Here is a 163,139-nt window from a genome sequence, read left to right as displayed (position 1 = left end):
ATCTGGCGTCATGCCATCATCTGGTGTTCCACCTTTGTCCGGTTCGTTGCCTGGATCTGGTGTCATGCCGTTATCTGGTGTTTCATCTTTATCTGGCTCTTTGCCTGGGTCTGGCGTCATGCCATTGTCTGGTGTCTCACCTTTATCCGGTTCCTTGCCTGGGGCTGGTGTTATTCCATTATCCGGTGTTTCACCTTTATCCGGAACTTTGTTTGGATCTGGCGTCATACCATTATCTGGTGTTTCACCTTTGTCTGGTTCTTTGCCTGGATCTGGCGTCATTCCGTTATCCGGTGTTTCACCTTTATCTGGTGCGTTGCCTGGGTCTGGAGTATCTATCGTTACTTTAACTGGCACTTCCTCTGTAGATCCATCTGGATACGTTACCTTAACTGGTATATCTACTGATGTTCCTGGTGGCGCATCTACTGGTGGCGTCACCGTCACATTACCATTCGGCTCTACCGTTACTGTATAGCCTGGTGGAATATTACCTTCTGGCACTTCGAATGTTGTACCTGGTGGTAAGTCAGTATCTCCAACTTGGGGCACTGTAACTGGTTGGCCTGGTTTCGTTGAAACATCTCCGTAACCCGGATCATTGCTTTGCGCGTCATTCGGGATTACCGTCACTTTGACTTTCGTATTATCTACTGAGCCATCCGGATATGTTACCTTAACTGGAATGTCCACAGATGTACCAGGCGTCGCATCCGCTGGTGGCGTCACCGTCACATTGCCATTTGGGTCTACCGTTACTGTATATCCAGTTGGTACGCTTCCATTCGGTACTTCAAATGTTGTTCCAGGCGGTAATGTTTCGTCTCCAGTTTGTGGTACCGTTACTGGTTGGCCTGGTTTCGTCGAAACGTCTCCGTAACCCGGATCGTTACTTTGGGCATCGTTCGGAGTGATTGTCACTTTCACTTTTGTATCGTCTACCGAACCATCTGGATATTTCACTTTTACTGGTATATCTACTGATGTGCCTGGTATTGCGTCCGTTGGTGGCATTACTGACACATTACCATTCGGATCCACCGTTACTGTATAACCTGATGGGATACTGCCTTCTGGCACTTCAAATGTTGTGCCTGGCGATAATGTTTCATCTCCGGTTTGCGGTACCGTCACCGGTTGGCCTGGTTTTGTCGAGCCTTCATTATATCCAGGTTCATTACTTTGCGCGTCATTCGGAATAACCGTCACTTTGACTTTCGTATTATCTACTGATCCATCTGGATACGTTACCTTAACTGGTATATCCACAGATGTTCCTGGTGGCGCATCCATTGGTGGTGTTACTGTCACATTACCATTTGGATCTACGGTTACTATATAGCCTGGTGGTACACTGCCATTTGGAACTTCGAATGTTATTCCTGGCGGTAATGTCTCGTCTCCAATTTGTGGTACCGTTACTGGTTGGCCTGGTTTCGTCGAAACGTCTCCGTAACCCGGATCATTGCTTTGCGCGTCATTCGGCACAATACCTACTTTGACTGGTACTTCTTCTGTGGATCCATCTGGATACGTTACCTTAACTGGGATATCTACTGATGTTCCTGGTGTTGCGTCCGCTGGTGGCGTCACTGTCACATTACCGTTTGGAGCTATGGTTACTGTATAACCTGGTGGTACACTGCCATTTGGAACTTCGAATGTTGTACCTGGTGGTAATGTTTCGTCTCCAGTTTGTGGTACCGTCACCGGTTAACCTGGTTTCGTCGAAACGTCTCCGTAGCCTGGGTCATTGCTTTGCGCATCATTCGGTACAATACCTACTTTGACTGGTACTTCTTCTGTGGATCCATCTGGATACGTTACCTTAACTGGGATATCTACTGATGTTCCTGGTGTCGCATCAGTTGGTGGTGTCACCGTCACACTGCCATTCGGATCTACCGTTACTGTATAACCTGCTGGAATATTACCTTCTGGCACTTCAAATGTAGTACCTGGCGGTAATTCAGTATCTCCAACTTGTGGTACAGTCACTGGTTGACCTGGTTTTGTCGATCCTTCGGTATATCCTGGATTATTACTTTGCGCGTCGTTCGGAATAACCGTCACTTTCACCTTCGTATTATCTACTGACCCATCTGGATACGTTACTTTAACTGGTATATCCACTGATGTGCCTGGTGTCGCGTCAGTTGGTGGCGTCACCGTCACATTGCCATTCGGATCTACCGTTACTGTATAACCTGCTGGAATACTGCCTTCTGGCACTTCAAATGTTGTTCCTGGCGGTAATGTTTCATCTCCAGTTTGCGGTACTGTCACCGGTTGGCCCGGTTTCGTCGAAACATCTCCGTAACCCGGATCATTGCTTTGCGCGTCATTCGGTATAATACCTACTTTGACTGGTACTTCCTCTGTTGATCCATCTGGATATGTCACTTTAACTGGAATATCCACTGACGTTCCTGGTGTCGCATCCGCTGGTGGTGTCACCGTCACATTGCCATTTGGGTCTACCGTTACTGTATATCCAGTTGGTACGCTTCCATTCGGTACTTCAAATGTTGTTCCTGGCGGTAATGTCTCATCTCCAGTTTGTGGCACTGTCACTGGCTGGCCTGGTTTCGTCGAAACATCTCCGTAACCTGGTTCATTGCTTTGCGCGTCATTCGGTATAATACCTACTTTGACTGGTACTTCCTCTGTCGAACCATCTGGATAAGTAACCTTAACTGGTATATCCACAGATGTACCCGGCGTCGCATCCACTGGTGGTGTTACTGTCACATTGCCATTCGGATCTACCGTTACTGTATAGCCTGGTGGAACGCTGCCTTCTGGCACTTCGAATGCTGTGCCTGGCGGTAATGTTTCATCTCCAGTTTGTGGCACCGTTACTGGTTGGCCTGGTTTCGTCGAAACATCTCCGTAACCCGGATCATTGCTTTGCGCGTCATTCGGTATAATACCTACTTTGACTGGTACTTCCTCTGTTGATCCATCTGGATATGTCACTTTAACTGGAATATCCACTGACGTACCCGGCGTCGCATCCGCTGGTGGTGTCACCGTCACATTGCCATTTGGATCTACGGTTACTGTGTAACCTGATGGAATATTGCCTTCAGTTACTTCGAATGTTGTTCCTGGTGGTAATGTCTCATCTCCAGTTTGTGGCACTGTCACCGGTTGGCCAGGTTTCGTCGATCCTTCGCTATATCCAGGGATATTGCTTTGCGCGTCATTCGGTATAATAACTACTTTGACTGGTACTTCCTCTGTTGATCCATCTGGATATGTTACCTTAACTGGTATATCTACAGACGTTCCTGGTGTCGCGTCAGTTGGTGGCGTTACTGTCACATTACCCTTCGGATCTACCGTTACTGTATAACCTGATGGAATACTGCCTTCTGGCACTTCGAATGTTGTTCCTGGCGGTAAAGTTTCATCTCCAGTTTGTGGTACAGTCACTGGTTGTCCTGGTTTTGTCGATCCTTCGTTATATCCAGGTTCATTACTTTGTGCGTCGTTCGGAATAACCGTCACTTTCACCTTCGTATTATCTACTGAGCCATCTGGATAAGTCACCTTAACTGGAATATCTACTGACGTTCCTGGTGTTGCGTCCGATGGTGGCGTTACTGTCACATTGCCATTCGGATCTACCGTTACTGTATAACCTGAAGGTACACTTCCATTTGGCACTTCAAATGTAGTCCCAGGTGGTAATTCAGTATCCCCAGTTTGTGGTACTGTCACTGATTGTCCTGGTTTTGTCGAACCTTCTTCATATCCTGGATTATTATTATGCGCATCATTCGGAATAACCGTTACTTTTGCAGCAGTATAATCTACTGATTTATCCGGATAAGTGACATTAACAGGAATATTGATTGTTGTGCCTGGTTCAGCGTCTGCAGGTGGAGTAACAACTAATGTCCCGTCTGGTTTAACCGTTACCATCCAACCTTCAGGAATACTTAAACTTGGTACTTCATATACTGTCCCATCTGGCATAGGTGATTCACTTGTCTGTGGTACATCAACCGGTACACCTGGTTTCGTTTCTTTACCTCCATAAGTTGGATGATTTAAATGCGCATCCGTTGGTAAAACGACAACTTTACCTGATGTGTAAGTGACGGTACCATCTGGAAATGTCACTTTCACTGGTATAACGGCTGTAGTACCTGGGATTGCATCTGCTGGCGGAATAACTTGTAATGTCCCGTTCGGTTTAACAGAGGCATTCCAACCTGGTGGTACTTTATCTCGTACAATCTCGAAAACCGTACCTTCAGGCAGGGTAGCAGCACGAGATGCTCTTTCCTCTTCAACGAATACAACTGGTAAATCAACAGGCTGTCCAGGTTTTGTTGCTGCTTCGTTATATGTCGGATTGTACTCATCATGAATTTCAACAAAATGTTCTGTGTTGTCTGGATTAACCGCTTCTGGATGTTCAGACTGATTACTGATTAATACAAGTCGTTGGGCATAGTTTAAGTTCAGTTGAGATAATGCTTTACCTTGGTTACTTAAGTTTGTAGATTGTTCTCGGTTGTATGTTGGTATACCTGTATTAAAGCCTTCTTGTTCTGCTCTTAAATCTACGACATTCCCCCACACATTATCAGCGTCAGCATGTTGATCTGGATCACTCAGATGCGTTGGGTTCCACATTTTCACAATGTATGAACCGTTCCATTGGAAATGTCCTGGTGATTTCGGCGACATGAAGATTAAGTTTGGTTTTTTACCTACTGGTTTAACACTTTCACCGCTTACGACGATGTTCATTTTCTGTAGGTTCACGTAATACGCATGGTCAAAGATAAATTTACGATCTGGATGATTACCAGACAACGGAATAGAAATGACTTCAGCATAATAGTTTCTATTATCCGTGCGTAAATCGAGTGTAGCGTTATCTTTTACATGTAATAACGCTGTTTCTTGACCTTTCGCATTAATATTCACTAAATCATTATAATACCCATATTGCGATTTTGTTTTCGTGTTCCACTGGTGGTTTTTGGCATCCAATACAAGTTTCGCGGATTCTTCGATGATGATTTCAGAATTGCCATCTAAACCGATGAGATTGTTTTCTTCGTAATTGCTGCCAGGTGTACGATGTTCATCAGAAGTAGCCAAAAATTGTGATCGTTGTCCTACAACAAACGCACTATTTCTACCCATATCAACAATGTTACCGTTACCTTTTTGCGTCACACGAATGAGTGAACCTTGACCAGTTTGCAATCTTCCATGATCACTGAAACTGAAGATATTTTGACCAGTAATTTGAACATTTGAATGATTACCAAATATCACTCTAGCACCTTGATTTAATTTAAATGCCGTATGTCCATTTGTATGTTTAAATGCATCAACTGGTGAAACATCGACACTAATGTTTGCGTTAGAACCAGTGAGGAATTCACCGTATTTATCTACCTCAAACACATTTCCTAAACCTGTACGTTGGCCTTTAATCACTGCATCATCACTGACAATAATCGACTTTGCAGTAATATTTGAACGAGATGCATGATTATCGTTACTTATCGTAGTGAAGTGTCCAACTAAATTCACATCCACATTGCTTTTACCATTTACCAAGCTATGGCCTGTATGTGTGACATTTTCAAAAGTAAGTTCTTGATTATCATGTTTTGAACGGTTGAAATAAATGAGACCTTTATCATGATTTGTTTGAATATTCGCATTTTTAAATGTAATATCAAAACGCCAGAGTTAGGTAAAGCCTCAACGAAATATCGACCTGTGTTAATTGTATGATTGTTACCTTCTACTACGATATAACGTCCCACACCGTCTTTCAAACGTGTGTTGCTACGTGCAGTAATATCTTGGTTTAATACAATCGTTTGTACACGCTTATCATTTAACGCGTTTACAAAGCTTTGGAAATCGTTGACTTCAGCACGTTTCATCGTGTCCACTCGATGATTACCATTAGTAGCGTTAGGTTCTCTAACAGCTCTTGAAAGTATTTGAGGTGCTACAGCTTTCACTTTACTTTGTTCTTGTTCATTCGCTAAATCTTTCAATACCGCCGACACTTCTGAAGGCGATAAATCATTTAGATCTGCAGTTTGAACATTCGTCACATCATCATTTTCTGCAGGTGTAACTGCATGTTTAGGTTTAAAAACATCGTCTGCTTGTTCCACTGTTGAAGTCTCAACTTGTGCTTTTACTTCAAGTGCTTCAACGGGTTGCGTAACCGGTACTACAACATGAGTGTCAGCTTTAGGGATTGGGTTTACATCTTCTTGAGATAAATCAACTGAAGCTTTTGGTTGGTCTTCTTGTTGTTCATATTTAGAAGGTACGGGTTCACTTTGATCATTTGAATCCGCTTGTACATCTTCAACAGCTTGCTCATGATGTTGCACGACATCTTCAACGTGCATATCTGATGCTTCAGATGCTGCTTGTTTCTCCTCTTGATCGTTAGGTGTTGCTTCTGTAGGTTGTTCTGTCTCTTCGTTTACGTTCCCTTCACTTTCTGGTTGCTCCGTTGCTTGATCTGATGTTGTCACTTCATCAGATGGTGCTTGGAATGATGGTGTTGTGTCTTTCGAAACGTCTGGTTCATTCTCATCTGTATCTGTAGCAGCTTCAAGAGATGGTTCAGTTGGGGCTGATGCATCAACTTCAGGGGAATCGGTTGCTGCGTCTGTGTCTACTGATTCTGCTTCATCTTCATTCGATGCATCGACGGCTTGCGTTTGTTCTTCAGTTTCTGCCGCTTCAACTTCTTGATGCGAACCAAAGATTAGCAATGTACCGATTAAGATAGAAGCTGTACCGACCGTAAATTTACGTATCGAATACTTATTCTGACGGTTAGGTAAGAAATCGAGACGTCTCTTTGATGACTTTTGATTTCGCTTGCTCATCCAAGTCTTCCCTCCATTATTAAATTATAAATATACAACATTTCTGCTGTATCACTCAAAATCGTACTATAACTCCTTCCCTTGCACAATAAAGATGTATGTTCATTTTTTTACTGTTTTTATTCTTTAAAATGAATCCAAACTAACATTATTAACGTATATTTTTAACTAATAATAAATATTAATGCATAAATCTATGTATTTAAATGATACTGAAACTTAAAATGGAAAAGATTGAACATCCCAGATATAAAAATATTTTTCTACAAAGTAGTCACACATATCGATTAATTTTTTAAAATATTAACGGTCTCCTGCATCTTTTGGAAAAATAGATAGCAAAAAAATTAAGCCGAAATCCCTATATCATAGAAATTCCGACTCTTGAAAACTGCATTTTTAAATTGGTCCGAATTATTGAAGTTGATCTAGCGCATGTTGTAAATCAGCAACTAAGTCATCTGTATCTTCAATACCTACTGACAGACGAATTAATCCATCTGCAATGCCTTGTTCTTCTCTAACTTGTTGTGGAATAGAGGCATGTGTCATCAGTGCAGGTACTGAAATTAAACTTTCTACTGCACCTAAACTTTCGGCTAATGTGAAATACTGTGTATTTGAAATGACTTTTTTCGCAGCTTCTGTATCTGCAACGACAAATGAAACAACACCTGTATGACCATCTGCTTGTTGTGCGTGAACGTCACTATTTTTATGGCTTTCTATACTAGGATGATAAACGTGTTCCACCGCGCCATGTTGTTGTAATAACTCAACGAGCGCTTGTGCATTACGTTGAATTTGTTCCATACGTAAACCGAGTGTTTTAATTCCTCTAATCAATAAATAACTATCTTGTGGTCCAAGTACCCCACCAGTAGAATTTTGAATGAATCCTAATTGTTCTGCGATGTCATCATCGTTTGTGGCAACAAGTCCAGCAACAACGTCACTATGTCCTCCGATATATTTCGTTGCAGAATGTAACACGATATCTGCACCGAGTTTAAGTGGATTTTGGAAATAAGGTGTCATAAATGTATTATCAACCACTGAGATCAAATCATGTTGTGCAGCAATATCAGCCACTTTTTTAATATCTGTCACTTGTAATAATGGATTAGATGGAGTCTCAATGTATAACATTTTTGTTTTATCTTTAATATAAGATTCAATTTGATCTACATCTGTCGTATCAACGAAATCCGCTTCGATACCAAAGCGATTAAAGACTTGGGTTAACGCACGATATGTTCCACCGTAGACGTCAGAGTTGATGATTAAATGATCGCCTTCATCAAGTAACATGATCACAGCACTAATCGCTGCCATGCCTGAACCAAAAGCGAAACCATGTTGTCCATATTCTAAATCAGCGATTAAATCTTCTAGCGCGTGACGGGTTGGATTCCCAGAACGGGAGTATTCATAACCTTTTCTTAAATCACCAATATCATCTTGTAAAAAGGTGCTTGTTTGGTAAATCGGTGTAGTCACTGCACCTGTATCTTCATCTGTTGTATGACCTCCATGGATAATGCGTGTTTTTTTATTCATATTATTCCTCCTCATAGTTAAAAATACGTTGAGACATATATCGATCACTACCATCTGGAAAAATAGTGACGATAACACCTTTTGTAATTTCATTCTTCAACTCGAGCGCACCTTGTAATGCAGCTCCTGAAGAACTACCTACGAGTAATCCTTCTCGCTTTGCCAACCGCTTTACATTGTCAAAAGCTGCTTTGTCGCTCACTGTCTTAATACCGTCAACGAGCGCTTTAGGTAAAAATGTCGGCCATTTTTCTGAACCAATGCCTTCAATATCATGATCATGTTGCGGTCCACCATTCAATATCGAGCCTTCTGGTTCAACAATAATATTCTTGACATCAAAGTTTTGGAGATGTTGCGCAACCCCTGTAAACGTACCACCTGAACCGACACCAGCCACAAAGTAATCAATGTGGTCTAATGCATCGGTTAACTCTGGTCCGAGTGTATGCACATATGCTTGCGGATTGTAGGCTGTCTCAAATTGTTGTGTATAAAAGGCATCATGTTCTGTAGCATAAGCTTTTGCAGCTTGTTGTGCACCAGTCATCCCCTCTGATTGCGCCGTACGATAAACCGTCGCACCGAGTGCTTTCATGATGTCAATCTTCTCTTCAGAAAAGCCTTCAGGTGCAAAAATAACCGTTTTGATGTTTTGTCTATTTGCCGCGAGCGTTAAACCAATACCAGTGTTTCCTGCCGTTGCTTCAACAATGGTGCCACCGGGTTTTAACGCGTCATCTTCCATCGCTTGTTCTATTAAAAATTTACCCAAACGATCTTTGACACTTCCACCTGGATTAAATTGTTCTAACTTGGCATAGATTTGTACATTTTCATCGCTAAATGACGTTAATAATACCAGTGGCGTATGCCCGATTAAGTCATATGTATTCATAGCAAATCTCCAGTTTCCTTAATTTCTGACATGTTTCATGTCTTTTGCCATCTGTTTAATTCTTACTTATATGATAAGAATTATAAACTAATAGCCAGATAAATACAACTATTTGTAAGTTGCTAATAATAATGTCCATTATTATATTTTGGCTAAAACAAAAAGGACTCATGACCCTGTTTTGCAAGATTCACAAGCCCGTAGTATGCCGTATTCAATGAAGCTCTAGTTGAAAATAAAATTCTTTATGGTCATCCCGAATTATTTTCCTTCATACGGAATGACATCTTTATCAAATTCATCTCTAATAAATTGTTTGGTATCTTCTGATTGCAATAATTTAATCAGTGTTTGGAATTTTTCATCATCTTTATGTCCTTCTTTAACGGCTAAAATATTCGCAAACGGTGAGGATTCATCTTCTACAGCAATCGCATCTTTATGCGGTGTCAATCCGTTATCTATCGCATAATTTGAGTTCATAATCACTGCGTCACCTTCATTGTTGTTGTACGTTTTCGGTAAAAATTCAGCGCCTTGTTGGTGATTGAACTCTAAATGTTTTTTGTTCTCTGCAATGTCCTCAAATTTCGCATTTTCTGGTTTAACCCCATCTTTTAATTTAATGAGCCCTTCATTTACGAAAAATGATAAGAAACGACCTTCTTCAGCAGGATTGTTTGATACATAAATTTTCGCACCATCTGGGAGCTCTTTAAGATTTTTATGTTTCTTACTGTAAACGCCCATAGGTGTCGTAAACACTTTACCAACTTCTTCAATTTGATAGTGATGGGATTTTTTCTCTTCTTTTAAGTAAGGTGTGTGCTGGAAGAAATTCGCATCCACATCATCTTTATCGAGTAATTTATTAGGTACTTTGTAGTCATTGACTTCCTTAATTTCTAATGTGTACCCTTTATCTTTCATTTCATCTTGGACATGTTTCAGTATCTCACCATGTGGCGTTGGTGAAGCTGCGACCGTAATATTTTTGTCTTCAGAATCCGCTTTACCACAAGCAGTTAATACAATACTGAAAATCACGACACCTATGAATAATAGACTCTTTTTCATACACAATAACCTCATTTCTAAAGCTTGATGTATTCAAAAAAAGAACTTCCTCTATCGATGTAGAGAAAGTTCTGAGCCTTTCTCTCATCTTCAGGGTTAAATAATGATTGGACAAGTACATCAATCTAAAATAGATTGAACCTTATTTTCTCTCTTAACCACATGTGATTTAGCACCTTTTCATATAATGACGGTTGCTGGGCTTCATCGGGCACATCCCTCCACCTCTCTTGATAAGAGTTGTTACTTTTTATTGAATTGTTATAAGCCTAGCATTTAGCGATTGCAAACGTCAACCGTATTTTAAAAATTTTCTAAAATTTTATTTTTGGCAGTGAATACGTAGCACTATCGACCGATTAACATATAAAAATGGGGCATGAGTACTCCCAGCCACATTATTCAAATAGATCTTTAAAAAATGAGGTAAAGGCGTTTTCTTTGTCAGCCTTTACCTTGGGCGCATGTGTCCCTTTTATAAATTGTCTAGGATAGTCTACATAGATTTCATCATTATCATTTACTTTAAATTTCACTTGATCCATATCTTTAGGCACGACGTCATATAAATCTGCTTTCACATTATAACGGTGATCATTGATTTTATGTTCACCTTTGCTTAACACTTTTTTATACTCATAATCTTGAAACTGTTGTTCCATCAACGCATTTGCGATCAAGTGGCGTGCATTTTCAGCAGCTTGATCTGGATACGGTTGAACATTTAAGATCGTCTCATTTAATCTAAGTCCATCGCGTTTTGCCGTTAATGCTAAGTTATATCCATCGTCGCTCGTACCTGTTTTTAAACCATCTGCCCCTCTTAGTTCGTTTTCTTGGCCTTTCAATGAAGTATTTTTAGGTGTTAACACTTCACCATGTTGTTTCGCAGACGTTTTCTTACTATATTGAAGTACGTTGGGATGGGTTTTAATAATGTGATACATAAGTTTATTCATATCACGTGCAGTGGAGGTCGTTTTACCTTCATCTTTATAAGCTTTGGGTGCAAATTCCTCTAATAATTTCGTGTCTGCTCCTGTTGGATTTGTAAAATGTGTGTGCGTCATGCCTAATTTTTTCGCTTTTTCATTCATTTGGTCTGTAAACTTAGAACTATCACCAGAAATTTTATCTGCGAGGATCAATGTAGCAGCGTTACTTGATTTTAGTGTAATTTGGTCTAAAAATTGGTCTACAGTATAAGATTCGCCCACTTTTAACGGACTGGCCGATAGATTAGGTAATTCTGTCATCTTCTGATATTCCTGTGTAATTTTAATTTCATCTGACCCTTTGATATCACCACGTTTCATCGCGTCTAACGTAAGGTACATCGTCATGACCTTAGTTAATGAAGCAGGATCAGTCTCTTCATTTGGGTGATAATCATACAAAACCTGTCCCGTCTGACTTGCAATCATCACTGATTTTGGTTGAAATTGTTCTGATATCGGTTGTTCAGCGACCTTGTTAGCATCATCGACTGGATTTGATGCTGCATATGTATCTGTACTCACCATCGTAACCATAAGTATGCATATTGCGACCAAGCGCATCCATTTTTTTAGCAAATTGTCATCCCCCTTTCTCAATAACATCCCTGCTATTCTCATTTGCTAACTGTTAATTATCATTCTTTCACTTTTATTGTATCAAGTTTATTTTCCGATTCATAGATTTGCTATCACGGGTTCTGAGTTGTTAAACTAGAACATGCAGCGAAATTGTTTATCCCACTGCAAGTCGTCGAACAGTTATGGCGTATTTGAGAATAAACTTTAATCATTTCAAACATGGTTTTTATGAATATTTTGTGACATTTCTCATAAGAAAACGTTTCCCATGATTAGAATTATTATTTTGTGATAAACAATATAAGTAACGGCAAAGTTAAAGACATTTAATATAAATCTTTCAAGAAACAACGAGGAGGTTATCAATATTATGAAATATGTAGTAGTCGGAAGTTCACATGCTGGTTTCGAAGTAATTCAAACAGTTTTAAAAGATGACAAAGAAGCTGAAATTCATTTATTCGAAAAAGGTGACAAACCTTCATTCCTATCATGTGGTATTCAAAGCTATTTAGAAGATGTATCACCTTCATTAGATTCTCTTCATTATGCAAACGAAGCATCTTACGAAAAACAAGGTGTTAACGTACACACTGAATCAGAAGTTGTTGATTTAGATAGTGACAATAAAACTGTAACTGTTGACCACAATGGTGAACAATATACAGAGTCTTACGATAAACTCTTCTTAAGTCCTGGTGGCGTACCTAACGTACCACCTGTTGAAGGTCTTGATGAATACAACAATATCTTCTTCATGCGTGGCCGTGACTGGGCAGGTAAAATTAAAGACCGTTTATCTGAAGCGAAAAAAGTTGTCGTAGTTGGTGGTGGCTACATTGGTATCGAAGCTGCTGAAGCATTCACTAAAGCAGGTGCTGATACTAAAATCATCGACGTAACGGATCGTATTTTACCAACTTATTTAGATGAAGAATTCACTTCAATCTTAGAAGATAACGCCAAAGAACATGGCTTAGACTTCGTTGGTGGCGAAATGGTTAAAAAAGTAGAAGGCGAAAACGGTGACGTAACTAAAATTGTTACAGATAAAAACGAATACGAAGCAGACACAGTACTCTTCGCAATCGGTGTTAAACCTTCAACTGAATGGTTAGCTGATAAAGTTGAATTAAACGACCTCGGCATGATTAAAATCGACAGAAAACAACAAACTTCTGTTGAAGACATCTACGCTGGTGGTGACGCAACATTAATCCCTTACGCACCAGTTGAAGAAGAACGTTATATCGCACTTGCTACTAACTCTCGTCGTCAAGGTGTTGTAGCTGCGAAAAACATGACTGGTAGCGAAATGGAAATGCCACGCGTATCTGGTACTTCTGGTTTACGCCTATTTGACTACAACTTCGGTCAAACTGGTTTACACGAAACTGAAGCACCCGTATACGACGGTAATTTAGGTGCAACTTATGTTGAAGAACTTGTAAGACCTAAATTCATGCAAGACGAAACAAAAGTTCACATGAAAGTGGTTTACGATAAAGATAGTCACCGTATCTTAGGTGGTCAAATCATGTCTAAAGAAGACTTAGTTGAATCTATCAACACAATCTCAGTTGCAATCTCTGCAGGTTGGACATTAGAACAACTTGCTATGGCTGACTTCTTCTTCCAACCAGATTTCGACCGTCCTTGGAACTATCTTAACGTACTTGCTCAAGAAGCACTTGGCGAAACTCACGGTAGCGACCAAATGTTATTCTAATGCGTCCATCGCATGAGCAATTCAATTTAAATTAAATGTATTCAACTGTCGGCAAGGTCAAGCTTTGTCGGCAGTTTTTTTATTTTGTTTAAAATATCTCGCTATCCCTTCTCAATCATCATAAAAATAATATTGAAAAGCTACACCTTTTATGGTTATATAATATTAATACCTTAATTTTCAGAATATACAAAATTGTAGAATTCACTTGTCAGGAGCGATGCGATGATTCAGAAATTTAACTCGATGAATGTTACTTTAAAAGTCAGTCTGATTTCTTCTTTTTTCCAGAGCATTATCACAACAGCATTTCTTCCTTTTATCGCTTTGTATCTTTCAGACATGGTGAATGCGCGATTCTCGGGTATCTTTTTATCCGTTCTCGTAATTATTACATTGCCTATCTCATTGGTTAGTGGTCATATTGTGGATCACTTTTCAAAGCGGCATCTCGTACTCACTTATCAATTGGGCATGGCGGTAGCGTTATTTTGTATGGCGATGGCACTACTCCAACCGGCTGAGTATCTCGTTTATTTTTGTATCGCATATGTTTTCTTTACTATCCTGAATAGTCTAGAACATCCAGAGATGGATGCCATTGTCATGGATGCGGTTACACCAGACGTTGAAAAGTTCATTTTTAAATTTGGTTATTGGCTAAATAATACAGCAACGGCTATCGGAATGCTGCTTGGAACTGCCTTTTATCAGTCGAATAAAGCTTTAATGTTATTTATTGCTGCACTTACTTTCTTTCTCGTATTTATAGCCTTATTGAAATGGATTCCACAAACGACGCACATAAAAATGGCATCATCCTACAATATTAAAGATATCTTTTCAAACTATGGCAAAGTCATTAAAGATAAAACGTACATACTGTTAATGTTCGCTTTCAGTTTGTTATTATCTGCGGAATTATCCATGTCTTCTTACGTCGCACTAAGATTGGAACGTACATTTGAAAGCTTTTCTCTATTTACTTTTCACATTGATGGCGTCAAAATGTTTTCAATTCTCATGGTCACGAACACCATCAGCGTCGTATTGTTCTCTTATGTGATATTGCAAGGAAATAAATACTTTAAAGAAAAACATTTCCTTATCATAGGATTTGCACTCTATCTCATTGGTTATGTCAGTTTAACCTATTTAAATTCATTCTCATTGTTACTCATCGCTATGCTGCTTGCGACGAGTGGAGAAATCATTTATTCTCCGATCTATCAAGAAAAACAATATAAGCTCATTCCAGAAGATATGCGCGGATCATATTCTGCTTTTGGTTCGTTAGGCTTTCATTTCTCTGAACTGATTTCACGTTTCGGTATCTTGCTAGGTACGTTTTTAAGTGTATTCGACATGAGCATTTATATGACGTGTATCATCTTAATCGGTGCTATTTGTATGTATATCGCCGTATATCGGCCGTTAGATAGAAGAACGGTTTAAACTTTGGTACGCTCATTATAATCATGTGATCATTCAGTTTACCACCCTGATTCAACTACTTAAATATAGCATTTCAGCCCACATTGAAGGAGAAACCGCTTATGTCTAAATTTAATCTATTAAATCCTACATTAAAGGTCAGTCTGATTGCGGGTTTCTTTCAACAAATGATTACAACGGCGTTTCTTCCCTTTATCGCACTCTATTTAACTGAGATGATCAGCGCACAGTTTACGGGTCTCTTTTTATCGCTATTAGTCTTAACTACCATTCCTCTCGATCTCTATGGCGGTTATATCATCGATACCTTTGCGAAACGTAAAATCATCTTAACCTATCAGTTCTTTATGTCATTGATGTTACTCGCAATGGCGTTCACCCTAGTCGACGGACCGAAATATATCGTTTATTTTTGCATCGCTTATACGATATTTGTCATCTTCTTTGGCCTTCAATTTCCAGCGATGGATGCGATTGTCATGGATGCCGTCACGCCAGAGGTCGAAAACTATGTCTTCAAATTTGGTTATTGGTTGGACAACATTGCGATAGCAGTGGGCATGTTTTTATGTGGTTATCTTTATCATTCAAATAAATCCATCATCTTATTAGTCGCAGCCGCCATATTCTTTCTCGTCTTTCTATCACTTAAAATTTGGTTACCTAAAGATACAAAGAAAGCACAAAAATCGCGCCACAATAGTAAAACGCTTTTTACCAACTATGCCAAGGTATTCAAAGATAAGCAATACATGATCTTACTAGTCTCCACCAGTTTGATTATGTCAGCAGAATTATCCATGTCTTCTTATGTCGCTTTAAGGTTACAACAGAACTTCCAAGAAATATCGTTCTTATCCATACCTATTGATGGCGTTAAAATGTTTTCAGTCATCATGATTACGAATACATTAACCATCGTGTTACTCTCTTATATTATCCATAAAGGGTATCATGTTTTCAGTGAAAAATACTTTTTCTTATTCGGCTTAATCTTTTATATCTTAGGTTATGTCAATTTAACATATCTTAATTCATTTTGGTTTCTAATCCTCGCAATGATGATTGCTGCGAGTGGTGAAATTATCTTTTCTCCAGTCATCCAAGAGAAACGATACAAGATGATTCCCGAACGTTTGAGAGGTTCTTATTCTGCGCTCGGTAATTTAGGTTACAGTCTCGCAGAACTCCTCGCCCGCTTCGGCATTTTGTTAGGAACGTTCTTAAATGTTTTCGGTATGAGTATGTATACCCTAGTCATTTTAGTCATCGGTGCAATAGGAATTTATGTATCAGTAAATAAATACTTATCGAACGAACGCCAATCCATTTAGAAAAGCATACAAAAAACCTCTAAAGAACTATTTTCATATCACTTAGATCTTTAGAGGTCATTCAACTAAGATATTAGGCATCTTCACGTATCATATTTAAAAAGCGTTGGAGTTCTGGGCTCTCTGGATGATTGAACAATTTCTCTGGATCTCCTTGTTCTCCAATCACACCTTCATGAATAAACACGGTCTTGTTTGAGACTTCCCTTGCGAAACGCATTTCATGGGTCACGATGACCATGGTCATGCCTTCCTCAGCAAGTTCTTTAATCACTTTAAATACTTCGTTTACTAATTCAGGGTCTAATGCAGATGTAGGCTCATCAAACAACATGACTTTCGGATTCATCGCTAAAGCTCTTGCGATTGCGACACGTTGTTGTTGACCACCAGATAACGCGGCGGGGTGCTGATCTTTGACTGCAGTCAGTCCTACTTTTTCTAGCAGCTCGAGTCCTCGATTTTTCGCATCTTTTTTATTCATTTTCTTAACAGTGACCAAACCTTCAATCACGTTTTCAAGCGCAGTTTTATGTGGAAAGAGATTATAGCTTTGGAATACCATGCCTGACTCTTTACGCACACGAATTTGAGATTTTTTATCATCGTTCGTATATGTCTGGCCATTTACATAAACCGTACCTTCTGTCGGTAATTCAAGGGCATTCATCATGCGTAATAGCGTCGTTTTCCCCGAACCTGAACGACCGATTAACGTCACGACTTCACCTTGATCTACCGTTAAATCAATGCCTTTAATGACGGTTTTGTCGCCGAATTGTTTCTTGATATTGTGTAATTCAATCATGAACGATAACCTCTTTCAAGATAAGATTCATAAAAGCCTTGGATGATTGAAATGATAAAGCATACGACCCAGTATAGGATTGCGACAAGCACATAGATCGTTAAGTACTCATATGTGGTTGAGGCAACCTCTTGAGCCTTTCTAAACATTTCAGCAACAAGGATAAATCCTAATAGTGATGTATCTTTGATCAAACTTAAAAATGTGTTCCCAAGCGCTGGTACCGAAACACGGATAGCTTGAGGTAACACAATACGTTGAACCGTTTGTCGATAGTTCATACCTATAGAGTAAGCCGCTTCGGTTTGTCCATCAGGTATAGACAATATCCCTCCACGGATAATTTCTGACGCATAGGCGCCGACGTTGAATGACAGACCAATAATCGCTGCGACGACCGGTGCTAACGTCCATTGCACACTTGAATCATTCGTAATCAAACGGCCTAATTCTGGAATACCATAGAAGATAATGAACAGTTGAACGATGAGTGGCGTACCTCGAATAATCGAAGTATACACCCGGGCGATTCCGCTAAGTACACGACTGGTTGAAATGCGCATCAATGCTGTAAATAATGCAATAATCAACCCCAACACAAATGTGATGAGCGTGATGGGGATTGAGTATTTAACGAGACCTTCTAACATCGGTAAGAAGGCTTGCTTTGCGGCATCTAGCGCATGTTGTTGTTCACTATTTAGGCTCAGAAACATCATCATCAAACCATTTCTTACTTATTTTAGTTAATTCACCATTATCTTTTAATTTTTTCAATGCTTTATTGATATCTTCTATTTTCTTGTCATCTTCTTTTTTAGTGAAGATAAACGCAGATTGGCTTTGTTCTTCGTCACCTTCGATGGCTTTGATCTTAGCACTTGGTTTTTGTTTTTTATAATCCAAGTAAGACACGTTGTCATTAAACGTACCATCAACACGGTTAGATAAAATTAAGTCCATCGCTTGGTTAAAACCATCAACTTTCGTTACATCTGCACCTTTATCTTTCGCCATTTGACCGTAATTAGATGTAAACGTTTGGGCTAACTTTTTACCTTTCACGTCATCGAATGATTTAATGTCGTTATTATCTTCGCTGACTACAAGTACTGCGTTTGAATATGTGTAAGGATCAGAGAATTTATATTTTTCTTGGCGTTCTTTATTGATCCCTACTTGGTTAGCGATCATGTCAAAACGACCTGCATCTAACCCTGCAAACATAGAGTCCCATTGTGTTTCTTTATATTCAACTTTGTAACCAATCTCTTTGGCTACCGCGTTTGTCACGTCGATATCATACCCCGTTAACTCATCATCTTTGTTATGGAAAGTAAACGGTGCATATGTCCCTTCAGTTCCAACGACGAGTGTTTTGTCATCGCTTGAACTTTCAGATTTATTTGCTGCATCTTTGTCAGAATCATCGTTACCGCATGCAGTTAAAACCACCGCTAACAGTGTAACAAATAAACCATAAATTAATTTCTTCATAGCACTACCTCTATTCTTATTATTTTAATCGGATTTATACATAGTTTAGCCTCTCTGTATGAATTAGTCAATCCTATTTTCTTTAAAATAAACGTCTTTCATCGGCCTCGTGCGCGGCACTCACATTGTTTTAGTTACACTGTAAATAATTTTTATCATTTTGGTAGGATTTTTAAAATATATTTTAACAGTTAAGCATTCAAAACTGCCATTTGCGCATTGATTCACACAAAACTGTGCATTCGTGATAGCGTAAATGTAGAGAACATACCACCGAAGAAAGTGGCTGACAAGGTGAGATATTGTTCAATAAATCATCGCCTTAAAACGTAGAAATCGCTCGCAGATAGCACGAGCGATTTCAAAGTATACCCTTTCCTGATTCCCAATATTTATACCTGAAGAGCGGAGTAGAAATCTTCCACAATCATGGATTTCCACCCCGCTCTCTTTTTATGATATTACATGCTTTCATCATTAAGATATTTAGCATCTATTGTATCTCTGGTGATCTGTTCGAATCGATCTCGACTCATATCGTATCCTGGGAAGCCTTGTAAACCATGTCTTTGTATCATATCATCCGTATAATCATCGAGCGGTATCACTTTAAAGTCTGTGCGTTTCATCGGATAACGCACGTCTTTGCGTTCAAAATGATTTACAAGTGATTTCCATTCGACGTTTTTCACAGTAACTTGATTTCCTTTTTCTTTAAGTGTGAATGATAAGTTACCGCCGAGTTCATTACTTTCGGTACCTGTCATTTGCGCGTTAAGAAAATTACCTAATGAATACGCAACCAATGTACGATGACCGTCTTCTCCTTTCACCCATTTAACAGGTTGAATGACGTGAGGATGTGTCCCAATGACGACATCTACATTTTGTTTCGCCAAGAACTTCGCATAATCTTTTTGAACGCGCGTCGGTTTATGACTGCCTTCTTTGCCCCAATGTACAGATACAATTACCGCATCACTTTTCTTCTTCGCACGTTGAATATCGTGTTTCATGAGCTTTTTATCCAAGTAATTGATGCTGTAGTCATGTTTCGACTTCAAACCGTTTGTCCCATACGTATAGCTCAACATCGATACTTTCATGCCATTCACTTTTTTCACAGGAATGCGGTCACGTTGAGATTGAGATTGATATTTCCCAGTAAATAATACGCGGTTTTTAAATGTTTTCCATACATCAACTTCATGTTCTAACCCTTTTGAACCTTGGTCTAATGCGTGGTTATTTGAACCGTTCACTAGGTTGAAGCCTGTATCAACAAGATCTCCCGCCACATCACTCGGGGTGTTAAAACGTTTAAAGCCAGAGTATGGTCTGTCGTCTCCTCCAAGTGGTGACTCCTGATTGACATAAGCGAGGTCCGCTTGTTTAATATCATCTTTGATTGGTTTGTACATCGGTTTAAAGTTGAAGGAACCATCCGCTTCCTCAGCATCTCTGTAAACGGCTGGATGAATTAAATTATCCCCTACTGCAGTGACATCTACCGTTTCTTCTTTTTGACTTTCATTAATGGTAGATAATCCTGTTACGATAAATAATAGAAAGCTTGTCATTACCATAATATAGTTTTTCTTCATTTCTATCTCTCATTTCGTTCATATTTTCTATTTAATAGACAGTCAACTCTATAATATCATAGACAGTCAACTCTATAATATCATAATCAACTATCAATAAATGCATTTTAATTGATTTATGTAAAAAAATATCATTATATATTATGATACAAAGTTAAATTTTGAACATAAGCACTATCATACCGCTTCAATACGACCTGTTATAACGGCACAACCATTTCGCTCTAAACGTTCAAATGTGCCCCTGTAAGTTAAAAACTATCTTTTTTGAATGTTATACTTTATTATCTTAGAAAAAAGGGAGGAAACGACAATGAGTCATATTATCGGACACCATCACATTTCAATGTACACAAAAGATGCTAAAGCCAATAAAGATTTTTACACAAATGTCCTCGGTTTACGTTTAGTAGAAAAATCTGTAAACCAAGACGATCCATCCATGTACCATCTCTTTTTCGGTGATGAAATCGGTACGCCAGGTACGTTACTCAGCTTTTTCGAACTGCCAAATATCGGACGAAATCACCCTGGTACAAATTCCATTTATCGTCTATCTCTACTCGTTCCTTCCGAAGAGGCTCTTACATTTTTCGAGCAACGCCTTCAAGATGCCGAAGTGAAAACTGAACGCATGCGTTATCTCGGTCAAGCAGCCTTATTATTCAAGGACATCGATGACTTAGAAATTGTGCTCGTCGTCAACGGTGATCATACGTTACCGACTGCATGGCGTCACAATCGTTATACGGATATCCCAGAATCATATCAGATCTTAGGATTAGGACCGGTCGAATTACGGGTAAGAGATAAAGAGGCAACGGTTTCTTTCTTACGTGATGTCTTAGAGTATCATCAACGTGATTTCGATGAAGTTACTGTCTATACCTTAGATGACGATGGACTTTACACAGACTTTGTCGTTGTTGAACAACAAGGTGAACACGTGAGACCTGGTCGTGGTTATGTACATCATATTGCGGTGAACACACCTTCAGATGATGACTTAAATACGATTTATAAACGCATTCAAAATGAACCACGTAAGAATTCTGGCATTATCGATCGATTCTTTTTCAAATCATTATATTATCGCCAAAACAAAATCATGTTTGAATTCGCGACAGCAGAACCTGGTTTCACAGTAGATACACCGATTGAAGATTTAGGTAAAACATTAAACCTACCTGACTTCATGCAAGATCGTAGAGAAGAAATCGAACAAAACTTACATGAATTATAAAAAGGTGGATAGAAAATGGCAAAATTAACGATGAATCAAGATACGCCGCTTGAATTTGGTCTTTACTCTCTCGGAGATCATTTACTCAACCCACATAATGGTGAAAAAGTCAGCTACGAACAGCGCATACAAGAATTGATTGAAGCGAGTAAATTAGCTGATCAAGCTGGCATCAATGTCTTTGCGGTAGGTGAAAGTCACCAAGAACATTTCACGACCCAAGCGCATACAGTTGTGTTAGGTGCGATTGCGCAAGCCACTGAAAACATCAAGGTTTCTAGTGCATCTTCTATCATCAGCGCAGCAGATCCTGTCAGAGTCTTCGAAGACTTTGCGACAATTGATTTAATTTCAAACGGGCGTGCAGAGCTCGTGGCTGGTCGTGCCTCTAGAACGGGCATATTTGAATTGTTCGGTTATGACCTTAACGATTACGATGATTTATATGAAGAGAAATTAGACCTACTATTAAAACTAAATGAAAATGATCGCATTACATGGTCTGGTCGCTTCCGTCCAGATTTAAACAACATGAAAATCTTCCCTCGCCCAGTCGATGACAATCTACCTATCTGGCGCGCAGTGGGTGGTCCTCCAGCTAGTGCAATTAAAGCAGGACGTCTCGGCGTGCCTATGATGATTACGACATTAGGTGGACCAGCGATGAACTTCAAACGTTCTATCGATCTTTACCGTTCTACGGCACAAGATAACGGCTTCGATACATCACCTGAAATGTTGCCAGTATCTACGGCGAGTCTTTTCTATACTGCAGATACGACACAAGAAGCAATGCGTGAGTTCTATCCACACATTAATACAGGTATGGCTTTTATTCGTGGCGTAGGTTATCCTAAACAACAATTTGCGAATGCCCCAGATGAACGTGAAGCTTTAATGGTGGGCAGCCCGCAACAAATCGTTGAAAAAATCTTGTACCAACATGAACTATACGGACACCAACGTTTCATGGCACAAATCGATTTCGGTGGCGTGCCGTTTGATAAAATCACGAAAAATATTGACTTAATTGGTGAAAAAATCATTCCAGAAGTGAAAAAACATTTATCTAAATAGGAGGTATAACCTTGAATATTGTGTTACTTTCCGGTTCTCCAGTAGGAAGTAAAACCCGCATTGCAATGGATGCTTTACAAGAAGCAATCCACAAAGAAGATGATTCACATGAAGTGACATTATTAGATTTACGTGAGTTGGATCTCGTATTCAGTGATGGACGCAGTTATATGGATCAAGAAGGTGACACACTGAAACTCACACAAGCGTTGATGAATGCTGACGTCATCTTTATCGGATTCCCAGTGTTCCAAGCATCTATTCCTGGTGCATTAAAAAATGTCTTTGACTTACTCCCAGTCAATGCGCTCAGAGATAAAATTGTAGGTATCGTCGCAACTGCAGGATCACCTAAACACTATTTAATTCCTGAATTTCAATTAAAACCGATCCTAGGTTATATGAAAGCACAAATCATGCAAACGTATGTATTTATTGAAGAACAAGACTTCGCAGGAAAAGAAATTGCGAACGATGATATCTATTTCCGTCTTGATACACTTGCGAAAGATACATTGCGCATGGCTAAAATCCATCAAAACATTTTAGAAGAAGAAGATAACCAATACGATTTCTAAAGTTGATATGAAAGCGAAGCACTGATATAGGGTTTGATTCCATCCCTTTATCAGTGCCTTTTTCATGTGTATACAAAAAAGAGACTATTGAAAGTCGTTATTAAACGAGCCTTTCAATAGCCTCTCTTAATTTATTTTAAACGATGATGGTTTATCAATTAATCGATAGCGCCATCTTTTTCATCGTTGACACCGTGTTTGTAGTATTCAACGTATTCTGGTTCTAATTGTTTTTTACCTAAGATCATGTCTGCTGCTCTTTCAGCCATCATGATCACAGGGGCATGTATATTACCATTTGTAGTACGTGGCATTGCAGAAGCGTCTACAACACGTAAGTTTTCTGTGCCATAAACTTTAAATGAGTTAGGATCTACAACTGCCATTGGATCTGATGATGGTCCCATTTTAGCACTGCATGAAGGGTGTAATGCAGTTTCACCATCATTTTTAACCCATTCAAGGATTTCTTCGTCAGTTTGAACAGAAGGTCCTGGAGAAATTTCACCAGCGTCATAAGGTTCTAACGCTTTTTGAGATAAGATGTTACGAGCAACTCTGATTGCTTCTGTCCATTCTTTTTCGTCTTCTTTTGTAGAAAGATAGTTGAACACGATTTCTGGTTTTTCAAATGGGTCTTTAGATTTAATTTTCAAGCTACCGCGAGAGTTAGAGTACATTGGTCCAACGTGAACTTGGTAACCGTGTGCTGTATTAGCTTTTTGACCATCGTAACGAACTGCAATTGGTAAGAAGTGGAACATGAGGTTAGGATAATCCACTTCATCGTTTGAACGTACGAATCCGCCACCTTCGAAGTGGTTAGAAGCTGCAGCACCTTTACGAGCAAAGATCCATTCTAAGCCGATGAATGGCATTTTTTTGATGTCTAAGCTTGGTTGTTCAGAAACAGGTTGTTTACAAGCGTGTTGAACGTAAACTTCAAGGTGGTCTTCGAAGTTTTCACCTACACCTGGTAAGTGGATACGTGGTTCGATACCTACTGAACGTAAGTGTTCTGAATCACCGATACCTGATAATTGTAATAGTTGAGGTGTATTGAATGCACCACCTGATAAGATCACTTCTTTAGCGTTCACTGTGTGATATTTACCGTTACGTTTGAATGTCACACCAGTCACTTTATTACCATCGAAGTGTAATTCAGTTACGAATGCACGTGTTTTAACTGTTAAGTTTTTACGGCTCATCACTGGGTGTAAATAAGCTCTTGAAGCAGAAACACGACGACCGTTGCTGACGTTACTGTCGAATGGTCCAAAACCTTCTTGACGGAAACCGTTAACGTCAGGTGTTTTGTGGTAACCTGCTTGAACAGCTGCGTCGAAGAATGCTTGGAATAATGGGTTTGTAGCTGGACCACGTCTTAATTTAAGGGGACCATGTAAACCACGGAATTTGTCGTCTTTGTCGGCTGCGAATGTTGTTTCTAAACGTTTGAAGTATGGTAAGCAGTGAGCGAAGTCCCAGTTTTCCATACCTTCTGGTTCTGCCCAACCTTCATAGTCCATTGGGTTACCACGTTGATAAATCATACCGTTGATAGAACTTGAACCACCAAGCACTTTACCACGTGCGTGGGCAACTTTTCTGCCGTTCATATGTGGTTCATTTTTTGTTTCATAAATCCAGTCATAGAAACGATTACCTGATGGGAACATTAATGCGGCTGGCATTTGGATAAGTAAATCCCATGGATAGTCACTACGGCCTGCTTCTAAGATAAGCACGTCGTTATTTTTATCTGAAGTAAGGCGATTACCTAATACTGAACCTGCAGTACCTCCTCCGATGATGACATAATCGTATGTTTTGTTATTTGTTTCTTCATTACTCATACACTATATCCTCCTGTTTCAATAAATTAAATCTTTGCTTTACTGCTCTACGTCTTATTTACTAAACCAGTCTACCGGTTCTGGATATTGGTTCATGAGAATGTGTTTAGTATTAAGATATTCTTCTAATCCTTCTTTACCTAATTCTCTACCAATACCTGATTGTTTGTAACCGCCCCATGGTGCTTGAGCGAAGTATGGGTGGAAGTCGTTAATCCATACTGTACCCATTTTCATTTTAGAAGCGACGCGTTGCGCTTTACCGATATCAGATGTGAATACCGCACCTGCAAGACCATAAATTGAATCGTTCGCAAGTTGGATTGCTTCTTCTTCTGTATCGAATCCTTCTACAGTTACAACTGGACCGAATACTTCTTCTTGAACGATGCGCATTGAAGTATCGCAATCAGTGATGACAGTTGGTTCAAAGAAGAAACCGTCTTGTAAGTCTTCACGATCAGGACGTTTACCACCTGTAGCGATTGTTGCGCCTTCTTCTTTAGCAATGTCAATATAGTTTTCTACTTTTTCACGGTGTTCTGCTGAAATAAGTGGACCCATTTCAGTGTCGTCATCAAAACCATTACCGACTTTAATTTTTTTAGCACGGTCGATTAATGTTTGTTCAAATTTATCTTTAATACTGTTATGAACGATGATACGTGAACCTGCTGAGCAAACTTGACCAGCGTGGAAGTAAGCACCGTTTAATGCTTGGTCTACTGCGACATCAAAGTCTGCGTCATCGAAAATCACGTTAGGGTTTTTACCACCGAGTTCTAACGCAACGTTAGTGACATGATCTGCCGCTTGTTTCATGATGTGTTTACCAGTTTGAATACCACCAGTGAATGATACTAAGTCAACTTCTTTATGAGATGACATTACTTCACCGATTTCTGAACCTTTACCAAGTACAAGGTTAATAACACCTTTAGGGAAACCAATTTCTTCCATTAATTCAAATACGCGGATTGTAGTTAATGGTGTGATTTCACTTGGCTTCATAACTAATGAGCAACCTGAAGCTAATGCAGGTGCAATTTTCCATGATGCTTGAAGTAAAGGATAGTTCCAAGGTGTGATTTGAGTTACAACACCAAGTGGTTCTTTAACGACTTTACTTTCAGTATTTGGAATAGGTGACTCAATTATTTCTCCGCCATCTTTATCTGCGAGACCAGCGAAATACATGAACACATTATGGATATCATCCATATCACCTAATGATTCTTCATATGTTTTACCAGTATCTAATGTTTCAAGTTGTGCGAGTTCTTCTCTGTGTTCTTTAATTGCATCAGCCACAGCACGCACTTTTTTACCGCGTTCTTCACCAGTCATTTGTTGTGAATATTCGCCTTCTTCAAATGAACGACGTGCTGCTAAGATAGCACGTTCTGCATCTTCAGCTGTACCTTCAGCAACCTCGAAGATATTTTCTTGGTTGTATGGGTTTATAATGGTACGCGTTTCTTTATTTGAACTTTCTACCCATTCACCATCAATAAATTGACGATTAGATAACTTATCTACAAGTTCCATCAAATCACCCTCCGTTAAGTTTGTTAAATTTTTATTTAACGAATTTATCTATACCATAGTAGCATATGCCGAAAAATGATGTCAACTTGTGCTGACTATTCACGCGGGACTGAAGCGTCTTTAAGCTGCGCTACGACCGCTATGGCTATGTACTATGCGTCAAAGATTATGACGTTAAATGGTGTACGCTATTGAATACTCAAACAATGTAAACGTTACTTTATTTCTATACCACTTACATAAAATATCTAACACAATTTACATGAAACTCATCATTCTATCATTCGGATTTGATGACACGTTACCCACTTATGATGTTTGCTTTTCAAAGTGGATTACAATTGTTATCTGTAACAAGCATTCTATGATAAGTCAAACAATGACAAATCTATGTGATAAAAGGTAAACCTGAGCGTGAATGGATTTCATTTTCCAAAAAAAACGACGAAACCTCAAATATTATAAGGTTTCGCCGTCAAATCATATCGCGTTATAAATTATCATCGTGTTCTTCGTCGTCATGACTTTCACGAACTTGGACAATCCGTAACGACCGTCGTTCTATATCTTTATACTTATCGGCTCGCCGTTGTAGTTTAAGCCGGTCGCCCGACAAGGTTTGTAAGAACGATATCATCATGATGACGAATATGACTATCAGAGGCACACTCGCCAGTAATGATGCTGTTTTCAGTACGTCTAGGGCTTGGTCCCCACCTACTAACATAAGTGAGAATGGTAATAAACATAATGCGAAAGCCCAGAATAAACGGTTCGCTCTTAATGGTTCACCGAGCACTTTGTTTTGTGTAGCTGCGGCTAAGATATAAGAACCTGAGTCGAATGTTGTTGCCAAGAATAAGAATGCTGAAATTAAGAATAATATAATGATAAATGTTGGTGCAGGTAATTGGTGCATAACCTCGATGATAGTTGCTTCAGTACTATGACTGTTTAAGAAATTGATCACGTCGAATTGACCAGTCAATTGTAAGTAAACTGCATAGTTACCAAAGATACCGAAGAATAATACGCAACCTAATGTACCGTACACGATCGTACCAAGGATGACTTCTTTTAATGTACGACCTTTAGAAATACGAGCGATAAAGAGTCCGATAAATGGTGCGTAAACAATCCACCATGACCAGTAGAAGATTGTCCAGTCTTGTGGGAAGCCTGTTTTTTCACGACCACCGATACCGCCAAATGGTTCTAACCATGAAGCCATTTGGAAGAAGTTTTTCAACATGTTACCGAAGCCTGTTACCGTCGTTTCCATAATAAATACTGTAGGACCGACAACGAATACAAAAATAAGTAAGAAGAATGATAACCAAACGTTGACGTCACTTAATTTTTGAATCCCTTTTTTCAATCCTGTGTATGAACTAATTGCGAAAATAACTGTAATTGTTAAAAGAATCGCACTGCGCATGACCATGTTATCGGCATCTAAACCAGTTAAGCGTTCGATACCTGAAGAAATTAATGGTACACCAAGTGCTAATGATGTTGCGGCACCGCCGAGTAAACCGAAGATGAATAAAACGTCAACGATTTTACCGAGCAATTTGTCGGTTTGACCTTTGAGGATTGGTCGGCAAGCTTGACTGATTTTATAAACCGGTTGTTTTTTAACGAAAACTAAATATGCGATCGGTAAGGCAGGTAATACGTAGATTGCCCATGCGATAGGTCCCCAGTGGAACATACCATACATGGTTGCAAGGTCTAACGCTTCATCTGTCATACCATCTGCACCGAGTGGCGGCACTTGATAGTAGAATGCCCATTCGATGACACCCCAGTATAAAATATCTGAACCGATACCAGCACAGAAAAGCATTGAAGCCCAACTGAAGTCATTGAATTCAGGGCGATCAGTGGATTTACCAAGTGTAACTTTACCGTATTTACCAAAAGCTATGTATAATACGAAAGCAAGAATAACTAATCCTAAGAGTAAGTACACTGCACCGATCGAGTTAGATATCATATCATTAAGACCAGTAATGACATCTTCACTCGCTTTAGGGAAGACCATCATCGGTATTACAGCCATAAGTAATATAATGACGGATCCTATAAAGGTCGGCCAGTCCATGATTTTACTTTTCTTATTCACTTATCAGCACCCCTTATAGAAAATATGTAACTATAAAACTATTAATAGTTTTATATATGGTCTTTACAAACATAAAGGGTAACTAATAATTAGAATTCTTGCAAATTGGCTTCATAAAATATAGATATTTATAATGAATATTTATATATTAAATTGTTATATAAAAGTGGGTCAGAATGATCAAAAGTATTGTTAATTTTATATTTAATGAATTTTAGTAAATTAAACCTAAGTGATTTTTGCATCTATATACACAATATATGCATTTAAATTTATTTATGTTTTTTGATGAGGCGTCGTAATCATTTCTACTATTTTATGAAATTGCATGTTCTTTGATTGGTTATATAATTTTTAGATTTAGCGGCCTTTTATTTATGTTTTTTAAGCTGCAAAATGCGCATGCTTATGCGGTTCATACAAAAATTCAAAATATTAAGGGAAAGCAGTTGCGTTATGCTCTCATTTTTATCATACTGTAGGTAAATAGGAAACAGAGGAGTGAAAGTAAGAAATGAATAAAGAACAATTCGACAAAATTAAAAACGGCAAAGGATTCATTGCTGCATTAGACCAAAGCGGCGGTAGTACACCTAAAGCGTTAGCTGATTACGGCGTTGCTGAAGATCAATATAGCAACGATGATGAAATGTTTACCCTCGTACACGAAATGCGTACACGCATCGTAACATCACCATCATTTAATGGCGATAAAATCCTTGGTGCGATTCTTTTCGAACAAACAATGGATCGCGAAGTAGAAGGTAAACATACTGGTGACTACTTAGCTGATAAAGGCATCGTTCCTTTCTTAAAAGTAGATAAAGGTTTAGCTGAACAACAAGACGGTGTTCAATTAATGAAACCTATTTCTGACTTAGATACATTATTATCTCGCGCAAACGATCATAAAATCTTCGGTACAAAAATGCGTTCTAATATCTTAGAATTCAATAAAGAAGGTATCGATCAAGTTGTGCATCAACAATTTGTGATCGCTAAAGAAATCATCGCTAAAGATTTAGTTCCAATCATTGAACCTGAAGTTAACATTCACAGCGAACAAAAAGAAGAAATCGAAGCTTATTTAGCTGAAGCAATCAAAAAAGAATTAGATCAATTAGATGAGGATCAATATGTCATGTTGAAATTATCTATTCCAACTAAAGCAAATCAATACAACGAATTAATCAACCACCCTAACGTGGTACGTGTCGTTGCATTATCTGGTGGTTACAGCAGAGAAGATGCGAACAAATTACTTAAATCGAACGACGGCTTAATCGCAAGCTTCTCTCGTGCGTTAATCAATGATTTAAACGTCGATCAATCAGAAGAAGAATTCAATCAAGTCTTAGCAGATACAATTGATTCTATCTACGATGCTTCAGTCAATAAAAATTAATTTTACACATCGCATCCTATAACTTGATACAATATAGAGTGGAACAGACTCCTGGTTTACTCGCTAGTGGTTCTGTTCCACTTTTTTGTTTTAAGATAATTTGTGAAGTTGAAAAAACATCTTCGTACCCATTTTTAAGAAATAGGTACGAATGTCCCCCTATTTATTAATAAGGTTATATCTTTATCGCACTCCATTTTAATCACTTTCATAAGGAGATGCACAACGTTTTTTGAAAGTTGTTTTAAAATTGTGAAAAACTGTTTTGTAACTTTACACGGGTAGTGTTATACTTATATCAATTTATTTATTAAATCTAAACTTTGGGGTGGTTAATTAAAATGGTTAAATATTTAAATAGATGGTTCATAGAGGCACTGAGTTACATGACCTTTGGGCTATTCGGCTCACTGATCATCGGCCTTATTCTTGAAACCATTGGAAATCAAACACTGATACCACAACTGAACCTCAGCTTTTTAGCAGATATCGGTGAAGTTGCGGGTAGTTTAACAGGAGCAGCGATTGGGGTTGCCATAGCACATGGTCTGGGCGCTAAGCCGCTCGTCATTTATTCCTGTGCCATCGTAGGGACATTAGGTTTTGACACATTTGGTGGTGGCGCAGTCGGAGCATACATAGCAACCCTTGTCATCGTAGAATTAAGTCAGTTTTATGCAGGCAAAACAAAAATCGACATCATTGTCGCGCCTATGGCAACAATTATCGGTGGCGGTGCGATCGCATTGCTTTTCGGTCCAATCTTAAACAGTCTCATGACTGCACTTGGTGGCATCATTAATGCCGCGACAGACCAACAACCTTTCATCATGGGTATCATCGTCGCAGTTATCTTTGGTCTTGCACTAACAGCACCAATCTCTAGTGCAGCCCTCGCATTAATGTTAGATTTAAGTGGTTTAGCAGCCGGTGCCGCAGCAATTGGCTGTTGTTCACAAATGGTCGGCTTTGCGGTTAACAGTTATAAAGATAACGGTTGGAGTTCACTCATTTCTGTCGGTATTGGCACAAGCATGTTGCAAGTTCCGAATATCTTAAAACATCCGTTAATCTTAGTGCCGCCAACTTTGGCTAGTGCCATCATCGCACCGATTATGACGACACTCTTCCCTATGACGAATAACGCTGCAGGTGCAGGTATGGGTACGAGTGGTTTTGTTGGTCAAATTATGACAATCAAAGTGATGGGCGGTACGTTAGATACTTGAATCCTCATCGCAATTTTCCATGTGATCTTACCAGCAGTCGTTAGCTTCTTGTTATATAAAATCATGTTCCATCAAAACTGGATTAAAGCAGGCGACCATCAATTAGATATTGTCGATTAATAGATAAAACAAAACCAGCGGCGCTGATTGAGCGTACCGCTGGTTTTTTATGTTTAAAATATGTTTTTTCATTAAAGTAATGGTGAGATGAGTTTCGCAATTGCCTCTTTGAATTTAATCCAGTTAGAACGATTTTCGTAACGTTCTTCTGTAAGTTGTGTACTTTTCTTAATGTCGTTATCGAAGGCTTCACTCAATTGGCGCGCGAGTTTTTCATTATAAACGAAGGCATTGATTTCAAAGTTGAGTTCGAAGCTACGTAAATCCATACTAGCAGAACCAACACTCGCAACTTCATTATCAATGACCATGGTTTTAGAATGAAGAAATCCATTATCATATGTATATACTTTGATACCATCCTTGATGAGTTGTGCCACGCTATCCCATGTTGCCCAGTAAACTAACGGATGGTCCGGTTTACAAGGAATCATAATTGTCACATCAACACCCGCTTTAGCAACAATACGTAATGCATTAATGAAACCGCGGTCTGGAATAAAGTATGGACTATGAATACGGATAGATTCTTTCGCACTCATGATCAGTTTCATGTAACCAAATTCAATTTGATGCCATGTTTCATCAGGTGCACTTAACGCAATTTGCATTGCGACGTCACCATCATCATGTGGATTCGGTGGGAAGTATTTTTTATTGAATTCAAGTTGTTCTCGATCTGCTTGAGAGTTCCAATCTTGAATAAAGCTAAGTTGTAATGCATCCACACCATCACCGCGAACGCGTAAATGCGTATCTCTCCAATAACCCATTTTTTTCGTTGAGACCAAGATAGTCATCACCGATATTAAAGCCACCGACGTAACCAATCTTACCATCGACGACTAAAATCTTACGGTGGTTTCGGTTATTAATACGGAAGTTAATGAGTGGAATCTTAGAATCAAAGAATGCTTCAACTTGTCCGCCTAATTCTTTTAAGCGATCAAAGGTATGTTTCTTCACACTTTTCGTACCGACAGAATCGTAAAGTACTTTAACTTCTAATCCTTCTTGTGCTTTTTGTTCTAAAATTTCTCTTACCTCAGTACCTAAGCCATCCATTTCAAATTTGCAATACTCTAGATGGATGTAGTCTTTGGCGTTACGTAAGTCTTCTTTAAATTGATCATATAAATCATGACCATCTGTATAAAGGTCGACTTTATTTGTTTCAGTTAAGAATGACATTTGATCGTGCAGCAACATCTGAACGATATCGCTATGTTTACTCACGATGTCATTTTTAGTCGTAAATTCATCATTTTTATAATTTTCAAGTTGTTCATCCACCCTATCCAGGGCGTCTTCGATTGCCTCTCCGGAGACTTGTTTTTTACGTCTCATTCTGAGTGCACGGCCGACAAACATATATAAAATAAAACCAAAGATTGGCATGACAAAGAGTAATAGTAACCATGCCCATGTTGCTGTAGCGTCTCGGCGATCACGGTCTAAAAATACGATGACCGCTGCTAAAAAGATATTCAATACTAAGAAACAGATTAAAACAATTCTGTAAACCAGACTAATACCTGGGTCAAACACGATATGCATTGGCTCACCTCTTCATAAATATGGTCCTGACTTAAGCTGCTTGAGATGCGAAAAGTATGTATCTATGTGGTGCATCTTCAGTTGAACTTAAGGTGTGTATACACATTCAGTACCCATTTTGGGCATATGTACAATCATTATTATAGAGAACTCTTTCCCCTTGTACAATGTTATGAACATCATAATGAATAAATTTATCTTTTTATATTAAAAATGAGAATTTTATCCACTTTTTGATCTTAACAATTAATATGTTCATTATGATTCAAGGAGTATGAAGAAAGAAGTATCCAGTAAAATGTCAAAAGCGCGGCAAAATGCCGATTAAAAGAGAGAAAGCAGTCTCCGGCTAGACAACCCGAAGACTGCTTGAAAGTCTATTATTTATTTTGATTAGCGAATGATTTAGCGATTTTATTTAATTTAGCGGGTGCATCATCTTTCGTCATTTTCACTTCGACAAAGTGCATGTGTGATGCATCATCGTTTATTGTATCCATAGCTGTTTTAAGATCTTGGCTTGTTTGAACGTCATGTACTTTCACTGTATCTTTTCCACCGAAGACAGCAGGTAACATTTGATAGTCCCACATACTGATATCGTTGTACGGTTTTTTCTCACCGTGGATTTTACGTTCAACAGTATAACCATCATTGTTAATGACGAAGAGTACAGGTTTGATATCTTGGCGAATCATTGTCGCAATAGATTGTACTGTAAGTTGTAATGATCCTTCGCCGATGAGTAACACGCTACGACGTGATGGATCAGCGATTTGCGTACCGAGTGTTGCAGGTAATGTATAACCGATAGAGCCCCATAGTGCTTGGCCGATAAATTTATTATTCGCAGATAAGGTTAAATCATAACCGCCAAAGAATGAAGTACCTTGGTCAGCGATAATGACATCATTCGGTTGAATAAATTGTTGCATCAACTTGAAGTATGTTTGTTGCGTTAATGGTTCATCGTTGATTTCATAATCATCGTCGTAAGCCGCTTTGTGGTCTGGGAATGATACATCAGCCACATAATCGATATCGAGTAAACCTTGTAATAAATCAGGAAGCGCAATTTCGTCACTGACGCGATCTCCGAGTTTAAAGTTGCGGTGATTTAAATTCACAACGTTTGCATCATCAAACTGATATGAGAATCCTGCTGTTGCAGAGTCTGTTAATTTTGCACCGATGAGTAAAATCAAGTCTGAACCATCGACATATTGTCTTAAATCATCTTCTGCTACTTCACCATCATAGACGCCCATGTAGTACTCGCTTTCTTCGTTAAAAGCACTTTTACCTAATGATAATTGGGCTACAGGAAGATGTGTTTTCTCTACAAATTGTTCTAACTGTTCATGTAAACCAAAGCTATTAATTTCGTGACCTGTTAAAATGACAGGTTGTTTCGCTTGTTCTAATTGTTGTTGAACTGCTGAAACATAGTCGCTGACATCTTCAGTTTGTGCTTCAGGTAATTGATAAGGCGCATCGACTTCGATTTCTGTCGTAGCCGTATCAATCGGTAAATGCATGTGTACCGGACGTTTTTCTGCAAGTGCAGCATTGATTAAACGTGGAATTTCAGTCGTTGCATTTTCCGGCGTAATATAACCTTGTGCAGCTGTGATATATTTAAACATGTTTCTGTAATCGTCGAAAGTACCTTCACCAAGTGAATGGTGCACATATTTTCCAGCGCTTTCTAATGCTGTGGTTGGCGCACCTGTAATTGCTAATACTGGTACACGTTCTGCATAAGAACCTGCGATCCCATTCACAGCACTTAATTCACCTACGCCAAATGTAGTCACTAATGTTGAGAGACCTTTCATGCGTGCATAACCATCTGCAGCATAACTTGCGTTGAGTTCGTTCGTGTTACCTACCCATTCCACATCTGGATGTGCCACGATGTCATCTAAAAAAGCTAAGTTGAAATCACCAGGCACACCAAAAATCTTTTCTACACCTGCTGTACTGATACAGTCCATTAAATAAGTTCCAATACGCTTTTTCATGTGTTCATTCCGCCTTTTTAAATTGATTTATAGTAACATATATCTTTAAGTTTAATCGACGTGGGATAATTCTAATTGATGTACAAGATGTGTTAACAGTTTGTTGTTCGGTGTTTCAATACCGAGTTCGTCACCGTATTTTGCAATTTGCCCGTTTAAATAATCCACTTCCGTATAACGTCCACTATATAAGTCTTGATGCATCGAAGGATAATGTAAGCCTTGTGTCTCCTCAGGGTATGTGGCTTCGATCTTGTCGATTAAAGCATCTTCACTTAACTGAACGTCACGTGCAGCAGCGACCGCGACGATTTCTTTAATAATCGGTTTAATCATGTCAAGCGTTGCTTCATATTCTGCAAATGCACCAATGCGCTTATTAAGAATGGTACATAACGGATTTACCACACTATTCAATGTCGCTTTCGACCAAACAGATTGGAAGACATCTTCACTAATCGTCGAATTGAGTCCTGCATCATTGAAGATATCGTTAATAGCAGAAGTTCGTGCATCCGCTTCTCCATCTGCGCGTTGCAATTCAATACCACCAGTGCCTTCTAACAATAACTGTCCAGGCCCTCTTAAACCTGCAGTCCAAACTGTGACGGCTAGGAAGATTTGTGACATCGGTATCACTTGCGAGAACCGCTCGTGGTGTCCTAAACCGTTCATCATCGTTAGTACTGCTGTATCCGGTTTAATCGCATCATACCGTTTCAAGTCTTGTAACATCTCGACAGATTGCATGGCTTTCGTAAGGATAATGATTAAATCATACTGTGTGTCGATTTCATGAGGATGAATGGCTTTGATATCTAATTGATATGTGTCATCTTCTGTTTGTATTTCAACCCCATGTTGTTGAATTTGGGCTACGTGTTCATCCCAATAATCAATCAATGTAACATCGTAACCAGCTTGTTTAATCATCGTGCCAATGCGACCGCCCATCGCGCCTGCACCTGCAACTGCAATTTTCTCCATAGAATCACCCTTTGTCTGATAGAGAGGTTGAGCTAAATGTCGCGCTCGGCCTCTCTTAAAATGCGAGTTCATTTACACTACGAATATAATGAATATGTTCAAAATAAACTCAGTTCATTATATTTTGCTTACGAAGACAAAAGATACGCTATCGCATTTTGACTTCGCTTCTTTCTTTATCATAAGTGCCACTACTAAAAAGGTCAATGTGTTTGACCGATATGTGTGCAAGCATGTGAAACGCTTACAACTACGTCTATTTTACCACCCTGTGTCTATATAACAAAGTAATCACACTGGTTAGCGCACCAGTACTAAGAGGAGGCCACCCTTTATTCATTCAATCATTATTCTGGTGTGCTTGCATATGTTTTAAATGTTTAACTTCGCGAAATCCAGGGCGACGTTCCGCAAAGGCTTCCATGATCGCATACCAATCATGTCCCACGTCTTGTTGGATCTGTTGAAATAAATCATTCTGTGCTTTATTTAATGTTCTCACTAATTGTTGTCCTTGTTCAGTCACGTACAACTGCTTCACGCGTTTATCATCGACCGCTTGTTTTTCTACGACAAGCCCTTCTTCTTTTAGTTTACGCAAAGTCGCATGACTCCCTTGTTTTGAGATTTCTAAACTTTTGAGTAAGTTTTTAATCGTAATCCCCGGTACTTTATCAATAAAGAAGAGAAAGCGATGGTGTTGACGACTCAAACCATATTGTTCGATGATTTCATCAGCTGTGTTGATAAATGTTTTATAGGCAAAATAAAACAGTAAATGTTCGTAATCACTATTATTTGATGACATAGCTTCCCATCCTTCATCTCATGTATACTACTGATAAACATAGCACACTTCTTAGAGAAAGTGTAAACTCAGTTCACTACACGCTCAACCGTTGAAGGAATTATATACCGTTGTTTTAATTACGAAAAACGCGATAAGATGATTGATTTCTTACCGCGTTGAATGAATTTATGATGCACGTTCAGGACTAATATAACTTAATTGTTGTGCGTCTGCTTTAGAAATGACACGTTGCGAAATCACACCTAAGCCTTTCACATTAGATTCTGAAATGACGATAGACCCATCCGCTTTTACTTCTTCCACAAAAGCGACGTGACCATATTTACTATCCGAATGAAGTTGACCTGGTTCAAATGAAACGGCTGTATGCGCTTTTGGTGTATGAGACACCGTATAACCTTTCACTAAAGCGTTATGAGCCCAGTCCCCGCCATTACCCATCACAGTATCTACATGTAAATCAAATTGTTGTAAACGATTATAGACATACCATGTACATTGACCGTAAGGATAAAACGCTGTAGCACTTGGCGCAACTTCTTCGAACGGGAGATAATCTCCGTTTTCAACTGGAGCCGTATGTGACAATACTTTATTGATCTTAGGCATCTTCTTATGATCGAGCGCATCTAGATGGTAATGTTCAATAATGCTGTTTAACTTTTTATCGTAATCTGGATCCGTCGCATATTTGCCTGTTAATGCACGTGTCGCATGGTGATGGGTTACACCTGGAATCTTCCAAGTGTCTTGATAAATATTAGGATTGCCATCAATCCCTTTCTTCATGAGCTGTGCATAATCCTCAAGAGATGCCTTGTGGTTTGGATATTGTTTAAAGCCAGCATTGATACTATACAATGCGCCATTCTCATCCGCTTCAAGCGTATCAAAATGAGCCGTTTGCCCTTGATATGCCCCCTTAACCCCAAATAAATTATGGTATGGATTTTGGGCAAGTTCACTCTGTCCAGAATTGGACTCCAGAATCGCTTGTGCAATAATCACAGAAGCATAAAGTTCTTGTTGTTGACCGATATAATGCGCATCCTTTGCGACTTTCTTAATGAATTTGCGCGTCGCTTCGCTATCGACGACTTGATATGAATCAGATTCATCTGCTGCGTCGGTTAAATTCGGTTGTTGGAAGACCATCGTACTGCGTTGTGTCGTTTGAGACTCTGTATCGGTTGGATCAACGCTTTGAACAGGATGATGCTGTTCGTCTTCTGTCGATGGTAACTGTTCATTTGCCTGATGTTGATGGGATAATCGTGGTGCTTCAGTAACCTCTGGCATGTCGTCTTCACGTGAACTCTGTAACTTTCTGATCAACACTTCGTCGTTTGGACCTGCTTGATTGTATGTGCTCGAGTGCGCTGGCAAGTCACTTTCATATGCTGCAGCGGTTTTAATTTTATTGATCAACACCTCATCTGAAGGCGTACTTGATGCCTCAGAAACTGCTTCACCGCCCTGGGATGTTGACTCAGATTGAGAGACTTGTGCTGAAGAAGGTTGTGCCTTAGATGACGTTTGTGCCTTTATCATCTTATGTATCAGTTCTGCGTCACTCGGTGGTTGAGATGTTGACTCACTATGACCTGATACTAACGATGCAGTGTCAGATTGCGCGTCATTTTCACGTGTTGTCGGTTCAGAATTTGATGTCACTGATGTATCATTTATTGCTTCAGTGAACGTTCCATGATATGCCACTTCGGCTATCTCAGGAATAGGAACTTCATCCTCTGTAACGACTTCATCTTGTTGTTGAGTCTTTGAAGATTGTGTAGTTCCACCTGAGTGTACAGTTTCGTTTGATGCGTTTTTATCATTTTTAGTGGCAAATGGTTCTAATGCTTCCAAAGTTGAACCAACCGTGACATTAGCTTCATCGGTTGATGATGAATTCGTATCGGCTTGTTCCTCGTTGATTGTCTCACGAAGGAGATTCGCTGCATCATTGGTCACGGCATGTGCAGTAAATGGCGAACTCACAATTTGTGATACTAAGGTTGTGGATAATAAACAGACAGCTACTTTGTTGACTTTCACTTAGCATTCCTCCCCATATTTTAAAATCATTAGACGTGATGCAAATGTCAGTATCTTTGTTGTTGAATAACAATGTGTTTCACATATATGGGCTATTGTGGTCTAGCCATGCTGTGTCCCCTTCGCTATTCAATTTTTAGTGCGCTTCTACGAGTTTCGCTACGACGACGATACGTCCCGAAGTCGAGCGATATGCATCTTCACACGTAGAAAGTGTCACAATCTTATCGTTTTTATCTACAGTTGTATTCGTGTTGATTTGAGATTTTTTCATCGTTTGTTTTAAAAATTCGTCATAGGCTGCTTCGCTTTCAAAATCCGTTTGAATGTAATTATCTTCAGTCGTCGTTTGATAAGCGCTCAGCACTTCGAGTTGATATTTGCCATATTTTGTATCGTATTGAAGGGTAGGATGTTGATCATAAAACGATTGGTCTAAATATTTTTCTACCGTATCAAACATGCTGCCATCCCCTACATGATGTCCATAAATCACAGTATTAAGACTTGGATGCTGAACATCATTGCGATAATCCAAGAATACGCTTCCTTTTCTACTCTCCTCGTGTTCAAAATCTGCATGGAGATATTCTTTGTTATCTTCCCCTTGTAAAATCGGATAGTTCAACTGAGTGCCTGGTAAATTAATCCATCCAATGATGTCTTCGTTATGTTGTTCAAGTTGTTCAAATTGTGGCCGAACCTCTTTCGTACCTGTTTGTACGGTGGTGTATTTGCGTTGTAATTCGGTGTAACGTGCTTCTGCTTTCTTATCTTGTTGATACGTAGCAAACATTTTATAACCAGACCAAACAATGACCGCAATTAATAATATTTGGCATATTCTAATAAACGTTTTCAACATCTTCTATCACCCCTCTTTCTACATATCATCGTGCCACATGCCTCATCATGAAAAATTTTCGCATCAATATGATACATCTCTTTGATCAATACCGTAGTAATGACATCCTTGGGTGCACCTTGTGCTAATACACGTCCGGGTGCTAAACAGATCAGTTCATCACTATATTCGATGGCTTGGTTGATATCATGTAATACCATCACCACCGTCAGTTGATAGGTGTGTTGTAACTCTTTCACGATATCTAACACTTGATACTGATAATGCAAATCTAAATAAGTCGTTGGCTCATCTAACAGTAAGTATTCTGGCTCTTGTGCCAGTGCTACGCCGAGATGTACACGTTGACGTTCTCCACCTGATAATGCTTTGACGGGTTCATTTTCAAAAGCTTGTAAATTTAACTGTTCAATCACTTGAGACACCACTTCATCTTTATTGGTATCTTTAGCGAATAACCCTTGATAACTGTAACGTCCCGTTTCAATCATTTGTCTGACAGTAAAATCATCTGGTGTTTGGCTTTGTTGATGAACGGTCACTAAACGTTGCGCTAACTGTTTTTGACTAAAGTCATTCAATGATTGTTCATTTAAATAAACGACGCCATGTTGTGGTGTTAAGTTATAGGAAAGCAATTGTAGTAATGTTGATTTTCCACAACCGTTCGGACCGATAATTGTTGTAATCGCATTAGACTGCAATGAAAGATTCAAATTTTCAAATATAGGTCGAGTAGCACGGTACTGAAAATTAACTTGCTCTGTGCGCATGCGATAACGCTCCTTTACAAATCATATAGATTAATAATGGTCCTCCAATCATCATCGTAAAGACATTCGCAGGTATTTCGAGTGGCGGATGAATCGTACGTCCAAGGGTATCTGCTGCTAGTACAAGCAACGCTCCACTTAACACAGAATACGGTAAGACGCGTTTATAATTACCACCGACCCACCGTCGTATGACATGGGGGACAATCAATCCGACGAATGCCATTTGCCCGACGATAGCTGTCGCACTACTTGCGAGAAAGACTGCGATCAGCCCCACAATGAACCGATAAAGCGTGATGTTAAAGCCAATGTTATTCGCCTGTTTATCATCTAAGGCGAGTAAATTCACCTTTTGCATAAAAAAGAGTGCGATCCCTATGCCGATGACTGCAGTCGTTACGATAATGTAAACGTCATTCCATGTCTTCATCGTTAAACCTTGTGATATTTTGAGAAATGGGTCTTGCTCAAACAATGCCAATGCACCATTTAAAATAGAATAGAGCGCTACGCCGACGAGAATCATACGTGCAGATGATAAGTGATACTGTTTCATCAATAAATACAAAATCCCGAAAGGCACTAACCCACCAATAAAGCTGAAGATAGGAATATAGAAAAATAACCCGGGTAATAGCATCATGATGATACTGCGCATAAGGAGTGCACCTGCTGACACACCGATAATATTCGCTTCTGCAAGTGGATTTCTGAATACAGCTTGCAACAATGCGCCGGAAACAGCTAACATCGCACCTACACCTAAGGCAATAAATATACGTGGTAGTCTTAAATCGATGATTGCGTCGATACTTGGCTCATGCCCTGTGGTGATCTTAGTCATGACTTGGTGAAATTGCAGCGGAATCTTATCGACGATAAACGCGATGTAAATCGTTACCGTTAGTAAGATGATTAACACAATTAGACTAACTTTTGGATATTGCTTCATCGTGACCTCTTTACTGTTGATATTCTTTATAGAATAAAGTATAAAGTTGCTGCATCGCATCAGGTGCATCTACATTTGCAGTGATGCCAAATGGGATTTCTTCTAAGTCATAGACATGATCATTTTGCACCGCGTTAAAATGTTTCCAAATATCGTTCTCTTTGAATTCTTTTTGGAACATTTTCTTCACTTCTTCCGGCATACCATGTGGTAAGCGTAAGATGATATCCGGGTTTGTGTTAACTAAATTCTCAGTATTAGAAGAAATATACTGTTTCGACGTGTCTTTAATGACGTTTTCTCCACCGGCAATCTTCACTAAGTCCCCAATATAAGAATTGTCTGTTGCGACTAAATAACTTCCTGGGACACCCATCAAGATTAATACTTTAGGATGGTAAGACTGTTCAGATGCTTTCGTTTCAATGTCTTTTTTCACATCATTAATATGCTGATTTAACGCTTTCGCTTGATCTTCTCGATTAAATTGCTCTCCTAAACGGGTAATCGATTTTTCCATACCGTCAATGCTATCGTAATCATAATATTCACCTTTCATGCCTAATTGTTTATAGAAAGGTTTCATCTCTTCTTTAATCGTATCGACACTTAAGACATGCGTCGGGTTCACTTGTTTCACCGCTTCTACACTTGGTGCCATCGGTTGACCGACTTCAGGCACATCATCGTAACGTTTCGGCAATGTTTTATAAGATGTAGGCTTACCAACAATCGGTAGGTCTAACTTATCGAGTGTCATCGTCAACGCGACAGTAGTCGGAACGATACGGAATTTCTTTCCTTCCGCATCGACATTTTCTGTCTCTGCTTTATCCTTAGACGAGTCATTGCTACAAGCTGAGAGCACGAGTAACAGGATAGCTAAAAAGGTAATGAGTTTTAATTTCACTTGCTTTCTCCACGCTTTCTATTAATGAAGTAAGTGGCGATCAAGCCGATGATCGAAACCGCAAGTAATATGCCAAAGATGATATAATCCTTCAGATGTTCATTTTCTTTATCTGTTTTAGCTTGGTTGCTATCCGTGCTATAAGCATGATCTGCATCTCGGTTAAATGCTGGGTTCGCTTTCGATTGATCTGCGCCTTGTTGTTCTGTTGTTGCTTGTTGAGATGATGGTGAATGTGATGCTGTCGAGTCTGACGGTCGTGTTGCTGATGACGATGTCGTCCCCGCTCCTGTTGATATATCTGGGTTCGCTGATGTCGGTTGGCTCACGTTATCGTTACTTTGTGACGCTTTTGACGGAGCGAACTGTGTTGAATGATTGTTCGATGATGATGGTTGGGTTGTTTCATTACGTGTTGCAGATTCAGGTTGTACTGTTTGGGATTTTGAACGTTGCTCTGATGTTGCAGAATCATTGGTGTTTGCTTCAGGTGTCTTAGGTTGTTCTGCTGGCTGATTGGATGTTGTCGAAACTGTTTCGTCCTCACTTCCTGACGTTCCAATGTGCTGTTCTGAGTCGTTCACTGTTGACTGTTCTGTCGATGAACCTGCTGAAGATGGGGCTTCAGTCTTTGAACCAGAAGCCTCTTGTTCAGAACTATCTGTAGCGGTTCCACCGTCAGATGCTAGTGCTGGAATCGGCGTACTAAATTCAATGTGCGTCGTTACTTGTTTTTTAAAATCAAGATCTGGTATCTGTAAATGTCCTTTTAATAGGAGTTCCTTCATTCCTGCTTTCACAGGCACGCCAATCGTCACGGTATCTTTTTGATCGTCACGCTCGATTTCACGCGTATTCAGTTTACGTTTTCCATCATAAAGGTCATATGACTTCCACTGTGATGCGTGTTTCAGCGTCAACTGTAGTTCATATTGTTTGTTGTTTAAGACGATGCGAGCAGGATGGGTCATATAATCATTAAGCGGAGAATGTTGTTTACGATCTTCTGTCTTCACAACGTATTTAATCTGTTTTGACACTGTTTTCGATTTTACAGGTACATTCGAAGTTTGATGTGGCGATAACGCATGTCCCGGTGCAGCAGGCTTGACCGCATCTTCTCCTTTATTCGGCTTAGTCCCAGCTGTCCTGGAATTTCCACTTCATCTTGCTCTTGCTGTTGATCTTGCTCATTCTTTCCGCCCTGTTCATCCTTTTTACTATCTTCGGCTTCAGAAGATTCGGAATGATGATCGTGATTATGTGTCTCATCCGTTGTATCTTCTGTCACGCCTGGGTCTGCTGGTTGGTCTAATTGAACATGAGGTGTGAGTTCAATCACAGTTTGATACGTCTCATTGTACGCGAGTTCTGGTATTTCAATACGTACCTCGGAGTTTATTGATGTTGTCTTTTCAGAAATAGGAATTCTGAGTGTCGTTTCATCCTTATCTTGATCACGACTCACCTCTTGGACATCTAATTTTTGCGCTCCGTTGAAAAATGCGTAAGACTTCCACTTTGATGCATGGGTTAATACCATTTCAAAATAAAGCTGATCATTCACAGTCACGCGCTTGCCTGGGTGTTTCACGTATTGGTCCATGATTGAAGCCTGGTGACTCTCAGCTCGTCTCACATAAAAACGCACACGTTCTGACTTAGCTTCGGTCGAGGACATAGACGGTACTTGTGCTTGACCCGGTATTTCTATTTGGTTGTGTTGAAACTTCTCGTTTTCCTTGTCTAATTGTTGTGATGTTTGTTCATCACTATTATCTTCTTTCGCATCCGCTTCAGTTGTCGTTTCTTGGACCTGTCCTACTTCGTTCTGTTCAACTTCCGTGAATGATTGAGCGTCTGTTGCTGGCTCATTTTCAGATGAAGCAGAAGAAAGCGTATCAGAGGCCTGAGTGCTATTCACCGCTGTCTGTGCTTCATTAAAAGCCGATGAAACACCTTCTTTTTCATCGGCTCTTACAACATTCATAAAGCCATGATTGAATGGTGAATAGCTTGAAACTGTCGACAGGACTAAAGACGTTGCCAATACAGTTTTCAAGCTCTGATTCATCTAGTTGTTCCCTCTTTTCACGCGTCTCGTAATAGAAATGCTTAACACTAATAACACTAAAGCGACAACAGGAATTAAATACATGTAAATCGGTGTCCCTGCATTCGTTTGTGGGTTTTCAACTGAAGTTGTTGAAGTAGATGTTTTATCTGAATTATCTGACATCAAACCATCTTTAGTTGAGTCCGTTGTATCTGAACCTGTACCGCCATTTTCAGATTTCGTAATGCCTGCTGTTTCATCTTTACTATCACTACCATTTGCTGCACCTTTTAAAAGGTATGTAATATTGTAGTGATGATCGTATTTAAACGGTTTACCATTGACTTCTTCATCGATATAAACAGAGATTTTACCGTCTACTTTTCCAGAAGTTTTGCTAATAGGAAATTCGATTGTACGCTCATCTTTCCCTTTGTCTTCATTGATGATTTGTCCTTGATTGCCTTCAATACTCATATCTGTAATCCAGTGACTATGGTTAACTGTGATTTGAATGTGTTGCTTGCCGTCTTTATCAATCAACTTCGCTGGCTTGTTAAAATAATCATTCGCTATTGACACATCTTCTGTATTATATTTCAAAATCTCATAATCAAGATCCTTTGAATCTGCAGCAGATGCTGATTGTGTGTAACCACCTAAAACAATGCCTACTACAATTAATAAAGCGCTTACAATTTTAGTGAAATTCGCCATCTCTACATCGTCCTCCTCGTGTTATGTCTTTGCTGAAAAATGTTACTTTGCAATCTTTATTTTAATTGATAACGATTATCGGTGTCAACACTATATATTATTATTGTTTTAAAGTTATATATTTTTCATTTAAAGTACAATTCCTTAAATAGAATAATGAATAAACCTTTAATTTTACAAACATGCATCCCTCCATTTTCACATAAAAAATGCCTCAAAGTGATAGACAGCACTTAGCTCATGCCTATACTTTGAAGCAAGTTTAAATTAAAGTTGTTTAAGTTTATAACAAATCGCTTCATACACACGTTCACAATTATGATGATCGACTTGATCGAAAATGAGGTCCAATGGTTGATCTTCGCGTGCTTTCTGTTGTTTAAGCACGGACTCAATTTGATTGATCAATCCTTTTTGATTATAAGCAATTTTACCAATGAACGTCTCTTCCACAGGACGTAAAATACCCTTTCTAAAGAAGCGTTCCACATCAAAATGATAGAATAGTACCGGTTTATGCATATATGAAAAATCAAAGCTAACACTGCTGTAATCTGTAATTAAAATATCATGATCGATTAATAACGATTGCACCGTTTGTTCCCCTAACTCGACATAATTCACAAGGCTTTCACTCTCTGCTAAGTATTCTTTGAAAAAGGCTTGCGCTCTGTAATGTGGGTAGAAGTTTATTTCAACATGATATTTTTCGCTTAAAGCTGCTAAGTCAGGATCATTTAGTAAACTTAAGTAGTTGTTCAAATAGTCACTATGACTGAACGCATAATCACTGTTCAACCAATCCCGCCATGTTGGCATGATTAAAATTTTAGTGATATCGTCAGCGGGTTCAAGTGGCAAACGATCGAAGCGTGGTAAACCTGTCACTGCCACATCTTCTGATGCATAGCCTAAACGGTCAATCACGACATCATCCTTTTCAGCCTGACTTGAAACATGAACTAAATGGAAAGGTAGGTCATAATTCGCTTTGTCATATTCAACATATTTACGACCCATCACACCATGTTGAAGGAAAATACGCACACAGTCTTCGTAACCAAAGAAACCACGAGCTGTTTTGTACGGTAAGATATTTTCCAAATCGTGCGTAGATACGAGCACTTTTGCTCGAGCTGCCACTTCAAAGTGTGACGCTGAGCCAAATGGAACGACGCCCTCCAGATGTTTGATATGTGCGTAATCTTTAGCCTCGGCATCGATAACGTAATATGCTTCAATATCGGTATGTTGTTTTAACCAATAAAATAATTGAATCCCATTATCTTGGGCTGTATCGGTACGCTCACCAATCAACCAGACGTTCGGATCTTTCACTCCTGTTGTCAGTGTATGATATTGAGCATCTGTAAGTTCAAACGACTCAAATTTAATGTTCTTAAATGGTGTTAACGTCAACATGTAATAAGCACGTTTACCTTCTCGTTCAAGCGCTTTATAAGTTAAGTAATTATCTTTTTTGTAGTCCCCAAGTTTAAACTTGATCTTATCTTTTCGAATTATGGTCTCTCCATCATAGATTGTAATGAAGATATCAATGATATTTTTAGGTGATGATTTTAACGTTTCGAGTTCATTGTAAGGTATCGTTATATCCTGTTCCCCACGTGTAATGGGTATTTCATAACGTTGTTGTGACGCACGCTCTTCAAACGTAAAATAAGATTGATAGCGGTCATATATCGAATGCGGTTGATAAAAAATGTTGAGCTGCTCAGGACTCACCGCATTTACACCCATTTTCACTTTCGGTTTTTTCGCTACGAAGGTCACACTCGGACTTTTCTTCACCGTTAATTCGTAGATTTCATCTTGTACACGCATGCATGCTTTAAAATTGATACGTTGTCTACTTTTCAACATGACGTAAATATTGGTTTCAGTTGATGGGTTTTCAAATACTGCAACTAATTTTTTATTCGTAAGGTCTTCTAATGTTTCGACATCTAACTGACTATGAATGAATGCGCCCGTTACCGTTGTCGGCAGGGTTTGTATCACGCTCATATCACTATTCACTAATGCTAGATGTACTAATCTTTGGTCCGCTTCTGTCTCCGATACTTCAACTTCTGTATTCAAATGAAGTGACGTTTCGTTCACCATCGTTGTGACATTCACGTAAGACACTTCAATATGTTGAGGTTGCACAGTTAAACGTTGACCCATCCAATAATAGTTCAACATTAAATACTGAGTTGTGCTCGGTGATTGCATAATCAGTGGGTAAAGCATTTGATCGCTCACGCCATAAATCACATAGCTTTGTTTGGTGAGGAATGGCTGAATATCTTCCATTGCAACACGTTGATGCACAATCGGAACCTCTACTTGCCGTGATCGATTCATCACCACTAAAGCATCAAAGATTTGACCACTATTTGATTGAAGGAGCGCTGAATCTCCTCGTTGCTCGACTGTAACTAGTTGTACAGTTTTAGCCAGTGGATAGTCCGTTTTGTACTGATTCACATAAATACTTTGATCGACATGCATGATATAGATCGCATCACTCCACTCATGAATGTCTTTCACCTCGTGATCCATTGTCACCCATAATTTTTTACCATTGTAATAGACATCAATACGATTTGAATTCGTATTCAATGCATCAATTGGAATACGTACATCGTACAATGCGTTTGCGCGTTTTTTCTTGGTAAAAGGCACATTTTTGCCACCAATGATGAACTTTAATTTATATGCTTTAAAATCGATAAAGCGTTGTAATTTAAACTGCATGACGACCTGTTGTTGCTCAGTATAAAAGTCAAATAGTTCAAACTTTCTTCTTAATGATTGTCTTACTCTCGTTAACAACGTGACACCGCCTTTTTAAAATTAAACCTTATTATAATATGTAAATGGCCCATTTTCAATTTGTATTAAAAATATAAGTCAAAAGTTGTACTTCTAAATAAAGCAAGATATAAATTGTTTTGAGCTAGCGTAAAACGGGACACACTAAAAAAACCCAGATTCTCTACATTATAATAAGAGAACCTGAGCAAGCATCATTTATTTTAATAGGCAATTATTCGAATGTCGCGTCGTCTGTCTCCTGCTGTGTCGGAATAGAAACTTGTGCTCCCGCTTTTTGTACGGTTAAGGCAGAAGCACGATTCGCATACGTAATCGCCTCAACCAAATTCATTGATACCTCATCGAAACGACTCACAAAGGCACCGATGAACGTATCACCAGCTGCCGTAGTATCGACAGCTGTCACTTTATTTCCCGGGACATGTTGTTGTAGCGATGCAGTCGCAACATATGCACCCGCTTCACCTAACGTAACAATGACGGTTTTGATTCCTAAATCTTGAAAATAAGCAGCCGTTTTATCACAAAATTGCTTCTCCTCAAGAGACGCACCTGAAAGTAACGCCGCTTCCGTTTCATTAGGGACAATGATATCCGTTAACTTCAACAATGACTCTGGCAGCTCTTTCGCAGGGGCAGGATTCAACAATGTTGTCACGCCATAACGACGCGCGATTTCAAACGCATGTGTCACCGTTTCAATCGGAATTTCTAATTGCGCAACAATCATATCAGCATCTTTGATCGCCTCTGTCGCTTGTTCAACATCTTCAGGTGTCAGTTCCATATTCGCACCGCCATAAACATAAATCATGTTGTGACCTGCTTCATCGACCGTAATAAATGCTTGGCCTGTAGCCACATCTTCAGCTTGTGAAATATATTGAATATCCATACCGGCTTCTTTAAAATCAGTTAATTCAAAGTCGGCCAAGCCATCGTTTCCTATTTTAGAGACGAATGTGGTATTAGCACCAGCACGCGCAGTGGCAAGCGCTTGATTGGCACCTTTTCCGCCGCCATAAATCCCTTGCACGTTATCCACATGAAGCGTTTCACCTTCTTCTGCAAAACGTGTCACATTTAAAACATGGTCGACACCTGTGGATCCGACGACTACAATTTTTTCTTCATAAAAGTCACCTCATTATTACAGTAAAACTATGACAGCTTTACTGAACGTATTATCTAATAAATACCGTTACAGCTGCAGCTCCGATGATCAATACTAAACCGACGATGGTCACAAGGAGTTCTTTTGGTGTCTTCCGTTGATTTAAGAAGAAGATACCTGTCAGCGTTGCGAGCACAACAGATGTTTGTGACAAGATAAAGCCTGTCGCAAGTCCATTCATATTTGGTTGTGCTGAAATTAAGTAAGTTAACGCCGCAAATGCGAAGAAGAATCCTGAAATAATTTGTAACCAAGACACTTTTTCGGCAAATGGATTGATGCCTTGTTTCATCGTCATCAGACCGAAGATGACCGCAACGATGACCATCCCAATCGCTTGAGGGAAGAACGCCGTTGTACCTGATAAATCCGTCGCTTGTGGCGCTGCAGAATATGCCCAATACCCAATTTCACCGATGAGTAATAAGAGTACAGCTTTTCTTAAATTTTTACTGTTTTTCGCTTCACCATGTTCACTCCAAACGGTCATATAGGCACCGATAATAATCACGATAAGCGCAGAAAATCCAATGATTTTATTAGTGAGCGTTGGCCAATCTCCTAACGCAAACACACCCCATAATGACGCACCTAACAGTTGAAAAGCGGTCGTTATCGGCATGGTCCGTGATGAACCAATTAAACTAAATGCTTTAAATGTATAAATTTGACCAAAGCTCCATCCAGCACCTGAAATCAGTGAGAAAAATAAATTCCATCCTGTAGGGAAGGAAGTCAGGGATAATAATAAAAAGACAGCACTAAAAATAAGTGTTCCCACTGTGGCACCGATGATTTGGTTGACTGGTCTACCGCCGATGAGTGAAGCTACGGTTGGAAAGAGCCCCCACCCAAACAACGGACCTAGTCCTATGAGTAATGCCGTGACATCCATACTTACACCTCTCTGTTTTTTCGTAAGAACTGTGTTAAAACATCTTCACAAACGTTTTACCAACATAGAATAACACGTTTATTTTTTAAATGCATACGCTTTCCTATTTCATTTTGAAAAAATTTTTTGAGCGTGCAAATAGATTTGAAAACCATCGAAGCCTGGGCTGGTACAAACAAAAAACAGCGATTCTTAACTTAATAAAAATCGCTGTCTTCAGCTTAGCACTTTGAGACAAACAGAAATTAGGAAAATGTCATACATTGATAGCTATTTTTCTATCCTGTCTGCATCAACTCAATTATTTATCTAATTGTAATGTTTTATTCGTTTGTTTACGGATTTTATGCATTAACTTCGTATCTGTAATGAGTGATTCGCCATATGATGGAATGATTTCTTTAATTTTATCTGACCAACCATATTGAGCGAAGTTACGTTCTAATACTTCTAATGCCACAGATACAGATGTTGAAGCCCCTGGAGATTCACCGAGTAATGCGATGACAGAGTGGTCTTGAGAGTTCACAACTTCTGTACCGAATTGAATGAAGCCGCGACCATGGTCTTTCGTATCTTTAATGACTTGGACACGTTTACCAGCAATGTGTAATTCCCAATCTTCATCTCTCGCATCAGGCACAAAGCGACGTAATTCTTTCATACGATCTTCTTTTTTCATTAATACTTGTTGAATCGAATATTTCACAAGTGGGAAGTTTTTCAAACCTGCTGAAGCCATCGTTAATAAGTTGCTTGAGTTCAACGATTTGAATAAGTCTAGGTTAGAACCATTTTTTAAGAATTTCGGTCCAATCGCCGCAAATGGTCCAAATAATAGACTGATACCGCCGTTAATGTAACGTTTGTCTAAGTGAGGCACAGTCATTGGTGGTGTGCCAGGTGGTTCTTTACCGTAAACCTTCGCATCATGTTGTTCCACGACTTCTGGTTTACGACATACGAGGAACGCCCCACTGATTGGGAAACCACCCAAGTGTTTACTTTCTGGGATACCTGTTTTTTGTAATAACGGAATCGCATGACCGCCCGCACCGATAAATATGTAGTCTGTAATATGTGTTTCGACAGTATTATCTCTTAAATCTTTAACGCGGACTTCCCATTTTCTGTCTTTACGTTGATTGAAGCCAACGACTTCATGACGATAATGAACGGTTGCGTGATCAGATTCGCTTAAGTTTTTCGCCATTTGACGTGTAAGTTCACCGAAGTTCACATCTGTACCGTAGTCGATTTTGCTTGCTGCTACAGGCACATTAGAATCACGGCCTTGCATCATGAGTGGCATCCATTGCGCTAATTTCTCTTTATCTTCTGTGTATTCCATACCCTCGAACATAGGGTGTTGAGATAATGTCTCGAAACGACGTTTTAAGAAGCTCACATCTCTTCGACCCATAACGAAACTAATATGTGGTAATGGACGAATAAACGCTTGTGGGTCTTCGATTTCTTTATTTTGAACTAAATAAGACCAGAATTGTTTAGAAATTTCAAACTCTTGGTTGATTTCTTTGGCTTTTTCGATATCGATAGAGCCGTCTTTTTGTTCGACCGTGTAGTTTAATTCGCAAAGTGCTGCATGACCTGTCCCGGCATTGTTACTTTCGTTTGAACTTTCAATTGCTGGACGATCGAGTCGTTCATACAAAGTGATGTTCCAATCAGGTGCAAGATGTTTTAGCAACGTACCAAATGTCGTACTTAACACGCCTGCACCAATCAAGATCACATCTTTAGATTGTGTGTTACTCATAATGTTCCACCTTCCTAGTTGATAATAAGGAAATCATCGTACTTTACCGTATTCAATTTTTCCTATGTTAACAATCCAATTTATTATAAACGCAGTTCAACCTCACTATAACCACACATGAGACCAAACCGCCTTTACTACATTCTACTTATTTTTTATATCTTTTTTTGGCTATAAAATGAATTTTTGAAGCTTCTAGTGCTTATTTTAAGCTAACGCCCCATGAATGTAAAGGTCCAATGAGTGAAATTTTAAAAAGGGCGCATTGAAAGCGATGAAGAGACTATCAAAAGCATATAACGTGCTTCCAATCTCTATCTATTTAGTATTAAGCGCCACATTTTCTAACTCATCACTACAATTCGTTACATAGTATTAATTTTCCTCAGAATAATAAATATAATAAACCTCATCTATAAAATCTTGGATCATATCTTCCTCATAGTCATTCGCAATTTTTTCACAATCTTCATTTTGATAACTTTTATATTGACTTATATATTCAAAATAATGGCCTACTTCATGGGCAAATATACGTAATATATTTAGTTCTGCATCGAAATCCCCCATCTTTTTGAGAAGCCTTTGATAAGAACTAGTAGAAATATTTACTTTTGGGTAACGAATACAATGTAATATCATATAACGAGTAATAAATCGTTCTTGTTCGCAAATCAACTTGGCAATCATTCCAATCTCCATAACTGATGATAGGTTGATCATGTATCACCAGCGTGAATTCGTTTTTAAAATCTCTATAACGCATGAGCCAAGCTACAAATTCTTGCAAAATATTTTTGTATTTTACTTTCTGAGACTTGAACTCTAAATTAACATTTACCATTTGAATCACTTTCTCTTCTTATTAGATCCTCTCGTTTTTTACCGCCTTTTAGCTGACCCTTCTTCCACTTATTTTTCAACTTAAATATACCACGAATCACTTTTAAAATGTTGCCAATTTTTAAAATAAAATGGTCAGTATGACGCATGGTCATCGTCTTTCGTAGCAACGCGCATCTTACTGGATAACCGTTTTCGGTAAATTTTTTATTTTCAATATGATATACTCAACACATTGTAGAATGTATATCATAAATGAATTAGGAGACTTTAAAATGGAGAAAGCAGATTTAATTGCACCAGAACAATATAATATCGTGACTGCATTTGAACAATATGCATCCGACGAGTCAAGAAAAGCAGTGATTCTGCAAGACGAAAAGAATGAAATAAAGGAAATTACATATGCGAACCTAATCAAACGTGCGAATCAAATCGGTAATATGTTTTTAGCACATGGTTTACAAAAAGGGGACAAAGTGTTGATCATGATGCCTAGAGCCATTGAAACATATGCCCTCTATATTGCAGCATTAAAAATAGGTCTCATCATTATTCCTTGTTCAGAAATGTTAAGAACGAAAGATTTACAGTACCGTATTACACACAGTGAAGCAAAAGCGGTCGTGTCTATCGCTAAAGGGACTGAAGAATTCGCAGGTGTAGATGAATTCGACCAACTAACTAAATTTATCGTAGATGGTTCAGAAACAAATTGGGTTTCACTTGAAGACGCTGCTGAAAAAGAAAGCACTGAACTCGAAACAGCTGCTACATCAAGAGATGATATCGCCTTCCTTCCGTATACTTCAGGTACAACAGGCAATCCAAAGGCTGTCATTCATACACATGGCTGGGGTTACGCACACTTACGCATGGCACCAGAACACTGGTTATGCATCCACAAAGATGACATCGTGTGGGCAACAGCAGCACCCGGCTGGCAAAAATGGGTATGGAGTCCATTCCTTTCTGTCTTAGGTTCCGGTGCTACCGCTTTCGTCTTTCAAGGTCGCTTTGAAGGTAGTAAATACCTCGAACTATTAGAAAAACATCAAATCAATGTCTTATGTTGTACGCCAACGGAATACCGCATCATGGTTAAATCAGGACATTTGAGTGACTACGATTTAAGCCACTTACACAGTGCAGTGTCCGCAGGTGAACCATTGAATAAAGAAGTTGTAAACCAATTCCAAGACAACTTTGATATCACTGTTCGTGATGGTTACGGTCAAACTGAAAGCACATTACTCATCGGTTTCTTAAAAGATACACCGTACCGACCAGGTTCTATGGGTAAAGCCATCCCAGGAAGTTACGTCACAATCGTGGATGATGACGGTCAACCACTCGGCCCTAATGAAGTCGGTAATATCGCTGTACCGTTAGATTTACCTTCATTATTCAAAGGTTATTACAAAGATAAAAAACGTACAGAAAATCCACAACGCGGTGATTATTTCATCACTGGTGACCAAGCGTTACAAGACGAAGATGGTTATTTCTGGTTTGATGGCCGTAAAGATGACATCATCATCAGTTCAGGTTATACCATAGGACCGTTCGAAATCGAAGACTCACTAACCAAACATCCTTCCGTGAAAGAATGTGCCGTAGTCGCAAGTCCGCATGAAATCAGAGGTAATATCGTTAAAGCATTCGTTATCCTAAACGATGATTCAGAAGCAACAGACGATACTGTCAAAGCCTTACAACAATACGTCAAACAAGACGTTGCACCTTACAAATATCCACGTGCCATCGAGTTCGTTGATGATCTACCAAAAACAAACTCTGGTAAAATCCGTCGTGTTGAATTAAGAGAGCTCGAACAACAACGTTTCGAAAATAACAAAAATCACTAATCATTTATTATAAAAAAATCCCGGCGTCAAAGTGAACGCCGGGATTTTTGTGTCTTGTTTTATTGTATGGCTTAATAGAAGCCCATACGTTCGTTGCTTGTATCAATATAGATATTTTTAACTTGTTGATAGTTTGCAAGGGCATCTTTATATGTTTCTCTTCCGATACCAGATTTTTTGTAACCGCCAAATGGAGCGCCTTCATTCACTTGGTTGTAAGTGTTAATCCAAACGCGACCTGTACGAACTGATTTTGCAATGTTAAGTGCACGTGTAATATCTTGAGAGAATACGCCACCAGCGAGGCCATATTCAGAGTCATTTGCGATGCGAACCGCTTCTTCATCATCTTTGATCTTGATAACTGAAAGCACTGGACCAAAGATTTCTTCTTGTGCTAATTTATTTTGGTTATCTGGTAGTTCAATGAGTGTTGGTTCAAAGAAATAACCTTTTTTAAGTTCACCATCAGTTAAACGATGACCGCCGACAAGAATGTTGGCATCAGATTTTTTCGCATGGTCAACATAGCTTTGAATTTTATCAATTTGTTCTTCACCAGTTTGACTACCCATTTGTGTATTTTCATCTAATGGGTCGCCTACTTTGATATTGCTGAATGCTTCTTTCAAGCGAGAAATGACTTCGTCGTAAATATTTTCATGAACGAGTAATCGTGAACCAGCACTACATACCTCACCTTGGTTGAATAAAATACCGAGTTGAATACCTTCGATAGTAATATCAAGGTTTGCATCATCTAAGATAATGTTGGCACTTTTACCACCAAGTTCAAGTGTAGCAGGAACTAAACGTTGTGCTGCGGCATCTGCAACTTTGTAACCCACTGATGTTGACCCAGTGAATGAAAGTTTCGCAATATCTTCGTGATTAAAGATTGCGTTACCAGATTCAGAACCTTTACCAGTTAAGATATTTACGACACCTGCAGGTAACACTTCTTGGAAAATTTTAGCAAGTTCAATCAATGTGAGTGGTGTTGAAGATGAAGGTTGAATCACTACAGTATTACCTGCTGCAATCGCTGGTGCAAGTTTCCATGATGCAAGAAGAAGTGGGAAGTTCCATGCTACGACTGCACCTACCACGCCGATCGGTTCATGGCGGACGATACTCATTGTATTTTCGTCGAGATCGTTTACTGTACCTTCATCTGTTTCAATAACACTACCGAAATATTTAAAGTGACGTGCTGCATTTGGAACATCGATCGCACTTGTTTCACGAATCGGTTTACCATTATTCAATGTTTCGATAGTCGCAAAACGATCTTTATTTTCTAAAATTTTGTCGCCAATTTGTTTTAAATATTCAGCACGTTCTGTATTAGAAGTACGGCTCCAGCTTTCAAATGCGTTTTTCGCAGCGTCTACAGCTTTATCGACATCAGATTCGTCGGCTTTAGCGACTTTAGATAACAATGCACCCGTAGCTGGGTTGTATACTTCGATTTGTTCACCTGTTGAACTAGGGACAAATTCGTTGTTAATGAATAAATTGTAACTATCATCTATATAATCTTTAATGTTAATTGCCATAAATATCTACTCCCTTGTAGTTATTACGTAGCGTATTTGCTTCGTTTAAAGCTAATTCAAAAACGTATATGGACTTGATACAAAGACATTCATTACTTTGATTGAAAAAGAACGATGCCTTTACTGTATGCATTTTCCTTTCACAATCAACTTTAAACTTAAAAACCGATTACAATTTTAGTTTGTTAACGTATTATTGTAGCAAAGTTGTTTTGTAAACGTTTACATAATTATTTTCTCATGTTTTCGCATAAAATAACACTATCTTGCTTGAACACTCAATGTACATATAAAAAGAGTGACACAGCCGCCATTGAAGTTCGCTGTCTCACTCTAAATAATATAGTGATTTATATGATAAAGCTGAAGTAAAAATTGATATGATTTCGTGTATATTAGTGAGCGGTTAATTTAACTTACGCGTCACAAAAGCCGTTTCAGGTTCAAAGAACGTCATTTCATCTCTCGTAATCAATGATTCAGTAAGTTCTAATTCCGTAATTTCCGTACTGTCATACCATTTCACATAGAGCGCCGGTTTCGTTAAATTCAATACAGTCACATAAAGCGTATAGTGATACGGATCCACATTCGGTGATAAGACCCCTTTTGGAATGCTGACCGAATTTAATATTTTAAAAGCATCTAAAATATCATGTGATGGATATCCATCATGTGCAATATATTGTTTAAGAAAAGCAGCACGTACAAAACGTTCAGGTGACGTATAACCTCCTGGTAAACCATATGTGCCATTTTCGTTACCTTTATATGACACGTTATCTTCAAGGTCAATAGAATCATGTTGAGCAGGTGTAATATGTTTATAGCGTTCTAAATTACGATAATGCCAGTCTAATCCAGGATCATTCGTCAATACCCCTACAGGATTCTCTGTTAAATTAAAGCTCCCATCTTCAAAGGTTAATTCTACTGAACGCCCTGTCGCATCTGAAACATGATAATGTACAGGTGGTGCCTCAGAAATATCATCTAACACATCCGCGACGAGATTAACCTCACTTTTATTTCGTTCCAAATCGTCGATATCTTGATTATATCCAAGAATCCAAAAGATGGTTTCTGTATGGGCAATGTTCATTTTCCCAGGTTTAATTTTTGTACCGTAACTTGCATAACCACGTGCATACTGTACAGAGACGGCTAAGCCATGTTCATTGACACCATCACCGTAGAGATAACCACCCATGTCACAACCTGTGCCAATGAAGCCATATTTGGTGCGTCCTTTATAATCTATACGTGATTCCCAGTAGTAGTTACGCGGCGTCACAGAAGGCATCCCAGCTAATGGAAACGTATAATCCATCGTACGCCCCATAATCACTTGATCATTTGATTTAAATGTAAAACCAGTACACATCCATCTTCACTCCTCTGCGAAAACTATCTTCAGTTATTACCTCTCATTATAACGACACTCTATATACGATACCAGTCAATACAATTATAAATAATGATTTTATAGAAAAGAGGCTCCTCATTTGAAAAATCCCCGATTACTCTTTAACGTCATATCTACTACGCTTCTACTTTCAACTTTCACTACTGCGACGACGATTGCGACGACCGATCAAAGTAAGGTTAACCAGACAGACCCTCCTAAAAATGACGCTGAGTCAACGGATGTGCAGAAAAAGAAAGAGGTAAAGATGGAATCCGAGCCTGAATCAGCTCAGGCAAAGCCAACAACTGAAACAATTGATAAAAACAATGTTCCAACCTCAGAGGTGAATTCAAAACCAGCTAAACAAGAGACACCATCCACTGAAAAGCCTAAAACGCCTGAATCCCAAACTCCTGCGCGCAACTCTAATGTAGAACCACATAAACCTTCACCTACACAGAATCAAGCATCTCCTCCAAACCAAACGAACCATGTCCAAAAGCAACCTCACGTTGAGAGAGCTCCAAAAACAAATAAAGAAAATCCTCAAACTCAAAAGACAAGCAAAGAAAAACCCCACAATTCTAAAGAACAAAGTAAGAAGGAAAAGGCCAAAGAAACAAAAACTGATTCAGTTAAAAAACACACAAGCAAAAAACAGGAGCCTAAAAAGAAAGAAGCCTCTGACAAACCGCACAAGAACACGGAAAAATCTGCACGTGTAGAATCGATAACTAACACTAACATATCTCATACTGAAGCCGCACCCGATGAGCCTTTCGTCATTGTAGATAGCAAAGAAACACGACAATTTATTAAATCGATTGCTAAAAAGGCACATTGTATCGGACAGAAGCAAAATCTCTATGCTTCTGTACTCATCGCGCAAGCTGTTCTGGAATCTGGTTCTGGCCTAAGTCAACTGGCCCAACAGCCTAACTATAATTTGTTTGGAATTAAAGGAAATTACAAAGGAAAATCAGTGCAGTTTAAAACGCTAGAAGTAGATAAAGACCAACGAACTTATAAAACGTATGCGACATTTCGTAAATATCCTAATTATAAGGCGTCACTCCTCGACTATGCTCAGTTATTAAAACACGGCATAGACGGAGATGCTTTATTTTATCAATCGACTTGGAAGAATAAAACGCGTTCTTATCGTGATGCGACCCATTATTTAGCTGGCACATACGCTTCAGACCCCAATTACGCACAAAAGCTCAATGCGCTCATAGAACATTATGATTTAACTCGTTTTGATAACAAGAAACGTCCGAATCTCGATGCCTTTGTATCAGAAACATCTGCGCCGTCATCTCATCATTTTGTTCCTTTTAAAGAAATAGCTACAAATGGGGTTTATCCATATGGTCAATGTACATGGTACGTCTACCAACGTATGGCACAGTTTAACAAATCTATTGGAGCAGACTGGGGCAATGCCCACGAATGGAATAATCAAGCTCAAATACAAAACTATCGTATTCTTTCATCACCTGAGCCTCATACCATCGCAGTTTTTGAAGCAGATCAACTAGGCGCCCATCCACAATATGGACACGTCGCATTTGTAGAAAAAGTACATAAAGATGGTTCAATTACGATATCAGAGTCCAACGTGAAAGGCCTAGGTAAAATCTCTCATAGAAAACTAACTGCAAAAGATGTTGGAAAGCTCAAATATATAGAAGGGAGAACAGTAACTCAATCATAGGAGTGAGTAAATTGATACCGTTTCACGTGGAACGACAAGCAGATTGGAGTAGCGTCAAACGCGAATTAAACTTCCTAAATAAAAAGAAAAGAGGCCGAGCATTTAAGATCGACCTCTAATCATGGGATCAATTATTTTTCTTCTTTATCTTTACGTCGTCTACCGAATAAGAATATAGAACCAAGAGCGGCGAATAATCCACCTAAAAGCGTCGCGTTTTGGTTAGAAGTTTCACCTGTATCAGGTAATTTTTGATCTTTCATTGCTGCAGCATCATCATGATGTTTCGCATTGTCATTGCTCATAGATTGAGATTGATTTGCTTCAACATTTGATTGTTCATTAGCCATGTTAGATCCTGATTGATCACCCATGTTTGGAGAAGATGTTGAATGATCTCCACCATTCATGTCAGAACTTTCACCGTTTTGCGTATCAGTATTTGAACCTGATTCATCTTCTGTGTTTGATCCTGTGTCAGAATCTGATTCTGAGTCATTGCCTTGATTCATATTAGAATCTCCACCTGTTTCTGTGTCAGTATTATTACCTGATCCATCACCTGTGTTTGATCCTGTATCAGTACCTGATCCTGAATTATCTCCGTGATTCATGTTAGAATCTCCACCTGTTTCTGTATCAGTGTTATTGCCTGATCCATCACCTGTGTTTGATCCTGTATCAGTACCTGGTCCTGAATTACCTCCATTATTCATGTCTGATCCTTCTTTCACAGTTACTGGTACTTTGATGTGGTCTTTAGAACCATCTGGATATTCAATTGTCACATCGATTTCAGTTGTACCCGGAATACTACCATCTGGTAATTGTCCTGGATTATCAATCGTTACTTTTGGATGATCTCCATCGATTGGATAATTCGGAATTGAGATTGCTCCGATAACATCGTCCGCTGTAATTGGTGTGCCATGTTCTTTTGTCACTTTATCTACATGCGGTTCATATTTAGAAGCATCTGTTTCTTTACCGATTGTAATTGGTACTTTCACTTTATCTTTCGTGCCATCTGGGTACTCAACCGTTACCTCCACTTCCGTTGTGCCTGGTGTGTTACCATCAGGTACTTGATTTGGATCGAATGTAATCTTAGGCGGTTGACCATCACTTGGATAATTAGGAATCGTAATCGCATTCGTGATATCTTCCGGCGTTACCGGTGTTCCATGATCTTTCGTCACTGTGCCTGGTACCGGTTCGTATTTAGAAGCATCTGACTGTTTACCGATCGTTACCGGAACTTTCACTTTGTCTGTTGATCCATCTGGATACTCAACTGTTACGTTGACTTCCGTTGTACCTGAAGTGTTTCCGTTTGGAATTTGGCTATCTTCAAATGTGATCTTAGGCGGTTGACCATCCGTTGGATAATTAGGAATCGTAATGGCGTTTGTGATGTCTTCCGGTGTTACTGGCGTACCGTAATCTTTAGTTACTTCTTTTGCAGTTGGTTCGTATGTTTTAGCATTTGTAACTTTAACAACGAATGAGTCTGCTGCAACTTCTTTATCAGCAACAATTAAGATAGCTGTGTAAACATCGCCATCTTTAACGTTACTTGGAACTGTAAATGTACCTTTAGTTTCCCCATCTTTGATTGATGTAATATCTCCAGTATTTTTAACTACCCTACCTGTTTTATCTCTCCACTCGATACGAGTTGGTAATGGAGATAGCTGCGTACCTGTAATATCAATGTTGACTTTATCACCTGCTACAGCTGGTTTATCTGTATTGTTGTAATTAACAATATTAAGGTCTACGTCTGTAGAAGATTCAACGACAGCAAAGTTAACATTATACCACATTGGGCGCATAGCTGGGTTTTGTGCCGGTGCTGCTTGCGGTGTGAATGATAAGTTACTGTTAGGTGCTCTAAATTCTGGAGTTGTAAATGATGAATAAGCTTTGATGATGTTACCTTTTTTATCTAAAACATAGCCATATACATGTTGATCATCTAATGTACCATTAGGGAATCTTAACGTATACTTACCTTCCCCATCTGTTTCACCATATACAGTAGCTGAAATATACTCAGGATGTTGTGTAAGTAAGCGTTTTGTTGCTGCTGCTTTTTCTGCATCTGGTAATCTTTCAATCTGCGCTTTATACGCTTGTCCGCCTTCTTTTGTTAATGAAGACATAACCACTGTATAGCCGACTGCTACTGGATCTCTAAGGTTTTTATTTGGTCCTGTAGCAGAGTTAAATTCATCACCTGCACCCGTTTCTAACCAAACGTGACCAGAAATTGTATTTTTCGCTTGTACTACTACAGCCGGTGCTGCTAAAGGACCTTGTGTATCATGAATCCATTGTTTATTATTTTTAGTCATATAACCATTCGTTGGTTGAATAGACATAAAGATACCTGTACGTTGCATGTTCGTACCAACTAATTGGAACTGACCGATATTCTTATCTGTTGTAGAATTAATGAATGTGCCAGGGAAGAAGCCACCTGCGACACGAAGCATAGACGCAGTGTTTCCGTTTCCTGTCTTGAAGTCGTTAATCCAGATACGATAACGTTGACCAGGACTCGCGCTAAATTTGTGTAACTTACCGTTGGCATCAACCCAACCTTGACGTAAATCAAACGCATAAGCACCTGGGCCTACTTCAGATCCATCTACTTTACTTAATTTATTTGTTGTACTTGCTGAATACGTTGGTGAAACCGCACCGTCTGTATCCATAAATTGTAAATAGACTTTTGTACCTTCAGGCACTGGTGTTAAACTGTTTGTCATTGTAGCTGGTGTACCTTTATCGACGAGCCAAGCACGTCCAGACAAAGTATTTGCCGCATTCGTTGCGTCAGTTGCTGTTTTGATATAGCCATTCTTAATCGCGTCTGCTTCAATCACTTTCTTACTTGCAGCAGTAATTTTTGGTTCATTCGCAGCTCTTGTGACTGCAGTACTTCTCGCTTCTCTTGTAGTACCTGGTAAAGTAGCAACGACTTCATCACGAGCTTGCTCATCTGCAAAGCGTTGCGCTAAAGCATAAGCAAATGATTCCGGTGTAATTTCAGAATCTTCTAACTCTAATGAATCTACGACTTTTTGGGCTTCTTCAGTAGAAACGTTTGTTACAGAAGCATAGTAAGCTGCAGCTGAAGCTTTATCATTCACATCTTCAATATCAAATGGTTGAGTTGATGATGTTGACGCTTCTTCTTTAGCAGGTTGCGCTGTTTCAGCTTTATGGTTCGTCGATTGCGCTTCTTCACCTTTATTGTCAGATTTAGCTTGTGGAGCTTCATCCGTCACTTCAAGCTTAACCACTTCATGTGAAGTTGGGGATTCAACGTCACTTTGTGGTTCTTCTTCAACAGTTGTCTCTTCTGTTTCTGTGCCAGGTGCTTCCTCCCCAGGGGCTTCAGTAGACTCTGATGCTTCTGAATCTTGTTCAGTCGCTTTGTCTGCCTCTGGCTCAGGTGTTTCTTGTGATGCAGGTGTTTCAACGTCAGATGTTGGTGCTTCAACGTCAGATTCAGGTTCCTCTTCTGTTGATTCGGCTTCAGTTTGACTTTCAGTTGATTCAGTTGCTGCTGAATCTTCAGTCACTGATGCATCATCTTCAGATGAAACTTCTGGTGATGCCTCTTCAGCTTCTGCTTCAGGAGCTTCAACCGCTTCAGTCACGTCTTGAGATGACGCTTTTGTTGCAGGTGCAGTTTCCACTGAACCTTGTGCTTCAGCATCTACCGTGTCTTCGTCAGTGTCAGCATCTTTGTTGCTATCACTCACATTAGACTCTTGATGTTCTACTTCACTCGCTTGTGCATGGTTGCCAATGCCGAAGATTAAGGTAGCTCCAATTAATAATGAAGCTGTTCCAACCGAAAATTTACGAATAGAATACCTGTTTCTTCGTTCTTTTTCTGTGAATTTAGAATTTTCCATCTATTTCATGTATCCTCCTTTAATTAAATAATTACAACCTTATTATACACAAATACAACTCGTTTGAAACCAAATTGTGTACATTTCTAGAATTATTTTAATTAGATTCGTTACATATAATTATTATTTTTAGGAACAAGCAAATAACAGTAAATACATTCAATTATATTAACCATTCTTTTAGTGGTAAGTTTTTTATTATTTATTTATTGTATTCGCTTTAGTATTACGCGTTTCCTGAGGGAATTCACGTTTCTTACAACACTGTAAGTTTTGCCTACGCATTTGTAATCTAAGATAAAGGCACCAGCTTTACTCCGGGCATACACTATATGTAACAACAAACTTAGGAGTGATTCGATGGATATTTTAAATGTAGATCATTTATCTAAAATATATGGTACTAAACGTCCTTTTAACGCATTGGACGATATTAATTTTTCAGTAGAAGAGGGAGAATTCGTCGCAATTATGGGGCACTCTGGTTCAGGGAAAACGACGTTACTGAACGTACTTAGCTCAATAGACACAGTCTCTAAAGGTAGAGTTGAAGTGAACGGAAAAGATATCAGTAAGTTAAATAACAAAAAGTTAGCAGATTTCCGTAAAACGCAACTTGGGTTTATCTTCCAAGATTACAGCTTATTACCCACTTTAACGGTGAAAGAAAATATTATGTTACCGCTCTCCGTTCAAAAGATGTCCAATAAAGATATGGAAGAAAATTATCAAATGGTTACAGAAGCTTTAGACATCAACCAATTAGGAGATAAATACCCTACTGAAATTTCAGGAGGACAACAACAGCGTGCAGCAGCAGCGAGAGCGTTCGTTCATCAACCTTCTATTATCTTTGCTGATGAGCCTACTGGGGCACTCGATTCTAAAAGTGCGCAAGATCTTTTAAATCGTCTCACTGATATGAACACGCAATTTAATTCTACAATCATCATGGTAACCCATGATCCGTATGCAGCTAGTTTCGCTCAACGTGTCATCATGTTGAAAGATGGACGCATTCATTCACAACTCCATCAAAAACAAAATTCGAAATCAGACTTCTATCAAAAAATCATTCATCTGCAAACCGAATTAGGTGGTGTGACTCATGAGTTTTAATCACATAGTACTGAAAAACTTAAGACAGAATTTGAAACATTATGCAATGTTTCTCATTTCATTATTATTAAGCATTATTATTTACTTTAGCTTCGCTACATTGAAATACACAGATGAAATTGCAGCAGAAAATGCACGTGTCATCAAGAATGGAGCTATGGTTGGGCTCTACGCTTTATTTGTCATCATCGTCGTCTTCTTAATGTATGCAAACCATTTATTTATTAAAAGACGGACAAAATCATTCGCTTTATTCCAACTGATTGGTCTAACAAGAGGTAATATTTTAAGAATGCTCTGTATCGAGCAACTCGCTTTCTTTGTCGCAACAGGTATACTCGGTATCTTATTAGGATTAGGCAGTTCTCAACTGTTACTGATTATCTTAGGTAAACTTATGGAATTAAAAGTTAATATCAACATTAGCTTTGAACCTAAGGCCTTACTCGTAACGTTATTGTTACTCGTCATCGCTTATATCCTTATTTTCATACAGAATGCACAATTTCTTAAAAAACGTAGTATCCTCACTATGATGAAAGATAGTTCTCAAACAGAAGCTAAAACGGCTCGTATTACACCTAAAGAAGTTCTAAGTGGTGTGCTCGGCATCATCATGATTGTCTTAGGATATTATTTATCAACTGAAATGATGGATAAATTCGCAAATATACTCACACCATTTATCATTTTAGCTTTAACGATTGTTGGTGCTTATTTATTCTTTAGAAGTACAGTTTCAGTCATTTTCAAATCACTGAAACGCTTGAAAAAAGGTCACGTAGGCATTACCGATGTGGTCTTCACTTCTTCTATTATGCATCGAATGAAGAAAAATGCGATGTCACTTACTGTTATTGCGATTATCTCAGCGATTACGGTCACTGTGCTTTGCTCTGCGACGATTGTCAAAGTCTCAACCGCAAAACAAATCGAAGCAGCTGCGCCGGAAGATTTTGATATTGTGGAAAATAAATTAGCTTCACAATTCGAAAACAAATTGCAACAAGCAAATATTCCATACAATAAAACGTCTTATCAAGTGCTTCAATCGCCAGTCAAACACAATAAAGTGTTCACCGTAGAAAGCGACAATGTGCCGTCGATTAATAGAACAACGCTTAGCTCAAATAATCATCTCAAAGGTAATGAAGCGAAAATCACAAACATATCAAGCCTCCCACAAAATATCAAAGTGAACTTGAATCAAACGGTGACAGTACAGGGTAAAACTAACGCTAAATTAAAAGTAACGTCTAAAGATGAAAATAAAGTTTATCCTGTAGAACTTACTGCTATGGCGCCCGTGCTTGAAGTGAGTCCTCAAGTCTATCAATCGCTCAGAACAGAGGAATTAGAAGTAACTGAACATGGCTACAATCTCAAAAATCAAGACGATATGGCAAAAGCTGAAAAAGTAGCTCAACAAGTCAACTCAGACATAGAATCTAAAAGACAAGTCACTAAATCAAACAATCAAACAGCGGGTATCATGATCTTTGTCTCAGCATTCTTAGGCTTTGCATTCTTAATCGCGGCGGGTTGTATCATTTACATCAAACAGATGGATGAAACTGAAGATGAACTACCAAGCTTTAAACTGTTACATCGTATCGGATTTACTAACAGTGATATGATGCCTGGATTAACACTCAAAGTTCTATTCAACTTTGGTCTACCTCTCATCATCGCATTGCTGCACAGCTTTTTCGCAGCCAGTGCCTTTATGAACATCATGAGTAGCTCATCACACACCCCGGTCTTCATCGTCATGATTGTCTATACTATCGTTTACGCAATCTTTGCGCTGATCGCATTAATTCATTCAAGACGAATGATCAACCAAGCTCAATAATATTGAACAATTAAATGAGGAAGACAAAAAGAATCCCTCTAAACCTAACTTATGTCCTAATAAGTCTGATTTAGAGGGATTGTTCTATCTTAATATCGTGATAACTGAAGCTGGATGACACTATATCTATTTAATGATATCAATGAGTTCTTTTTTCGCAGCTGAGCGTGCGGGTACCCAACCAAAGACGATACCAATGAGTGTAGATACACCTACTGCTGTGAGTATAGAGCCTATCGTGACCGCACTCTTAATGTATTCTGGTGTCACGGCATCAATACCTTTAGATATCAAAATGCCTAGGATTAAGCCGATTAATCCTCCGAGAATACAAAGCACAACACTCTCAACTAAGAACTGAATTTCTATGTCTCGTGCTTTAGCACCAAATGCGCGTCGGATCGCAATTTCTTCTGTACGTTCGGCAACAGAGATGTACATGACATTCATCACACCGATACCTGCGATGAATAAGGAAATACCTGCTACGGCCGCAACAAAGTAAGTGATACCGTCAAAGACTTTGTTAATCCCTTTCATCATTTCTTCAATATCTGTGTAACTGTATTCTCCGTCTCCAACACCTGAACCACTCTTATTGAGTTTGTCTGCAGCTTTGTTCGCAGTTTCTTTCTTATCTGCATCTTCCGTAAGCGTCAATTGCAGTGATGGGAATTCTTGGTTTAAGTCTGCCATATAATGGTCAAACGTCTTCGCCGGCATATGTACGGCTGAGTCATTCATCGCATCGTTTTCTATGCCGACGACTTCAAAGCCTTGGCCTTCGATATAAAGCGTTTTACCCATCGGATCATTATTGAAGACGTCATCAGCGAGTTTATCATCGATCGTGACGACTTTATTTTGTAATTCATTATCATCCGCATCGAAACCTTTACCTTCCTCAGGCGTTTCTAGTGATTTGCGTTTGAGGATGTTGACCTCACCTTTTTTCTGGCTATTTGTCAGCTTCGCGGAATAACCCATGTCATCATCCACTTTCACTTTGGCGTCTTTAACACCCTCGATTTGTTTTACCGTATCGATATCTTGTGGACTAAATGGATTATCTTTCGGAGCTTCCCCGTTACTGGTCATAAAATCAATCACTGCGGAGTCTTTACCTGCACCGGATTCAGTCAATTCGTCATTCGCAGTCTTTTTAAAACCATTCCCTAAAGACATGATCGTAATAACTGCGGCAATTCCTATGATAATCCCGATCATCGTAAAGATGTTACGACGTTTATTTTTCAAAATTGATTTGAACGAGATGGCAATAATGTTAGGTAAATTCTTCATTCTACCACCTCTTCCCGTTGTACACGACCGTCTAGAATGTGAATGATGCGGTCCGCTTGATCTGCGACTTTGCGATCGTGTGTAACCATGATCATTGTTGTGTTATACGTTTGATTTAATTGAATGAAGAGTTCCATAATGTCTTTCGATGTCTTTGAATCGAGTGCACCTGTAGGCTCATCGGCGATAATAAATTTTGGCTGATTGATAATGGCACGAGCAATCGCTACACGCTGTTGTTGACCCCCGGACAGCTGATTAGGTACGAGGTTTTCTTTATCGAACAAACCAACGTCGTGTAACGTTTGTTTCACGCGATCTCTGCGTGCTTGTGAACCTAAGCCACTGTAGACGAGTGGGATGCTGACATTTTCTAAAATCGTGTTGTTTTGAATCAGTTTAAAGTTTTGAAACACAAAGCCTACCGTTTTATTTCGGATATTCGCAAGTTCATTATCAGAGGTTTCTTTATAGCTTTCATCTTTAAAAAGATAATCTCCTTCATAGCCTCGGTCGATAAAGCCTAAGATATTAATTAATGTACTTTTCCCCGAACCTGAAGGGCCCATGATGGCAACGAACTCACCTTCTTCAATCCGGATGTTGATGTCTTTTAAAATGTGATTTTCTTCGTCACCATTTTTAAAATGTCGATTGATATCTTTCAATTCTATCATGACGACACCTCAACTTTTTCTCCATCATTCATATACTTTTTCGGATTTTTAATGAGTTTGTCACCCTGTTTCAAACCATTTTCTACAAAGATTTCACCGTTTACTTTATTAATCTTGATGTTGCGTTTAGAAACTTTGTTTTCATCGTTTACGACAAAGACTTTATTGTCTTTTGTAAGTACTGATTTCGGAATTTTAATAGAGTTAAGTGGAATTTTCACATCAGTAGAATATCCGGCACGAATTGGGATATTGATATCACTGATGACAACGCTGTATTTAGATGATTCAGAATCACTGCCACCACTTGGGTCTGATTCAACGGGGTTAGACGCTTGAACGCTTCCGCCGCCGTCTTCACCTTCATCACCACCAGCAGCTGCTTCTCCGCCACCTGCTGCACTTTCACTCATTTTATCTTCATAACTTGTTGGTAGTTGTGAAATTTTCGTGATTTCACCTTTACCTGTCTTACCGTTGTTTGAAATTTTCACATCGACTTCATCACCGACTTTGATTTTATCTAAGTCATATTCTGAGACAGACGTTTTGATTTGAGGCTCATCTGCGACAAGTTGTAAAATCGGTTGGCCTTCTGATACTTCTTTACTATTTTGGATGTCGACTTTACCATCAAATGATGCGTAAACACTGTCGTTCACTTGTTGATCATATTGATCTAATTGTTTTTGTGCATCTGCAAGTGCACTTTCATCTTGCGCTAATTTCTTTTGAAGTTGATTGTCATATGGTTTTTGATTTATGTTGTTATAATCGTCATTCACGCTACTTTGAGCATCATCTATAGCGAGATCTTGGCGTTTGCCGCCGTTCACATCATAGCTGATTAACGGATCACCTTGATTTACGGAATCTCCGTCACTCACTTGTGTGCTAATATATGTACCAATTTGGCTATTATAGTTGTATGTTTTGACTGAACTTGGAGAAGCTTTACCTTCTAGTTTTAAAGGACTTTCTTTTTCGACTTCATACGTTTCGTATCCGTCTTTATCTTCTGCACTTTCGCTATTATTCACTTGTTTTAACACTGTTGCTACGACAATTAATGCAATGATTGCAACTACTGCTGCAATAATCCATACGAGTTTATTTTTCATATCGCTACCTTCCTTAACATTATTATAAATTGATAGTAACATATTTTTGTGCATTTATACTAGAAGGTAATTAATTGTCATCTTCTATTTTTGGAAAGTTGCTATATTTTTAAAAAATTAAATCTCCATTTTCGATTTAAAATGCCTTGAAAATAAGCTTGAGAGGTATTTTAAAATCACTTATTTTTCTATCAGCTTTATTTTTAAAAATTCGTCTTAACAAAATCTTTAAACTCAAATGTTGATGATTATACATCAAACCGTCATCACTTTATAATAAGAAAGAACAGTATTAACCACATCAAAATAAAGGGGATGAAACGATGGATTTCAACGAGATTCAACCACCTGAAACTATGCAATATCGTCAAGGACACGTCGTACTTAAGCAACAATATAACTTTACTGCTGACAATCGCATTTATTTTACGCAAACACAACACAAAGACCTACATAATCACGAATATTATCTCTATGTTGACGTGCTTTCTCCTATCAATACGTCAGGGATGGGTATGGATTTCAACGAGATTGACGCGATCTACAGCCAACATATTCAACCTCTATTGCACCACCAATTACTTAACGAAACGTTACCCAACTTTAATACTACTGCTGAAAATTTGGCATTGTGGTTATGGGATACCTTCGAGCATCATCTTCCTGAGGGTAACCATGTTTATCGACTTTAACTGTATGAAACACCTGAGCACGGCGTTGAATTAAACACGTCACTCAAACATGAATCTAGCAATCATCACTAATCACTCGTTGTTTCACTTCAAGATGTCGAACGAGTTCCCATATAGGATCAGACGGTTGAATCCCTCGATACGATTGCGGCACAGAAAAAGAGGGATCCTGCCGTTTCAACTCCGCCAACGTGACAAGTTCAAACAAATAGACAGCCTCAACCGGAATCGCATACCCTTGCTTAGCCTCTCCTAGATATGACTTGATCGCATCATAATGACCAGGTTGATCTCGTTCAGCTATAGCCGCAATTTCATCGACACGATCGATTACAGGCTGACCAAATTGAATCATGCCTACCACTTGTTTCTGGGTCTTAGAAATATAAATCAGCGCCTTAGTCGAATGCTTTTTAAACCGCTTCCGATACTCATAATGTTTCTCCCCACTTAGAATTTTATTAAAATAAGGTTCTTGAAGACTAAGTAAGATCACACTATCTGTTGGACCTATCAATTGTTGTAACTCCACTGCATCACCTTCTGTCAAAATCACATGTTATTACTTCAAATGCTACCGTAATCTCGTCATCCTGCCAACCACATACAAAAAGCGACCCCTATCTCATATGGATAGAGGCCACTTTGATATTTATATTTTCATGTGTTTCACATTAGTCATTTTTTACTTTGTAACGTAAATAAATTGTACTATCTGCAATCGTATCGTTAGAAATTAATTCTAACGGCACCGGTTCTGTGCTGTCATTTTCTCGGTTTGGTAATGCGAATGGAATTGCCTCAGGATCTCCTTCTAAGATTGGAGAAACAACAAGACTTAATTCGTCGCATAAACCAGCTTTAATGAATGACCAGTTAAGTTTTGCACCGCCACCGACCATGAATGATTCCATTGGGAAGTTTTGTTGTAAACGGTCTAGTGCGTCATTTAATCCAATTTCTGATTGACCTGCAATCACGTATGGAATGTTTTTATTGCGTAAGAATGCTTTATAATCGTCACTTGTTTCTTCAGTTACAACAACTACGACTTTCGCTTTAAATTCATTGTATTCGATTGTATCTTTCGGCCAGTCTACTCTACCATGTCCGTCTAATACAACGTAATAATGATCGAAATCTGTATCTACAATAAAGTCGCCATCTGGGACCGCTTCGTGATCTGTTGTTAATTCAGGTTCATTACCATCTGTAAAGTGTTTCTGAGCTGTAGAGCGTCCAGAAATCCATGAGTCAACGGGATGCGGTGCTTCATTTGTAAATCCATATTCGTAATAAAGCTCGCCGCCTTTTTTCGTTTCACTAAATTGACTATGGTTACCAGTAATTTTACCATCGAGTGTCATCATCATATGACAAAATAAAGTTCTATTCATAACAACATCTCCTTACAATTGCTATACCCGCCTAGTAAAATTTTAAAAGTCATCTTACACTTTAGCGACTCATTTTACACCACTTAACAGCGCTCAACAGGCATCAGCATGCACTCTTCACATTTTTAAAAATTAGCCCAAACTATCTCACATTACTTCGCTAAATCATCTTCAATGACGTTGTTTTTCGCAGAAGGATACCCGAAAATGAATACACCAACTGACATGACTAAGAGCGTAATAATACCGACTGTCCAACTTTGTGTCGCATCATGTAAATAACCCATGAACAATGGGCCAACCGCAGCAATTAAATAACCGATAGATTGTCCAAATCCTGAGAGTGCAATACTGCCTTCACTTGTTCGTGCACGAATTGAAAAGAATGTCATGCACAAGCTGAAGCATGCACCTAAAGCGAGTCCTTCAATCATCATTCCAATGACGAGTAACACAATAGAATGTGTAAAGAATAAACCAAAGCCGAGTAGGTTTAATACAGTAATAATGATAATTAAAATGCGTTGATCTTTTAATTTACCCGCAATGACAGGGAAGAAGAACGTCATCGGTACTTGGCAAAATTGATTGATCATCAATAAATAACCCGCAGTTGAGGCAGAGACACCTCGGTCCATGAGAATGGAAGGGACCCACGCTGTGACCGTATAAAAAATCATAGACTGGAAGCCCATGGTCAATGCGATTAACCAAGCCAGTTTAGATTTCGTAACGGGTACATGCGCATTCTGTGAAGTGCCCTCTGTATGATCTGAAGTCGTTACTCGTTCTTGCTTTGCACCTTTACTTGCCAAAGGAATCCACAATATAAGCGCAGCAATTGCGAAAATACCCCAACAAGCTAACGATAATCTAAAACCTAATCCAGTCTCAGATAACGGGTAACTTAAACCGCCACCTAAACCTGCTGTAAAGTTCATTGTTGCAGTATAAAGACCGGTAGCGAGCCCGACTTGCATTGGAAAGCGCCATTTCACATTACTAGGTAAGACGACATTACCAATCGCTATCGCTATACCCAGTATGACAGTTCCTGAAATAAAGAGCGCAAAGCCACCTGCTACACGCACATATAATGCGACGATGAGTAGTAGAATCGCAATGAGTACGGTACGTGACATCGTCAAACGTCCAGCAATCCGTGAGACAAACGGAGACACTGCCGCAAATATTAACAACGGAATCGTCGTGAGCGTACCTGCTACACTATTATTAATATCCATCACTTCTTTGATTTCATCGATCACAGGTCCGACAGAAGTTAGCGGGGCTCTTAACGTCGACGCGACGAGTACAATCGCGAGGATGATACCCCAATTTCGTGTGAGTTTCTGTGATTGATCATACGCCTTCATCTCGATACCACCTTTAAATTGATGTTTTACTTTTATCTTATAATAATTTTACCCAGAAACCTAGCACCCTAGCGCTATCGTGCTGTTATTCTTAAAAAAAAGAGTGAGGCAGAAACGTTAACTCACTTAACCTTTTCTCTGACTCACTCTTATGAAAATAACTTTTTAGCACTTAGGTTCCGTTAACCCTAAAGCATGTGCACTCTTTTCAAAGCTTTATATTTTTATTATGAAATACCATCAATCACATAAATAATACCAATAATCGCAAATGTCACAGCAATCATGAGGGATACAAAAATCATTCCCATAAATGGATTGAATAGAAGAAGTACCCCAAGAATGATACCTAAAATATTCGTCACAATGGTTAACGCACGTAACGCCCCACCATTGGTCATCGTCATCAATCCTAATATCGAACTCAAGATAAACCAAAAGGCGAAGAGATAGATGAATAACGTTGAGCTTACACCCACATTAAATAATACGATCAAGCCGAAGATAATATCGATGATTCCTGTCACTAAAATCATATTAGAATTAGCACCAGCTGCAGCTTTCGCTCGTTTTCGGAATGTAATACCAATCACACCATTGATTAAGATAAGCAAACCGATGAGCCACGTTAACACATAAAAGTTTCTTACGGGATAACTAAAGATCACGACTGCAATAATTAACAACAGTGTACCCATGATCAAACTCGACCATTTTAATTTATCGTTGTTTTCGTTTGCCATAAAATGCCTCTTTTCTCTATTTTGAACTTTCTCTCCATTATATAAGATTGACATCTATTTTTGTTGAATGAACTTCTAAAGTGAAACATTACCCCACCAAAAAAGAATACCAACACCTATGAGCGTATCATAAGTATTGGTATTCACGTTCATTTCAATTTTTTATTTCCTGGAAAATATTTCATATGTTTATCTTGATGAATCGGCAACGCCACGTTCAATCATGTCTCGTTTGGTAACGACTGGATATTTCTTGAACACGATTGAGCCAATCAATCCAGCGATACCCCCAACGACTGCCATAGCAACGCCATAAAGCACGACGGTTAACGGGCTGTTGAAACCGAACATGACAAGGAATCCTGCAATCGGTGTTGCAGTACCTGTTGCATCATTCACCATACCTGATAGCGCAATGACGAGTCCTGCTGCAGCACCACCAAAGAAGTTCGTAATGTAAACCGGTATCGGGTTCGCAGAGACTATATCTGCTTGAGATAACGGTTCTATACTTACAGCAATCGTATCTTTACGATCACCGAGTTTCAATCTGTGGAATAATGTACTGTTGATAAATGCTGAACTAAATGCCGCCATTGCCCCAATTGCCATTGGAATACCTGTCAGGCCGAGTAAAGCGGTCAAGGCCATTGAGCTGAGTGGTGCTGTACCTACAACCGTGATAATACCGCCTAAAATGATACCCATGATAATCGGGTTTGTATCTGTACTACTCTGTATGATATCACCAATTTTCAATAATGTGTTGTTTACCACTGGTGTTAACAGTGTCGCAATCAAACGTGCGATCGGTGCCAAGATTAAGATTGAACCAATTAAGTCCAATCCATCTGGCACATATTTTTCAGTGTATTTCATCACATAACCAATTAAGTAACCTGCGAAGAATCCTGGAAGTAAATCCATACCTCCACAAGCTGCCGCGATGACTAACGCATAGACAGGTGATACACCAATCGCAAGTGCAGTGAGTCCAGCTGCTGCGACGCCATCAAGGCCACCTGCTGCATCCCCCAATTCTTCTAAGAACTTGATGCCAAAGACCTGGCCACCAACGTACTTATTAAATGCTTCGACTAAAAATGTTGCTATCGCCGCATTTGCTAAAGCCCCCATTGCTCTCATTCCATTTGGTGCCTTATAAGTAAATAGTGTGAACATAACGAGCACTAAAAATAAAAATAAAGTACCAATTAATAAATCTACCATTTCTTTTCCCCCTTGATTTATGTAATACATAAGAGTAGTTACCGTAATTCTACTAAACAATATATTATATTGCACGGAATATTTAGGGATTTCTTTGGTTTTTTGAGATTTTTTATAAAAATGCATATAAATTCGGTGTATTATAAATATATTCGTTATTTATGTGAAAGCTTTCTCAATCTTTTAGGTGTTATTTAGTCTTCACAAATATTGTTTTTACTCATATAAATCCGAAAGTCCCAATTTGTTGGCACGTGATAGATTGAAAATGCCCACACACATAAAAAAAGCGCAACGAAATTCACTTTCTCAGTCAATTTCATTACGCTTCCTAAACTTCTTATGAATAACTTATTTCTTATTGTTGCGTGTCTTCTGATCCTGGTTCTGGTTGTTCATATTTAACAAGTGTCGGTTTTGGAATTTCAATGCCTTCTTCGTCAAAGTAATGGACAACTTCTTTACGTAATAAACGTTCACCAGGGAAATGCATACCTGGTTTCACGTGTGCTAACAGTTTTATCACCATTTGATTACCATCAATGTCATCTAAACCGAGTAATTCTGGTGCATCCACGAAGATGTCATGTTTATCTTTGAGTGTTGGCAAGAATTCAAGGAGTTTTTTCTCAATCACTTCGTAATTTTCTTTCGGTGACACAGGTACCATCACGAGTGGTGAGACATCGGTTGCTGAGAAGTTCACAATCTCACTGATCGTACCATTTGGCAGCGTAAAGATTTCACCTGTATCTGCTTGAATACGTGTTGATCTTAAACCGATTGTTCTTACGGTACCTTCCGCAATCGTCGCACCTGCAGTATTGATCTTAACGTAGTCACTGACATCAAACTGCCCTTCAAAGATAATAAAGAAACCAGTGATGATATCTTTCACAAGTGTTTGCGCACCGAAACCTACTGCGATACCGATGACCCCAGCTCCGGCTAAGATCGCAGATACGCTAATACCGAAACGTGATAAGATTGATGTTAATACGATGAACCAGACAATATAACTAATCAAATTCTGTACTAACGTAGAAAGGGTTTCACTACGTTTGATTTTATAATGTGTTTTCTTTTTCGCATTCGTTTTGAAAATTTTTCTAACCACTTTTTTCGCAACAGCGATAACAATCATACCAATAATGATATAAGCCGCAATCACTAAGACATGAACTAATAATTTTTGGTAAAATTCAACTTGTGTAAGTGGTTCAATTAGTTGCATTAACAGCTTTTTAACATGTTCCATCTGTTTCTTGGCCTCCTATTCTTCGTTTGTGACATGTTGTTTCGTCGCAATACATTCTTATTCCTTGGGTCATAAGCGAAATCTATATTGCGTATTAAAATATGCTTTACCTTTCATAATTATCACATTTAGTAAATGAATTAAACCAGAAACATTTGAAAAAGGTGAAAGTTACTGAATTTGTTAGAAATTACAACCGCCACATTATAAAACAACGCAATAAAAAAGCCGGCCTCACCTTACAGATGAAACCGGCCAAAAATGATTTTATAAATAATTGTTGTGAAATCTTTCAGCTATTCAAGCAACTTGAATTAGTTACCTGCTGTAAGACCACCGTCAAGGATTTGTTCTGTACCTGTAACGTACATTGATTCATCTGAAGCAAGATAAACAATGTTGTCTGCTACGTTTTCAGGAGCACCTAAATAACCGATTGGAATTAAGTCTTTAAGTTTTTCGATTTCTTCGTCACTGTAAACATCTTCTAACATTGGTGTACGGATGTAAGAAGGATATACACCGTTTACTCTGACGTTATAGTTTTGGTTAGCGTAGTATACGGCAGTTGCAGCTGTTAATAAACGTAATGCACCTTTAGTTGTGCTGTATGGTGCAGCGTTTTGTAAACCTCTTAAACCAGCGATAGAAACGATGTTGATGATTGAACCACCATTTTCGTTTTCTTTCATGTATTTAACTGATTCGTTACTACCTAAGAATGGTCCTTCAACATTGATTGCGAATGATTTACGGAAATCATCGATTGTTGAATCTTCAACAGTTTTAGCAATGCTGATACCTGCACTGTTAACTAATACGTCAAGGCGACCAAATTCGTCAATTGTTTTTTGAACTGCGTCTTTCCAGCCTTCTTCGCTAGTTACGTCTAATTTAACGAATAATGCTTTACCTTCACCGTCTTTGTTAATATCGTCAGCAACTTTGTTACCTAACTCTTCGTTTAAGTCAGCAATAACAACTTTTGCATCGTTTTCTACCATTCTTCTAGCAGTAACTTCACCTAAACCTGAAGCGCCACCAGTAATAATAGCGACTTTATTAGATAATCTACCCATAATACTACCTCTTTAATATTCTTTACGTATAGTATATACGACTTAGGTATGAAATTAAAGGAACTACATCTTTATACCTTAAGCACCCGATCAGCGCCCATTTTTAGGCGTTCACCATGTACTTAACGTATAAATAAATATCTTTACAATATTGTTCCCTTGCAAAGTTCCTCCGGGTGGGTAGCGACTTAGTATAGCCTTTCCTGAGTGTACGTTCATATGATAACCAATATCCCTACTATTCCTATCGGATTATCTTTGCAGTTATTAATTATATAACCTTTTATGAACTTTTAAAACACTAAATGGCACTTTTTGTATAAATTTCTGTAATAAATATGTCAAATTTTATTCTTAAATCGTTCATAACTCGATAATATTCGCTTGATTTCATCCTCAAACCATTGACATCACAACATTTTTATTTCAAGAACTTACAAACTACAAATTTATCAAAATAAAAATAAAATCTATATATGCGCTACACAAACAATACACACTTTTAGTTTAATTTTACAACTATACACAACCTAAAAGTGTTATACTTTAAGGAGTGAGATTGGAACTGTCGCCCAACTCAGATATTCAACTACACGCAGCAAACGCACCACATTGTTCAAAAATGGAGGGCACATATTTTAAATTCGCAGTAAAAAGACACCGGTTCCTAGCTTACTGATTTTAGATAAAGGGGATGTGTGCATGAGTCTATTTAGTGAAGCACAAAAACTACAGTTTTTAGAAGATTTAATCTTGATTGATACCGTTAATCACAACGAGCTTGAAGTCTGTCGTTATTTATAACAACTGCTCTCTGACCACAATATCGAGGCGAAGATTATCGAATTAGGTGAACACCGTGCGAACCTAGTCGCTGAAATTGGAGAAGAAGGTCCTGTGCTCGGAATTTCTGGTCATATGGATGTCGTTTCACCTGGTGACCACGATAAATGGACATATGATCCATTCAAGCTCACTGAGATGGATGGAAAATTATATGGTCGCGGTACAGCAGATATGAAAGCGGGATTACTCGCACTCGTACTCAGCCTCATTGAGATTCACGATCAAAACCTACTCCATACTGGACGCATTCGTCTACTTGCCACAACAGGGGAAGAAATCGTAGGTGAAGGCGCGAAAGCATTCCAACAACAAGGTTATATGAATGATGTTGAAGCATTGATTATCGCAGAACCTTCGCAAGATAAAATTATTTACGCCCATCGTGGCTCTATGGATATTCGGATTACTTCTCGCGGTCATGCGTCTCACAGTTCTATGCCAGAGCTTGGATTTAATGCGATTACGCCACTCATTCAATTCATTCATGACGTGAACGACCAATTCAGTCAGTTCGATCAACAGAATGATCTCCTCGGACATGCGATTATGAATAACACACTCATCAAAGGTGGCGAACAAGTGAATTCTATCCCGGCTTATGCCGAAGCTGAATTCAATATTCGTACAATTCCTGAACATGACAACGAACAATTTATCACTTTTTTCAAAGACGTTTTATCACAAATTGAAACGGAGGACACAGATTTAGAAATGGATGCTTACATGTCCAGACTTCCTGTGTACACCACTGGTCATAATCAACTCGTCGAACTCGCCATTCAGATGGGTGAAAAATACTTAAATACGACGCTCCCTTCAGAAGCTTCTCCCGGAGTTACAGATGCTTCAGATTTACTATTAGATAAAGGAGAAGGCTTCCCGTTCATCATGTTCGGACCAGGTACGATGGATCAAGCCCACCAAGTCGATGAACATATTGAAAAATCAGCTTACTTTACCTTTATCGATTTATTCACAGAAATGCTGCCAACCTATCTAGAACAACTCAATCCATCGACAAACTAAGTTGCTAAACAAAAAAGCAAGTTAAGGTGGCTAACTTAACTTGCTTATCTTCCAATAAATGCTATTTTAAAACTCAATCATTCGCCGGTTCGAGCGTTTTAACCGTTTCATCAATATCAAAGTAATCTTTTAGGATTTCGCGATAATTATCCGACGTCACAGGTAATTTCTGCTGTCCAGACGTATCTGTAATCGTTAAATGATGTTGTGACATCGTGTAACGGCCTTCTTCAGTTAAACGACTCACAACTAAATTTTGTACAAAGCCGGATGCGGGATCATGTTGGTTCTTATCGATAACCTCATCGAAATAGTCTATCGGACGGTCTATAAAATCAAAACTATACTGTGTCTTCCAAGGGCTTGCTTCATCTACTTTTTGTTGCATCTCATAATCATCCGTTGTCCCTTTGATGACGCGATAAAGACCTGAATGATGATCATCAACAACCTCACCTGTCAAAGGTACTGGAACGGTAGATGCATTACCGAAACCAACGTCGACAAGATACGTACTCCCATCGAGTTTGACGTATGTCGTTAGATGTGAATCTTTAAATACAAAGTCACCTTCTGGCGTATAAACGGTTGCGGCCAGTCTCCCTACCGTGTAACCTTTTGCCTTTAAATAGTACTGGCTCAGGGTATTCAACTCATAACAGAAGCCGCCTCGATGCTGATGGACGATCTTGTCAAAGTTAGTTTCAACATCCGTAGAAATCGGCACACCGTTCTGAACATGAATATCTTCAAAAGGGATATGTTTCATAAATTGTGTCATATAGTGCGCCAAGCCATCGACGGTATGACTTTCGACACGAGCTGGATCGACCTCGATATAGTGTTCAAACGCAGATATATCCATTTTGTAACCTCCTTTTTGTTACTTTGTAATCACGTTAGCTAATCTTTCTATTTCATTTTAACGCATGCTTGTACCATTTGATGATTGAACAACTCAGCACCACGCACACGACATTTTCAAACGCGCATTCACGCCCATCGTTACACATTTTAAATTGTGTAAAAATTAAATACAGTTCTAATCCATTTTCGTCAACAAAATTTCAGATTTAATATTATATATCTTGTATTATTGGTGTTAAAATATTCTGTAGAAATAGATTAAATAAGTTAGGGGACATGTACTATGAAAGCAGCAGTATACTATGGTAAAAAAGATATCCGTGTAGAAGAATGGGAAGACCGTCCACTTCAAGCAGACGAAGTTAAAGTGAAAGTCGCTTGGACTGGTATTTGTGGTAGTGATTTACACGAATACGTTGACGGCCCACTCAACACACCCGCAGAACCAAATAAATATACACATAGACAACTTCCATTCCCACTCGGTCACGAATTCTCAGGTATTGTGGAAGATATCGGTGCAGACGTAACACACGTCGCTAAAGGGGACCGTGTCGTTATCAACCCTTCATTAACACCTGACAACCAACCAGAAGGCTTTGACAATACTGAAGGTATCGGCTTCTTAGGTCTTATCCGTCCGGGTGCCTTTGCGCAATATGTCAATGCACCAGAAACAGTCGTACACAAAGTACCAGACAATCTACCCCTTAAATATGCAGCACTTGTAGAACCACAAGCCGTTGCGAACCAAGCGATTAAAGAAGCACGACTTGCCTTTGGTCAAACCGTTGCTGTAATTGGTGTTGGACCAATTGGTATTGCAACTATTTTAGGCGCTAAAAGTGCTGGTGCAAAACGTATCGTTGCCATCGACTTATCTGATGAACGTTTAAGCTTAGCAAAAGATATGGGTGCTGATGCGGTTTACAATTCCAACAATTTCGATACACAACAAATTTTAGATAGTGAAGGTTTCGACAAAGGCTTCGACGTGACATTCGAAGTTGCTGGAGTCGCACCTACATTTGTTCAAGCTATCGAATTAACAAAAGCCCGTGGTCAAGTGAGCATCCTAAGCATTTTCGCTCATGAAATCGAATGGAACCCTGCGCAACTTACTAAATCATTCGTCAACGTACAAGCGTCACTCGGTTATACGTACGATACATTCTTAGATACATTAGAACTTATCGCAAATGGTCGTATTGATGCTTCTAAAATGATTACGTCAGAAATTTCACTCGATGAAGTTCCAGACGGCTTTGAATTATTAGCTAATGATAAAAAACAAGCTAAAATTTTAGTTAACGTAGACGGCGAAGATAACTAATTCACACGACTGCATAGATATATTTTAAGACCAGGCGTCACTGCCTGGTCTATTTTATGGAAAAAAGAACCGTCAGAACCGCTTTTTCCAACCCCTTCCACCCCAGCATCCTCAGAATTTGTGAAAATTTTAACAAAATATTTTCTATATATTAATTTAAGTTTCATTATTGTAACTTCCGGTTAAGTAGTGTTAAACTTATCTTTGTGGAATCTTTAAAAGTTAGGGGACATGTATGATGAAAGCAGCAGTTTACTATGGTAAAAAAGACATCCGTGTGGAAGATTGGGAAGACCGTCCACTTCAAGCTGACGAAGTAAAAGTCAAAGTGGCTTGGATTGGTATTTGCGGTAGTGACTTACACGAATATGTTCATGGTCCGTTAAATACACCAGAAGAAGAAGAAGAATTTACAGGAAGAACTCTTCCATTCCCATTAGGACATGAATTTACAGGTATTATAGAAGAAGTGGGTTCAGATGTAACTAAAGTCGCTAAAGGTGACCGCGTTGTAATCAACCCTGCTTTAACGTTAGACAATCAACCTGAAGGCTTCGATAACACTGAAGGCGTGGCTACTTTAGGCTTAAACCGTCCAGGTGGTTTCGCACAATACGTAAACGTGCCAGAAACAGTCGCACATAAAGTACCAGAAGATTTATCACTTAAATATGCAGCACTTACTGAACCACAAGCCGTTGCAATTCAAGCCATTAAAGAATCTGGTTTGAAATTCGGTGAAACCGTTGCTGTCATCGGTGTAGGTCCAATTGGTATCGCTACAATCTTAGGTGCAAAAGGTGCCGGTGCGAAACGTATCGTTGCCATCGACTTATCTGATGAACGCTTAAACTTAGCGAAAGAAATGGGCGCAGATGCCGTATACAATTCTAAAGATTACACTTCAGATCAAATCTTAGAAAATGAAGGTTTCGAAAATGGCTTCGACGTAACATTTGAAGTCGCAGGTGTTGCCCCTACATTCGTTCAATCTATTGATTTAACAAGAGCACGTGGTCAAGTTGTTATCTTGAGTATCTTCTCTAAAGAAATCAACTGGAACCCTGCGCAACTTACTAAATCATTCGTAAACGTTAAAGCCTCTCTTGGTTATACGTACGATACATTCTTAGATACAATGGAATTAATTGAAAATGAACGTATCAATTCACCCAAAATGGTTACTTCAGAAATCAAACTTGATGAAGTTCCAGACGGCTTTGAATTATTAGCTAACGACAAAAAACAAGCTAAAATCTTAGTTAACGTTGATGGTGAAGATAACTAATTCCAGTCATCTAAGATATATACTGTCAGAAACAAATTTGAAATCTTTTTCCAATCAAAATGAGCCATTAAATGCTTTCTTTGTTGAAGTCATTTAATGGCTTTTTTATATTACTATTACTTACCTTTCAACAAACAATCCACTTCGTAAAGGCGCCACCACAACAGCGACACCCGCTTCAATTAACCATCTAATTGGTTACCTTCATTTGGGATAGGTGTTGCATCTAAAATACGTGCCATATGAATGGTATTGTAAGCGAGCCATTGTACATGTTGTTTGGTAAATTCATTTTCATGATCGATATCTCTATAAGAAGGGCCTGGTCCTGCTTCTCCGACCCAATAGGCATCCACATTTGGCGGAATAGTAAATCCGATATGTGACAATCCATAAAGCACTGACGCTGATGCATGTTTCGCTCCGTCTTCATTACCTGTCACAATCACACCACCGACTTTGTTGTAAAATGCGGCTTGTCCTTTTTCATTTTTAATACTATTACTACCGTACATACGTTCAATGACTAAGTTAGCAACACTGCTTTTCTCACCTAACCAAAGGGGTGTACCGATGAGTACGATGTTCGCGTCGAGAATTTTATCTAAGATTTGTGGCCATTCATCGCCATCCCCCATATCACTATCGATTCCGTATTTTACATCGTAATCTGTCACTCTCACCATTTCAGTTTCAATATTTTCTTGTTGATAAATATCTATAACTTCATTCGCTAAAGCTTCCGTATGTGAAGGTTCGTCACCTGTTTTTAACGTCGTATTTAAAATTAACGCTTTCATATTAAGCCTCCAGACCTTTCATTTTTCTCTATCTTAAATTCGCAGTTGGCTAAATGATTCTAATTAATCTAAGTGGTTTTCACTCATTTTCAGTGGTAAGTGGAAATGGTCGCAATCTTCCCAGTTCAAGTAAGATTGTAAAAGATTATATGATTCATATAAGAATTTCTCGACTGATTTCACCGTATCTTGGCCGTAATCTGAAACTTCTAACAAGAACTCGCCCATATCGCCATCGAAATAGCTGCCATCTGGGAAGTCTTCATGGCATTCAAAATCATCTTCCGCAAATGGATATGACATCACGAAGAACGTAGGCCCTTTAAACTGATCATCACCAAACCAGAAGCCGAATTCGATCATCTCTTCATCAAATGCGGCACGTTCAATCACTTTGTCATCATCTTCAAATGGACGGTGCACATTGTTGATGATCGCACTAGAAATATCAAACGTACCCCAGAATAAACCGGATTGGAATTTTCTTGTGCGAAGAGATGCGATAAATGTAGATTCAGCATGATACGCAAATTTCATAATGTCGAGTGCTTTGTTGCTGATTTCGCTGTCATAATGATGATGTGTCGTATCTTGTTCAAATGGTGTTGTATCTTCGACTTCTTGTGGCGTCGTATTAATCTCTACAGTCACGCCATTTTGTTTTAAGAAATCACGAATCTCTTCGTAATAATCTTTGATTGTTGTGCCATTTTCTAACGGAATAAAGGATTTATTGCGTCCTGCACGAATTTCAATTTCATCATCAAGTAAGTTAACCGTAATTGAAAAATCTTTATCTTCACAATGCAACATGCCTGTCGTAAAGCCTTGTACAGTGATATCCAACGGGACATGAGCCCATTGAGGTTGTTGATACGCTGCTTCAAGTTTATATTTTCCTAAAATTTGGGATAACAGATGCATGGTTTCTTTCTCTTGTTTCCATTCTTCAAGTAACATAAAATCCTTTCACCTCATCTTAGTTTAAGATTTATTAATCACCTACCCCCTCTTATCGCAAATAATCATTTTATGAAGATATAAAGATTGACCTATATTTGACTTAAAAATTGTGAAAAAGGGGTATAACCCATCATATAGTGGATAATATGAAACCATTGATGTCATCTATGCATTCAGTGAATGATAAACCGATACAGTGACACACGTTTCTGCCATACGCAATTCATATTTACTCCCTAGCAAAATAAAAAATTATTTAATTTAGTTTGTGAAATATATAACAAGTTTTTTGGTAGACTATCTTAATTAAGAGCTGTATACTATAGTTATACCGTAAAGGTTTATTCTTTTTGTCTTATTTAATATTTAAATATTTGGGAAAGAGGGTTAGTTATTATGGATATTAAAAACGTTACAGTTGCCGGTGGTGGCGTACTTGGTAGCCAAATCGCATTCCAAGCCGCTTTTCACGATTTCGATGTCACTCTTTACGACATCAGTGATGATGCTATCGACAAAGCAAGTAAAAATCTTGAATCTTTAAAAGACAGATATAAAGAAGATTTAGATGCTTCTCAAGATAAAGTCGACAAAACATATGATTCTATTCAATTGACTTCTGAACTTGAAGATGCTGTATCTCAAGCAGACATCGTCATTGAAGCAATCCCTGAAACACTTGATATCAAAACAGACTTCTACACAAGTCTTGCAGATGTAGCACCTGAAAATACAATCTTCGCTACAAACACTTCTACATTAACTCCAAGTGATTTCAAAGAAGCAACTAAACGTGAAGATCGCTTCTTAGCACTTCACTTCGCAAACGAAGTATGGAACTTCAACACTGCAGAAGTGATGGGTACAGAAGATACTTCAGAAGAAACTTACAACACTGTCGTTGATTTCGCTGAAGCAATGGGTATGGTTTCTATCCCTATTAAAAAAGAACAACCTGGATACATCCAAAACTCATTACTCGTACCTTACTTACATGCCGGTGAATACTTATTCGTTGACGATATCGCAGATCCACATACAATTGATAAAACATGGATGAAAGCGACAAATTCAGAATTCGGACCATTCAGTGCCCTCGATACTATCGGTCTTAACACAAGCCTTAACATCGTGAAAAACGATTACGAAAAAGACCAAAAAGATTGGCAAAAAAAATACATGGATAAACTCCAAGAACGTATTGACGATGGTAAAACAGGGAAAGCTGCTGGTGAAGGATTCTACAAATATCCTAACCCACTCTTCGAACAAGAAGATTTCTTCAACAATCCTGAAGAAATTTGCAATTTAACTCACGGCTTCAACAATGTCACTGTTGCAGGTGGCGGTGTACTTGGTAGCCAAATCGCATTCCAAGTTGCTACAGGTGGCTTCAATGTATCACTTTACGATATCAGCGATGAAGCAGTTGAAGCAGCAAAAAACCGCGTAAGCAACATCAAACCTCAATACAAAGATGATATGAACGCATCTGACAGCGACGTAGATGAAATCGAAGGACGCATTTCATTCTTCTCTGACTTACAAGAAGCAGTGAAAGATGCAGACTTAGTCATCGAAGTTGTACCAGAAAACATTAAAATCAAACGTTCATTCTACAGCGATCTTCGCGACGTTGTACCAGAAAAAACAATCATCGCTTCAAATACTTCAACATTAAAACCAAGTGATTTCGAAGAAGATACAGGTCGCCCAGAACAATTCGGTGCCCTTCACTTCGCTAATCACGTTTGGAAAAACAACACTGGTGAAGTAATGCCTGGTTCTAAAACAACTGACGACACTTACAACAAATTACTCGCATTTGCCCGCGACATCCACTTAGTTGTCCTTCCTGTAAGAAGAGAACAACCTGGTTATATCTTAAACACATTACTTGTTCCATTCTTAAACGCAGGATTAGACTTAAATGCACGCGGCGTTGCTGAACCAGAATTGATCGACAAAACATGGATGATCGCAACTGGCGCACCAATGGGACCATTCGGTATCATCGATAATGTTGGATTAAACACAACTAAAAATATTAAAGAAGCTGAATACGAACAAACAAACGATGAAACAGATAAAAAAATCGTTGATCTTCTTCAAGAAAAAATTGATAAAGGCGAAACTGGTATCAACGAAGGAAAAGGCTTCTACGACTATTCAGACGGTATCCCATACAACAACCCAGACTTCTTAAAATAAGAATAAGGGACAGGCTACACGTCATTAACGATATATCTAGTTGATGCAACGCATTAAGCCATTAAGTGATTCGTTCACTTAATGGCTTTTTTATATGCGCTATTTTATTCTGCGAAACATTATTTCTCTTTATCTTCTTCATCCAAACCGACATATTCTTCTAAGGCTTTGCCAGATTCTTTAATTTTTTCTGCATCTGATTTACCGACATATCTGAGATGCCATGGTTCGTATTGGTATCCTGTGATGTCTTCTTTACCTTCAGGATATCTCACTATAAATCCGTACTCATGCGCATGATTTTTGATCCATTTACCCGCGTTCGTTTCTCCAAAGGATTGATCAAAGTTATTCGGTGCATCTTGTGAACCAATATCGAACGCTAAGCCGGATTGATGTTCTGAGGTACCGGGTTCTGCGCTATATTTTTTGGCAGCTGCTTTGCCATCTCGTTGGACATATTCATTAAAGACTTGTTCTTGATATTGATAGCTTCTAAATCCGCTTGTAATGAATAAGTTTAAACCCTCTTGATTACCATCCTCTAACAGTTGATTTAACGCTTTTTTCGCTTTCGTGTCTTCACCTGGATTGTAATCTTCAGGCAACGGATGGTCGGCGTTCACAATTAAGATATCATCAACATATGTCACACCGTCTTTCACTTCTTTGTGATGTTCAGGTTCCTGTTTCACTTGTTCCGTATTTGATTTTTGATTTTTATCCTCAGATTGCTCTGTATCATTTTGTGTACCACACGCTGCTAAACCCAGACACAACCCCACAACAAGTAACTTCATTTTATGCATTTCAGGAGCCTCCTATGTGTAATAACGCAATTTAAGTTTACTATAGACTACCTTCATCCTCTACAACATATTTCACCCATATCGTAACATGTTTATGCCGTTTAATTAAAAATGAGCTTAGTTGCAGAGAGATTTCCTACGTTTATTTAAAAAAGCACTTCACATTTTCTGAATATTACAATATATTTAAATTATCTTATTTTCTTTATCATATTGGATTTCAGTACATAAATAAATAAACGATCTCACATTCACTACATATTTTACAAAAATCTTACCAAAGAAAGTAAGTGTATCTATCATCACCGGCTAATTTGTCCTTCACAAGCAAGACGAAACTGCCACGATAAGGAGGATTTTATGAGACAAACACTCGCTTTTTTCAACTATTACGTGAAGATGCTTTCAAAAGATAAGATCTCGTTATTTTGGACCATTCTTTTTCCATTGGTTCTGTCGTTAATCACTTATTTGCCGCTTCAAAATCAATTTGAAACCAACACGCAAAAGCTCGAATTTCTTTATGTTTATTGGGCGTTTTCCATCGTAATGATCTTCGTAAATGGTGTAGGTTCTTATTTTGCAACCATTAGACAACACGGTTTATTAAAAACGTTCTTTTCCATTTCAGGAAAGAAACACCCATTTGTATTATCGATTATTATCGCACAGCTCATTGTCGGATTAATTTCGTTGACTCTGTTGACGGTCGTTATGGGCTTCATATTAGATGTATTTTCACTTCGAATATTTATCAATATGTTGCTTTACTTTATCGCCATCGTCCCATTAGCACCTGCGTTTTTAATCATCGCATTTATTCCTGTGAAAGCTGAATCCGTGTCGACGATTCTCAATATTATCACAATCGTGCTCTTCATCCTTACCGCTAATTCCAGCAATCAATTCGGCGGTTTCGAGTGGCTCAATCCGTTGTATTACTTCAGAGAATTATCCCTCGTCATCGGTCAGATTCACACACATCCCTTATTACCACTCTTGAGTGTCTACGCCGTTTATTTAATCATTGGTCTATTTTCACTCTTAAAATTAGATATTAATTCGAAAGTCCAAAGAACATGAGGTGCTCGCTATGTATGAAATCAATGACATGACTTTTAAATATAAGAAAACGACCTATCCAGCATTAAAAAATATTAGTTTTAAACTTTCGCCAGGCGTGCTTAACGTATTGGTCGGTGAAAATGGGGCTGGAAAAACAACGCTCATGGACTGTATGGCTGGCATGCACAAGGTGGATGCATTACATCAACTCCCACCACAGCGTGACATGATCTATATGACACAAAACATGTTTTTTACGTCTTACACTACGGGCCAAGATATTATTCAACTCATTAAACATATGGGGTCTGCTAAAGAGTGCGCTCAATTCGATGATAAAATCAAGCAAGATTTAGAGCCGAAAGAACTGGACAAACTCGACCATCTCAGTCATCTTTCAATCGGTAAAATGTCTGAAGGTGAAAAGAAGTGGCTATACATCACGTTACTCTCTGCGCTCAATCGTAAATTGTATTTATTCGACGAACCGACAAGTGGGGTAGACCCTCGTTCTCGAAAGTTAATCATTAAACGACTCAAAGCATTAGCGAAAGACAAGACCGTACTTATCTCAACACATCAACTTCAAGATCTGTATCATTCGACGAGCCAAATCATTTTCATTCATGATGGAAAGAAAATCTATGACGACACCTTTGATCAGTGGTTAATCGATATGAAGACAGAGGATCCAGACAAAGCGTTTGAAGACACTATTTCCCAGGAAATAGATGTGTAAGTCATCTTCATCTCTTCATACGCGCATCCCACCTTTTATTCCTAAAATGAGCCAAGGCAACCATTCGCTGGCTCATTTTTTATCGTCTTAAAAATAAAATTGTAAAAATATATGATTTTAGTAGTTTGAAATGGTAATCTAACTATGACTCTGTACGCTCACATATGAAGGTAGTATCATTTATGATATAGCTGATCATATTAATCAAGTATAAAATGTAATGAACTCAAATTATGAACACAAGGAGTATAGTTATGAAAACATTAAATGGCATACCTGAATCTATGTTGATCCCTTTAGCCGCTAGAGCAGTAGAAACGGACCACTCAGAACCTATCATCAATGATCCGTATTCTAAAACGATTTTTGAACAATTAGATTATCCCTTTGCGACAATTACTCAAGCCCCATCGTCTCAAATTGGCATTAGTATACGTACATTTATTCTAGACAGAGTCGTAAAGTATTTTATTGAACATACAAAACACCCACTCATTATTAATATAGGGAGTGGTTTAGATACGCGTTATAAACGATTGAAGCTCGACGACGTCCCTTGGTTTGATATAGATGTACCAGAAGCGATTGAAGTGCGCGCGCCATTTTTCCCTGAGACGCGTTACCATAAGATGATTGCCAAATCGATGCTAGACTTTGACTGGATTGGCCAAGTTAAGCAAGATCCTATATATCATGAATCACAAGACATCCTCTTTATCTTTGAAGGGATTCTTATGTATTTCGACAAAGCAACGAATGCGATGTTGTTAGAACAAATCAGTGAAGCGTTCAAAGATCACAATCTCCTCTTCGCGATAGAACATTGTTCTAAAACAATCGCCAAACATACGAAAGAACATAAATCCGTGTCTCAATTGAAGTCTCATCCACCTTTTAAATATGGATACAATACGCTCAGACAACTCAATGCGATTAAGCCATCACAACTGGAAGTCGCATGTGAGTTTAATTACTTTGATTACTTTAGTCATCGCTGGGGTGCGTTCGGTTTATTTCGCTTTATCCCTTTCTTAAAGCACCGCTTCAACAATAAAATCGTCTTGATGATGAATTAAGTACGTTAACTATTCGAGCATTTCCCCACGCATCCATCGTAATGTACCACAGAATAGTCCTTGCTGTTCTGTGGTATTTTTATTGTCGACTTTCGAAGACAATTCCCTTCATTGTGCGGCTTCAATAGATGCTATTTACATTTAATTAATATATATTTACAAACACTTAATATTGATAAAGGTATATTTTATTGATTTTCTTAAATACAAAATCTACCATGATTAAGGGAGTGAAGTTGAAGCAAAGGAGGTAAGTCATTGAAGAAAAAGATAGAAATTACATATGCGCGGGCATTTTTCTGTATCACCATCGTAGCCATCCACTCCTTTCCGGGACTACTCAATGATGCAGACACCCCTGATGCGAGCCTCCCATTTTATGAGTTCTTGAGGGTACTCTTATTATTCGCAACTCCGTCTTTTATTATCTTATCTGAGATTCTACTCTCTATGCGGTACTCGAATGGGCTGCCCGATGACTTCTTTCTTAAAAGAATCAAATTTATATTAATGCCATACATACTGATCGGTACATTTTTCTCACTGATGAATTATTTAGATTCGGATGGATCACAAGGGTTCTTTGAAATCTTTACCAACAATGTCCTCTATGGGAATTGGCACGGCTGGTTTATCATTGTGATCTTTCAGTTTTATATCTTACATGCATTATTCTATAAATGTTTAAACAAAGCGAATCCCCTCATCATGTTGGTGATTTCATTCCTCATTAGTTTAACGCATTCCTTACTCGCGTATGCGTACGAACCGTATTTCCAATGGTGGGACACATACTACCCATTCCATAATCGTACTGCCCTTCCATTTTGGATCTTTTACTTTATCTTTGGCTATTATTTAGGTAAAAATTACGAACGTATCATGAGTTCAGTGAAACGACATCTTTGGCCTTTGTGTGGACTGTGGGCCTTATCTGTTCTATGGATCTTCATTATGTATCACTTCTTTGATGTGACATACGTGAAATCTTATCGATTTGATTTACTGTTATATAAAGTCTTTACATTCTTGCTCGTATTATATCTCATGCAAGTGATCGGCAAACACAAGTTTACGCTATTACTATTGATTAGTGATGTGTCCTTTTTCATTTATCTTTCACATCCACTCGTCAACAGTTACCTTTCTAAAGCACTTGCCTCATTCGTTGGCGTGCCATCGATTTTCTTAATCTTATTAACCTTATTTACGCTCGGCTTTAGTTTAGGTATGGCCTTTGTATTATCACACTTCCCATTATCACGCTTTGTGATTGGGAAAAATTCACTCCACAAGATGTTGGATAAGCACTTTTCACATGATGCTGGATAAATATAAGAAACGTTATCAGAGTAGGATGAACGCATGCATCCTACTCTTTTTTATGTTCAAAATGAAGGTGAAAAGCGTGAGTTTGTTTTATAAAATGAGGGATGGGCAATATAAAAATAAGTGAGATTTACATATAGGTGATAATTAAACTATGGGAGGGAAAGATGTGCCACAAGATGTCGAAACATTAAAATCAATCATTGATCAATCTGAGCAAATTGTGTTCTTCACTGGTGCTGGAATTTCTGTCGCAAGCGGCATCCCTGACTTCCGTTCAATCGGAGGACTTTATGATACTGTCGCAAAACACGGCTACGAACCCGAATATTTACTCAGTTCGGATTATTTACAACAAGATCCAGAAGGTTTTATCGATTTCTGTTATCAGTATTTATTACATGCAGATAAAGCACCCAATATCGTACATCGTTGGATTGCGGAATTAGAGGAAAATCAGCAATCTTTAGGTGTCATTACGCAAAATATAGACGGACTGCATTCCGATGCCGGTAATAAACATGTCGATGAACTTCATGGGACGCTCAACCGATTTTACTGTATGAATTGTAACGAGCAATATACGAAAGCATATGTACTCGAACATCAACTTCGTCACTGTGAAACATGTGGGGGTTACATTCGACCAGATATTGTGCTGTATGGAGAAATGTTAGATCAAGCGACGATACTCAGCGCACTTCAAAAAATCCAACAAGCCGATACGATGATTGTGCTCGGAAGCTCTCTCGTCGTGCAACCCGCAGCCGGATTAATTTCAAACTTCGAAGGCCAAAACCTAGTCATTATCAATAAAGATGTAACACCCTATGACAGAAACGCAGATTTAGTAATCCATGATGACATGGTTTCTGTGGTAGAAACCCTTCAACAACTCGATTAATATGATAAAAGCGATGATTACCGTCATTGAGGTATAACCATCGCTTCTTTATTATTTTTGAAAATTAATTGTTTCAATGCCTTTTCTATCCAAGAATTTTTCAATTTTCTCTTGTTCACGACCATTTGCTTTACTTGTATAGTCTTTTGCTTCTTTAACTTCTTTTTTAGTAGGAAAATCACCGTCTACAACATCTTCTATCATATCAGTCACATCATCGTCTTTTTCAGAATTAACTGCTTGCATGTATTCACTGATTTTAGGCGCATATTTTTGATAACCTTCTGGAATTTGATTATTTTCGACATAGTTTTCAAAGTTTTCATCGTTTTCATCTATTAAGTTTCTAGCTTTTTTAAAGGTTTTTTCCTCTTTTTTACTAAGCTCTTCATCACCATCCAACTTATCGAAATATGGCTCTATAACTCTATTAATTTTTTCATCTGTATCTAGATACGATTTGATGCTTTTTTTCATATCTGCTTCAGTTAGATTTTCATTTTCTTTATCACTATGAAAGACCTTATTTGGTAATTTAGCGGTTTGATTATTTTCATTCTGTTGTGATTGTTCTGCTTGCGTATCTTCGTCGCCTTCGACTTCATCTTCACCATTGCATCCAGCAGCTAATACCCCTAGTGCTAATACCGGTACTGCTATCATACGAAACTTCATTAACTCCACTCCTCTTGTTTAATCACGATAAAAATTAAAGATATTTTTAGTCTGAGTATAACAATCGTTCTTCCTTATTTTTGGAAATTAATTGTTTCAATCCCTTTTTCATCCAAGAATTTTTCAATTTTCTCTTGTTCACGACCATTTACGATATCATCTTTTTCATGTAATTTATCCAAATCTGCTTTAGAAGGAGTTTCACCATCTGAATATTTCTCATACATATCTAACACATCTTCCTCGTATTCATGTGCTGAACTGATATATTCACTAATTTTATTTGAATACTTTTGATAACCTTCAGGTACTTGATTATTTTCGATGTAGTTTTCAAAGTTTTCATCGTTTTCATCTAATAAATCTTCAGCTTTTTTAAATGCTTTTTCCTCTTTTTTATCATGATCTTCTTCCTCATCTAACTTATCTAGATATGGATTAATTACTCTATTTATTTTTTCATCTGTATCTAGATACGTTTTGATGCTTTTTTTCATATCTGATTCAGTTAAATTTTGATTTTCTTTATCACTATGAAAGACTTTATTAGGAAGTTTAGCGGTTTGACTACTTGCACTCTGTTGAGATTGTTCCGCTTGCGTATCTTCGTCGCCTTCTACCTCTTCATTATCATTACAACCAGCAGCTAATACCCCTAGCGCTAATACCGGTACTGCTATCATTCGAAACTTCATTAACTCCACTCCTCTTGTTTAATCACGATAAAAATTAAAAGTTGTTAGTAGATATCACAATATTAGAGTAGCTAATTTATTAGTTTGTTTCAACAAAGTTTAAAAAGTTTTATACTTATATTTGGTAACCAATAAAACTACAAAAACACTAGTAGACAAACTTTCCTACTATCACATTATAGAAAATATAGGTATTAAATATTAAATCTGTCCTTATACCCAAAATAGATAAGTCAAAATAACGATGAGTGTCATTAAAACTAGAATTAAATAGAGAGCCAAGGTAATATAATTATTTCTAAAGGAATCTTTTATGTGATGTACTCCAAAAACTGGTCTGAAATTTAACTTTATGGAGTACAAGTGTTTTTTCTATACTGCTAACTAATACCATAAATTGTAGGGGTATAAAAAAGTTAGTGACCCTAGTCTCAGGTTATTGTTAATCATAATAACACCTTTTACAATAAAATTTTGTATCTAAAAGTGATACAACCATCAGGATTTGTAAAATTTGATAATTTTTGATGATTGAATTCATTTATAACTTTTTGTGAAGAAATATTTGTTGAGTCACAAGTTAACAATGCATAATTACATCCACGCAATTTTAAAATTTCTAATCCTTTTGATAATAATTTTGTTGCTACTCCCATACCTCTTTTAGTCTTTTTAACACCGTATCCAATATGCCCTCCAACATTTAGTAAGTCTTTGTTTAGATGATATCTAATATTAATAGCTCCTAATATTTCATTGTTTTCAAAACAAAAAAGAGTAACATTTTCAACCCATTCTGAGTTAAACTTTTCATTATATAAAAAATCAACATAGTCATAGAAATTTTTGTGTTCTATATTAGAAGATTGAGGAATTATTTTTTCATCATATTTTCTCCACTCTTTGATATATATGAAGTATTGTTCTACGTCTGAATATGTTAACTCTCTTATTTCCATTTATCCCCCTCCTTATGCAATGTATGAAAAAGACAGAATAACCCCTGTATTTGCAATACATTCTATTAATTATTAATTAAAAATTCTTTATAGTATTATCAAGGAGATGTTTTAATAAAACTTCTATTTTACCTTCACAAACGTAAAGATTATTTCTTTTATAAATTTCTTGACTGTTATTTGAATTAGTTAACCAAATGGCGAACATATTAACATCTAATGCTCCCAAAATATCATTTTTTAAAGAATTCCTATAAATAAGCACTCTTCAGGAGGGGTATGCATTTTAGAAGTGACATTTAAAAATGCTTGAGAATCTGGCTTTTCATAACCTATATTTTGAGATATAAAAATATTTTCTTCAAATAGTGATCTAACATTGAGATTATCAATTTTAATATTCTGCTCTTCATCTTTGCCGTTAGTAAGAATTGCAAGGTTTACGTTTTCTTTCAAGGCTAAAAGTAAATCATTCATTTTTCTATTAACAGTTATACTAGATAACAATTTGAAAAAATGTTTGGAAATATATATTTGCTTCTTTATGAGAGATGTTTAAATCGAAATGTTTTAAAGTATTAATTAACCTTAATTCTCGTAACTCATCTAAAGTAATAATGCCTGCATCATGCTGTTTCCAAAAATATAAATCATATTTTCTATATAACGACATAAAATCAGTGTAATTTATACCTTTAAATAAACTATATTCTTTAAAGGTATTTCTATTAGATTTTAGCCATTAGTCATCAAAAGGAAATAGCGTATTATCTAAGTCAAAAATAATTAATTTCACTTTTCTATTCATTAATCATTCTCCTCTTCTAAAACTAATGAAGATTGTTTTATTTGTTTAATTCATAGGACAACACTAACTATGCTTATCCGCTTCAGTGATAAAAGGGAGTGTTACCCTTCCAGTACCTGCTCCCTTTAATACTATGTGCTAAACACTATATTTATCTGTCATTTCTTCTACAAAGGAAGAAACGGCTTTTTTGATTCGGCGTCTTTCCTTTAATTTCTTACCTCTGACGAGTTCTTTTAATTGTTCATTGTCTACAATACCACTGTAGCCATACTAATCTGCGATAGATTTTAATTTGGGTTCATCTACATAAACCGCTTCGGCAAATTGATCAAAATCTTTTTCTTGTTTTATTTGTTCAAATGATTCATATGCATCATCAATACTATCATTTTCATTCAGCTTCGGTACAACTTCATCGATAAATTCTTGAATCAAGTCACGTTTCAAGCGCAATGTCGGATCATCTGCATTATCTAAGATACGTCTAATTTGTTCTCGGTTACGTTTTTGTTCCGCTTTATCTTTTAAATCAATTTTACGCACAAGTTCCATAATATATGACACGTTAATCATATCATTATGCATGATTTCAATTTCGAAGTCGATATCTTCTAAGATGGATACTTTACGGTTACCACCGTCAACATCAATGGGTTTCTTTTTCACTTCGTCATAAATTGCAAAGTATTTACTTCTATAATCGGCAAATTCTTGTTCATCCATGCCAATATGTTCTTCTGTAAAATCAAATTCTTCAAAGGCTTTCAATCTTAACACGAGTTTAGACAGTAATCTGAACGCTTCGACAAAGGCTTTCTTACCATTTTCATCTTGGATATCATCCACGTCTTGCGGTTTCAAAGCGATGGCTTTTAATTCAGCTAATGCATCGTTAAATTCTTCTTTATATTCTTCGTAACCTCTCATTAATACAGTATCTGTGTCATCCGTTTGAGAGAATAACTTGAGGGCTTCATCCGTATTTTTCTTCAAATCACGGTAATTGACGATTTTCCCAAATGGTTTCGTTTCTTTTTCTACACGGTTCGTACGAGAATAAGCTTGAATCAAATCGTGATGTTTTAAATTTTTATCAACATAGAGCGTATTCAACACTTTACTATCAAATCCAGTTAAGAACATATTAACGACGATTAACACATCAATTTTATTATCTTTAACGCCTTTTTTCACTGTTTTTGAAATATGGTTAAAGTATTCTGAAAAACGATCTGTATTAAAGTTCGTATCAAACTGTTGATTATAATCCGCGATGATTTCTTCTAATTTATCTCTCGAATGTGTCGCATTAGTAGAAGTGTCTTTATTTTTTTCATTCGCACCATAAGTGTATACCCCAGCAACCACCAAAGGATGTTCATAATCGCCACTAATTTTCTTAAACATATCATAGTATTTAATTAAGGCAGGGATACTTTGAACAGTTAAGATAGCGGAATATTGGCGATTTCTCGTATATTTGTCATGGTTTTCAGTAATATGACGCGCGATCAATTCAATGCGTTTATCCGCCAACATGACACCCTCTGTATCGATGCCAGCCACCATTTCATCTTCGTCACTCAATCTATATTTAGGATCAATCGTCCGAGCGTAATCAACGGAAAAGCCTAGTACATTACCGTCATGAATCGCATCTTTAATCAAGTACGTGTGGAGACAGCGTCCAAAGATATCTGCAGTACTGCGCCCGTCCTGACTTTTATTTTCTTCAAAGCGAGGTGTACCAGTAAAGCCAAAGAACTGTGCGTTGTTGAAGTGTTGGCGAACGATGCGATGCATATCACCAAATTGACTGCGGTGACATTCGTCGATGATGAAGACAACTTTGTCCGTTTTATATTGTTCTAACGCTTCTGCATTATTTGAGACTGCTTTCGCCATCTTTTGAATCGTTGTGACGATGAGTGGCAAACTTTTATCCTTGAGTTGTTTCACAAGTTGTGCCGTATGATTCGTCTTATCGACAGCGCCCTTCGCAAACTTGTTGAACTCTTCTTCCGTTTGACTATCCAAGTCTTTACGGTCAACGAGGAAGATTACCTTTTTAACATCTGGTTGTTCAGCTAAAATTTGGCTTGCTTTAAATGAAGTGAGCGTTTTACCACTGCCGGTCGTATGCCAGATGTATCCATTGTTATTGGTTTCTGTCGCCTGATTGATCAATGCTTCAACCGCATGCACTTGGTACGGACGCATCGCCATGAGCAGTCGATCCGTTTCGTTTAAAATCATATAACGAGAGACCATTTTCGCAAGTTGGCACGGTCTTAAAAACGTATCCGTAAAATCATTTAATGTGTTAATACGTTTATTTTCTTTATCACTCCAGTAAAACATATGACTCTTGAAGATTTCTCCGTCGTTGTTTGAAATATAGCGCGTTTCCATCCCATTACTGATCACAAACATTTGTATATAGCGGAATAACCCAGTATAGTTTTGTTTTCGATAACGCATCACTTGGTTAAACGCTTCATTTATATCCACACCACGGCGTTTTAATTCTACTTGAACGAGCGGCAACCCATTAATCAAGATCGTCACATCATATCTCGCTTTATATTTATCTTCGACCGCAACTTGATTTGTGACTTGGAAAGTGTTCTTGCACCAATGTTTCGTATCTAAAAACGATAAATAAACTTCTGATTCATCGTCACGTTTCAATGGTAATTTATCACGTAGAATACGCGCACTTTCGAAGATACTTTTCCCATTTATCATCGTTAATAGACGTTGAAATTCTTTATCTGTTAATGGCTGTCCCTCTAATTTATCTGCGTGACGTTCGTTTAAAATCGCGCGAAAGTTATCCATCAATTGTTGTTCGGTTTTAATCTTCACATTTTCATAGCCATTGGATTCGAGCTGTTCCATCATTTTCGTCTCTAATGTAGACTCACTTTGATTAGCCATCGCATTCCCCTACCTTTATACCGATTACTCTTTATTATAATATATATACCGCTTCACGTGGTGGAAATATAAATAATTTCAATTAAATTTAACACTATATTTTAGATCATAATTAAACAGGTGAGCATTATTTTATTGATGTGGAAAAATGGAGTTGAAGCTTTCTTGTTATATAGAGATTTTATAAAAAGATAAAGGAAACGAGATATCAAAAAGGCTAGCTCAGGAAGTTTGATGCTAACCCTAGAATTTTTAAGTATTTGTGTTTGATGTTACGAATAGTAATATCTGTTTAATTTTTGCGATTGCTTTGAACTTTTATTTTCTTTTAGCTTTGTCTTTTAAAATATCTGCCACGAAGATGATGGCAATGACTAATAAAATGATTGAGAATATAGCTGTGATGTAAATATTAGGGCTTGTTGTCCGACTATACATGATTAATCCAATTAATAATAACACAAAAGTCGTTAACATCCCTATTTGACGCGGTTCTATTAATTCATCCTCCTCTATTACTCTCTTTATTAGTGAAGTTTTTGGCACTAAATTTCATATTAATTTATATGTAATACATACTTAATGTTACAATTATCGTAACATGGTTAAGGAAATATAAGAATACAGAAATGCATTAATAGTCTTAGATATAAGTAAAACAAGTTTATCGAGCTACTTAAATGTAGCGAAAAAACAGTGGTTATTGTTATAATCTAACAATTAACCACTGTTTTCCATTTTTACAAAGCATCATTCTAAGAGGCGTTATAAATAAGTATTTTTTCTCTATGTGAAAAGAATATATTTAATCTAATTCCTACAATTATTTTGTATGTCCGTTGGCAGCTCCTTCTATACAATTAAAACCAATTTGAGTACAGCCATGTGCTTCAGGATGATCAGGAGCACCTGTAACACATTGTTTAAATCTTCCAGCAAAACGCCCAATGGCTTCTCCAATTCCTCCACCACCATTAATTACTTTAACATCTTCGGTAGTTAATTTTTCCATAAGAATTTCCTCCTTTCTAATGTATTATTTTAATAAAATGGTTTATCTTTAGTTTCATTGTAACCTTTTACGACATCAGGAATCTGCTTAACTACTTCCCAAGCCACATCAACTACAATATTTCCTCCACCGTTAACCAATTTTGATTCTGTATTTCCCAATTTTCTCATTATATGACCTCCTTTTTTTATAATATTGTAGTATTATCTAACTACATTTTCATCTTAACACTCTAATGTAAAATTTTTATTAATTTACTATAAAAATTTTATTATTATATCAGTTTTTAATCCGCTAATTTTATACTGCTTCTGTTTGTAGTTCCCATAGCTGATAATATTCGCCATCGTGTTGAATCAATTCGTTGTGCGTACCTTGTTCGAGGACTTCACCATCTTTCAACGTGTAAATACGATCGGCATTTTTTACAGTGCTGAGTTTATGGGAAATAATAATGACTGTCTTGCCTTGTTCGACCAATCTATCAATGTTGTTCATAATACGATATTCCGTCATACTATCTAAAGCACTCGTTGCTTCGTCAAAGATATAGATGTCAGGATCTTTCAAGAATGCGCGGGCTAAAGCGACACGTTGCGCCTGACCTCCAGATAAATTTGAGCCGCCTTGTTCTAACATCGTGTCAAATTGTCGGGGAAGGATTTCGATAAAGTCATATGCTTCAGCAAGTTGGCATGCTTCAGCCACTTCATCCATACTTTTCTTCGCATTACAGCCATGAAGCAGATTATTTAAAATAGTATCCGCAAAGAGGAAGGTATCTTGAGAAACGTATCCGATATTTTGACGTAATGAAGCAAGATCAATTTCATTAATCGGTTGGTTGTCGATCTTAACCGTGCCTTCATTCGCTTGGTAATAATTGTTCAACAGCTTACCAATCGTCGTTTTACCGCTACCACTTTCACCAACAATCGCCGTTTTTGTCCCTTTGGGTACAGTCAAGCTCACATGATTTAACACAGTATTTCTGAAATTGTACTGAAAATCAACTTGGTTTAACGTAATTTGTTGGTTAAATTCATAATCAGCGGTCGCGTCATTCGTATCTGCTTCGTTATCTAAATTGATGATTTCTACGACACGGCGAGCTGCGACGATAGAAGATTGCAAGGTCGGTTGAATGTTAATCAAACGCTCAATCGGATCTAAGTAATAGATCGTTAGGGCATTGAATGAAAGTAAACTCCCTAGTGTAAGCTGGTCTGTCATGACTAAATAACTCCCAAACCATAAAATGACGAGTGAAATTGTGATTTTTAAGAAATTGTTGAACGTCAATTGTATGTTGGAAAATTTCCCGAGCTTAGCGACATTGGTAATGAGATTGTGGAATTTCTTTTCGCCTTTTTGATAGACATCATCTTCAGATTGATAACTTTTGATTGTTTGATTACCTTCAAAAGATTCAATTAAGTGTGAACTGAGTTCCGCATCATTTTCCGCAACTTTCAAAATGTACGTTGTGAATTGTTTTTTTCAACGCATAACTACAAAGAATGAAAGCCGGTATGAAGATGAGCGTCACTAAGAATAACAAAGGACTTTGTATGAACAACAGTACCGCACCGACAATAATCATCAATGTATCTACAAATAATGTGTGACGGTTGATGAAGATAACGCTTCACGAATTTTAGAAATGTCCATAAATCTTTGAAGGATCTCCCCACTTTTCCGTGTATCAAAAAACTTTATCGGTAAATGTAGCACATGTCGGAAATAGCGTTTCATGAGATCGAGGTCGATAGATAAACTCATATTGAGAATCAAATGATACCTCACATACGTCACAACAATATTGATAATATAAAGTAGAAGGATGGCTATCCCTAAAATATGTAAACGACTTAAAACGTTCGATGGAATAATGTCATCGGTTAAATATTTAATGAAAAATGCGCTGACAATCCCTACAATATTAATAAAAATAGAGGTGATAACTACTGCGAAGACACGTTTATAATTCTTCTTAAACATGTCCCCGAAGATACTCATATACGATGGATCACTACTCTCAGTAGTAAAACTGTCCATTTTTTCAACGAGTACAGCAACATGTGTCCACATTTCTAAAAATTCTGCTTCTGTCAGTTTATATTTTCCTTTAGCAGGATCGACAACATGCAGTTCACCATTTTTAATTTGTTCAATAATGATGAAATGGTCATAGCCTTGTTGGTTAATAATGTGTGCGATAACTGGCAGTTCTACGTTATCAAATTCAGCGACCGAATCGACTTCTACACCAGTTAATTCCAGACCAATCTCCTTTGCCGCATGAACTAAACCGTACAAGTTCGTACCCAGTTTGTCCGTTTTAGCCAAATCTCGCAATCGTGGCACGGAAACCCGCTTTCCAAAATGTTGGGCTAACATCGCCACGCAAGTAGGACCACAGTCTTTTTCATCATATTGATGGATAAATTTCATTATGTATACCCCCCTTTTTAAAGTAAGCGGAGAACTCTCCGCCTAAATATAATTTATTTTGATTATGGTCAGTTTACGTTTCAAACTCTATCACTTATATTTTTTAATGCTTCTAAATTTTTTAAGAGGATTGATTTCTATCGACATCTATAACAAAAGTTAAGTTTCAATTACTTCATTAAGTAGTAAGTTTACCATTATTTTTTAATTAATATGGTTTTCTTTTCAGAGCTAAAATTTGTTATAATCCTAATGTAGCAATCATTCATTAATTTAACGTTAAACATTCGATAATTTTTTATAAATATATTAAGTATTTATATCAAATTAAGTTTTTTGTATTATATATTATGTTGCTTAACGCTCTCAATTGTGCCATTCTATAGCAACTTTCTTTTTTACAGAAAACGTAATTTATTAAAAGATTTCGCTCTTATTCCTTAAATAGTAAATCGTAGAATAAAATATAGTATTTCATAGTCGGATTTTTATAATTCACTGAAGACTTTCCATCTTACTCAAAGTAAAAAGCGGAGTCTCCTCCGCTCAAATCATTCTAACTCTATTGATTTATTTATAATCTTTATTATCTATGAAGAAATCTGCCTGGATCTTTCATAAATTTTAAGCCCTTGTTAATTAGATGACTAGCTCTATAAAAAGATCCACCACTTACTTGGTTTAATTCTTTTGTGTTAAGTTGTTTCATGGGTTTCACCCTTCTTTCACACATTTTTGAATCGTTAATTAAAATCATATATCAATTAATTATTCACTAAATGCTTGTCTTACTCCTCGCACTGCGCTTCTAACTGCACCTGCAGCTTTTCCAAGTCCGCGGCCAACCCATTCATTGGCATTAGCTCCACCATTTACTGCTTTAAGTGCTTTATTGCTAAGTTGTTTCATAGATTTTCACCTCCGGTTTAGATTTTAAAAAAGAAATTATTTACCTCTTACTAAGTTCCAGCCTTTTTTAATTAAACCGCCACCTGTTTTAACGGCTTTTCCAACAACATAACCTGCATCTTCCCAAACATCTCCGCCGTTGATTTCTTTTAATGTTTTTGTTGATAATTTTTTCATGTTTAACCCTCCTTTACATTTGTATGCTTTATTAATGATGGTTTACCAACCATCTAATCCTTCTGAAAATCCATGGCCGATATCTTTAATTCCATTACCTACTTTTTTAGCGCCATTTTTAATTGTTTGCCAAACGCCACCGCCATTAACTTGTTTTAATTCTTTTGTACTAAGTTGTTTCATGATTTTCACCTCCTCATTCTATAAATAAGATATGAAGCAAATTACTAACTTTCACTCAGAGTGATTTTTCGTTGAAAAGTTTATTTCATAACAATGTAAGGGAATTTGCTAACGTCAAAATGGAACGGAGCTGAAATATATCCGCCACTGATTGCTCTCATTGCTTTAGCGTTAAGTTGTTTCATGAATGTGAACCTCCCTTATAGAAATTTTTGTAGTAATTTCTACTACGGTTATAACGTAACACCTTCTCATTAATTTACAGTTAATCCAGTTATAATATTTTATAAATGTTTTAATAATTCATAAACAATTCTTTTTCTATAAATATTTATTAAGTTATTTAAAAAAATTTTATTTTACTCCGCTTGATTGTTCGAGTTTCTTTGGAATAACAAATATGTTCCTTCAAATTAGATTGCACAATAAAAAGTGCTCCCCTCCAAAGTTTTATTCTACTGAATATAACTTTGAAGAAGAGCGTCGCTACTCAACTATATTCAATTAATCATATGGGATGTTTTCGGGAATGACTAACTCAACAGTACACGTTTAAAGCCTAGCACTTTCGCGTTCAATCAATTCCATGTTGACGCAGATATGATAAGCTTGGTTATCGTTGTCTTTAATATGTTTATAAGCTAAGCGCATGGCTTCTTTGGCTAAGGTTTCTTTTGGTATCGATAAACTCGTTATGGAGGGGGAGACGGTTTCTGCCATCTCATCATTATTAATGCCGATAATCTAGAGTTGTTCTGGCACTTTGATGTCACTATGTTTAATGTACTGTGCGGCACCAATCGCTAACATATCATTGGCGGTTAGGACAACATCTGGGATATCTTTTTCTTCTAATAAATACTTCATTGCTAACATACCAGATTCAATTGTCCATCCTTCGAGTTGAATGTGTGGAGCTAAATCGTGTTGTTTGCACCATGCAATATAGGACTGTTCACGGGGGTCGTCATTTGGCACACTTTTCACATTGATGATGTCGCGTTCTGTGATATGGCCACCAAAGAAGCTAATTTTTTTAAAGCCTTTAGACCAGCAATGTTCTAATAGTTGTTGAGTCATCCCATACAAATCATAAGAAACACTATTAATATAATTGGGCACATCTTTCATATCGATGGTCGTCATCTTCGGATTAACTTTGTACATCGCCTCAAGAGATGCCCTCGTAAACCGTCCAACCACGATCAGCACACAGTTCGGATCTATCTTGTTTAACACATCAAAAGAGAAATCAGGTTCGACATACACGACATCATGAAGGGTTAAATTTAACTTTTTGATTTCATCAATCAACGCTTGGTTTAATTCACGATAATATGGATCGTAATATTCTTTTACTTTGTTAGCGTGCGTGATGATTTGGATGGATTTATTTTTCCGTGCTTTCTTCGTATAACCAAGATCTTTTGCGATTTGTATCACATTATCTCGTGTTGCTTCAGAGACAGATAAGGTGTTGTCTCTATTTAATATCCTCGATACAGTTCCGACACTGACATGTGCCTGATCTGTGATATCTTGTAAAGTTGCCATAACGTTCCCCCAGAAATTGATGTTTTATCCGCGTTTTGCTTCTCTTTTCAATAAATAATTATTTAATTGTGCGACCCAATCGGTTTGAATGGCATCGCAACCGATATCGAGCAATTTGCCCCAACCTTTGTCAGGATCTTCAAAGATGGACACTTCATCATCGGCATGTGCGCTGAGTACTTCTTCATTATCTAATTTAATACTGTTGATGAGCACAAACATGTCATGATCATGAATCATTTGAATCGCATCTGGTTGCACATGACTTTCGTCTGTGGATTCAAATAATATTTCAATGCCGACTACATTCATTTCTGATGTGAGCTCAAGCACGCGCTCTAATTCTTCTTTATTACGGATGATGACGATGGTCATGAATTTAATACCATGATTTCTCACTGCTTCAACCGCTTCTTCATTATTCGCATCAATCTTAACGATAAATTGTGACGCTTGATCTTCATATTGATCTAATTCATCTAAAATTTCGCCTTTCCATTTAGAAACGTGATCCACATGCATGATGATTTCCGGATGTTTTTTCATATTTTCCATCATTTCCGCAAGTGTTTCGACAGGACCAATCGGCTTGTTATTCATGTTGTAGTGTTGAAGTTGTTGAATCGTATCATCGTGTGATGCTTTCAACAGTTCTGGATATTTCAAGCGTATCAATTCTTCATTTTCATGAAAAATGTAGAAGGTCCCATCCAATGATTTCGTAATATCAAATTCTACAAATTGGGCCCCTGCGTAGATCGCATTTTCGAGGGCTTTGAAGGTATTATATCCGATATTACCCCCTGCACTGCCTTGATGTGCAGTGATGATACAGTTTGAATTTTGATTTAATAATTTGTCTAAGCGTTCTCTGTATTGCGCCATGGTGTACACTCCTCTTTAGAATTGATCCAATTTATTTGCTCTGCCGTATACTAAGTAGAATACCACTGTATTAATCAGCATCAATGCGACAGAGTATACCATACTGATTGCTGGTGCATTCGCTGTTTGCGGTGAGTTAGACGTGTTGTAAATCGTTACACCAAGTGGTTCAAAGAATGGATGGTATAAGAATAACGACACTTCAAAGTCTTGGAGTAAATCGTTGAAGTTCAGTGCGAACACAGCAGCTGCGACAGGGATGATGACGGGTAGTATGACTTTTTTGAACGTATACCAGCTGCTTGCACCTAAGTTTTTAGCGGCATTTTCCAAGTTGTTGTCGACTCCTGAGAATGATGATTTAACAATGCGTAATGTGAACGGTATTTTAATAATGATATACGCGATCAACATTAAGGATGTCGTTCCGATTAACACTTGATTAGCGACCCAGAATTTTTGAGTGCTGTAAGTTAAGATTAAACCAAGTGCGAATAAGATACTTGGTAACATCCATGGAATGTAAAGCACCATTTCAAGGGTATTTGACCAAATGTTGTTATGTTTTCTAATGATTTGTACGATAAAGATCATGAACACAACAACGATCAGTGATGCTAATCCTGAGTAAACAATGGATGTTAAGAATGGTTTCAATGCACTGATTTCACTGAAGACCTCTATGTAGTTATCGAATGTCAGTGCTTTCAAGTCGATTTCCCCACTCGTAATGTTGTCTGTTGGAAGGAATGTGAATAATACAACCAACAAGAGTGGTAGTAAGTAAATGACGAAAAGAACCCAAGCTAATACGTTTAGTAGTACTTTGTTGATTGGATTCGCAATGTCTTGTTTTTGGAAACGTTGTTTAACTTTTGAACCTGTGAGTATCGGTGATTTACGTTCCATGTACAATGCGAAACAAAGTAATAGCAGTTGTGCGATACCTAAGATAATAGATAGAATCGCTGCTAAATCACGTGAGTTTGGATTGTTGGTGAAGTTTAAGATCATTGGTGCGATCGTTTGGAAGTCTTTTCCACCTAAGATCAGTGGTGCTGACATTGCACCTAACCCTTGTTGGAATAACAAGATCGTTAGCGTAATGAGATAAGGATTCAGTGCTGGAAGAATAATTTTTGTGATGATTCTAAAGTGTCCCGCACCCATGTTTTGAGCGGCTTGAATCGTATTGTAGTCGATGTTTTTAAAAGCGCTGCGTAGTAACAACATATGGAGTGAGGTTGTCGCAAAGGTCATGGTGAATAGGACACCGAAGAACCCTTCGAACCAAGCGACGTCCATATTTGGGAAGAAATGTAATACTAAGTTCGTGATGATACCAGATTTACCATAAACATATTGATAACCGTTGGCTAGAATCACGCCGCCGAAGATCAATGTTGAACAGTAACCGATAAATAATACTTTTGAACCAAAAATTTTAAAATAGTCTACCAATAATACGAGAGTAATCCCTACGATATTTGCGGTAATGGATAGACAAATTGCTAAGATAAAGCTGTTTTTAATACTTTCTAATGCGCGTCCGGAATTAATAATTTTATTTAATGCTTCCGTTGAAAAATGACCGTCTTTAAACAATGTCGTAGCCAAGATTTGAACATTTGGTATGATCAAGAATGAAATGATGAACCAAATAATGACGGCGATGACGAGATACATCAAAATACGCGGTAAGTTAAAACGTTTCGTTTGATCCATGTTGAGCCCTCCCCTCAATCAAATTGTTTAATGTTTGCAGGATTCATATAAAGTGTATGTTGACTGCCTTTGGATAGGTCTACATCTTGTTGAATGGAATCAGATTTTTCAAAGGTTTTTAACTTGTTACCTTTATAGTCGAACGTAAAGCGAATCGTGCTACCTAAGAATTCATAATCTTCAAGTGTCGCTTCGACTTGTGCGTGTTTGTCGTCGTTACGTACTACGTTTGTGACTCTTTCTTCACGAATGTATCCCACTTTATCAGGATTTAATTGGCTACCTGTTTGTGAATTAATTTCTTCAATGAGGGGTTTTTCTATGACATTGGATTCTCCTAAGAAGTTATTCACATACTCTGTTGCAGGGTTGTTATACAATTCCATCGGTGTCCCAACTTGTTCAATCTTACCGTTGTTAAATACGGCCAAGCGATCTGATAAGCTCAACGCTTCGTCTTGGTCATGGGTGACGTAAATCATTGTGATATGATATTGATTTTGAATTGATTTTAAATCACGTCTCAATTGTTTACGCAATTTCGCATCTAAGTTAGAAAGTGGTTCATCTAGGAGCAAGATTTTAGGTTCTTGCGCTAACCCTCTGGCAATCGCCACACGTTGTTGTTGACCGCCTGATAACTCAGAAATGTTTTTGTCTAATTTGTCGACGTCCAACGCGACCATTTTCGCTAAGCTTTTCACTCTGTCATCGATCGTTTGTTTATCTTTTTTCTGGATTCTTAAACCAAATGCGATATTTTCGTAAATATTTAATGAAGGGAAGAGTGCATAGTTTTGAAAGACCATGCCGACTTCTCTCTTTTGTACGGGTTGTTTTGTAATGTCTTTGCCATCTAGGAAAATTTGTCCATGTGACGGTTCGATAAAGCCGGATAATGTATTTAATGTCGTAGATTTCCCAGAACCTGAAGCCCCTAATAACGTGAAAAATTCATTTTCGTTCACTTCTAAATCTAAGTGTTCAATTGCTACAAAATCCCCAAATTTAACTTGTATATCTCTAAATTCAATCATGATTTTGCTCCTTTAATAGTATTCCAATTCTATTTTTTCGACCCATTGCTCAATGTATTTATTCACTGTGTCGTAATCGATATCTTGTGGATGTGTTTGATCGATAATGTTTTGCATAGAAGGACTAATATCGTCGCGTGCGTTGACGTTGGTTGGATATGTACCGAATTCTTTCGCCCACGCTTCTTGCACTTCTGCAGATCCAAACCAGTCAATAAATGCTTTCGTGTTGCTATAATCATGATCTTTACCTTTATTCATGATACCGATAGATTCAATGGTTGTCGGTACACCTTCTTTCGGTTTGACCAATCCCGCTTCAAAATCAAACTCGTCTTCAACACCAGGTAAACCAGATGAGAATTGATATGAGATGGGTACTTTTTTGCTGACTAAGTTTTGTGTTGAATCTTCGCCTTCAGGTGTAATGTAGCCATTTTCTATGTATTGTTTGACTGCTTCCCATCCTTCTGGTTTCACACCTAATTCAGCATTGGGATCATCTTCATCAATATAAGGGGCGAGTACGCTCATGATTAATGTTCTATCTGTTAAGCCACCGAGTGATGCAGGTACTGCGTATTTACCTTTGTATTTGGATTTCTCCCATAAATCACTGAATGTATGTGGTGCGGATTGTTCATCAAATACATCTTGATTGTAGATTTGGACGATACGTTGTTCGACAAGTGGGTTGTAATAATGATCTTCATCGACGAAAGGTGTGTCATCATCTGTTTCTTTTATCCATTTTGGTGTATATGGAACGAGACCATCTTGAGATTTAACCTTTTGCCAGTCCATTTGTGACATACCGTATGTCACATCGGCGACGGGGTTATTTTTCTCAGCTATCAACCGGTTTGCTAACGTATTTCCTCCCATTTGCACTACTTGAATATCAAAGCCAGCGTCTTCTGCTTTGTCCGTTAACCATTCTGCACGACCTTCACTCCCAGAGTTGGTATACACGATAATTTTGTCCTCGGGTACACCGATATTACAGGCAGTGAGCATGATTACGCTTATAACCAATAAGCATAAAAATTTAATACTTTTCATATAAACCCCCTCCGATAACACGCCTTACAATCCAATGGTATCTGAACTATGTAAATTCACTGTTAAATGCAACATAGAAATCAGTTAAAAGAATCCTATTTTTTTACTTCTTTTTACCAACTAAACTTTTACTGTTTAATTAATATATGAATTGTATTTTTGATATAGGGATACGTGAACATCGGCATGTTGGAAGGTCGTGGAAAATGTGAGTGGAGCGTCATGCGATTACAATATATTGAAGGAAAATTAGGGTAAAAAGGGAAAATTTTTGGGGCTTTCAACAGTAAAATAAACATTCATCTCACAAAGTATCGAACGAGCAAAAGCCCTCTCTGCTTTATTAGCAATTTAATTATAAAAATAAAAATGTTATTATTTATACGTCTCTTCATTTCAAAAAGACAACTCATTTAATAAATATTTTAATCAATTAAATTTAAATCAATATATAGAAACGCGCGTTAACTGAACCAGGGTAGTCGTCATATTTAATCAAAATTAGCAGGACCCCAACCCTAGGTTTCACTCACAAATCTCATGAAGGGAGTCATCCATATGGAAGCATTCTGGCCTCTTCTCAGTGTGCTGATTGGCGTTATCATTCTGCTCATTTTAATCATGGGCGTGAAGTTAAATACCTTTATTGCGCTAATCATCACTTCTATGATCACGGGGCTCATTTTAGGCATGCCGCTAGACAAAATTGTCGATACCGTTGAAAAAGGGATGGGCGATACACTCGGGCATATCGCGTTAATCTTAGGTCTCGGTTCTATGTTAGGCAAGCTGTTATCAGATGGCGGTGGCGCGACAGTCATCGCTGAAAAGCTCATCGCGAAGTTCGGTGAGAAATACGTAACATGGGCGATGCTCATCGCTTCATTTATCATCGGGATCTCACTCTTTCTCGAAGTCGCATTCGTATTGCTGATCCCGCTCGTCTTTACACTGGCGAAAAAATTAAATATCTCTAATCTCAAGGTTGGTTTACCGATGGCGACATCCATTGCTGTGACCCACGGCTTTCTCCCACCCCATCCAGGACCTGTCGCAATCTCACAAGCGGTCAATGCAAATATCGGACACGTGTTGTTGTACGGGATTATTATCGGTTTTCCAATCGCGATTATCGTCGGTAGTTTGTTCCCTAAAGTTGCTTATCGCGTAGCACCGAGTGCCTTTACGAAAACAGGCAAACAAGAGAGTCTGAAGGCTGAGGGACCTCTAAACGAAGGCACTGCACCTAGCTTTGGCATGAGTTTACTCACGGCCCTTTGCCCTGTCATACTCATGTTGCTATCAACAGTTGTACAACTCGTTACTGGTAACAATGAAGGTGAGGCAAAAGGTTTTGAAGGCTTTATTTACTTTATCGGTTCTTCTACAACGGCGATGCTCATTGCCGTACTCTTTGCCATTTATACGATGGGCATTCGACGCAAACAGAAAATGACTGACATCATGGATACGATCACCCATGCGATTACACCGATTGCGATGTTGTTACTTATCAATGGCGGTGGTGGTACATTTAAACAAGTGCTGATCGATGGGGGTGTCGGTGATGCGATTGCCGACATTTTCCAAGGTACCGAAATGTCGCCACTCATTCTCGCTTGGCTAGCTGCTGCGATGTTACGTCTTGCGATTGGCGCTACAACCGTCGCTGCGATATCTTCAGTCGGTATTGTATTGCCGCTCCTACAAACGATGGATGTGAATTTGTCACTCGTCGTACTCGCGATTGGTGCGGGCAGCGTCTTTTGTTCTCATGTGAATGATCCAGGCTTTTGGATGTTTAAAGAGTATTTCGGTCTCACAATTAAAGAGACCTTCTTAACTTGGTCTTTACTCGAATCTGTTATTTCTGTTCTCGGTTTAGGCTTAGTACTGATCTTAAATATGGTCATTTGATTGCGTGTAGAAAATGAAATCATCTACATAAAAAAGAGTAGGATCGCGTCAACTCACTTCGCTTATGTGAGTGCGTCATCCTACTCTTTTTAATTTTTGGCTATGACAAACGCCACAATTATCGTTTTGACGAGGGCAAATAGTATAAACTGAACTCCAAGTCTTTCGTTAGATGGTCTTCTAACAATTGAATTGCGCGCTCATGTTGTCGTTCAAATAACGCATCGACAATCGCACGATGTTCTTCAATGAGACCCGGGCGTCGTTTGTTAATGACTGTTTTACTAAACAAATAAATATAGCTGCTTAATTTTTGATACGTATCAATAATAAACGGATTATGTGTCGCTTTCATGATTTTTTGGTGAAACAAATCATTCGTCTTAATAATCGTTGCCTCATCTTCTTGTTCTATATCGACTTCCGTGTAACGTTTTAATTCCTCTAAATCCGCTTCTGTGTACACGATACACGCCTTTCTCAACGCATGTGTTTCCAACAAAATACGCATTTCAAAGATATCTCGATATTCTTCACTCGTAGGAATAAAAACGTGGGCATCTTTAATAAAATACTCCATCTCTAACTGTTTGATCGCTTCTCTCACTGGTGTACGACTCACTTGATACTTTTCAGCTAACTTTGCCTCAGTGAGTTTTTCGTCTTGAGTAATTTCCCCGGAAATAATATCGTTTCTAATTTTTTGATAGATGGTCAACCCTTCGCTCATCGCCCTTTTCAACTCCTTGCCATTATACTACTATAAATTTTTCAGTATTAAAATGTATACATTTATCGAATTTTAGTATACAATATACTGTAAACGCTTACAGATGGAGGTATAAATATGAAGATTGGATTTATTGGTTTAGGTATCATGGGAAAACCCATGGCTACCCATTTTCTTAACGCAAATCATACCGTTTTAGTTAACGATGTTAATAAAGAAGCAGAACAGGAACTCGCAAATAAAGGCGCTGAAGCTGTCAGTATTGAAGATATCGCAAAAAATGCAGAACATTTAATTCTATCACTTCCGAATGGCGCAATTGTAAAATCTGTGCTCTATAGTGGCGAAGATGCCATCATGAACAAGGATTTCATCAACATCAAATCCGTCATTGATACAAGTTCACTCACACCGAATGAATCACTCGAAATCAGCAAAGTGCTCGAACAAAAGCAAATCAAATATGTCGATGCACCTGTTAGTGGTGGTGAACCGTTGGCCATCTCTGGTGAATTATCCGTCATGGTCGGTTGCGATCAAGCGGATTTAGATGAAGTGAAAGCAGTCCTTGATCCGATAGCTGGATCTGTCATTCGTGTCGGTGACGTGGGATCAGGTAGCGTCGTGAAACTCGCTAACCAAATCATCGTCAATACGAACATCGCAGCGTTATCTGAAGCTGTCATTTTAGCGAAAAAATTTGATATCGACCTCAACGAAATGTTTGAAGCGATCAGACACGGTTTAGCAGGTTCTGCCGCAATGGAAGCCAAATTACCTAAAATGATCGAACAAGATTACAAAGCAGGCGGTACATTGAACATCAACTTGAAAGACCTTAAAAATGTCATCTCTACTGCTGATACAGTTGGACTCTCTCTCCCACTCGCCAACCAAGTGAAAGAAATCTTCAAATCTGAAGTTAATCAAGGTCACGGCATTAACGACCAAGCAGGCATTATCAAATACTTTGAAAATATCAATAATATGTAGGTGATTATTCATGTTAGATCAAGCTTTAATAGATAAACAAATCAATGATCAATTTGATAAAAATTTAAACAGTCTGGACTACAAAATCGTCGTGCTCGATGACGATCCAACAGGTACACAAACCGTGAAAGACTTACCTGTCTACACTGAATGGACAGAAGAAAGTTTAGAAGATGCATTCAAACAATCCAACAACATATTTTACATCTTAACGAATTCACGTGCATTGAATGACACAGAAACGACAGAACTACATAAAACCATCAGTGAAAATGTCCAAACCGTATCAAACAAACTCGACAAACCGTACCTCATTATCAGTCGCGGTGACTCTACATTACGTGGGCACTTCTACTTAGAACCTAAAGTGTTAAGCGATGCAGCAGACCAACCGTTCGATGCAGTCTTTTACTTACCTGCCTTTTTCGAAGGTGATCGCTACACTTATGAAGGCACACACTATTTAAAAGAAGGCGATGACTACATTCCAGTGGCGGATAGCGAATTTGCGAATGATACGACGTTCGGTTTCAAATCCACTACGATGGCCGATTTTATCGAAGAAAAAAGTAACGGTGACATCAAATCAGAAGATGTTTATCATGTCACGCTTGAACAGCTACACAATCGCGACCAACAAGCGATTTTCGACATCTTTGATGCACTACAAAATCTCGATGCGGTCGTTGTCGATGCATTAAACGATGAAGATATGGATTACTTTACGGCATGCTTAACGGCTTATTTAAAAGGACATGATAAAAAATTCATTTTCCGCAGTGCCGCTTCATTCGTCAAATCTATTTGTACGACACCTGGTGAAATCATCAACTTGAAAGATTATAAGAAAAATGACAATGGTGGCGTCATCATCGTCGGCTCACACGTAAAAAAATCATCATCACAACTGTCTCACCTCATCGAACATGCGGACATTCAACCGATTGAGTTTGACGTGAAACAAGTGACGAAAACGACGTTAGATACGTATATTCAACAAGTCAAACAACAAGTCGAACAACACATCTCAAACGGGGAAGATGTCGTCGTTTATACCTCACGTGATGTCATCAAAACAGACGATTTAAAACATAACTTAAACATTTCAACTCAAATTTCAAACAGCTTAGTGCGGATTATTAAATTACTTACCATCCGTCCTAACTTCATCATCGCAAAAGGCGGTATCACTTCAAGTGATGTCGCAACTAAAGGACTCAACATTAAAAAAGCCGAAGTCATCGGTCAAATCACTAAAGGGGTGCCTGTATGGTTAACAGGAGACGAGGTTAAATACGACCATATGCCATACGTGATTTTCCCAGGTAACGTCGGTGAAGTTGAAACGTTAACAGAAGTTTATCAACTCAACAGTTAATCATATAAGCGAAGGGAGTCATTCATATGGAAACGATTTGGCCACTGGTTGGCGTCGTCATTGGCGTGCTGTTATTGCTCGTCTTAATCATGGTATTTAAACTCAACACATTTATCGCATTAATCATTACATCTATGGTCACGGGTATCATTCTAGGCATGCCACTCGACAAAATTGTCGATACGATTGAAAAAGGGATGGGCGATACATTAGGGCATATCGCGATCATCTTTGGCCTTGGTTCAATCCTAGGTAAATTACTATCAGACGGTGGCGGTGCGACGAAAATCGCTGAAAAGCTCATCGATAAATTTGGTGAAAAATACGTCACATGGGCGATGCTCATTGCGTCCTTCATCATCGGAATTTCACTCTTCTTAGAGGTCGCATTCGTGTTACTCTTACCCCTTGTCTTTACATTAGCGAAAAAACTGAACGTGTCTAATCTGAAAGTCGGTCTACCAATGGCTACATCTATCGCCATCACACATGGGTTCTTACCACCCCATCCTGGACCGGTTGCGATTTCACAAGCAGTAAAAGCCAATATTGGTCACGTGTTACTCTACGGCATTATTATCGGTATTCCAATCGCGATCATCGTCGGTTGGTTGTTCCCTAAAATAGCATACCGTCTTGCGCCTTCAGCCTTCACCAAAGAAGGTAAACAGGAAGATTTAGAAGAAGCAAGTGCCCTCAGCAACGGTAGCACGCCAGGTTTCGGTATCAGTTTACTCACTGCCTTAAGTCCAGTCATTCTGATGTTATTTTCTACTGTTGTTCAACTCATCACTGGGAATGAAGACGGTAAAGCATCAGGACTCGAAGGATTCATCTACTTTATCGGATCTTCTACAACAGCCATGCTCATCGCGGTGTTATTTGCGATTTATACGATGGGCATTCGTCGTAAACAAAAAGTATCTGACATCATGGATACGGTAGCCAACGCGATTACACCGATTGCGATGTTATTACTCATCATCGGTGGTGGCGGTACCTTTAAACAAGTACTGATCGATGGCGGTGTAGGCGATACGATTTCTGAACTGTTCCACGGTACAGAAATGTCACCGATTATCCTAGCATGGTTAGCGGCAGCCATCTTACGTGTTGCACTCGGTTCTACAACTGTTTCAGCTATTTCTTCAGTTGGTATTGTTTTACCACTACTACAATCTGTCGACGTCAATATTTCACTTGTCGTGTTAGCGATTGGTGCTGGTAGTGTGTTCTGTTCTCACGTGAACGATGCCGGGTTCTGGATGTTTAAAGAGTACTTCGGCTTATCTATGAAAGAAACGTTCTTAACATGGACATTATTAGAATCAGCCATTTCAGTCATCCGACTTGGATTGATCTTAGCTGTTAATATGGTGATATAGAGAAATAAATGAGGAGGTCATGGGATGACTTATAACGAAATGTTACAAGAAGCGAAAGCCAATCACTACGCTGTGCCACAAATCAACATTAACGACGCAATGTGGATTGAACCGATTTTAAAAGCTGCAATGTCAATGCGTTCTCCCATCATTATCGCAACGTCTGATAAACTAATTGATGCATTTGGCGGATATCACTTCATCGCGCAAACAATTAAACAAACGATTCAAACGATGGATATCGATATTCCTGCGATGATTCATTTAGATCACAGCTTATCCGTTGATCACTGTAAACAGGCGGTTGAAGCAGGCTATGACTCTGTGATGTTTGATGGTTCAAAATTAAGCATCGACGATAATGTGAAGTATACAAGCGAAGTCGTTGAAGCTGCACACCCACAAGGGATTGCGGTTGAAGGAGAAATCGGTGGTGTCGGTGGTCAGGAAGACGGCATCGAAGGCGAAGTGAAATACGCACGTCTAGAAGATTGTCTACGTTTAGTAAACGAAGCTCAAGCCGATGTCATCGCACCTGCGTTAGGTTCTGCCCACGGAGAGTACAAAGGCGAACCGAAATTAGGTTTCGACTTAATGTCTGAAATCAATGACGCAGTACAAGTGCCCCTTGCTTTACACGGTGCCACTTGGTGATGACGATTTGACCCATGCGATTCAGTTAGGACACGCGAAAATCAATTTTAATACCGAAGTCAAAAAAGCTTGGGCTCAAAAATTGCGTGAAGTATTAGATAATGACCCATCACTTTATGAACCACAAAGCATTATTCAACCCGCAAAAGATGCGATTGAAGCAGCGGTCACTAGATTAATTCAAACTTGTCATTCTGATGGAAAGCTTAATTTAAGAAATGTAATTATATTAGACATGAACGTGCCGATTTTTTGAAACCGTCATGCACTAATCAGTCATTTAAACCCCTTATGTATGAATGTTGTCATCACATAAGGGGTTTTTATAGGTGTGCGCATCGCTTATCATTTCACCTCTCACTTGTATTTTTACATTTATAAGTATATCGTAATAAACGATAATATTAATAAAAAATCAAATTTTATTTTTAAGGAGGTTGAGATGAAAAAAGTATTAAAAATTTTATTTTCTGTGGTCATCATTGTGATTATATTTATTATATTAGTTGCTATCGACATGCACATGTACCAAGAACATGAAGAGGCAAAAGTTCGAGATAGAGTTCATCATGTCCTCAAACAAAAAGGGTGGGATGATAAAGTCGAAAGTGAAGAAAATATTTTCACTTTCAATACGGGTCATAACTTTTTATACGTGACTTTTAAAGATGAACCTTATAATACGTATACCTATTTTATTGATGAAGATAATAAAGTGAAGGGACATCCTGTTTTAAAAGACGAATATAATAAAAAGCCAAAGCATTATAAAAAATCCTATGTGTTGGAATAATGAAGTATACTAAATAATCCTCCCTTTACTATGTGCTGAACCTTAAACGTTGTATTATAGTATTATTTAATTTCAGAGGTTTGTTCCCTATAACTTTTAGGAGACAAGCCTTTTAATTCTTTCACTATTATAGTAATCAATATTTCTTTAAAATTAGCCTCTGATATAAGTTCCTACTCTTTTTGATTTTATAATGAAATTTCTTTTTCCCGATCGACTTTCTTCATCGGATTGCTCTTATTTTTGTTGTTCCTGCCATTCTTGTTCAGCTGTACGTCCAAATTCTTCTTTTTCTGTACGATCTCTCTTGGATTTGTCTCCACTACTCTTCTGTAATTGATTTGGATACAGTGCCTTCATCTTGGAGCTTTTTCAAAGAATGAGTACTTGTTGAACTATCAGTTTCAGCGTTAACACTTCCAGTAGTTAAAATTACGCCACATAATAACCTAACGAATCATTTTTTATGTCATTTCACCTCTCACTTGTATTTTTACATTTATAGGTATATCGTAATAACCGATAATATTAATAAAAAATCAAATTTTATTTTTAAGGAGGTTGAGATGAAAAAAGTATTAAAAATTTTATTTTCTGTAGTTATCATCGTGATCATATTGATTACGTTAGTTGCTATCAACATGCACATGTACCAAGAACATGAAGAGGCAAAAGTTCGATATAGAGTTCATCATGTCTTCAAACAAAAAGGTTGGGATGCTAAAGTCGAAAGTGAAGAAAATATTTTCACTTTTAATACAGGTTATAATGATCTAGAAGTAACTTTTAAAGATGAGCCATATAACATATATACTTATTCAATTGATGACGATAATAGAGTGACCGGAGAACCTGTTTTAAAAGACGAATATAATAAAAAGCCAAAGCATTATAAAAAAAACTATGTGTTGGAATAAAACAATATACCAAATAAAACGGACTGATAAGATTTGAAAATGACTCAGCTTATACGGCAGAGTTCAGTTTGTCTTACCAGTCCGTTTTTTATTTATAACTTTTTATAAAATACGTATGATTTCATTTTATTTTGAACGTTTACGTGGTTTGCGTTTCGTTTTGGTTTTCTTAAACACTTGATTTAACACGGTATTGAATTTTCTTCGTGTCACTGCATTCGCATGATCTTTTTGTAGTGAAAGGTAATCTTTAAACTGCGCTTGATCATGACCAATTTCATATAACACTTTAATCAAACGATCCGGTTGATCTTCAAGTGGGAACAACAGCTCAGGTGCCGTCTTCACTCGATTATGTGCTGTCGCTTCATAACCTATGATTAACATGTCATGTAAATAGGCTTCTTCCACTGCATTTAAGATTTCGCCACCATGATTGATGTCTAAATAAATATCGCATCGTTTAAATAGCTGTGCTGCAGTATCTAAATCGATCGCTGGGAACAGTTTCACATTGTTGTATTGTCCTAAGCGCAACAGTTTCGGAGACATTTCAGTCACTGCACCGATGTGGAACGTGTAGTCCGGACATGCTTTCACTGTCTCTTCAAGATAAGCGATTTGGTCTGAGTTCGTCATCGTCAAAATTTCTTTATTGTAGTTGTCTTGCTTGTGATAGTGATAAACATAACCACCACGATGGAGTTTCTTGTGTGCAGATGAATCAGTATGTTGCTTAATGACCTCGTATTCCGCTTGTTCTGGGACGATGACATCAAACTCACGTGGTACGCCACCTTCAAAGATTAATTCCATATTGCCAGGGGTGTTACCCTCGCATGATTCTTGCCAGTACAACACGTCATGACCTGGGTCATCCATGTTATACAATACCGCAAAGGACGTTGCGAGTGAGTTGATCGTAAACTGCTCGTTATCGATACCCATCGCTTCTATATAAAACGTAATAAACGCAACCTTCGAGTCAAAGAAGTATGACTTTCCTTGCCAATCGAGCACAATGTCTTGCGTCACATAGTTTTCATAGAGCACTTCTTTTCCTTGTTGATCCATATATTTTTTCAAGATAGCCTTGCCACTTAAATCATATACGGTTTGCGCATAAAGAATCCCTTGTTTCGTATAGTGGTCGACGAAGCGTAGACGCCCCGCCTTATCTAACCACTCAACTTCACTCACCACTCTCGATTTAAAATGAGGGCGGTAAAGGATATTCGCTCTTTTTTCACTCATATCTAAAATCTGGGCGTGATCATTACTACCTGTGATCTCCCAAAAACGAGGTATTTCAACCTCATTAAAGTAAATCGGACGTTGACGATTCGGGATGCGATAATCCGCAAAAACGCGATACGGTGAAGAGACCTCATCAGGTAAAAAGCCGTCGTCTTCAAGAACGATTGTCTTATCTTCATGACCCGCTTCTTTCAGTGTGCTATACAGGATTTGGGTCTGTGCATCAAACTGTTCAAATAAATTAATCATGTCGCACCTCTTCTATTAAATTTTGCCATTGTTTCACGATGTTTTCCGTCTTAAACGGTTTCGCAATGTCATAAGACGCTTGATGTGGTTTACTAGGACCATCGTTAAAGTAACGCACCATATGTTCAGACAGACGTTGCACGAGATCCTCTAACTCATCTTGTTGCTGATCGATTGGAACGATATAGCCATTTTTCCCGTCACGAATAAACGTCGGGTTACCGTAGTTCACATCGAAGCCCAGCATACCTAAGCCTGAACCCACTGCTTCCATCAACGTCAGTCCAAATCCTTCACTCGTTGAGGCAGAGACGAATAAATCATAATTCACGTAAACCTCATCTAAATTCACGTGTCCGAGTAAGCGGATATAATCCTCTGCTTCATGCTCTTTAATAATCTCTGCAATCATACTTCTCTCACCACCTTCTCCATAAATATCAAAGGTAAGCTCAGGCACTTCCTTTTTCGCTAAAATGGCTGCACGAACGAGCCAGTCAATATGTTTCTCACTCGCAAGACGAGACGCACTCACCATTGAATACGGTTTGCGCTCAGCTTTTGGTTTCGTTAATTGATGGAGATTGCCTACTGGAATCGTATAAATCGGTGGGACGTAGCCGTAATATTGTTCAAACTGTTCACGCATGATTTGGTTTTGACGCTCTGTCGCTGTAATGAAGAAATCAAATTCGTCCGCGTTGTTAAACTGATATTCATAATAGTTATTCCACAGCACATGTTCTTCGTTGGTCGCATTTTCACTATAGTGTTCGGCATGAACCACGACACCCAGCTGACTGTCGCCTTTATGTTGGAGCACGGCTTGTGCTACATCTGTCGAACGGTCCAATATTAGAATGTCGTCTGACGTCAGACCGAGTTGATCGATAAAGTATGCCACAAATTCTGGTTTACTGTAGAGTTTTGCATCCGGAAACGCGTAAAAGCTATCCTCGCCATCGATATACTCATTGTAGACAATCGAGCCATCCTCATTATAAAACTGTCTCATGTAGAGTTTCGCAACATCGTTATGTGGTGCGTAGTATTCTGAGAATACACGCACATAGCTATAGAAATCCTTACGTACAAGCATACCGTTAATGACAAATTCTGCACGGTCAACGATATCTTTCTCTGGATGTTGTAAATAACACGTTACGAAAGAATTCTCATTGCGATAATATAACCGCTTCACCTTACCATCATGTTCTTCTTCAAACACAGTTTCACCAAGCTCACGTTTAATATCATCAATCGTATACGTCGTTGGTGCGATTTTAATATCGCTAAAGTATTGGTATAACCAAATGATTTCATCGTCTTTAAATCCCATATTGCTCGTGAGCGTTTGGATATTTTCCGACTGAATAAAATCTAAAAAGATAAACTTCGCATCTTCTGTCGTCTGACGTAACAGTTTCGCTCGATAGGCTTGTGCATACTCTACCCCACTACTTGCCCAGCCGATGCCGAAGTTAATATTATAAATTGTCACTCTGAACACCTCATCGTTTTATGGGAAATGAATTACGAGATCGCCGTCTTTATCGAACGTCGCCATACTTTGACTCAAGTTTCGTATGATATTTCCCTTAATTTTATTACACATGACTTCATAGGATTCTAACGCGACTTTATGATATTCAAAGATCGCATTGCGTTGCCCATTCTGTCTATTTCTCACACTTGCTTTTAGTTGTTGTAAATGATCGACCTGGTCTATCCATGTGGTATCGATCGATTTGAGTATCGTTTTTTGCAGGAAGCGCTGGTAAAAATACGGATCATTAATCGTTTGTCGCTGCGTTTCTAATTGTGATTTAAACAAGTCCAGTAAAAATTGAATCACCGCATGATGGTCTGAAATATCGAGTGTCGATAAATCTTGATCAAATTGGAAACTGATATTGCGATAAATATATTCGGTTAAAGTCCGTGGCGTCAACGGTTCTGCTTGAATGTAATCCCGGCGGAAGACTTCCTTCGCTAACGTATCGAACTCGATTTCATCGATATGTTCCAAATTCAATACGCGATCACGTTCATCATAAATCAGTTCACGCTGTAAACTGATACTCTTCTCATAATCATTGGCCATTTCACGCGCATTCATACCTTGTTCTTCGGATAAACGTTGCGCTTTCTTAACAATGTGCTTGACGCGACGTTTAAAGACCCCACTCGATTCTAAACGATCCGCATCCATCGCCGTTAAGCGTTCATTTTCCGTGAGCTTATCGTCGCCCCACCGTTTAACGAGATAATCTTCGAGTGAAATGTAAATTTGAGACATCCCTGGGTCACCTTGTCGTCCTGAACGGCCACGTAATTGGCGATCGACATGACTATTTTCCATATGTTCATTGATAATCACCGCAAGGCCGCCTAAATCTTGAACTTCGGGATGTAGTTTAATGTCTGTACCACGTCCCGCCATACTTGTCGCAACCGTCACAGCTGCCAGTTGACCTGCTTCTGCAATCATTTGTGCTTCCTTCGCCACATTTTGTGCGATTAACAAGTTATTTGGAATATCCATTTTAAACAATGTACTCGAGAACTTTTCTGCTGCTTCAGCTGTCCGCGTAATAAGTAGAATCGGACGTTTTTGCGCATGAAGCTCCTGTACTTTATCAATAATGGCTTGGTTTTTATCCGCTTCGGTCTTAAACACACGGTCATCATAGTCGATCCGTTGCACCGGTCGATCGGTTGGAATCTGGATGACAATCTTTGAGTACAGATTAAAGAATTCAGGTTCGTCCATTTTACCCGTACCGGTCATTCCCGCAAAATCTTCAAATTGTTTGAATAGATTCTGGAACGTAATCGTCGCCATGACGCTCATATCTAACGAAATGTCGATCTGTTCTTTCGCTTCAATCGCTTGATGCAAGCCTGATTGTAGCTTCGTCCCCGGCAACATACGTCCCGTGATACGGTCGATGAGCACGACCTCACCATTATAGACAAAGTAGTCTAAATTAGACTCGAATAAATGATGTGCGCGCAAAGCGAGATTAATATTACGCGCGAGATCGAAATAAGGTTCGTCATAAATATCTGAGACATTAAAGTATTGATTCGCCGCTTCAATCCCTGCTTCTGTTAACCAAATTTCTTTTTTAGCCTTTTTCACTTTAAAATGAATGTCCTTTTCCAATGTTTCAACAAACGTTTTAACGATGTGGAAAAGATTGGACTGAACCCTTGGTGCACCTGAAATCACGAGCGGTGTTTGTGCCGCATCTAAAATAATTGAATCGACTTCATCGATGATGCCGTAATTGAGTTTCGGTAAAAACTTCCCTTCGATACTGTCTGCTAAATTGTCGATGAGATAATCAAAGCCAAGTCGTCCGTTTGTCGTATAGACGATATCGTGCTTGTAGAGCATCGCTTTTTCGTTTTTCTGGTACTCATAATCTGGAATATCGACAAAACCGAGGGACGTCGTTAAGCCTAACCATTCATAGAGTGGCTTCATCTCTTCGTAGTCACGACCGGCTAAGTAATCATTCGTCGTGATGAGATACGCCCCTTTTCCCGTCAATGCGTTCAAATAAAGTGGCATTGTTGCCGTTAACGTCTTCCCTTCACCCGTCTGCATTTCCGCAATATTGCCTTCATGTAAGACGATGGCACCGAGCACTTGGACATCTTTCGGATACATCCCTAAGACACGGCGACTCGCTTCACGTACCACGGCATACGCTTCAGGTAGGATGGTATCGAGGGACTCACGCGGCTTATTCAACCGTTTCTTAAATTCCTTCGTCATCGCTTTCAACGCCTGATTGGAATATGTCACAAACGTTTCGCCTAGCCTGTTAATCTGATCGAGTTTCTTCTGCAATCGACGCAATCTCATGTTATTAATCGTTGTATTAATCTGTTGTTTCATGATAACCTCCACGATTCAGCATCGTTACATCCAAATATTGTAAGTGACGCGTAGGATTAAGTAACGGCGCCACATGTTGTTTAGCGAGTGCGTCCGCATGATGATATACATAACACGGACTTGGTGTCGGTAACACTTGAGGCTCGATGAATGACTGAAGCTGTTGTAGGAATGCCGCATCTTGGTCATCTGTGATCAACCCTCTGCAAGGCACGACTTGCGCGATACTTTCAACTAAAGCATTCGAAGCTGCCCCAAATCCAATTAAGTTCAGTTCATTTTCCTCAGCGAGTGGTTGAAGTTTGTGAATCAATAGTTCTACAGAGGTTGGATTAGTACTGAGTTCCTCATGCCAGTCCTCCACCAAGATCACGTTGTGCACATTCCGAATCGCATCTTGTAATAAGCCAAGCACTTGCGTGACAGGTTCTACAAAAATGATATTCCGCACGTTTAACTCAGGACGCTCATTCATCACCTCTGAAAAGCGACAAACGACTGTTTCCTCAATCGTAGGAACCTCTGTCACCTCAGTGATTGTGAATTGACGAGACGTTAAGTGCTGCGCAGCCGAGTTAATCATTTGGATTTCATACGTATACGCTGCTTTAGGATACGTAAAGTCATAGGCATGTGTCTGGATGATCTTCGCATCTAACTCCGTCCCATTTTTTCGGTAAAAGACCAGTTTAAAGTAGATGCCTGTATCGGGTGTGACATCGTAATCAAACTCGATATGATATGTGCTTTCTCGTTTTAAAATAGGCAACGTCGGCACAGACTTGTCACTCGTATAATCGTTCGTCATCGCCCAATCATGAATGACAATCCCAGACGGCATCAATGGATTTTCAAAAATTGTCTCCGCATCGGTAAAGTCCAATTGGGTACCGTACATAAACGTCGACTTGTTCACTTGTTGCCATGTAATGGTAAAATCATGCTTTGTTGTCATACTTAACTCTCCCAAACTGACTTTCAAGAATCAGGTGATAGAAATTGACAAACCAACTGGTAATCGTTGGTGTATCATCATTATGTCGCCCTGGCACACCACGGCTCATCACCTTCGCATGTTGTGCACTGAGTATCGGTAATAACTCTGGGAATGCCCGCGGATCGTAGTCATCGTGCTGCATGTACGCAATCGCAAACGTCGTCTGTTGCACATCGGCCGTTTCAATCATATCCCAGAACTTTCTATCTAAATGATGAATATGTTCCTCCGTCATGCCGCCTTCATTGGCCACTAATAAATCATTGGCAGTTCCAAAGTCCTCTGGTCGCAACAGTTTCATATTATCTGCCACCGTACCAAGGCTTAATAATGGTTTCCCGACAATAATCGCTGATGGATTCAGCTGGGCACCATAATACAAGGCACCGAACGATCCCATCGACAATCCTGATAAAATTAATTCATGATCCGCAAAACTTAGACGCTCTAGTGACTGTTGAATAATATCCTTCACGCCTTGTTCGTACATGTCGGATCCGATATAGAACGCGCCACCTTCTAAACGTGGATCGCTAATCAGTAAAAACGGTGCATCAAGTTTACTCATGAGGAAGAAAGCTTCGAATCCTTCTGCAGGACGATAACCACTAAAGTAAACGTTCAACGGCGGTTTCAAATCCCCAGGGTTAAAGTAATACATTAATTCTTCTTTTCGGTCATCCACAAAGCGGCTACCACCTAAGATATGTTGACCATATTCGAGTCTTGACCAACGTTTGTGGAGTGCACCAAAGTGTATCGTGCCTTGCCCTCGCGCTTTCACGGAAACACTGATGATCGCATCATCAGGCTTTCTACTGATCTCAAGTGGTGTTTCTAGTTCCTTATCTGTCAACACAATCTCTTCCATCGGTGCATCGATTGAACCACCCATCATTAGTCTGAAAGTAAAGGTTAGTGAAACTTCCCCTTCAATGTTAAACTCCGGCCATACTTGAATGACTTTGTCTTTATCGTATACGAGATTCATTTTCCAAGTGACAATGGGTTGCAATGTTTCTCCAAAATCACCACTGACGACAAGTCGATAATTCCCGTTATAGTGCGCGGTTCCGTTGAAGTTCGGATTGACCTGGGCATATCTAGGAGAAATTCGGTCTCCATATTGCCCGGGAAATGTCACCGCATGTAACTTTTCGATGCGATCGGCTTCATCTTCATAACGAAACGGTCGAATCAATTGTGTACGCACGAACTCATCCGCTTCAAACTGCGCATCCCAATAGTGTTGATCAACGTGCGTCGTATAAGGTGTAGTTACACGACGTAACACACGCATCAAATCTTCAGAATACGGCGCTTCCACATAGACAAAATCAAATGCTTTAACCGACTCAATGACCTTGTCCAAAATGTCCATATATCCACTATCAAATGTGAATAAATCCGTGTCAAAATAATCCCATTCTAAACTCTTTTTGTGCGCAAACTCGGCTTCTAAATCTCTGCCACCTATTTGGAGTGCTTTAAATTTACGCGCCATGCATTTCACCTTCAATCAAACGATCTAACTGATCAATAATCTGTTCTGAAGCATATTCGTCGACTAATTTGATCGAATAAGCAAATGAGTAATTCCAATGTTTTAAGTGGTCTAAGAAATAATCTAAAGCCGCAATCATTTCTACTTCAGAGGAAATAATCTTGCCATTCTTATCGTGCGTTACATACTCCGTTTCACGCTGATTAATCTGTGGCAATCCAGCACTGATACTACAAATTTGTAGGAATAAATCTGGTTCTTGATTTAAGTCGATGACAATTCTCAATTTAGAAACAACTTCGAATAAATCCATCTCGAAAGGCACGTGTTGGAGCTCCAGCAATTTCACATAATCTTCATCCTCAGCTACGAGTTGATTTACACCCTCATCATCCGGTTCCACTTCGTTATATTTGTCATTGATAATCTTGATGTGCTCTTTTAACCATGGAGAGACTTCGTTTTGATCATGTTTGGTCAGTAACAATAACCGATACCCTTCGTGTGCTTGAATATAGGCTGTTAATGATGTAACGATGCGCTGCATATCTTGTTCTACCAATCCATCGAGCCAAAGCCCAATATACGTTTCGTACAATTGACTACTTATATTCGGTAACACTTGCGCATCAAATGGCGTAATACGCATCAACTGATTATCTAAATGATGTTTCGATTGATAAAGCATCAATGCCGCTTCATGATCCTGACGGTCCACCAACCAGTACTGACCTTTATGTACAGAGGCGAGTGTTTGATCATTTAGTTCTTTATTACGCTGACTATAAATGGAAAAGCACAAATGCTCCGGTGCGATATTTTCAGTAATCAGCGCATTATGACGGTCATCCGCAGCTGCGATTGTGACATCATCCACCTGATAGTGTTTCGCAGTATAATGTTTGAACTGTGCTTGGATGAATTCCGTCATCGTCGCATATTCTGCTTGATCAAAGCGATGACGATACTTATCACTCACGACGATCTGTTTCGTGACTAAATCTTCCGTTAAAATGCAGTCTCCATCAGCCGTCATATATTGCTGATTCACATCCTGACCGTTTTCATCATAGTTACGAATCGCAGACAACCATCCGCGATCGTCGAAGATATACCGGCGCTGCTTTTTCAATCCTTCAAAATCCTCCAGCCACACGATATATCCCTCTTGATTAAAATAAATATTCGTATACGTCGAAGGGCTTGTCACACCTCTCATCAGAAACGGTGTGAACACAAATTCGGTCTCTGCCGGCCACTGTAATTGACGATAATCAATCGCTTGAGGTGTCCGATGTGAAAATCCTTGAATCTCATCAAACAATGACCAATAGTTTGCTTCAAATAATTGATGTCGATGTAAAAAAGTTCTTAAATCCGGAAAATAATTCAGTACCAAGATATCAAAATCAATCTGATGCTTTTGATGCATATTCATCAAGCTGATCAAATCATCAAACTCGGTCACCAACCGCTTGTTGTAAAACGGTTCTGCTTTATCCGCCCACCAGCGTTTCTGGCTATACCAAGCTGGGATAAAATGTTTCATATAATTCTCCTTACCAGTATTTATTCAAAAATGGCTTATATTTATCAAAGTATAGGTATGTTCTTAATGTTTCGACGATGTTGATACCAATGTAGACGAGTACAATTAACTGAATCGCAAAGTAAATTTGTGGCGCGAGTTCTGGAATCAACAACGTACTATAGAGTGGAATCGCAATAATGAGTGTCACTAGGCCAGAACCAAACCAGCAGACACGACGCGCCATCCGATCTAAATAACGTTTCGTCTCTAATCCAGGTTTAACTCCGACAAAATAATTACCATTTTTCAGAAATTCTTTAGATTTTTGCTTTGTATTTAATAAGAATCGTGAAAGTAAATAACCTAATACCAATTGGATAAAGATGTATATCGTAATACCAATGGGATTAGTGAAACTAACCAATTGAAAGTTCACTCTCCCATCTGATGAAAAATAACTCAAGATTAAATGGATTAAGTTATTCAGTAAAATAAATACTGAGACACTAATCATGATTGAAATACTCCCAGATGGATTAATTTTCCATGCGAGATATGTCTTGCTGTGGGTTTGACTCACATTCATCGTATCGCGATAAGGTGTGCGATATTCGACGAGCTCTGTAAACAGTAAGATAAATAATGCAATGATGATAAGTACAGAAAAAATGACGAGAATCGTCGTACTCGCACTGACATGCACAAGTTGTTGTTGGAACATAGATTTAATAATACTCATCAACACAATTGGCATAGGTCCTGCAATCCCGTATCGCGTATTCTGATCCGCCATCCACACAAACAGCATCGTACCAGTTACTAAATACAACACTAAAATGTAGATATGGTCTGTCTGAATTAAATTATTTTCGACAAATGACAGAATAACGAAATAACCTTGGAGCACAGCGAGGACTAACGTTAACAATTTCTCTTTATAATGCTTTTCCTTCTTCGTTTGCTTTGCCGCCTTATCCATGTTTCGATAGGCAATTAACGTAAAAAATATCATAGACGTGAGCCAGGGCCCTAACCCAAGGGTAAAAATGTTCAACGACGTGATATCTCCGCCCATATTCGAAATTGCAATACTGTAGAATGAGCGGGTTTCTTCCCTCTCACTCGATTGCGCAACGATCGGAATGTTACTGCCTAGTATGTATATACCAAGTATGAAACAAGTAAATAAGATTCGTTTATATAACACTTTATATTCATATTGATTAAAGATACGTTTCATTCAATTAATCTCCACAATAAACTTCTATTGTTCAATATTATATCAAAGAGGCTAAGGACACGGGTCATTTTTTAGAAAAATTATAAATTTATTTTCCTTAATGAACGGTGTCCTTGCCTCTTCAATATTTATTAAACTGATTTAACGAATTTCTATCTCTTAGGCTTCGTCTTTGTTGCCTTTTTTGTCTTTTTTAGATCTCTTGATTAAACCTAATCCTGCAAGCATCGCTAATACTGCACCGAATAATCCAGTATGGTTAGATGATTGACCTGTATCAGGTAAAGCAGTGTTGCCATCAGTGTTATGGTTTCCTGAAGTTGAACCGCTTTGTTCTTGAGAACCTTGGTCATGACTACCGTGTTGATCTGTAGCATTCATTGAATGACTTGTTGAGTCACTCATTGAAGTATTTTCAGATGTGCTCATTGATGACACTTCTGATGAACTCATTGAGCTATTGTCAGAAGTTGATGTTGTCATAGAGTTACTTGTTGAAGCAGACATACTTGTTGAAGTACTTAGTGATTCACTTACTGATGTGCTTACTGAAGTAGAAGCACTATCTGATGCACTTATTGAAGCAGATGTGCTTTCAGAAGCTGAAACGCTTGTAGAAGCAGAGTCGCTCATTGATGTGCTATCTGATAATGATGCACTTGTTGACATGCTTTCAGATATGCTTGTTGATGTGCTCATTGAAGCAGAGTCGCTTAATGACGTGCTCGTTGATAATGAAGTACTTGTCGAATCACTCATTGATGTACTTGTTGATGTACTTAACGATTCACTTACTGATGTGCTTTCAGAAATAGAAGTGCTTGTAGAAGCAGATTCACTTGTCGATGTACTTGCTGAAGCACTAGTTGATTCGCTTAATGACGTGCTCGTCGATAATGAGACGCTTGTTGAGTCACTCATTGATGTACTTGTCGAAGCTGATAGGCTTGTTGACGTACTTAATGATTCACTCACTGATGTGCTCGCTGAAGTACTTTCTGAGTCACTTAATGACGTGCTTGTTGATAATGATGCGCTCGTAGAATCACTCATTGAGCCGCTTACTGAAGTTGATAAGCTTGATGAAGTACTTGCTGAAGTACTTGTCGATAATGACGCACTTGCAGAGTCACTTAACGATGTTGAAGTACTCATTGATTCACTTTCAGAAATTGAAGTTGATTCACTCATTGATGCACTTTCTGAATCAGACATACTTGTTGACGTGCTCAACGACTCACTTACAGATGTGCTTGCAGATAACGATGTGCTCGCTGACGCAGACTCACTTTCTGAAACGCTCGTTGATGTTGAGTCACTCAATGAAGTACTTACACTTGTTGATGTACTTTCAGAAACTGACGTACTTGCAGACAAGCTTTCTGAGATACTTACTGACGTTGAAGTACTTTCTGACTCACTTACTGACGTGCTTGTCGATAATGAACTGCTTGTTGAGTCGCTTATTGATCCACTAACTGAAGCAGATGTGCTAGATGAATCGCTCAATGAAGTACTTGTTGATAATGACGCGCTTGTTGAGTCACTCATTGAACTACTTGTTGAAGCCGATAAGCTTGTTGAAGTGCTCATTGATTCACTCTCAGATAATGAAGTACTTGTCGATACAGATTCACTTGCCGATGTACTAACTGATGTACTCTCAGATACTGATGCACTTGTAGAAGCACTTTCTGATGTACTCATAGAAGCAGATGTGCTGTCAGACAGTGACGTACTCGTTGATTCACTTAATGAAGTGCTATTTGATAGCGATTCACTTGTTGATGTGCTACTTGATGCGCTTGCTGATTCACTTACTGAAGTGCTTGCTGATAATGATGCGCTTGTAGAATCACTCATTGAACTACTTGTCGAAGACGATAAGCTTGTTGATGTACTTAATGATTCGCTCGTTGACGTACTTTCAGAAATACTGTTCGATTCGCTTATTGATGTGCTATCTGACAATGATGTGCTTGTTGAAGTTGAAGCACTTTCTGACTCGCTTACTGAAGTACTTGTTGACTCACTCGCTGATGTACTTTCTGATGTGCTCATTGAAGCTGATGTGCTTTCTGATAATGAAGTACTTGTTGATAATGAGCTACTTGTCGAGTCACTCACTGATGTGCTTGTTGAAGCTGATAAGCTTGTTGACGTACTCAATGATTCGCTAGTTGATGTGCTCTCAGAAACACTATTCGATTCGCTCACTGATGTGCTTGCTGACAATGATGTGCTTGTTGAAGCTGAAGCACTTGTTGAGTCTGAAGCGCTTGTACTTTCTGATGCTGAAGTTGATTCACTTTCAGATGTTGAAGTGCTAAGTGATGCACTTTCTAATTCGCTAGAGCTTACTGAAGTCGACTCACTTGCTGATGCTGATGCACTATCTGATGTTGATGTGCTTGCTGAAATAGATGTACTTGTTGAGTCACTCGCGCTTGTTGAAGCATTTACCGATTCACTCTGTGAAGTTGAAGCACTAAGTGATGCACTTTCTGATTCAGATGCACTTGTACTTTCTGATGCTGAACTTGATTCGCTTTCACTTGTTGACGTGCTCACTGAAGTACTATCTGATGTTGATGTACTTGCACTTGTCGATTCAGATGTGCTTGTTGATGCTGATACACTATTTGATTCAGATGTGCTTGTACTTGTTGAACTACTTTCTGAAGCAGAAGTTGATTCACTTTCAGATGTTGAAGTGCTAAGTGATGCACTTGTTGAGTCACTCATAGATGTGCTAGTTGACTCTGATTCACTTGTCGATGTGCTTGCTGATAATGAAGCACTTGTTGAATCTGATTCGCTTGTACTTGCTGAAGCAGAACTTGATTCACTTTCACTTGTTGACGTACTCGCTGAAGCACTGTCAGACGTTGATGTGCTTGCGCTTGTCGATTCTGAAGTACTTGTTGATGCTGATGCACTAGTTGATTCAGATGTGCTCGTACTTGTTGATTCAGACGCACTTGTGCTCGCTGAAGTACTATTAGATGTAGACGTGCTTGCGCTTATCGATTCAGAAGTACTTGTACTTTCTGAACTACTCTCTGAAGTCGAATTACTTAATGAAGTACTTTCACTATTTTTATCTCTTGCTGATTCGCTTTCTGATAATGATGCACTGTTTACTGAATTACTCGTTGAAGTACTTGCTGATTGTAAACGAGATAGTGAATCACTGATTGATGCACTTTCTGATTCGATTTTTTCTGTTGATTCACTTTCTGAATTACTCGATGAAGCACTTAATGATTCACTTTCGAATACTGAATCTTCTAATGAATTAGAAATACTAATCGAATCTTGATTACTTTTACGTTGTGATTCACTCTTCGATAACGACTCATTATTTGAATCTCTTACTGATTCACTCTTCGATAAAGATGCACTATTTTCTGAGGCACGTTTTGAATCAGATTCACTTAGACTTTTGGTTCTTGAAGCATCTTCTGAAGCTATCTCTGAATTTGCTTTGCTTATAGACGTTGATCTTGATGCATCTTCTGAAGCTCTTTCTGAATTTACTTTGCTTATAGACGCTGATCTTGATGCATCTTCAGAAGCTATTTCTGAATTTACTTTGCTTATAGATGCTGACCTTGAAGCTTCTTGTGAGTTTCTCACTGAATCTGAGTTAGCTGTACTTTCTGATCTTGATTTCTCTTCAGAAAGTCGTGAGTCTTCTGATCTACTATTACTTTCAGATGCACGTACAACACTTTCAGATGCTTTTTTAGAATTGCTCTCTTGTTCTGAAAGTCGCTTAGAATTACTTTGTTGCTCTGAAAGTCGCTTAGAATTACTTTGTTGCTCTGAAAGTCGCTTAGAATTACTTTGTTGCTCTGAAAGTCGCTTAGAATTACTTTGTTGCTCTGAAAGTCGCTTAGAAGTGCTTGCTTGCTCTGAAAGACGTTTAGAATTACTTTGTTGTTCTGAAGCTTTCTTAGAAGTGCTTTGTTGTTCAGAGGCTCTCGATTGACTTTGAGAATCCGCAATACTTTGGCTTGCAGATTTCGATGCAACAGATGGGTCTTCACCATGAATTACTGGTGCAGCGCCACCACGGCCTATAAAGAAGTTTCTATTTGAATCTGTGGAACTCGCAAATGGAACAAAGTCCCAAGTTGCATTATCAGCTATAATATTTGCGCTCCATTTTGTCGTTATACCGTAACCTTGATTAAGCAAACCATGACCAAATGGAAAGTTTCCCGACCAATAATAACCATCTCGAAGTGGATAGATATATTCTGGGTTTGGTCCTACTCCACCAGCAAAATTACCGTTCGAATCACTTGAACCAGTCTGAGCATTATAAGGTTTACTAAATCCTGGTCCTAGATAGAACATAGGTTGATTATTTTTTGCAGAATTATTTACACCCGCTGTAGTTTTAGGACTATGTGGTGATCTCTCAATTGTTGAAGTATTCGGGTTATCATAAGTAACTGTATAAGTAAAATCAACACGATTTCCATTTTGTTTCGTCGTCAATTTATAATAAATTGGTACGTTTTTTGATCATACCCCGCACCTGTATATGTTTGTGTTTGGGATGCATCGGCTGCTGCTCTCGCGCCATTTTCTGCTAATCTTGCAAAGTTGTCGAGAGCGATTCTACCTGCACTTCTTGCACGGAAGCCTGAATAACCACGTGATTCACTTGTTGAAGTCTTAAAGCTTATCACATCAGAGACCACGTCTTTGCCCGTTGTACTTTCAGTAGTACTTGTGCTTTGACGTTCTGCTTTTTGACTTGCTGAAGTGTCTTTCGCATTTTGTGAAGTTGAAGCTTTTTCAGAGGCTTTATCTTCTGAAGTTGCTGTAGATTGACTTGCTTGAGATTCAGATGTTTCATCTGCTTTCGTACTCTTTTGTTCTGCTTTATCTTCTTTTACAGATTCAGAAGATTGTTGCTTTTCAGAAGTTTGTTCTGCTGAAGTAGATTCAGAGTTACTTGACTCTGAAGCAGGCTGTTCCGCTTCTTCACTTGTTGTCTCTTTTTTAGCGCTTTCGCTTTCTTCTTGACGTTCAGAAGTAGAAGAGGCTTCAGTTGATTCTGATTGTTCTTCATCTGCACGGCTTGAAGTTGACGCTTTGTTTGCTTCTTCCTCGCTTGTTGATTCAGAAGTAGCTTGCTCTGCTAATGATGCAGATTCGCTTTCAGAAATACTTGTTGAGAGTTCTTCTGAAGCTGAAGTATTGGTTTCTGATTTACCAATTGCAGTGGAGTTTTGGTTACCTACTGTTTCACTATGCGCAGAAAGTTCTGATGTCACTGGCGCATCGGATGCAGCAAACGCCTGTTGATCATGCAACATATTGACAGTAAATATTACCCCTGCCACGGCGGTCGTCTTAAGCGCTTGACGTTTAACAAATCCATCTGTCTTTTGAGACAAGTCTGGTTGTTTTTCAATGCTGCTGCTTAAGAAAGGCACGCCCATTATACCTAATAATTTAATCTCTTTAATCCCGGCTTTGACCCAATTTTTACCAGATTTATAAAGCCTTACCCGAGCTTTTTCATCTGCAAAACTTTGCCGGAATTTATTTCTTTGCTGCTTTGACATAAATTCGCCTCCATTAAGATCGTAAAAATTACACACAACTAATTAACTGAATTATATTGTTTTTGCCATTATACCCCAATTAATAAATTTTACAACTCATTTTCTCATTTTTTTGTGTGGCAAAATTAAGTTTTTAAATACCTTTCTATTTTTAATATGTATTTTATACAAATGTGTTTTCTTTTTAATAAACAGCACGATCTATACCCTGTATAAAGACTATGAAATCAGCTTTTTTAGGCTTTTTAAAGAAGCTGGAGACAAATTTGTTTTCCTTTATATAATAGAAATCTTCTATCCTATTTAACCTATAAAACATAAAAAAGACACTTCCATCTTCACTCTAATTTTCAGAATGAGATGAAAGTGTCTTACAAATAATTCAATTCAAAATGTGAATTTATTGAGCGACTGTACGTCCTTTTTTATCAAAAAGTGTCACAACTAGTAATGTCACAATAGAGAGTGGTAATCCAATGAGGATTGGATGCATGCCATAAGGATGTCCTAAGATTTGCCATATGATCGCTGAAATCAAACCGACCCACATAGAGAGATTACCTGCAAGTTTTGTCGGACGAGACCAGAAGAGGCCGAATACGACAGGTGCGAGTAATCCTGAAACTGTCATTGCAGTACCTGTCACCATTAACTCGACTAATCCTGGAATCATCAACGCGAGTATCAGTGCAATCATAGATACGAAAATCACGGATAATTTACTATAAAGTAACATGCGATCTTGATTTTCTACTTTCACGTGAGGTTTGATGATATCATTCGCAATCGATGACGCCCCAGCAATGAAGAATGAGTCCGCGCTTGAGATAACCGCAGCTAACAGCACGAGAATCATTGCGACCACAAGTGGGAATGGGAAGACATCTTGAATGACGTTATAAAAGATCATTGGTGTATCTTTGATGTTGATGTCTAAACCAAAATGACTGTACACCCCAATAAGCACAACCATCGCACCAAGTAATACAGCGATAATCATTGAAATAGTATAACCTGTACGCGCTGTTCTTAAATCTTTTGCGGCCCAAATACGTTGCCACACATCTTGTCTAATAAATTGATAGAACGCTAAAGTTAAGAGATAGATCAGAATTTCGTTAGGCGTAATATGTAATACATCTAACATTTCAGGTTGGTGTTGTTGAATGGCTTTTGCACTGACTTCACTCCAACCTCCTGCATCATACATTACGACAAAGAATAGTACGATGATACCAATCGTTAAGATAATCCCTTGCACTAAATCTTGCCAAATGACTGCTTTGAGTCCTCCAAAGTAAGTCTTAATTGTAAGTAAAATCCATCCGATGAGCACACCGGAAAACATCGGTACTCCAATAGTTAAATTTAAGACGGAAGCGATAGCCACAAATTGCATTCCTGTCATCGCACAATATGCGAAAAGATAACTAATCACCGTTGGAATTCGGGCACCTTCTCCGTAACGTAATGCGATGTAGTCACCAATCGTAACCATTTGATGTTTTTCACCGAGTAAGCGAATGCGTTTTAAGAAAAAGATGGCAAGCACGATGACCGCACTCAACATCGTAATATGGATCCATTGTTGGCCCATACCTGCAACGTATCCATTTTCCATATAACCGAGTAAAGTTGCGCCACCGACCCCTGTACTAATAAATGTCAGCATCAGTGGAAAGATTGAAACTGTTCGACTTGCGACATTGTAATCATCATATGTTTTTATATTTCTTTTTATGTATAAAGACATAAGTAATAAGAAGATAAAGTAAACGATAATAATCAAACCGAGCGTAAATTGTTCCCTATGATCAAACACCGGTATCCCTCCTTTAGTAAGTCACTATATATTTTGATCAATACTTATTCATTTTTCCTATTCCAACAAATAGACGGAGGTCAGACTCCCGTAACCCCTTGTGCTTCCAGAGTGACCTCCCGCATACTGCCATCCTAATACAAATAGAAAAAAAGCGATGTCACAGCCTGTTATATCGACCGTACCATCGCTTTACATCGTATCCTGTTTATCGATTCATTCGTTGATAAAGTTGATATAATACTGGTTTGATTGGCTTGATAAAGTCACCGATATATTCTTCGACGTGAGCGTTAAAGCCTTCTTTAAATCGTTGCACACCATAGTCTTCTGCATCTTCGCTGAAGTCACCGGTAATACCATAAAAGTTATAGTGGTCTATGTTGTGTGCTTTGGCGAACTTAATCATTTCCCATTGTAAACGGTAGGCGCCCATATAGGCATTATATTTAGGATTTGAACCACTCGATAGATAGTAAACTTCATGTTCATTGTAGAGATACAATGCGGCAGCTAAATCAAGTGTCGTACCATCCGTTTCAATGAGTGCTTTTGTTTCATTAATTTTTTTAGTTTGGCTATTTAATTGTTGTTCAATTTGTTTGGCTTTATTTTTACTTTTTTTAGAGTTAGGATTTTCTTCCAATGATGCATGAACTTCATCTAGTTGACTTTGAAGTTCATTTTCCTTTTGTTGTTGCACATCAAGCAGTTCATCTAAATTGATGTATGCGAGTTTCAAGAAGGCACGATCACCATACATACGTTGCATTCTAATAAAATAGTCGAGTTCTCTAAATTTGAAACCGTGTTTTTCTTCGGCCATTTTAAATAGTTTGAAGAAGCGATCCGTTTCTTCAATTGGTAACGTTTTGACTTTGACGTGCATTTCGTATGTTTTTTTAATGTTTCTACGTGTTTGGTAATCCATTTCTTTTAATAATTGGTCTTCTGATTTATCTTTTAAATCGAGTACAGAGAGCCAACGTATTTGGCTAGTTTGTGAATAACCTACTGTATAACCTTGATGTTTGTATCCAAGTTGTTCTAGCGTTTTTACAACTGCACGGTTATCAAAGGATTTAATAATCTCACCGGTTGCAATTCTGATATTTTCTAATATGTACGGGTCTACTAACACATATAAACAATTATGTTTTTTAAGATATTGCGTCAAATGGCTGAAAAAGAATTCGACTAATTTGACGTTGTTAAAATCAAGTACCGGCCCTCGATGTGTATAGAAATAACGAAAGAACTTTAAACATCTTGCTTCAGTTAATAAACACGCTGCGATCACTTCGTCATTTTCCTTTACTCCTACGAGATGCGCATCATCTTGATCCTGATGTCTGTAATTATAATGTCTCGCGCTTTGTGTATAATGCGAAGGCGCTTTCATTGTAAAACCATTAAACTCTTCAGGCGTCAATTGGACAAATTGCATTTTAATTATCCCCTCTTATGTAAATTAAAAATTTCCCAAAACAATAAAAATGAATAACCATTAATTACATCTTATATCATAGCATAATTTTTATAATAATTGGCTATTTTTATAGAATATTAGTCAGCCAACTTTAATACATTTTAATTATTTTTATTTCCGTAGCAAAAATTTGTTTGATGCATGCTTTAACGATGAAATTCATTAAGAAATGCGTTGTTTATTTTTGAGATGTATGATCGATTTGTGATTTTAACCAATCTGTCTATCTCTCACTACTTAAAATTAGCTTAAGTATTAGAAGTAGCGTTAAGTGATTTGTTCTTTTTTGAAGAAGAACATTAAGCAAAATCAATGAAAGTTATTTTCCACACTTTATTCAATATCCTTCTAACTTTCACTCTCTTTTTAGTTTATTATATAAGATAACTTAAGTAATAAAAATTTAATTGGAATAGGAGAGGCATGAATGGATATTTTAATTTTAAATGAAAAAGATGCTGAAGCTTATAGACAACTACGTCTTAAAGGGCTTCAAACTGATCCTTTAGCTTTTGGAGCTTCTTATGAAGATGAAATCACTTTAAATTTAGAAGATTTTAAGAAACAATTAATTCCAAAAAAATCTAGTTTTGTTGTCGGAGCTTTTGTAGAAAACAAACTCATTTGCACTATTAAATTCAAGAGATTTACCGGTTTAAAGATGAGACACAAAGCAATTTTGACTGCGATGTATTGTGATTCCGAATACAGAAAAAGAGGTATTGCTAAAAAAGTACTCCAATTTACATTAGAAAAAGCAAAACAAATGGAAGGATTAATAATGTTGCAACTTATGGTAGGTTCAAAAAACACTAAAGCTAAAAAATTATATGAAACATTTGGTTTTCAAAGTTACGGCGTTGAACCTAGTGCTATTTACTACAACGATCAATTTTATGATGAAGATTTAATGTACTTATACTTATAAAAAACCACCTACTTCTATCCTGATGGATAAAAGTAGGTGCAAGCGATTTATTTATAACTGCTCAGCTCACAGTGCATTTTTGCTTTTAACATATTCGTAGTTGCCTTCAAATTTTTCTAGTTTTTGATCTTTCAACAAATATGTTGTATTAAACAGCTTATTTAAGAAGTATCTGTCATGAGAGACGGTGATGATTGTTCCATCGTAATCAAGCAATGCATCTTCTATCGTTTCTTTAGAATCGATGTCTAAGTGGTTCGTCGGTTCATCCAACACTAGCAAATTGTAGTCGCTATTGACGATTTGCGCCCATCTTAATCTCACTTTTTCTCCGCCACTTAAATCTTTCACTTTTTTAAATACATCTTTTCCATAAAACATAAAATTCGCAAGTAAATGACGTGCTTTACCTTCAGTCACATTGACTCTTTCTCTAAAAATGTTCAAGACCGTATCATCATTTTCATCTTCGAATTCATGTTGCGAAAGATAACCAATTTTTAAATTGGCCGCAGTATAAACGGTTCCCTCATCCGGATGAACGTTACCTAATATCATTTTCAGTAATGTAGATTTACCAGCACCATTGTCTCCGATAATCGCCACATGCTCGCCTCTACGCACTAACATGTTCACGTCGTCATATAAGAAGTCATCATAGCACTTCGCAACGTGCGTCATTTCTACAACTTTGTTAGAAACGCGTTTCCCTTCTTTAAGCTCAATATTCATATTTTTCGGTTCAAACACTGGCTTTTCTAGTCGTTGAATCCGATTTAAAGCTTTCTCCATGCTTTTCGCACGCTTATACATCGCCGCATTGGGTGGCTTCGCTTGGCCCGCCCAAATTCTCAATTGCTTAATCGATTCTTTCATCTTTTTAATTTTCTTTTGTTGGTTTTGGTAAGCTTCAAATTCAGCTAATACTCTTTTTTCTCTTTCTTCTACAAAGTGTGAGTAATTGCCTTCGTAGACATGTAAATTTTGTTGATCAATTTCCATAATTTGATTGACCGTTTCGTCTAAAAAGTATCGATCATGTGAGACAATCACGACTGCGCCCTCATAATTGGCGATATACTGAGTGAGCCACTCGATTGCTTTGATATCAAGATGATTCGTCGGTTCATCAAGAATCAATAAATCTGTAGATTGAATGAGTATTTGTGCAATACCTACCTTCGTACGCTCGCCGCCAGAAAGCGTTCCCCATTCTGAATCAAGTAAGTGCGATATATTTAATCCACTTGCGACCTTGCGTATTTGAGCTTCTATTTCATATCCACCATTTTTCTCAAAATAAAGCTGCAATTCGCCATATCGTGTCATTAACCGTTCAATGTCATCCGGTGATGCGCTCATCTCTTTTTCAATCGTTTCAAGCTGATCAGCGACTTCATTTAACGAATGGAAAACGGATTTTAAACATTGATAAACTTTGGCGTGCGCTTCATATTGCGGTGTTTGATCTAAAAAGCCGATTGCTATATTTTTCTTCCAACTTAAATCACCTGAAGTGGGTTGTTCTATGCCGGCTAAAAGTCTCAATAATGTCGTTTTACCTTCACCGTTTCTACCGGCTAAACCGATTTTGTCTCCTGCATTTAAGGTGATTTTAATATGATCAAACAAAATATCTTCTAAATATCGTTTAGAAATGTTCGAGCCATTTAATATATTCATTTTACTTCCTCCATAGCGCCTATAAGGAAGCAAACGAAAGGTGTCAGTTCCTTATAGACCGTTGATTAATCTCAAAAAAGACAGACTCCACCAATTTTGAAATTAATGCGGCAAATTTGTTGCGAATGATTTGTAAAAATCTGCAACAAAAAGCTATAAGAAACATGTCGACACCTCCTCTATAATCGTTTATTAACATTCTACAATAAATGACCATTATAAAAAAGAATTCTTCTGCTTAATTTAATTTCAGGCAAATTGAATCAAAATATTTCCCGGGTCATACTCTGTTCATTTTAGACAAACAAAAAAACCATCAAGGTAAACACCTTGATGGCGAGGTAAGGAAATGAAGCCGAAAGGAAATTTTATTATTTTAAGCTGAAATTATAAATATTCTTCAGCTTTTTCATCTTTAACAAGTAGGAATACTTTACCTTCGTCCATGTCTGCTTCGTATTCGCTAGCTTGATCTTCTGTTAATCCAACTTCTTGAAATTTTTCTCTTAATTCGTCACCTTTTTTGTCGAATGATTCACCTAAATCATATTTATTGTAGTTAATATGATTGATGCCAGTATTATTTACGATACGAGTTGTTCTGTCATCATCGTGAGATAATACAAAAATATCTTCGTTACTGATACCATTGTCTACTAATTTTTCAATAATTTCTTGTAATTTTTCGTCATTTGTATATTCTCTTACTACTGTACTCATGATAATACCTCCTTAAATTGGGTTACATTTTGTTATACCCTGCACATTAACTTTTAATTACAGATTTTAAAAGATCTAATTTTTGGAAAAATCAGTCATTTTAATTGATAATAATCTGTCTTACATGTGAGAAGAGCCATTAATGTGAAACCGCAACACTTCCCGAATAAAAATCTACTTTTTGTTTGGTCTAAAAATGATTTGTGAGCACTCATTTTACTAAATTTAAAATAGAAGTGTCATGTATATTTGACATTAGTGAAAAGATACCTTATGATAAATGTAAAATATATAAGACACTTTCGAGGTGGGATCACATGAACCGTTTATCAGAATACCGAAAAAGTAAACAAATCTCACAGTTGGAATTAGCAAAAAAAGTAAATGTTTCAAGACAAACCATCAACATGATTGAAAACAACAAATATAATCCCTCTTTGAATTTGTGTATCAATATTTGTTTGGCTTTAGATGTAACTTTGAATGATATCTTTTGGAAGGAGTAATTCATATGGATAAATTTAAACAATCATGGAAAAAAATTACTTTAGGGATAGTTGCAGACAGAGATGAAAGAGAAGAACAAATCATGAATTCCAAATTGGCTACACTTTTTTTAGCTTCCTATTGGCTCATATTATTACTTACGTTGATTAGTTTTGTTTTTGATGCTTATAAGCATACATTCTCTACGGGCACGTTCTTATTCCTTGTACTCGTGTTGATTGAATCTTTAGCCATAATGTTTTCACTCAAAAATGCAGGTGTCGATAAAGAAGTGGTTTATTCTAAAACAGAATATAAAGTCATGCTTAAAAAATTAAAACTACAATCTGTAATTGCTTCAATTCTTTTCGTAGGACTTGCCTTTTTATTAAACATATTTTTACAATTTATAGGCCAAACGCATGTTATCTTAGCTAATTTGGACATCTTCGGATGGCTTATTGGCGGCATCTTTTTTGGCGTATTAATTTACTTCCTCGGTAAAAGCAAAATTAAAATAGAACAATAATGTTAGACCCACCGTGTCCTCTAAATTCACGGTGGGTTTGATAGATTTTGATTACTATTACAGTTACAATCTCCAGCCTTCTGATTGATGACGTATATGAATGAAATCTCTGTATTTCCCAGGTTGTTGAATCAATGTATCGTGATCCCCTTTTTGAATGATCTCACCTTCATCCAACACAATAATTTGATTGGCATTCTTAATGGTACCAATCTTATGGGCAATTGTTATGACCGTTTTCCCTTTACTTAATTCATCAATCGCATTTTGAATCAGGTGCTCATTTTCAGGGTCAATGCTCGCAGTCGCTTCATCTAAAATAATGATCGGTGCATCTTTCAAAATCGCACGCGCAATCGAAATCCGTTGCTTTTCGCCACCTGATAAATTTGTGCCCTTTTCATTCACCATCGTTTGATAACCATGCGGTAATGCCATGATAAAATCATGACAACACGCTTGTTTCGCAGCTTCAATCACTTCTTCTTTCGTCGCATCGGGTTTACCATAAAGGATATTATGCTCAATCGTATCATTGAATAGATAGACTTTTTGAAACACTGCACTGATTTGAGACATCAATGTGCTGAGTTTCATTTCACGAATATCCACGCCACCGATACGTATATTACCTTGATCGACATCATAGAATCGCATCAGCAAATGACACAATGTAGATTTTCCGCTTCCTGAAGGACCAATAATGGCAGTCGACGTCCGTTCTGGAATATCAAATGTCACGTTATGAATGACTTGCTGGTCACCGTACGAAAAGCTCACATTTTCGAATGCAATCGAATCATTTTCAAGCACCATTTCTTTACCGCTTTCATCTAAAAGTGGCGCAGCCTTGATTTCCTCAATATCATCGAGTGTGGTATCGATCATTTCTAGCACATGCGCAGCACTATTCACGTGCTCTACGCTATCAAAGATAACAAATGAAAAGATTGCGACCATAATGAGCGTCGGTAGATCCATACTTTGATTCATAAATAAGATACAAGCCACGAGTACAATCAACACAGAAACCAATTTCAAACTCAATAAATGTAACAGATTAAACGGCGTGTACTGTAACTCAATCTTTGTGTTTTGGCGTTTACTCTCATCTACTGCATGGTTAAAACTCTTCAAACTCGTATTTTCTTTCGCAAACGTTTTAATCACCTGGATACCTCTCACCACTTCTAACACTTTCTCTACAAGTTGACCTTGAACTTGGTGATATTGTGGTGCGTTGCGATGGCTTTGCTTTTCTAATAAATGAAGACTCAAGAGAGACAGTATCACTCCGATAAGTGCCAACAGTGCGATTTCCCATGATACAACGAATAGCGATAGTATCAGTACCGTGATGAGAATGTAACCATTAATAACAATATCAATCATCTTCATCGCGAAATTTTCTAGAAATGTTAAATCTGTCGTGACCATCGTCGTTAATTCATTGGTATGATGATCATCAAAATAGCCTAACCGCACACTCTTTAGCTTTTCTCCAATATTTAACCGTTCTGTGGCACTCATTTCATATGCGATGCTTTCCTGGAGTTTATTTTTCATATAAGCCGTGACAAATCGCGCTAATACTAATAAAACCATGATGCCAAAAACGCTGAATACTTCATACAACTGAATCGGTTGATCCGATAATATACGATTAAATACTTGCGCTGCTAGGAAAATCGGTAACGCAATAAATAACGAATTAATAAACGACATGAGAAAGCCTAAGATAAGTCTCGTTTTATAGGGGGATGCCCATTTCAATATTTTAAATGTGATGTGAAACATAAGTCACTTCCTCCCTTCTTACATCTTTCATATTATGAAGACACGCCCCAATCTTTAGCACCTACATGCATTTGCCACATATGGTGATACGTTCCTTTCTTATCTAAAAGCGTTTGGTGATCGCCTTTCTCAACAATATGTTGCTCGCCCAACACAATAATTTGGTCTGCTTCTTTAATTGTAGAGAGTCGATGTGCGATGACGATGAGTGTTTTATTTTGCGTGAGTGCATTCAAAGCGCCTTGAATCTTTTGTTCATTATCTGGATCCACATATGCAGTCGCTTCATCCAATACAATAATCGGTGCGTCTTTCAAAATCATCCTCGCTATCGTCACACGTTGCTTTTCCCCGCCGGAAAGTTTATCGCCAACAGTACCGACCAATGTGTCATAACCTTCAGGCAATTTTTCAATAAAGGTATGGCATTGCGCGAGTTTCGCCGCTTCTACCACTTCTTCGTCTGTCGCTTCTGGATTCCCAAGTTTAATATTTTCTTTAAATGTAAGATTAAGCAAGAAATTATCTTGTCCCACAAAGCCAACGAAATCATTTAACTGTTTCGGATCAAGTTCTTTGATATTGACGCCACCAATGGTAATTGCTCCTGATGCCACATCCCAGAACCGTGCCAGTAACTTCGCAATCGTTGACTTCCCACTTCCTGACGCACCTACGATAGCGGTAAATGTCTGTTGGGGAATAGAAAAGGACAAATGATCAAAAACGAGATCATCCTTATCTCCACTATAAGAGAATCCGACATCATTAAACCGAATATCATGATTTTGTGGCGTTTTAAACTGGTCCGTCACTGCTAATTCATCTAAATCTAATACATCTCGTACTTCCGTAATCGCATATTGAATCGACTTCAACTGGTTCACATAGTTTGTAAAGTTCTTGATTGGGGCGACCACGCCTAAAGACAATACCAAGCACAGAAAGAACTGCGCATAGCTAAGTTGTTGGATTGAAACGAGATACATCCCCACCGGTAGCACGCCTAAAAAAGTAGATGGTAAAACACTAGCACCTAAGTTCATGTAGCCCCATGTCTTTTCGAACCAACTGAGCGTATGCGCTTTGTAGTTATTAACGGCATCTTTATACTTTTGATACGAATTTTGTGATTGGTTAAAGGTTTTAATGACTTCGATCCCTTCAATATATTCGACGATGGCACTATTCATATAATTGTTAGATGCCATTTGCGTTTCATACGTCTCATTAAAGCCTGACATCAACCTTTTAAAAGCGAAAAACGCAATCGGTACAGTGATGAGCATCGCACAAGCCATCCGCCAATCAATCACGACGATGTAACAGAAGATTGCAATCGACAGCAGCAAATTCCCAATCAATTCGGGAATCATATGGGCTAAAGGCAATTCGATCGTTTCAACTTTATCGACAAAGATGCTTTTCAGTTCACCAATTTTCTTAGATTCTACAACGCCGAGTGGCAATCGCATCAATTTCTGTGCGAGTTGCTTTCGAATCGTCGATAAAATATCGTAAGCGGTTACATGAGAAAGCATCGTTGAGCCTCCAAAGCTAAGTAGTTGTAAGATGTAGGCTCCCGCTGCAATACCTATATATGGAAGGACTTGATCTAGTGTGTTAGGACCTTCTATCATTAAAATAATGATTTTATAAACTGCCCAGTAAGGCACGAGCCCAGCAAAAACGCTGATAATCGATAATAGTACAGATAAGATAATTTTAAATTGGCTGTCTTTCCCAAATCCAATTAAAGATTTGATCCAATGTTCACTGGTGTTCATCCTTTGTTCGCTCCCCTCTTCCCCTCAATTACACATCAAAGTAGGCATCTAGCTTTTGTTGCCCTTGTTCATCTAATGGATATTGGTCTATAATTTTCCCTTCCGCAAAATGCAGCACATAACTACATATTTCAGAAATGAGTGCTTTATCATGGGTAATAATCAAAACCATTTTATTGTGGTTCTTAATACTATGAATCAACGCTGCGACCTTTTTCATATGAAATAAATCAAGTCCTGACGTTGGTTCGTCGAAGATAATGATGCGTTTATGACTCATGATTGCTGTCGCTATCGCTAATCTTTGCTTTTCTCCACCAGATAGTGAAAATGGATGGGCTGCCTTTTTGTCGAGTAAATGAATTTGCGCTAACATCTCATCCACTTGGGCATCATCGACCTGTTGATCTAATAATTTCAGTTCTTGTTCTAGATTTTCAGTAAAAAGTTGATTATTCACATCTTGAAATACCATATAACTCTGTTTGAGTAATTGTCGTGATTTAAAGGTATGATTGTCATATGTGACGCGACCTTTAAACCTTTTATTCAAGCCACTCAAGCTTTTCGCAAAGGTAGATTTGCCACTCCCGTTATTACCGATAATAGCCACGACCTCGTTAGTAGGTATCTGAGCAGTTGCGATATCTAACTGTTTTCGTTTGCTGAATCGATCATACGCATAGGTGAAATCTTTAATTTCGATATGCTTGGTCTCTTCAGCAGGTTGTACCAACTTCGCTTTAGTTGGCACAAATCGTAGTCCCATCTCTTCATATTGTGCCGTACTCAATGACTTAAATTGCGCTAAGTCGTAAACAGAAGCTATTTTTCCGTCTTCGATATAAACAATCCGATCTGCATCATTCATAATGTAATCCAAACGATGATCTACAAGGACAATTGTTTTGCCCTCATCTTTTAAATATTGAATCATTTCTTTCAATTTTTTAATACTGTACATATCGAGGTTGGAAGAGGGTTCGTCCAATACAATGATATCTGGATTAGCCAGTAAGACCGTCGCACAAGCGATGATTTGTTTTTCACCGCCTGATAACTCAAAAATGTTGCGATCTAATAAATGCGTAATGTCGAACTGCTGCATCACTTTATCTATACTTGCGGTAATGACAGCGGGATCGATACCTCTATTTTCCAAATTAAAGGCAAGTTCGCTCGTCGTGTCTACATTGTAAAATTGTGTCTTCGGGTTCTGAAACACGCTTCCGACCATTTCCGAAAGTGCATACATCGGTAACTTTGAGATGGGTGTATCGTTCACAGTCACTTCCCCCGTCAGTTCGCCTTCGTGTCCTCTTGGAATGAGCCCATTAATCAATTTCGTAATAGTAGATTTCCCACTTCCTGATTTTCCGCAGAAAAGCACGAGCTCTCCTTGTTTAATGTGTAGCGTAATGTCTTTAATTGCAGGTGTTTCAGCAGCGTCGTATTGAAATGTGACATGATCGAATTTAATCATTGAAAAAATTTCTCCTTAAAGTAAATGACCCATAGAATAAGCATGATAAGCATCAATAATTTATCTAACCAACCCAATTTAACGACACACACATTTGTCCGTTGATTGGGTGCATCAATCCCTCGTGTCATCGCCGTAAATGAGAGATCATTACCGATTTGAACGACGGAAATAATCAGTGGAATAACGCGGTATTCAATTAATTTGGTAAAATGGCGTGTAAATGTGATGCCTCTTAATTTCATTGCATGACTAATATGTTGATATTCTTCTGCAATCGTCGGGAAAAATCTAAAAATAACGGAGATGGGAATAATCACAGTTCGTGGTAATTTTAGTTTCTCCATCGCTGCAATAAATTCACTCACTTTTGTTGAAAATAAAGTAAAGAAACCGACGATGAACCCCGGTAAAATATTCATAAATATGCCAACAATCCCTAATAAAATGAACTGAAGTAGTCCATCGGTAATAGGAACCAACCATTGTTGAATTGCAATAAGTGCAATAAAAACGAGTGTAAAATTGATAAACAAACTGTATCTATGAATACTTAGCAGCAACATTAATGAAAAAAGAGTTAAAATCACACGTAAAATACTTTGCGAACTCCCACTCGAAATTAATATCGTGCTCACGGTCATCGTTAATAAAAGTTTTGTTCTAGGGTCTAGTTGAGCGATGCGATTACGTTGATCCCTTAATGCACTAACCGCAACACTCACACGAGTCCCGCCTTTTTAAAGTGTTTACTGAACATTTTTTTACCTAACCAAGCACCGATTAATGCACCCAGAACCGTTAACACTGCCATTACTGGTAGCGTCCAGAGTGGTGTAACCGCCTCTAATGTAGCCGCATAATCCTGTCCGTAAGATTGTGCAGTTTCTTTCATATATGCATCGCGTGCGATATACATGCGTGAGAAAAAGCCCATAATCCATAACGAGAAGACGACATATCCCCAAGTGATGTATTTGCCATTTGTATAATTACCTTTTTTCATTAATAAATCAGCGAGGAAACCAAAAAGGATGCCTGCAGGAATAAGGATTAAACCACTACCCATGGCCATGAACACAATCCCTAAAATTGCCCCAGTTAATGTAATCATGCCAAATTTATTAATTTTCATGACATACAAAATGAACGGAATACCACAGACAATCGGGCATAAAAATCCTAAAAACGGAATTAAAAATGGAATATACCCCACCATTGACGTTGCAAAAAAGAGTACGATATAAATCGCTGTAAAAATCCCTACGGTAATTAAATCTTTGACTGTTAACTTATTCATTATTTCACTCCCTTAATAGATGTCTTTTTAGCGTGTACAGATATGGTGAAAGACGTTGAGATATAGATTAGGCGAGGCGAAAGGTGAATATTATTGTTAGATTAATCTGAATTTTTAAATATGATGTTGCAAGCTATACACATCACATTCACTCTCCGCCTAAAACCTTTATACAATCTACTAGAATTTTACAATATATCTATACATCTGCTTTTCATATGTAATTTGATATTATATGATAACTTTATGATACAACAGTTGAAAATCATTATCAATTGTAATCTGCATAGTTTTACATTTTAGTGGTGGTGTATACAGCTCGAAATTTTGGAATATCTATATAAGATGGGAATAAAGTGATAGAAATTTATTTTAATTTTGTTATGCTTATAGTGAAGATAGTAATGTGTAAATTAACCATTCAACTGAAGGAGATGGACATGCTACTTAAAAACAAATACTATATGACAATTGTCCTTTTACTTTTAGCTATCGCTATAATCATCTCATTTAATAAACCGTTGATTGCAAACCCAGTGTTTGAAAGGATATTCTATATTTTGCTATCTATAGATTTCATCTTAGTATTTTTTGGAACATTTACTATACATAAGGATAAATAATATGAAGACATCATAGGGGGAGTGGCGTTTCATGGATTTCATCATAAAGTTAATTCATTTCTGCTTTTCACTTTTTTCTATTTGGAGTGGTGCATCTGATCAAATTAGAGATGTAAAAAGAGGATTCAAACGAAAAAAGAAACAAGATACGCCAAAAGCAGAATAACTCACACAAAAAAGAGATTGGACAACACATGATTGCCCAATCTCTTTTTTAATATTCTTTTAATTAACCGACGTTTTCTTACTTGATATTGTAAAGTTTAAGATTGCCCATCCAACCTGAATGACGAATGGAACTAAATAAGCGCAAGCGAGTACCGCAATGTTCAACCATTTCAATTCGGTAGTCTGAACTGCACCTGACGCATCAACATCTCTCATCCATAAGAATACTGAGAAGATCACAAATGACGCAAGTTCAAGTAAGCTGACAATCCACCAAAAAATCCATCTTAATTTCATAATCATCTTCTCCTTAAATTTTAATTTAACTCGAAAATGAGCTGATTATTACTTTTACGTACAATAAATATTTCTTTATGGATTAATTATATCATATTTGATTTTTTAACATCTTAAAAATTAAAATCTAAATATAAATTGTGGAGTCAAAACATGTTAAACTGTGATTTGATTATCTTCATCTGCATCTTTAAGTATCGCTATGATGCCCTCAATCATGCCAATCACGCCAGGTATACCTGTCCAACAAAACAGAATACAGAGGATTCCTAATCCAATTTTCTTACTGTAAAATTTATGGACACCGAACCCTCCTAAAAAGAATGATAACACTGCATAAATATACTTATTTACTTTCATAGTGGCACTCCTTTTTAATAATTCATTTATATATTAGCCTATTCTAATAAAAATAAACAGTTTAAATAGCGTCGTTTCCCTTTTGGCCACTAATGATATGCAACATAATTCCCTTCATTATTTTGAGTTTGTTTTTATTATATTTCCAATAACCTTACTTGCACGATAGCCTTCATAGATATCTTTAACGGTTTTCATCGGTATCTCTGGTAAATCCCTAATTTCGCACATTTTTGCTTTTAATTGTCTATAGGTTATTTTTTCTTTATTCAAAGTTAAGTTCAATAAATACTTATCTAATTGTTCTGTTTCGTCATTAGAGAAACCATATCGTAATAACATTAAATCTCTACTTTTTAAATCAGGCGCTAATTCCTCACGAAGTACATCAATAGCATTTTTAATCAATGAAAGATTGTGTACTAACTCTTCATTATTCATAGGTACCTCCGTAATATATTAATAAGGTGATCGTATTTATTATATTACCCACTTAAAAAGTTTTTAGATGTCACATGCCATCCGCTTCACACTTCATTAACTTGCCAATCGCCGCTTTTACGTTGGAGTGTGACAAGACGATTATATAATGAATCATTGGCCATCAGTTGTTCGTGTTTACCTTTTTCAACCACTCGACCTTCTTTGAGTATGACGATTTGGTCGCAGTGTTCTATCGTTTTGAGTCGATGCGCAATGACGATTACAGTCTTATCTTTAATGAGTTCACTAATCGCATTCTGTATCAGGATTTCATTTTCAGGATCGAGGGATGCGGTAGCTTCATCTAATAATACAATCGGTGCTTGTTTTAAAAAGGCTCTCGCTATAGATAAACGCTGACGTTCACCACCAGAAAGGGTTTGTCCGTTCTCACCGATGACCGTGTCTAATCCATTGGGTAGTCTTTCGATAAACGCGGTACAGTTTGCTAGTGCAGCAGCTTGATAAACTTCCTCATCCGTCGCTGCACGATTACCAATCTTGATGTTATTAAATACAGTATCGTTAAACAGAATGACATCTTGGAACACTATCGAATAGTAAGATAATAATTTCTCTGGATGGATGTCATTAATATCGTGGCCATCAATCATAATCGAACCATGATGTGTATCCCAAAAACGTGCAGCTAGCTTAGCTAACGTACTTTTACCACAACCAGAAGGACCGACTAATGCGGTGATTTCACCTTGGTGTGCTGTAAAAAAGACACCATGAATCACTTCTTTATCGTTATAACCAAAAGCGACATTACGGAATTCGATGTCAAATTGTGTTAGTTCAACATCTGAGGAGCCACCTTGTTCTTCAATTTCGAAAATTGTTTTAATACGTCTCGCGCTAACAAGCGAATAAATAAATTCTCCAATTTTATAAAGTGAATTCGTTAACGGATCATATATCCGCACGGCTACGAAAATAAACAGTATAAATCCGAGCACGGTTAACTGCTGCTGTACCAATAAGTAGGTTCCAAGCAACACCACAATACCTAAACCAATTCGTAAAATATTATACGAAATAGAGATGAAGATCCCTACAAGCATTTCATATAACACAGCCCATGGGACTACCGATTTAATCGTACGTGTTAACCGTTGAATGTAATGCTCTTTTTGACTTGAAGACTTAATGACTTTGATATTCTCAAAGAACTCTTGAAGGCCTTCTGAAATATTTAATTTCAACTGTCTATTTTTCCGATTCGTTGGTGTCGTCGCAAATTTCGAAATGACTATAAAAAGTAACGCAATCGGCATGCATAGGAAAAGTGCTAAAGTCATTTGCCAATTGTAAAAGGCCAATACAAACGTAATAAAGAAACTAGATAAAATGCCAGCCGCTAAATTCGCAAAGTCACTCGTCAATTGTTTTTCTATCACGGACACATCATCCATCAAGGTACTGGTAAAATCACTCAGATCCTTTTCACCTAAATACGATAATGGTAATTTACGAAACTTTTCCGCTAAACGCAGCCGCATTTTCGCGGATTCTGTACCAGAATTGATATACATTTGTTGATAGGTTACCAAATAGATAACGAAAATCACGATTAAGAGTGCGATACATGCAACGAGATAACCCCATAGTGGAATTGGACCTGATTGAGTCCCTTGAATATGCTGAATCATGTCATCAATCAGCATGATAAACAGAATGACAGGTAACACGACAGAAATTTGATGTAATGTAGTCAAAAACGTCGTTTTATATAAATCTTTCTTCCCTGGATCGGTCAATGAAAATAATTGTTGTATGTTCATCCTGTCACCCCTATCTTCCAGCTCACACTTTGTTGATAATCTCGATACATCTTCGCATAAACACCATCTAATTCCATCAGCTCAGCATGTTGTCCTCTTTCGACAAGCGCACCTTCATCCATAACTAAAATTTGATCCGCATGTGTAATCGTTGATAAGCGGTGTGCGATCATGAGTACCGTCTTATCCTTCATCACTGAATTTAATGCTTTCTGTATTTTGTATTCATTTTCAGCATCACTAAAGGCAGTTGCTTCATCCAACAATACGATAGGGGCATCTTTTAATATCGCCCGCGCAATCGCAATACGTTGAATCTCGCCTCCTGAAAGATAAACACCTTCCGTGCCAAATACGGTATCCAACCCTTGAGGCATCTTGTCTATAATTTCTCGACACTGTGCTTGATCTACTGCACGTTCCACTGCTTCTATGCTCGCATCCGGACGGTAGAAGCGTATATTTTCCAACAAACTCATCTTAAATAACTTGGTTTCTTGAAAAACATAACTGATATGGGCCATTAAATCATCGTAGTTTAACTCTCGCACATCAACGTCACCAATCTTCACGTCTCCTTCATCAATGTCATAAAAGCGTGTAATCAAATTAAAAATAGTAGATTTTCCGCTTCCTGAAGGCCCAACAATAGCAGTCACTGAGTTAGAAGGACTTTCAAAGGTCAAATCACAGATTGCAGGATGACGCATACCTTCATAAGTAAAAGATACTTCCTCAAATTTGACGTCATAATCTTCTGACATTTTTAACTGATGACCAGTGGGTAATGGTTCAGCTTGATAAACCGTTTCTTCCAAACTGTCCATCGCATGAAAAATAATCATCGCTTTATAAGAACTTTCCATGATACGCATTAACATAAATGCGACTAATGGGGTGAAAATGACAAAGAACGTATAGCTTAATAACATGTCTACCTGGCTATCTGTGTGATTGAAGAAGATAATCGCTGCTGGAATTAAGAAAGCGAATATCCCGTAAACACAAACGATGTAGCCACTCATCGCATTTTTCATCGACAGGGCATATTTAATCGTAAAGTCTCTATAATTTTCAATAGCTTGGTTGAACACTTTAAATGAAAAGACGGTTTGCCCAAATACTTTCACTACTGCGATGCCTCGCACGTATTCGACTACATCATTTCCCATACTTGTCGATGCATCCTGATACTGTTCAAGGAATTTTTCACTCTCTCCACCCATCATAAATCGCAGCAACATAAAGCCGAGAATGACCGGTACGAGACACACGAGTGATAATCTCCAATCAAAGATGAAGATCAATACTAAGAACGCGACTGGTGTCGTCAGTGCTTGCGCCATGTCAGGCACTTGGTGTGCGATGTAATGTTCCACCTCTTCTGTGTTCTTTTCAACGAGCTTTCTCAGTTTCCCTGTTTGATGCTTTTGAAAATATCCGAGTGGCAGTTTCTTCATATAGTCGATCAATTGGATGCGATACCTAGCGACCGTATTAAATGCGACGATATGTGAAAGTAATAACGCCAAACCATACAATGCAAAAGCACCCGATACGTATAAGACTGCTTGCCATCCATGTGCTGTCATATGGTCGATGACGGCTTGCGTTAAACCGTTTTTTGCCGTTAACATCTCTTCTACGACATAATAAACGTGTAAGTATGCACCGAGACTCACCACACTTGAAATAATCGAGATCGCGATGGCACCATAAAACAAGTAAACGTAATTTCCCATCAGTTTCGTTAATTTTGACAGATTTTTATTTTTCATAGGCGTTGTCGTGTAACTTACTCCCTCAATTACACATGCTCCTTCCCTATTTCATACGCATCATACACTCCCATGTCTATATTGCGAGTTGGTGAAAATATATGATGCGATTGTGTTTTGATTACATACTTCTTCCTATTCTCGGTTATTTTTTAAAATATTTATTGAGAATCGTTTTCAATTATCATCTTATGAGACCGCTCACATTTTGTCAAATAGGGATGAGATTTTATAGACTTGGCTCAACTCAAAAACACCAATTCCTACTTAAAAATAGAAATTGGTGTTTCATATTCATTTTCAATATTAAGCTTTCATTTTCCCAAACTATCATGCGTGCCTATAACTCAAGCTTATTTCGCAGTGGCGTATTCTTTCTTGTACAGATGTAACATCGTTAAGAAAGCGATGACCCCGAACACTGCGAGTAAGATAAATGCGAGATGACTTGTTCCGGTTAATCCTGTGACGTATGTAATCACAAGTGGTGGGAAGAAACCACCTAAACCACCCATCATCGATACGACACCATTGGCTGAACCTGCTGCGCCTGTAAAGTATGAAGGCACGAGTTTGAAGATTAACCCATTACCTAACCCTGCACAGATACTGATTAATAAGCAGCCGATTGTAAAGAGAACGATGTGACTGGATAAGCCTAAGATGACTGCACCCGCAATCAAGAATACAAAGTCTACCATCAAGGCTTTTACGGCATTGAATTTGTCCCCGATAATCCCTCCGAGTGGTCGAAGGAATGTCGCTAAGGCAATGAACACGCCTGAACGAATACCGGCATCGACCTTATCAATGCCAAATTGTTCTACGAGATAGTTCGGTAAGAATAAACCGAATGCGACAAATGCGCCGAAAGTGATAAAGTACCATAAGCTGAGATAGTACGTTTTATAGTTCGCAAATAAGTCTTTCATTTGTGATACGAGCGGTACTTTCACTTTTTTCTCGTTACCGTCTCCAAGGAAGAACATCAATATCGCAAAGAGTGCGATAAAGATTAAGTAAGAACGAACCGTTGTTTGCCATCCGATGATTCCTGCAATCGGTGGTGCTAAGAATGAAGATACGGCAGTCCCAATATTACCCATGCCGTAAATCCCGTTAGCTAAACCGACTTTTTCTTTTGCGAAGTATTTCGGTACTGATGTTACACCGACTGAGAAAATCGCGCCCCCAACACCTAGGAAGAAACCAGATGCCATTAACATGCCGGGAGATTGTGCTTGGCTTAAGAAGTAAATTGGAAATAATAAGATTATAAAACTACAGAAGAAGACCCATTTGGCACCGATGACATTGGTTAAATAACCAAACGGTACACGCAAAATAGACCCGAGTATGACAGGAATCGCTACGATAATCGATAACTGCCCCGCTGACATGTTGATGTCTTGTGAGATGTATGGCATCAAGGGCGAGATGATGCTCCAGGCCATAAATCCAACGACCAAACTCAACGTTTGTAATGTAAGCTGAAAACCACCTTTTGTCTTAAACATTTTTTCACCTTCATTGAATAAAATTCAGGTTAGTACATCGGTTGTAAGCGATTATCATACTGTAAGGCATGTGTCTGTCGTTCTGTTCTAGCAATGTACTAACGATAATTTTAGTCTAGAATAATTGTGAAAATATGAACATAAGGAGATCCCCTATCTTTAATCGGTGGTTTCCCTATACCTGAAACGGGGAGGTTATGAGGCCAGGATGTGCCTAAGTTTCGGGGGACTTCTACAACTGAAACGGCGAGATGATGAGACAAGGATGCACCCAACTTTCGGAGCTTCCACACCTGATTTAGCCATCTCACATGGCCAATTCGTGTCTAAATTTAGGAATCCCTCCACCTGAAATAGCAAACTTATAAAAGCCTTCCTCAGCTTGTCCATCCCCGCTACACCACCACGCCAAAGCATGATTGGGGTTTTTTAATACTCAGTGGACAATCGCACCACGACAAAAAAGCAGGGACGTGAGAGACATCCCTGCTAATACTAACAATTTAAAATTCGAGTAGTTTCTTTTTCAATGCATATTCGACAAGCTCTGGCTTAGACTTCAAGTCGAGTTTCGTCATGATATGCGTTTTATGTGCCTCAACGGTTTTCACTGAGACGAATAATTTTTCTGCAATTTCTTTGTTGCCGTAACCTTTTGCGACGAGTGGTAGAATTTCAAGTTCGCGTTTGGATAAAATTTTAAATGGATCGTTCGTCGCTTCTTCTTCCGATTTCGAATTGTTCACAAACTCGTTGACGAGTGAGGTGGTCATTTTCATATCGACGTAAGTATCCCCTTGATACACGGTACGCACAGCTAACACGAGTTGTTCGTCGGGTGCGTTTTTCAATATATAGCCCTTTGCGCCGTTTTTCAGCACATGAAATAAATATTCTTCATCGTCATACATCGTTAAGATGAGGATTTTCGTATCTGAGAAGCTCTCGGCAATCTTACTCGTCGCAATCAAGCCGGATTCCCCTGGTGGCATACTCAAATCCATGATTAAAACATCGGGTTTGTGCTACATGACTTTCTGATACGCTTCTCTTCCATCAGCGGCAGTATCGACGACTTCCATATCTTCTTGAAAGTTCAAAATCATTGAAAATCCCGTTCTTACTACTGCATGGTCGTCTGCGATAACTATTTTCAAATCTATTCCCCCAACATGTGCGAAATAGGTACATCGAGTGTAATAATGGTGCCCTTACCAAGTTGTGTATCGATGTTTACATTCCCTCGCACTAATTCTGCACGTTCATTCATGCCGTACAGTCCGAGCCCTGTGCCTTTAGGGCGGCTATGTGGATTAAAACCTTTACCCCGATCGATCACTTCCGCAATCAAGTGGGTATCCATATCTTGAATACTGACCTCAATTTGATCAACCCCTGCGTATTTTAATGCATTGAGTACCCCTTCTTGGACAATACGATATACGACGGTTTCAATCTCACTATCGTAGCGGTTTTTTCCTGTATTGGATTGATAATTAATCAACAATCCATAATTTTCTTCAATTTGTTTAAAATAAGACTTAAATGCGGCGTTGAGACCGAGATCATCTAACGAAGAAGGTCTCAGTTCAACGGATAAGTTACGAATACTATCGATTAAATTAGACATCAATCCTTCGATATAATCCGTTTTATCGGTCATTTTTTCAAAATCTTGTTGATATTTTAATAAGCGGAGTTCAATATCAATATTTAACATTTCTTGGACGATACTATCGTGTAATTCACGCGAAATACGCTTGCGTTCATTTTCCTGAGCTGCGATCGTTTTACTGATCATTTGACGCTGATAAATCTTCTCTTGGCGTTCAATTTGTGGTGAAATATTGAGGAGCGTCAACGCATAAATACGTCGTGTCTCATCGATGCACTTGTATGTCGCAATAAAGGGTTGAACGGTGCCATCCACGGTCTTCATAAACACTTGAAAGCTTGAGTCATTCGGTGTCGTCGTATCGAGGAAACAGTTCACACAACTCTGGAGTGCATACTCATTCGTATAACCTTCACAGTGATTACAAATCGCATTTGGCATCATGCCGTAATTATTATCTTCTGAGATGATTTCTTTTGCGACATCATTCATCGCGATGACTTTACCTTCGTGATCGACAAACACAATCTTCTCATTTGTCGTTTCGTAGTATCGCTGTAATAATTGATCTAATTGTCTTTCTTTCATACGTTGCAATTGATCACCTACATTTCTTCACTAAATACACTTAATCTACCCGTAATATCGATCGTTTGATAATGTGCAGGCAATGCCTTCCCGTTGCGTTGACCTAACAGTAAGACACCCCAGAGCTCTCCTTCAAACCATAAAGGGATGACGATGACACTCGTTAAATTTTCACTTAACAAGATGGGGAATCTCACGCGATCTTTGTCTGGGACTTCTTGGCTGACATCTTCAATGATCATGCGCTTCCCAGTCTTCATGACATTGCCAGCGAGCCCTCTACCCTTTTTTAAAATAATCAGTTTATACCTTTCATTCGTATTCCCAGATACGAACTGCCATTTGATCGGTGCACTTGGTCGAAATAACTCAGGTGTTGCAATGGCTGCAAAATCAAAGCCTTCCGCTATTCTTAATTGTTCTAAATCATTTTGTAACGTACGCGTCTCCACATATGGTACAGGCAACAATCATTCTTCCTCTCTAACTGATTTTGTTCTTACGGTAAATGATGTATCTTCTATTCGCGTAAGTGAGTGGCACACTCCATACGTGGACCAATCGCGTGAACGGCCAACATGCTAAAATTGTAAATCCAAGGAAAATGTGGATTTTAAATGATAGCGGCACATCTACCATAAGGTTTGCATTCGGTGAAAATGTAAAGAGATGTCTAAACCAGATTGAAATCGTCTGACGATAATCAAAATCTGGTGCCACTGCGTTCGTTACTAATGTGGAGTAACATCCCATAAACAAAATCACAATTAATAGGAAATTAACAAACATATCTGATGCAGAACTGAGCTTTCTGACGTTCTTTATCGTCACTCTTCTTGCAGTTAATAACAACATACCTATTAACGTCATTATACCAAAGATGCTCCCAATATACACGGCACCGAAGTGGTATAAATGATTGCTCACACCTAAACCTGAGATCCATTCTGCTGGTATGGCAAGCCCTACCACGTGTCCTAAGAATACCGGGATGACACCGAGGTGAAAGAGCAAGCTTCCCCATTTCAGACGTTTCTTCTCTATGAATTCACTGGATTTCGCAGTCCATGAAAATTGATCGTATTTATAGCGTGCAATGTGTCCGACGACAAAAATCGCGACGCATAGATATGGATAAATAATCCATAAGAATTGGTTAAGCATGCGAGCTCACCCCTTTAGGATCAGCAAGGCAAGCTTTGAGCGTTTCTCTCAATGCACGCACGACATGCGCATACGGGTTGTGTTCTTGTGCTAAATGATTGGCCATTTCATATGTACCATCTTCAATGATCATGATGACGAGTTGAATATTACCCTCAGCGCGAGGATCATTCTCCCAGTTCGCGACTTGTAAAAATTGCAGCATGAGTGGGAGATAATCCGATAGTTCGTTGTCTACCATTTTTAAGCCGAACATTTCATAAAGTACTTTGAGTTTCGCTAACATTTGCCCACGCTCTTTTTGGGTATCAAATTTGTTGTAAGTCATGTAGAGCGGGGCTTTTTTACTAAAATCGAATGTATCTGTATAAATCGCTTTGATTTCAGATAATGAATATTGCTGCATTTTCTCGTGGTATAATTTCAATTCTTCATAACCTGGATGGGACGGTTCGATCGTTTGTTGAAAGGTCTTCGGATGAAACGTTAATTTTTCGGGAAAATTTAATTGTTGCGCAATGTAACCGAGACTGTCTTGGTAATAGCGATAATTCGTTAAATTAATCACGGAAGATCCCTCCATAGAAATTATCATTATAAATTTCTTGTCCTGTCTTACCTGCGCCCACCGGTACACCACAGCCTTCACAATTTGCGCCAAAGTATTCGCCACCATAACCTTGACTACCTTGGGCACGATACGTATCTAGGTACGTTTCTTTATGAGATGTCGGAATGACGAAACGATCTTCGTACTTCGCGATTGCGAGCAAGCGATACATGTCTTTCATTTGTTGTTCGGTTAACTCAAGGCGTTCGAGTTTATGTGTTTCAAACGGTTTGCCTGTCACTTGTGCTCTCATATAGCTACGCATCATAGCCATGCGTTGTAATGCGAGTTTCACTGGTTTCGTGTCTCCTGCCGTAAATAAACTTGCGAGGTATTCGATTGGTAAACGCATTTCTTCAATTGCAGGGAAGATCATATCTGGATTTTGGCCTGCGTTTTGCCCTTCAAAATAACTCATGATTGGGCTGAGTGGTGGGCAATACCAAACCATCGGCATCGTTCTGAACTCTGGGTGTAATGGGAATGCCATTTTATATTCGATCGCTAATTTATAGATTGGAGAGTTCTGTGCTGCTGCGATCCATTCATACGTAATACCATCTTTTTCAGCTTGTTCAATGACATCTTCATCATAAGGATTTAAGAAGATGTCGAGTTGTTTTTCGTATAAATCTTTTTCATCTGTCGCAGAAGCCGCTTCTTGAACACGGTCTGCATCGTAAAGTAACACGCCTAAATATCTCATACGGCCGGTACATGTTTCGGAACAAACAGTCGGTAACCCTTCTTCAATTCTAGGGAAGCAGAATGTACATTTTTCAGCTTTATTCGTCTTCCAGTTGAAGTAAACTTTTTTATACGGGCAACCTGTCATACAGTAACGCCAGCCACGACATGCATCTTGGTCGACGAGGACGATACCGTCTTCATCACGTTTGTACATCGCACCTGATGGACAAGACGCCACACAACTCGGGTTAAGACAGTGTTCACATAGACGTGGTAAATACATCATGAATGTTTCATCGAATTGGAATTTGATATCTTCTTCGATGCGTTGAATGTTCGGATCTTCCAGGCCTGTCACATGTGCACCTGCTAAGTCATCCTCCCAGTTTGGTCCCCATTCTAAATCCAGCTTTTCACCTGAGATGAGTGAGTGTGCTTTTGCCACTGGAGAATGATTCCCTTGTTTCGCTTGTGTCAAATGTTCATAGTTATATGTCCAAGGTTCGTAGTAATCTTTAATCAATGGCATATCTGGGTTGTAAAAGATTTTACCGAGTGCAATCTTCGAGATACGGCTCCCTGATTTGAGTTGGAGTTTTCCTTTTTTATTGAGCACCCAACCCCCTTTATATGTTTCTTGATCTTCCCAGCGTTTTGGATATCCCATGCCTGGTTTCGTTTCTACGTTGTTAAACCACATGTACTCAGCACCTGGTCGATTCGTCCACGTGTTTTTACATGTGACGCTACATGTATGACATCCGATACATTTGTCTAAGTTCAATACCATTGCGATTTGTGCTTTAATCTTCAAGCCAATTGACCTCCTTCATTTTTCTTACTGCGACATAAACATCTCTTTGGTTTCCAATCGGACCATAATAGTTGAAGTGGTAACTGATCTGCGCGTAACCACCAACGAGTTGTGTCGGTTTCAAATGAATTCTTGTAGGTGCATTGTGTGAACCGCCTCGTGTATCTGTAATTTCTGATCCAGGTGTTTCAATATGTTTATCTTGTGCGTGGTACATGTACATCGTGCCACGTGGCATACGGTGAGACGTCACGGCTCTCGCTGTAACGACACCGTTTCTGTTGTAGACTTCTAGCCAGTCGTTATCGTTAATACCGTGCGCTTTCGCATCTTCATTGGATAACCACACGACCGGGCCACCACGGAAGAGCGTTAACATGTGTTGGTTATCTTGGTAAGTAGAGTGAATGTTCCATTTACCATGGGGTGTTAAATATCTAAGAACGAGCGCATCTTGTCCGCCTTTCACTTGTTTATCTCTCGTACCAAAGACCATCGGCGGTAATGTCGGTTTATATACAGGTAGACTTTCGCCGAATTGTTGGAAGACTTCGTGATCGATGTAGTAACTTTGTCTGCCAGTTAACGTTCTAAATGGTACAAGGCGTTCCACGTTCGTCGTAAAAGGTGAGTAACGTCTGCCGTTTTTGTTAGACCCTGGGAAGACTGCGGTCGGGATCACTTCCCTCGGTTGTGCTGTAATATTAAGGAACGATAATTTTTCCGCTTCACGCGCACTAGAGATATCTTTCAATTCCATACCAGTTTGCGATTCCAAATCCCCATATGCTTTTTGAGATAATTTCCCGTTCGTTGCTGAAGATACATTTAGGATCGCATCCGCAACTTTTCGTGCAGTATCGAGTCTAGGACGGTCATTTCTAATCGATTCCGTATCTTCGTCATTCCATGTACCAATCATGCTTTTCAGTTCTTGATATTGATCGTAAGCACTATAGCTCACACCGTGTGCACCGATCTTGCCATTTTCTAATAATGGGCCGAGTGTGACGTGTTTATCGTAAATTTTTGTATAATCACGTTCGACGATTTTAAAGTTTGGCATTGTTTTACCAGGTACTGCTTCGATTTCACCTTTCGTCCAGTCTTTCACTTTGCCGTATGGTGTTGCGATCTCTTGTTTAGAGTCATGACCAAGTGGCGTCGTTACCACATCTTTATACGTGCCTGGAAGATAATCCTTCGCCATTTCTGACACGGCTTTGGCTAATGTTTTATAAATATCCCAGTCTGAGCGTGACTCCCATAATGGATCGATTGCTGGATTAAATGGATGGACGAACGGATGCATGTCCGTTGATGAAATATCGTGTTTTTCGTACCACGTCGCTGCAGGGAGTACGATGTCGGAATAAAGTGGTGTCGCTGTCATTCTGAAATCGAGCGATACGAGTAGATCGAGTTTACCGATCGTATCTTCACGCCATTTAATTTCTTCTGGTTTATCATCTTCGTTCGGTTCTGCCATGAGTCCTGATTTCGTACCTAATAAGTGTTTCATGAAGTACTCTTGACCTTTAGCGGAACTTGAGATTAAGTTCGAACGCCATACAAATAATGTCTTAGGATGATTTTTCTTCAAGTCTGGGTCTTCAATCGCAAATTGCGTTTCTTTAGATTTCACCGATTCAACGGCATTTTTAATGATCGCTTTATCTGAATCATCCCCATTTTCTTTTGCTTCCTCACCGAAGAGTAAACTGTTTTTATTAAACTGCGGGTAAGAAGGAAGCCAACCTAACCGTGCTGCTAAGACGTTGTAATCAGCCGGATGCTGATGTTTGATGTTGTTCGCGAGTGGAGATTTCAATTTATCGACGCTTGATTCTTCGTATTTCCATTGATCTGTCGCAAAGTAGAACCAGCTTGTTCCATTTTGGAGACGTGGTGCTGGAATCCAGTCTTTCGCGAATGCGACCGTGTTCCAACCTTCGATCGGACGACATTTTTCCTGACCTACGTAATGCGCCCAACCGCCACCGTTAACGCCTTGGCAACCGCACAACATCACGAGAT

Annotated in this window: 129 protein-coding genes, 8 pseudogenes and 1 riboswitch; of the genes and pseudogenes, 36 read left to right on the top strand and 101 right to left on the bottom strand. The window is 38.3% G+C overall.

Annotated elements, in window-relative coordinates; all coding sequences use genetic code 11:
* The 7 genes from APS80_RS00640 to pbp4 all read right to left on the bottom strand — a co-directional run.
* Positions 1–1,710 (bottom strand): YPDG domain-containing protein (locus tag APS80_RS00640; RefSeq protein WP_211259529.1); only part of this gene is annotated, 1,710 nt, incomplete at its 3' end.
* A gap of 3 nt (positions 1,711–1,713) precedes the next feature.
* Positions 1,714–5,592, bottom strand: coding sequence for a YPDG domain-containing protein (locus APS80_RS00635; RefSeq protein WP_111724830.1), 3,879 nt, complete (start codon positions 5,590–5,592; stop codon positions 1,714–1,716).
* The gene (locus APS80_RS00630) at positions 5,586–6,899 is read right to left on the bottom strand and encodes a YSIRK-type signal peptide-containing protein (RefSeq protein WP_059106350.1); all 1,314 of its coding nucleotides are present in this window, start codon (positions 6,897–6,899) and stop codon (positions 5,586–5,588) included. The genes APS80_RS00635 and APS80_RS00630 overlap by 7 nt, the downstream gene beginning before the upstream one ends.
* A 414-nt stretch (positions 6,900–7,313) precedes the next feature.
* Positions 7,314–8,459 carry a bifunctional cystathionine gamma-lyase/homocysteine desulfhydrase gene (locus tag APS80_RS00625; RefSeq protein WP_059106349.1) on the bottom strand — a complete coding sequence of 382 codons (1,146 nt, stop codon included), beginning with the start codon at positions 8,457–8,459 and terminating at the stop codon, positions 7,314–7,316.
* Between the two features lies 1 nt (position 8,460).
* Positions 8,461–9,357, bottom strand: a complete 897-nt coding sequence (locus tag APS80_RS00620; protein ID WP_059106348.1) for a PLP-dependent cysteine synthase family protein — start codon at positions 9,355–9,357, stop codon at positions 8,461–8,463.
* Between the two features lie 261 nt (positions 9,358–9,618).
* Positions 9,619–10,434 (bottom strand): MetQ/NlpA family ABC transporter substrate-binding protein, encoded by an 816-nt coding sequence (locus APS80_RS00615; RefSeq protein ID WP_059106347.1) that lies wholly within the window; start codon positions 10,432–10,434, stop codon positions 9,619–9,621.
* A gap of 151 nt (positions 10,435–10,585) precedes the next feature.
* Positions 10,586–10,674, bottom strand: a riboswitch (SAM riboswitch).
* A 158-nt stretch (positions 10,675–10,832) separates the two neighbouring features.
* Positions 10,833–12,008 carry a penicillin-binding protein PBP4 gene (pbp4, locus tag APS80_RS00610; RefSeq protein ID WP_059106346.1) on the bottom strand — a complete coding sequence of 392 codons (1,176 nt, stop codon included), beginning with the start codon at positions 12,006–12,008 and terminating at the stop codon, positions 10,833–10,835.
* A 373-nt stretch (positions 12,009–12,381) separates the two neighbouring features.
* Between pbp4 and APS80_RS00605 the strand changes: the two genes are divergently transcribed.
* From APS80_RS00605 to APS80_RS00595, 3 genes are all read left to right on the top strand, one after another.
* Positions 12,382–13,740 carry an FAD-dependent oxidoreductase gene (locus tag APS80_RS00605; protein ID WP_059106345.1) on the top strand — a complete coding sequence of 453 codons (1,359 nt, stop codon included), beginning with the start codon at positions 12,382–12,384 and terminating at the stop codon, positions 13,738–13,740.
* Between the two features lie 225 nt (positions 13,741–13,965).
* Positions 13,966–15,195 (top strand): MFS transporter, encoded by a 1,230-nt coding sequence (locus tag APS80_RS00600; protein ID WP_059106344.1) that lies wholly within the window; start codon positions 13,966–13,968, stop codon positions 15,193–15,195.
* A gap of 101 nt (positions 15,196–15,296) precedes the next feature.
* Entirely contained in the window at positions 15,297–16,529 is a 1,233-nt protein-coding gene (locus APS80_RS00595) for an MFS transporter (protein ID WP_059106343.1), read from the top strand.
* 73 nt (positions 16,530–16,602) lie between these two features.
* Here the strand turns inward: APS80_RS00595 and APS80_RS00590 are convergent, their stop codons facing one another.
* The 4 genes from APS80_RS00590 to APS80_RS00575 all read right to left on the bottom strand — a co-directional run bounded on the left by APS80_RS00590 (position 16,603) and on the right by APS80_RS00575 (position 20,438).
* A complete protein-coding gene (locus APS80_RS00590) occupies positions 16,603–17,337 on the bottom strand; it encodes an amino acid ABC transporter ATP-binding protein (RefSeq protein WP_059106342.1) in 735 nt (244 codons plus the stop codon).
* The gene (locus APS80_RS00585) at positions 17,334–18,053 is read right to left on the bottom strand and encodes an amino acid ABC transporter permease (RefSeq protein WP_059106355.1); all 720 of its coding nucleotides are present in this window, start codon (positions 18,051–18,053) and stop codon (positions 17,334–17,336) included. Before APS80_RS00585 ends, APS80_RS00590 begins: the two co-directional genes overlap by 4 nt.
* Positions 18,034–18,834: a transporter substrate-binding domain-containing protein gene (locus APS80_RS00580; protein ID WP_059106341.1), complete on the bottom strand. Its 801-nt coding sequence runs from the start codon at positions 18,832–18,834 to the stop codon at positions 18,034–18,036. The genes APS80_RS00585 and APS80_RS00580 overlap by 20 nt, the downstream gene beginning before the upstream one ends.
* 461 nt (positions 18,835–19,295) lie before the next feature.
* Positions 19,296–20,438, bottom strand: coding sequence for a CapA family protein (locus APS80_RS00575; RefSeq protein ID WP_059106340.1), 1,143 nt, complete (start codon positions 20,436–20,438; stop codon positions 19,296–19,298).
* Positions 20,439–20,751: 313 nt separating this feature from the next.
* On the opposite strand from APS80_RS00575, the gene APS80_RS00570 reads away from it, so the two are divergent.
* From APS80_RS00570 to APS80_RS00560, 3 genes are read left to right on the top strand one after another with little or no spacing between them, the layout of a single operon-like run.
* On the top strand, positions 20,752–21,681 hold the full coding sequence (locus APS80_RS00570; protein WP_059106339.1) for a VOC family protein: 930 nt from the start codon (positions 20,752–20,754) through the stop codon (positions 21,679–21,681).
* A gap of 15 nt (positions 21,682–21,696) precedes the next feature.
* Positions 21,697–22,758 carry an LLM class flavin-dependent oxidoreductase gene (locus APS80_RS00565; protein WP_059106338.1) on the top strand — a complete coding sequence of 354 codons (1,062 nt, stop codon included), beginning with the start codon at positions 21,697–21,699 and terminating at the stop codon, positions 22,756–22,758.
* A gap of 11 nt (positions 22,759–22,769) precedes the next feature.
* Positions 22,770–23,336, top strand: coding sequence for an NADPH-dependent FMN reductase (locus tag APS80_RS00560; RefSeq protein ID WP_059106337.1), 567 nt, complete (start codon positions 22,770–22,772; stop codon positions 23,334–23,336).
* Between the two features lie 158 nt (positions 23,337–23,494).
* On the opposite strand, the gene betA is transcribed toward APS80_RS00560, so the two are convergent.
* From betA to APS80_RS00545, 3 genes are all read right to left on the bottom strand, one after another.
* Positions 23,495–25,195, bottom strand: coding sequence for a choline dehydrogenase (gene betA / locus APS80_RS00555; RefSeq protein ID WP_059106336.1), 1,701 nt, complete (start codon positions 25,193–25,195; stop codon positions 23,495–23,497).
* 54 nt (positions 25,196–25,249) lie between these two features.
* Positions 25,250–26,743, bottom strand: coding sequence for a betaine-aldehyde dehydrogenase (betB, locus tag APS80_RS00550; RefSeq protein ID WP_059106335.1), 1,494 nt, complete (start codon positions 26,741–26,743; stop codon positions 25,250–25,252).
* Between the two features lie 490 nt (positions 26,744–27,233).
* On the bottom strand, positions 27,234–28,850 hold the full coding sequence (locus APS80_RS00545) for a BCCT family transporter (protein ID WP_059106354.1): 1,617 nt from the start codon (positions 28,848–28,850) through the stop codon (positions 27,234–27,236).
* A gap of 535 nt (positions 28,851–29,385) precedes the next feature.
* Between APS80_RS00545 and APS80_RS00540 the strand changes: the two genes are divergently transcribed.
* Together APS80_RS00540 and APS80_RS00535 are read left to right on the top strand one after the other, a co-directional pair.
* Entirely contained in the window at positions 29,386–30,276 is an 891-nt protein-coding gene (locus tag APS80_RS00540) for a fructose bisphosphate aldolase (protein ID WP_059106334.1), read from the top strand.
* A gap of 341 nt (positions 30,277–30,617) precedes the next feature.
* A pseudogene (locus tag APS80_RS00535) lies at positions 30,618–31,625 on the top strand (PTS sugar transporter subunit IIC).
* Positions 31,626–31,696: 71 nt separating this feature from the next.
* Here APS80_RS00535 and cls read toward each other — a convergent pair.
* The 17 genes and pseudogenes from cls to APS80_RS00450 all read right to left on the bottom strand — a co-directional run bounded on the left by cls (position 31,697) and on the right by APS80_RS00450 (position 52,733).
* Positions 31,697–33,182: pseudogene (gene cls / locus APS80_RS00530) on the bottom strand (cardiolipin synthase).
* Between the two features lie 380 nt (positions 33,183–33,562).
* The gene (locus tag APS80_RS00525; RefSeq protein WP_059106333.1) at positions 33,563–35,206 is read right to left on the bottom strand and encodes an alpha-keto acid decarboxylase family protein; all 1,644 of its coding nucleotides are present in this window, start codon (positions 35,204–35,206) and stop codon (positions 33,563–33,565) included.
* A 51-nt stretch (positions 35,207–35,257) separates the two neighbouring features.
* Positions 35,258–36,193 carry a ketopantoate reductase family protein gene (locus tag APS80_RS00520; protein WP_059106332.1) on the bottom strand — a complete coding sequence of 312 codons (936 nt, stop codon included), beginning with the start codon at positions 36,191–36,193 and terminating at the stop codon, positions 35,258–35,260.
* Positions 36,194–36,533: 340 nt separating this feature from the next.
* Positions 36,534–37,001 (bottom strand): MarR family winged helix-turn-helix transcriptional regulator, encoded by a 468-nt coding sequence (locus APS80_RS00515; protein ID WP_059106331.1) that lies wholly within the window; start codon positions 36,999–37,001, stop codon positions 36,534–36,536.
* A gap of 168 nt (positions 37,002–37,169) precedes the next feature.
* On the bottom strand, positions 37,170–39,062 hold the full coding sequence (locus APS80_RS00510) for a glucosaminidase domain-containing protein (protein ID WP_059106330.1): 1,893 nt from the start codon (positions 39,060–39,062) through the stop codon (positions 37,170–37,172).
* A gap of 136 nt (positions 39,063–39,198) precedes the next feature.
* Positions 39,199–39,927, bottom strand: coding sequence for a class B sortase (gene srtB, locus APS80_RS00505; protein ID WP_059106329.1), 729 nt, complete (start codon positions 39,925–39,927; stop codon positions 39,199–39,201).
* Positions 39,921–40,700 (bottom strand): ABC transporter ATP-binding protein, encoded by a 780-nt coding sequence (locus APS80_RS00500; RefSeq protein WP_059106328.1) that lies wholly within the window; start codon positions 40,698–40,700, stop codon positions 39,921–39,923. Before APS80_RS00500 ends, srtB begins: the two co-directional genes overlap by 7 nt.
* Complete coding sequence (locus APS80_RS00495; RefSeq protein WP_059106327.1) at positions 40,681–41,655, bottom strand: FecCD family ABC transporter permease; 975 nt, start codon at positions 41,653–41,655, stop codon at positions 40,681–40,683. The genes APS80_RS00500 and APS80_RS00495 overlap by 20 nt, the downstream gene beginning before the upstream one ends.
* Before the next feature lie 10 nt (positions 41,656–41,665).
* Positions 41,666–42,565, bottom strand: a complete 900-nt coding sequence (isdE, locus tag APS80_RS00490; RefSeq protein WP_059106326.1) for a heme ABC transporter substrate-binding protein IsdE — start codon at positions 42,563–42,565, stop codon at positions 41,666–41,668.
* Positions 42,562–43,605, bottom strand: coding sequence for an NEAT domain-containing protein (locus APS80_RS00485; protein ID WP_059106325.1), 1,044 nt, complete (start codon positions 43,603–43,605; stop codon positions 42,562–42,564). The genes isdE and APS80_RS00485 overlap by 4 nt, the downstream gene beginning before the upstream one ends.
* 11 nt (positions 43,606–43,616) lie before the next feature.
* Positions 43,617–44,639: an NEAT domain-containing protein gene (locus APS80_RS00480; RefSeq protein WP_059106324.1), complete on the bottom strand. Its 1,023-nt coding sequence runs from the start codon at positions 44,637–44,639 to the stop codon at positions 43,617–43,619.
* Entirely contained in the window at positions 44,640–45,338 is a 699-nt protein-coding gene (gene isdC, locus APS80_RS00475; protein ID WP_059106323.1) for a heme uptake protein IsdC, read from the bottom strand.
* Between the two features lie 267 nt (positions 45,339–45,605).
* A complete protein-coding gene (locus APS80_RS00470; protein WP_232234372.1) occupies positions 45,606–48,179 on the bottom strand; it encodes a CDP-glycerol glycerophosphotransferase family protein in 2,574 nt (857 codons plus the stop codon).
* 214 nt (positions 48,180–48,393) lie between these two features.
* Complete coding sequence (gene rbsK / locus APS80_RS00465; protein ID WP_059106322.1) at positions 48,394–49,305, bottom strand: ribokinase; 912 nt, start codon at positions 49,303–49,305, stop codon at positions 48,394–48,396.
* Positions 49,306–49,366: 61 nt separating this feature from the next.
* Positions 49,367–50,251: a ribose/proton symporter RbsU gene (gene rbsU / locus APS80_RS00460; RefSeq protein WP_059106321.1), complete on the bottom strand. Its 885-nt coding sequence runs from the start codon at positions 50,249–50,251 to the stop codon at positions 49,367–49,369.
* A gap of 301 nt (positions 50,252–50,552) precedes the next feature.
* Positions 50,553–52,031 carry a malate dehydrogenase (quinone) gene (gene mqo / locus APS80_RS00455; RefSeq protein WP_059106320.1) on the bottom strand — a complete coding sequence of 493 codons (1,479 nt, stop codon included), beginning with the start codon at positions 52,029–52,031 and terminating at the stop codon, positions 50,553–50,555.
* 375 nt (positions 52,032–52,406) lie between these two features.
* Complete coding sequence (locus APS80_RS00450; protein ID WP_145959328.1) at positions 52,407–52,733, bottom strand: hypothetical protein; 327 nt, start codon at positions 52,731–52,733, stop codon at positions 52,407–52,409.
* Between the two features lie 416 nt (positions 52,734–53,149).
* Here APS80_RS00450 and mbcS point away from each other — a divergent pair, with 416 nt between their 5' ends.
* Complete coding sequence (gene mbcS / locus APS80_RS00445) at positions 53,150–54,742, top strand: acyl-CoA synthetase MbcS (RefSeq protein ID WP_059106318.1); 1,593 nt, start codon at positions 53,150–53,152, stop codon at positions 54,740–54,742.
* Positions 54,743–54,813: 71 nt separating this feature from the next.
* Here mbcS and APS80_RS00440 read toward each other — a convergent pair whose 3' ends face one another.
* On the bottom strand, positions 54,814–56,301 hold the full coding sequence (locus APS80_RS00440; RefSeq protein WP_059106317.1) for an aldehyde dehydrogenase family protein: 1,488 nt from the start codon (positions 56,299–56,301) through the stop codon (positions 54,814–54,816).
* Positions 56,302–56,707: 406 nt separating this feature from the next.
* Entirely contained in the window at positions 56,708–57,685 is a 978-nt protein-coding gene (locus tag APS80_RS00435) for a choloylglycine hydrolase family protein (protein ID WP_059106316.1), read from the bottom strand.
* Positions 57,686–57,806: 121 nt separating this feature from the next.
* Between APS80_RS00435 and APS80_RS00430 the strand changes: the two genes are divergently transcribed.
* On the top strand, positions 57,807–59,426 hold the full coding sequence (locus APS80_RS00430; protein WP_059106315.1) for a glucosaminidase domain-containing protein: 1,620 nt from the start codon (positions 57,807–57,809) through the stop codon (positions 59,424–59,426).
* A gap of 131 nt (positions 59,427–59,557) precedes the next feature.
* Here APS80_RS00430 and APS80_RS00425 read toward each other — a convergent pair whose 3' ends face one another.
* Positions 59,558–63,358: a Rib/alpha-like domain-containing protein gene (locus APS80_RS00425; protein WP_059106314.1), complete on the bottom strand. Its 3,801-nt coding sequence runs from the start codon at positions 63,356–63,358 to the stop codon at positions 59,558–59,560.
* Between the two features lie 360 nt (positions 63,359–63,718).
* Between APS80_RS00425 and APS80_RS00420 the strand changes: the two genes are divergently transcribed.
* A complete protein-coding gene (locus APS80_RS00420) occupies positions 63,719–64,477 on the top strand; it encodes an ABC transporter ATP-binding protein (protein ID WP_059106313.1) in 759 nt (252 codons plus the stop codon).
* Positions 64,467–66,332: an FtsX-like permease family protein gene (locus tag APS80_RS00415; RefSeq protein WP_059106312.1), complete on the top strand. Its 1,866-nt coding sequence runs from the start codon at positions 64,467–64,469 to the stop codon at positions 66,330–66,332. The genes APS80_RS00420 and APS80_RS00415 overlap by 11 nt, the downstream gene beginning before the upstream one ends.
* Positions 66,333–66,458: 126 nt before the next feature.
* Here the strand turns inward: APS80_RS00415 and APS80_RS00410 are convergent, their stop codons facing one another.
* Genes APS80_RS00410 through APS80_RS00400 form a run of 3 tightly spaced genes read right to left on the bottom strand, consistent with a single transcriptional unit; the run spans position 66,459 to position 69,432 of the window.
* Positions 66,459–67,634 carry an ABC transporter permease gene (locus tag APS80_RS00410; protein ID WP_059106311.1) on the bottom strand — a complete coding sequence of 392 codons (1,176 nt, stop codon included), beginning with the start codon at positions 67,632–67,634 and terminating at the stop codon, positions 66,459–66,461.
* Positions 67,631–68,311: an ABC transporter ATP-binding protein gene (locus tag APS80_RS00405; protein ID WP_059106310.1), complete on the bottom strand. Its 681-nt coding sequence runs from the start codon at positions 68,309–68,311 to the stop codon at positions 67,631–67,633. The genes APS80_RS00410 and APS80_RS00405 overlap by 4 nt, the downstream gene beginning before the upstream one ends.
* Positions 68,308–69,432: an efflux RND transporter periplasmic adaptor subunit gene (locus APS80_RS00400; RefSeq protein WP_059106309.1), complete on the bottom strand. Its 1,125-nt coding sequence runs from the start codon at positions 69,430–69,432 to the stop codon at positions 68,308–68,310. Before APS80_RS00400 ends, APS80_RS00405 begins: the two co-directional genes overlap by 4 nt.
* A 323-nt stretch (positions 69,433–69,755) precedes the next feature.
* Between APS80_RS00400 and APS80_RS00395 the strand changes: the two genes are divergently transcribed.
* The gene (locus APS80_RS00395; RefSeq protein ID WP_059106308.1) at positions 69,756–70,124 is read left to right on the top strand and encodes a 6-pyruvoyl trahydropterin synthase family protein; all 369 of its coding nucleotides are present in this window, start codon (positions 69,756–69,758) and stop codon (positions 70,122–70,124) included.
* A 55-nt stretch (positions 70,125–70,179) separates the two neighbouring features.
* Here the strand turns inward: APS80_RS00395 and APS80_RS00390 are convergent, their stop codons facing one another.
* The 5 genes from APS80_RS00390 to APS80_RS00370 all read right to left on the bottom strand — a co-directional run bounded on the left by APS80_RS00390 (position 70,180) and on the right by APS80_RS00370 (position 74,777).
* A complete protein-coding gene (locus tag APS80_RS00390; protein WP_059106307.1) occupies positions 70,180–70,656 on the bottom strand; it encodes an ASCH domain-containing protein in 477 nt (158 codons plus the stop codon).
* Positions 70,657–70,798: 142 nt separating this feature from the next.
* Positions 70,799–71,521, bottom strand: a complete 723-nt coding sequence (locus APS80_RS00385; RefSeq protein ID WP_059106306.1) for a dihydrofolate reductase family protein — start codon at positions 71,519–71,521, stop codon at positions 70,799–70,801.
* 152 nt (positions 71,522–71,673) lie between these two features.
* The gene (locus tag APS80_RS00380; RefSeq protein WP_059106305.1) at positions 71,674–72,897 is read right to left on the bottom strand and encodes a CynX/NimT family MFS transporter; all 1,224 of its coding nucleotides are present in this window, start codon (positions 72,895–72,897) and stop codon (positions 71,674–71,676) included.
* 227 nt (positions 72,898–73,124) lie between these two features.
* Positions 73,125–73,640, bottom strand: a complete 516-nt coding sequence (locus tag APS80_RS00375) for a DUF308 domain-containing protein (protein ID WP_059106304.1) — start codon at positions 73,638–73,640, stop codon at positions 73,125–73,127.
* 189 nt (positions 73,641–73,829) lie between these two features.
* Complete coding sequence (locus APS80_RS00370) at positions 73,830–74,777, bottom strand: PTS sugar transporter subunit IIC (protein ID WP_232234374.1); 948 nt, start codon at positions 74,775–74,777, stop codon at positions 73,830–73,832.
* Between APS80_RS00370 and APS80_RS10950 the strand changes: the two are divergent.
* Positions 74,776–74,865 (top strand): annotated as a pseudogene (locus APS80_RS10950) (hypothetical protein); the annotation flags it as partial. The gene APS80_RS00370 and the pseudogene APS80_RS10950 sit on opposite strands and share 2 nt — an antisense overlap.
* A 363-nt stretch (positions 74,866–75,228) precedes the next feature.
* Here APS80_RS10950 and APS80_RS00365 read toward each other — a convergent pair.
* Complete coding sequence (locus tag APS80_RS00365) at positions 75,229–76,128, bottom strand: mechanosensitive ion channel family protein (RefSeq protein WP_059106302.1); 900 nt, start codon at positions 76,126–76,128, stop codon at positions 75,229–75,231.
* Positions 76,129–76,442: 314 nt separating this feature from the next.
* Positions 76,443–77,207, bottom strand: coding sequence for an SDR family NAD(P)-dependent oxidoreductase (locus APS80_RS00360; RefSeq protein WP_059106301.1), 765 nt, complete (start codon positions 77,205–77,207; stop codon positions 76,443–76,445).
* Positions 77,208–77,909: 702 nt separating this feature from the next.
* Here APS80_RS00360 and APS80_RS00355 point away from each other — a divergent pair.
* Positions 77,910–79,079 (top strand): annotated as a pseudogene (locus APS80_RS00355) (ArgE/DapE family deacylase).
* Between the two features lie 73 nt (positions 79,080–79,152).
* Here the strand turns inward: APS80_RS00355 and APS80_RS00350 are convergent.
* Positions 79,153–79,944, bottom strand: a complete 792-nt coding sequence (locus APS80_RS00350) for an arylamine N-acetyltransferase family protein (RefSeq protein ID WP_059106300.1) — start codon at positions 79,942–79,944, stop codon at positions 79,153–79,155.
* A gap of 285 nt (positions 79,945–80,229) precedes the next feature.
* Between APS80_RS00350 and APS80_RS00345 the strand changes: the two genes are divergently transcribed.
* Both APS80_RS00345 and APS80_RS00340 read left to right on the top strand, forming a co-directional pair.
* Positions 80,230–81,279, top strand: a complete 1,050-nt coding sequence (locus APS80_RS00345) for a 2,3-butanediol dehydrogenase (RefSeq protein WP_059106299.1) — start codon at positions 80,230–80,232, stop codon at positions 81,277–81,279.
* A 238-nt stretch (positions 81,280–81,517) separates the two neighbouring features.
* Positions 81,518–82,567 (top strand): 2,3-butanediol dehydrogenase, encoded by a 1,050-nt coding sequence (locus APS80_RS00340; protein ID WP_059106298.1) that lies wholly within the window; start codon positions 81,518–81,520, stop codon positions 82,565–82,567.
* Positions 82,568–82,749: 182 nt separating this feature from the next.
* Here the strand turns inward: APS80_RS00340 and APS80_RS00335 are convergent, their stop codons facing one another.
* Together APS80_RS00335 and APS80_RS00330 are read right to left on the bottom strand one after the other, a co-directional pair.
* A complete protein-coding gene (locus tag APS80_RS00335) occupies positions 82,750–83,367 on the bottom strand; it encodes a flavodoxin family protein (RefSeq protein ID WP_059106297.1) in 618 nt (205 codons plus the stop codon).
* A gap of 63 nt (positions 83,368–83,430) precedes the next feature.
* Positions 83,431–84,327 carry a DUF5996 family protein gene (locus tag APS80_RS00330; protein WP_059106296.1) on the bottom strand — a complete coding sequence of 299 codons (897 nt, stop codon included), beginning with the start codon at positions 84,325–84,327 and terminating at the stop codon, positions 83,431–83,433.
* Between the two features lie 399 nt (positions 84,328–84,726).
* On the opposite strand from APS80_RS00330, the gene APS80_RS11120 reads away from it, so the two are divergent.
* On the top strand, positions 84,727–86,541 hold the full coding sequence (locus APS80_RS11120) for a 3-hydroxyacyl-CoA dehydrogenase (protein WP_059106295.1): 1,815 nt from the start codon (positions 84,727–84,729) through the stop codon (positions 86,539–86,541).
* Between the two features lie 119 nt (positions 86,542–86,660).
* Here the strand turns inward: APS80_RS11120 and APS80_RS00320 are convergent, their stop codons facing one another.
* On the bottom strand, positions 86,661–87,350 hold the full coding sequence (locus APS80_RS00320; protein WP_059106294.1) for a M15 family metallopeptidase: 690 nt from the start codon (positions 87,348–87,350) through the stop codon (positions 86,661–86,663).
* 360 nt (positions 87,351–87,710) lie between these two features.
* On the opposite strand from APS80_RS00320, the gene APS80_RS00315 reads away from it, so the two are divergent.
* The 5 genes from APS80_RS00315 (at position 87,711) to APS80_RS00295 (ending at position 92,463) form a co-directional block, all read left to right on the top strand.
* A complete protein-coding gene (locus APS80_RS00315; protein WP_059106293.1) occupies positions 87,711–88,433 on the top strand; it encodes a hypothetical protein in 723 nt (240 codons plus the stop codon).
* A 28-nt stretch (positions 88,434–88,461) separates the two neighbouring features.
* The gene (locus APS80_RS00310) at positions 88,462–89,154 is read left to right on the top strand and encodes an AAA family ATPase (protein ID WP_169791242.1); all 693 of its coding nucleotides are present in this window, start codon (positions 88,462–88,464) and stop codon (positions 89,152–89,154) included.
* 254 nt (positions 89,155–89,408) lie between these two features.
* Complete coding sequence (locus APS80_RS00305; RefSeq protein WP_059106291.1) at positions 89,409–90,230, top strand: class I SAM-dependent methyltransferase; 822 nt, start codon at positions 89,409–89,411, stop codon at positions 90,228–90,230.
* A gap of 258 nt (positions 90,231–90,488) precedes the next feature.
* Entirely contained in the window at positions 90,489–91,562 is a 1,074-nt protein-coding gene (locus APS80_RS00300) for an acyltransferase family protein (protein WP_059106290.1), read from the top strand.
* Between the two features lie 166 nt (positions 91,563–91,728).
* Complete coding sequence (locus APS80_RS00295; protein WP_370688039.1) at positions 91,729–92,463, top strand: NAD-dependent protein deacylase; 735 nt, start codon at positions 91,729–91,731, stop codon at positions 92,461–92,463.
* Positions 92,464–92,514: 51 nt separating this feature from the next.
* Here APS80_RS00295 and APS80_RS00290 read toward each other — a convergent pair whose 3' ends face one another.
* The 19 genes and pseudogenes from APS80_RS00290 to APS80_RS00235 form a co-directional block, all read right to left on the bottom strand.
* Positions 92,515–93,138 carry an NDxxF motif lipoprotein gene (locus tag APS80_RS00290; protein ID WP_059106288.1) on the bottom strand — a complete coding sequence of 208 codons (624 nt, stop codon included), beginning with the start codon at positions 93,136–93,138 and terminating at the stop codon, positions 92,515–92,517.
* A gap of 74 nt (positions 93,139–93,212) precedes the next feature.
* Complete coding sequence (locus APS80_RS00285; RefSeq protein WP_059106287.1) at positions 93,213–93,833, bottom strand: NDxxF motif lipoprotein; 621 nt, start codon at positions 93,831–93,833, stop codon at positions 93,213–93,215.
* A 461-nt stretch (positions 93,834–94,294) separates the two neighbouring features.
* A complete protein-coding gene (locus APS80_RS00280) occupies positions 94,295–94,792 on the bottom strand; it encodes a GNAT family N-acetyltransferase (RefSeq protein ID WP_059106286.1) in 498 nt (165 codons plus the stop codon).
* Positions 94,793–95,032: 240 nt separating this feature from the next.
* Positions 95,033–95,269 (bottom strand): HAD family hydrolase, encoded by a 237-nt coding sequence (locus APS80_RS10935; RefSeq protein ID WP_232234375.1) that lies wholly within the window; start codon positions 95,267–95,269, stop codon positions 95,033–95,035.
* A gap of 469 nt (positions 95,270–95,738) precedes the next feature.
* Positions 95,739–98,543 (bottom strand): annotated as a pseudogene (locus tag APS80_RS00270) (type I restriction endonuclease subunit R).
* 318 nt (positions 98,544–98,861) lie between these two features.
* A complete protein-coding gene (locus APS80_RS10685) occupies positions 98,862–99,020 on the bottom strand; it encodes a hypothetical protein (RefSeq protein ID WP_169791241.1) in 159 nt (52 codons plus the stop codon).
* A 346-nt stretch (positions 99,021–99,366) separates the two neighbouring features.
* Positions 99,367–99,555 carry a hypothetical protein gene (locus tag APS80_RS00265; protein WP_059106284.1) on the bottom strand — a complete coding sequence of 63 codons (189 nt, stop codon included), beginning with the start codon at positions 99,553–99,555 and terminating at the stop codon, positions 99,367–99,369.
* Positions 99,556–99,584: 29 nt separating this feature from the next.
* Positions 99,585–99,725 (bottom strand): hypothetical protein, encoded by a 141-nt coding sequence (locus tag APS80_RS10680; RefSeq protein ID WP_157064342.1) that lies wholly within the window; start codon positions 99,723–99,725, stop codon positions 99,585–99,587.
* A 130-nt stretch (positions 99,726–99,855) separates the two neighbouring features.
* Positions 99,856–101,031, bottom strand: coding sequence for an ABC transporter ATP-binding protein (locus APS80_RS10930; RefSeq protein WP_232234376.1), 1,176 nt, complete (start codon positions 101,029–101,031; stop codon positions 99,856–99,858).
* A gap of 135 nt (positions 101,032–101,166) precedes the next feature.
* On the bottom strand, positions 101,167–102,009 hold the full coding sequence (locus APS80_RS10925; protein ID WP_232234377.1) for a cysteine peptidase family C39 domain-containing protein: 843 nt from the start codon (positions 102,007–102,009) through the stop codon (positions 101,167–101,169).
* A 586-nt stretch (positions 102,010–102,595) separates the two neighbouring features.
* A complete protein-coding gene (locus tag APS80_RS11150) occupies positions 102,596–102,718 on the bottom strand; it encodes a bacteriocin (protein WP_169791240.1) in 123 nt (40 codons plus the stop codon).
* A gap of 59 nt (positions 102,719–102,777) precedes the next feature.
* Positions 102,778–102,918, bottom strand: a complete 141-nt coding sequence (locus APS80_RS10675) for a bacteriocin (RefSeq protein ID WP_111724828.1) — start codon at positions 102,916–102,918, stop codon at positions 102,778–102,780.
* A 36-nt stretch (positions 102,919–102,954) separates the two neighbouring features.
* Positions 102,955–103,095 carry a bacteriocin gene (locus APS80_RS10670; protein WP_111724827.1) on the bottom strand — a complete coding sequence of 47 codons (141 nt, stop codon included), beginning with the start codon at positions 103,093–103,095 and terminating at the stop codon, positions 102,955–102,957.
* 42 nt (positions 103,096–103,137) lie between these two features.
* Positions 103,138–103,278: a bacteriocin gene (locus APS80_RS10490; protein ID WP_083498130.1), complete on the bottom strand. Its 141-nt coding sequence runs from the start codon at positions 103,276–103,278 to the stop codon at positions 103,138–103,140.
* Between the two features lie 552 nt (positions 103,279–103,830).
* Positions 103,831–104,832, bottom strand: a pseudogene (locus APS80_RS00255) (substrate-binding domain-containing protein).
* Positions 104,833–104,856: 24 nt separating this feature from the next.
* Entirely contained in the window at positions 104,857–105,717 is an 861-nt protein-coding gene (locus APS80_RS00250) for a glycerophosphodiester phosphodiesterase family protein (protein ID WP_059106282.1), read from the bottom strand.
* 15 nt (positions 105,718–105,732) lie between these two features.
* Positions 105,733–107,442 (bottom strand): ABC transporter permease, encoded by a 1,710-nt coding sequence (locus APS80_RS00245; protein ID WP_059106281.1) that lies wholly within the window; start codon positions 107,440–107,442, stop codon positions 105,733–105,735.
* A 14-nt stretch (positions 107,443–107,456) separates the two neighbouring features.
* Positions 107,457–108,479, bottom strand: a complete 1,023-nt coding sequence (locus tag APS80_RS00240; protein ID WP_059106280.1) for an ABC transporter ATP-binding protein — start codon at positions 108,477–108,479, stop codon at positions 107,457–107,459.
* A gap of 12 nt (positions 108,480–108,491) precedes the next feature.
* Positions 108,492–109,541 (bottom strand): extracellular solute-binding protein, encoded by a 1,050-nt coding sequence (locus APS80_RS00235; protein WP_059106279.1) that lies wholly within the window; start codon positions 109,539–109,541, stop codon positions 108,492–108,494.
* A gap of 558 nt (positions 109,542–110,099) precedes the next feature.
* Between APS80_RS00235 and APS80_RS00230 the strand changes: the two genes are divergently transcribed.
* Positions 110,100–111,458, top strand: coding sequence for a gluconate:H+ symporter (locus tag APS80_RS00230; RefSeq protein WP_059106278.1), 1,359 nt, complete (start codon positions 110,100–110,102; stop codon positions 111,456–111,458).
* A gap of 118 nt (positions 111,459–111,576) precedes the next feature.
* Here the strand turns inward: APS80_RS00230 and APS80_RS00225 are convergent, their stop codons facing one another.
* Positions 111,577–112,188, bottom strand: coding sequence for a GntR family transcriptional regulator (locus APS80_RS00225; RefSeq protein ID WP_059106277.1), 612 nt, complete (start codon positions 112,186–112,188; stop codon positions 111,577–111,579).
* A 117-nt stretch (positions 112,189–112,305) separates the two neighbouring features.
* Between APS80_RS00225 and APS80_RS00220 the strand changes: the two genes are divergently transcribed.
* From APS80_RS00220 to APS80_RS00195, 6 genes are all read left to right on the top strand, one after another.
* Entirely contained in the window at positions 112,306–113,181 is an 876-nt protein-coding gene (locus APS80_RS00220; RefSeq protein ID WP_059106276.1) for an NAD(P)-binding domain-containing protein, read from the top strand.
* A gap of 10 nt (positions 113,182–113,191) precedes the next feature.
* A complete protein-coding gene (locus tag APS80_RS00215) occupies positions 113,192–114,559 on the top strand; it encodes a four-carbon acid sugar kinase family protein (protein WP_059106275.1) in 1,368 nt (455 codons plus the stop codon).
* 26 nt (positions 114,560–114,585) lie between these two features.
* Positions 114,586–115,944 carry a gluconate:H+ symporter gene (locus APS80_RS00210; RefSeq protein ID WP_059106274.1) on the top strand — a complete coding sequence of 453 codons (1,359 nt, stop codon included), beginning with the start codon at positions 114,586–114,588 and terminating at the stop codon, positions 115,942–115,944.
* A gap of 24 nt (positions 115,945–115,968) precedes the next feature.
* On the top strand, positions 115,969–116,598 hold the full coding sequence (locus tag APS80_RS00205; protein ID WP_059106273.1) for a ketose-bisphosphate aldolase: 630 nt from the start codon (positions 115,969–115,971) through the stop codon (positions 116,596–116,598).
* A complete protein-coding gene (locus tag APS80_RS00200; RefSeq protein WP_169791239.1) occupies positions 116,585–116,854 on the top strand; it encodes a class II fructose-bisphosphate aldolase in 270 nt (89 codons plus the stop codon). The genes APS80_RS00205 and APS80_RS00200 overlap by 14 nt, the downstream gene beginning before the upstream one ends.
* A 186-nt stretch (positions 116,855–117,040) precedes the next feature.
* A complete protein-coding gene (locus APS80_RS00195; protein WP_059106271.1) occupies positions 117,041–117,391 on the top strand; it encodes a DUF3139 domain-containing protein in 351 nt (116 codons plus the stop codon).
* A 237-nt stretch (positions 117,392–117,628) separates the two neighbouring features.
* On the opposite strand, the gene APS80_RS11080 is transcribed toward APS80_RS00195, so the two are convergent.
* On the bottom strand, positions 117,629–117,751 hold the full coding sequence (locus tag APS80_RS11080; RefSeq protein WP_258026025.1) for a hypothetical protein: 123 nt from the start codon (positions 117,749–117,751) through the stop codon (positions 117,629–117,631).
* A 206-nt stretch (positions 117,752–117,957) separates the two neighbouring features.
* Between APS80_RS11080 and APS80_RS00190 the strand changes: the two genes are divergently transcribed.
* Positions 117,958–118,308 (top strand): DUF3139 domain-containing protein, encoded by a 351-nt coding sequence (locus APS80_RS00190; RefSeq protein WP_059106270.1) that lies wholly within the window; start codon positions 117,958–117,960, stop codon positions 118,306–118,308.
* A gap of 126 nt (positions 118,309–118,434) precedes the next feature.
* On the opposite strand, the gene gtfB is transcribed toward APS80_RS00190, so the two are convergent.
* The 9 genes and pseudogenes from gtfB to APS80_RS11145 all read right to left on the bottom strand — a co-directional run.
* Complete coding sequence (gene gtfB, locus APS80_RS00185) at positions 118,435–119,814, bottom strand: accessory Sec system glycosylation chaperone GtfB (RefSeq protein ID WP_059106269.1); 1,380 nt, start codon at positions 119,812–119,814, stop codon at positions 118,435–118,437.
* Positions 119,807–121,315: an accessory Sec system glycosyltransferase GtfA gene (gene gtfA / locus APS80_RS00180; RefSeq protein ID WP_059106268.1), complete on the bottom strand. Its 1,509-nt coding sequence runs from the start codon at positions 121,313–121,315 to the stop codon at positions 119,807–119,809. The genes gtfB and gtfA overlap by 8 nt, the downstream gene beginning before the upstream one ends.
* Before the next feature lie 18 nt (positions 121,316–121,333).
* Positions 121,334–123,724 carry an accessory Sec system translocase SecA2 gene (secA2, locus tag APS80_RS00175; RefSeq protein ID WP_059106267.1) on the bottom strand — a complete coding sequence of 797 codons (2,391 nt, stop codon included), beginning with the start codon at positions 123,722–123,724 and terminating at the stop codon, positions 121,334–121,336.
* On the bottom strand, positions 123,708–124,679 hold the full coding sequence (gene asp3, locus APS80_RS00170) for an accessory Sec system protein Asp3 (RefSeq protein ID WP_059106266.1): 972 nt from the start codon (positions 124,677–124,679) through the stop codon (positions 123,708–123,710). Before asp3 ends, secA2 begins: the two co-directional genes overlap by 17 nt.
* Positions 124,663–126,225, bottom strand: coding sequence for an accessory Sec system protein Asp2 (asp2, locus tag APS80_RS00165; protein WP_059106265.1), 1,563 nt, complete (start codon positions 126,223–126,225; stop codon positions 124,663–124,665). Before asp2 ends, asp3 begins: the two co-directional genes overlap by 17 nt.
* Positions 126,215–127,774 (bottom strand): accessory Sec system protein Asp1, encoded by a 1,560-nt coding sequence (gene asp1, locus APS80_RS00160; protein WP_059106264.1) that lies wholly within the window; start codon positions 127,772–127,774, stop codon positions 126,215–126,217. The genes asp2 and asp1 overlap by 11 nt, the downstream gene beginning before the upstream one ends.
* A gap of 10 nt (positions 127,775–127,784) precedes the next feature.
* The gene (gene secY2 / locus APS80_RS00155) at positions 127,785–128,996 is read right to left on the bottom strand and encodes an accessory Sec system protein translocase subunit SecY2 (RefSeq protein ID WP_059106263.1); all 1,212 of its coding nucleotides are present in this window, start codon (positions 128,994–128,996) and stop codon (positions 127,785–127,787) included.
* A 159-nt stretch (positions 128,997–129,155) separates the two neighbouring features.
* Positions 129,156–129,425 carry an LPXTG cell wall anchor domain-containing protein gene (locus APS80_RS11075; RefSeq protein WP_059106262.1) on the bottom strand — a complete coding sequence of 90 codons (270 nt, stop codon included), beginning with the start codon at positions 129,423–129,425 and terminating at the stop codon, positions 129,156–129,158.
* A 108-nt stretch (positions 129,426–129,533) separates the two neighbouring features.
* Positions 129,534–132,311, bottom strand: a pseudogene (locus APS80_RS11145) (lectin-like domain-containing protein); the annotation flags it as partial.
* 172 nt (positions 132,312–132,483) lie between these two features.
* On the opposite strand from APS80_RS11145, the gene APS80_RS11065 reads away from it, so the two are divergent.
* Positions 132,484–132,990: a hypothetical protein gene (locus APS80_RS11065; protein WP_275957560.1), complete on the top strand. Its 507-nt coding sequence runs from the start codon at positions 132,484–132,486 to the stop codon at positions 132,988–132,990.
* Between the two features lie 511 nt (positions 132,991–133,501).
* Here the strand turns inward: APS80_RS11065 and APS80_RS00135 are convergent.
* From APS80_RS00135 to APS80_RS00125, 3 genes are all read right to left on the bottom strand, one after another.
* Complete coding sequence (locus tag APS80_RS00135; RefSeq protein WP_059106259.1) at positions 133,502–134,584, bottom strand: KxYKxGKxW signal peptide domain-containing protein; 1,083 nt, start codon at positions 134,582–134,584, stop codon at positions 133,502–133,504.
* Between the two features lie 400 nt (positions 134,585–134,984).
* Positions 134,985–136,406 carry a sodium:solute symporter family protein gene (locus APS80_RS00130; protein WP_059106258.1) on the bottom strand — a complete coding sequence of 474 codons (1,422 nt, stop codon included), beginning with the start codon at positions 136,404–136,406 and terminating at the stop codon, positions 134,985–134,987.
* Between the two features lie 208 nt (positions 136,407–136,614).
* The gene (locus tag APS80_RS00125) at positions 136,615–137,853 is read right to left on the bottom strand and encodes an aminoacyltransferase (protein WP_059106257.1); all 1,239 of its coding nucleotides are present in this window, start codon (positions 137,851–137,853) and stop codon (positions 136,615–136,617) included.
* A gap of 469 nt (positions 137,854–138,322) precedes the next feature.
* Here APS80_RS00125 and APS80_RS00120 point away from each other — a divergent pair, with 469 nt between their 5' ends.
* Complete coding sequence (locus tag APS80_RS00120) at positions 138,323–138,823, top strand: GNAT family N-acetyltransferase (RefSeq protein WP_059106256.1); 501 nt, start codon at positions 138,323–138,325, stop codon at positions 138,821–138,823.
* A 66-nt stretch (positions 138,824–138,889) separates the two neighbouring features.
* Here APS80_RS00120 and abc-f read toward each other — a convergent pair whose 3' ends face one another.
* Together abc-f and APS80_RS00110 are read right to left on the bottom strand one after the other, a co-directional pair.
* Positions 138,890–140,506, bottom strand: a complete 1,617-nt coding sequence (gene abc-f, locus APS80_RS00115; RefSeq protein WP_059106255.1) for a ribosomal protection-like ABC-F family protein — start codon at positions 140,504–140,506, stop codon at positions 138,890–138,892.
* Positions 140,507–140,893: 387 nt separating this feature from the next.
* A complete protein-coding gene (locus APS80_RS00110; RefSeq protein WP_059106254.1) occupies positions 140,894–141,226 on the bottom strand; it encodes a YflT domain-containing protein in 333 nt (110 codons plus the stop codon).
* A 317-nt stretch (positions 141,227–141,543) separates the two neighbouring features.
* Between APS80_RS00110 and APS80_RS00105 the strand changes: the two genes are divergently transcribed.
* Together APS80_RS00105 and APS80_RS00100 are read left to right on the top strand one after the other, a co-directional pair.
* A complete protein-coding gene (locus APS80_RS00105) occupies positions 141,544–141,732 on the top strand; it encodes a helix-turn-helix transcriptional regulator (protein ID WP_059106253.1) in 189 nt (62 codons plus the stop codon).
* A gap of 5 nt (positions 141,733–141,737) precedes the next feature.
* Entirely contained in the window at positions 141,738–142,241 is a 504-nt protein-coding gene (locus tag APS80_RS00100; RefSeq protein WP_059106252.1) for a hypothetical protein, read from the top strand.
* Positions 142,242–142,304: 63 nt separating this feature from the next.
* On the opposite strand, the gene APS80_RS00095 is transcribed toward APS80_RS00100, so the two are convergent.
* Genes APS80_RS00095 through APS80_RS00075 form a run of 5 tightly spaced genes read right to left on the bottom strand, consistent with a single transcriptional unit; the run spans position 142,305 to position 148,608 of the window.
* Positions 142,305–144,038 (bottom strand): ABC transporter ATP-binding protein, encoded by a 1,734-nt coding sequence (locus APS80_RS00095; RefSeq protein ID WP_059106251.1) that lies wholly within the window; start codon positions 144,036–144,038, stop codon positions 142,305–142,307.
* Between the two features lie 32 nt (positions 144,039–144,070).
* Positions 144,071–145,825 (bottom strand): ABC transporter ATP-binding protein, encoded by a 1,755-nt coding sequence (locus APS80_RS00090; protein WP_059106250.1) that lies wholly within the window; start codon positions 145,823–145,825, stop codon positions 144,071–144,073.
* A 28-nt stretch (positions 145,826–145,853) separates the two neighbouring features.
* Positions 145,854–147,308 (bottom strand): ABC transporter ATP-binding protein, encoded by a 1,455-nt coding sequence (locus APS80_RS00085; RefSeq protein ID WP_059106249.1) that lies wholly within the window; start codon positions 147,306–147,308, stop codon positions 145,854–145,856.
* The gene (locus APS80_RS00080; RefSeq protein ID WP_059106248.1) at positions 147,305–148,033 is read right to left on the bottom strand and encodes an energy-coupling factor transporter transmembrane component T family protein; all 729 of its coding nucleotides are present in this window, start codon (positions 148,031–148,033) and stop codon (positions 147,305–147,307) included. The genes APS80_RS00085 and APS80_RS00080 overlap by 4 nt, the downstream gene beginning before the upstream one ends.
* Complete coding sequence (locus APS80_RS00075; RefSeq protein ID WP_059106247.1) at positions 148,030–148,608, bottom strand: MptD family putative ECF transporter S component; 579 nt, start codon at positions 148,606–148,608, stop codon at positions 148,030–148,032. The genes APS80_RS00080 and APS80_RS00075 overlap by 4 nt, the downstream gene beginning before the upstream one ends.
* A gap of 654 nt (positions 148,609–149,262) precedes the next feature.
* Between APS80_RS00075 and APS80_RS11060 the strand changes: the two genes are divergently transcribed.
* Entirely contained in the window at positions 149,263–149,397 is a 135-nt protein-coding gene (locus tag APS80_RS11060) for a hypothetical protein (protein ID WP_258026017.1), read from the top strand.
* A 59-nt stretch (positions 149,398–149,456) separates the two neighbouring features.
* Here APS80_RS11060 and APS80_RS00065 read toward each other — a convergent pair whose 3' ends face one another.
* The 13 genes and pseudogenes from APS80_RS00065 to APS80_RS00005 all read right to left on the bottom strand — a co-directional run.
* Positions 149,457–149,696, bottom strand: a complete 240-nt coding sequence (locus APS80_RS00065) for a DUF3923 family protein (protein ID WP_059106245.1) — start codon at positions 149,694–149,696, stop codon at positions 149,457–149,459.
* Between the two features lie 156 nt (positions 149,697–149,852).
* On the bottom strand, positions 149,853–150,056 hold the full coding sequence (locus APS80_RS00060) for a TM2 domain-containing protein (protein WP_059106244.1): 204 nt from the start codon (positions 150,054–150,056) through the stop codon (positions 149,853–149,855).
* Between the two features lie 117 nt (positions 150,057–150,173).
* Positions 150,174–150,497, bottom strand: a complete 324-nt coding sequence (locus tag APS80_RS00055) for a hypothetical protein (protein WP_059106243.1) — start codon at positions 150,495–150,497, stop codon at positions 150,174–150,176.
* A gap of 86 nt (positions 150,498–150,583) precedes the next feature.
* Positions 150,584–152,326 (bottom strand): ABC transporter ATP-binding protein, encoded by a 1,743-nt coding sequence (locus APS80_RS00050; RefSeq protein ID WP_059106242.1) that lies wholly within the window; start codon positions 152,324–152,326, stop codon positions 150,584–150,586.
* Positions 152,323–154,104 carry an ABC transporter ATP-binding protein gene (locus APS80_RS00045; protein WP_059106241.1) on the bottom strand — a complete coding sequence of 594 codons (1,782 nt, stop codon included), beginning with the start codon at positions 154,102–154,104 and terminating at the stop codon, positions 152,323–152,325. Before APS80_RS00045 ends, APS80_RS00050 begins: the two co-directional genes overlap by 4 nt.
* Positions 154,105–154,457: 353 nt before the next feature.
* Positions 154,458–155,621, bottom strand: a complete 1,164-nt coding sequence (locus APS80_RS00040) for a nitrate/nitrite transporter (RefSeq protein WP_059106240.1) — start codon at positions 155,619–155,621, stop codon at positions 154,458–154,460.
* 503 nt (positions 155,622–156,124) lie between these two features.
* A pseudogene (nreC, locus tag APS80_RS00035) lies at positions 156,125–156,778 on the bottom strand (nitrate respiration regulation response regulator NreC).
* A gap of 2 nt (positions 156,779–156,780) precedes the next feature.
* Complete coding sequence (gene nreB / locus APS80_RS00030) at positions 156,781–157,824, bottom strand: nitrate respiration regulation sensor histidine kinase NreB (RefSeq protein ID WP_059106352.1); 1,044 nt, start codon at positions 157,822–157,824, stop codon at positions 156,781–156,783.
* Between the two features lie 17 nt (positions 157,825–157,841).
* Positions 157,842–158,294 (bottom strand): nitrate respiration regulation accessory nitrate sensor NreA, encoded by a 453-nt coding sequence (nreA, locus tag APS80_RS00025; protein WP_059106239.1) that lies wholly within the window; start codon positions 158,292–158,294, stop codon positions 157,842–157,844.
* A gap of 13 nt (positions 158,295–158,307) precedes the next feature.
* Positions 158,308–158,988, bottom strand: a complete 681-nt coding sequence (gene narI, locus APS80_RS00020) for a respiratory nitrate reductase subunit gamma (RefSeq protein WP_059106238.1) — start codon at positions 158,986–158,988, stop codon at positions 158,308–158,310.
* A complete protein-coding gene (gene narJ, locus APS80_RS00015; protein ID WP_059106237.1) occupies positions 158,981–159,556 on the bottom strand; it encodes a nitrate reductase molybdenum cofactor assembly chaperone in 576 nt (191 codons plus the stop codon). Before narJ ends, narI begins: the two co-directional genes overlap by 8 nt.
* On the bottom strand, positions 159,549–161,102 hold the full coding sequence (gene narH / locus APS80_RS00010; RefSeq protein ID WP_059106236.1) for a nitrate reductase subunit beta: 1,554 nt from the start codon (positions 161,100–161,102) through the stop codon (positions 159,549–159,551). Before narH ends, narJ begins: the two co-directional genes overlap by 8 nt.
* On the bottom strand, positions 161,092–163,139 hold a 2,048-nt coding region (locus tag APS80_RS00005), incomplete at its 5' end, for a molybdopterin-dependent oxidoreductase (protein ID WP_157064341.1). The genes narH and APS80_RS00005, both read right to left, overlap by 11 nt.

The sequence above is a fragment of the Staphylococcus auricularis genome (genome assembly GCF_001500315.1).
GTDB lineage: Bacteria > Bacillota > Bacilli > Staphylococcales > Staphylococcaceae > Staphylococcus > Staphylococcus auricularis.
This window is presented reverse-complemented; position numbering and strand designations above follow the sequence as displayed.

Coding starts and splice junctions, on each gene's coding strand:
- APS80_RS00630 (WP_059106350.1), bottom strand. CDS start 6,899: ATGAGCAAGCGAAATCAAAAGTCATCAAAGAGACGTCTCGATTTCTTA.
- APS80_RS00625 (WP_059106349.1), bottom strand. CDS start 8,459: ATGAATAAAAAAACACGCATTATCCATGGAGGTCATACAACAGATGAA.
- APS80_RS00620 (WP_059106348.1), bottom strand. CDS start 9,357: ATGAATACATATGACTTAATCGGGCATACGCCACTGGTATTATTAACG.
- APS80_RS00615 (WP_059106347.1), bottom strand. CDS start 10,434: ATGAAAAAGAGTCTATTATTCATAGGTGTCGTGATTTTCAGTATTGTA.
- APS80_RS00605 (WP_059106345.1), top strand. CDS start 12,382: ATGAAATATGTAGTAGTCGGAAGTTCACATGCTGGTTTCGAAGTAATT.
- APS80_RS00600 (WP_059106344.1), top strand. CDS start 13,966: ATGATTCAGAAATTTAACTCGATGAATGTTACTTTAAAAGTCAGTCTG.
- APS80_RS00595 (WP_059106343.1), top strand. CDS start 15,297: ATGTCTAAATTTAATCTATTAAATCCTACATTAAAGGTCAGTCTGATT.
- APS80_RS00590 (WP_059106342.1), bottom strand. CDS start 17,337: ATGATTGAATTACACAATATCAAGAAACAATTCGGCGACAAAACCGTC.
- APS80_RS00585 (WP_059106355.1), bottom strand. CDS start 18,053: ATGTTTCTGAGCCTAAATAGTGAACAACAACATGCGCTAGATGCCGCA.
- APS80_RS00580 (WP_059106341.1), bottom strand. CDS start 18,834: ATGAAGAAATTAATTTATGGTTTATTTGTTACACTGTTAGCGGTGGTT.
- APS80_RS00575 (WP_059106340.1), bottom strand. CDS start 20,438: ATGAAGAAAAACTATATTATGGTAATGACAAGCTTTCTATTATTTATC.
- APS80_RS00570 (WP_059106339.1), top strand. CDS start 20,752: ATGAGTCATATTATCGGACACCATCACATTTCAATGTACACAAAAGAT.
- APS80_RS00565 (WP_059106338.1), top strand. CDS start 21,697: ATGGCAAAATTAACGATGAATCAAGATACGCCGCTTGAATTTGGTCTT.
- betA (WP_059106336.1), bottom strand. CDS start 25,195: ATGAGTAATGAAGAAACAAATAACAAAACATACGATTATGTCATCATC.
- betB (WP_059106335.1), bottom strand. CDS start 26,743: ATGGAACTTGTAGATAAGTTATCTAATCGTCAATTTATTGATGGTGAA.
- APS80_RS00545 (WP_059106354.1), bottom strand. CDS start 28,850: ATGGACTGGCCGACCTTTATAGGATCCGTCATTATATTACTTATGGCT.
- APS80_RS00540 (WP_059106334.1), top strand. CDS start 29,386: ATGAATAAAGAACAATTCGACAAAATTAAAAACGGCAAAGGATTCATT.
- APS80_RS00525 (WP_059106333.1), bottom strand. CDS start 35,206: ATGAAAAAGCGTATTGGAACTTATTTAATGGACTGTATCAGTACAGCA.
- APS80_RS00520 (WP_059106332.1), bottom strand. CDS start 36,193: ATGGAGAAAATTGCAGTTGCAGGTGCAGGCGCGATGGGCGGTCGCATT.
- APS80_RS00515 (WP_059106331.1), bottom strand. CDS start 37,001: ATGTCATCAAATAATAGTGATTACGAACATTTACTGTTTTATTTTGCC.
- srtB (WP_059106329.1), bottom strand. CDS start 39,927: ATGTTGAAAACGTTTATTAGAATATGCCAAATATTATTAATTGCGGTC.
- APS80_RS00500 (WP_059106328.1), bottom strand. CDS start 40,700: ATGCGCACAGAGCAAGTTAATTTTCAGTACCGTGCTACTCGACCTATA.
- APS80_RS00495 (WP_059106327.1), bottom strand. CDS start 41,655: ATGAAGCAATATCCAAAAGTTAGTCTAATTGTGTTAATCATCTTACTA.
- APS80_RS00480 (WP_059106324.1), bottom strand. CDS start 44,639: ATGAATCAGAGCTTGAAAACTGTATTGGCAACGTCTTTAGTCCTGTCG.
- isdC (WP_059106323.1), bottom strand. CDS start 45,338: ATGGCGAATTTCACTAAAATTGTAAGCGCTTTATTAATTGTAGTAGGC.
- rbsU (WP_059106321.1), bottom strand. CDS start 50,251: ATGGATGTCACGGCATTACTCATAGGACTAGGTCCGTTGTTTGGGTGG.
- mqo (WP_059106320.1), bottom strand. CDS start 52,031: ATGAGTAACACACAATCTAAAGATGTGATCTTGATTGGTGCAGGCGTG.
- APS80_RS00450 (WP_145959328.1), bottom strand. CDS start 52,733: ATGGAGATTGGAATGATTGCCAAGTTGATTTGCGAACAAGAACGATTT.
- mbcS (WP_059106318.1), top strand. CDS start 53,150: ATGGAGAAAGCAGATTTAATTGCACCAGAACAATATAATATCGTGACT.
- APS80_RS00440 (WP_059106317.1), bottom strand. CDS start 56,301: ATGGCAATTAACATTAAAGATTATATAGATGATAGTTACAATTTATTC.
- APS80_RS00435 (WP_059106316.1), bottom strand. CDS start 57,685: ATGTGTACTGGTTTTACATTTAAATCAAATGATCAAGTGATTATGGGG.
- APS80_RS00425 (WP_059106314.1), bottom strand. CDS start 63,358: ATGGAAAATTCTAAATTCACAGAAAAAGAACGAAGAAACAGGTATTCT.
- APS80_RS00420 (WP_059106313.1), top strand. CDS start 63,719: ATGGATATTTTAAATGTAGATCATTTATCTAAAATATATGGTACTAAA.
- APS80_RS00415 (WP_059106312.1), top strand. CDS start 64,467: ATGAGTTTTAATCACATAGTACTGAAAAACTTAAGACAGAATTTGAAA.
- APS80_RS00410 (WP_059106311.1), bottom strand. CDS start 67,634: ATGAAGAATTTACCTAACATTATTGCCATCTCGTTCAAATCAATTTTG.
- APS80_RS00405 (WP_059106310.1), bottom strand. CDS start 68,311: ATGATAGAATTGAAAGATATCAATCGACATTTTAAAAATGGTGACGAA.
- APS80_RS00400 (WP_059106309.1), bottom strand. CDS start 69,432: ATGAAAAATAAACTCGTATGGATTATTGCAGCAGTAGTTGCAATCATT.
- APS80_RS00395 (WP_059106308.1), top strand. CDS start 69,756: ATGGATTTCAACGAGATTCAACCACCTGAAACTATGCAATATCGTCAA.
- APS80_RS00385 (WP_059106306.1), bottom strand. CDS start 71,521: ATGAATAGAACTTTATTTTGTCATATGATGATGACACTCGATGGTAAA.
- APS80_RS00380 (WP_059106305.1), bottom strand. CDS start 72,897: ATGAAGGCGTATGATCAATCACAGAAACTCACACGAAATTGGGGTATC.
- APS80_RS00375 (WP_059106304.1), bottom strand. CDS start 73,640: ATGGCAAACGAAAACAACGATAAATTAAAATGGTCGAGTTTGATCATG.
- APS80_RS00370 (WP_232234374.1), bottom strand. CDS start 74,777: ATGGGGGCTTTAGCAAATGCGGCGATAGCAACATTTTTAGTCGAAGCA.
- APS80_RS00365 (WP_059106302.1), bottom strand. CDS start 76,128: ATGGAACATGTTAAAAAGCTGTTAATGCAACTAATTGAACCACTTACA.
- APS80_RS00360 (WP_059106301.1), bottom strand. CDS start 77,207: ATGGGTAGATTATCTAATAAAGTCGCTATTATTACTGGTGGCGCTTCA.
- APS80_RS00350 (WP_059106300.1), bottom strand. CDS start 79,944: ATGGATATATCTGCGTTTGAACACTATATCGAGGTCGATCCAGCTCGT.
- APS80_RS00345 (WP_059106299.1), top strand. CDS start 80,230: ATGAAAGCAGCAGTATACTATGGTAAAAAAGATATCCGTGTAGAAGAA.
- APS80_RS00340 (WP_059106298.1), top strand. CDS start 81,518: ATGAAAGCAGCAGTTTACTATGGTAAAAAAGACATCCGTGTGGAAGAT.
- APS80_RS00335 (WP_059106297.1), bottom strand. CDS start 83,367: ATGAAAGCGTTAATTTTAAATACGACGTTAAAAACAGGTGACGAACCT.
- APS80_RS00330 (WP_059106296.1), bottom strand. CDS start 84,327: ATGTTACTTGAAGAATGGAAACAAGAGAAAGAAACCATGCATCTGTTA.
- APS80_RS11120 (WP_059106295.1), top strand. CDS start 84,727: ATGGATATTAAAAACGTTACAGTTGCCGGTGGTGGCGTACTTGGTAGC.
- APS80_RS00320 (WP_059106294.1), bottom strand. CDS start 87,350: ATGCATAAAATGAAGTTACTTGTTGTGGGGTTGTGTCTGGGTTTAGCA.
- APS80_RS00315 (WP_059106293.1), top strand. CDS start 87,711: ATGAGACAAACACTCGCTTTTTTCAACTATTACGTGAAGATGCTTTCA.
- APS80_RS00310 (WP_169791242.1), top strand. CDS start 88,462: ATGACTTTTAAATATAAGAAAACGACCTATCCAGCATTAAAAAATATT.
- APS80_RS00305 (WP_059106291.1), top strand. CDS start 89,409: ATGAAAACATTAAATGGCATACCTGAATCTATGTTGATCCCTTTAGCC.
- APS80_RS00290 (WP_059106288.1), bottom strand. CDS start 93,138: ATGAAGTTTCGTATGATAGCAGTACCGGTATTAGCACTAGGGGTATTA.
- APS80_RS00285 (WP_059106287.1), bottom strand. CDS start 93,833: ATGAAGTTTCGAATGATAGCAGTACCGGTATTAGCGCTAGGGGTATTA.
- APS80_RS00280 (WP_059106286.1), bottom strand. CDS start 94,792: ATGGAAATAAGAGAGTTAACATATTCAGACGTAGAACAATACTTCATA.
- APS80_RS10935 (WP_232234375.1), bottom strand. CDS start 95,269: ATGAATGATTTACTTTTAGCCTTGAAAGAAAACGTAAACCTTGCAATT.
- APS80_RS10685 (WP_169791241.1), bottom strand. CDS start 99,020: ATGTTAACGACTTTTGTGTTATTATTAATTGGATTAATCATGTATAGT.
- APS80_RS00265 (WP_059106284.1), bottom strand. CDS start 99,555: ATGGAAAAATTAACTACCGAAGATGTTAAAGTAATTAATGGTGGTGGA.
- APS80_RS10680 (WP_157064342.1), bottom strand. CDS start 99,725: ATGAGAAAATTGGGAAATACAGAATCAAAATTGGTTAACGGTGGAGGA.
- APS80_RS10925 (WP_232234377.1), bottom strand. CDS start 102,009: ATGAAATTTATCCATCAATATGATGAAAAAGACTGTGGTCCTACTTGC.
- APS80_RS11150 (WP_169791240.1), bottom strand. CDS start 102,718: ATGAAACAACTTAACACAAAAGAATTAAACCAAGTAAGTGGTGGATCT.
- APS80_RS10675 (WP_111724828.1), bottom strand. CDS start 102,918: ATGAAACAACTTAGCAATAAAGCACTTAAAGCAGTAAATGGTGGAGCT.
- APS80_RS10670 (WP_111724827.1), bottom strand. CDS start 103,095: ATGAAAAAATTATCAACAAAAACATTAAAAGAAATCAACGGCGGAGAT.
- APS80_RS10490 (WP_083498130.1), bottom strand. CDS start 103,278: ATGAAACAACTTAGTACAAAAGAATTAAAACAAGTTAATGGCGGTGGC.
- APS80_RS00250 (WP_059106282.1), bottom strand. CDS start 105,717: ATGGCGCAATACAGAGAACGCTTAGACAAATTATTAAATCAAAATTCA.
- APS80_RS00245 (WP_059106281.1), bottom strand. CDS start 107,442: ATGGATCAAACGAAACGTTTTAACTTACCGCGTATTTTGATGTATCTC.
- APS80_RS00240 (WP_059106280.1), bottom strand. CDS start 108,479: ATGATTGAATTTAGAGATATACAAGTTAAATTTGGGGATTTTGTAGCA.
- APS80_RS00235 (WP_059106279.1), bottom strand. CDS start 109,541: ATGAAAAGTATTAAATTTTTATGCTTATTGGTTATAAGCGTAATCATG.
- APS80_RS00230 (WP_059106278.1), top strand. CDS start 110,100: ATGGAAGCATTCTGGCCTCTTCTCAGTGTGCTGATTGGCGTTATCATT.
- APS80_RS00225 (WP_059106277.1), bottom strand. CDS start 112,188: ATGAGCGAAGGGTTGACCATCTATCAAAAAATTAGAAACGATATTATT.
- APS80_RS00220 (WP_059106276.1), top strand. CDS start 112,306: ATGAAGATTGGATTTATTGGTTTAGGTATCATGGGAAAACCCATGGCT.
- APS80_RS00215 (WP_059106275.1), top strand. CDS start 113,192: ATGTTAGATCAAGCTTTAATAGATAAACAAATCAATGATCAATTTGAT.
- APS80_RS00210 (WP_059106274.1), top strand. CDS start 114,586: ATGGAAACGATTTGGCCACTGGTTGGCGTCGTCATTGGCGTGCTGTTA.
- APS80_RS00205 (WP_059106273.1), top strand. CDS start 115,969: ATGACTTATAACGAAATGTTACAAGAAGCGAAAGCCAATCACTACGCT.
- APS80_RS00195 (WP_059106271.1), top strand. CDS start 117,041: ATGAAAAAAGTATTAAAAATTTTATTTTCTGTGGTCATCATTGTGATT.
- APS80_RS11080 (WP_258026025.1), bottom strand. CDS start 117,751: ATGAAGGCACTGTATCCAAATCAATTACAGAAGAGTAGTGGAGACAAA.
- APS80_RS00190 (WP_059106270.1), top strand. CDS start 117,958: ATGAAAAAAGTATTAAAAATTTTATTTTCTGTAGTTATCATCGTGATC.
- gtfB (WP_059106269.1), bottom strand. CDS start 119,814: ATGATTAATTTATTTGAACAGTTTGATGCACAGACCCAAATCCTGTAT.
- secA2 (WP_059106267.1), bottom strand. CDS start 123,724: ATGAAACAACAGATTAATACAACGATTAATAACATGAGATTGCGTCGA.
- asp3 (WP_059106266.1), bottom strand. CDS start 124,679: ATGACAACAAAGCATGATTTTACCATTACATGGCAACAAGTGAACAAG.
- asp2 (WP_059106265.1), bottom strand. CDS start 126,225: ATGGCGCGTAAATTTAAAGCACTCCAAATAGGTGGCAGAGATTTAGAA.
- asp1 (WP_059106264.1), bottom strand. CDS start 127,774: ATGAAACATTTTATCCCAGCTTGGTATAGCCAGAAACGCTGGTGGGCG.
- secY2 (WP_059106263.1), bottom strand. CDS start 128,996: ATGAAACGTATCTTTAATCAATATGAATATAAAGTGTTATATAAACGA.
- APS80_RS11075 (WP_059106262.1), bottom strand. CDS start 129,425: ATGAGCACATCTGAAAATACTTCAATGAGTGACTCAACAAGTCATTCA.
- APS80_RS00135 (WP_059106259.1), bottom strand. CDS start 134,584: ATGTCAAAGCAGCAAAGAAATAAATTCCGGCAAAGTTTTGCAGATGAA.
- APS80_RS00125 (WP_059106257.1), bottom strand. CDS start 137,853: ATGCAATTTGTCCAATTGACGCCTGAAGAGTTTAATGGTTTTACAATG.
- APS80_RS00120 (WP_059106256.1), top strand. CDS start 138,323: ATGGATATTTTAATTTTAAATGAAAAAGATGCTGAAGCTTATAGACAA.
- abc-f (WP_059106255.1), bottom strand. CDS start 140,506: ATGAATATATTAAATGGCTCGAACATTTCTAAACGATATTTAGAAGAT.
- APS80_RS00110 (WP_059106254.1), bottom strand. CDS start 141,226: ATGAGTACAGTAGTAAGAGAATATACAAATGACGAAAAATTACAAGAA.
- APS80_RS00105 (WP_059106253.1), top strand. CDS start 141,544: ATGAACCGTTTATCAGAATACCGAAAAAGTAAACAAATCTCACAGTTG.
- APS80_RS00100 (WP_059106252.1), top strand. CDS start 141,738: ATGGATAAATTTAAACAATCATGGAAAAAAATTACTTTAGGGATAGTT.
- APS80_RS00095 (WP_059106251.1), bottom strand. CDS start 144,038: ATGTTTCACATCACATTTAAAATATTGAAATGGGCATCCCCCTATAAA.
- APS80_RS00090 (WP_059106250.1), bottom strand. CDS start 145,825: ATGAACACCAGTGAACATTGGATCAAATCTTTAATTGGATTTGGGAAA.
- APS80_RS00085 (WP_059106249.1), bottom strand. CDS start 147,308: ATGATTAAATTCGATCATGTCACATTTCAATACGACGCTGCTGAAACA.
- APS80_RS00075 (WP_059106247.1), bottom strand. CDS start 148,608: ATGAATAAGTTAACAGTCAAAGATTTAATTACCGTAGGGATTTTTACA.
- APS80_RS11060 (WP_258026017.1), top strand. CDS start 149,263: ATGGATTTCATCATAAAGTTAATTCATTTCTGCTTTTCACTTTTTTCT.
- APS80_RS00065 (WP_059106245.1), bottom strand. CDS start 149,696: ATGAAATTAAGATGGATTTTTTGGTGGATTGTCAGCTTACTTGAACTT.
- APS80_RS00060 (WP_059106244.1), bottom strand. CDS start 150,056: ATGAAAGTAAATAAGTATATTTATGCAGTGTTATCATTCTTTTTAGGA.
- APS80_RS00055 (WP_059106243.1), bottom strand. CDS start 150,497: ATGAATAATGAAGAGTTAGTACACAATCTTTCATTGATTAAAAATGCT.
- APS80_RS00050 (WP_059106242.1), bottom strand. CDS start 152,326: ATGAACATACAACAATTATTTTCATTGACCGATCCAGGGAAGAAAGAT.
- APS80_RS00045 (WP_059106241.1), bottom strand. CDS start 154,104: ATGAAAAATAAAAATCTGTCAAAATTAACGAAACTGATGGGAAATTAC.
- APS80_RS00040 (WP_059106240.1), bottom strand. CDS start 155,621: ATGTTTAAGACAAAAGGTGGTTTTCAGCTTACATTACAAACGTTGAGT.
- nreB (WP_059106352.1), bottom strand. CDS start 157,824: ATGAAAGAAAGACAATTAGATCAATTATTACAGCGATACTACGAAACG.
- narI (WP_059106238.1), bottom strand. CDS start 158,988: ATGCTTAACCAATTCTTATGGATTATTTATCCATATCTATGCGTCGCG.